The organism is Pseudidiomarina halophila (assembly GCF_003987215.1).
Taxonomy (GTDB): domain Bacteria; phylum Pseudomonadota; class Gammaproteobacteria; order Enterobacterales; family Alteromonadaceae; genus Pseudidiomarina; species Pseudidiomarina halophila.
In genome coordinates, this window is the sequence record NZ_PIPW01000002.1 from 113,966 (window position 1) to 344,651 (window position 230,686).

The following is a 230,686-nucleotide window of genomic DNA, read 5'->3' on the forward strand; positions in this document are numbered from 1 at the left end:
ACGTACGGTTTTGAAGCGACGCAAAATAAAGGGAAGCAGAAAAAAACCGGCGGAGGCAATGCGAATTGCAGCGAGTTGGTCTGGGCTAAAGCCGAGTAAGCCTTTTTTAATCAGTAAGAACGAGCTGCCCCAAATCAGTGCTAATAAACCTAGCAGTAACCAAGCCTTAAGCGGTGGTGCATCATTCTCCATCGTGGCTTAACCACTCCGATAATTTTGTTTCTACTTCGGCCAAGCCAAGCTTGGTCAATGAGGAAAACATTTCAACGGTGACGTCACCGCCAAACACCAGTGCTGCTTCACGTGCTTTTAGCAAGGTTGACTTGCGCGGGCCGGGCTTAAGTTTATCTGCTTTCGTCAGCAATACTAAAACGGGAATTTCACAGTCTGTTGCCCAATGCAGCAAATCCTGATCGACCTCACGGTAAGGGTGACGGATGTCCATTAATAAGACCAATCCGCGCAACGACTCACGTTGTTGCAGGTATTCACTTAAGGCCAGCTGCCATTTCTCTTTAACTGGCAGGGGTACTTTGGCATAACCGTAACCAGGTAAGTCAATGAGACGCTTACCGGGCAAGACTTCAAAGACGTTGATCAACTGCGTACGGCCAGGCGTTTTACTGGTGCGGGCAAGGTTACGCTGCCGCGTTAAGGTATTTAACGCGCTTGATTTGCCTGCGTTTGACCGCCCGGCGAAGGCAATTTCCACACCTGTATCGTCGGGAAGTTGGCGAATATCTGCGGCACTGGTGATGAACACCGTCGGCTGAAAGTTAAGCGTTGTTGATTCCATGATGTCTTTGATGCTTCGAAGGAAAGCGTATGCTAACACGATTAGGCGTTTAATCCTTAGTAGTTTTGTGTAAAATAGCGTCTGTTACTACATCCAGAGCAGAGAAATCGATCATGAAAAAACTCGTATTGTTCGTTGGGCTGTACCTTGGTTTAACTGGCGCAACCTTCGCAGCTACCGGCGATGCCGAAGCTGGCAAAGAAAAATCGCAAGTATGTGCCGCATGCCACGGTCCAACAGGTAGCTCGCCATCTGATATGTACCCGAAACTCAACGGTCAGCATGCTTCCTATTTAGCTAAGCAATTGCATGACTACAAGCTTGCTGCCGAAACAGGTGGCGAAGAAGGGCGGGCGAACGCCATTATGCAGGGTCAGGTTGCTTCACTGAGTGATCAGGATATCGCTGATTTAGCGGCGTATTTCGCCAGCCAGGATCCGATGCAAGATGTTGCGCCAGAAGATGTGGTTGAGCCGGGCCAGGAATTTTATCTGGGCGGCGATGAAGAACGCGGGATTACAGCCTGCGTTGCTTGTCATGGTCCTCGTGGTGACGGTATGGCCTTGGCGGTGTTCCCGGATATTTCCGGACAACACCCTGCTTATCTGAAAACCCAGCTGGAAATGTTCCGCAGCGGCGAGCGCGCGAATGATATGAATGGCATGATGCGCGATATTGCGGCGAAATTGACCGACGAAGATATCGAGCTGTTGTCACAATATATGTCTGGCTTGTACTAAAAGATGAAAATCTAACGACTAAAAAAGCAGCGCTTGACGCTGCTTTTTTAGTTTTTATGTTACAAGAAACGGGAAGAAAGCCTATATAAACCAACCTATAAACCTATAGGTAATAAAAAACGGGTTTTTTAGATCATAAAAATCATTGATTAAAAATCTCGATTCAGTAGTCTGAATGCCATTCCGAATAAGCGGAACCCGCTGCGAGAGCGGAGCCGGACGACTAGCCCGGCACTATACAAATTTAATCCAGGGAATAAGAACAGGCCAGGAGGCCTTTTTAACCAAGCGAATAAAAACAAAAGCAATGCTCGGTTAATGCGCAAAGAAATAACAATAATAATAAAAACAGTCACGGAAGTTATAATTAATAACAGGGATGATTTGACAACCGTTCTCATAAATCGCACGTGCGCTGTGTGACAAAGAGAGAATATCCTAGGCGATGCTTCGGCATCGCCTTTTTATTTCCCGCCATACTCAGGTAAACTACGCGTTATCTTTCTTATTGGAAATTGAGTTCATTCATGACGCGTAAAAAGAAGACCCGCAAAACTGGACCGCTGGCGCTATCGAACAAGCCGAAGGCGGACCTGAAACGCATTGCGACAGATCCGGGCAAGCATAAAGGCAAAGGACACAAGCCAGGCTCACGCTTCAACGTAGCGACCGCGAAGCACAAAGCAGGTTCTGCGCCAATTGACCAAAGCGATCCGCGTTTTGGCAGCAAGAAACCTGTACAACTGGTGAACCCAAATGCCGGGCAACCCGTAACCACCTCAGCAAGCTTTGATTATGCAGCAGCGCAAGCCGAATTGCAGGCGTTGGAAAATGATTCCAAGCTGCAGGCATTACTTGAGCGGATCGAAGAGGGTGATGACCTGACCGCCGAGGAAGAGGCATATGTTGACACACGTACTGAGCGCTTTGAGCAGCTCGCAGAGCAGTTAGGCATCGCGCTGGATGACGACGATGACAACTGGGAGGACGACGATGAGTGATCTATCTTGGTGGGCTTGGCTGGTGATTGCCGCGGCAGTCCTGATTGTTGCGGTATTAGCGTTTATCGCTGGACGGCTACTGAGTCGCTTGCGGGCGCAAAATGAGCAGCGTGACAAGGCTATTGAAAAGCGTAACGAACGTCTGCACGAGAGCATTGTCACTATTGCCAAGTCGATGGACCAGGGTCAGTGCCCATTGTCAGAAGGCGCATTGCGCTTAGTCGTGCTGTTAGACCTTAGAGTTGAACCGGGTAAGCCCGATTACGCACAGCGCTATACCGGGCTGCATACCATGTACGAGCGCATAAAGCATATGCCAACACATGAAGCGCGGAAGAAGTATCCTAAGGCTGAAATTCGCAAATTAGATGATGAGCGTGAAGGCTATGAAAAAGAGCTGGCGGACGTCATCTTGGCTGACGTCCGCCAGTTATTAAAGGACTTTAGTTAGCGCTGTTTTTAACCACTTCGCCATCTTTGATGACGAGGTTGATGTCAGCAAGAACATCAATGTTCGCTAATGGGTCGCCGGCGACAGCGATAATATCAGCACGCTTGCCAACGGTGAGTGTGCCGAAGTCATCAATTACACCGAGTAAGGTGGCAGCTTCGTGGGTTGCAGCTTTGATGGCTTCCAACGGTGGCATACCCGCTTCAACCATGTAACCAAACTCACGGTAATTCTCACCATGGTCGAAGACGCCCGCATCGGTTCCGAATGCGATTTTCACGCCCTGCTTATAAGCTTCTGCAAAGGTGCTCTGAATTTTCGGACCAATAGCTTTGGCTTTCGGTTGTACCAGAGCTGGGAAGAAGCCAGGAATTTCAGCCCGTTCAGCCACTGATTTCCCAGCGGTGATGGTCGGTACATAGTAAACGCCTTTGGCTTTCATTGCGTCCATGACTTCCTGATCCATGTAGGTACCGTGCTCAATGGAGTCGACCCCAGCGGCAATGGCACGCAACATACCTTCTTTGCCGTGTGCGTGAACGGTAACTTTCATTTCATAATCGCGGGCAGTTTTTACTATGCCTTCAATTTCGTCCATCATAAACTGCGGGTTCTGACCGCTTTTCGCGACGCTGAGAACGCCACCGGTGACCGTTAGCTTGATGAGGTCAGAACCATCCTGGTAACGCGCCCGAACCGCCTCACGGGCTTCGTAGGGGCCATTTATGACGCCATCTGCTGGTGTTGGGCTGGGATAGAGATCTTCTTTCGCACCATTGGTTGGGTCTGCATGTCCGCCGGTGGTCGCAATCGACTTGCCTGCGGTGAAGATCCGTGGGCCAGCTACTTTTCCGGCGGCAATAGCATCGCGCAAGGCAATGCTCGCATTGTACGAATCCCCAAGGTCACGCACCGTGGTGAAACCAGCCATCAATGTTTTATGAGCGAAGTTGACGGCATCCAGAGTTACATCAGGTCCACTTTTGGTGAATTTGTGCATGTAACTGCCTGGTGCCAGCTGCGAGGTTAAATGCGTGTGCATGTCAATAAAGCCCGGCATGACCGTACCGTTGCGGCGATCAATTACGGTATCGTCAGCATCGGCGTTCTGGAAGCCATCGACAATACCGGTAATGCGGCCATTGTCGACGATTATAGTTTTATTGGATTGCGCATCTGCGCCCGTTCCGTCGATAAGTTGACCTGCATAAATCAGGGTTTCTGCCTGTGCTACACTCATCGCGAGTAACACACTGGTGGTTACTGCCGCCAATGTCATTGGTTTTTTTATTCGAGCCATAAGATCCTCTGCTTGTTTGTCTGCGTAGTCCTCCACCTTACGCCCTGCATCGCTGCTAAATCAAGCAAGGGTTTGCGCAGGTACCGCAGAAACCTGCACGATTAACGCAAGTGGCGGGAAATTGATATACTAACCACGAGACACCCATTAATTCTGGACTGAAGATTCATGTTTAAACGCATCCGCGAAGACATCAATAGCGTCTATGCCCGCGATCCAGCTGCACGTAACTGGTTTGAAGTGCTAACCACCTATCCTGGGCTCCATGCCATCTGGTGGCATCGTATGAACCACCGGCTGTGGAGCTGGCGGTGTTATTGGCTGGCGCGCTTTCTTTCGACGCTGGCGCGTTGGTTTACCGGTATCGAAATTCATCCGGGCGCGAAAATTGGTCACCGATTTTTCATCGATCATGGCATGGGTGTGGTGATTGGTGAAACAGCTGAGATTGGCGACGACGTCACTATTTATCATGGTGTGACACTAGGAGGCACCAGTTGGAGCCAGGGCAAACGCCATCCGACCTTACGTAACGGCGTAGTCATCGGCGCTGGCGCGAAAGTGCTGGGGCCAGTTGATGTTGGCAAAAACGCGCGCATTGGCTCAAATGCCGTGGTGGTAAGAGATGTGCCTGCGGAAGCGACCGTTGTTGGGATTCCGGCGCGCGTGGCGCGCTCGCCGGAAAATGCTGAAGTTAGCAAACGCCGTGAAGCCATGGCTAAGCAATATGGCTTTGATGCCTACGCAATCTCGGCAGATAATCCGGATCCTGTTGCAACTGCCATCGGCCGTATGCTGGATCACGTTCATATTCTTGATCAGAAAGTAAGTGATCTCTGCTGCGCAGTAAATCAGCTTGGCGGCAGTGTGTGTGAGGAACTACCGGAAGTTGAATTAGATGACATGGATTTTCTCAGCGCTGGGCAGGATGCGGCTGAGCGACGCCAGCAGGATGAAAAGTCGAAACCGAAAACCAAGTCGAGGGAGTGACCGAGAGGTGACACCACATGAACATGCGAAAATTTGGTTGCTTAACTGCGGCTCTGTTGCTTTCTGGGTGTGCGGTACAGCCGCAGAATTCGAGCGCTCCAGCGCCCCGTGCGGTGGTTGTAACCGCTGCTGCTGAGTTACAGCAACTGCCCCCATTTAATTCGAATCTGTTTGAAGCCTACGTTGGGGTGACCACGGAAGACGAGCTATTTGCCCTTACAGCTGAGCAACAAGCCGACTTTCTTGATGATTTTCATACTAAATTTGCCCATCTCCCCGTTAACGAACGTATCGCTGAGTACCTGCACAGTATTACCTTTGGTTTTAATTATAAAGAACAAACCTATACCGCAAGTGAAGCTCTGACGCGCAGCGCCGGCAACTGTATGGCGTTGGCGATTGTCACGCAAAGCCTGGCACGGTTGGTAGAGGTCGATCTCAGATTTCAGCGGGTGAACAACGCACCTGTATACGATCGTAGTGCCAATGTGGTGATGGTATCGGATCATGTCAGGGCTAGATTGTACAAGCCTGGAGAGACGACATCATGGGTCACGGTGGACTATTTCCCGGCGCGCGAGAGTCGCAACGGTGATTTAGTCAATCAGCAAGAGTTCTTAGCCCTCTATTACCGTAACCGTGCCGCGGAACTCATGCTTGACGGTGAGCAAAGCGCCGCATTCGCATACGCAAAAGAGGCATTGCGGTACCAGCCATTGGACAGTGATGCGCTAAATATTATTGCGCTGCTGCATCGGCGTGCTGGTGATGAAACAACCGCAGAGGCTATTTACGCCTTTGTGCTGACCAGAGATAACACCAACCTTAATGTTTTATACAATTACCTGGAGCTGGCGAAAAAACAGCAACGGCCAACTTTAATCGCTCAATTACAGGAGCAAATTAATCAGCTACCTGATTACAATCCCTACACCTGGATCGCACTTGCCGAGCGCGCCTATGCTGAAGATGACCTGGCGACGGCCATCCGGATGTACGAAAAAGCTGCGTCTTATGCTCCCTATCTACATGAAGTTTACTGGGGCCAGGCACGCCTATACCTGGAGCTGGGACGACCATTGACGGCGAAGCGGATATTGCGAGAAGGTTTAGCAGAAGCCAGAAGGTCGGCTACCAAGAAGAGCTTTAAAGCGGGCTGGTATAGTTTTGAGGATCCCGTGATACAAAAAAAGCCGCACTAAGTGCGGCTTTTTGAAATTTGTTTCGCTAGTAAACGTTGCCTGAGCAACTAATTACATAGGTACAACGTTTTCAGCTTGTGGGCCTTTAGGACCTTGAGCGATAGTGAACTGAACAGTTTGTCCTTCAGCTAAGGTTTTGAAACCGTCTGATTGGATTGCGCTGAAATGTACGAATACGTCTGCGCCTTGCTCTTGCTCGATGAAACCGAAGCCTTTAGCTTCGTTAAAGAATTTTACTTTACCAGTTACTGTTGACATGCTGATATTCCTCGTAGTGCATGTGAATTCTAGGGTCTTGCTAATAAAAATACGTGTAATACTTGGGACTTACAAAACGAGGTACAACAATAGACTTCGTAACAGGCCACAATTAGACAGCCGAATTTTTCTAGCGGGAGTGAGTATACACCTATTACAGATCTTGTCAAATTAACTTCTTCAAGAATCTCCGAAGCTTAACCACGGATCCAGTTTTTGGTGATGTGCCGGAAGGTATCCGTGCCGCTACGATGCATCCATTCGTAGGCCACCATCTCGCTGGTAACAATTTGAACATCAAGTTGTCGCAGTCGTGCCAGCGCTGCTTGTTTATCCGAATCACGGCGCGAACCGACGGCATCGGCAACCACAAAGACCTCGTAACCAGCCTGTTTGAGGTCGATGGCGGTCTGCAAGATGCAGACATGAGCTTCCATTCCCATCAGCACGACCTGGCGTTTTTCCTGCTGTTGGAGGACGTCGGTAAAGTTGGATTCCTGCCAGGCACTGAAGTGCAGCTTTTCAATGACGTGGGCGTTTTCGATGACTGCAGATAAATCGTCTACACTTATACCCAGACCCTTGGGGTACTGTTCAGTAACTACGATGGACACATTTAACTCGTTGGCAATTTCACCTAACCAGCGCATACGCGCGATAAGGTGGTCATATTGATGAACAACAGGCGCAAGTTTTTCTTGCACGTCGACAATAACAACAACAGAGTCAGCAGCATTTAGCAGCATAGGGTTAGCCTCACAGCATGTTAAACAGAGTTGAGGATATTGTGCCGCAAAGCACTTGCTATTCCTATAGCTTGACTATAGCTTTGCTTACAAAGGACTGGGATTTTTGAGCATGCCGCAGACACAAAAGACACTAACGGAAGGTTCCGCTGACGAATTGCTGCGCGCCTTTAACGTAAAAGTTACCGGCAATATTCTTTGGGCCGGAGGTTTTACCGAACTGGTTCTATCTATCGCGCAATTTGTCCTGGGTAATTTCGGCCAGGCACTGGCTATTCTCAGCGCCGGCTTATTTTTTACCGCTATGGCCTGGTATTACCACGGGCGACGCATTCCCATCCCGGTGCGTATCATGTTTATCGGGCTGCTGACGGTGATTACTATTATCTCGATGTACCAGAACGGTACGATCGGCGTCTATTGGACTTATCCGCTTCTGGTTTCCTGCTTTTTCTTGTTCAGTGGTGGCAAGGGTATTATTGCTGCACTGATACTGACAGTCATTTTTGCTGCGACCGCAATGTATGTAATGCCGCTTGACGACGGTTGGCGGATCGCTGCCACGTTAGCCATCATCTGTGCGTTAGGTTCTGTGTTTGTGGTGTTGCTCGGAGAGCTGCAAAAACTGCTGCGCAAATTGGTTATTACAGATACGCTGACCGGCCTGCAAAATCGTCACTTAGTCACCGGCGTGCTGGAAGATGCAGTCTACCGATTTCGCCGTTACCAACGACCGGCGACAGTAATTATGGCGGACCTGGATCATTTTAAAAAACTTAATGATGAGCACGGCCACTTGTTTGGTGATCAGGTTTTAAAGCAAGTCGCAGAACGCTTACAAAGTGTCTTAAGGCAAAATGACAGGTTGTTCCGGGTCGGTGGCGAGGAGTTCCTTATTGTTCTGCCCGAAACAAAATTAGACGAAGCGCAATATGTTGCGGAAAAATTACGCGCGTTAATCGCCGAACACAGTTTCAATGGCAGGGACGCGAGGGCGGATGTTACCTTGTCCCTGGGCGTGGCTGAACTGGCTGAACAGCAGACGTGGATCGAATGGCTGAATATCGCCGATTCCGCGCTAATGGAAGCCAAACGTCAGGGTCGGAACCAGGTTCATACAGCTCCTGCGTCACCAACTGCAGAAGTAGCACCAACATGACTGGTCAGCCAGAAAAGATCAGAGTAAAGTGGCACTAACAGCTAAATTAGGTACGACTATGAATCAACTATCAGCGACACCGGTTTCGGGCACATTCGACTTGTGGCAGCACTTTCGGCTGTTGGCCATGCGTACCATTTATTTCGGCTCTGGTATCGTCATCGCCGGCACCGCGGTTTACTCGGCAATGCAATCCAACTGGCCAGCCGGTGCGGCACTATTTTGCGTGGCCATGGGCTTCGTTTTAATTGGTTATCTCTATCGCAACGAATTAGCGCCGCAGTGGATTAACTTTTTAGTGATTTGCTGTTTGGGAACGCTTGTCAGCGTTTCTATGAAATCGTCCGGAATACTTGGTGTCTACTGGATGTATCCGATTTTAGCGATGGTCTTTTTTATGTTCGATAAGACCATTTTTGTGCTGGTTATCATGTTGATCTACGCACTCTTTGCCGCTGTTATTTATCAGGTTTTACCTTTTGACTATGCCTGGCGCGTAGCGATTTCAATGTTGGTATTGATAGGCGTTGGTGCCGCGTTTTTGGTGATGATGGCGAGTATGCAACGTAAGTTATATTCAGCAGCGGCAACGGACTCTCTCACCGGCTGCATCAAACGCGAATATCTCAGCGAAATGGTGCAGCACGCCATCACTAAAGCGCAACGGGCAAAACAGCCGGCTTCGTTAGTGCAGATTGATATGGACTCATTCCAGAGTGTGAATGACCGGTATGGTTACCTGTTCGGTGACAAAGTATTGCAAGAGGCCGCAGCGCGAATTCGCAGCGTTGCGCGGCCAACCGATACGGTCATTCGCTCAAGTGGCGCAGAGTTTGTGGTTATTTTTCCGAATACAGGATGTAAGGAAGCGGCAGAGCTTGCAACTGACATGCTGGATCGTATTCGTCATGACCCATTCTCAGTCAAATCACTCACGGTGACGGTCACTGCAAGTGGCGGGTTAGCGGAGTTTAAACCGGACCAACATTGGGGTGAATGGCTTGGTGCTGCAGATTCCGCACTCTATCAGGCGAAGAGCCAGGGTCGGAACCGGCTAAAAGTCGCACAATAAATTTGCACCGGACGGTTCAGCTAGCTACAATTCGCCCCTTTCAAAAAGGAGCAGCTCATGGCACCCGTACTTATTCTAATGGGCTCGCAGTCAGACTGGCCCGTCATGCAACACGCCGCGAAGATGTTAAAAGATCTTGGCGTCGAGTGGCGCGCTGAGGTTGTGTCAGCACATCGCACCCCTGATCTTCTTAAATCTTCGATGGAACAAGCAGAGCAAGATGGTGTTCCCGTGGTGATCGCGGGCGCTGGCGGCGCTGCACATCTACCGGGGATGTTGGCTGCCTATACTGCTATACCGGTGCTTGGTGTACCGGTTCCCAGCAAGCAGCTTAAAGGCCTTGATAGTTTGTTATCGATTGTACAAATGCCAAAAGGCGTTGCGGTCGGCACTTTGGCGATTGGTCAGGCTGGCGCAGCCAATGCCGGCTTACTTGCGGCGCAGATTGTCGGTACCACAAACGCTAAGGTGCGTGAGAGCGTTCAGGCATTCCGTACTGCACAACGCGATAAAGTAATGAATGGTCCCAAGCTGGAGCTACCAGACGCATGAAGGTGTTGTTTGTCGGGGATGGTCAATTAGGGCAAATGCTTGGCGCCAGCGGCATCGGCTATGGGCATGAATGTCTGCTGTACAGTACGCGCACGCAGGAGGTAAAACCCTTATCTGCGCACGTCAGCTTGCCCTGGACGCTGACCGAAGCGATCGCCTGGGCCGATGTGGTGAGCTGGGAGCATGAAGCGATTCCAGCTGATGTTATTGCTGCTGCGCATGACAAATTCCTGATGGATCCGTCTCGCATCAAAAGCCTTACTGACCGTCGCGCCGAGAAAAAGCTGTTCGATGATTGCCGTGTGGCGACTTCGCCGTGGCAAAGCTACGGCACGCCAGCAGAACTCGAGAAGCTACTGCGCCAGACGACGCAGCCGCTAGTACTGAAAGCCGCCCGCGGTGGCTATGATGGTAAAGGTCAGTGGCGCTTCCGTCCTGGCGATGATATTGCTGAATGCGTTGCTGAAGCTGGCAAAGAGCCCGGCATCGCCGAGCATCTGATTCCTTTCGAAAAAGAAGTCTCGCTGGTCGGTGCCCGTGGCAAAGATGGTAGCGTACGCTGTTATCCGTTGACGACCAATGTACACACGCAGGGCATTCTGAGCTATAGCCTGGGTGGCATCGATGTCGTGCCTGAGGCATTGCAAAAACAAGCGGAGCAGGCCTTTCACCGGCTGACCGATGCACTGTCTTATGTAGGTGTGTTTGCAATCGAATTCTTCGTAGTCGAGGCCAGTGGGCAGACGCAGCTGTTAATCAACGAAGTTGCGCCACGGGTTCACAACTCAGGGCACTGGACCATGAGTGGCGCCAACTGCAGTCAGTTTGATCTGCACATGCGTGCCCTTACGGGGATGCCATTTCCAGAGTTGCGGATAGAACCGACGCTGATGCTTAACGTGATTGGCGCGAAGCAGATCCCCGCCGGATTGTGGCACCATCAGGATGCGCAATGCCACTGGTATAACAAAGAACCGCGGCCGGGCCGAAAAGTTGGCCATGTCAACGTTCGCACCGCGAACCCTGACACAGCTCTCAGCTGGGTGAAACAGTGGGCGGAAAAGCTTCAGTTGCTGGCTTAACGCTTACGCAAATACCTCTTGTAGCCATTGATTAATGGCTACAATTTGCTCCTGACAGACCTGATGCTGCATCGGGAAACTCTGATACTTCGCTTCATATCCTTTATCTGACAACCAGTTGTACGCAAGTTTTCCTAAGGATTCAGGGACTACCGGGTCCTGGCTGCCGTGCTGAATCAATATCGGCAGCTCGCGATTCGCTGCACTGAGCTGAATGCTGTCATGGGTCGCCAGATAGGTCGACAAGGCGAGCAAACCAGCTAAGCGTTGCGGATGCGAGAGGGCTGCCTCGTAGGCCACCGCGCCACCCTGAGAGAAACCGGCGATGACAATATGCTCTGGGTTGACGCCACGTTCGATCTCACGTTGAATTAAATCGCCAACAGCCCGTGCTGAAGCGCGGAGTTGCTCACTATCCACTTGCCGTTCAATTGACATCGATAAAATATCGTACCAGGCAGGCATGCGCATGCCGCCATTGATGGTGACCGGAATTTGTGGCGCGTGAGGAAACACAAAACGTATATGTGCACCGGCAGGTCCATGCAAATGTGGAACTATAGGCGCGAAATCATTGCCATCGGCACCGAGGCCATGCAACCAGATCACGCTGCGATTGGCGTTTTGATCCGGCTCGATTTCAACACAGGGCAGGTAAGCCATTTACTACTCCTTGGCGTGAGATACTTTTTTGCCAAGCCCGCCGCTGATGGTTAACTGCAATGCATCTGCCGGGCTCATGTCGAGGTGTTCTATACAGCTACGCGGTACCATCACCATGTAACCGCCGACATTGTAACTCATCGGCAAAAACACCGCGACCTGGTCCTCTTCAAGACACTCCGACAAGCGGTCACCTTCTTCACCACTCTTTTTTGTAATGATGCCGATAAGCTTCAAGTCACCACCGGGCAGGGTCACCATAACTACAGACTCTTTGGCAAAGTTCTTACCGGACATCATGTCAAATACGTCGGTGACGGTGCCATAAAGACTATTCAACAAGGGCATTTTGTTGATGATCTTGCCTGGCAGTAGCCATAATTTATTGACGAATGCCCAGCGTGAGCTGAAGCCAACCAGCGCGGCGATAACCAAAAAGCTGATAAATGCCAAACCCGGGAAGTAATAGCGCTCACCCAAAACAGCGATCCAAATGGGGCTAAGCGAGGTTTCAATGGTAACCAGAAACCAGCGCACCAGTGCGATGGTAACGATGATCGGCAACAAGATTGCCAGACCTTTAAGTAAATACTGTATGGCGTTTTTCATTATGCTACTCTCTTGTGAGTTTGTTCTAGCTTAGCTTTTTTCAGGAACCAAGATGAAACTATTTGGCAGCTATACCTCACCTTTTGTACGTCATTGCCGCATTGTGCTGGCGCAACACGAACAGCAATTCGAGTTTGTGCCTACCGATTACGCTCAGAGTGCGCAGCACTCGCCGGCCCAGCGGGTACCTTTCTTTACCCATAACGGGCTGAAATTACACGATTCGTCCTCTATTTTACGCTATCTTCGTAGTTTGGCCGATCAGCCGTTTTGCCCGGTTCCTGAGCAATTCGACTTGTATTGTCTGGTGAATACCGCATTAGATACCACCGTGAATTTATTTTTACTGGAACGTGATGGTATAACCGTTGATCAGGTGCCTTATCTGCAGCGCCAGCAGGCGCGCGTGACAAGCATTCTTGACGAGTTAAATCAACGCGATTGGCCGATGGGCGATAATACCAATGATGCGCATCTGCGACTCGCATGTTTTCTGAGTTGGGCACAATTTCGTGAACGTCTTGATATTCATCAGTGGCCAGAATTACAGAAATTCTTAAGCACGATGAATCAACAGGCCTGGTTTGCTAATACGCATCCAGCTTTGAGTTAATTATTAGTCTTACGGAGCAATTTTATGAAGCAGTGGATTCCCGTGCTGAGTGTAGCAGTGCTAGCTGCCTGCTCACCGCAACAACAAGAGTCGGACAGGAACGAAGTGGCAGAGAAGACAACGACCGTTAATACGCAGATTACTTACCCAATGACCTTCCGTGGCAACGTCACAGACAATTACTTTGGTACTGTAGTGGCCGACCCCTATCGCTGGCTGGAAGATGACCGCAGTGAAGATACTGAAGCCTGGGTGAAAGCTCAGAACGAAGTTACTTTTGCGTATCTGGAACAGATCCCTTATCGCGAAGAAATTGAAGATCGTCTGAGCGAAATGTGGAACTACGAGAAAGTCAGTGCGCCATTCAAAGAGGGTGACTATACCTACTTTTACAAAAATGATGGTTTGCAGAACCAGTACGTGGTTTACCGCACCGATGCGGAAGGCAACACCGAAGTGTTTCTTGATCCAAACACCTTTAGTGAAGACGGCACTACGTCCCTGGCAAGTTTGAGCTTCTCAAAAGATGGCTCCATTGCCGCCTATTCAATTTCCGAGGGTGGCAGTGACTGGCGTAAAATTATCGTCATTGATGCTGAAACTAAAGAGCAGCTCGAACCAGCCCTGGTTGATGTGAAATTCAGTGGTATTTCCTGGTATGGCAACGAAGGTTTCTACTATTCAAGCTATGACAAGCCTGACGGTAGCGAGTTATCGGCGAAAACTGACCAGCATAAACTTTACTACCATGAGCTCGGCACTGCTCAGGCGGATGACCCTGTCGTCTTTGGTGGTACCGAAGCGCAGAAGCATCGCTATGTTGGTGGGCAAGTATCTGAAGACAATAATTACCTGTTCATCAGTGCAGCTGTTTCAACCTCAGGTAACAAGCTGTTTATGCAGGACTTGAGTGACCCGGACAGTGAGCTGGTTACCATTCAGGGTCATACAGATGCTGACACCTCGGTGTTAGACAACAAAGGCTCTAAGCTCTATCTGGTCACTGACCTGGACGCACCAAACAAGCGCGTCGTTACCGTTGATGCGGCAGCACCACAGCCGGAAAACTGGCAGGATTTTATTGCTGAAACCGAGAACGTACTCAGCGTGGGTACAGGGGCAGGCGCTATTTTCGCCGAGTATATGGTCGACGCCATTGCTAAGGTCGAGCAGTATGATTATGACGGTAATAAAGTTCGTGACGTCACCCTGCCAGGTGTTGGCAGTGTAAGCGGCTTCAGCGGTAAAGATGACGCTGAGACCCTCTATTACACCTTCACCAATTACAATACGCCAGGTACGATTTACGCCTACGATCCGGACAACGGTGAATCGACGGTTTATGAAAAGTCTAAAGCAGACTTTAACAGCGATAACTACGAGTCCAAGCAGGTGTTTTACACCTCGAAAGATGGCACAGAAGTACCGATGATCATCACCCACAAGAAAGGCATGGAGCTCGATGGCAGCAACCCGACCATGTTATATGGTTATGGTGGCTTCAACGTCAGCCTGACGCCTTCATTCAGCATCACCAATGCCTTGTGGCTCGAAATGGGCGGCGTGTATGCGGTTCCTAACCTTCGTGGCGGCGGTGAGTATGGTAAAGCATGGCACGATGCTGGTACAAAAATGCAAAAGCAAAACGTGTTTGATGACTTTATTGCCGCTGGCGAGTATTTAATCGAACAAGGTTATACTTCAAACGAACGTCTCGCTCTTCGTGGCGGCTCAAACGGCGGTCTGCTAGTAGGTGCGGTCATGACGCAACGGCCGGATCTGATGCAAGTTGCCCTGCCTGCGGTTGGGGTGTTGGATATGTTGCGCTATCACACCTTCACAGCTGGTGCGGGCTGGGCTTATGACTACGGTACAGCGGAAGATAGCAAAGAGATGTTTGAGTACCTGTATGGTTACTCGCCAGTGCACAACGTAAAAGAGGGTGAAAGCTATCCGGCAACCTTGATCACCACCGGTGATCATGATGACCGGGTCGTTCCTGCGCACTCGTTTAAGTTCGCTGCGGAGCTACAGGCTAAAAACACCGGGCCAAACCCACAGTTGATCCGCATTGAAACCAATGCCGGTCATGGTGCTGGCACGCCGGTGTCAAAAACCATTGAGCAATACGCCGATATCTATGGCTTTACACTTTATAACATGGGTATTAAAGAGTTGGACGATATCCAATAAAGCGTTATCTGTTCCTCCCGAACAGTGCGTGGAAACGCCGGGGCAATCAAATGCCTCGGCGTTTTTTTATTAAAAATCATTAGTTTAATATTTGTTTAGAAGCTTTAAGCTAACCTTCAGGAGCTTTAAGAACGAATCGACCATAGTGCTACTCGTGCAATCACCACTGGATTGCAGCGGGAGGAAAAACTATGCGTTTGATTCAATTAAGTCACTACAACCCCTTTGCGACAATTATTGCATTTCTGATTGTCACTATTATTGGCTTTGCCAGCATGACCAAGATGCCTGTGCAACTGACGCCAAATCTCAATCGTCCGCAAATCGCGATTATCAACAGCTGGCGAGCTGCAGCTCCGGCTGAAATCGAAGCCGAAATTGTGGAGCCGCAGGAAAATATTCTGACTGGTATTGCTGGTGTAGAAAGGCTTTACTCGTCCGTCCGCGCAGGCATGAGCATTACCATGTTGGAGTTCGCAATCGGTACTGACATGCAGCAGGCCTTCATTAATGTGGTGAACGCGCTTAATCAGGCGCCACCCCGGCCGCGTGAAGCGAACGAGCCGACGGTGATGCTGGGTGGATTGGAAGAAAGCATTGCGACCTTGTTGATTACCAAAACGGACGCCGATGCTGATGCTGATTTCACCGCTTACCAGGATCTGGTTGAGTCCAGCGTAAAGCCAGAACTGCAAAAAATTCCCGGCCTTGCGCGGGTTGACCTGAACAGTAGTCTGACCCATCAACTGCAGGTGCAGATCGACCCTTTTAAAATGGCCGCGCTGGGTGTCAGTTTGAGTACGGTGACGCAGAGTATTCAACGCTCAACTAATATGTCCGGTGGTTTTGCTGAAGTTGGACGGCGTGAATACACCGTGCGCTACAACGGGCAATATACCCCGGAAACCTTTGGCGACATGATAGTTACCTACAATGACGGTCGCCCGGTCTATTTGCGGGAGATAGCATCAGTAGAAAAGGGTTTTTCCGAGCGCCGCAGCTTTGCTTTCCGAACCGGTCGTCCGGCATTCTATATTTCACTTAATGGTACCAACGACGCTAACACTGTTGAGGTTATGGAAAACCTCAAACGGGTAACCACCGACTTAAATGAACGGCTCTTGAGTAAGCATGGTTTGCAGATAGAGTTGAGTTTTGATTCTTCCGTACACATCAAACGCGCGATCGATTTAGTTCAGAGTAGTCTGGGTATCGGTATTTTACTGGCACTTGGCATGCTGTATTGGATGATCCGCGGCTTTCGCGCGACCTTATTGATCGGACTCACCATTCCTATCAGTCTTGCTGCTGCTTTGTTTGTCATGGCTATGCTCGGCCGCAGTCTGAATATTATTTCACTGGCTGGTCTGGCTTTTGCGGTGGGGCTGGTGCTTGATGCCGCGATAGTTGTGCAGGAAAACTTCCTACGCTTGCGACAACAAGGCGTTGCCACTTTGGCGGCAGCGCAAAAGAGCGCCAGTGATGTTGGTCCGGCGTTGTTTGCTTCCACAGCAACAACAGTCGCGATTTTTACTCCGGTCATATTTATGGATGGGGTGGCGGGGCAGCTGTTTTTTGATCTCGCTGTGACTATGTCAGTAGCTGTGGTCGCTTCGATGCTTGCAGCGATGTTACTGATTCCTGTGGTTGCGGTAAAAGTACTTAAACAAGAATCATCCGCGCATGATCCGCTGCCGCTGTGGTCCAAATTAGCAAATTTATACGGCCGGGCAACGCGGACGACCAAGCGATCTGCGCTGTGGGTACTCGGGTTACTTGGCGCTGCGGTCATTGCGATTATACTGTTACTACCGCGTCCGGATTTTCTTCCAGAGGCTAAGTGGGAAGGTATCTTTGTAGCTTTCATGGTTCCACCAGGCGCGAATTATTCGGTGCTGGAAAATGAGATTGCGCGTACCATCATGCGCCGTCTGGAGCCCCATGTAGAAGGCGATAAATTACCACAAATCCGCGATTACAATATTGCTTCAAGTTCCGGCGGCTCGGTTCTCTTTGTCTACCCGGAAAAAGCCGATAGTGCCACCGAAGTTCTGACGCTATTACGCGAAGAGATCCTGGTGGATCTGCCCGAAACCCAGGCGTTTGCACAGCAGTCCTCACTATTAAATATCAGTGTTGGCAGTACCAACCGAGCGGTGCGCCTGAATTTTAACGGCGAACTCGACAATCCTTCACGGTTAGTCATTGAACGCACCATTGCGCTTTTGCGAGACCGGTTGCCCAATACCTCGGTTCGCGCTATTCCGAATATTTATGATGCCAAACCGGAACTGCTGGTGACGCCTCGCGATCATGAGCTTGCGCAGGCTGGCGTCGACCGTAGTTCAGTGGCTGAGATGGTCCGCGCGGTAACCAGTGGACTCTACAGTGGCGAATATTTCGATGGCCATAACCGCCGCGATATTATTGTTAAGTCAACGCCATGGAGAAATCCCGAGGAACTTCAGGCAATGCCCATGTATACCACGAGTGGTGGCGCACAAACCCTTGGTCAGTTAACTGAGACTAAGCGCGTCACCGGTCCGGTGCGACTGCAACGTCTGAACGGCAAACGCACATTAACGCTGCTTATCGCGCCGCCGCCAACGGTCACTCTGGATGAAACAATAGAGATCACTCGTGGCGTTATGGATGAAATTGAGACGGAGTTGAGTCCAGGTGTCTACATGAGTCTTACGGGTGGCGCTGACGACTTGGCCGATACCATTGCAACCATGCAGGAGAACTTCAGCTACGCAGTGGTGATTTTGTTTCTCATCATGGCGGCGGTGTTCCGCTCAATGAAAGATAGCTTACTGGTACTGACAACTGTACCGGTGGCCATGGCAGGAGGCGTGTTGGGCCTTGCTGCCCTTAACCTCTTTACCTTTCAGGCTTTGGACCTGCTGACCATGATTGGCTTCGTCATCCTGCTCGGGTTGATGGTGAATAACGCTATCTTGCTTGTCGATCAAACCCGCAAAGCACAAGCTGAGGGCATGTCGTTATCAGCGGCAACTCAGTACGCAATAGCGACGCGGGTGCGCCCTGTTTATATGAGTTCATTAACTTCTGTGGTCGGTATGCTGCCGCTGGTATTGATCCCGGGAGCCGGTAGTGAAATCTATCGAGGCCTTGCTGTAGTTATTGTTGGCGGAATGCTTATCAGCACACTATTTATGTTGATTTATATACCCGCCTTAATGCGTTTAACCGCGCGTCCAGCTTTGAAGGAGGCTGATCATGTTACTAAATAAATTGTTCTTACCCATCGTGTTATTGAGCCTTTCCGTGCTCACCTTTTCTGCTTCCGCACAGCAAACGCCAGCAGTATCGGTGGTGCCCGTTGCAATGAAGACGCTTAGCCCTACCGTGATGGTAAGTGGTCAGGTGCAGAGTCGCTATAGTAGCGATTTAAGTGCCGGCGTTAACGGCAAGATTAAATGGATAGCTGAACCCGGCACACAGGTGTTGGCCGGCGACAACCTGGTGCAAATCGATGACCGTTCGTTTGTGCTGAATGTGCGTCAGTTAGAAGCAAAAATTCAGCGCAAAGCAATCGAAATCGAGCGCGCCGAGCGAGATCTGGCGCGCATGCAGGAACTGCATCATAAGGACGCTGTTTCTACTCGTGATGTTGATGATTTAACAGCAGAACTTGCACTGTTAAAGTCAGACCGGGAATTATTGCAGTTACAGCTTGAACAAGCTGAGGATGAACTTGCAAAAACCACAGTTAAAGCACCTTACAAGGGTGTGGTTACGGAACGGTTGCAGCGAGCTGGCGAGGATGTGACGGCAACAGCCTCGCTAATTAAGCTTGTTGACCTTGAACATCTTGAAGTGCGTTTCCATGGGCCACTGGCGTACAGTACGTTCACGCAGAGTGCTGCCAGCATCACTGTTTTCTTTTCTGGCGGTAGCCGCGAAATGCCTTTGCGTAAGCTTATTCCGGTCAGCGACTCGCGCTCGCAAACCTTCACTGGTGTGCTGGGAATCCCCGAGAACCTGTACGGTAAGTTCCGGGTTGGTGAGCTAGTTACAATCGCAGTGCCTGCTGCGCTCCCGGCGGAGCACTATGTGGTGCCACGTGATGCTCTGGTCATTGGCAAAGATGAAATTAGCGTATTTGTGATTGATAAGGACAACAAGGCGAACCAGGTTAAAGTTGCTATCGCCGGTGGCGACGGTGACTTTGTCAACGTTAAAGGTCAATTACACAATGGTCAATCCGTCGTGGTACGCGGTGCCGATCTGTTGCGCAACGGGCAAGTGGTTAAAGTCTTGAGCGCCGAAGACTTCCCCCTCACTACAATTGGCAGTTAGCGGAGCCTCCGATGACCGTTAAGTACGCTTTATTTACATTGCTACTGAGTGCGTTTAGCGTTTCCGTTCATTCGGCTGAAGTTTACCGAAATGGCAAGTGGTGGGACGGTAGCGATTTTGTCGCAACGACATTTTACGTCGAAGATGGTGTTTTTGTTGATCCCGGGGCGGTTGAAAAAGTAAGTATCAGTCACGACTTGCAGGGGGCATTCGTTTTGCCCCCGCTTGCCGACGCCCATAATCACAATCTGCAGAGTCCCTGGTTGGCCGATAATTTTCATGACCGGTATCTCAAGCAAGGTATTCTTTATGGTGCCATGCTTTGTGGTAGCCATAGCTCCGCGAAGCTGACGCGCGAGCGCTTAAAGCTTGCGGGGTTGCCCTCGATAAAGGTTGCTGGCGCTTGTCTTTCAAGCTCTGATGGTCACCCGTTACGGATGGCGCTAAAGTCGAGAGAAGGACAGCCGGATGTAGCGCCCGATCGTATTTATGATAAAAGCTATCTAGTGATAGATACAGTTGCGGACATTAATAAAAAATGGCCTTTGATTGAGCAAGGTGCTGTCGACTTAGTAAAAATTATTATTGTCCATCATGAAGACCAGACTCGTCGTGACAATGAGGAATTCTTCGGAGTCAACGGATTATCTGCGGAGGTGGTAGTGGCGTTGGTACCATTTCTTCAGGAACGCGGGCTAAGGGTGGTTGCGCACACTGAGTCCGCGGCTGACTTTGCCTTAGCGGTAGCAGCGGGGGTTGACTGGATTGGCCATTTACCGGGTTATCACTGGAGCACTGGTAAAACTGCCGCTGCATACCGTCTCACCGAGGAGGTAGCGGCACAGGCCGCGGCAAAAGGAATTCATGTAATACCAACTGCTGGTGTGGTTAATTTGTTTAGCGATCTTTCTCCGGCACAACGGCAGCAGGTTCAGGCCTTGCAACGTGAAAATTTGCGTCGTCTGAGACAAGCGGGTGTGTCATTTCTTACTGGCTCGGATCAATTTATGGGCTCGGTCGTGGATGAGCTCATCTATTTAAGAGAAATCTTAGGGTTTGATGCGCAAGCACTCATAAATAGTGCAACACGTACCACCCCACAAGCATTATTTCCTGGTCGTAAGGTTGGTAAACTTGAGATCGGATTTGAGGCCAGCTTTAACGTCTATCAGACTAACCCTGTGACTGATTTTAGTAACTTAAGCGCTCCGGCCCAAGTGGTGCAACAGGGTGCAGAAGTTATCATTCAACCGGAACAACCCAATTAATTAGGAAGTCGGGCAAGCAGCTGTTGGAACTCGGGCGTTTGGCGCAACGGGTCGTAGTGTGGGTCACTGTGCAGGATGAGAGCCTGTGGCTGCTTGAGGCTGATAGCTTCTTCAAGAAAGCGCAGTGCAGTATCGTACTCACCAGCAACAATAGCATAGCGCGCCCATGAAATTGGCGGAATGTATTGACCTAAATTATCCTCGTTGCGTTCTTCAAGTAAGCTAGCGTAAACCGCCTCAATGCCTCCCTGATCAAAGGTATCAAGGTAGTTGGCTATACGTTGTTCTGAGTAACCTTCTTCACGCATGAGTATTTCGAGGTGATCCATGGCCATGGCGTCATCGTTCGTAAGTACGCCAATTCGGGTTAAAATATGATTGTGCTGTCTTGACGGCGCTTCAGAGTTGATTAATCGCTGAGTTTCAGCAATCGCCCGCTGGTAATCGCCTTGAAACATATAGACCAAGGACAAATTCATATAGCGGTAAAAGTCTGGATTTTTCACCCGCAGCTGGCGCAATAATTCATTTGCCTCCTGGTAGCGACCGCGAATCAAAAGAAACTCAGAATAGCCTAAATAAATACCTGGATCGTTTGGCATCGCCTCAATAGCCTTTTCATAGTAGGTGTTGGCGGTGCTTAAATCCCATTCACCAAGGAAGGCCAGCTTTGCCTTCAATTCAAGCGCATCACCGTTGTCAGGTGCTTGGGCAAGGGCAAGGTTGAGAATGGTATTAATTTCATCAACGTACAATTGTAGATCCCGGAACCCATTTATCGCGCTCATTTCAAATTTGGCTTCGGCGATGCCAATGTGAGCCAAAGTGAAACTCGGGTACTGTTGGAGTACGTCGCGGAAGAGTTCGATTGCACGGCGATAATTTTCTACAGAAGTCTCAGTATGTTGTGCCACGGAAATGAGCTTCTGCGCTTCATCGAACTTCGCTTGTAATGCTGCGTCGGGTAACATAGCTGCTGCAGAGACAGTATCACTCTGCCCCTCCGCAACCGGTTTCGAAGACGAAAACAGATCCAGATTAAGCAACACAACAAACGTCAGTAAAACGAACACCAGCGCCATAATCAGGCCACTTCGTCGCCAATCACGTTTGGTGTTCACAGGTGAGGGAGCGAGCGGATCTTTTGCCACAGTAGCGGGGCTGTCCCCCGCTGAAATGTTTTCGGCGGAACGTTCTGCTGCAGTGCTTTCCTGCACTGTGGTTTCGGGTAGCCAAAAGTAACCTACGCCGGGAATGGTTTTAATAAATTGAGGTTCACCACGGCTGTCATGAAGGATCTTTCGTAGTTTACTTACTGCGACGGACAGGCTGTCCTCATTGACTACACGACCAGCCCAAACAGCATTAAGTAGCGTTTCTTTTGTCAGAGCTTGTTGCGGGTGCTGACAGAAGTAATCCAATAACGACGCAATACGATGCTCGAGACTAATTTCATCGGCCGGCGAGCGTAATAATGCATGCAAGGGGTCAAATTCATAACCACTGAAGCAATAAATACGTACAGCCATGTGAGACTCTCCAAATTACAGTAGGTCAAGCTTAGCGATTTAGGCTTGGTATGTAAATGAAGAGTACCCATTGCAATCAACAAGATAGCTAGCGCGCTTGCGGACCATGCAGCGTTATTGCGGTAACAATGTTTTGTTCTATTGCTTCGGCAAGGTCGTTATCAAGGATAGCTTCTGCGTGTTCATGGGCGACATTCAACTGCATAATGCCCCAGGCTTGATTGCGGCCGTGAACTTTGCCGGCATAAAGCGCCTTATCGACCAGCATGAGGGTTGCTTCCCAATCCATTTGTGCGTGACTCAGGTTAGCAAATGGGTAACTGATAAAGCCGGCTGTCGCGGTGATAGCGATGTCGCCGGAATTTTTCGTCGTCACAGGTTCTTCAGCAATGGTCGCTAACAACCGCGTGACGAAACGTGGGAGAGCGTCGGGTTCCGCGTTGGTCAGGTAGATCAGAAATTCCTCGCCACCCCAGCGAATGACTTTGTCGTTGTCGCGGCAGATGGCCTGTAAACGTTTGGCAACTTCAATGATGACCTCATCACCTGCGGCGTGGCCGAACTTGTCATTAATGCGCTTGAAGTGGTCAATATCAATCAGAATCATGGCATCGGACTGGGCGCTGCCTTCTTTTTCCTGGCGCTGTAACTCCTGCTGCATCGCGCGGCGGTTCAACAGGCCCGTCAGCGGGTCACGCACCGATTGGTCAGCCAACCGTCGGTTAGCATCTTTCAGGGCGAGATTTGAGCGGCGCGCGGCACGGTACAAGTAGAACGCCAGAACGGAGAACAACAGGGCAACAATAATTCCTAACGCTAAGATAAGCTGCTGCTGGCGTTCATTCTGCAGCATTTGTGCGTTCAGATCATTTTGTTGCTCGAGCAGTTCAATCTGCTGGGCTTTATCCTTTGATTCGTACAGGTTCTGCAATTCAGTGACGTTCTTCTGCATTTCTGTATTAAATACGGTTTCCCGCAGATCGCGCTGTTCGCGCAATACTTCATATGCTAGTTGATAACGATCAGCCATGGCGAGCGCTTCTGCGTATTCGCCCAACAGCGCCTCAACTTCGCGGTCCACCCATTCGCCCCGGGCCTGATTGACAACGTTCTGCATTGTTTCGAGACCGGCGTCATGATTACCCAGGTGCACCTGGATAAAGCCCAGGTTAAACCGGATTATTTGCTCGGTAATGGTATTGTTTTGCTGCTCGGCAATAACAAGTGCTTGCTCCAGGGTAGCGATGCCCGACTCAAAACGTTGAGTGCGTATCGCCAGGTCGCCAAGATTATTCAGCACAGTGGGCTGCATTCCTGCCCAGAGAGGGTCATCTTTAATCGAATTCTCTAACTCTTCGTAGAGATCAAAGGCGCGATCGAAATCGCCCTTTTCGGTGGCGATATAGGCGCGTTGGAACTGAATTTCTGGAGCGAAGGTTGTTTCAAGGTTGGCGCTGCGCATGGTTTCTTCAGCTTCATTTAGCTGTTGCAGTGCCTGCTCATACTGAGTCTGTTGGGTATAGATCTCGGAAATCCGCAGCTTCAGGTAAATGCGTCGCACTGGTGTGCGCGCAGTGTTTGTCTCATTAACGGCATCGGAAGCCTGAATAAGGTGCTCAAGCGCCCGTTCTGTTTGATTTTTTTGTGTGTAAACGCTGGCGATCAAGTTATGGGCGAAATAACGCACGCGCGGCAAAGTAGCGCTGGCTGCGGGCAGGATCGCGGTGTTGATTAAGGTATAAGCTTCGGTGAGCTTGCCCTCAATGGTCTTTATCAGGATGCGTGTCGCTGCAGCTTCGGTAAGTGCATCGGCATAACCACTGTTTTGTGCAAGATCGTCAACCTCGTCCAGCAGGGCGTAAGCTTGTTCTATATCGCCTTCATAGGCGTGCGACATGGCTAAATAGGATTTCACCCGGACCTGCGTCATCACCGGGGTGTCGGCCGACATCTCCGCAATAATCGCAGTTAATTGCTCACCCATTTCGGCTTCGCTCAGGTTACTATTTAGCATCGTATCAAGCTGCTGCTCAATAGCGTCATCCATAGGGGGGGGCGGGTTAGCCGTCTGCGCTTGCGCCGTGACAATAGCTATGACAAACAAGCATGCTAAGAAGCCATGCCAGAAGCGCTTATAGATCGCTGTGCTATTTTGGCTCGTTTTCACGAGACCCCCTCAATGATGAAAAAATGCGCACTTAATTTACTCCTCTGGTCGGAGGAGTGCAATTAAGAAACGACGAAATGCAACTATATAAGCCGACTAGTTTATAAGTTACGAAATTATTAATAGAGTCGCTATAAGCTTGACTAGGTAGTAAAAATGCCTAAAAGTCGTACAAGTTGACCTAAAATACTACAAAAGGAAAGTCCATGTTAAGTCATCGCTTAGATTTCAAAAGCGTTTTTACGTTAGCTCTGCTATTTGTGCTGACGGCCTGCCAACCGCAATCGACATCTTCGGAAAATAAAGAAAGTGAGGCGCCAGTTGCCAAACGGGAACCTTATACTGTGGTTTCGCCCCACGGAGAACGCGTCGATTACTATTACTGGTTACGTGATGACGAACGTAAAGATCCTGAAGTTCTTGCTTACTTAAATGCAGAGAACACCTATTACGATCGTTACCGGGAGGATTATCAGGAGCTGACTAATGCCCTTGAAGCTGAACTGATGGCGCGCGTGAAGCAAGATGACGAAAGCGTCCCTTACCGGCGCGGCGCTTACCTTTATCAAACCGAATATGAAGCAGGCAAAGAATATCCCATCTATACCCGCATCCACATTGAGAGCGGCGAGGAAGAAATTCTGTTAGACGTTAATGCCCTTGCAGAGGGGAAATCCTTCATGCAGGTGTCTAATCTGCAGGTGAGTCCTGATCAAAGCAAACTTGCTTACGTGGTAGATGATAAGGGCCGTCGCCAGTACGAGTTGTTCATCAAGGATCTGACAACTGGTACTGTTACCGCTACTGAAGTAAAAGGCATCTCGTCGGCAATTGCCTGGGCGCAAGACAACGAAACACTATTTCTGATTGAAAATGACCCGCAAACACTTTTGTCCAAGCGGGTACTCAAATATCGCTTGGGTGAGCCGGCAACGACCGTCGAAGTAGTCTATGAAGAACAGGATGAAAGCTTTTACATGTGGGTCGACAATACCAAAGATAACGAATATATCGTTATTAGCCTGCAATCGACCGTGTCCAATGAGGTGCATGTGCTTGATGCCGCAACGCCGGGCGGCACCTTTCAGGTGGTAGCGCCACGCGAGCGGGACTTACAATATTCAGTGGATCATATCGATGGGCGTTGGATTATTCTGACTGACTACGAAGCTCCGAATTTCCGTGTCATGCAGGTGGCAACAGAGGAGCTAGGAGATAAAGATAACTGGCAACCGCTGGTGGCACACGATGAGGATGTATTCATTCATGGCATCAGCGTATTTACCGATCATCTTGCGTTAAATGAACGCCATAATGGCTTACGGCAAATACGCATCGTACCTTGGGATGAAACTGCGCAAAGTCACTTGATCAGTGCAGATGAACCGACCTACGTAATGACTTTCGAAACCAATGTCGAACAGGATACCAACTTGGTGCGTTACAACTACACGTCTCTGGTAACGCCGACGGTAACCTACGCCTACAACATGGAAACCCGTGAGCGGGAAGTTCTTAAGGCGACAGAAGTGCCCAACTATGACGCGTCAAAGTACGCTACTGAACGCACCTGGGCGACGGCTGATGATGGCACTAAGATTCCGGTGTCGCTGCTTTATTCCAAAGACTTTAAGCAAGACGGCACTGCACCTCTTTATCAGTATGCGTATGGCTCTTATGGGGCAACTTCTGAGCCATGGTTCCGCCAGTCGGTGTTCTCATTAGTTGACCGTGGCTTCGTGTATGCTATCGCGCACATTCGTGGCGGTCAGGAAATGGGCCGGCAGTGGTATGAGAGCGGGAAGCTGGAGAACAAAAAGAATACCTTCACTGATTACATCGATGTGACTGATCATTTAGTTGCTGAGGAGTATGCCCATCCGGGTAAGGTGTTTGGTATGGGTGGCAGCGCTGGTGGTCTGCTTATGGGTGCTGTGGCCAACCTGGCACCGGAGAAGTATCGCGGGCTGGTTGCCCACGTACCTTTCGTCGATGTGGTGACCACGATGCTGGATGAAACCATTCCGCTGACCACCAATGAGTTTGACGAGTGGGGCAATCCGCAAGAGCAACCTTATTATGATTATATGCTTTCGTATTCGCCTTACGATCAGGTGATGAAACAGGCCTATCCGGCTATGTTGGTGACCACGGGGCTGCATGATTCACAGGTGCAGTATTTCGAGCCGGCCAAGTGGGTGGCCAAATTGCGGCATCTGAAAATAGACGATAATCCGCTGATGTTTAAAACCAACATGGAAGCCGGGCATGGTGGCTCTTCAGGTCGCTTTGCCCGTCTCAAAGAAACCGCCGAAGAGTATGCGTTCATCCTGAACCTGTTGGGAGAAGAGGTCAGCCCGTAGTGTAACTACGGGATACGGCAAGCCAGGCCCGTAGTAGAACTACGGGCTACAGTTGTGGTAGACGTTCTGGACGTCGTCACAATCGTTGAGCATATCCAGGAATTTTTCCATCATAGCAACGTCATCACCACTGATGGTGGTGGTGACTTGCGGCAAGTACTGAACTTCGTCAACTTCGAAATCAATTTCAGGAAACGCATCCTGCAGAGCGGTTTTTGCTTTGTGCCACTCCGTGTGGGGGGCAAAAACCGTGATTTTGCCTTCTTCAGCTTCGATGTCAGTCACATCTACATCGGCCATCATTAATGCTTCTAACACTGCGTCTTCATCATCACCGGCAAACGCCAGAATCATGCAGTGATCAAACATATGCGCGACACTTCCCGGAGCGCCGATTTTTGACTTGGTTTTAGTAAAACAATTGCGAACTTCGCCAAAGGTACGGGCTGGGTTATCCGTCAGGCACTCGACCATGACCATGCAGTTGCCCGGACCAAAGCCTTCGTAAACGGCTGGAGCGTAATCTTCACCCGCGCCACCTTTAGCTTTTTCAATCGCTTTTTCGATAACGTGTGCTGGCACCTGATCTTTTTTCGCACGATCGATGAGGCCACGTAGTTGCAGGTTGGCGTCAGGTTCTACACCACCTTGTTTGGCGACAACATAAATTTCTCGCCCATATTTACTGTAAACTTTACTTTTAGCCGCCGCTGTCTTCGCGATCGACTCCTTGCGGTTTTGAAAGGCGCGACCCATAGTGAACTCTCAATAGTGTTGTTCGAAAAGCGCAATATTATACGCACTTCGGCATGTGATCCAGTTTAAACCTTTGCCGGAATGAAGTAGTTTAGCCAGAACTAATACGATAAAGGAGTAACTAGTGATGAGCCAGGTCTCGCGCCCCCATGTCGAAGCATTTTTGGATAGTGACAGTGAAACTTATAGTTACGTGGTCTGTGATCCAGCGAGTAATAAGGCGGTCATTATCGATCCGGTACTGGACTTTGATTACAAGTCAGGACGTACGCACACAAAAGGTGCACAGCGATTGGTTGATTTTGTGCGCGCTAAGCAACTGCAACTCGAGTGGATTCTGGAGACACATGCGCATGCTGATCATCTCTCGGCAGCTCCTTTTATCAGGGACACGCTGGGGGGCAAAATTGCCATCGGCGAACATATCCGCGATGTGCAGAAAATTTTCAAAGAGGTTTTTGATTTAGAGAAAGAGTTTTTACCTAATGGCACTCAGTTCGATAAGCTTTTTTCCGACGGCGACACTTTTACGGTCGGCACTATGAGCTTCCGGGTGCTTCACACTCCAGGGCATACGCCGGCCGATGTTGCGTACATTATCAACGAAAGCATGGCGTTCGTTGGCGATACGCTATTCATGCCTGACGTGGGTACCGCACGCTGTGATTTCCCAGGTGGCAGCGCGAGGACACTTTATCGCTCCATCAGAAAACTTCTGGCGTTGCCCGAAGCGACAGAAATTTATATTTGTCACGATTACCCACCGCAGGGCAGATCCCATGAATGCCGGACAACAGTGGCCGAGGAGCGCAAGCACAGTAAACATGTGCATGATGGTGTGAGTGAAGAGGAGTTTGTAACTATGCGCGAAGAGCGCGACGCGACACTCGACATGCCACGGCTGATTTTACCGTCGATACAGGTCAATATTCGGGCGGGGGAGATGCCGCCAGCAGATGAGCAAGGTAAGGTTTACCTCAAGCTGCCCATCAATCAACTGTAATGACGATGCTACTTTCTTATTTAGCCTTTGTGCTAGTGGGCGGCGCGGCATTAACCGGACTGATTTCGTCACCGACAGCTCTGGTGCTTGGCTTCGTACTTGCCGGTTTCGGATGGGTACCGCGCCACTTTAATCCAGCCCAGCTGGCTAAGCGTCTGCTGGCGGTTGCTATTGTCCTGCTCGGTTTCGGCGTGCAGCTGGACGCGGCGCTTGCGATAACCGGCGATGCTATAGGGCTTATTATCGTCTCGATTGTGGTAACGCTGGCGCTGGGATTATTACTGGGTAAATGGTTAGGGGTCGAAACCTCAACCGCCCATTTGATTGGCTCTGGAACCGCTATTTGTGGCGGCAGTGCGATAGCAGCAGTGGGCCCGGCCATTCGTGCTCGCAGTGATCAAATGGCGCTGGCCCTCGCGGTGGTATTTATTCTCAACTCTGTAGCTTTAATCCTGTTTCCGGTGATTGGCCGCTTGTTGGAGCTGGATCAAGTTACTTTTGGTTTATGGTCTGCGGTTGCGATTCATGATACCTCATCCGTGGTAGGTGCGGCAGAAGCCTATGGCGATGAAGCTCTGGTGGTAGCGACCACGGCTAAGTTGGCGCGCGCATTATGGATCGTCCCTTTGGCATTACTCTCGGCCTGGGTTTACGCCCGCTCGCAACCGAAGCAGGGACGTACCAAGCTGGTAGTGCCCTGGTTTATCGGGGGCTTTGTCGTTACTGCTGCGCTGGCGAGTTATTTTCCGGGTGGCGATGAGATGTTCGGGATCTTTTTTGCGATCGGAAAACACCTTCTGATTTTCTGTCTGTTCTTAATTGGGCTAAGCTTAACCTTAACGCGAATCCGTGCAGCGGGGTTCAGGCCATTGCTTTTAGCAAGTATTCTTTGGTTAACCATCGCCGTTGGCAGTCTCGGTTGGCTGATGATCGAGTTTTAAAAAAACAAAGCGAGACTTATGACAATACCAGCATCAATACGTCAACAAACGTGTAAAGATTGTCTTTCAGGGAAGGATTTAGGTTTTGAGATAACCATGGCTTTTCAGCCAATTATCGACTGGAAGAAAAAAGAAATATGCGGTTACGAAGCCTTAGTGCGTGGTACCGAGGGGCAGGGCGCAGGATGGGTCTTTGACCGCATAAACCATGAAAACCGCTATTACTTCGACCAGGCTTGTCGGGTGAAAGCTATCGAAACTGCGGCGCGCCTTGGTGTTGATTCTCAGCTCCACATCAACTTTCTGCCAAATGCGGTCTACAGTCCTGAAACCTGCATCAGAGCGACGATTGAAGCTGCCGATCTGTACGGGTTTGATCTTACCAAACTGGTCTTTGAGGTTACCGAACTGGAAGAAATAGTTAGCAAATCCCATTTGCAACGCATCTTTAGCAGTTACGCAGCTCGCGGCTTTCAAACGGCGATAGATGATTACGGCGCTGGCTTCACAAGCCATAGTTGGCTGGTTGAATTGCGACCGCATATTTTAAAGCTCGATCGGGGCATGATTACCGACCTGGATCAATCTGCCCAAATGCAACAAGAAATTAAAAAGGTTATGCAACAATGTGAACTGCAAGGCACACGCGTTTTGGCTGAAGGAATTGAAACACAGGCAGAACTGGAAACTTTAGTGCGGCTCGGTGTCCGTTTCATGCAGGGCTACTACTTCGCAAAACCAGGCTTTGAAAGCCTTCCCCAGGTAAACTTCTGACATTTCTCAGCTGTATTTAACGGTAAAGAGAAGGCCTGTTAATTAAATTTACCTGGCAACCAATAATCATAAAAATGTTATAGAGCTATCTGTCGACTATTTCGACTGACAGATAGCTTAATCTTTATTTCCATCTAAAATCAGAAGATAAATCAGGCAAGTTGACAGAAAGCGGTCCGTCAACTAATTAAACAGTATGATTGCAAGAAATTTACATTGTTTAAATGCAAGACGATTTTGAGATGGAGGGGCTCCCTCTGAACTCGTAACGACAAACGACCATTACTGTCGTGTCCGGGAGCGTATGTTATGTCTTGGTTCGATATTTTCGTAGTTTATCTGTATGGCCTCAAATGGCTAGCCATTGCGGTAATGGTGATTTTGTTCGTCTTCGGTCTCGATGATTTATTTATCGATTTTTACTATTGGATACGTAATCTTTACCGCAAGCTGACGATATACCGTAAGTACGATTACTCCGACCCAGATAAATTGCTGGCGGAGCCGGAAAAGCCCCTCGCCATTATGGTTCCCGCCTGGCAAGAGGTCGGTGTGGTCGACAAAATGGCAGCCAATGCTGCTGCGTCACTGGATTACGAGAACTATCAGATTTTTATTGGCACCTACCCGAATGACCTGGAAACACAAGCTGAAGTCGACCACGTAGTTGAGCATTACCCCAACGTCCATAAAGTCATCTGTGCAGAACCAGGGCCTACCAGCAAGGCTGACTGTCTAAACAACATTATTGCTTCAATTATTGAGTTTGAGAAAAAGACTAAAATCGAATTCTCAGGTTATATCCTGCACGATGCAGAGGACGTTCTATCCAGTATGGAATTGCGCCTTTTCAATTATCTGGTTGGGCGCAAAGACATGATCCAGCTGCCGGTGTACCCGTTCCCGCAAAAATGGTACCACTTTACTGCAGCGCATTATCTGGATGAATTCGCAGAGCTGCATGGGAAAGATATTGTGGTGCGCGAGTCCCTCGCTGGCCAGGTGCCGAGTGCTGGTGTGGGCACATGCTTTAGTCGTAGAGCCATTATGCATCTGTTAAAAGAGGGGGATGGTTTACCCTTTGATGTGCGCTCACTGACGGAAGACTATGATATTGGCTTTCGCTTGAAAAACTGGGGTATGGAAGAGATATTCGTCCGGTATCCGGTTAAGCAGGAGCAGGCACAACTACGCGAGAAGCATCGCGGAGTGAGTCTCCGCGACGGCAACGTGGTTTGTGTACGCGAATATTTCCCGACCACATTTTCCACGTCGGTGCGACAAAAAACACGCTGGATTATTGGCATTATTTTCCAGGGCACTCGCAAGCTGAAATGGACCAAAGACTGGCGGATTAATTACTTCCTGTGGCGTGATCGCCGCGGAGCATTGGCCAACATTGTCAGCTTTCTGGCTATGGCGGTGTTTATTCAACTGCTGATTATCTGGATTGTTGAGCAGTTTGTGCCCAGTACCTACCGTGTACTCTCTATTTTCGAGGATGATCAAACTATTGTTTTCTTGCTCTATGCCAACTTATTGTTCCTGGCAAATCGTTTGTTCCAACGGTTTTATTTCGCCAAACAATATTACGGTTGGTTTCAGGGCTTCATGTCCATTGTCCGAATTTTCTGGGGCACAATAATTAATTTTACTGCAAGTCTGCGGGCAATTAAGCAGGTGGTTCAACACGGTGACCCGCGTAAGGTCGCGTGGGATAAAACCTCTCATGTATTCCCGGTGGTGGCGCCGCCACGCAAACGGCCACTTGGTTCGATCCTGATTGATAACGGTAAGTTGAGTGAGGCAGATCTCGAGCGGGCATTGCTCGAGCGGCCAGCCGGTATTCGACTAGGCGTTTATTTAGTTACGGCGGGTATCGTCACTCTTGATGATTTAAGCGAAGCGATTGCAACGCAGGAATACAGTTCATTTCAGGCCTGTGACCCCTTTGAGCTTGATCAGGAGCTCATTCAAAAATTACCGGCCGAGCTGGCTTTTAAATATTCGATTATTCCACTGGCGGAAGAAGGTAAAACTCTTATTGTAGGCCGCGAGTATGCGCTCAGTCCGGTGGCTGAGGCTGCTCTCAGCCGTAAGTTAAAGCGCCCGGTACGTGGTTGTGTGACTACCCAGGGCGCAGTGACCCTTGGCCTGCGCTATTGGTACCTGAACGATAAGGACGCTGATCCTCGCCCGTTTCTTGAGCAAGCGACCGAAAAAGGTAGTTTATCCGAGCAAGAAATCCGACTCTTACGTGATTCCTATTTTATCCGTCAATTACCTTTCGGTACCGCTCTCATTCAGTCGCGTGTGATCGACCCAGCAGTGATGGCACAAGTTATGTTGGCCTATTCTCGTAGCGGAGAGACACGACTCGGAGACTACCTCGTGCATGAAGGCATTATTTCGGAGCACGAACGTGATCAAGCATTGGCGTATCAAAAACGTCATCAGGTCGAAATGAAAGAATTATTAGCTGAGGCGGTTGCTGGGCAACCGGGAATCACATGCGTATTTTAGGTTTATTAGCAACGTTGTCGGCACTGGCGCCGCAAGGGCTGGGCGATTCCATCTTCAATGGTTTGTCGGATTATGAAGAGTTTCGTACGTACCCTTATGTCGACAAAGCCTACCGATTGCAGCAAGATGAAAACTATCAGGCTGCGCTCAGCGAGCTCGATCGCGCCATTGCTATCGCGCCAGACCATACCGCCTTTTATGAATATGCTTTTGAATTAGCAATGCTCAGCAACGACACTGAACGCGCGCAAACCTACCTTGCGGGAGTTCCAAATGAGCGCCGCGCTGAACTCCATCAACGCCTCTTACGAACGCAAATGGCTAAAGCAGTGCCTGATGCCGGCGAGATGCCATCATTCCTGGCAGGTTTAACGCCGGAGCAACAGCTCGAGTTCATTCAACAGGGCCTCTACCAGTTGCAACAGAGTGATTCAAAAGAGACGGCTTGGGCATGGCTTAATGCGTTACCAATGTCGTTATGGACTGAAGAACTCCATCTGGTTGCAGCGCGAACCGCGGCAGATGTTGGCCAATTCAGTGCTGCGGCGCATCATTTCCGGCAATATGCAAAGAATGTTGAACTTGCTCCCGGAGAAATTGCTGAGTTCGGCTATGTGCTGGTTGAGGCCAACGATGAAGCTGGCGCCTTCGCACTGGCAAAACGTTATCCAAAAGCGGCTGGAGGAGTTATTCGCGAGCTAGCTTATCAGTCACTTGGGCGTGATAATCCGACTGCAGCGATGAAGTACTTCGCCTGGTTGCATGAGCGCGATATGCTCTCGACCGCAGATGCGAAGCAATATTATTTCTTACTACAAAATGATGGGCAACTTGAAGCCGCAGTGGCGCTTGCCGATGTGGCTCAGGCTAGCTGCCTGGAGCAGGTCGAACTGCTACTTAAACTGGATGACCGGGGGGCAGCGAGCGAGCTGTTTGTGAATTGCTCAGCGCAGGAAAATCCGTTGGTGTGGTTGACCCTGGCAGAACGTCTCGGTCAGTACGCTGAAATACAGCGGGTGCAATTCACTGACGCGAAACTGCAACAGCGCCGGCAACGGCTATTAATGACCCATTATCATGCCGAACAAGCATGGCGGCAACAGGTGGAGCTACTAGCAGGGAGGGCTCAGGACGAAGCGGCGCTGACTTACCTGGCAATGGCATACGAGAAACTGGGTGATAGCAACAATGCGGAGCGCACCTGGCGGCGAATCTGGGACAACTTCCGTGACCCTGCGGCGCTCGAGAAAGTCACTTACTTAATGTGGCAACGCGGTGAAACCGATGACACCTTAGAGCTTCTTCAGGATGGGTTTGACGAAGTCAATTTAGGTAGCGCACCGGGTAAGGTTTTGTTATCCCGTTACATCAATATTTTGTATGGCAAGCCAGAACATATCGATGCTGCGCGTATCCAGATGTTGGCGGAGAATAATGCCGACCCCGTCGATGTTGCCGAATTGTGGCGCTTGCAGGGTAATTGCGATGCGGCACTGGCAACTTTGGCGGAGGTTAAGCAGGAGCGGGGTATCCGTACCCGCGCAGAATGCTTAATTGACCGTGATCCCGAAGCTGCATATGAAGCACTGCAAATGGCTATTGGTGAAACACCATCCGCTGGAGATTTGCGTTCGCTGGCGGCACTGGCTCAGCGAGTTGGGGACAACGAAGCTGCGGTGCTTTATTTGCAGCGTATTCCGGTTGACCAACGGGTTTCGTCAGACGAACTGGCGATAGCCCGGTTAACCTTTGCTCAGGGTGATATTAAAGGTGCAGAAGCAGCCTGGCAGGCAGCACGGCAGGAAGGTGAGCTGGATTGGTGGTTGCTGGGTGTTGATATTGCTCAGGCGCAGCAAGATGACGATAGAACCTTGTTGTTGCTGGAACGCGCCGATGAGCGTTTCGATTCACCGCTACTGATCGAAGAGCGCGCCCATATTTACCGTAACCGTGGCGACATGGAAGCGCTGGAAAACCTCTACCGGGAAGCTGTAGCAAGCTATCCTGACAACCGTCACTTTCAGGCTGAGCTGGCGTTCACCATTTACGAGCGCGATCCGGTAGAGTCAGCAAGCTACTTTGATAAAGCGTTGCAAGGTAATGAAGAGAACTCACAAGTTAAACACCTGCACCAGGCAGCGTTTGCCTTTAACTTCGCCAACGACAACGAAAAAACAGCACATTATGCCAAGGCTGCGATTGATAAAATGCTTGAACAGCCGGAAGCCGACGAATATCAGCTGCTCAAAGCACAGCGGCTGCACCGCGAGGTTGATAGTCAGTGGGCGTTCACTATAGCTGGTTGGGCCGGTGATAGTAGTCGCGCCAATACCACACAAAGTATCGATGCGCAGAGCGACTACTTCATGCAACTTAAAGCCGCTTACGAGTTTTCGGACGCACAAGCATCGATAGGTGGGCTGGGCGCACAAATTAGTCTGCTGCAGGGTGGCGAAGACGACTTTTTTGAGACCCAGGAGCTAGATGTCGGGTTGACGTGGAAGCCAACCAAAAAACTGAATACTGTCCTCGGTGTAGGCGTCCGGGCGCAATTTGATGGCGATGAAGACGTCAAGGCCTATGTGCGCGCCTCGGCGGATTTACTCAGCCCGTGGAGCGAAGGCAAGTGGTGGGAGCCACAACTGGATCGCGTCTGGTACAGTACCTTCTTCGTTGATGGTATTTATTTTCCAGAAGACGACCAATCGGCGTTTTTCAGCCGGCTTGAGACAGGCCCGGTATTTGCGCTGACCCAATCGCATCTGCAGACGATGCGGCTATACGGTTTTCTGCAAGGTGATACTTCGCATGATCTTGCTGCCATCGGCGATGCTGATGACGCCCGTGCCGGCCTGGGTGTGGGTTGGATGTCAGAATGGTGGCAATCCGATTACAATAGTTACAACCTGCGAATGGAGCTTGGAATTGAATGGCAACATGTCGTATCCAGCGATTACGCGGAGGATGGCGACGATGCGCTACTCATTCGCTTCGAACTGTATTTCTAGCCGTATGTTTCACCGCATACCTGAATATAATGCCAGCGCAGGCGACTAATGTATCTCCTGCGCTTGGTGTAATGTATCAACCTCTCAATCGTGACGCTGAGCTCGGTGGTTACGGTTGGAACTACTTGTTTCAGCAAATCGCCCACAGCCCTGTCGACTTTGGTGTTGTGCAATGGCTGCAATATGGTTCAGAAACTTTTACGCAGCCTGCCCCCTGGCTTGAGGAAGCCTTAACCATCTGGCAACGACACATGCCGCTGTGGTTAGGTTTGCATACCGACCCCGATTACTTTAACCAAATGGCTGCGGGTGAGGCCGCGCAGGGAAAGTTTTTTGCCGCTTATTTGCGCAAGCTGAATGGCGTTGTTGCGCGCTGGCAAAGCTGGGTTAATGAACACGAGAAAAGTGTCCTTGGTTGGTATGTTCCCTTAGAGTTAAGCGATGCTTACTTTAACACCGCGAGTCAGCGTCAACAGTTACATGAGTTTCTTCACCAGCTTAAACAGCGGATGGGCAAGCGCAAACTTGCCATCAGTGTGTTTATGAGTGGGGAACTGCCAGCGGATGAATTCGGTGCCTGGTTAAACGAATTACAAGAACTTGGTTATCAGGTGTGGTTGCAAGACGGAGCAGGCACGCGCGCCTTGAGTGAGACGCAACGAAAAGATTACTTTGCCCATATTAATTGTGACGTGGTGATGATTAACGAAGCATTCCGGCAGACCAACGAACAGCCGTTTGATGCCCGCCCAGCGCGTCCGGAAGAACTGGAGCGTGCGGTTGCCCAGCAACCCAAATGTCACCAGCAGATTCTGTTTTCATTGCGCTACCTGCCGGAAACCGCCGGACTGCTTTATCTGACTGATGTTAATGCTCAGCCGACAAGGTAGCCGCACGGGAACGATTAAACCGCTGCCGATGGCCGTTCATTGATGCGTTGGTACCAGGCGAATAGGTGCGGCAAACTGTCGTCGACGCGAATTTTTACCACCCGGGCAAAGGCGGCAACCGCAAAAGCGGTGATGTCAGCGGCAGTAAAACGATCGCAACAGATATAGGATTTTCCCGCTAAATGCTCATTTAAGAACGCCATAAACTTTTTCACGTCGGCAATACAGAGCTCACCCCACTCCGGCACCGGCGTCATGCGATCTTTGAAATAGCCGCTGGTGTGCTGGAAACCCATTCCACAAGGGATGAAAAAATAATAATCGAGCCAGCGCAGCCACTGTTCAATCTCGGCTTGCTCCAGCGGTGAATCACCCAGTAATTTCGGGGTGTCTGGATAGCTGAGTTCAAAATAACGACAAATGGCCATGGTCTCAGCGATGCAGGTGCCATCCTCAAGCTCTAGCACGGGCACTTTTTTCATCGGATTCTTGGCGGCGAATTCTGCCGTTAAGTTTTCACCCTTTTGCAAATCAACCTGTACGCATTCAACCTGATCAAGCAGGCCCTTTTCAGCTAAAAACATGCGTACGCGACGAGGATTGGGCGCAGTCTTGGTTTCGTAGAGTTTCATTCGGTAACCTCAGTTCGCTAATAAATCTAACGGGTAACGTGAAAACTGTAAGTACTCACCATTGGTCAACTGTAAGTGTAGGGTACCATCGGCAAACACCTTAAAGTTAGAAACCTGGGTGAGTTGCTGCAACACGCGTTTTTCGTCGGCCATCACCTCTGGCGGGCACATGCGTTTGGTCACCGCTAACGGCGAGAACTCAATACCTTCGCCGGTGATGGTATAGCTGCCGGTGAAAAAGTTACAGCCAGCGTAACCGCTGATCCGTGACTCGGGTGAAAACGTCAGTGTCGCGTCATTATCTGTCGCACGACCAGCTTTCCAGCTGACACCGGTAAGCAATCGTTGCGGGTCTCCCGCACAGCCTGACCACTGCTCGTCTTGCTGAATGAAGTTTGCGCTATAGGGAAAACTTTGTCCGCTCATACTGTCGTAACAAACGCCTTCTTCAAGGCGAAGGGTTCGTGTGGCGTCGAGGGTTACCTCAAACGTGAAGGGGGGTGCGTCATTTAATGTCGCACGGCTGACGTTAGCAAAGTTTTCTTCATCTCCCGGCGTACGTAATTGTGCGCTTTGCCGGTCAATTTTGAGCAGCCAGAAAGGTTCGTTGCCGCGCGCATTGAATTGTTGCGGTAGAGTGCCTTGCTGCACACACAAGGGTAAAGCCAGCTTATCAGTTGAGAATTGGGCTTCGTTGTCTTTGCGCCAGAACTCTGCGCCATGATCGGCATTTACATAACGTGTACCTGAGGCACTGGTAGTCGGTTGTAGTTCAAAGCTCTGATCGCCAAAGCTGAGATGCAAGGCGTTATTTTCAACGATGGTCGTTACCTGCAGAGCACCGCAGTTATAAACCAGGGGTTGGTCAGCTTGTTCGTTTTGCGGTTGCGGTGAGCAGGCCGCGAGCAAAGCTGTGATGCAGCTGAGCAGCAGCGCGCGGCGCAGGAATAGAGCATGCATGCCGGTCTCCTTGTCATTAATGCTAGCCATTATTGCTTGTTTAGAACCGCATTTACAGCGTCGCGTGACATTTGCCTGATTCTGCGGTGAAATGGACCCAATTAAAATAACCAGAACGATCATTTACAAGGAATTATCATGCGCCATTTAATTTTAGTTTTCCTATTGTTGCTCACCGTTGGTTGCCAACCGGCAAATGAAGAGTCGCAGCAAACTGAAGCAAACAGCGATGTGGCGGCCGAGCTTGTCGGCAATACGCCTACTCAGGAGCTGCCCATGACCTTTGTGGAAGGCAAGGATTATCGCGTACTGGAACAGGCGATTGAAGTGGCTGATTTTGAACCAGCGCCTGCAGAAGGCGGATTCATTATTGAATTCTTATGGCCGGGCTGTCCGCACTGCCAACATTTCAACCCGACCATTGTTGCTTATGACCTCGAACATACAGACGTAACCGTCATCAAGCGTGCGGCTCCGGCGAACGAGCGTTGGGCGCTTGATGCCCGGGTGTTTTATGCGTTACGCGATATGGGCCATAGCCTCGATGATGAACTTATTGGTTATTATGAGACAGTGCGTGAAAATCACGAACGTTTACCCACTCAGGAAGATATCAACGCTTTCCTGGCCGAGCATGCCGTTGATCCCATCGCCTTCCAGGACGTTTATGAGAGTAGCGCTATCACCGATAAACTCCGGGTCGTGTTGCAAGACATGATGGATGCAGATATTTCGAGTGTGCCGACCCTGGTGGTCAACGGCAAATACGTGGTAACGGCACCTGCGCCGCACTCGCAGGAAGAGTCGAAGCGCTATTTCGCGCTGCTGGATCATTTGCTACAGCTGGATGCTGTTGAGAGCTCGTCCTGATTACTGGTGTAATCATTGTCGGAATTGCTGAGCAGGCAACCATCGTCTGTTTAGCGAAAAGCTTTCGTTTTTGCGATCTATTGACTAGGTTTAGGAGTAGTTATTTAGTATTCTCTAAAACACAAGGAGCTTCCTATGGCCAATGTCGGAACAGTCGATCGGGTTATCCGCGCAATTATCGGTATCGCTTTGATTTATTATGGTGTTACCGCCGAAAATTACTGGTGGATTCTTGGTGCAGTTTTGCTAGCTACGGCGATTTTTAAATTTTGTGGTTTGTATAAAGTGCTTGGAATTTCAACCTGCGCAAAACCATCAAGTTAAAGTAATTACGGAGAAAGCTGTTCCATGTTAACTATGGATTTCTCCTGGCGCGCGGTGATTTTCACCGCGCGACCATCATCTACGTTAAAACCGGACATCTACCGGTGCTGGATTCACGCTAGTTGAGGTAGTTTGAGCCTGTCAGTTCAAGTACACTAAAGCCAAACAAAAACTACCAACGAGGATTCCAGGATGACGCCAGCTCAAGCCCGCCAACTTGTCGCGATGCAGATCGCTTTTAACCAGGTAATAGATGCTGACTACCCAGAGGCGCCAAAGGTCAAACGCGACGACGTAAAAGCGATTTTGGTCGAGCTTGGTGAGTATTTTGAACATACGGCCTATAAGTGGTGGAAGAAGCAAACCGCAGACTGGGCCCAGGCGAACATGGAGCTCATTGATATTCTCCACTTTGCGATTTCTGATGCGGTCGAACATGCTTGCCGCAAGGGCAAAAGCACTGAGGCAGCACTGGAGTATGTGGCGCAACTGATGTTAAAGAGCTTCGCCAATAATGCTGGTGTACAAGACGGCAAAGAACTTGTAGCAGCACTTGCTGCCGACGGCTCTCGAGACTATCCCCTGGTTTGTGGCGAGCAATTCTTCGATAAACTGCTGACAATGCTGGTGAACGCTTATGGTGATGCGGACACCGTGTACCTGACCTATATCGGTAAGAACGCGCTCAACAATTTACGTCAGCAGCGCGGCTATAAGCAGGGCACTTACGTCAAAATGTGGAATGGCGAAGAAGACAACGAAGTGATGATGCGTTTACTTGGCGAACATCAGCAAAGTATTATTGCGGCCGAGCAACCGTTGCTACAAGCACAAACGTTATTGCTCGACCATTACGACAAAGCCGTCGTTCAGTCCTGATTTTTATAACCCGGCATCAGGTAAATTTCGCGTACACAATTGCGTGGATGCGCTTCGATGGCAAAAAGCACCGCATCGGCAACGTCCTGCGGATCGAGCTTGTCGGGTTTGGGTTCGTCAAAAAATGGCGTATTTACCATTCCAGGGGCAATGGTCGTACAGCGGCCATTCCACTCTTTCATTTCTTCCGCCAGATTTTGCGCGAAACCATGAACAAACCACTTGGTCGCACCGTAAACTGAACCTTTTATGATGTTTCGTCCTGCGGCAGAACCGGTCATGAGAAAATGGCCTGTACTTTTGCGCAGGTGAGGAAGTGTTAGTCTGGCGGTATAAAGTAAGCCGTTAATGTTGACGTCTACCATCTTCTTCCATTCTTCGGCGTCACCATTTTCAGTCCCGGCAGTCGAAACCCCGGTGCCGGCATTGGCAAATACTGCATCCAGCTGTCCGAATTTCTCGATACCTTGTTCGACCACGGTCTTCAATTCAGCAAAGTTGCTAACGTCTGAAGGCACGGCGAGTGCCTGATCGCTGCCAATTTCTGCGACAAGCTCATCGAGCAGTTCTTCCCGTCGCGCGGTTAAAATGACTTTGTGACCAGCTTTTGCGGCAGTGAGTGCAGTGGTCTTGCCGATACCGCTGGAGGCACCTGTGATTAATAGAACTTTTGCCATGTTTTACTCCTTTTCCCAGGATTGCTCTGGGTAGTTGGGGAATTCATCGCTTGCGACATGATAGTCTATCACATCGTTAAATACCTGATTACGGAAGCGACCTAGCTCGGCCCAGAGTTCTGAGAACTCTGCAGATGGCTCGGTCGCACTTGATTCCATGTAGGCTTCAAGCATGTCACCGGCGACCGCAAACCCAGCACGTACCCGCTGCGCCTGATAATCCTCAAAAGCTTTGTTGGCTGCTGAAAATGGCAGTGGCTCAAATTCCTGCTCGAGAAAGTAAATGCGGTAAGCTTGCTCGCCGTATGACGCTGCGTTGGTCCACTGTTGCCAGTCCGACTTATTGAGGACCCGGCCCGTGACAGGGTCGATAATAATGACCGTGGGGGTACCGTAGTAGGTGGGTTGCCCGTAATAGTTGGTGACGCTAAAACCGTGCTCCAGGTAACCCACGTCAACATAATTCACAACAAACCGCTGAGCCAGCTGTTGCGCGAATTCAGGTTGTTGGAATTGTTCGGCAAGAGCACGACTGTCTTGGCACCAGTCTGCCCCTAAAACCAGCATGAAAAGCTTATTTTGCTGAGCCGCCAGCTGCTGTTGCTGCTCTAGTTGGTCAGGCGAGAGTGACTGGCCGTTAAAATAAGCATCAGACGCATCTGCTGCGTGAGCTGCGGAGCAGCCAAGAAAAAGTAGGAAAAAAAGAATAGGTCGATACATTAGTCGTTTCCAAAATTAGGTGCGTGAAAAGCAAAGCCCTGGTCTTCAAGAAGCTTTGCCAGGTGCAGTAGGGTTTGATCCTGATGATGCGCTGCAGAGAAACAGAGTCCGATAGGCAGGCCGGTTTTTGCGGTGCCCGTTGGCACGGTAACGACGGGTTGGCCAGTCAGGCTAAAGAAGTTAACGAACGGAAAGCAGTAATCAACGTAAGGTATATTCTGCCCATCCATTTCGATGGTATGGCGGGCCGAGTTATGTGGGAACGCAGGGCCAAGTGTTGTTGGGCTTACCACGATATCAACGGATTGCTGTTGGCGCATCGCTTCGGTTACCAACTCCTGGCGTCGCTTCAGGGCGCGACTGAAACTCTTGAAGTTGAGCGTTAATCCTGTTTTAAGCGCTTTCAAAGCGTGAGCTGACGGTAAGCATGCGGAGCTTTTCAGTAGTTTTCGATACTGCCAGTACAGTAGTCTGCGATAAGGCATCTTCAGGGTCTGCCCCATGGCGTAACCAAACAGCTCGATCCACAGGGTAAGCGACTCGCGAACCAACTGGTCGTCGAGACGAAAGTCGGTGACCTCTGCCCCCGCCGCTTCCAGCTTAGCCCTGGTATCCTTCATCGCTTTGCTCGCAGCCTTACCCGGCTGGACGCCAATTATGCTAGTTAAAAATCCGAATCGGTAGCCCGACAGATCCGGTGACAGGTTTTGTTCGCGGGCAATCGGCAGGTACAGGCGTTGTTGCCAGTCCGGTGCGAACAAAACCTTGTGGGCTAAAGCGAGATCTTCAGCGGTGCGCGCAAGGGGCCCGGTGCAGTTCATGACCGATAAGCCTAAATCGAGATCGGGAAGGGGGGGAATATGCCCGTCAAGGTGGTGGCCATTTTCCGTGGGTTTTAGCCCGAACAGACCACAGTGATGTGCAGGATTACGAATGGAGCCGCCAATGTCACTGCCGAGTTCAAGAGCGCATAAATCAGCAGCGAGGGCGGCGGCTCCGCCACCTGTACTGCCGCCTGGCGTGCGGCTAAGATCGTACGGGTTGTTTGCGCGCGGATAAATTGGGCCAAACGTCTGAGCATCCGCCAGCAGGGTAGGTACATTGGTTTTGCCAAGAAGAACTGCACCCGCATCAAGCAGCCGTTGCACCAACAGTGAGGTGGAGTCGGCCACAAGATTTCGCAGAGGGGGATAGTTCAGAGTTGTCCGGGTGTCCTTTACCTGATAGCACTCCTTTACGGAGATGGGCACGCCATGAAGTGGGCCAGGTTGATCATCTTTCTGTTGGTCGCGTTGTTTGGCTGCTAAACGAGCGGTATCTGGGTACAGATCAACAAAGGCATTAAGCTTTGGGTTGTAGTTTTCAATGCGATTCAAATAGTGCTCAGTTATTGCAGTCGAAGTTAGTTGACCTGCGTTAATTTGACGCGCGATTTCCGTCGCTGATAAATACTTCATGTTTTGCTTCCCAAATTATAAGCCCAAAAAACTAGACAGCTTGCGTTGAATCCCCATACTGGTGCGACCTATACCGGTTAACAATTAACTGATATTACTCGCATCTGTGTTAGTTTAGACCACGTTTAACTTAACATTAAAGTAGCTAACTACTCGAGACAATATAGGTAAACAACCATGATAAAGAGTTTAAAGCTCAGTACGGTTGCATTCGCAATCGCGGCGGGTGCCGCCCTGGTCAGCGGCTCCGCAGTGCAGGCGAATCCTGTCAAGATTGACTATCAACAGCCGGCACAAGAGATTATCGATATCGTTGATGCCGCGTCATCGCCCGGCGGCAGTTTAAGCCCTGACGGTGATTTGTTGCTGATCACAAACTATCCGGCGTTACCGGATATTACCGATGTTTCTGCGGAGCAACTGAAACTTGCCGGACGCCGCATTAACCCGGCAAATTATACCGTTAGTCAGGCCCGCTATATCAGTGCGCTTGAGCTGGTTGATGTCGCGAATGGCAATAAATTAGAGATTAAAGGATTACCAACAGATCTAAAAGCTTTAGGTGCGAGCTGGTCTCCCAATGGCGACTACATAGCGGTAGCGCAGCAAACTCCAGCAAGCGTAGAGTTATGGTTGATTGATGTAGCGAAAGCCGAAGCAAAACTCTGGTCCACTACCGCATTGAATGCCGTTTGGGGACCGCGCTTAGAATGGCGTCATGACAGCAGTGGCTTGTATTCCTACACGGTGGCGGATGACTTAGTGAAACCTGCTATGCGCACCGTGCCAAGCGGGCCGGTAATTACCGAAAGCGCAGGGCGGACCGCGCCCGGGCGGACCTATCAGGATTTATTGTCAAACAAGCAAGATGAAGCTTTATTTGACTACTATTTCACCAGTCAGATTGCTTTTTTTGGTATCGATGGTGATGAACAAGAAATCGGTCCTCAGGCCATCTATAGCGGAGTTAGCACCTCACCTGACGACAGCTATTTGCTGGTGAGTGAAATCAAGCGGCCGTATTCTTATGCTGTGCCTTACTACCGTTTCCCGGAAACCACCATGGTGTGGACCACCACCGGCGAAAATGTCTATACCGTGGTTGAGCAGCCGTTAGCCGACAACCTGCCGATTGCTTTTGATGCAGTAGTGCAAGGGCGGCGGTCAGTTAGCTGGCGCAACGATGCAGACGCCACATTGGTGTGGGCCGAGGCTACAGATTTAGGCGACCCGGCAGTTGACGCTGATATCCGTGACCAGGTCTTTCAGCAAGCAGCCCCCTTTAGCGCAGAACCGCAAAAGCTGGTTGATTTAAGTAAACGTTTTGGGCGTATGTTAGCGGCCGACGCCAGGCATGTGCTGATTTGGGAACGTTGGTGGGCCGACCGCGATGAGAAACTCTGGCTGGTCGATGCCACCGGCGAGCGCGCGCCTGAGCTAGTCTGGGAGCGTTCATGGGAAGATCGCTACAATGATCCCGGACAGCCGTTCACGGTGCAAAAAGATGGTCGCGATCTGTTGTATCTTAATGATGGAAAAATCTTATTAACAGGTACTGGAGCTTCGGCCGAAGGTGACCGTCCGTTTATCGATCGCTTTGACCTCAACAGTAAAGAGAGTGAGCGTTTATGGCGCAGTCAGGCACCCTATTTCGAACGTCCACGGGGCTTAATTGACGCTAATGATCTGACCTTCCTGACCCAACGCGAGGGCGTGAACGATCCGACTGATTTCTTTGTCCGCGACCTTGATGATAATGAGCTTACAGCGTTGACCGAAACGCCACACCCAATGCCGCACACCATGGGAATCAGCCGTGAACTGATTACCTATACGCGGGAAGACGGTTTGGCCATGTCAGCGGAGCTGTATTTGCCTGCTGGCTACGATAAGGCGGAAGATGGCCCTTTACCCACTATCGTTTGGGCGTATCCACGTGAGTACAAAAGTTCTGCTGCGGCCGCGCAAATTTCCGGTTCGCCTTATGAGTTTGTACGGATCAGCTATTGGGCGCCGCAGTATTTAGCGACCCAGGGCTATGCGGTACTCGACAGTGCGACCATGCCAATTGTTGGTGAAGGCGATGCGCGACCAAACGACTCGTTCATTGAGCAATTGGTAATGAATGGTAAAGCGGCAATCAAAGCCGGTACTGATCTTGGTGTCACGGATCCTGAGCGGGTGGCACTCGGCGGCCATTCCTATGGCGCCTTCATGACTGCCAATATGCTGGCGCATAGCGATTTGTTTAAGGCCGGGATTGCCCGCAGCGGCGCTTACAATCGCAGTCTAACGCCGTTTGGCTTTCAGCGTGAAGAGCGCACGGTTTGGGATGATACGGATCTGTACATTGGTATGTCGCCGTTTTTCCATGCTGATAAGATTAACGAGCCTCTGTTAATGATTCATGGTGCAAACGACAACAACTCGGGAACCTTCCCGATGCAGTCTGAGCGTCTGTATCAGGCTATCAAAGGTCTCGGTGGTACGTCACGGCTGGTCATGTTGCCGCACGAATCGCATGGTTATCGGGCCCGGGAATCGGTGCTACACATGCTGTGGGAACAAACCCGTTGGCTGGATCTTTATCTCAAAGATCAGAAGTAGTTAAAAACCAGGAGCCCGCGTCATCACGCGGGCTTTTCTTTATTCAGCACTAAACCAGATGCGCTGAAGCTGGAACCGGCGCTCGCCCCCGGCATTATCGCAATCGACCATCAGCGCCAGACCATCAATGGCTTCGAGTTGCAAGTCGTAATGGCGTTGAAAATGATCCGGTAAATGAACTTTCTCGGTCACCCACTCATTGATTGGGCTGGACTGGTTACGCATGGCTACCATCATCGCTTGCTCAGTAAAGGGGTTTGGCCAGCTTGCACCGATCGGTTGATCGTAGGTCCAGACAAAATTGATAGCCTTGGAACTTAGCCCAAATAATCCCCGTTCAGCGACTGCGTAAACACGCGCCGAATAGTCATCACCAGCTTTTACCCGCTCCTCGTCTAACGCCAAAGGAGGCTGCATTAGACGCCAGCGCCAATTCAGATAAGGGTGTTCAGATAATCCGATTTCCTTTTCTAAATAAAGCGCTGAAGCCTGGCCGGCCTTACAGGAAGCGTCGAGAACGCCGTCTTGCAGCTGGTAGGTTGATCGCTCTTCGAATTTACGAACTGGCCAGTCAACAATAGCTGCTGGCGTAAAATTGAGATCCTGCGCGAAAGGAACTCCCGGCGCTGTTGCGCAAAAAATGATGCTAGCGGTTAAGGTGCAGTGTTTGAGCATAAAACCTCCAGGCCATTTTGCCGATGATGCCGGCGCTTAAGCACGAGCGAGAATTCGGTCCAGATGATTGGCGAACGCCATACGGTCGCGTTGATTCAGTGGCGGTGGGCCACCGCTTTGTACGCCGCTCGCACGCATTGTGTCCATAAAATCCCGAATATTCAGACGACTACGTATATTTTCCTTAGTAAACAGCTCCCCGCGGGGACTTAATGCTTGCCCACCTTTGGCGATGACTTCGTCCGCCAGTGGGATATCGGCGGTGATAACTAAATCGCCGGCTGCACAACAACGCACGATTTCGTCATCGGCAACATCGAAGCCGCTTGCCACAGTACGTGCAGAAATAAACTTTGATGCAGGTACGCGCAAGGGCTGGTTGGCGATCAAAATCAATTGCAGTTGTTTGCGCTCTGCTGCGCGAAACAAAATATCTTTTATTACTGCCGGACATGCGTCCGCGTCGACGTAGATTTTCATCATGGGTTCTATTAAGTTCTTGATTCCAAGTAAGCGATGTTAAGCTTAACACGCGTCCTATAGGAGCATAGCCAGATTGCATAAACTTTTCTTCGCGATTTTCGCACCATTGTTGTTACTTCAAGGTAAGCGCGTCAGGGCCCGTACCCCGCGTCTGCCCGAGGCTGAAGGCGCGCGCGCCGGTTTTACAGCAGGGGCAGCCCCTGCTGGAGAAAAGGGGCTGCCCCTGCTGCGGGTGCTGGTACTGGGCGATTCGGCGGCGGCGGGCGTTGGCTGTGCCAGGCAGGAACAAGCGGTGCTGGGTCAGTGGGTTGCCGCGTTAAGCGAGCATGCAGAGGTTGAGTGGCAGCTGGTAGCGAAATCGAGTCTTACCTGTGCTCAGGTATTGAAGTTACTGCGCGAGAGTGACCTTACCGCGAAAAGATTTGATCAGGTACTGGTGTCGGTGGGCGTCAACGATGTGACACGCCGCACGGCGCCGAAAAAATGGCAAGCGGATCTGGCAGCAATGACTGCGTATCTGACCCACCAACTGCAAGCAAAACATATTCTCTATACGGCGCTGCCGCCGATGCATAAGTTTCCGGCGTTACCTCAGCCATTGCGCTGGTTGGTCGGCGAACAAGCCAAACAACTCAATAACTTACTTAAATTACACTGCCGGCAGCAGAGCAACACCTATTACCTTGCTTTTGAGGTACCCTACGAGAGTAAATTCATCGCCGCCGATGGTTACCACCCTTCAGCCCATGCTGCTGCATTGTGGGCGCAGACCGCAGCGAAAGTAGGGTTTGAGGAGACGAACTGAGTGATTAAAAAATTACTGATTTTCTTTGTTGTCGCGTTAACGGTGATAACGGTCATGGATGTTTGGCGCGCTCAGGATCTGCCCGCAGGTAAAGTACCTGCAACGACCTGGCAAACATTGAAGTATGAACACGTGGATTTGCTGGAGCAAAGTTACGCTGAACCTGTGATCGTTTATTTCTGGGGCTCATGGTGTCCTGTATGTCATGTGATCACGCCAGGGGTCGACTGGCTTGCAGGTTACGTGCCTATCGTCAGTGTGGCGATGACCTCTGGAACCGATGCGCAAGTTCGTCGCTATCTGGTAGACAATGATTATCAGTTCAAAGTGGTGAACGATCCGGAAGCAAGGATCTCTAACCAGTGGGGCGTGCCGGTGACACCGGCTTTTGCGGTAATAAAGAACGGTGAAGTCCATTCCTTCACGGCCGGTGCAACGACGCCGCTGGGTCTTTATGCGCGCTGGTTGTGGGCTAGTTTTACGTAAAAGCGCTAGTTTGCCTCGGATATTACGGTAGAATGGCCTTGAATTAAAACGTTAGGAGCCTGCATTAGTGAAATTAATGATTTTAAAAATCAACGTGTTAGTTTTAGCGTTGTTGCTTGCCGCATGCTCTGATCCCGAACCGGAGCAAGTTGCCGGACAGACGCCTCCGCAACCATTAGAGTTGCAGCCACTGCATATTGAAAGTGATAAAAAGGCAGTTAGCGTTGCGTTGGCTGATGCGGTGAAGCCGCTCAAGCCTGCCCGCATAGAGTTAAGCAACTCCGAACTGGCTGCGCCGTTGGCGGATGTAACCTATGCAGTGTTAAAGCGTGGGCAGACAGTCACAGGGCTGCTAGCCAAGTTTGGCTTTAAAGCGCGCGAAGTTTACCAGTTGGCGGAAGCGCTCGATGGCGTTATCAATTTAGATAAATTGCAGGCGGGTGCGGCAATTGCAGTGAATAAACAGCCGCAGTCGGCACAAGTTAGTCTGGCCGGGGAATACGCTGAGCGTATCGACGCATTCTATGAAAATGGCGTATGGCAGGTAAGTAAGAATCGCGTGCCGACACGGGTTGAAGTGTCTGAGCATGCGGTGCAAATTAATCATAGTCTGTATGGTAACGCGGCTGAAGCTGATGTGCCGGGCGATGTGATCAACGCCGCGTTATTGGCACTGTCGCATTTTATCGATTTTCAGCGTCAGGTGTATCAGGGCAACCGCTTTGAAGTTGTGTTTGAGCGTACATTAGTAACTCAGGACGAAGAACTCTTTACCCACCTGCAGACTCCGTTGCAACCGACCTATCTGCGCTTCCAGAACGAGGAAGATGACTTTCGCTTGTATCGCTATAATGAATCTTTTTATCTTGAGGACGGGCGCTTAGCCGAGAGTTTCCTGCTGAAAACTCCGCTTAACGGTGCACGACTCTCGTCCCATTACGGACAGCGCAAACATCCTGTGCTGGGGTACACCCGCATGCACAAAGGTATCGACTTTGGAGCTCCGGAAGGCACGCCGATTATGGCCGCTGGCCAGGGCACCATTAAGCGTGCCGACTGGTACGGCTCCTACGGTAATGCGGTGATTATTCAACACGCCGATGGCTACGAAACCCTTTACGCCCATCTACGGGGCTTCGCAGAAAATATCAAAGCAGGGAGCAAAGTCGAACAGGGCGAAGTGATTGGTTATTTAGGCAATACTGGTTTATCGCAAGCCCGGCATTTGCATTACGAAGTTTACCGATACGGAAAAATCGTCAACCCGTTGCACTTGAAGAAGCTTTCGAGCGAACGCCTTAAGGGCGAACACCTTGCCGATTTCATTGAACACGTAGCGAGTCTGCACGATCGCACCATGCGCCTGGCGAACCTGGCCGGTGGTGCCAGCTCGACTTACGCTGAAGGCCTGACCGCGGAAGCTAAATGACGTCCGTAACCCCTCCGGTTTGCGCGTTCGCCACTGGTCTCGAAGAGTTAGTGGTAGCGCTGGCCCCATGGCTCAGCGAAGATGAGCGCCAGCAAGCAGAGCAGTATCGCCGGCCGGCAAGAAGGTTGCAGTTTCTCACTGCGCGTGGGCTGCTGCGCTGGCTTTTGCAGCATTACTGGAATTTCCCGCCAACGGCCAGCGTAATTACGCGCCAACCCAATGGCGCCCCCCAGCTCCAGGTTAATGGCCAGCTCTGGTATTGCTCGATTAGCCACAGCCATGACATTGTCATGGTAGCGTTGAGTCCTGATCAGGCTGTAGGTGTCGATGTGGAACGGCTAAAACCGCGTAAGCAGTTAGTACGCCTGCTCAAGACTGGCTTTATGGCCGGTCTTGAGACTGAAGATCTGGCACAATTTTACCAGCGCTGGACCCTTGCCGAGGCGGTCACCAAAACCGAACAAGGCTTATTACTTGAGGTTCTCAAGCGAGATTCTGGTGCCTATGAGACGCATGCCAGGTTTCGCCAGCAGGCAGATTGCATGCTATGTTGCTATACACCGACCGCGCATAGCAACATTCATGAAGTGCTACAGACCGACGCAGGACTGGTTCTTGAAACGAGCTAAGTCGCCTTAAACGTCATGCCAACGCTTAAAAATAAGCGATGTATTAATACCACCAAAAGCAAAGTTATTGGACATTACGTAATCTGTTGCAAACTCGCGTGGCTGTCCCTGAATATAATCCAACTCGGCACATTCGGGATCTCTATTTTCCAGGTTCACCGTAGCGGCGAACCAATTGTCGTTCATCATGTTGATGCTGGCCCAGGCTTCGATAGCACCACAAGCCCCAAGGGTATGACCTAAATAGCTTTTGAGTGAGCTAATCGGCATGCGCGGACCAAACACCGCAGCGGTGGCCTGACTCTCAGCAATATCACCACGATCGGTGGCGGTGCCGTGAGCATTAACGTAACCAATGTCTGCGGGAATAAGCTCAGCGTCTTTCAGAGCCAGGCGCATGGCAACTTCCATTGTCGCTGCTGTCGGCTGAGTGACATGCGCGCCGTCAGTATTAGTGCCAAAGCCAACTATTTCAGCCAAAATGGTGGCACCACGTTCTTGTGCATGCTCCAGCTCTTCCAGAATAAAGGTGCCGGCGCCTTCGCCAATGACCAGGCCATCACGATCCCGATCAAAGGGCCGTGGGGAGGCCGAGGGACTATCATTGCGAGTACTGGTAGCGTACAAGGTATCAAAAACCACGGCCTCTGAGGCGCATAATGCCTCTGCGCCGCCGGCGACCATGACTTTTTGCTTGCCGTACTTTATGGCTTCGAAGGCGTAACCCAGCGCTTGGGACGACGAGGTACAGGCTGAGCTGGTGGTATGCATACGGCCCTTGAGACCAAAAAACACCCCGACATTAACCGCGGTGGTATGCGCCATACTTTTGATGTAAGTAGTCGCGTTGACGCCAGACATATCACCATTAGCGAGCATGTTGCCAAGCACTACCATTTCATCCGTGCTACCGGTCGAGGAGCCATACGCAACCCCGCAGCGGCCGTCGCGGATACTGGGGTCGTTCAGCAAACCAGCGTGCTCAAGCGCAAGTTCCGTAGCGCGAGTGGCCATGATGCTGACCGTACTCATCGAGCGGACGTCCTTACGGGAATAATGCTCAGGGCGCTGAAACGGAGGTTGAATAGGTGCTGCCAGGCGCGTATTCAAACCTTCAAAACGATCCCATTCGGGCATAGTGGTGACGGCGTTCTGGCCGGCCGCTAAGCGGGCTTTAAATTCATCCCAGCTCGAGCCAAATGCAGTTAAACAACCTGTCCCGGTGACGACAACGCGTTTCATTACACTAGCCCACCGTTTACTGAGAACACTTGTCGGGTGATGTAAGCCGCAGAGTCCTGGAATAAATAGCCAACCAGTCCGGCAACTTCTTCAGGTTTACCGGCGCGTTGCATAGGGATCATCGAGAGGATTTGATCCTGATGCTCAAGTTCATTGGTCATGTCAGTTTCAATCAGCCCCGGTGCCACGCAATTTACCGTGATTTTGCGTTTAGCCAACTCCAGTGCCAGTGCTTTGGTGGCGCCAATAACGCCAGCCTTCGAGGCACTGTAATTGACCTGCCCGCGATTGCCGGCGATGCCGGAAACCGAAGCTATGGTGACAATACGACCGCCTTTGCGGGTACGAATCATCGGCATAATAAGCGGATGCAGGACGTTGTAAAATCCATCAAGGTTGGTGTGCACGACCTGATCCCAGTCTTCGCCAGTGAGTGCAGGAAAGGCTCCGTCACGGGTCACTCCCGCATTACATACCGCGCCATAATAAGGTCCATGGGCTTCAATATCCGCTTCAATGACCGTAGCTGCCGCAGCGCGGTCGCTGACATCAAAACACAGTAAGCTGGCGTTGCGGCCAAGTGCCTCGATCTCGGCCACGACCGCAGCGGCGGACGCTTTATCACTGCGACAATGTACCGCAATATCGAAGCCATCGGCGGCGAGTGTTAATGCGATGGCGCGACCAATGCCTTTGCCAGACCCCGTTACTAAGACGCGATTACTCATAATTTTCCTTAATAAAAGCTGCTTCATCGGGCGGCTGGAAAACATTTAAACGTGCTTCAGCAATGATCTCGCCCTGTTCTTCAATACGACAGTCAAACACGCTAAGGCCCGAGGATTCGACATGGATTTCTTCGGCGAAAACGTCATAACACACACCGCAAAGAAACACGTCCCGCTGGCAGCGGTACTTGCGTGAGCCAAGCAAAAAACCAAGCTTAATAGCTTCATTGCTCTCATGGTGACGACTTCCGGCAACGGCGGCGACGGTTTGCGCCATAAATTCGATGCCGGCGTGGGCCGGAATTCCGTTCAGTTGCTCGCGGAAAAACAGACTATCGCGGGTTAAGGTCGTCTGACAGTGGGCACTGATGCCATCGGCGCTGACCACTGTATCAATTAAACGCATTGGTGCCCGGTGTTTTATCAAATCGTCAAGCGCGACCATGCCGTCTTATTCTCCGTTTTGTGCCTTGCTAAACACCAGAGCAACGTTGTTCCCGCCAAAGGCAAAAGAGTTGCTCAGACAGTGTTCGATTGCGGTGGTTGCTGTCGTTTTTTGCGTATCATACAGCGAAATCGGTGCTAATTCAGGGTCAATCTGGTTATCCCACACGTGCAGCGGTAACTCACCCCTCTCACTTCGTAAAGCGAGCCAACATAAGCCTGCCTCGATGGCCCCTGCGGCGCCCAGCGTGTGGCCGGTTAAGGCCTTGGTCGAGCTGGCCGCAACCTGCGCGGCACCGACTGCAGTAATGGCGTTACTTTCCATGGCATCGTTCAACGGCGTGCCGGTACCGTGCAGATTAATATAACCAAGCTGTTGCGGACTGATGCCGGCATCGGCTAAAGCGGTGGTGATGGCGGCAATTGCGCCGCGGCCCCGGGGTTCGGGAGCCGTCATGTGATAGGCATCGGAACTATGCCCGGCGCCGGTTAATGTGACTGCCGGAGCCTTGGTCGCTGACGGCTGAGTGGTTAAGTCTTTGGTGGCGACAAACAGCGCCGCACCCTCGCCAATATTGATACCGTCGCGATTGCGACTAAATGGCCGGCAGTAGCTTGCCGAAATCGACTCCAGCGCATGAAAGCCATTGAGTGTAAGGCGGCACAAAGAATCAACGCCCCCGACGATGACGACGTCAGCCAGATCGGCGCGGAGCATGGCGCGCGCACTCATCAGCGCCCGTGCACTTGACGAGCAAGCCGTGGAAATACTGTAGGCAGGACCTGAAACACCGGCAAGATCAGCGATAAACTCGGCCGGAGAGTACATTTCCTGCATGCCATAGTAAAAATCATCTGGTAGTTGCTGATGAGCCTGGTAATGCGCGAGCGCCGCTTCACCTTCGCGGATCCCTGATGTGCTTGAGCCAATAATCACCGCGATCCGCTCAGCGCCATACTGCTGTCTAAGTGCGTCGACGGTGGTGGCGATTTGCGCGTACGCCGCTGCCGCTAGCTGGTTGTTACGGGTGGCCATAGCTGGCACTAAATCTTGCAACGGCGGCAATGCAGCATCGTTGACCTGCCCGGCAATTTGCGGTTCACCTTGATTAATCGTCAGGGCACAAGGCTGCATACCTGCCCGTGAGCCACGCAAAGCATTTTGCCAAACTTCAGGGGCATCAGCACCCAGGGCGCAAAGAATACCTAAGTCAATCAGCTGCATCAGGTTGGACTCCTGTTTCTTCAAGGGTGCGTAACTGTAGTGAGTAACCCGCACTATGGTGCTGTAAAATGGTGATGTCAGCTTCTGTTCGGGTGGACCAGATCAGTTGTTTATCATCACTTATCACCCGTCTGCCATTCGCGGTCGCGGTTATGCTCGCGCCTTGCAAATGGCGCTGCAGCTCGGTCAGTGGCCAGCGTTGCAACTGCATATCGGCAACGATAGCGCGCGCTAACTGAGGTTGGTCGAAAGGCGCGATGCCGGTCACTGTTATGGGTTGTTGCTTACCCAGCTCAACCCGCCATAACTCCTGACCCAGCGGTGAAAGCCCGACCATCACAATCTGCTCGGCGCTCAGTAAGCTCGATACCAGCAAGGTCCGGGACTCCTGTTCGGGGTGTGACCATAGCACCTGATGCAGGGTCTGGGTGGCGGGGCCGTTCCAGGAGGACTGCAATTCAAGCTGCACATTTTCCGTCAGCTGTACTTTCGGGTTCGTGGATGTGGGCAGCGTCTGGCAGCCGCTGAGCAGCAACGCGGCGACTACCAGACTTAAGATTCGGTTTGGCATAATTCGACTAATACCCGCAAGCGGCGCTCAGTTTCGCACACATAAGGATTTTCACTGTCCCAGGCATAACCGGCAAGAATGGAACATATCATGGCTTTGATCTCGTTCTGCTGCTGGTGATAAAAAATCACATCCTGAAAACGCGTATCGTACCAGCCTTTGACAAAACTTCGAAAGGTGCTGATACCTTTACGCAGGGGCACCGTGTAGGCCTGTTCCCAGTCGACATCTGCGCCATTAAGTTGCTGCAGCACCAGCGGTACCGCAAGGGAGGAGGACTTTAAGGCGATAGTAACACCCGAGGAGAATACCGGGTCCAGGAACTCACCCGCATTGCCGAGTAGCGCGAAGCGGTCACCATGCAGCCTGCTGACGTTGGCAGAATAACCGGTGATCATCTGCTCTGGCCGTGTCACTTCGTATTCACCGAGTACGGTGAGCAAATGAGGCTCTTCATGGACCCGTCGCCACAAGGCTTGCCCGGGAGTGTCATCGTCGTCAAAGTACTCCGTGCCGCCAACCACACCGAGACTGGCGGTGCCATCGGCGAAAGGTATTAACCAAAACCACAACTCGGGTTCGGTCGGATGTACTGTTATCAGAATTTTATTGCGATCGAACTGGCCGCCTGGCAGTGTTGTTTTTACGTGACAAAATGCGGCCTGCCGCACAGGAAAATCCGACGGGTATTCCAATTCCAGCAAGCGCGGTAAAACCCTTCCAAAGCCACTGGCGTCGAGCAGGAATCGCCCCTTCAGAGATTGTTGTTGATTATCTTTTTCAATGGCGACCTGAACCTCGTTCGGGTCATCAAAATCTACCGCGGTAACCGTAAAACCATGGTGGACTTCAGCACCATAAGCACTGGCGCCCGCGGCTAACAGCTGGTCGAAATGCTCGCGTTTAACCTGATAGGTGGTACTGGGACCCGCGGAAGATTTATTTTGAAAATCGAAAAGGCTGTGTTCACCATTTCGATAAAAAGCTGCACCATTTTTATACTGGAAGCCGAATTTCTCCGCCTGAGCAACCACGTCATCAAGCAACCCGGCTTCGGCGAGGTAGGTCATGCACTGAGGTAACAAGCTCTCGCCAATCGAAAAACGGGGAAAATAGCTCCGCTCGATCACCACCACGGACTTCCCCGCCTGGGCGAGTAGCGCGGCGGCAGTAGCACCAGCTGGGCCGGCGCCAATGATAATGACGTCGTAGGAGTCGCGCTGAAATGGCATGCTGTTATCCTGGCCCGGAGGCGGTTTGCGATGGCTTGATACAGGGTGCAATCAGCGCGCTAACCAGCACCCCAACCAACACGACACTGCCAAAGGCTGCAATCGCCGGAGTTGCGCTAAAGCTCAGCGCACCGAAGGCAATAGCGGTAGTAAGTGCTGACAAACTAATCGCTTGCAGGGCATGTTCGCGACGCACGTCACTGGCACAGAAGATGCCATAGTCGAGACCTAACACCAGTACCAGTATGGCGCCGACCCAATGGAAGACATTGAGCGCCTGAGTGAACATGGCAACCAGCAACGCGGCACTGAGCGCAATAGTGATAACCGCTATGACCTGTAGGCTGATAAACGCCCGCTGTGGCCAGGGCGCACTACGTCGCAAACGCCAGCTTAGCAGTGCTGCTGCGATGAGCAGTAAGCCCGCCAGCCAGATCCGCAGTTGTTGCCGGTGCTCACCGAGCGCCGATGATGCTTGCAATAATGGGTTATAAAGCTCAACCGCTGGATAGTTCTGCAATTCGTTAATCAGGGCAACGCGGTCGGTGATACCGGCAAGGCGAACCACGCCAATATAGCCGGTTGCCGCATCGGCGGCGGGCTGCTCCTGCGCCATCGGATAAACAAACAGCGAGTAAAGCGGATGTTCGGCTAAGCCGGCTATGTCAGGCTGCGGCGTATCGATACCCAGCCATTGCAGGTAGCTCTGACCTTCAGGTTGTTGCCACAGGGCGTGTTGCGCTGTGATGACCGCTTGCTGTTGTGACGGCGGCAGCACGTAATCAAACAGGCTTTGCCAACGACTGATGAGGCCCTGCTGTTGCCATTGAGGTAAAAGGGTCGCGATCTCAGCGTACGCAGCATTAAGTCGGGCTTCATTGTCGCCGTTAATTAACAGGACATCGGCATCGAAATAGACCTGAGTTTTGTCGCGCAGCAGCTTTTCTTGTTCGAGTAAACTTGCGGGTGAGCTGGCGAGTTGCCGCACCGAGTCGTTACTTTGGTGCTGATACAGCAGAGCCGTGGCCAGTAGTACCGCAAGAACAACCAGCAGCCAGGGAGTAAGCGCGGACTGATTAAAGCTGTAGCTCTGCGCGATACGTTGGTGTAGACGTTGCCAGCCGGGGGCAGGCGCCTTCCAGCTGCGCCAGCGCGGGGTAAGATAGATCACCAGCACTAACACGCATAACAACGCTGCTGCCATGAATACCCCCAGTTGCTGTAATAGCGGTAAGGGTAAAAAGATAAGCAGTGCGTAACCAACTATGGTGGTCAGTCCGCCCAGCCATAATGCTGGTACCACCGCCCGCCAACTGCTGGCGCCATGACTTGCGGCGATACTGGCATGAAAAACGTAATCGATACACAAGCCGATAAGCGTAGTGGCGAACACCAGCATCAACACATGAGGTTCAGCAAACAGTAGCATCACTACGCTAAACCCAACCAGACCCGCGACCGTTATCACCAGCAGGGTAAATAGCAAATGCTGCAGTGAACGGAAAATCAGGATAAACAATAGCACCACCATGACCAGCGATAAGCCGCCAAACCAGGTCATTTCAGCTTTGGCCTGATCGGCCGCGGCGCTGGCATGGAAAATCAGGCCACTGCGAGCCAGCTCCAGCGTATCAAACGATTGTTGTAACCCGTTGGTGAACTGCTCTATTTTACGTACCACCTGCTGGGACTCGCTCTGGCTCAAAGCATCGGCCCCACTGGTCAAGGCAACCAGTAATTCGTAGTTGGCACCTTCACGCACGTAAAATGGCGCATCAAAGCTAAAGCCCGGCATTAAATCCGGCAATTGCTCGACATAGGTTTGAGTCAGCAACAAGGGATCAGCGGTGATATCGACCAACACCGGTGCGGGTTGTTGCAGTTTCCGCTGTGCTGCGTTGATCAAATGCTGTGGTGCGTTCCGCAGCTGTTGCCGGTCCGCCGGTGTGGCGAAACTACCCGAATACTTTCGATAAAAATCAAGCATGGGCGCCAGGGCTAATTGCGAGTTAGGAGTAATTTCCGGTTGGCCAGCGGCAAGTTCCAGCAAACCAGACTCCACGGCTTCGCGTAACGCCTCAGCATCTTGTGCCGGCACCTGCAGCCACAGCAGGATCTGTTGTTCGTTCGGTTGCTGGCTTGACTGATAAGCGCGGTGATAGGGGTTGGCATCGGCTGGCAAGGTGTCGAGCAGACTGCTCTGCCAGCTGGTGGTTTGTGCCTGGTAAGCGAACAAACCAAGCAACGCAACGAAGCCAATCACCATCAAGCTGAGCCAGCGCTTCCACATGTTAGTTCTGACCTGCGTCGGCGGTTATCGGCGACAAACGAATGGTGCTGCTGTTGCCCGCCTGTTCCTGCAGCTCGATGCGTTCAAGTTGCGGAGAGCCGCAGCTGGTAATGCTTTCGATGAATTCGCGGATAGCGCGGTTGAGTGGCACCAGAGTGATACAGTCAGTTGCAGTGGTCGCGTCAAGAAAGTTTTCCTGAATAACCTCGATATCACCCTGTAGTACAGCCAAAAGGAGCTGGGCGATCATTTCGCTGCCGCGTTGTGGCTCGGAACCGCGGTGCTCAACGATACCGTCGCGGGTAATGATCAAGCTTTGCTCTAAGGGCTCTTCGGTAACCCAGATGACCTGATCAGCGAAAATCTCAATGCGTCCGGCACTGCTCAACGGCCGGGGTAAGCCACGCAGATGACGCTCCTGGGTAAAGGTGAATTGCGCCGGAAGTTCCAGTTTCTGGGCGGCAATAAAAGCTTCCAGTTTGGTTTCTTCCGCAGCAAGGCGAGGGCTCATCAGGATCGCCGCCAACATCAGACCTGTTAGTAACCAGTGTTTCATTTGCTGCGCTCCACGCCGAGCTTCTCAAACAGAATGTCGGGCGATTCGAATAACATTTCCTGACTGGCGGTTTCCACCGCAACCTGAATGCTGGTGGCTTTGGTGAGTACCTGAGCGGAGTCACAGCAACGAATGACATAATCAATGCGTAGCCGGTGCTCCCACTCAACTAAGTTCGCGACCACTTCAATGTTCTGGCCATAACGCGCGGATTTGACGTACTTCAGCCGCAGATCGACGATTGGCCAGATATGGCCGTTCTTCTGCATGACGGGATAATCATAGTCAAACTGGCGCAGCAGTTCACTGCGCGCCATTTCCAAATACTTTATATAATGACCGTGCCACACGACATGCATGGCGTCGACGTCAAAAAACGGCACGTTAATCACTAGCTTTGTTTGGTACATACTACTCCTCGTACAAGGCCCAGGGTTGTTGCCGGACTTTTCTCAACCAGTGGCGCAATTCGTGCTCCAGCGGCCTATCTTCGGTCAGCAATTCGAACTCACTGGTGATATCGCTCAACATTTGCTCCAAGGCTGCAGCAGGTTTGCGCATGTTCTGCTTTTGTTGGCGGCGCAAATGGACGCCTTGGCAGGTGGCCAGCAGGGTTGCTACCACAACTTGTTCAGTCAATTCCAGTACCCGTATACAGTCCCGGGCAGCGATGGTACCCATGCTCACCTTGTCCTGATTATGACACTCGGTCGAGCGGGAGAATACACTGGCAGGCATGGTCAGTTTTAATGCCTCTGCAGTCCACGCCGAACAACCAATTTGCACCGCTTTAAAGCCATGGTTAATTGAGCGCCGTTCGGCGGTTGCGGCAGAAAGATTAGCCGGCAAGCCATTATTCATTTTGGTATCCATCAACAACGCCATTTGCCGATCATGCAAATCAGCCAGATTGGCCACTGCAGTTTTCATCGAATCCATCACCATGGCGATATGGCCGCCATAAAAATGCCCACCATGTAACACATGTTCGCCGATGCCATCGATGATTGGATTGTCATTAGCGCTATTGAGTTCATTTTCGATGGTTTCGCGGAACCAGGGCAGGGCATCACGGAGGACGCCGATGACGTGCGGAGCACAACGAATAGAATAACGGTCCTGCAGTCGATCGGAGTTGCGGGGGTGTTCAACATGGTTAATATCATGCTGGATCCAACGCGCAATTTGTTGCTGTCCACGGTGCGGTTTAACTGCAAACAGTAATTCGTCGAAATGGTTGGCGTTACCGTCAAGGGCGATGCTGGCAAGCGCTGTTACCCGTGCTGAGAGTCGCGTTAAGTACTCTGCGCGCTGCCAGGCCTGGCAGGCGAGTGCCGTCATGACGGCGGTACCGTTCATGATGGCAAGTCCCTCTTTGGGCCGTAGCTTCATGGGTTTCAGGCCGAGTTGCTGAAAAGCTTCGGCGCTGTTTATCTGCTCACCTTTAAACCGGACATCACGCTCGCCAATAATGGCGCCAGCCACGTAAGACAATGGGGTTAAGTCGCCACTTGCGCCCACGCTGCCTTCTTCCGGGATAACAGGTAACAGGTCGTGATTCAGCATCAACACCAGACGCTCAAGTAGTTCCCAGCTCACACCGGAGTAGCCTTGCGCAAGTGAGCACAAGCGCGTTGCCAAAATTGCCCGGGTCGCTGGCGCGTCGAAATAAGCGCCTAAACCACAACCATGAAAGCGGGTGAGATGAATGGGTAGCTCATGCACCAGTTCAGCAGGAACAGTTACTGTGCAACTGTCACCATAGCCGGTGGTAACGCCATATATGACGCCGTCTTCCTGCAACAGGGTGTCGAGGAAACGGGTGCCTGCGTCGATGCGGGTTCGCAGCGCCGGATCATCGCTAAGCTGAGCGACAATCTGTTGCTCAGCATTGGTACGCGTAAGAGTAATAATATCTTCGATGGTTATGCGCTTGCCACCAAAGAGAACCGGAGAAGTAGGCATCGGCTAGCTGTCCTCGTGCTGTTGCCAGAAATTAAAAAAATTAAACCACTGATAAGGATAGCGTAAACACAAGGCTTCCATCTGTGCGACATACTGTCCGAGTATTTTTTGCAGGGCCTGTTGACGCTCGCGGCGTGGCAACGTCAGTTGTTCGGCGACCAGATCAAGATACAAATGGTAACGGGAGCGTTTTGGGTCACGTAAACAAAACAGAAAATAGACCGGGCATTCTAAAATGCTGGCCAGCACCCAGGGACCGATTGCGAACGCAGCGGGCTTGCCTAAAAAGTCATGGGTCACACAATGATCCGGTTGGGTTACCGAAACCCGATCACCGACAATGACCACAAACTCACCGTCATCAACCCGTTCGCGCAGTTTAATTGCCAACGCCATATCGATTTCGCTGACCTGGATCATATCGACACTGACGTTGGCATTGAGTTCACGCAGGGCACGATTGAACGACTGTGCGTGCTCGGTAAAAACTAAGACATTCATGCGTTTTTTATAGCTTGAGCTGGCCACTGCACGGGCCACTTCGAGATTGCCCAGATGACTGCCGATAAGGATACCGCCTTGCGGGCTGTCCTCCAGATCACGAAAATGGGTGTTGCCGCAATTTTCAACGTGGCGTTTACCCACCTTACCAATCCAGGCATCTGTTTTCGCCAAAGAAGCCAGTCCGAACTGCCAAAAATGTTGCAGACCATGACGCCAACCGGGTCGACGCTTAAATGGTGAGGCGCTACCGGCATAGATGTGTAATTGACGCAGGTAGGCAAGGGATGCACGGCGTGCTTTGGTGCCGGTAATGAAAAAATAGGCGATCACCGGCGCCAGCAGAACCCGCATGACGATATGTCCACCGTACTTGTAGGCGCGCAGCAGAATAAGGATACCCCAGTAACTGCCACGCTCTTCGGTTTCTGCCCAGTGTTGCATCAGGGCCTCCGCTTAAACTTGCGAAGGATCAGCAATGGCGCCCGCCACAACATGCCAAAGACCAGACGGGTGTGCATTTTGGTGATACACCAGTTATCGGCAAAGCCGCGAAAATGTGACTGACCCCCCTCCGGATAAATAACCTGAGTTTTGATGAAATGTATAGGAACCTCGCGCCAATACATGCGCACCATAATCTCAATGTCGAAGTCCATACGCTCGCCGATGGACTTGGTTTTCATGGTCGCCAGAGTCGCTGCAAGGGGGTAGACCCGGAACCCGCACATGGTGTCTTTTACTGCCAGTGACAGGGTTTCAACATGGACCCAGAAATGAGTGATTTGCCGGCCAATTTTGCGCGCAAGGGGGATGGACTCGTCATACTGAGGCTGGCCACTGATGAGCGCCTGGGGACGGGCTTTTGCTGCGGCGAGAAACTTCGGTATGTCATTGGGATTATGCTGGCCATCGGCGTCAATCTGCAGTGCGTGGGTCAGCCCCGCATCGGCAGCCAGTTGCAGGCCATGCATGACTGCTGCACCCTTACCCCGATTCTCAGGCAGCGTCGCGACCAGCACCTGATCGAGGAAATCGGGTTCGAGCATGCGCCGAAGCTCTTGCTTAGTCGCTTGGTTAGAGCCATCGTCGACAATCAAAATGGGAAAATTAAATGGCAACAGCTGCTCAACGGTTGCGCGGATAGTTTCGTGATGATTGTAAATCGGGATCAAAAAACAACACTTCAGCATAACTCACCTTCCGTGGTAGTGGCTTCAGGATAAATTAACCGGCCAGACGAAAAAGCGCGTTCGCCGGCACTGTAGCGGAACAGTACGCAATCCTCACGTTTACGTTCCAAAGTTAAGGTTACTTTAGCGTTAGGCAGAATCATATCGTTGAATTTGAGCACTTCAATGTGTCGCACACTGGGCGCAGTCCCCCACTGCTCGGCGGCTAACTGAATCGCCCAGTCAAGCTGAGTAACGCCCGGTAAGATTGGCGCTTCGGGGAAATGCCCCTGCAAATAAATGCAGTCGGGCGATAAGCTGAACTCGACCTTTAGCAGCGGATGCCCCTCGGCGGTAACCGCTGCTTCATGGCTGGAAAAATCTGGAAAGTTCGCGTTCATGAGCTGCCTGCCGCCGTTGAGTCAGAGTGAAAAATTTGCTGTAAAGCTGCCTGGGTGAGTTTACCTGCTTCATTGTACGGCAATCGCGTCACGTAGCGAAATTTACGCGGCAGCACGACAGTTTCGAAACGTTGATTCAGATGCTGGCGCACTACCTGGCGTAAAGCGAATTTGCCTTCCTGTGCCAGACGGCGCTGTCCCAGTTCGTTAAGCTGCACCACCAAGCCTAGCTCGACGCGTTTGTCGCCGTCCATAACGCAGCAATGGGCCTGCGCTACCCAGTCGAGCTGGGCAGTAAACTGTTCAACTTCAGTTAAGGATAAGCGCTTCTCGGCCAGTTTAATAATACGATCGGCGCGACCCTCAACGATAAAGGTGTCCGCTGCCATAAAATGGACCAAATCCGCTGTGGTATACCAACCATCGCTGTCGATGTCAGCGGCTCCCAGATGCGGGGAGCGCAGTTGCAGTTGCCCGTTTGCGTCGGCCTGCGCTTTGATACCCGGAAGCAGGCGGAACGGTTGTTTCGCGTGCTGGCGCTGGCGCCAGGCAATGCCGCCGGTTTCGGTACTACCGTAGACTTCGATTGGACTGGCGATAGCTGCAGCGACACAACGGGCGGGTACGCTTTCATGCAGGGGGCCGCCGGAGGAAAATACAGCGCGTAGCTTACTGCTGAATTCGCGCAGGTCGAGATCCTGAGTAAACCGCTCCAGTTGTGCGGGACTACTAACCAGGGCATAGGGTTGCTGGGTTTGCCGCTGAAAGGCCAGCCATTGCTCTGGATACTCAATGCGCTTGGCGGCAACCTCGCGACCGGTACACAACGGCCAGAGCACGGTGAACAGCAAGCCGTAAATATGTTGATGAGTGATCGTGGAAACCACCTGGCAGTCACCGAGCTGCGCGCCAAAAGTTGTTTCCAGCGTAGCCACCTCAGTAAACAGCTGGCGCAGCGATTTGTGTACAGCTTGTGGGACGCCACTGGAGCCTGAAGTAAAGAGCACAAGTTCCGCGTCGAGATTACCCGTGAGTACATGGGGTGCGTGCAGAATTGTGGCTGATGCTGGCGTAGGAACTGCGGTGTCGACCAACTCTCTGTCGGCCAAACGAGCGGCCAGACGTAGGGTTTCGGGCCGACCATTGCCCGGCAGTAGTGGCGTACGCCCGGCCGCGATGAGGGCCAGCAGCCAGATGACAAAGCTACTGCGCTGCTGGTGATACACCAGCCAGGTCTGCTCCGGCTGCCGTTCGACATAGGCTTGTGCGGCGGCGACCCGCTGCGCAAGCGCGGGCGCAAGTTCCAGCTGCCAGTGCTTAGTGTCGCTTTTTAACCACACGTCGGATACTCCATTCAACTGCCATTAAGAGACCCATCAGCAGATAGGCAATTAAGCCGTTATAAAGTGCCCACAGTTCCATATCGCCAAGCTGGACGGTCCACCAGGCAATACCGCCATTAAGGGCAAAAAATAGCGCCCATACCAAGGTGACGCGCTCGGTGTAACGCACTGCAGCAGGTGATAACGGGCCTTCCATGAGGGTTGCCAGACGGGTAATGACGGCCGGCGGGCGCAACAGTGAGAAACAGAAGAGCACCAGTAAACTGGCATTCATCCACACCGGATAATACAGCACGCCAGTAAGTGGATCGGTGAACCAGGCGACCAGTACCACCATGACTAAGGCTGCTAAGGCGAGGTAACTGCGCGGGTTGTTAAAGCCTAAGCTGATAGCTTGCAGCAGCAGGAGTGCGGCCAGAGTAAAAAATAACTCGCGCATGAAGCCGTGTTGCGTCAGCCACCACACCAGGAAGGGATATCCGATAAGTAAAATCGTGGTGGCATAACGCAGCAGGGCAGACATAGGTTAACCGTGAATAAGTTTGTAGACTTCGTCGACGACATCGCGGACGGTACGTACGGCTTTAAATGCGTCCGGACTAATTTTCTTACCGGTGATTTCCCGTAACTTCACCACCAGATCGACGGCATCGATGCTATCCAAATCAAGATCTTGATAGAGGTTAGCGTCTAAACTGATGTCTCCCGCATCGACTTCAAAATCCTCCTGTAGGATCTCTTCGAGTTGAGCGTAAATCTCTTCTTTCGTTTGCATTGCGCTGGCTACCTATCCACGTTGGCTGACAATGAAGTTTGCTAAACTGTTTACACTATAAAAATGCACTTTGGTTTCAGCTGAATTAGCATCGAGTTTCACCTCGAATTTCTTTTTTATCGCCAGACCTAATTCCAAAGCATCAATTGAATCCAGGCCTAAACCGTCGTCTTCATCACTGAATAACGGAGCGTCGTCCTGAATATCAGCAGGGCTGACATCTTCTAAATCGAGCGACTCGATAATGAGCTGCTTAATATCCTGTTTTAGCTGTTCCATTACTCTCTACTACCTTGTTGTAAAAGTTCTCCAGGTCACGGGTTAACTGGCGTGCTGCGAGACTATATTTTTCATTTGAGTCGAGGTACGGCTGCACCTCAAACTCCCTTAAATAAGAAATTTTCAACGTTGGCTTCTGTGCTGGCGCAGCGTACCAGGGCGCATTTTTTAGTAAAGTCGGTGGTGTGCAAGTTACCTTAAATGCGGCCATAGGTGTCGCGGTCCGAAGCGCTAAGTTTGCAGCGCCACGCTGAAATTTTAAATCCTGACCAGGCGTGCTGCGTGTCCCTTCGGGGAAAATAATCAGATTATTTCCCCGCTCAAGTGACGCCTTACAGTCGGCAATTAAGCCGTCGGGGTCCCCATTGCTGATATACCCCGAAGATTTTATCACACCGCGCATAAACGGATTTTTCCACAAGTGAGCTTTAACTACACAATCGCCGTTCGGGATGAAAGAAATCAGCGCGACCACATCAATTAAACACGGGTGATTAGCAATAATGATTTTACCACGCAGGTTCTGTGCATGTGCAGCTGCTGGAAAAGCAAAATTAAAAACGCCCATAAAGCGCATAAACCCGATGAAAAATTTAAAGCTGTTTTGTACCAGTCGGCGGGATTTCTGCTCTGCCAGCAGCCGATCGCCCTTAGCAGTTAAGCGCAAAACCGGCAGCGCTGTCAGGGGAATCAGGAGGCCGCTTATACCGAAAACGGCAAAGCAAATGCCGGTCGCTAAGCGCCGCCATGTGTGCTGTAAAAACTGAGTAAATTTACCCAAAATTCCAGCTCCAGAGGTGTTTTCCTGTGCGCATCTGAACTTCAGATCCGCCCCCCTGAATACTAGCATGCAATTGTTTAGCCGTGGCGATGACATCGTCTTCTTCGCTATTAAACCGAAGCTGGCGCGTTAACTTTAGCTTTAAGGGCTGCGCGGGCTCCTTGCTCAGCAAGGCGGCAAAAGCGATTCCTTGTGCCGGACTCTGACATTGCTGATCGTATGGGTGGGGTGGTGGCTCGTCGGCATAAACCACGAGAACCTGTGGATGTTCCTGTAACTGCAATGTGGCTTCAAGCCAGCCACTTGGCAGGGTCTCGGCACCGGCGCCAACAGTGGTCATGCCTTGTTGATTGTCGACCAGCATACTGAATTGACCAAGTACGGCATTGTTCACTGACAGACAGAATTGCGTCGGAGATAGCAATTCACCCGCCACCAGCTCGTTGAGTAAGCGAATGGTACGCTGTAAATCGCCATGGCGGCTGGCAAGGACAACCGGCGCATGGGCGGCCCCTGGATGTTGTTCAATTACTTCGAACAGCGCAGCTAACAACAGCTTCGCATAGCTGCTCAGCCGCCGTCGGGTCGACGCAGGGATGGACTTTAGGGCGGCGCTCGGAGCGGACGTTGAGTCACTCAGGTGGAGCGCACTTGCGGCAACGTAACTGGTCATGATCTCGGCTTTGAAGTCGGCGAAAGAATTAGTCAGAAAAGAACCGAAATCATACACAACAGAGGGCTTTTTTTCAAAAATATAACAAGCTGCGGGAGGCAACAAAAAAAAATGCTTGCATACCTTGTAGCTCTAGGTATAAATTTAATACCTAGATGTACAAGGTATGAATGACTCGAAACAAATGGGACATAGCATGAATCTTTCTAAAGATCTGATGGCCGCATCGTCCACTCCTCTGGTGCTAGGCATCATTGCCGAGGGGGAGACTTACGGCTACGAAATTGTAAAGCGAGTTGAGCAGCTGTCCGGCGGTGCACTGAATTGGACCGATGGCATGCTGTATCCGTTATTGCATCGCCTTGAGCAGCAGGGAGTACTGGAATCACGCTGGCGAGTAGCGAGTGATACGGGTCGCAAACGGAAATATTATGGGATTACCGAACTTGGTCGGAAGACGTTGCACGAGCAGCAGCAGCAATGGCAGGTGATCAACGACGCCTTGAACCGAATTTGGCATGAAATGACAGTTAATTTACAACGGAGTGATACCAATGGTTGCCAACCCGCTTAATTCACAGGAATTTGATGTTGAAGTAAAAGTAGCCGAATGGCGCGCGCACCTGGTTCGCCACGCGGCGTTGAACGAACACGATATTGATGAACTTGAGTCGCACTTACGCGATCAGATGGACGCACTGCAAGAGCAGGGGCTAAGAGATGACGAAGCTTTTCTGATCGCCGCCAAGCGGGTCGGTGACCTGGACGAAGTGACACGGGAATATGCCGAAGTTCATTCGGGCCGGCTCTGGCAAAATCTGGTGTTTGGCGACGTCGGCGCGAGCTTTTTTGGCCGCGAACTGGTAACCGTGCTGTTATTGGCCGTTTGTGCTGCTATTGCGATTAAACTGCCGGCGTTGTTTGGTCTCCATTTTGAATCCGAGGGTGCCGACTGGTTTTACGCGCGCAACATTACGCTTTTCAGTTTGCCGTTTTTGGCGTTGTATTTCGTGGTGCAGCGTCAGTTGGGGACCAAAGGGCTGTTGTTTGTTGGCGGCACGGTCGCGCTAGCTGCGCTGCTTATCAATAGCTACCCGAACTTTGCTTCTACAACCACAATGACCCTTGCGATGATTCACTTACCGATCGCGATCTGGTTTATGGTGGGCATTACTTATAGTGGCGATTGGTGGCGATCACACGCAAAACGAATGGATTTTGTGCGCTTCTCCGGTGAATTTTTAATTTATTATGTGTTGATTGCCATCGGTGGTGGTGTGTTGACGGCATTTACCCTTGGTATGTTCAACTTCATTGGTATCGACATTGAGTGGCAGGTGCAAAACTGGATCATTCCTTGTGGTGCTATGGGAGCTGTGGTGGTCGCTGGCTGGTTGGTGGAAGCTAAACAGGGAGCGATTGAGAATATGGCGCCGGTACTGGCGCGGGTGTTCACACCGCTGTTCACGCTTATGTTGAGCGTGTTCCTGGTAACCATGCTGGCAACCGGGCGCGGCTTCGACATGCAACGTGAAGTGTTGATTGGCCTCGACCTGATGCTGGTGGTGGTGCTCGGGCTGGTGCTGTATGCCGTGTCTTCACGCGACCCCAATAAACCGGTATCGCTGTTTGATAAGCTGCAGTTGTTGCTGGTGGTGGCCGCGTTATTAGTCGATGTATTGGCGCTAATCGCCATTGCGGGGCGTATTTTTGAGATGGGCTTCACCGCTAATCGCGTTGCTGCTCTTGGTGAGAATTTGGTATTGCTGGTCAGCCTGAGTGGCTACGCCTGGCATTACTGGAGCTTCATTCGCGGTAACGCAGGTTTTACCAGGCTCGAGCGTTGGCAGACCAATTACATCCCCGTGTACGTCATCTGGGCCCTGGTCGTCGTCATCGCCTTCCCTCTTATCTTCTAAACCAGAAGGGGCAGCCCTTACAATGTAAGGGCTGCCCCTTCTTAGGTAACTCTTTGTTGTGATGATGTTTTACGGTGTTTGCGGGTAAACTGATGAGGTTTATTCGCACACTGGAGCCGGTCATGGTCACACGTCTAAGTCATATTGTGTCGTTGATATCATTTTCTGTATTAAATTTGGGTGCTTTCACAACGGCCTTTGCTAACGAAATCGATGCCAACATCGATCTGAGGTATCGTCTTGAATCGGTGTCACAGGACAATGAGCTTAAGGATGGATTAGCGTCGACCTTGCGCAGTCGTCTCAACCTTCTGGTGAAGCCCTTGGACGCCTGGAGCGTGCGGGTTGAAGTAGATAATGTGACTGTATTAGGTGGAGAAACCTACAATAGCACGGCAAATGGGCATGCAAACTACAGTGTCGTGGCAGACCCCAGCGGGACAGATGTGAACCAGGCATGGGTTCGCTACAGTCATGGGCCCGGAACCTTTATTACTGCCGGACGGCAACAGGTTAATCATCTCAATCAGCGTTTTATTGGCGGGGTGGGCTGGCGTCAGAATGAGCAGACGTTTGACGGTTACCGGGTGCAACATCAGAGCGAAGACGCACTATCTTACGACATCGGCCATTACCATAATGTAAATCGCATTTTCGGACCGGATGGCAACGCCGCCGATGAAAAAGGCAGCTTTGTAGCCGCTGTCGCGACATGGCAGCTTGCGCCGGAACACCAGCTTGGGCTATTCGGCTACGATTTTGAATTTGATAATCCGCAAATGCGCAGCAGCCGAACTTATGGAGTAGATTACCGGGGTGCGTTCGCCAAATACGCCAACCTACGCTGGGAGCTGACCGTTGCTGAACAAACCGAAGTCGACAACACGCCGAATTCTTTCACGCATCATTATCATCGTGTCGCGCTAATCTGGGCAGCAAAACCGGTAACCTTCACCCTGGGGCAAGAGCGTTTAGCGGGTGACGGTGTAAGCGCATTTCAAACACCCTTAGCTACGTTGCATGCCTTTTCGGGTTTTGCCGACGTTTTTTTAACGACTCCCAACAACGGTCTGCGCGACAACTGGATCAGCGCTTCGTCAGCAGTGTTTGGTGGCAAATGGGTGGCCACCTGGCATGATTTCAAGTCTGACGCCGGAGCGATAAACTACGGTAACGAATGGGATCTGGTCGGCAGCTACAAACTAACAGCACGCCTTAACGGTTTATTCAAAGCTGCCCGCTATGACGGCGAGCAGCATGCGGTTGATACAACGAAAGTCTGGTTGATGTTCCAGTACAAGCTTTAACAAGCCGCTGCGCTACCAGAACACGGCAGTGTAAGCATCAGACTCTTGTTAGCCAACCATGTTTATCCGGCGCTTTGCCCCATTGCACGGCATTGAGCGCGGTGCGTAGCTTTTCTGTGGTAGGGCCCTGTACGCCACCGCCAACGGGATAATCCCGGCCATCGCGGATCAGGGTGCCGACCGGCGTAAGTACCGCGGCGGTGCCCGATAGTGCTGCTTCAGTGCCGGGTTTAGCAGCACGTTCCAATAACTCATCAACACTCAACTCACGCTCGCTGATTTTCATGCCCATATCCCCGGCAAGGGTTAACAGCGAGTCACGGGTAATGCCATGAAGAAATGACGTATCCAGTGCTTTAGTGATGATCTCGTCGCCATCGATGAGCAAGAAATTAGCGGCGCCGGTTTCTTGCACGTCGCCACCCGGGCAGAACAGCACCTGGTCAGCATTTACTGACTCGCGCGCACGCTGAATTGGCTGCAAGGCGCTGGCATAATTGCCACCGCTTTTCACCATCCCCATATGAGCTGCGCAGCGCATGCCCTCTTCTTCAAGTAATAAACGTAAAGGTCGCACGCCGCCAGTAAAATAATCACCCACCGGTGATAACAGGACGTACAACATCGATGTGAGGCTTGCTCCTGCAGCTTTGCCGATACTGGGTTCCGTACCGATGTGGGTCGGACGAATGTACATTGAGCCGGGCGGTTCAGGCACTTCATCGGCGTAATACTTCACTATACTGAGAATCATCTGTTCAAGTTGCTCAGCGCTTACTTCGGGTAGGGAGAGTAAGCGACTGCTCTGACAGAGTCGGGCAATATTCGCTTCCATGCGAAAAATGTTCACCGAACCGTCTGCGTGACGAAACGCCTTCAGGCCCTCGAAGCAGGTACTGGCGTAATGCAGCACATGTGCACCGGGATGCAGACGAATTGCGTCCGCTGCAACTTGCTCCGGGTCGCTCCAACGTGTTCCGTTAAAGGTGCTGAGTGCCATTTCCGGCATAAAAACAGTACCAAAGGTGGCCATGGTGAACTCCAGGTTGTCTAAGTTGAGTTAACAGGAGACAGAGTGTACTGGGCATATTGGCTCGCTGCAAATATCCGGGCAGCGGCCATGCGGACTAGCGCCTGTATGAAAGCTGACCACTCAGAGGGTGATTTTTAGCCTATATTCCCGTATCATTAGGTGTTGTATATGAGATTTAAAGTCACTCAATAGTCACAGGAGTCAGTGATTAAAAGAGCATCTTATTCGTTTTGGCGGCATATACCCTTGCGCGCCCAAATTTTAGCCGGCTTTGTGGTACCGATCGTGATCGTGGCCATTTTGTCGTGGATTGTTTCGGTGAATATGGAGAATGTCCGCCAGCTTTCCGATCAATCCGAGCGCCTGGTCAATGAGGTACAGGTTCGTGCAGAAGTACTACGCACGGTGATTGATGCCGAAACGGGTGAACGCGGCTATGTTATTACCGGCAACGAAGAATTTTTAGAGCCTTACGAGAATGCCAAAAGACAGTTCGCAAGATTGGCAGCAGAGTGGCGAAGCTTAGCCATAACCGGCGGATTCAATCCTGAACTTGAGCGTATGGAGCAGCTCTTTGAGCGTTGGCTGAATAACGTTGCCGAGCCAGCAATTGCCGCGCGTGCGCTGGTGCCTGGCCGTCAGTTTAGCCACAGTTTCAATGCCTACTATCACCTGAACCGATTACAGGAATTCCTCCGCGAAGAAGGAATGCTGGAGTCTGTCCGGCTGGAAAATGAATTTTATCAGGCGGCACGGATGAAAGCTTTAGGACAGAGCTCCGATGCGGAGCGGAACTCGGGATTTTTACCCATTGTGGTACCCAGTGAACAACTTGATCAGCTGGTGGGCGAGTTGCCAGCTACTGGCGCATCAACTGAACTTAACAAGACTATCTCTGCACTTGTGCAACGTTTGGAACGCCAATGGCGTGAGATCGCGTTGGATTATCGTGAGGCAGAAAATGTTAGTGCGGAGTTAGTTGCTTCAGGTCAGGGCAAACAACTTGTTGATGAAATGCGCGATATTATCCGCGCAGCTATCGCCGAAAAAGAAGTGCGTTATGCGGCTGTAAACGCAGAAGTTAATGAGCGCATGCAGTTGCTCGAACGGTTATCCATGTACCTGCCAGTAGTCGGTGTCGGCCTGGGCCTTGCGATCTTGCTGTTCATGCAAATGGGCGTCATTTCCAGTATCGAAAAACTAAGAGTAACTGCGCGCCGCATTGAAGCAGGTGATCTATCCGCCCGGGTGCGAGAATCACGTTCCGACGAGCTAGGTGTTCTGGCTGGTGATTTCAATCGTATGGCAGATCAGCTGGAACTGGCGGACAAGGAAAGCACAGTCCTGGCTGGATTCCAGTCAATGCTGGTGTCTTCAAATACTGAAGATGAAACCTACGGCGCGACCGCGCGGGCGTTAGCCAAATTATTGCCACCAGGGGCGGGGGCATTGTACTTAATGGCGCCTTCACGGGATTTCGCTGAACTTGCTATCAGTTGGGGCTTTGACGATGAACCCAGCTTGCGCTTCCACCCTGAAAACTGCCGCGCATTGCGCCTGGGTCGCACCTACAAAGCATCAAAAGAAAGTACCGAATTATTTTGCGCACATGCCGATCAGCAAACTCTGGAGTATTCGGTTTGCATACCTTTGATTACCCGGGATGAAGTGCTGGGCACGCTATTTTTGGCAGGTACCTCTTCGTCGCACAGACCGCTGGAAGATCATCAAATAACGCTGGCGAAAACTGTAGCTGAGCGGTTATCGCTGGCGCTAAGCAACATCAGGCTGACTGAGAAGCTGCGGCGGGAGTCGGTACGCGACCCTCTCACCGGGCTGTTTAACCGACGCTATCTGGAAGAAACTATGGAGCGTGAGATGCAGCGGGTGGCGCGAGCGGGTAAACCATTATCGTTAATCACTCTGGATGTTGATCATTTCAAACGATTCAACGATACCTTTGGCCATGAAGCCGGCGATCGTGTACTCGAAGAACTTGCTGAGCAGATGACCAATATCGCGCGAGCTGGCGACGTGGTGTGCCGCTTTGGCGGCGAAGAGTTTATGATCATCATGCCTGAGGCTGGCACCGATACCGCAGGCGAACGCGCCGAGGAGCTGCGCCGCCGGATTGAAATGTTGGACCTTCACTATGGTGGTACCTCGCTGGGGCATGTCACCATTTCGCTGGGAGTCGCAACTTATCCTAAGCACGCTGCTAAGAAAGAGGAGCTAATCCGCCTGGCTGACAATGCCCTGTACGAAGCGAAGAAACGCGGACGTAACCAGGTGGCCATACATTCTTAAGCCGAGCTAGTTTTTCAACAGGTTTTGCTCATCGGAGCTGCGCAGCTCTGCGTCGACCTGCTTGTCAATAGTATCGTCCGCACTAACGTCGACCTGCTCCAGCGCGTCTGACTTCTGTTCCCGCTGTTGACGTGGTGCGGTATCAAAGGTCGCTGAGTCTGCCGTGGCTACAGCATCTGGTACAGCGGACTCAAGCCGCAGACGGTAACTTGGCTCCGGCATAACAATAGCTGCAGCGTCAAAGCTCTCCTTAACAAAGCGTATGCCCTCACTACGAGCTTTCAACAAGTCTGTCTCAAGCTGATCTACCCAGCCATACACGCGTAAGACGATGGTGCTTGCGCCAAGCTCATGAATAATACACTGCGGCGGAGGTTCGCTCAGGATCCCCTTCATCTTCTGCAACGTCTGTACAGCTAACTTCCGGGCTTCGGATAGGTCTGCATCAGGCGAGATATCGACGTTAAACTCAAATCGACGCAACGGGTTCAGAGAGAAGTTGGTCATTGAAGAAGTAATAATAACGCTATTAGGAATACGCAGATGGTTGCCGTCAAGGGTCATCAGCACGGTATCACGTGAGGTCAGCCGCATGACACGACCGGTAAACTCGTTGATCTGAATAAAATCACCAATCCGAAACGGGTTGCGGGCACTAAGCAAAATGCCAGCCAGGTAATTTTCGACGATATTGCGAAAGGCAAAGCCCAGCGCAATACCAAACACCCCGGCAACCCCTAACACCGCGCTAAACAATGCGGTCGCATTCAAGATCTCTAACGCAATGATCAAGCCAATCAGCGTAATCGTCAGGCGAATTACGCGCTTACCAAGCATGGCGCCAAGTTCAGAGAGACCGAACCGCTGTAACCAGTCGCCACGGCGACTCACCCAACCACCGATAAACCAGAAAAGCACCACAACTGTAAGGGCAATGAGCAGCAGCGGCATCAATTGTAATGTGGTTCCAGTAAGCTCTTGAAATTTATCTTTAATGGGCTGCAGTCGCGCTCCAACCTGAACACTCTCCATCAATTGGTTGTCGACGTAAATAACGCCTTCGGTGCGTTCCGCGATGGCAATCAGAGAGCGCGCAGCATTGGAATTTTCAACCTCGCCCGACAACGAAACGATGCCGGATTTAACCTTAACATTGACAGACTCGAGGCCGCCGAGGGCCTGCTTAATGTCGTTCAAGCGAGATTCAATTGTTTCATCCTGCGGCGCATCAACCACCTTTACCGGTGACTCGGAAATAGCTGCTTCCTGTGCCATGCTGGTGACAGGTAAGACGGTTAGCCAGGAGCTGATGACAAAAAGCACGAGAAACAATTTCTTCATAGCAGAAGCCTCTGTATTAGTTGAACTTATGACCAGTGTAGCTGGTTTTTCGGCTTGCGGGTAAAACTGGTGTAGGCTATAGCTGCGATTCCATTTTACGGTAGAAGGTGTAACGACGCGTGACAGCATCCATTTTAAGACATCCCCCTGAATCCATGGCGGAGACACTACGTAAACTAGCGGCGCGCGCAGAAGCTGGCCCCGCAGCCGATGTTTACGGTAGCGGTAAGCTCATTGAGGATTTTGAGGTGAAAATAGCTGCTCTACTGGGTAAACCAGCAGCATTGTTTTTGCCCAGTGGCACACTGGCGCAGCCGCTGGCACTAAAGCTTCACTGCGAGCAGCGCAAGAACATGAACGTAGGTTTGCATCCAACGTCGCACCTGGTGTTACACGAACACGATGGCTACCAAAAACTCTGGGGCCTGACCGGGCACTTACTTGGTGATGCGGATAAAGTACTGACATTTGACGATCTTAAGGCTCAGGATCCCGCTGATGTGGCAGCGCTGGTGCTGGAGTTACCTATGCGTGAAATTGGCGGCCAGCTGCCTGAGTGGAATGATTTGCAGGCTCAGGTGAACTGGGCCCGGCAGCACAACATCGCTGTGCATATTGATGGCGCGCGGTTGTGGCATTGTCCGGCCTATTACGGACGTAGTCTCGCGGAGATAAGTGCATTAGCCGACTCAGTCTATGTCAGTTTATATAAGGATATTGGCGGCATTGCGGGGGCGGTGTTGGCTGGCGAAGCGGATTTCATTGCGCAGGCGAAACTCTGGAGTCGTCGTGCCGGCGGAAACTTAATTTCATTCTACCCCTATATTCTGGCCGCCGAGCAGGGGCTTGAGGATAATCTGGAGAGCATTAGTGAAGCTGTGGCTTATGCGCGAAAGTTAGGCCCGATGTTAGCCAGCGTCCCTGGGGTACGGGTGAATCCGGCAACGCCGCAGGCGGCAATGTTTCACCTGCACATCGAGGCGGATAAAGAGTTTCTGACCCAGCTTATAAGCGCTTATGCTGAGCAGCATGACGTGATTGTGCTAGCCAAACCTCGCGCGGTGGATCAAGAGGGTAACAGCATTTGTGAAATCAGCGTTGGCCGCAGCACCATGGAGCAGCCGCCGGAATTTTGGTTGGCGCATTTACGCAGACTAATTGGTAAATTGAAGGAAAGGTGAATCTCATGCCAGATATAGTGATCGCATTTTTTATTCTGGGACTCATTGCCGGGGTGGTGAAGTCAGATTTAAAAATGCCGGGTCAGATCTATGAAATTCTGTCGATACTGCTGATGCTTAGTATCGGTATCAAGGGCGGCTTAGCGCTACACAGCGATCATCAGGCGGTGGTTTGGACACATCTGCTCGCCATTATGGGCTTAGGTCTGATCATACCTATGCTGATTTTGCCGGTATTACGCAAGTGGGTAAGGTTAGGCCACGCTGATGCCATCAGTATCGCTGCACACTATGGCTCCGTCAGTGCCGGTACTTTCGCGGTGGCATGGGCATTGGCTGAAAGCGCTAATTTACCTATTTCAGCGGACGCCACACTCTATCTCGTTATTCTTGAATTACCTGCCATCATACTGATGCTCGCGTTTTATCACTCCAGACGTGGCCAAACAGGCGAACCTACCAAGATGTTTGCGATCTGGCACGAAGCTTTCACCAGCCGTGGGGTCATTCTGTTGATGGGGGGTGTGGCGATTGGCTGGCTCTATGGTCCAGCAGGGCTGAGTTCAATTTCTGGTTTAGTGGTCGACGGCTTTAAAATTCTGTTGGCATTGTTCTTACTGGAAATGGGTCTGACCACGGCACGCATTTGTCGACCCTTGCCTCTTGCTCATTGGCGGCTGGTGCTATTTGCGGCGCTTGCGCCGATGGTTCTTATCTGGCCGGGCTTACTGCTGGGCTATTACCTTGATTTACAGACGGGTAGCATCCTGATCTTAGGCGCGCTCAGCGCAAGTGCGTCTTATATTGCTGCACCTGCGGCAATTCGGGCAGCCATCCCCGACGCCAACATTAGTAAAGCGATGCTGGCGTCATTGGGTGTGACCTTCCCGCTCAATGTCATCGTCTATATTCCGTTTGTGGCGGGGCAATTGTAACCCTGATCTGCGTGGTGGCGGCTTTTGACATCCGTCAGCTGCCGTCACATAATGTTAAGTTCGGCCAGTGGCACACGTCTGCGATAAGAACTCCCATGGAAGAAGAGCGTAAATCAGAGCACCGCAAACCTAAGTTCTCATGGCAGCGACTTGCTGTTTTTGCAGCACTATTTACCGCGTTTACAGCTGCAGGTTTCTACGCGGTATTTGATCAGTTTTCAGAACGAAATTTTAGCTTCGACAAAAAATTACTGCAGCCTGAAGTTATTCTGGCTAGCCTGATATTGCTGCTGATTTATTTCGCGGCGGATGGTTTGCGTCTGTATTACACCTTGGTTGCGCTGGGTGCACGCTTTTCTGCAAAGGCAATGGCAAAACTGGTGTTCATTAATATTTTCTTTTCCAACATCACTCCGTTGGGCACCGGCGGCGGTTTCGCGCAGGTGTGGTTTATGCATGACCACGGTATTTCGTTAGGTAAGGCTACCGCAGCGACCACGATCCGAACGGTGTTGGCGATTTTATTTATTTTCCTGCTGACGCCAGTGTTTCTGTTCAGCTTACCAGCGTTCAACGAGTCATCGCTGGGCAGCGATGTAGGTGCTGCGTTGTTGGTGTTTGTGGTTTTGTACGTAGTGTTTTTTGCCATGGTTTTGCTACGAACACACTGGTTGATCATTCCAATAACCTCGGTCATCAAGCAGTTGCAGAGTTGGGGGCTAATTTCAGACCGTAAAGCGCGGCGTTGGTATTTCAACGTCATGCGCGAGATATTGCGATTCGCCCGTAGCTTTTCGGTGTACTGCAAAGGATCTAAGCTGGCCATAGGTATGTCAGTGGTCTTTACTATGATCTTTTTACTTAGCTTATTCAGCTTTCCTGCACTGTTAATGTGGGGGCTTGGCTATGATGTCGATTATTTGACGTCGGTGGGGCTTTTAGTCGTCACAACATTTATTATGTATTTCTCGCCGACGCCGGGCGCATCTGGGGTTTCAGAGAGCGTATTTGGAAGTTTTTTCAGCAACATACTCGAGCATCAACACTTATTGTTGGTGACGTTCAGCTGGCGCTTCTTAACGATTTACCTCGGTATGATTCTCGGACTACTGGTATTACAGCGGTACCTGATGGTACGCAGTCAACTCAATGAAAAGGTTGCTTCGTGACTAAAAAACGTTGGCTGAAAATCTTGTTCTACCTGAATGTTGCTGTAGTCGCGGCATTGGTGTCGTACAAAGTGTATCTGAACCTGGTAACTCCCGAGTTCTTTGCTGTTCACAATGAACAACTGATTAAAATAAGCAAAAAGATCGAATCCCAGCAAAATTACAGCTTTGCCGTGGTGGGTAACATTAATAATTCCATCGGCATATTTGAACGCCGTATTATTCCACGCTTAAACGCAAATACGGTCGACTTTGTCATTTCCGCCGGCAATGCAGTCAGTAGCGGCGGAGAAGATAAATACCGGTCGCTCAACGGGACTTTTTCGCATCTGCAAAAGCCCTATCTTTTAACTTTTGGCCCGCACGAGTACGAAGAGTTTGGTAGTTTTCGTTTCTATGATCATTATGGTCCCCATTTTTTCACCTTCAGCGCCGGAGAAAGCCGCTTTATCTTTCTCGACAGCACCGGTAAAACGCCCTGGCGCTGGCAAATACGGTGGCTAAACGACTTGCTGCAGGCTGATGAATCGACTCACCGCTTCGTATTTATTGGTCACCCGCCGCTTAGGCCACAAGACGAATTTCTGCTAGCTGAAGCTGAAGATTACCTGCAACCTGAAGCGTTTCGGGAGCAATTGCTGGCCACCTTCAAAGAACATCGCGTAGACCGGGTATTTTCGGCTAACGTGGCGATGTATTTCGAACACAACTATGCTGGTACACCTTTTATCACAACCGGTGGCGCTGGTGGATTGGTATTGAATCAAGGCGACAGCTTTTATCACTATGTGGAAGTGACAGTGAGTGCCGATGAGGGCGTGCAACACCGCGTTGTCGAGTTGCCGGTTGGACAGCACCCGATTCTGAAGCAACTGGAAAGTTTTTGGTTTTTTATCCACTCACTCTTTTATGCGGGGTATATAAATTTTATTCTGCTGGTGAGCTTGTTTTTAGCCATTAGCATTAAATTGTATAACGCCGTTTTTGTTGGCAAATCCTACTACCCGAACTATGACATCGATGCCACACCATGGCAGGATAAACCATTAAAAGTAGCGATGTTTACCAACAACTACTTGCCCTTCATTGGTGGTGTTCCTATTTCGATTGAACGGCTCCGCCGTGGCTTAACAGCATTACACGATACGGTAATGATCGTCGCGCCCCAGTACCGTGAGCACCGCGAGCAAGCCAAACGTGAGGAAAATATCGTACGCATACCGTCATTGTTTTCGTTCGGTGCGAAAAGCGAGTTCCGTTTTGCGAATATTTTCTCCGGTTATGTCCGCAAAAAAGTAAAACAATTTAAGCCTGATATCATTCATTCGCATCATCCGTTCTGGATCGGCTCGTTGGGTGTGTACCTTGCGCGGCGCTTAAAAGTGCCGGTGGTTTACACCTATCACACCCGGCTTGAGCATTATTCACACAACGTGATGATTCCCGGCAGTTTATTTAACAATATTATTGTGCATGTGCTGGTCCGCCGGTTTGCCAACAAGTGTGACAGCATTATTGTGCCGACCCATTCCATCGAAGAGTATCTGCGCATGATCGGGGTGCGCAGAAGCATCTATGTGCAACCTACAGGAATTGAATTTCAACGCTTTCAAACCCGGGATGAACAGGCCATTGCCAAGTTAAGGGCCAAGCTTCAGATCAGCAATGAAACCGTGTTCGTCAGCGTCGCGCGGTTGTCCAACGAAAAAAATCTCGATTTCATGATTGAGGCACTTGCGGAACTTAAGCAGCAATCGACGCAAGCGTTTCGCTTTCTCATGATTGGCGATGGTCCTGAACGGGAGCGTCTGCAACAGAAAGTGAAACGTTTAAACCTGCACAACCAAGTGACTTTCGTTGGAGCTGTGCCACCAGAGCAAATGGCAAACTGGTATCAGCTGGGTGACGTCTTCTTATTCGCCTCACAGTCGGAAACCCAGGGAATGGTTATTCTGGAAGCTATGGCAGCAGGATTACCGGTGGTGGCGGTGCGCTCAAGTGGTATCGATGATGTTGTTGAAAACAACATCAACGGGTTTAAAACGCCAGCCCAGCAGTCGTTATGGCTGGAGAAAGTGAAAGTGCTGTTGGAAAGCCCTGAAAAACGTCAGCAATTGGCGGAGGAAGCCGTTGCTTGTGCTGCCGACCACTCAATAGCCAACTTTACCGGTGAAGTTCGCTATGTTTATGCCGAAACCTTAGCGCGTTACGCACAGCGCCGGAAGAAGCGACAAAGTTAGCGCTTAGATCCAACCTGTTTCCAAAGCTTTCAAAACCGCGCGGGTGCGATCGCGTACGCCAAGTTTGGCCATAATGGTCGAGACCTGGTTTTTTACTGTACCTTCAGACTTAAATAATGCGCTGGCAATCTCACGATTACTTAAACCGCTGGCCATGAGTCGTAATACAGCCAGCTCCTTGTCAGATAATGGCTCCGGTTGGTCGGCACTACTGAATTCGGTTTCAACCTGTTGCAGGCCCTGTAACATGCGCTCCGTCACAGCGGGTTGAATCCAGCGCCCGCCGCCGGCGACATGGGTGATGGCCTCAACCAGGGTTTCCAGCGCCACATCTTTGAGTACATAGCCGCTGGCACCTTGTTGTAATGCAGCCATAACCGAGCTGTGATCATCAAAGGTAGTAAGCATCATAACGGGTACATTCACCCCCGCGGCGCGCAACTGCGCAAGGGTGTCTATACCGCTGAGCCCGGGCATACGAATATCCATCAAAATGACCTGCGGCTGAGTTGCTGCTTCGGCCGCGACAAGATCCGCTAAGGCCTGCTGACCTCCGGCGGCTTCACCGCTGACTATTACTTGCTCGGAAAGCTCAAGCAAGCTGCGTATGCCTTGCCTCACCAGCGTCTGGTCATCAACCAAATACACCTTGATCATAGCGCGTCCTGTTGTGGCACGGTTAAAGTGGTGCAAAAACCCGGTTCGGTCAGCTGCCACTCGAGTTTCGCCCCAATTTGTTGAGCGCGTTCCTGCATTCCTTTTAAGCCATTACCCGGCTGCCAGTTCTTGCGCACCATACCGTTATCCTGAATGGTCAACTGCCAGTCGTGTGCGCGCTGTCTTAGGGTGATCTCAATGCGCGTTGCCCGGCCGTGGCGCAGCGCATTGGTGATGGACTCCTGCGTGCAGCGCAACAGCGTATCAGCAACCTGAATGGCATTGATGCGTATATCGTCATCACAGGTAACACAGATTTCTGCGGTGGGGGAGGCATTGGCGAGCTGGCGCAGGGCGTGTTGAATGTCAATGTGGTCGTGTTCACGGATATCGGATACGGCCTCGCGAACGTCCGCCAGCAATAGCTTTGCCAGGGAGTGACTCCGCTCAACAGCTTCTCGTGCTTCGGGATTCGCTTTACGGCTGGCGACTTGCAGGTGAATGGACAGGGCAGTCAGATGGTGACCGAGCAAATCATGGATATTGCGGGCAATGCGGGTGCGTTCGGCTTGCTCTGTTGCCGCAGTTAACAAAGCCTGCGTCGCTTTCAGTTCGCGGTTTGTTTGTTCCGCTTCATGCCGTGCCCGGGCTTCGCGCAATTGCGCCGCAGACATCATGGTAGCGAATAGATTAAACGCCCAAAAAAGCAGGGTTGAGATCCAGGAGTTGTCGATTCCCCAATAGAGGCCGAAGGCAAGCCAGATAGGTAACGCGAACAGAGGCGAAAGTAAGAATGCCAGACGCGTGCTCATGAAGTAGGGGAGCTGTGCCGACCATATGGTGCCAAAGATAGCGACATAGGTGAATGGCGTGGCAAAATACATCGCCACTACCAGTATGTACTGCAACACAATCAATAGAATGCGTGTGCGGGGCTCATGCTGGAAAGGTTTATCGCGGGTACTGAGCAAAAACAGTAGGGCAAAACTAATGAATAAAAAGCATAGTAACGGAATCCCCCATGCCGGCTGGGGACGGCTGCTCACCACCGTGAAATAAATAGTGGAGCCGGCCACCAGAAGCATGGTCATGACCGCGGAAAAGAGTTCGACTGAAATGAGCGACGCGAGTTTTTTCATCGCTTGAGTATGGCACAGGACTGCACCCCCGCAATAGGCCAAAAGTCATGTTTTAAATCGTGACGAACGGCACCTGTGCGGTGCCCTGGCCTGCAGTAAGCTTGTTGTAACTTCGTTGGCTGGACAAGGGGAATCATGATGTTAGCCATTCACCAAGCTATGCTGTATTTACATATTCTGCTCGGTACTGTTGCATTGATTATTTTCTGGGTGCCCATCGCTGTACGTAAAGGTGGCAGCAGTCATGTATGGTTTGGCAGGGTGTACGTGTGGAGCATGTACCTGGTCGCGACGTCGGGGATTCTGATGTCGGTGATGGTGTTAAGTCACCCGGCATATTTTAAGGCAGAGCTGTTGCAGCGTGCGACGTCAGTACCGGCGATGTTGCAGCAAATCTATTACTTCTGGAGTATGTTGCTGTTTTTATCGTTGCTGACCTTTGTCAGCGTACGTCAGGCGATGCTGGTGCTCAAACACAAGCGCAATACGGCGGTGTTCCGGCGCTGGAGCTACTTGTGGATGCCTGCAAGCCTGTTCCTGGGTGGCGCCAGTCTGATTAGCATGGCGATACTTAGCGACGACCGCATGATATTGCATTACATTTTTGGCGGTATCGGCTTGGTTTCAGGCATACAAATGAGCCATTTTGCTTACGTTAAAGAAGCAGCACCGAAACGTTGGCTGGCCGAGCATATTAGCTCAACTATTGGTTCGGGCATCGCCGTTTATACCGCATTTTTTGCCTTTGGCGCGCGGCACTGGTTCAATTTCCTCGGTGACTGGCAGTTGCTGGCCTGGCTGGTGCCCGGGATTGTTGGCACTTTCGTTATCTTTTGGGCGACAAACCGTTATGTCGCGGCGCCGGTCAGGCGCTAACGCGGCATTGCACTGTTGTCGCCGCTGGATAACAGCATTACCGCAAAGATATCATCGGGCGCCAGCCATAAGCATTCACGCGTCCAGCCAGCGCTACTCGCCAGTTGTTCGAATTCGGCAGGATGGTATTTATAGGAGTTTTCAGTGTGAATGGTTTCGCCTTTCTCAAACTGAAACGACTCGCCGGCAATTTCTACCTGTTGATCCGTGCGGCTGCGTAAATGCATTTCAATGCGTCCCAGTTGCTGATTGTAAACCGCAACATGCTCGAACTGGTCCGGGTCAAAATTGGCGTCTAATTCACGGTTTATGCGAGTCAGGATATTCTTATTAAAGCGGGCAGTAACATTGCTGCTGTCATCATAGGCATCCTCCAGCATTTGCTGGTCCTTTTTGGTATCCACCCCTAGTAGCATGTAGCTACCGCTGCCAAGCGTTACCCGCGCATTGCGCAAAAAATCCAGAGCGTCGTCCGGATCAAAGTTGCCAATGGTGGAGCCGGGAAAAAATCCCATTGGGGTGGCGTCAGATAGCTCTAATTGCATGGGTTTAGTAAAGTCGCCTTGCGCAGCTTTTATGGGTAGATCCGGGAAGATGTCAGCCAGCTCAGCCGAAGCAGCTTTCAGGTGTTCACCGGAAATATCGATAGCAGTGAATTGCTTAACCATGGTGAGTTCCTGCAGTATTGGCTTCACTTTGTGTAAGGATCCGGCGCCAAATTCGACCAGTTGAATACCAGTTATCGATTTTTCCCTGAAATAGGCCTGCAGCTCTTTGCCGACCTGAGGTAACAGGCGCAGCTCAGTACGGTAGGGGTAGTACTCTTCGAGTTCGCAAATCTGGTCAAAGTATTTAGAGCCCTGCGCATCATAAAAATACTTCGGTGGTAATTCTTTTTGCGGCAGGCGCAGCCCCGCCAGAACATCCTGTAGAAATTCACTGTTCATAAGGCTTCCTGATTTTATTTGGCCAGACGTAAGCTGGTGAACTGCCAGCGTTGATGCGCATAAAAGAAGTTGCGATAGGTAGCGCGCATTTGTTGGTGCGCGGTAGCACACGAGCCGCCTCGCAGTACCCACTGGTTCGCCATAAACTTGCCGTTGTATTCTGCCAGCGCCCCTTCAGGAGTAGTGAAACCCGGATACGGAATGAAGGGGCTTTGTGTCCATTCCCATGCATCTCCGTACATTTGCTTGAGTCCTTTATGACCTGATGGCGCTGGCTGCGGTAGCAGGTGCTGAGATTCCAACAAGTTGCCTTTGAGGGCAACGGTGCGGGCAGCAACCTCCCATTCAAACTCGGTAGGCAAGCGGCAGCCGCACCAGCGGGCAAACGCATCTGCTTCATAGTAACTTATATGACATACCGGCGCGTTTGGATCTAATGGCTCACGGCGACGATGGGTGAGGGTATACCAGTGATCATTGCGGCGATGCCAGTAGAGCGGGGCCTGCCAGCCTTCCTGCTGCGCTGTCGCCCAGCCATCTGAAAGCCAGAGTTTGGGTCGTTCATAACCGCCATCTTCAATGAATTCGAGCCATTCGGCATTGGTCACCAGACGGTCACTAAGACTAAAATCCGCAACGAAAACCTGGTGTCTGGGCTGCTCACAGTCATAAGCAAATTCCGATTGAGCATCAGTGCCGATAAAGCACAAGCCACCTTCAAAATGAACAAACTCGCGCGGCGCAGGCTTGTGGTCACTGGCTGCGCTTAGTGAAGTACTGTCATCTACAGCCAGTGCATAAGGGTTTAACGACAACGCATGCTTAATGTCGGTCACTAACAATTCCTGATGCTGCATTTCATGATGTAGACCGATAGTAACGCCAGCTTCAATGTCGGTGTTTGCAGTAGGCAGTAATTGTGCCATGGCCTTATCGACATATTCGCGGTATGCAAGAACTTCCTCCAGTGGCGGCCGCGACAGCAACCCCCGTTGCGGCCTGGGATGTCGTTCGCCAACGGTTTCATAATAGGAATTGAACAGGTACTGATACGCCTCGTCAAAAGGCTTATACCCGGACAGGTAGGGTTGCAGTAGAAAGGTTTCAAAAAACCAGGTGGTATGTGCCAGATGCCATTTCGTCGGACTTGCGTCAGGCATTGACTGCAGCAGCATATCCTCCGCGCTTAGGTCCTCAATCAGTGCCATGGTTTGCGCACGCACGCGCTCATACTGGGCGATTAAACTATGCTCTGATGAGCTTTCACTATCAAACGAGAGTGCGCCACTCGGCATTTGCTAAGTCTCCTGTACAACAAATGAGTTGGTCCTGGCGACCACCTGGTATCGCGATTCAGCGCGACAAACAGCCTTCACGTCCTATTTGAATTCTTGCTTGGCTGATTTAATTGCGGTTGATAGCGATTGTGTCGCTGACTCAAGACCGGTACTGATTTCAGACCAAGCGTCTTTGCTGGATTTCTTTAAGCTGTCGAGTTTGCTTTCGGCTTCGTCTTTTAACGCCTCAAGCTCCATCATTTTCTCCTTATACTTTATCTCACTGTCAGCTTCGGCCTGTTTGGCTTTGGCTCTGAGACGGTCCATTTCGGCTTTCATCTCTTCAATTTTAGCTTCTTGCTTTTTCTCTACGGCTTCTTTGTCTGCCATTTTTAAACTCCTCATTTACGATGGATTTAAAACTGTCTTCACTAAAAGCATGGTCAAGAAGGGCGAAACAATCAAGGCCGCGATGAATCACCTGCTTGTTTTAACGCCACTGCTCGTTTTAACGCTACGACAAGTAATCTTCGATCCAGCCAGGCTTTTAAACCTTGCGTCTGCTGCAGTTCCATACGCTCGAGTAGCTCGCTGTATTCATTATGACTGGAACCGAAGAGCACGGCCTTAAACAGTGTGCATAGTTTTCCAGGTAAGGTGGACGTGCGTTGTTCCAGCTGCTCGAGCGCCTGCTTCAACTCAATCTCATCGTCACTAAGCTCAGTGCCGAAGGGGAATGCCGGGAACAGACCCTGCTTCTGAAATTGCTGAAGTGCCCGCTCGATGGCTGCGGGAGTATTGTTCTGCCACGCTTCAGGGAGACAGAAGTCCGCGGCGATTTTGCCGGCCTTTTTCGCCTCCTCTAACAACTCAGGTTGGAACCTGGCGTCGGCGATGCGAATTAAAGCAAGGTAAACCTCTTCATCGCTTTTTCCTCTCAGATCGGCAATGCCGTATTCGGTAACCACAATATCCCGAAGATGGCGTGGGATAGTGCAATGCCCATAGGAAAAGACAATAGTTGACTTGGCCTTGCCGCCAGAAGTGCGGGTGCTGCGCAAAGTTATTATCGAGCGGGCGTCCGGAAGCTCGTGTGCCATGGCGACGAAATTGTACTGTCCGCCCACGCCGCTCAACACGCGGCCGTCGTCCAGGCCATCGGAAACCACGGCACCACTCAGTGTGCATTGGATGGCTGAATTGATGAAGCGACCGGAAACCCGTTGCGCCACTTTTAGACGCTGGTCACCGAAACGGTGATTAGTAAGGTCATTAATGTAATTTACGCTGCTCATGCAGATTCGATCACGCTGCTGGGGGCTAAGTTGCCGCAATTTCTCATAAAAAGCATTAGGGCCAAGGTAAAAGCCACCGTGCATGACGGTCCCCTGTTGTAACCGCTCATCATCGCTGTGTTCCGGGTCGATAACACCGGCGTTAATCTTTTCTTGTAGCTCGGCGTCGGGGTACACGTTACGGGTTAAAATACCGGCTTCTAATAAATAGATGAAGCCGTCCACCATCATTTCACTGCAGCCATATAAACCCTTGGTAAAAGGCTCTGTGCCACCGGCTGTGGTGGCGATCGGGAAATGTTTTGCGAGGTCCAGCGCCTGGTATAGTTCGCGCCAGTTAGCGTTGTGCTGATGGCGCAAGCAAATGCTGTAAACAAGGGCAGCGCCTAACGAGCCAATACCGACCTGTAAGGTACCACCATCTTTAATCAGGCTGCTGGCATAAAAGCCAATCAAGTGGTCGGCGGGACTTATCTCCTCCTGCGGAACTGCAAACAATGGATAGTCAGAGGCTTCATTTTGCAGGATCAGATCAAAGGTTGATGCGGGAACTGCCGCGTCGCGACCAAAAAATGGCAGGTTTGGGTTACACTCGGCGATCAGAGCTATCGGTTGGTCAACTGTTTCAGCAGCGCGCAGGTGCCTGAACAGGTCGAGCGATAAATCTGGATTACAGCTTAAACTGAGCTGCTGCGTTGCTCGTGGGTTGTCATCGGGTGCGACCAGCTGAGCGATGACATTGATTCCGAGGGCAAGCAAATCACGCATAGCGTGCGTGTAGTTGGTGCAAATGTAGTGCTGCTGTTGCTCGCTGTGATGCAGAAAACTCCCCACCTGAAAGAAAAATTCAGATACTTTAACGTTGTCGGGGAGATCATGGTTGAGCACATCGCGGGCATAATCGAGTTCAGGTACAGCGCCATACAAACGCTCTATTATGGGCGTCATAAAGCGTGCTTCCAATCCGGCTGACGGCGCGGGCGGTAATAAAGACAGTGCGGTAACGATATGCAGCTCGATAGAAGGATCTGCTTTGGCGCGTTGATACAGCGCATTGGTAAAAAGCAGGGGCTTACCTAAGCCAAGGGGCAAACCCAGGGTGATTTTCTTGCCGACCCGCTGCAGCAGCTGATCAACACAATCGTTTACAGTAGAAACCCGCTGCGGGCGCTCATGAGGCATGGCAAAGTTCCTGCTTAGTCATCGCTCACACCTTCTGTGGCTAAAAGCTCATCTAGTTGTTGCTGATGAGCGTCCAGGCGATAGGCATGTTTCATCAGTCCCTGCCAGGGGTCTTCTTTCTGCGCCAGGCGTCGTGGGATTGTTTTCAGCGTCCAGCTTTGTGGGCCCGCACCATCTATCAGTTCATCCCACTCGATGGGTGTGGCAACGGAAGCGCTCGGCTGGGCACGCACAGCGTAGGGGGCAACCGAGGTCGCGCCATAAGCATTGCGCAACATATCTAAGAAGATTTTGCCATCACGCTTATCCTTGCGCTGCTCCAGCGTGTATTTGCTGCCATGGCGGTGCACCAGCAAACGTGCACAGTCTTTTGCGAATTCACGCACCTGGTCAAAATCAGCACTACGATCAAGTGGAACAACAAGGTGAAAGCCGTTAGCTCCTGAGGTCTGAATCCAGGTGTCCAGCGCGATTTCGGCCATGAGTTCGCGGACGTGAAGTGCCGCCTGACGTAATGCTGCAGCACTGTCATCCGTGCTGGGAGGGTCTAAATCAAACACCAGTTTGTCGGGATGCTCCAGGTCGTCGGTGCGCGATAAATAAAGATGAGGCGTGATGACAGCCTGATTGGCGAGATAAATTAAGGCCGCGGGAGTATCCACGACAGGTGCTTTAAAGTGTCCGCCCTCACGTTTTTCAATAGCGACGGTGGTTATCCAGTCCGGGAAATAGTCCGGCGTGTCCTTATTGAAAAAACTATCGCCTTGCAGGCCGTCGGGAAAGCGTTCCATACTTACGCCATAATGCTGCATATGCGGCACCATAACCTCGGCGACTTTCTCGTAGTAATCGATTAAATCGCCCTTGCTGATGCCCGCGTCAGGAAAGAATAATTTGTCGCGTTTGGAAATCTCGATCTGGTGTCCGTTTATTTCCATTGGTTCATCCTCGAGTTAAACATCGGCGACCTGGTCAGCAATTTCCTGGCAAACCTCGGTCGCTTCTTTGTCGCGGCGCAAGCCCTGAAAGCGCGGGTGGCGCAACTTATCATCGGCGGTCCATTCGCTGAATGCGACTTCGCAAACCAGTTTCGGGGTTATGAAGGTTATCTCGTCACCTGAGGGTGCGTCCGTATCAAACGGCGAGGTCTTGCGGCTTAACGACTGCAGCTTCTTATGTAAGCTTTTCAACGTCTGCTCATCAAAGCCAGTACCAACGTCGCCAGCGTAAATCAGCTCATTATCGCGATAAAAACCGAGCAACAGCGCACCAAACCCGATGCGCTCGCCCTCGGGCTCGGTGAATCCGCAAATAACAAACTCCTGCTGCATCAGGCATTTGAACTTCAGCCAATGGGGTGAGCGACTATGTACGTAGCTGCTGTCGGCGCGTTTTGCGATCAGCCCCTCCCAACCGTTGTCACAGGCTTCTTTATAGTAAGCGATACCGTCGCCGTTACGGTGTGCGGTAAAGCGCAGGGGGTCGTTCCATTGCAAAGCGCTGCGCAGTAGCTTTTTACGCCCGCGCAGGGTGCATTCGGTAATGTTGTGGCCATCCAAATACAAGCAGTCGAACAAATAATAGTAAACCTGCACATCGCTGGCGCGCGCTTCTTGCTCGGTACTGACATTCATCCTTGCTTGCAGGCGCTGAAAGTCACTGACGCCGTCGCTATTCAGTGCAACCACTTCGCCGTCGAAAATAGCGCCGCGCGGTGCCTGACCCTGCAAGGCTTCTACCAGTTCAGGATAGCTTTCATTTAGACATTTTTTGTTGCGCGAACATAAGGTTACCTTACCGTTGGTGCTGATGTAAGCATTCACACGTTCGCCATCAAGCTTACGTTCGTAAATCCATTTATCGTCAGAGAAATGATCATGGGTCAGCTTCGCCAGCATGGGGTCGAGCCAGTCGGGCATCGCTTGCTGACGCGCACGTTCACGGTCATCGTCATCTAAAAGCTCCAGCACATCAGTCATCATCGGACTCCGCTTGTTCAGCAATATCCGCTAAACTGCGATGGGTTTTGACCGAGTCAGGTTCGGTTGAAACCGGGTTGCGGCGGGCATCGGCTTTATCATCGTCTATTTTTACCAGCAGCCAGCGCTCGTCATCGCCGCTGTCGGTGCGAATTAATGCGTAACCACCTGTCAGTTTTTCACCTTCCAGCCAAATGGTGGCATGACCGTCTTCAAGTTGTTGTGCGATCGATTTCGTATCATCGTCATCATTGTCTTCTTTTAGGTTTCGATAGCAGCCTCTGTCCCATACCATGACAGTACCACCCCCGTATTCATCTTCCGGGATAGTTCCTTCAAAGTCAGCATAATCCAGCGGGTGGTCTTCCGTCGGCAGGGCAAGGCGTTTTTCTGACGGGTCCGTTGAGGGACCTTTTGGCACCGCCCAGGATTTGAGGACGCCATCAACTTCAATGCGAAAGTCATAGTGTAAATTGGACGCGTCGTGCTTTTGGATAACGAACACAGGACGGGCTTCAGCCCAATCGAAATCCACGTCGTCCCCCTTCGGCTCGGAGGTCTTGCGGAAGTCTCTTTTTTCCTGGTAACCATCGGTACTTTTATCTGATGATGCCATATCAGCCCCTTTTTGCCGGTGATGCAACTACTACCTTCTGCAATTTAAGCTGTCACTTAAGAAAAAAGCCAGCACTGCGGCTGGCTTAACGGATCATGACTCAGTGTGTACTCCTGCACGCTTAATTATAGGTGCGGGAAGCTTTTACGATTTTCAGAGCTAACTGCGGATCTTCGCAGTGATTAGCGATATCGCCGAGCGTCACTACTCCGACTAAATCTTTGTTTTCGCGGTTATTAAGTACTAATAAGCGCTGAACTTTCTGTTCTACCATATTTTGCACAACATCTTCGACGTCGTCGTCCTGATAGGTGTACAGGACTCGTTCAGTGGCAATGCTGCTGGCTTTATCATCCAGACTCTTACCTTCTGCTACCGCCCGAACAGTAACATCGCGGTCGGTAATCACACCGGTGACTTTGGTGGCATCGGTGAGCGGCTCAAAGCCACTTTTGTTGTTGCGCATGGTGAGCGCTGCTTCGCGAATACTTACGTTGTCTTTCAGGTATTGCGGTTGTGTCGTCATTACGTTTTTAACTTGCATGATTTTGCCTCCTTTCAACGTTTTATCTGGTAAAACTAAGGCTGCATATGCAGTTTTCCTGTGCAGCTATACTTCTTTACTACACCTATTAAGCCTAGTAACGGAAAGACGATTTTTCAACCTGACTTATGTTGTCGCCAGATGCGAAAGCGCGTCACCACATACCAGATGAAGCCAATCACAAACATCAAGAGCGCGATAATATTGAGTTGGCCACGTTGTTGATACTCATCAGCGGTCAGGTAAAACCAGAGTATACCAACGATAAACAGAACGACGGACACCACCCCTTGAATCTGCAGACTTTTGGAAGTGTTCTCAGTGGTGATCTGTTCCTTCTTCGGATGTTTTTGTTGCTCGGGCTTGTCAGGTTTCACGAAACCACAGGCAGGACAGCTGTATTTGTTATCCAGCACCTGATCTTCACACTTTGGACATTTTTCAATCGCCATTGCTACACCTGTTTGCTGTTTGGTTGAATGTCTATTATTAAGTGTAGAAGAAAGATGAACTTTTTCATAAGGAAGCGGCATGATTGGTAACAAAACCCGAGCTGATAACGATGAGCAACACCAGCGGATCCCACTCTGGCTAAAAGTGGCCTACACCCTGATGGTCGCCGTTATCATTCCGGTCTATTGGCATACCCTGGGCCCGACGAATTTCCTCTGGTTCTCAGATATTGCTTTAATTCTCATGGTGCCGGCGCTGTGGTGGGAGAATCGTTTGTTGGCCAGTACCATGGCCGTAGCAGTGCTGCTGCTGGAGTTATCCTGGATCGCCGATTTCCTCTCTGGCGCTCAGCTGACTCAGGTTGCGCTGTACATGTTTACTGATGAGAACCACTGGTTTGTCAGAATGCTCTCAGGTATTTTCCATCTGGCATTACCGCCGGTAATTCTCCTGATGCTTATAAAATACGGCTACGATAAGCGCGCTTATCCGTTGCAGATTCTTATCGCGTTAATCATCGTTCCGCTGACCTATTTGATCACCGAGCCGGAAAAGAATATCAACTGGGTTTATGGACTAGCCGAACAGCGCACAGACTTGCCGCCACTGGTTTATCTTAGCTTGTTACTGGCAGGGTTTATCCTCCTTATTTACACTCCTTCGCACTTTTTCTTTAAACGATTTTTTCCGCCACGTTAGTGCGAAAGCAGCATTATCTGAAAGTCTTTTGTAGCAGTGGATAAGAGGTAGCAGGCGAGCTGATTTAAGTTTCGAGCGGATTTTTGCTACACTTTAAGCGTGACACGAAAATGAAAACGCACTGACATTTTTAATGATTAAGGAGGCTTTATGACTGGGCCAATGAATCCGAAAGTTAAAAAACATGAGCAAGATCTTACTGAAGAGGAAAAGCGCAAGCTGCAATCTCAGCAAGATAAAGAAAATCAGAGTCGTGAAGATCATAGCCGTGCGAATTCAAACCATGGCAATCATTCGCAAAAAGACAAGCAGATTGCGCCCGAGCAACGGGGGCAGGACGATCGCTGATTGTTGAAAAGATATATCGATAGTAGTTAGTGACAACAAGCAGAAACAGAGATCACCCTGATCTAATGACCCTCAATAACTGGCTTGACCATTTATTGGGGGTCATTTTTTTATTTATTAATGGTATAAATCCCATTAGATTTGCCAGTCCAGATAAACGATCAGGTGTTGGTTCTGGATGAAGGTCAGACTCCTCAAGAGGTTCTATGCAAGAACGTGAAACGGTTCGGTTAAATAAGTTTATTAGTGAAAGTGGTATCTGTTCACGGCGTGAGGCCGACAAATTTATTGAGCAGGGCCAGGTCACGCTCAATGGCCGCAAGGCTGTGGTGGGTGACAAAGTAGCCGACGGTGACGAAGTGAAGGTGAATGGCCGACCGATTCGTGCTGAAGATAAGCAACCTTTTGTGTTTATCGCGCTTAACAAACCGGTGGGCGTGGTATCGACTACTGATTCCGCCGAACGCAACAATATCACCAACTTTGTCGGTCACAAGAGCCGTATTTTCCCTATCGGACGCCTTGATAAAGACTCGCAAGGGTTAATTTTTCTGACCAGTGACGGCGATTTGGTGAATAAAATTCTGCGCGCTGGTAACAAACACGAAAAAGAGTACGTGGTAACAGTGCAAAAACCGATCACCGCTGATTTCATTGCCGGAATGGCAGGTGGAGTCCCAATTCTCGGTACGCGCACGAAAAAATGTAAAGTGGTACAGGTCTCCAATTTTGTTTTTCGACTGACGTTAATCGAAGGCATGAATCGCCAGATTCGTCGCATGTGTGAGTACTTTGGCTATGAAGTACGTAAGCTCGAGCGTACCCGCATCATGAATATCCGGTTAGGCAAATTACAGGTCGGGCAATGGCGGAATTTGACCGAATCTGAACTGACAGAATTGATGAAATCTATCGAGAATTCCAGCGGACTGGCGCCGGAGGGCCATCGCAGCCGCCGCCCGAAACCACAAGCGAAACCGCAATCGCAAGGCAAACCCCAGGGGAATTCCAGGCATCGCGCCAAGCCGAAAATTTCAGGGCAGCGCCCGCAACGGCGGAACAAAAGCTAAAATAGCTGGTGAGCCCGCGAAATTAGTGCAAACTTCCTTTGTAATTTGGTGCTAAAACACGTAGATTACGCGCCTATTTTTTGTTCGGGTGTTCAAACGTGATTTCTGCTGCAAATATCACCATGCAATTTGGTGCAAAACCTCTTTTTGAAAATATCTCTGTTAAATTCGGCGACGGCAATCGGTATGGCTTGATTGGCGCCAATGGCTGCGGCAAATCCACTTTTATGCGCATCCTGAGCGGTGAGCTGGAGCCATCGGCGGGGAATGTTTCCATTGAGCCGAACATGCGCGTCGGTAAGTTGCGTCAGGATCAGTTTGCCTACGAGCAGTACTCGGTGGTTGACACTGTGATCATGGGTCATGAAGAGCTGTGGCGGGTCAAAGCTGAGCGTGATCGCATCTACAACATGGCCGAAATGAGCGAAGAAGACGGCATGCGCGTTGCCGATTTGGAAGTAGAGTTTGCGGAGCTGGATGGCTACACCGCAGAATCACGGGCCGGTGAATTGCTGCAGGGCGTGGGCATCCCGATCGAAACCCATTACGGCCTGATGAGTGATATCGCGCCAGGCCTGAAACTACGTGTGTTGTTAGCACAGGCACTGTTTTCTGAGCCGGATATCATGTTGCTAGATGAGCCGACCAACAACCTGGATATCAATACTATTCGCTGGTTAGAGACGGTGCTTAATGAGCGCCAGGCGACCATGATTATTATTTCGCACGATCGGCACTTCCTGAATAGCGTGTGTACGCATATGGCCGATATTGATTACGGCGAACTGCGTGTGTACCCCGGTAATTACGACCAGTATATGTTTGCGGCAACGCAGGCACGCGAGCAGCTGCTCAATGAGAACACCAAGAAGAAAGAGAAAATCGCTGAGCTGCAACAATTTGTCAGCCGCTTCTCTGCCAATGCTTCGAAAGCAAAACAGGCAACGTCGCGTGCTAAACAAATCGAAAAAATTCAGTTGGCTGAGGTTAAAGCTTCAAGTCGCGTAAGCCCCTTTATTCGCTTTGAACAAGAGAAAAAGCTGTATCGTCTGGCGCTAGAAATGCAGGGTGTGACCAAGTCTTTCGATGACGTGCAGGTGTTAAAAGACCTCAGCGCCATGATTGAAGTCGGCGAAAAAGTCGCGATTTTGGGTGCGAACGGTATCGGTAAAACGACTCTTTTGAAGTCTTTAGTCGGCCAGCACAAACTAGATGACGGTCTGATCAAATGGTCAGAGAACGTTACTATCGGCTATTACGCGCAGGATCATGCCGATTGGTTTAAAGACAAAATCAGCGTGTTTGACTGGATGAGCCAGTGGAAACAGCCCCATCACGATGAGCAAGCAATCCGTGGTGTGCTTGGGCGCATGCTGTTCTCGCAGGACGACATCAAAAAGCCGGTCACCATTTTGTCAGGTGGCGAAAAAGGACGCATGATTTTTGGCAAACTGATCATGCAGCGACCAAACGTACTGATCATGGACGAGCCGACCAACCACCTGGACATGGAATCCATTGAAGCGTTAAACCTGGCGCTTGAGCATTACGACGGTACCTTGTTGTTTGTCAGCCATGACCGTGAGTTCGTATCGTCGCTGGCGTCGCGCATCATCGAGTTAACTGACCAGGGGATGCGTGATTTCTCCGGCACCTACGATGATTACTTGCGGCAGCAGGCACAGCTCTGACGATTTTTTAGCTGCAATAACGCGGTCGACGGTTTTACTCTGCTAACGTCTATACTAGTCTTTAGGGGAATTAACTCAGCTAGTCAATACGTTGCAAGGGATGACAATGGCGAAAAGACTACGCGTTGCGATACTGCTGATAGTGGCGTTTGCATTGACCGCGTGTCAGTTGCCACCACGCACAGCCATTGAAGAAAGCTACGCTTTGTCTGCTTCGGTAACCGAGCGGACGACTTTGGGGGCGGCAGTTTCAGAACAGGCGGAACGCCACCCCGACAGGTCAGGGATCCATATTCTCGCTGATTCCCAAGATGCTTTCGCCGCGCGAATTCAGCTCGTGCGTGGAGCCGAGCGAAGTATCGATTTGCAGTACTACATCTGGCGCCTGGATAGTACCGGTAGTATGCTTACACAGGAGCTGGTTAAAGCCGCGCAGCGCGGCGTTCGCGTTCGCTTACTCTTAGATGATTTTGAAACCACCGGACTTGATGCGCAGCTTAATCGCCTTCATCAGCACCCCAATATTGAAGTTCGCCTATTTAATCCATTTGTGATGAGATCACAGAAGTGGCTTGGCTTCATTACCGATCTCGACCGTGCCAACCGGCGTATGCACAATAAAACATTCACCGTGGATAACAGCGTTACCATCATCGGTGGGCGAAATATTGCTGATCCTTACTTTGGTGCGACCGACGATTTTCTCTTTTCAGATTTGGATGTACTGGCAATTGGACCTGTGGTCAATGCTGTGGTGACGGATTTTGATGACTACTGGAACAGCAAGTCAGCTTACCCTATCGATTTAATTCATCCGGCTGATCAGCCACCAACTGACTCGGCGCCGATCGAAAAAATCGTTCAGCAGCATACATCCGGTGATGATGCAGTGAACCATCAGACTGTAGTAGATGAATCGCAGTTTTTTACCAGGTTAGTTGCCGGTGGACTGGAGCTCACCTGGGCACCCACCACAATGCTGAGCGACGACCCGAGTAAAGGGCTAGGGCGAGCAGCAGAGGACGAGCAATTGTATCCCCGGTTGGAAGATATCATTCTGCAGTCAGAGCAACGGTTGTATCTGGTGACGCCGTATCTGATTCCGACGGCTTCCGGGGTAGAGGTGTTAAAGGAGCTTGCTGCCAAAGGTGTTGATATCAACATCCTGACCAATTCGCTGGCGGCAACAGACCTGGCCATCGTTTACGCCGGGTACATAAAGTGGCGTCGCGAGCTGCTGGAGGCAGGTATAAAGCTTTATGAATTAAAACTCAGCGATGAGCAGCTGGCATCGGACGAAGATGCTGCGGGCAGCTTCAGTCTGTCAGCGGGCAGTTTGCATGCAAAAGCGGCTGCTATTGACGGTAAACTGCTGTTTATCGGCTCGTTTAATTTCGATCCGCGCTCAGCTAATTTGAATACTGAGCTGGGCTTCATTATTGCCAGCCCTGAACTCACTCAAGCCCTGGAGCAGGCGTTCGAAAATGGCGTTCCTGAAGGGGCTTATAGGGTAATGTTGGATGCAGAGGGGAAATTGACTTGGGTTGAACAGACCAGAGCGAATCCGGTTCACTATTCCACTGATCCTGAAACAAGTTGGTGGCAACGCACCTATGTCTGGTTCATGTCGCTGCTGCCGATAGACTACTTTTTATGAGCGTTTGATCCGGTTGCCGCCTGGCGGAGGAAGAAGCGTAATGAAGTATATTTTTGAAGTACACATTAAAGGCGATCACTGCGCAGAAGACTATGCACGTGCCTGGGTACGCGCCAGCGAAATTATTCAGCGCGCGCCAGGGGCGCGGGGCACTGAATTACATCGTAAACTCGACGATCCGAAGGTGCTTATTGCGATTGCCAGCTGGGATAGCAAGGCGGCCCGCGATGCGATGGAGTCTAAAGACAACCCGGAAGTAGCCGAAATCATCCGCAGCGCGGCGGATTTCTGTGAGATCCGTCCCGTCGGTGAGTTCGCTGATCCCGACTGGGTGGTGAAGCCACCTGAAACTGATTAACTAAAGGCAAACGTATGAACACAGGCGCTATTATCAGCGCCAGGTTCGAACCCTCACAGCAGTTACTCCTGCTCAGCGGTCTCCTCTTCCTTGCGTTTTTGCCGCAAAAACACGACTTCTCCGGCTGAGATAAATACTATCCCGATAATCGAAGCCCAAATAACAAGCGGGTCACTGTTCCACTTGATCCACAGGAAAGCTGCTAAAACGATGACGTCTAAAGTTATTGCACTGAGTAGTATAGCGACATTGGCGTTTACCTCTTTTCTCAGATGTCTTAACACCCCCCAGTGAATGGCAATATCCATAATGATATAGAAAATCGCACCAAGCGAGGCGATTCGGCTCAAGTCGAAGAATGCCGCCAGTGCCATCGCCATCACTATCGTGTAAACCAGGGTATGTTTTTGAATTGAGCCGGGCATGCCAAAGTGACTGTGGGGCACCAATTTCATGTTAGTAAGCATTGCCAGCATTCGGGACACAGCGAAAGCGCTGGCGATGACCCCTGAGACAGTGGCGACAATAGCGAAGCCTACGGTAATCCATAAGCCAACTTTCCCATAAACCGGACGCGCAGCTTCAGCTAACGCATAGTCTTTAGCTTTGACGATCTCATCTATGGAAAGGCTCGATCCCACCGCCAAAGTCACAAGCAGATAGATGATGCCACAGAGTATTAGCGAGAGAATGATGGCGCGCCCGACGTTTCTTTTCGGGTCAACGATTTCATCGCCGCTATTGGTAATCGTGGTAAACCCTTTGTAGGCCAGAATACTCAGAGCAATACCCGCCAGGATGCCGCCTGTTGAAGCTTCCTCTGGCACCACCGATATTGACTTAAAGTCTATTCCCGCAGCCCATAATCCGCCACCGGCGAGAATAACTAAGCCGGCCGCTTTCACGAAAGCCATGAAGAAGGAAAAGGTTTGGATAAACTCGTTGCTCAAAATATTTACGAGAAAAGCAAAGGCCAGCAGACCTACAGCTAATGTTGGAATCAGCCACTGGGCTTCGAACGGGATCAATTGGCTGGTATAGGAGGCAAAGGTGCGAGCTACCAGACTTTCATTGATCACCATCGAGAAATACATGAGCAGGGCAAATATTGCCGTGATACTGCCCTTACCGTAAGCTTTGCTGAGAAACATGGCGATGCCACCAGCTGAGGGGTAAGCTTGCGCTAGCTTTACGTAAGAATAAGCACTGAACCCAGCGATAATACCGCCGCAAACAAAGGCTAGTACAAACCATTCGCGCGCCAATTGAGCAACCTGTCCGGTCAGAGCGAAGATCCCCGCGCCTATCATCACGCCGGTGCCCAACGACACTGCACCCCATAGACTTAGACTATTCTTACGATAACTCTGGTTGCGGTTGTCATGACTATGCTCTTCCATTAATGACTCCATTTTGATTAGGCAAACTTGACGTGATTAGGTAGAGAGACCATTTGGTTTTTTGTAATTTGCTAAATTAGAGTCTAACCTAGCCTAGGTACTTGTCAAAAAAGGAGATATTGTGATGGGTCATGAAATGTTCACAGGTACGGGTTTCCTCTGGATGCTTTTGATAGGCGTTATTTTGGTGGCGCCCACCTGGCGGCTATGTCAGCGCATTGGGTATCCAGGGCCTTTAGGCTTGCTGATTTTGGTACCTTTTGCCAACATTGGCTTATTGTATTTCATCGCATTTGCGCCATGGAAAACTAAGTCTAAATCTTCAGGCACTTAAAGGTGCACGAATAAACTATCAGCAGCAAAGGCAAACTTATGAACAAACGCGCCATTATCGGCAGTGTAGTTTTTTTATCTTTCGGATTGTTTAACCAGGCGCAGGCCAGCGGCGAGACCACTCACCGGTTAACTCTGGAAGAGGCGGATAAATTGGTGACGCTGCCGTTACATTGCGTCGAGACACCTTACCCCTATAAAACCGGCATCACTCTGGGAAGTGCTGAAGATGTGCAGGAGCCCAGAGTGCATCATCCGGTCTTCTATGGCTGTTTCGACTGGCACAGTGCCGTACACGGCTACTGGTCATTGGTAACGCTGTTACGGCAGTTTCCTGATATGGAACATGCAGAAACAGCGAGAGCGATTCTGAAGCGTAATTTAACCGCTGAAAATGGCGCGCGCGAAGCGGAGTTTTTTAGTAAAGAGATCAATAAGTCGTTTGAGCGAACCTACGGGTGGGCATGGTTGCTGAAGTTGTCAGATGAACTGCACGCCTGGGACGACCCGCTTGGTCAGGAACTTGCTGCGAATTTGCAGCCACTGGCGGACGTCATCATCGCGCGCTATGAAAGCTTTCTCCCCCAACTGCTTTATCCAGTGCGTGTCGGCGAGCATACCAATACCGCCTTTGGGTTAAGCTTTGCATACGATTACGCGGTAAATCACGAGCTAACCGAGTTAAAGCAGTTGATAGAGCAGCGCGCGAAAGATTATTTTCTTGCCGATAAGAATTGTCCGATTAGCTGGGAGCCAAGCGGCTACGATTTTATTTCGCCCTGCTTAGAAGAAATAGGTTTAATGCAACGGGTGTTGCCCAAGGACGAATTTTTACCCTGGTTAGCTGACTTCATGCCGCAACTGGCGGACAAAGATTACAGTCTGGAAGTAGGGCAGGTAAGCGACCGCACCGACGGCAAACTCGTTCACCTTGATGGGTTAAACTTCAGTCGCGCCTGGAACCTTTATGCGTTAGCGAATGAGTACCCGCAGTACGCGCACTTGCGCAAAGTTGCGGACAAGCACATGGCGCACTCGTACCCCAACCTGGTGGGTGACAGTTACGAAGGCGGTCACTGGCTCGGTAGTTTTGCCATTCAGGCACTGAACCAGGCAAAGCACTAACCTCCACAGAATATGATGGTTAATGACGGCAATTGCCGGCACTAACCATCATCTAAACTCTACTGAGCAGTATAACCACCATCGATCACAAGCTCGGCGCCGGTGACAAACTTGGCCTCGTCGGAGGCAAGGTAGACGGTGCCATAAGCGATGTCTTCCGACTCGCCGACATGGCCGATGGGGTGAAGGCTGTCCAGTTGTTTTCTAAAGGCATCAACGCCTTCATCAGAGGCTTTGCCCAGATCCTCGACTAATGGTGTCCAGATAAAGCCTGGATGGATCGAATTGACGCGTATTTTGTCTTTGGCATAGGTCAATGCGTCATTTTTGGTCATCAGGCGCACCGCGCCTTTGGATGCATGATAAGGCGGCAAGTCCGCGGCACCAATCAAGCCGTAAATCGAAGAGAGGTTAATAATGCTCCCCCCTCCGGCTTTTTGCATGACTGGAATCACATGCTTGGTGCAATAGAAAACACCACTGACATTAACATTGATAACCTGGTCCCACTCCTCTTTGGTGATTTCATGCGTGGGCTTGTTTGCGCCGGCGATGCCGGCGTTGTTGACCAGGACGTCGATGCTGCCAAATTCAGCGACGATGTCGGCGAACGCCTGGCTTACATTGTCTTCTGACGCTGTATCCACGTGCCAGTATTTCGCGTTACCGCCGGCTGACTGAATGGCCTTAACTACCTCCTGGCCTTTGTCATCGGCAATATCCGTTACTGCAACTGTTGCGCCTTCTTTCGCCAACTCCAGGCAGATCGCACGTCCTATTCCAAGCGCACCGCCAGTAACCACGGCGACCTTGTTCTCTACGCGTTTCATATCGACTCCTATTATCTAACGGTGCAAGTCAAAGCGGTCGTTCTCCATGACTTTGACCCAGCCGTTTACGAAGTGCTTAAGCATTTTAGCTTCACCACCGTTTGCCGCGAATTCTTCCGCGATGGCGCGAAGCTGCGAGTTTGAGCCGTAAATCAGATCGACGCGTGTCGCCGTCCATTTTTTGTCTCCGGTCGCACGATTGCGTCCTTCGAAGCGCTCCTCGCTGTCATCCAGCGGCTCCCACACAGTGCCCATATCGACTAAGTTCACAAAGAAATCGTTGGTCAGTTGGCCTTCACGCTCGGTGAGAATGCCATCCTTAGTGTCACCGGCATTAGCGCCAATGGCGCGCATACCGCCAAGGAGCGCGGTCATTTGTGGAACGCTGAGGTTGAGCAGAAATGCCCGGTCGACCATCAGGTGTTCGGCGGGGATATTGGTAGTCTGCTGCTGCATGTAATTACGAAACGCATCATGCTTGGGCTCAAGATAGGCATGAGTGTCGACCTCGGTCATATCCTGACTGGCATCGGTGCGGCCCGGTGAGAAGGGCACCTCAATTGCATGTCCGGCGGCTTTCGCAGCCTGCTCAACGCCAACGTTACCCGCTAACACGATCAGATCAGCAAGGGAAATATTCGCATCCGAGGCATCCTTGATCTGCTCCAGGCGATCGATAACGTCTGCCACGCCTGATTTTAGATTAACGTCCCAGTTTACTTGCGGTTCCAGTCGAATGCGGGCGCCGTTGGCACCGCCTCGGTGGTCGGTTTGGCGATAGGTCACCGCAGACGCCCAGGCCGTTCCGACCAGCTGTTTAGGGCTAAGGCCAGCGTCGGCGATCTGCTGTTTTAGTTTCGCAATCTGTTGTTCGTTTACCAGCGGACCTTTATGTTCAGGCACTGGATCTTGCCAAATCAGGACTTCGTCCGGCACCTGAGAGCCAAGGTAGCGATCGCGTGGACCCATGTCACGGTGGAGGAGCTTGTACCACGCGCGGGCAAATTCATCGGCGAGGACGTCCGGATTTTCATGGAACTCCTGCGAAATTTTAAGATAGTCAGGGTCGGTGATCATGGCCATATCGGCGGTGGTCATTACCGGTGGATTCTTCTTACCCTCAACATGAGCGTCGGGCACCCAATAACCCTCTTTGACTTCGACGGGCTCCCACTGATTGGCACCGGCGGGTGATTTTTTCACCTCCCACTCGTGCGCAAAAATAGTATTCAGGTAGGAATTGTCCCACTTGGTCGGAGTAGGGGTCCACGCACCCTCAAGGCCCGAAGTCACGGTATATTCGCCAAGCCCGGTTTCGTTTTTGTTGGTCCAGCCGAATCCCTGTTCGTGAATTTTCGCCGCTTCGGGAGCTGCGCCCACGTGCTCTTCCTTACCGCGGCCGTGCATTTTGCCGAAGGTATGGCCTCCGACGGTCAGGGCAACGGTTTCGCGGTCGTTCATACCCATGCGGGCGAATGTTTCGCGGACATCCTGAGCTGACTTAAGCGCGTCGGGGACGCCATTGGGGCCTTCAGGGTTAACGTAAATAAGACCCATCTGGACCGCAGCAAGGGGATTATCAAGCACCCGATTGCCGTCTTCAAAGCTACCGGTGTAGCGCTCGTCTTTAGTCGCGAGCCACTCGGTCTCAGGGCCCCAGTAGATATCGTCTTCGGGTGCCCAGATGTCGGCGCGACCAAAGCCAAAACCAAAGGTACGAAAACCCATGGTCTCCAGCGCACGGTTACCGGCAAACACCATCAAATCGGCCCAGGAGATCTTCTCGCCATATTTCTTTTTGATTGGCCACAGCAAGCGCCGTGCTTTGTCCAGGTTGCCGTTGTCCGGCCAACTGTTAAGGGGCGCAAAACGCTGCGCGCCGGTACCGCCGCCACCACGGCCGTCGAGTGCGCGGTAGGTACCAGCGGCATGCCATGACATGCGGATAAAGAACGGGCCGTAATGACCCCAATCGGCAGGCCACCACTCCTGCGAGTCGGTCATCAATGCGTCAACATCGGCGCTTAATTCGTCGACATCGATTTCGGAAAAGGCATCGGCATAGCTGAAATCTGCGCCGAAGGGGTTAGCGTCGGGATGTTTCTGGCGCAGAATATTGAGGTTGAGTTGGTCTGGCCACCAGTGTTCGTTGCCTTGCAAACGAGGTGTCGTGCGTGCACCCCACTCTTGTCGTTTTGGTTTCTGTTCAGACACATTCGTCTCCTAAACGTTGAGTTTAAAGGTATTTTTAGTTCCTGATTTAGAATCGATACGCTATTAATATAGACAGGGATCAGCGTGGTGGCCAATCGGACTTGGGCTGCGGCGCTAGCCGCCAATGGCAGGGCAACTGCTGCCGCCCGGATGACGCTGGCCGCATATCCGTCTACACTGTGGGTTAGTATTTATTCCAAGGGAGGCAGCACATGCACAGCGGTTCAGTACAGCGGTTTGGTAGCTACCTACAGGCAAAATGGGCATCTCCACGCCGGATTCGGTTCTGGTTGCTGGTTCTCGTCATTCTCTACACCCTGTTTGGGTTTTTTGGCTTGCCGTGGATGGTCCAATATTTTGCCGAGACAACGGTACGCGAAGACTTTGGTCGTGAACTGCGCATAGCATCAGTGCAAACGAATCCTTACACACTGACCCTCCGCATTGACGGCCTTGAACTTAACGACACTGACGAGCGGCAACTGCTGGGCTGGAACCGGCTGTTCGTAGACCTTTCCTGGTCAAGCATTACTAACAAAGCCTGGACCTTCGAAACCATTCGACTCGATCAACCGATAGTTCAGGAAGAGCGCTTTGTCTCCGGTGAAACCCGCTTGTCGCGACTGGCCGCCGCGGGCGCCGGTGAACCTCCAGCCACAGAAGAAGCTGAACCGCTACCCGCAGTACAGATCAAAGAATTGCGGGTAAATGGAGGTGTCGTGCGTTTTGCGGATAACCTGAAGAGCACGTTAAAAGATTCCGCAGAACCGACACAAGTCTCGCTGGCGCTGCAGGATATTGGGGTGTCGGTAGATGACTTCAATTTAGAAGACGGGACGCGCTTTCCGGTCGTTTTGCAGGCGCAGCTTGCCGAAGGCGGCAAGTTTACTGTCGATGGTCAGCTGCAATTACTGCCGGCTCCTGCTGTGGAAGCGAATGCCGGTATCAGTGAACTGGCACTGGCTCAGGCCGAACCTTATCTGCGACAGTTCATCAATGTGCGTCTTGCCAGCGGAACGCTGAGCCTGGAAGGCGAAATCCAGTCGGATGCAGAGCAGCCTTTAGCCTTCATAGGGGCTGGCGGCGTCGAAGCGCTGAGTATAAAAAATGGTGCCAATGACGAAGCTCTTATCGGCTGGCACAGCCTGCAGACGCAGGAGTTTAAGCTTAACCTTGGCGCGCGTCAGATTGAGACTGATCCACTCATCGTCCAAGGATTGTCCGGGCGTGTCGTTATTTACGAGGACCAGACTACCAACTTCGGCCAATTGCTGGTGGGCAGTGCTGGAGCTGCCGACAGCAATGATAGCGGCCCTGATGATGGGGGCAGCAACGGCGCCACGAATAGCGCAAAAAGCGATACACCATTTGCTATTGCAATTGAGAGCATCAAGCTAAACGATGGCGGTCTTCAATTTGCCGATAACTCGCTGCCGTTGCCATTCTCAACGCGCATTCATAGCTTAAACGGTGAAATATCAACTTTAAGTTCAACTTCGGCTGAGCCAGCCAGAGTACAGCTTGAAGGTGAGGTCGCGGAGTACGGATTGGTGAGTATCGATGGGGCGGTACACGCCTGGCATCCTACGCGTCAGACCAATGTTCAACTGAGCTTCCGTAATCTGCAGATCCCGGAGTACTCGCCCTACACGGTAAACTTCGCCGGTCGTAAAATCGCCGGCGGTACCATGGATCTCGATCTGGACTACAGCATTGACGAGAATCAGCTCGATGGCAGCAACAATGTGGTGCTACATGATCTGAAACTCGGCGAGAAAATGGCCTCCAGCGACGCCATGGATCTGCCGCTGAATCTAGCCATTGCTTTGCTGCAGGACAGCAATGGTGTCATTGACCTGACCCTGCCGGTAAGCGGTAATGTAGGCAATCCGCAATTTGATTTCAGTAAAATCATCAAACAGGCGATAGGCAACGCCATTACCTCTGTGGTCACGGCGCCCTTCAGTTTTCTGGCAAGCCTCGTCGGCGGGAATGCCGAAGATCTTGGTCAGGTTGAATTCCTCGCCGGCCGCAGTGATCTGCTGCCGCCCCAGCGGCAACGCATCGTCAAGCTGCGCGAAGCCCTCAATCAGCGCCCGCAGCTGATACTGGAGCTTGCCGGTCCATACAATAAGCGCTTCGATAGCCCGCCACTGCAACGCGAGAAAGCTATCGAGGCGTTGCAGCAACGTCTTGCTGAGGAAGGCCGCGATGTTGCAGATCCCAGCCTGACGGCCGAATCAAATCAGGCCATTGTTGAGACCATGTTTAGCAGCTTGTATCCGAAAACACGGCTGGATGTATTAAAGGACTATTTCACTGAAGAAGCAGATGAAGCAGGGGGCGACGCAAACTTTGATGCGCTGGCTTACCGCACCTATCTGGCCGAGCAGGTTATTGCCGCGCAAACGGTCACTGACGCTGAGCTTAAAGTACTTGCCAACGCTCGTGCGACAGCGGTTCGACAAGCTCTGGTGAACCCAGACGCGGACGCCACTGTTGCTGCTGATCGGATACGTATTTTGTCGCCTAAACAAGTCGACGATGTAGAAGGAGAGCGTATTGATCTGGAAGTTGGTGTTAGCGCGGACTAATGCGTGGGCAAAATGAAAAAGGGCTATCGGTTACGATAGCCCTTGGTGGAATCAGGTTTTCGTTTAACGTTTAAGTTCGCCTGATTCAGATTCAATATGAGCGCGAACGAACCACTGGTATTGCTCAAGTTCAGCGAGTTGTCCGGTTAACATATCTTCTGAAACGGGATCCAGATCGGCGAGCTTCTCCAGTGCCTCTCTATGATCAGAATTTACGCCATCGTACACCTTATCAAGTGCCACCAGATGTTCTTTGACCAGGCCGCGACCCACTGAGTAATCTTCCCAGCGGCGGCGATCGACGATTGACTTAGGTGTGCCAAATGGCACGCCACCAAGGGTTGCAATACGTTCGGCGATTGTATCTGTCATTTCGCGAACTGAATCGACTTGCGGGTCAAGCATCTCATGCACGCCAATAAAGTTCGGACCAACGACATTCCAGTGAATATGTTTCAGTGTCAGCTGTAAGTCGATAAGCGCAACCAAACGGTCATCAAGCAACTTAATGGTTTTGCTGGCGGCCTCATCTTTCAGACCCGGCGCGGTAAATTCTGCGGTTTTTCCAGTTTTGTTCACATTAGACATCAATTACCTCCTAACGTTTTTGTCGTAATTTCTTACGCTTAGTTAGCAGGTATAGATCATTTTTAGTTATTCCGCCATAAAACCAGACTACACTTCTGGATTGATTTATAGGGCGAAAGGATACTATCGGTATTTCTTAAATCAGTGGAATTCTTTATATCCTTACTGATCAGCAACAAACACTTCCAAAAAACGCAGCGCTAATGGATTTTTCTCTATCTGAGCACTAGTGAGACTATCAACTTCATGTCGCAGCCCGTCAGTATTTCCAAGTGCAATCAATGCCAGTCCGTCATCAGGCGCTTTGAGCAACAAACCAGCGTATGCATCGGGCCACCAACCTCCGTGCCAGACCAGCCGGTGCCCCTGCCAATCCTGCGTAAACCAACCGTATGCATAGGGTGCAGTTTCACCGTCTTTATCTTTAGGTGGGGTCCACATTTTCTCGCGTAAGGAAGCTGGAAGAATTCTTCCTTCGTCTAAAGCAATGGAATAATCTGCGAGCGCCTTTGCGCTGGCGATAATCCCTGAACTTGCGTTAAGTTCGGTGTTTGGCAGCGTAGAGGGCGCTAGTCCGTCAGCTTCGTCGGAGGTATGACGGAAAGGCGGTGCCAGGTTAGTCAGCACTTCGCCCCCGCTCTGATCACGCCATCCAGCTGAAATATGCTCGAGATGAGCAGGGTCGATGACGTACTTTTTGACCCAATATCGCCAGCTATTGTCGGTATTTTCTTCGATCCAGTTGGATAATCGGCCAAACACAACCGGGTTATAGAAAAAGCTTGTTCCCGGTTCTCCCTGCACTCGATGCTGAAGCACCTGGCGCAACGTTATAGGAATATCACAATTCAGTGCCGGAATTTCATAGCCATTATCTAATCTACCACCGCCAAAAATGCTCCCGCTATTGGTCAGCCAGTCACACCGCCGGTCCCAGTCACTGAGAGTGGTAAAGTCGGCATCAAGGTCAAGGTGTCCGTCGGCCTCCATAGCGAGTAGTGTGGCGCCGGTGAAAGTTTTTGTGATGGAAGCCGCGAGATAGGTGGTTTGGGCCGTGGTCGGTTCTTCAGCATCGTGATCCTGGAAGCCAATACTTTCAAGCATGATGATTTCACCGTTCTTGACCAAAGCGACAGACAGGCTGGGGATCTTATTCTCGACACGAAACTCGTTAAGAAATAACCGAAACGCCTCAAGTTTTTGCTCAGAAACCTCCTCAACTGCTTGAACTGTTGAAGGCTGAGCCACCGCCGGCGGGTTGCCAAGCAAAGCAGATAAGGAAAGCAGGCAAACTGCAGCCGCTGTGCCGGATTTCGGCGCTCTCGTTCTTTTTAAGAAAGGAATTGAAAGCGGGTAATAGCATTTATTGGTCTTCAGCACCGCTATGACGTTAATTAACATCACTAAAATAGTATAGGGAATAATGGCAATGAAGAAGAAAAAACCATATCCCTGAACCGTCAACAGCGCAATGAAAGCGAGGGCAAAGACCAGCATCATGGTGATCTGGAAATTGATAACAGCCCGGCCATGCTGATCGTAAAGAGGGTTATCATCTCGCTTATGGATCCAGATAAATAATGGAAACAGTATATTGAGAAAAGGTATGACGAAACCGACGACTGGTGCGCTATGGAGCAGCAGCAACCATTTCGTCTGAATGACTTCCTCGCGGGGATTATCCAGCTGAATGAGGTCATCGACGTCAATGTCGAGCGCGGCTGCTAACATTTTCACCGTTCGCAAGTGCGGCGTCACTTCACCTTTTTCCACGCGTTGGATCGTGCGTACCGTTATTCTGGTTTTCTCCGCAAGCTGCTCCTGAGAAAGCCCTTTCAGCTTTCGGTAGTAGACCAGTTGCTCTGATAACGAATTATTTTCCATGGTATTTCTCATCTTTCTTGTTGGGTCCTCAAAATGAGCGTCAAATCTACCAAGCAATGGGCGACATTGTTACGACATATAGATGTCATGTACCTGTCATTAGCAGCTATCCGGCAGATTTATTCAAGTCAGGCGGGCGGCGGAAGAGGTTGCCAAGCGAGTTGCCCGCTTATGCCTGAAAACATAAACTTGCCAGAGCGAATCTAGGGTACTTCGGTGATGATCGTTATGGCGTCACCAAACTCTGCTTGAAGTCGTTCTACGGCAAAGGTGCGATGATCTGCTCCCATCACCAAAACGACCCGGCCAGAACCAAGGGCTTTTAATTCTTTACTAATCGCATCACCTATTTTTTCATCGCGACGTTCATTAAAACGTACAATGGATTCGTAGGGCGTGCCCGCGAGCCAACCCAGTTGCAGTGCATCGATTCTTCGGCACAACTGGCCATAGGTGCCGTCCATCATGTCATTAATATCGGAAACCTTAATTAATTCAAGCTGTTGACTCTCGAGTTCAGTAAGTTCGACAGGTCGCTTAGCCAACTGTTCTGTATCAGCATTCAACTGACGTTCCGCAACCTTGATGTCTAGCGTCGTCCAGTAATCCGCTGGAATCAGCTGGCCGACAATACCATCACCCAGCCAGTCGAAACCGAATACCCGGTCTGAGTAGCGTTGCGCGAGTGTGACCATTTCACCAGGATAATTGCGGTTCAGGTAAGTTTCGGCCTGGCCGATATCTTCGGGGCGTATTTCGACACCGATGGCATCGGGCGCGAAGTCCGCAATAGCCTGATACAAATCTTCGTAGCTATAGTAGTCGTGCTCAGCATGCATACCGTGTAAAGCGCTGATAACCAACACTTGTAACTGAGCGGTGGTGTCAGGGTTTAGGGCTTGTCGATGTGCGGTGACTAAGCGTTCAAACTCGGCAAGCTGCGTTGCACTAAAATTAAGTCGATCAGCTAAGTCAGCCAAAGAGCTAAAGGGACCATGAAGGGCTCTTTCGTTGAGCAAAGAGGCAATGTCCGTTGCTGTTAAAAACTGGAGCATCGCGAGTTCGTGCTGTGTAGCCATATTCAGGTTAAGCATGAGCGGTACTTGCTGAGTGGACCAGGGTGCTTTCTTAATTTTTACAGCGTCATGCAATAACCAGAGGGGCTGGCCTAATTCTGCCGTTAATGAGGCCTCGCCTTTGTGCCATTGATCAGCGAGTTGCGTCAGCGCGTTCGAGCCGGAACTGTAGAGCGACATGAAGTCTGCTAGCTCACCATTGTGTCCGGCGTAAATTAACTCCTGCAATTGCGCCGCTAGCTCGCGGTCAGCGGTCATCGCAAAGGTCGTGTGCAAATAACTTAGCGCGGCAGCACGCGCCACTACCGAGTCTTGCGCTAACAAACCTTCAAGCAGTTGTACGAACGGAGGCGTTGTCGTGTCCTGCAGATCAAGGTTACGTATTAGCTCAAACAAATGTTGGTGATGTGTCAGGGTTTTCGAATACCAGTCGGCATCATCAGGTGTGAGGGCAGCAATCCCCGGATCCGTAGCCAAGCGGTAGAATAAGGTTGCCAGGACGCCTTCAGCTGACAGCATGGCTTGGCCATTCATAAGTTGAGAACTATAGGCCGCACTCATGCCTTCTCGGGCATAAGCTTGCTGTGGGTCTAATGCAGTGTCGGTAGACCTGGCGAACACGAGACGGTTGTGCATAACATCAAAAATACGTTGGCGGCCATCGATGCGTGAAAACCACTGGTCAGCCAGGGTTGGGCTTAGCTGGCCCTGCAGACGTTGCTGCATGCCCTTGTGGTTGGCGAACACGGCCGCAAGGGTTTGCATATAAATACCGAAACCTTCATCAAAGGCCGTTTGATAATCGGTGGTGGCAAAAACATTGTGAAAACGGCTTGATGGCGCCCGTTCGAGGTCGCCGAGTAAACGGCGCAAAAACACATGCCCCATTTCATGGGCAAAAATCTCAATAAATCCGCCATTGCCGAGATCTTGCTCGGATACGGTCATATCCACATACAGCAGGTCACAGTAAAGGGGCTGAGCTTGTTCATCCGCGATGAACCAAAAGCCGCGTCGCGCAAAGCCACCATCTTCATCAGAGAGGTACAAAATACTGCTATTGGCAAACATTTGACCACAGCTCCCAGTGGTACCTGCAGTTGCACGCGCTGTAGCATCAAGGTCAAGAATGAGGCGGGCAAAAGGCTGCTCGAAGGCTTGCTTAATCGTTGCCGCAAACGGTGTTGTTGCGATCTTTACGATTGGCAGGTGCTGCTTAGACTGCGGCAGCGCGTAGTCGGACGTGGTGGATTCTAAAATGACGAGATTCACAGCGGATGTGTCAGCTTCACTCGCATAACTCGTATGGATGCCCGTAAGAGCGTAACTAACCAGAATAAGGGCTAACAACAAAAGTTTACGCATGACTGCAAAATCACCTTGAAAGAGACAATGATAAAAGTTTAGTTGAATCTACACTGATCGGAATTAGGAAAAGTGCTTCATCGTATTTCAGTACAACGTTGCTGCACAAGCAGGAAGCGCCGGCTATTCGGCGCTTACCACTGAATGAATCCAACTGGATATTTTTTGCGTGACGCTTTTATCAAAGCCGTTCGGAAGACTTTGGTAGAGCGCGACATTGCCATCATCGGTGGCCTGAAACATATGGTTATAGTTCGGCAAAATCACCGCATCAATGTTGGCGTGCGTGCAACTGGCGAGGGCCTGTTGTAAGCCAGAGACATTCTCTTCGGCAGGCACCTGAACGTCTTTGTCGCCATTCATGATGAGCGTTGGGACGCAGAGCTTACGCCAGTAATGTGTCGGATCTGTCGCAAGAATGCCATGCAAAGCGGCATCGTGAATGTTGTCCCGCGACAGGGTATAGGTGGTCGCACCGTAGGTATCATAAATATCGCGTTGCTGTGGGGTGAGATCATTAAGTAGCGCAGCAATACTGGCTTCCCGCTCAGCGTTATCGCCGGCCGTAAGCACGCGTTGATAAAAGGCCTGGGCAATCTGCTGCAATACTTGTGCTTGTTCAGCCGTCGCACCTTTAGCCATCGACTCAGTTTTGTCCTGAAGCACGATAGCATCGATACCGTTTAAGCCGACGCCACCCAAACTTATCAAAAACTCTGGAGTGACTTGATTAGCTGCCATGGCGACAACCGTAGAACCTTCACTGTGGCCGACAAAACCGATCGCCGCGTCGGGGAATTGTGCGCTTAAGAACCTATGAGCGGCAAGGTAATCAGCTGTCAGATCACTGACACCCGCCTCAATATAGTTGCCTTGTGACCGCCTGATACCCCGTTTGTCGTAGCTAAACACGGCGATATTGTCAGCGGCGAGCTGGCGCGCCAGCTTGTCATAGAGCTGATGTTTGCCAAAAGTACCAGCACGATCTGTTGGTCCGCTGCCGTGGGCAATGAGTGCGATAGTGCGCACGGTGCCTTGTGCCGGAGCATACAAACTCCCGCTGAGCCAAGTGCCATCAGTTGCCTGGAATTGTAACTCCTGTACCGCGGCATCCTTGGCTGCCTCATTAGTAACTGGACAGAGTTCGACCGGAAGTTGCATCCCTTGCGTGAGTTTGCCCACCAGGCACTTATCGGCGCGCGTTTGCAATGACAATTGAGCACCAAGCGTTGGTAATGCCATGGTAATACTGTCATCCGTGATTGTGAGGTCGTTAACCGGAATTGTAGCAACTCCTTGCGCAGGACTACTGACGTTGGCGGTAGGACCATAGCTTTGCCGATAAATGGTCAACTCTAATGGTAACTGCTGTTCGTCAGGCAAAGTCGCATGCCCTTCCCACTTGTCGGTTTTTAGCTCTGCGCTCATTGCGCTATTTACTAAAAAAATCGTCAAAACCGCTAACAACATCTTTTTCATGATGGCTTCCACTTGGTTAGGTTCTCGCCGCGTTTTGCTTAGGCTTCATCAGGGCCCGGAACGCTGCAGTTAGTATCGTTAATCACAACGACCGATAGTTACCTAACGTTAGAAGCAATAAATATGCCAAGTGAATTGCGTGGCTAACAACTGCGTACGCCGTCGCAGACTAAGTTCCCGCTGCGCAGCTGCGTTTCATTAGAGCGGCCACACGATCAGCAGCAGCGGCATGGAAACGATGACGACCAGAGCCTGGACAGGTAGACCCAGCTTCCAGTAGTCGCCGAATCGGAAGCCACCAGGGCCCAATATCAGCGTATTATTCTGATGCCCAATCGGTGTTAAAAACGCACAAGAAGCGCCAATGGCAACGGCCATCAGAAATGAATCCGGGTTGACGTTGAGTACCGATGAAATACTGATTGCTATGGGGCACATGACCGCTGCGGTGGCGGCATTGTTCATTAAGTCGGACAAGAACATCGTCACCAACAAAATAGCCAGCAAACCAATGATGGCATTGCCCTGCGCAACGCTATCGACCAGGAATGTGGCGATGAGCGCAGCAGTTCCCGATGATTCCATCGCCCCGGCAACGGGTATCAATGCTCCCAGCAGAACAATAACCGGCCAATCGACCGCTTCGTACACTTTGCGTAGCGATACGGTGCCCAATGCCATAGAGGCGAGTACGCCTAGAGCAAACGACACTGCGGCTGGTAGCCACCCGAGTGCGGCGACAGCGATGGCTCCGAGCATGATTAAGCTGGCTTGCCAAATTTTGGCTTTGCTTGGAATGCGGAGCTCGCGTTGCGCCAACGGCACACAACCGTTATCCGCGGCAAACTCGGCAATCGCCTCAGGTGGACCTTGCATCAGCAGCAAATCACCAGATTGGAAGTTGATCGCCCGAAGCCGCTTCATCGAGCGCTTACCCTCGCGCGAAAAAGCGAGCAAGTTAATGCCATAGCGCGTGCGCAACAGGATGTCTTTGGCGGAGTTTCCAACGAGTCGGGAGTTAGGTTGAACGACTAACTCGAAAAGCGCGATTTCGCTTTGTTTGCTCTCTTCGCCGTCATCGTCTTCGTCGGTTTCCGTTTGCTCCTGTGCCTCGGTCTCTTTTTCGTCATCTTCGACCGACTCTTCAAGTTTAAGCCCCAGTATGGATAACACATCCTTGAGCGCGTCGGCTTCTGCTTCCAGCATTAATATGTCGCCGGCATGAACGCGACGACCGGGATTTGCGGCAATGATTTTTACCTCATGCTGCACAATCCCAATGATCTGTGCATCGACATCTTTCAGTTCCGCTTCAATTTCATGCAGGGATAAGCCGTCAGACTTGCTCCCTTCCTCGACCCGAACCTCGGTGATGTACGCACCTGACTCAAAGCCTTCGAGCCCCGACTGTTTGCGTGCAGGCACCAGTCGCCGGCCAATGAGTGCGATAAAAATCACGCCTGTGGCGGCAACGGCAAGTCCAATAGGAGTGAAGTCAAACATACCGAAATTGCCTAAGCCCGCTTCCGCCCGAAAGCCTGAAACAATGATGTTAGGTGGTGTTCCCACCAGTGTTGTCATGCCACCTAAAATGGTGCCGAAAGCGAGGGGCATCAATACCTGGCCGGCGGTTAGCTCAAGCCGTTTCGACACCTGTACGGCAACGGGCATTAACAAAGCCATAGCGCCAACGTTATTCATAAAGCCTGAGAGCAGGGCACCTAAACCAACCAGCGCACTTATGCTCACGATGGTACCCGCGTTGGCGGGCAGAGCGACACGTGTCAGGGCGTCAACCGCGCCTGAGTTTTGCAGACCTTGACTCAATATGAGGACACAGGCGACGGTGATGACAGCTGGGTGACCAAAGCCGCTAAATGCAGCAGAACCATCAACGAGCCCAGCAATAACGCAAGCTAAAAGCGCCGCCAAAGCCACCATGTCGTGGCGCCAGCGACCTAGCAAAAACATCACTACGGTCGCCAGCAGGATGGCGAGAATAAGCCACTGATCCAGCGTCATAAGTCGGTGACTGCCTCGGCTTCAAGAGGATAAGCGCCGTCTGCTCCATGAATCTCTTTGCCGTTCAGCGGTGGGTTGAACACACAAGCCAATTGTAATTCTAATTGAGCCTTTAGAATGTGGTTATCGTTGTTGTTCAGCATGTACACGGTGCCTGGCTTAATCGGGTGTTCAACGCCCGTCGCCAAATCCAGAATAGAGCCTTCGCCACTAATACAGTAAACCGTCTCTAAATGATTCTTATAGTGAATGGGCGTTTCGGTATTGGCATAGATGGTGGTGATATGAAAGGAGTAGCCCATATTATCGTCCTTGAGGGACATTCGGACACTGTTCCAGGTTTCACCATCCACTTTTCGATCTGAGTTACGGCAATCTTCTAGTGTTCGTACAATCATGCAGGTTTCTCCTCGCAAAGCCCCTAGGCGTTCTTTTGATTCCATAAAACTAGCGCGCTTTCGACTCAGTGTATATAACCAAAGACTTTTCTAATTTGTAAAATCAGCCGTGGGAGATGAACTGTAGTTGGCTATAACTTAAATCGTGCATAAAGAGGATTATGGTCAGAAACTTTACGTGTATCGATCGCTGAAGTTCCCTGTAGTGACAGATCGCGGTAGAAGATGAAGTCGAGAGGGTGCTGCCGGTAGGTTTTAATATGATGTGGGTCGACCATAATCGCGTGCTTGAGGCCGACGCTGCGACAGAATTGCAGCAACCGCAAGCGGCGTTGGCGGCTCCACACGTTAAAATCGCCGGCAACAATAAGTGGTCCTTTGTGTCCTAATAGCTCTTCTTTGATGAACTCTATTTCTTGAGAAAATTGGTTTGCACGGACAAAGTTCATCGCATGAACATTGACGACTAACAATGAGCCACCCTCTGCTAACGAGTGATACGAGAGCATGTAACTTTTGTGTGTTGCGAACATGCCTTCGCGCTTTCTGCTTAGTCGAGTTTGAGCTTCTGTAAAAGCATACTTGCTTGCGGTGAGTACACCATAAATAGAGCGACGTGTTTGCATATTTGGCGCAATAGCATAAGACCATTGCGGTAGTAACCAGTTACTCTTGGTCGTCAGTTTTGCCTCTTGAAACAACAAAAACAGACAGGGGTAGTTTGCCAAAACGCCAGCCAAAACACGTTGAAAATCTGGTGTTTCGGTAAGTTTCTGAGTATTCCAACACAACACACCAAATTCTTCGCCATGATGAATAGGGTGCTCGTGTATGAACTGCTGAGGAATCACGGTTTTTGGTTTAAGCACAGCTCCGCCTTCATTAGAAATCTGCAGACTGATTATTCTTCAAACAGTATGATTGTAGACTTTTCACTGGTGTTTAGCATTAGCTGCAGCTGTTACTTAATGTGACATTTTCCCAGGATTAGGGCCATGCCTTCGATAAGATTTCACTGATACTTCCGGTAATAGGCTTTAACGGAAGTGAATTGTTGACCACTGCAGCGCTGTCTAAGCAGTACAACTACCGCGCAAGCCGCTGTGCATGTCTGCGCATGCCATCGAAGATCGGATCAGCAATAAAGCCTGGGAACGTAGCGGGTAATTCACTGGCAACTTTTTGTATCACATCTTCCGTTCGCGCAGCCATTTCATCCAATATTCCATTCATGGAATCTTCACTGAAGCCGACGTCTTTCGCTGTCGCCAGAAAGTGCTCGCGACGAATCATACGACATTCGTACTTTCTTCCCCGACTACCTTTGAGAGACATGGCTAACTTGAGATCTTTTTCGTGTAAGCCCCTTTTACTAATGGCAGGAAAAGCCGACAAGATGTCATACAGAGGTGTGAGGCGATACTGGCTTCCTCGCCCGATAAAAATTGAAAAGTTCTTCGCATGGCCGTCGGTAGCGCCCAACAACCAAAATAAAACCTGAGCGCGCATAAACACATGGCGGTCTTCCATCGGATTGCCTGAGCCCAGCAGTTCTTTCATGATTGTTGCGATTGCCGGGCCACCATCGGTTTCATATTTTCTGGCTGGCGAGGTACCTGTGACCTGGCAGAAATCTTCTTGCGGAAGACGCATAATCCATGAACCATCTGCGCTGAGCTTGCGATCAAAGCGTTCCACGGCGAGCGCTTTCATACCGTCAGGGGCGATGATCTCGCAATTTGCCGTGTCAAATCCGTAGGCTTTGGCGATTTTTAGGCACAAATATTCATTTTCAACGCTGTGCTTCATGTCGATGACGCGGTCATGCGACTGAATTTCGCCAATGGGTAGTTTGATAATATAATTTGTTGGCGTTGCGTTATGCGGTAAATGCCATTGTCCGTCGTGAAACAATAAGGCCGTTTTCTCTTGCGCTCCGGCAAGTGAGATACGAAAGTCGCGCTGGTCTTTTAACATGCCTAACGGGGTTTTTGATTGGTATCCCCTCAGGATTCTGCCAACTTGCTCGTCAGTGAGTGGGCTGGCTTCAATATGTTTAATATCGGGCGCTGGAGAGTGTTGGGGAACCAGTTGAATGGCTCCAACACAATCACGTCCGATTTGCGCCAGGATATCAAATGGCTCGGTCGAATTAGCCTGAAAACGAGCGACTATGCGGTCACGAATTTCACGAGAGTCAGGAATAAGGTTGTCAAAATAATTATAAACTTCTGGACCGTCGTATCGGGTACTTTGAAGTGGTAATGACATGGATATGCTGCGTCGCCCGGGTGACACCAACCAGCTTTTGTCATAAGTGAACTGATTTGCCCCGCTTCGCGTTCGGGTATATTCGCCAACCTTAATGCCATTCATATAAACATCAAGCTTTTCCATGAGCTACCATCCTTCATTCCATTGGGAGGCGTTTTCGTTTTGTACTTGGTTACGAGTCGTTATATCAATTTTTAGATTGAGAGCGGCCAGAATTTTGAAAACGGTTTCTAACTTACACGTCTCAGGGTTATTTTCGAAGTTCGAAACAGTAGCAACACGGATACCGACAAGCTCAGCAATATCTGCCTGAGTGAGGCCTCGTTTAGTTCGGTAGTCTTTGACTAATCTACTCAACTGCTCGGGTCGGGTGATATTCATGATTCGATTGCTCCGAAATGTTTCGTTCGATAACGAATCTGATGACTATACGCCATAGCGTAATATTTCGCAATATACGCTGTGGCGTAATAGTTGAATATATACGCTTAAGCGCAAAGATAGTAGGTTTACGCCACGGCGTAATTTGTGCTTCTTCAAGCTGTGATGTTAAGGCGAGCTACAATGAAGTACGGCTCAATTACTCTCCGAAGTGGCGGTGCAGCTAAAGGTCAAAATTAAACTGAAAAAGCAGTGGAATGTAATTTTGTCCCAATTTGGACACACAGGAAACCTCTGCCTCCGGAGTATACCCCAACGAAAAGTGGTTAAGTGGCACCATACCTAGGAAAGTGGTTTTATCAGGTGTGGCGCGGCTTACAGACGATTTTTGATGAGGCCATTTAGCCAGGTATTTCAACTTTTGAGGCCAACAAGCTGCAAAACATGACACATCGAACTATGCCAAAAAGGACACTTAGCCAAAAATGCATCGGATTTAAGGCCAACAAAAGTTTTCGGAGGTAACTCCGAACAAAAAGCGCATGAAAAAGACTATAAAAACCGCGCCAAATTTGAAATAAAACTGAGTAAATGTGCTACCTTAAGCCCATAGGGCTTAAGGCAAGGGGTACGGGGTAAAGTGGTTTAGGAAGAACACGACGCGCGTTATGAATTGAGAGCTTCCTTAAGTTTGTTATAAGCTATCCGGTGCCTTTCCTCACTCATTTTTTGGAGGTTATTCAGTTTCCAACGAACAGCAGGCAACTGCTCAATATTCGCAATTCCGAGTAATGACCAATCCGGTTTGCGTGACTTAAACGTCAAAAGAAACGACCTCTCCTCGTCAGTAAATGTAGCATGCATACGTTTTACAATTTCCTCACGCGCAGCCATAAGCTCCACCAGCGGGACATCAATGTCCGCCATCGACTTAAATTCCCCCTCATAAAGGGCAGCAATATCTTTGAAATTGGGTCGTAATAATTCCGAAATAGGACGCGGGTGGCTGATCATATAAACAATTAACGCTTTACGAATATCATCAGTGAGGCCTTCATTATCCAAGAGTAGTTTGACGTCAAACAAGTCCCTAGGGTGTTGCCGATCGAGTGCGGCGCAAATTTTACCAGCATAGAGGTCGGCAAAACTGACCACTGAAATTTCCGCGAACCCGAATTCATTTTCAACCGCTTCAGTAACATTCAAAGCGGTTGATTCGTAGACCGTTCCTCGAAGAACAGGTGACAGTTCTATCTTTATCTGAGCCTTTCTACCGCCAACATCACGCTCGACCAATAAACGGAGCGCGTCCTTTTTAACTTCAAATGAGCGTATGACAGTCACATCTTGCAGCTTTGCTGTGAGGTTCCTCGCTATTTGCTCCAGATGACTTGTGATCGTTTGAAGTGCCTCACCCCGATCCATCATAGGTAAAAAGACGAGGTCAATATCAACCGACAGCCTTGGAAAATCTCTGACAAATAGGTTAATCGCTGTACCGCCTTTGAGCGCAAAACAGTCATGAGCCGCAACAAATGGTAACACCTGCATAAGCAACTGAACCTGGCGATAATAAATACTATTTCTATCCATGATAATTTACATCTCCTTGGGAACCGTAATTTGCCATTTGTTTTCCAGGCGACCATTTACCGCTACGACTCTCTTACCTGCCCCTAAGTCGTAATCCTCTGACTTCAAGTATTTAAACCAAGGCTGTTGATTACGCTCCGCTAACCAAAAAAATAACCGTTTCACTTTTACATTAAGACAGCCTTTCAACAGCGTATCCAACTTACGAGGTGACAAGTTATGTAACCCCTGAAGAAGCGCGTCAGCATGCTCGAAACTGACGTGCTTAGGCACCTCGTTGAGTACTTCCAGATAGGCTTTTTCAACACACGAATACGTTATTTCCGGCAAACCTTTTGCCCATTCATAATGACGGAACACACTTTGGTCGAGCAGTAATGACTCAGGCCACAGGCGCTTCGTGCCATGCCATGCAAAAGTAGCTCCCACATCTATCTTATTAACCCATGCCGGGAGCTTGTCGGAAGAATATAAGTTAACTATAGGATTACCACGTTTGTTTACGAAATGGCTTACGCCGTTTACCGCTAACGCACTCAACCCACCGACATGAACAGGAAGCTTAGCCATTTGCTGCAGTGAAGCGACCACGCCCTGCCAAGTCGGACGGGCTTCATCTCGGTAATAAACACCGGGAACGGCTACGACTAAGGCCCCTCTTCGAACGGAATTGTCGATGTAATGCAAACTTAACCCCTGCTCTTGTAGCCAGCGTTTCGTTGCGACCATACCAAGCGGAAGTTTTTGCTTTAGCGTTTTGCCTGCTTCGTGATTTAGCATGTGATGCTCTTATTGGTTTAAAATACTATCTATATACGTTAATTGTTGACGTGGATTTAATATTAGTCAAACTGATTTGGTTTGATAATAAAACTAAACACGCCGATAAACAACGTATATTTGTTATTTATCAAACTGTTTGAACTCAACAACATCGTGCAGCAGACATAAATAGCACGCATGTAGCTGTATGATTTTTGTGCTTGTTGAGGTTAGCTAACTCTTGTATCGTCCTAAATAGAAACGAATTCAAAATGGATGTGCGTCAATCCGCTACCAACGTCAAGGAGAGTTATGTTGGAGATCTATGAAAGAGTAATTGTTGCTAACGATCAATCATGTACTTCTGGTATGTATTAGCCCCCATTTAAAACGGACACTCATTAGTTAAGCGATAGGCTTAGACCTATATTTAAGGAGTGTCTATGGAGCGTATAGAAATTTTCACTGGCGAACAACGCCGTCGTCGCTATACTCCGCAGGAGAAAGCAAAGTTTGTTGCCATGACCATGCAACCCGGTTATTCGGTATCGCTGGTGGCCTGTCATTTAATGGAAATCTCATCGATGTCATGGTTCTATTCTTGGGGGAGAGGTCAAGTTGAACCGTCCCCTTTCAGCACAAACAGGCGCACTGCAGCTAAGCTTTGCATACGATGCGCGCGGTAATGTGATAGCGAAGACAGATGGACAGAACCAAACGACTTCGTATGAGTATGATGCGCACAACCGTCTCATCAAAGAAACGGCACCGGATGGCAGCACCGTAGAGTTCAGCTACAACGCAAATGGTCATTTGACCGAAGTGACCGATGCAAAAGGCAATATCACTAGCTACACCGTGAACGCCTTTGGTGATGTGCTTTCGCGTACAAGTCCCGACACCGGCACTACAACGTACGGCTATAATGCAGCGGGGCAGTTAACACTAGTGAGCCGTGCGAACGGGACAAGTACCGCACTCAGTTACGATGGTATCGGTCGTGTGACGCAACGCAGCTCTGGCGATGTCAACGAAACATTCAGCTACGATAACTGTAGCTATGGCGTGGGTAAGCTGTGTCATACCACCGACCGCGCGGGCTCCACAGATTATGACTATACCGCAGCAGGTCAACTGGCGAGCATGACGCGAAGCATTTTAGGTGCGAGCTATACCACACAGTGGGTGTACGATGATGAAGGACGTGTGGTTGAAATCAGCTATCCATCGGGTATCTTGGTGGACTACGAATATGACGGTATGGTTGTGAAACAAGGGCGCCCGTCAGCGGTCTATGTGACGATAAACGGCGTCCGAGAGCCGGTAATGACGATGCTCAATCATGAAGCCTTTGGACCGTTGCGTTATGGCACCTATGGTAATGACCTGAGCGCGTTTCGGCAGTATACGAGCGGTTATGAGTTAAAGTCATCCTACGTGGGCGGCGGTTGGGCACCATTGACCACTGAATATCAGAACTTTTACTTTCAAGCACCGTACATCTCACAAGCTAAGTTGGCGTATAACAGCGCTGGCAACATCGTCAGCATTGAAGATGTGTTAGGCTCGAAGCTCGATAGCTTTACCTACGATAATCGTTCGCGCTTGACGCAGCGTAAGCGTAATGGCAACTCGCTAGAAGTCTACAATTACGATGCCAACGGCAATCGCACACGATTTAACAATGAGTACTATAGAGTCGATGCCGACAGCAACCAACTGACCGGGCACCGTGTCGGCGCCAGTGGTAGCTATGCATCGATATGGAGTTATGACAATGCAGGTAATCAGCTGCAAAAAGAGACCCACACATGGACCTATGGCGGTGATAATCGCGTACGCCGGCTGACACGCTCATCAGGGTTTTATTACGAAAACTGGTATGACACCAACGGGCAACGGGTCGCCAAGAGCTCAACGACGACCGACTGGCACTTTTTGTATGGCCAAAGCGGTGAGCTGCTGAGTGAAACCAAGAACGGGCCACATGTGAAAAGTTATATTTGGCTTGAAGGCGAGCTGGTTGCGCTTGTTTATAATGATGACTTGTACTTTGTCCACAACGACCATTTAGGTCGCCCGCATAAGGTAACCGATGATGCGAAAGCGGTGGTTTGGGAGGCAGACTTGCAAAGCTTTGACCGCAGTGTCATCAGTACGAGCATCGATGCATTGAATATCGGCTTCCCCGGTCAATACTGGGACAGCGAGAGCGGTACATGGCAGAACTGGCATCGTGATTACGACCCAAGTACGGGGCGCTATATTCAGTCAGATCCGATTGGGTTGAGCGGTGGGATGAATACGTATGCATATGTGGGCGGAAATCCTCTTATATTCGTCGATCCATTCGGTTTGGCCAAGATTTGCTACCGTCCTTTAGACACTTGGGCGACGCCCGTGGTTGTTGGTAGAAGAGGGAGTCAAGCCGATATAGACAACAATATCATCGGACACCAACAGATCATCTACGAAGATGATTTAGGCGGCGATATAGGCTTTGGTCCTGACGGCTTGATTATCAATGAAGGTCGTAATGAGGAATACTCTCAGTGCGAAGGTGGTTATAATGACGAACGAATGAGAAAAGCCGTAACTATGACATCTCCCGGAGATTACTCTTTGTTCTTCGGGGACAATAACTGCCAAGACTATGTAGACAGAGTGATCGATAACTACAATAAGCTGGGGGACTAACAATGAAAATCGCGATTGTTTTGATCCTAGTGACTGTTGTATCCGTCATAGGGCTCCCATATATCTATCGAATACTTGATCTGTACACGGCAGATCACGAGAAGTTTCTGCCATTTGCTCAAGCGAGCGCCACTGAAAATTTATACAAACTTGATTTTGCACCACCGCGCTCAGGGTATTTTGAGGTTGGATTACTATCCAAGGATGGGGTTTCGGTCGAAACTTTGCAGACACTATCGATAACTGGTCATTTAAAAATAGAGCGTGGTCTAGATGTATTATGGGAGATGGAAATAGATAAACCTCTTCATTTTCGGTCTCCCAATAATTCTGAAATAGTTAACAAGGCAATTCTATTTCAGTTTCCCGTTAACACGCTGATCAATAGTACACCATTGAAGATAAGCTATCAGTCTGAAAGTGACGAACCTAATACAAAGTTCCCTATAATTTATGTTTCGATTAGCGCAGCGTACTAGGATACGAGGGCGGAACATCGGCTTGGTTCCAGGCATCCTGCCTTGGCACCTATGGTAATGACCTGAGCGCGTTTCGGCAGTATACGAGCGGTTATGAGTTGAAGTCATCCTACGTGGGCGGCGGTTGGGCGCCATTGACCACTGAATATCAGAACTTTTACTTTCAAGCACCGTACATCTCACAAGCTAAGTTGGCGTATAACAGCGCTGGCAACATCGTCAGCATTGAAGATGTGTTAGGCTCGAAGCTCGATAGCTTTACCTACGATAATCGTTCGCGCTTGACGCAGCGTAAGCGTAATGGCAACTCGTTGGAAGTTTACAATTACGATGCCAACGGCAATCGCACACGATTTAACAATGAGTACTACAGAGTCGATGCATACAGCAACCAATTGACGGGACACCGTGTAGGCGCCAGTGGTAGCTATGCATCGATATGGAGTTATGACAATGCAGGTAATCAGCTGCAAAAAGAGACCAATACTTGGACCTATGGCGGTGACAATCGCGTACGCCGGCTGACCCGCTCATCAGGGTTTTATTACGAAAACTGGTATGACACCAACGGGCAACGGGTCGCCAAGAGCTCAACGACGACCGACTGGCATTTTTTGTATGGCCAAAGCGGTGAACTGCTGAGCGAAACCAAGAACGGGCCACATGTGAAAAGCTATATTTGGCTTGAAGGCGAGCTGGTTGCGCTTGTTTATAATGATGAATTGTACTTTGTCCACAACGACCACTTAGGTCGCCCGCACAAGGTAACCGATGACACGAAAGCGGTGGTTTGGGAGGCAGATTTGCAAAGCTTTGACCCCAGCGTTCTGAGCTCCAGCATTGGTGCACTCAATATCGGCTTCCCCGGCCAGTACTGGGACAACGAGAGCGGCACATGGCAGAACTGGCATCGTGATTACGACCCAAGCACGGGGCGCTATATTCAGTCAGACCCGATTGGGTTGAGCGGTGGGATGAATACGTATGCGTATGTGTCAAGTAATCCGCTTGTAAGTACAGACCCAACGGGACTTGTTCCGTATAAGAATTGCCTAGCGGATGCCCCTCCACCAAGTCCGTTCGGTACAAACATCGATAACAACATTTGGGAAGCGAGAATTAGGGGGCAGATGTCATCTGTACCTGGTCAATATTTATGGTTTTATGGAATGGTGAAAAATGGTGGAAGCTGGGATTATAAACAACAAGGACGTCAATATCAGGATTTTGGTAACTTTAACTACGGCGCTACTGCCGAGGCTCTCGGTATACCCTCTGATGTCGCCGACAGGGCTGCGGGGATTGCTCAAATAAGAGCTGGAACGTCTGTTTCAGCATGGGGAAATCCGTTGGGTGGGTTTCCTTATGGCGACGATCCAGCGGACCAAATACAGATACAGAAGGGAAGGCAATACTGTCAATGCTCTCAGTAATAAAAAAGTATTTGATCACTGTTGGGATGTCGGGCCTTCTCTTTGGGTGTGGCCAACCATCTACTCGGATTGCATATCACCTTCCACTCTCGCAGTACAACGCAGAGGCCTTGATTCTTGAAGAAAACTACGGAGCCACAACGTCTTTCGTTTATAAGTTATACATATGCGATGAAGAGAGAGTCGGCATGAGCAAGTGCGGTAAGGAGTTGCTTGTTGTTGATAAGCTTCATTTGAGTGAAATCGACGTCAGATTAGGTGGTGAGACATTGATAGTGTCGTTACCTGACATTGCTAGAGTTCATCATTTTAGTAATTTTTGGTATTCGAAGGGTAACCCACTACAGCATCCTGTACCCATTGAACTTGAATTTAGAACGGCAAATACTCTAAATGTTCGAGAATAGGCTGCTAGATTAGACAGCTGACATTATGGGACGTCGGTGTTGATCAGGGTGAATGCGGCAGTTAGCAACTTTGACGCCGCATCTGGCACTCTAGGAGTTATGATGGTTGTTGCGGTCGGGACATGTGGAAGCTTGCTAAGATGAAAAATCCATTGTCGCCATTTGGTACGTTTGTCGTGAGTGTGACCTTTGTTCTCGTTGCTTCGCACTTGCTTTTGAAATATGCGGATGGCGCGCGGTTTTGGCTGCAACAAGAACTTGCGCCGGTAACTGCAGAAAGCCATACAATTTTGCAAGAAATACTTGGGATACACTACATAGTTACTTCGTCTTCTAAACTCCATTTTTCGTCCAGTCCATATTATTTCACACCATTTGACGCAGTTTATACTTGGCGAAAAATGACCGAAACTACGAGTTATCAAGCTTGCGCGCGGAGGTCGAGTTCATGTGTTCCCTTGGTTGTTTTTGATCCATTCACAAATGGTGCCGCAGCGTTTGAGTTTTCGGCTGAAATGATGCAACACGGCTACCCTGGTGGAAATGTCTACTATTGTATTGGGGGGCAGCTGGCGATTGGCGCTGAAGCAATAGAGAAAGTTGAATTCAGTAGTCGGCAGGTAACGATGTTAACGTTCTCAACACCAAGTGGCGACTATATGGTTCTCGGCTTGCCCGAAAAACAATTGGAAAAGTGGAGAGGACGGTGTTCATAGCACTTAAATACAAACGAATATAAAACCAGCGAGGTGCGCTACAGACCATTAAAAATGGCGCACCCGACAGGAGTCGAACCTGTGACCTCTGCCTCCGGAGGGCAGCGCTCTATCCAGCTGAGCTACGGGTGCGCATTAAATAGGAAGTGAATCCGCCTGCGAACAAGCAGGCGGGAATTCTAGGGAAAAACCGCGGCATTGTCTACCCGCTTAGCCACTCTTTAGCGGACTTTTTATCGTCGAGGCTGAAATACCTAACCTCGGAAGATGTAAAGAAATCGGTCGCTTTAGCAGCATTTTCAAGCCATTTCTTGTCACCGACCAAAGCCATCTTGCCGTAGTCTTTAAAGTGCGCTGCATCGATTTTGAGGTCTTCCCATAACCCCTTCATTTCATAGCCGTGGAAGTCGTGAAACTCCAGATAGAAATCTACTTTGAGATCCTTCTCGACAATACCGTCAATAAGTGCGTGAATTCGCTTCATGTCTTGTTGGGTGGCTTTACCGGTGAATTTAACGGCAATCAGGTTTTCTTTATCGCTATCCAATATATCGATCATAACGAGATCTCCCTCTTTATATATGCACGCTTAAACTATAGATGATGTTAGCTAATCATGAGCGGCAAACAGGAATAATCACTTGTTTTCGCGGCACCCCTAAGGCATGTTAATTTGATTCGGACCTTCAGTATATGGAAGAGGTTAGGTTGATGAATATGTTTGCTCAGGGGTATTTGATTGTAGGCGCTGCTACTCTGATCTTGGTGCTGTTGGCGATGCTGGTGCATTATGAAGCGTCGTTCCGTTTAAGACGCATGTTGCAACGCAATCAATCGTTGCGGCGCCGGGCGCGCATCATGATTCTGCTGGGTGGACTGTTTCTTGCCCATGTTGCCGAAGTGGCTTTCTTCGGTATCGGTGGTTGGCTGTTGATAAGCTTTGCCGATACGACCATAAACGGCTCCCTTGGCGGCCTTGAGGCTAGCCCCGAGCTGGCTGACTTTCTGTTTCTCTCAATTGCCAGCTACACCACAGTCGGATTCTCCGAGGCGTACCCGCTCGGGCCCATACGCTTTTTGTTCGGTATTGAAAGCTTAATAGGCTTCATGTTGATTACCTGGACAGCGTCATTATCCTTTCTTGAGATGCAGCATCACTGGCAGAATATGGAAGAAGACAAATAATCTGCCTCATATCCCCGCTCAGTCACTTGTTTTCTGGGCTCTGTTGGGGCATGTTTGTGCGCAGTTTTTTATATGTTTTGAGGAAGTAATCTATGACGATGAAGAAAAACCTGGTGGCGCTGATGTTAAGCACTGCCTTGATGGGCGGTTACGCGCTAAGTAGCGAGGCTCAGGCGCAGGCTTTGTTTAGCGATTATGTGAAAACACAGCATAAGTTTGAGCATAAGCACATGGATGACGTCGATGTGCTGGTACTGCTGGCAAGTGAGTCGGCTGATGGCACTATTGAACTGCCGCAGATGTGGGACGAGCAGGCGCGCAGCATTATCCAACAGGCGCTAAAGCTGGAAGACTTCACTGGCAAGCAAGGGCAGCAGGTTGAACTGCTGGCATTGCCGAACTTTTATGCCAAACGCTTGTGGGTGGTTGGGATAGGTGATGACTTGCAACGCGCCGATGCCGAGAAGCTGGGTGCCGGGCTGGCGTCGCAGCTAGATGAGAAAACTGGCTCCGTTGTTGTGCATGCAAAAGGCTTAAGCGATGCGCAAATTGCCGCTGCGGCACATGGCATGGACTTACGTAACTATCGTTTCGATAAGTATAAGAGCGAGCCAGCAGAGCGCCCTGATTACACCGTGCATTGGCATGGCAACAACGGCGATGCTGCAGCAGAGGCTTATCAGGCAACGCAACCTCTTGCCCATGGCGTATTTGTGGCGCGCGATATCATCAATTTACCGGGTAGCGATGGTTATCCGCAGGCGATCGCGGAGTTAGCCCAGACCGCAGTAAGCAATTATGACGTCAAAGCAACGGTGTATACGCCTGAGCAAGTGCAAGAACTCGGCATGGGATCTTTGTATGGTGTCAGCGCAGGTAGTCAGCATAAGTCGCACTTACTCGTGGTCGAATACCAGGGTGGCGGTGATGAAGCGCCGATTGCGCTGGTTGGTAAGGGCAACACCTTTGATACTGGCGGCTATAACCTGAAAACATCGGGCAGCTCAATTGTTCGTATGCAAACCGATAAGGCCGGTGCTGCAGCAACGCTTGGTGCGGTAATGGCATTGGCGGGTAAAGATGCTGCGATTAACGTGGCTGCGGTATTGCCTTTGTCGCATAACCTGATTTCTGGCAGCGCAACTTTGCCGGGCGACGTGCTTGTTGCGGCAGATGGCACACGCATTGAAGTGGTGAACACTGATGCAGAAGGTCGGCTGATCCTGGCAGATGGTATCTGGTATGCGCGTGACCGCCTGAAAGCACGTGCGATTGCGGATATTGCGACCTTAACGGGTTCGAAAGTCGGCGCTTTGGGTACCGATTATGCTGCGGTATTTTCGGAGCATGACGAGTTGTTGGCAGCGATGAAAACCGCCGGCGACGAAACCGGTGAGCTGGTGTGGCAACTGCCGCTGGGGCCTTATGATGGCATCATCGACAGCTGGTTGGCTGATGTGCAAAACGTTGGCTCGCCAGGGGCACAGGCGGGTGCGCGCTTCTTGCAGCACTTTGCAAAAGACACGCCATGGATCCACATCGATATGGCCGGTAACGCCTATAGCACTAGTGCTAAAGGTATCCATCCAGCCGGCGGTAATGGTTATGGTGTGCGCTTGTTAGCGGAGTGGGTTGAGAACTACAACGCTGCTGCGGAATAAAACACTATACATCAGTAAAAAAAGTGCGACCGTGGTCGCACTTTTTATTTCTGCGCTTTTTCTTCTGCACTAATGTGCAGGCTTTAATTAATCTTTCGTAGCTGTAAATTATGAAAGTCGAAACTAAAGTCAGTGAATGGTGCAACAGCTTCCATGGTCGCATTTTTGACTTTGTTGTCTCGCGACACCCCAAACTCGATAAAGGCATCCGCCTCTAACAGAGGCTCATTCCAGCGCACGATGAAGGTGTCGTCGTTGTAATGCTCCAGGGTACCCTCAAGCAGAACCGTCTCGGCGAAATCGACAGTAAGCTCATTGTCCGTTAATTTGATAGTAACGTTGCCGTACCAGTCGTCATTGTAGGTGCCAGCGTAGTTTTCCAGAGGCAGTGGTTCGCGCACCAGCTCGGGTTTTGTGAGTTTAAAGTCCGCTTTTTCCTTCATATACGCTTCATAATTCGCCAGCTCTTCCGCTACCCAGTCGCGATCGGTCAAGTTAAGCAGATCTTCCAGCGCTTCTTCGGTAATGGCGGTAAGCCCACCAAAGGCTTGTTGGTTGCTCAGCACGACCATGCCGAAGTTTTTCTCCGGAATCAGGGTAGTCAGCGACAACATGCCAAGAATGCCGCCGCTATGAGAAACGTGCTTCACGCCATGGTAATTCTTCACGAACCAGCCCAACCCCGCACCGCGGAAATTGGTGCCGTCTTTGCTTGCCTCGTCAGACACCGGCAAGGGTGTGGTGAGCTGCCACATCTGGCGCTGCGATTCGGCAGTGAACAGTCGCTCGCCGCTGGGGCTGACCCCTTGTTGCAGTTGCGTGATCAGCCAGTTACTGAGATCGTCAACGTTGGACGCCATAGCGCCGGCCGAGCTGAAATCTTCGAGGTAGTCGAGTGGAAAGCGGTGTAGTGATCCGTCCATTTCGATGGTACCAACCGCAACGTTCAGGTTGGACTCGGGAATGTTGGAGAAGCCGACCACGGTATCGTCCATATTGAGCGGCTGCAGAAAAGTCTCGGTAATGTACTGCGCGTAGGATTTACCACTGACCCGGGCGATGATTTCACCGGCGGTCACGAACATCAGGTTGTTATAGGCAAATCTCTCACGTAAACCGGCAGCGATAGGCACGTTTTTCAAGCCGGCAATGACTTCCGTTGGGCTTTTACCGGTTTTCGGCCAAATCATCAGATCACCGGCGCCTAAACCCAGGCCGGAGCGATGGCTGAGCATGTCGCGAATGGTTAGCTCTGCAGTAAGTGACGGGTCAGACAGCTGAAATTCAGGTAGGTAGTCGACTACTTTATCGTCCCAGTGCAACTTATTTTGTTCGACCAGGGTTGCGATCGCGGCGGTAGTGAAGGCTTTGGTGTTAGAGGCAATACCGAACAGCGTATCAGCGTTCACTGGCTCACCGGTGGCAATATCGCGTACACCAAAACCTTCCGCCAGAATGATTTCGCCATCTTTTACCGCCACTACAGCAATACCGGGAATATTGAAGGCTTCGAGGGTTTGCCTGGCGGTCGCTCGTATATCTCCCGCAGTCTGCGCCGCAACAGAAGCGCTGATAAAGGTTATTGCGCTGAGCAGAGTGAAGCTTAGCACCTTGAGCATTTTGTTCATGATTCAAGTCCTCGTGATAGCAAAAGCCAGAAACGTCCTGAATAAATTGGCCTCAGGTTTTAACCCAATCGAAAAGATCATGTTAAGACAGCGGTGTAAATAAAACCAGCGCCTATACTCAATGTTCAGTAATCCCATCTTGTGGAGATCGATATGAAAAAATTACTAGGCATTATTATGCTGGCAACCGTAGTTCCCTTTGCCGTTTTATCGAACGCCACTCTGGCTAATCCTTATCAGCAAAGCGAAGAGCAGGCGAAAGATTACGAGAAAGCCGACAAAGAGCGCGCTAAGGCGATGCGCGAAGCACATAAAGAGCAGGACAAAGCTGCTCGTGAAGCTCAGCACGAACAGAACAAAGCTGCTCGTGAAGCTCAGAAGGATCATGATAAAGCGATTCTTGAAGCCCAAAAGGACCATGACAAAGCGATGTTAGAAGCCGAAAAAGAGCGCGCTGAAGTTATCCGTGAACGCCGCAAAGCTGAAGACGAATTTTTGCGTGAACAGCGTAAAGACGAAGACGAGTTTCTACGCGAACAACGTAAAGAAAGAGAAGAGTTTTTGCGGGAACAGCGTAAAGCGAGAATGGAAGCAGAACGCGAAAGCGATAAAAAAGACAAAGAGAAAGCTAAAGACAAAGATAACGGCAAAGATAACGGCAACGGCAGAGACAATAGAGCCAATTACGCCAGTTATTAATTTCTATTAGTTAAGCTTGAGTAGCTAGTACAAAGCGATTGCGGCCACTGGATTTAGCGGTGTATAAGGCTTCATCAGCGGCCCGCAACAAATCGCCTAATTCGCAGCGACTCGAACGGCTGTGAATCCCGCCAATGCTCGCTGTGATTTTTAAGGTCTCGCCCGCGATGTTGAAGGTCGTTTTACCTATACGTTCACACAAACGGTAACTTATCAGCTCGGCCTGATTGCGGTCTACATCCGCTAATGCGACGGCAAATTCCTCACCACCTATGCGCGCAGCAACATCATTTTCGCGCAGATGACCCTGAATAACATCCGCAACCTGACGCAGGCATTCATCGCCAGCCGCATCACCGTAATGTTGATTGATGCTACTGAAGTGATCGAGGTCAATCACCAATACACAAAACGACCGGCGTTGAATGCGATTTTTCGCCAGCAACAACCCCGTGCGCTCAAGGAATGCGCGATCATTAAGCATGTGCGTCAAATCATCAAAATTGGTCACCTCAAGCAGACGCTTTTCACTCATCGCGAACGCGAGCAGCGGGAACAGAGCTGCCGTGGCTGTGGTTAATGCCAGGTGACCGATCAGCAGCCACTCGAATGATGGCGGCAGCATCACTACACTTTTCGCCGCTAAATTCTGTACCAACATGCCGCTCTGGGCGAGCATCAGTGCGCCGTGGGCGAGGAACAAAAAGAACAACATCCAGCGCATCAGCGTCGGTGCTTGTTTGATGCTCAGAATGTAAATCGAGGCATACAAATAGATCGCGGCGCACACCACAGAGGTAAAGGTTTGTGCATGTATTGGCGCAGTATAAAGCAGCACCAGGGGCAGCGCGCTATAACTCAGGACCAGCGCAACCAGCTTAAACGAAACTGGCCGTTGCATCTGAAATTGTCGTAATCCGTGCAATAGCAGCAGCGGCGTCAGGATAATCAGTACGTCAGCAACAAAAATCGTCAGCCATGCCTGATCGAAGTAGGTTTGCATGCCGGCGAGACCCACCGCGATGCCAAAAATGAAACAGGAAATGCCCCAGGTAAAAAAGCATTTCTGGGTTTTGCGAACCTCGTAAATGACCAGCATCAGCCCCCCTAACATGAGGTTCAGGCTGATGGCTGTAATGAACAACGTAGGTAAGTGAAATGGCACGCGCGTGGTCGACTCTGGTTATTGTTCTTCTAAGCTCTCAGCTTAGCCTGAAACTACGAATTTCACCAGCTTCGCTTCTTATGTCCGACCAGTCCGTACCAGCAAATCACAGCATAACCAATGGGTAGCAATGCGTACGCATGTTTGGCGCTGTAAACGTCTGCCAGAGCGCCGTAAACCAGTGGTAGGACGGCACCACCGGCAATACCCATGATCAGAATGGCGGAGCCGCGGGCGGTAAATTTACCCAGATCGGCTAACGCAAGTGGCCAGATTGCTGGCCATACCATGGCGTTGGCGAGACCAAGCAAGGCAAGCAGGGCGACTGAATTCGGCACCACGGGCACACTGGTCCAGCCCCAGATTGCACTGGCTATCGCGGTACTGGTATCGGAACTCAGGAGTAGTGCTCCACTGAAAATAAGTCCCAGAACAGCCGAGCCGGTAAGTGCAGCCTGCTGGCTAAGCAGCCGTGGAATCAGTATCAGGCCAAGTAGATAACCGACGACCATGGCCGCCATCACGTATGAGGTCAGGCTTGCGTAATTGGCTAAGCCTAGTCGTGAGCCGTACATGCCGATGGTATCGCCGGCGATGACCTCGACACCGACGTAGAAAAACAGCGCAACTGCGCCAAGCACCAGTTGCGGGTAGCGCAGCACCGAAGTGTGGACATCCGCCCCTGAGGGGGCTTCCTCGCGAATATGGGGTAGTTTGATGCCGAACAGGCCAAGTGCTAACACGAGCATTGCAACACCCATACCGATATAAGGTGGAATGATATTGGCGGCCATGGCGCTGACTTGTGCGGCACGCTCAGTGGCACTTAGTTCGGCGATACTCGCAGCGCTGACGTTGGGAAAGTCAGACAGTACCAGCCAGGTGAAAAACAGCGGAGCAAAAACACCGGCCAGTTTGTTCAGAATGCCCATAATGGCGATGCGGGCAGCGGCCGACTCATGTGGACCAATACGCACGATGTATGGATTCGATGCGGTCTGTAACAGGGTCAGCCCTGAGCCAACGACAAATTGCGCGAACAGAAAAATACTGAAGTAATGGGTCTTCGCGGCGGGCACGAACAAGAACAGACCAACGCCGACCAGCATTAACCCCAGCACCATGCCGTTTTTATACCCGGTACGATCAAGAATCCATGACATCGGTAGCGCCATGACGACATAGGCGATGTAAAAACAAAACGCGACCAGCAGGGCCTGGAACTCATTCAGATCAGAGATGATTTGCAGGAACGGGATCAGTGCACCGTTAAGCCAGGTGACAAAACCGAAAATAAAAAACAACACACCAATGGTGATCATCGGGATAACGGTGCGCATATCAGGCGTCCTTTCGAATAGCCGTGCCCTGTTGCCACAGTTGCACGATGTTAAGTTCGGCGTCGAGCAGCATAAAATCGGCTTGTTTACCGACTTCAATACTACCTAGCAGGTGATCCAGGCCCAGCATACGGGCGGGTGTGAGGCTTGCCATTTCTACCGCATCAGCAAGGCTAACCTGGCACTGTTGTACGGTATTGCGCACGGCAGCAATCATGGTAAGACAGGAGCCGGCGAGGGTGCCATCCGGAGTTGTCAGTTTGTCGCCGTCACGCAGAATGCGGGTGTCGAAGAAAGGCACTTCGTTCGCGTCTGTCGCCGCCAGAGCCATAGCGTCTGTGACCAGCATCATCTGTTCTTTACCTTTCGCGCGGAAGGCCACCTGGCAGGCTTGTGGATCCACGTGGTAGCCGTCGACGATAAGTCCGGCGTAACAATCGCGCGCTAAACAGGTGCCTACCATGCCCGGTGCGCGTGACTGTAACGGCGACATGGCGTTGTACAGATGGGTAAAGCCGATGGCGCCGGCATCCAGTGCCGCATTGACTTGCGCTGCGGTCGCATCGGAGTGACCGAGGAATACTTTAATACCAGCTTCCGCAAGTTGCTGAATGGTTTCCGGCGATACGTTTTCCGGTGCCAGGGTGACCAGCACAGTGCCAAGTTCAGGATCGCTGAGTAAGGCAATTTCGTCTTCGCTTGGCGGCCGGATAAACTGCTCGCTGTGCACGCCTTTGCGGGCGGTGCTTAACCATGGGCCTTCAAAATGCACGCCGATAATGCCTGGAATTTCTTGTTGTCTGGCACTTTTCATCGCCGCTGCCGCATCACGCATGGCGTCGTAGCTATCGGTGATCAAAGTCGGCAGCATGGCGGTGGTGCCATGTTCGCGATGGGCGGCCATAATTTTCTGCAAGGCCGCTGGGTTACGTTCCTGATTAAACAACAGGCCGCCGCCGCCATTAACCTGGATGTCTATAAAGCCGGGAACCAGCTGACCTTTGTATACGGGATAGTCGTGGTTGGCTGGCGCAGTGTCCATGGCCGTGATGATGCCATTGTCGACGGTGATCAGCTGTTGCTGACGCCAGCCCTGCGGGGTGAGAACCTGTTCACAGACAAACATTAGCGGGTTTCCGTTACTTTTTTCAGTCCGGGCGGCGCGTCTGGGTCGAGCCCCATTTGCCGTGCGGCCTGTTCAATATCAAGGTAGAAGCGTTGCATCAATACCAGCGGTTGCAGGCGCGGATGCGGCATGACCGGGACATGCATGTGGATCAGCTTAGCACCGCGCGCAGCAATGCCCTTCATCTGTTCCTCGTGGGTGCTGCCGCCTTCGTCATCGATTTGCAGGTCGATTATACACAGCTGCTTTTCCACCAGCGTCACCGGGCCATGCAAAAACTCAGCACTACTAAAGGCTTCCGCATGGATGCTCAACACTTCTTTTAATTTCAAGGCAACTTCGCGGGCAATGGCGTAACCAAAACCGCGGCCTAATACCACACAATGTTGCAAGCCCTGAAGTTGTTCTGCCTGTAGCTGTGGGGGTAACTGCTGGGCCTGTCGCAATGCGTCGGGTAAGGCGCTCAGGCCTTCGAGCAATTCGTGATCCTTCTGCCAGTAAGCGCACAACTGACAGAGTGCGCTCAGGCTGGCGAGATAGCTTTTGGTCGCGGCTACTGCCAGTTCCGGCCCCGCATGCAGGGGTAAAACATCGTCAGCGAGGCGACCCAGCGGCGAATCGACCACATTGACCAGCGCCAGTACGCGGGCGCCGCCGGCTTTGGCGAGCTGGGCTTGTTGCACGATATCGGGGCTTTGCCCGGATTGTGAGATACAAATTGCCAGACAGCCCTCGAGCTTTAACGTGCGCTTGTAGACACCAGCCACCGAGGGGGCGGCGGCAAACACCGGGACGCCACAGCCTACCTCGAACAGGTATTTGGCAAAGACGCCGGCATGATCCGAGGTACCACGGCCGATCATCATGATGGTGCGCGGCGGTATAGCCTGAAGTTCTGCTGCAATTTGCTGGCAACGTTCAGCGTTATTCTCGAGCTGCCGGGCAATAATTTCCGGTGCGGATTTCGCTTCATCCGCCATCTGGTGGCTCATGATACATCTCCTAAACCGCCGTTCTGATAAAGCAAAATTGCGCCCCATTCCGGGCCAAACTGGGTTGGACGCAGGGCGCTGCGAATGTCTTCGTCAAGCCAGGGTGTCATGGCTTCTGCCACACCGCCGGCGATGACCAGATTGCCGCCACTTAATTGCACGGCTTTGCGGGCGATGTCGCTCAGATAGCGACTACCGCGTTCAACTAGTGCGCGGGCGGTCGGCTCGTTCTCGCGTGCGAGCTTGAGAATGATTGGGCAAATCTCACCGAACACGCCGGGATTAGCTTGAATCAGCCGGTCGACGATATCGGTCGCGCTTTGGCATTGGTAATGACTGCATACAGCTTCGGCCAGTTCGCCGCGCTCGACGACGCCATCGATGGCTTCCAGAGTATGCATCACCGCCTGTTTGCCAAGCCAGGCGCCACTGCCCTTATCGCCAAGCAGAAAACCATGGCCACCGAACTGGGTTAGGTTTCCATCGACCAGTGCCGCGGCGCATGAACCCGTGCCCATCACTAATACCGCACCATTTTCTCCGGCGTGCGCACCGTACAGGGCGGTGTGCAGGTCGGAGGTAAAGTGGAATTGCTGGAACGGATGTTGCCATTTGCTTAGTGTTGCAGCTGCTGAGGGCAGGTTAGCGCCGGCTAACCCTGCGCAAACACAAGCGTCGCCCAAATAGCGTTGATCAATGTCGGCGGCATCGAAAGCGTTACGGACAGCGCTGAGAATCGATTGCTCAGCGGTGTTACCCTGTCGGGCAATATTGGCTGAACCAGCGACACCGGAGCCGAGGAGGTCACCCTGTGGGTTGTAGAGTTCAGCGCGGCATTTGGTGCCACCGCCATCAACGCCCACGTAATAGAGAGAAGAGGTTTTGTGCTTCATGGCCTCACTTTATAGATTGATTTGTGCCAGCGAATGGTCAACATACTGCCATACTTTGCCCTATGAGTTGTAATACTTTATTCTTGATCCGGGAATAATAAGGAATCGATTGATGAAAAAAACAACAAGTAAGATGTTTCGCGCATTTGCGGGTGCGCTAAGTTTGACCGTGATTATGCCTGCAGCCTATGCGCTACAAAGCTCGGATGATCCGCAGGGCGAGGCCTATTATAAGCAAGTCATGGGGGCTGCCCCTCTTGCACCAGCACACCCGGAGATGCGCTGGCAGCAGTGTGCTCCTACAGTTGCTGCTGATAGTTCGGCTTATCAGACGGTGGCTGAAACCGGCACGGCGGAAGGCTGGGTCGAAGCCAGTGCGCATGACTGGAGCTATTTTGAGATGCCGGCAGATGCTGGCAAGGTGCTGGTCATTGATTATGCGCGCAAGGGCGATGAGTTAGCGTTCCGCTATCTTGGCAATGCCGAAACCCATGATGATCTTTACGAGCCGTGGAGTACGTCAAAAATCATGGCGTTCAGCGGTGCGCTGTCGCTGCTAAGTGATAATTTCGCGCAGCCTGACACCCTGGTGGGCGAGCTTAAGCTTGCCGATTTAATTACCAGCATTCATAGCTACGAAACCTCGGGAGCGGCTGATGGTAATTCCAATGCTTATGCCTATTATCTCGCTGATCTTGCCGGCCGCGACTATTTAACTGCGCTGTTTCACGACGCCTGGCTCAATATCGGCCAGCCGCAGGTTAAATTCCGCGGTGCTTATGGGCCTGAAGCCTTTGCGCCGACCGGTGATTACTGGCGCACGCCATCGCGTTCGGTGAAAGCCGCTTTCGTCGCCCGCGACAGCGACCCGGGCATGCTTAGCTACCGCTGTGAGGATTGCGGTTTAACCGGCAACAAGCCAATGACGACCCTTGCCTCAGCGGAATTTTTAAAGCGTCTGGCAAGCCACAAACGGGTACCGCAAACGCAGCTGCCAGGTCTTTCTGATGATGCAGTGATGATGCTGTTTTACGGACCCGGGCATAGCGAAAACAGCGCAAATGCCGGCGGTATGATGGCGGGCGCGAGTTTAATGCCGCACCGTGCGATCGCTGCGGCACTGCAGACGCACTTACCGGAACTTGAGGGATTGAGTACGCAACAGGTGTTAGATCAAGCGACCAATGGTAACTGGCGCATCTTCCATAAACTTGGTGCTGGACCTAGCGAAACCCGTGGCACCAGTGAAGTGGTGGCGCTTGCCCATATTTGCTTACCCTTAGCTGCCGGCACGCGCGAATTTACTGTTGCCGCGCAAGCCTCTGTCAAAGGCGACAGCTATGAAAACGTAGGCTTTGCTGGCGCCAAACTTGAGCAATTGCTGAAAGAAACCGTACAGCAGATCCTGACAAATCCCCCACAGTAGCGGGCTACGGAAAGGAGGGGCTGCCCCTTCTTTCCCTATTTTCTATTCCTGGTATACATTAAAGTTGGAATAATCTATTCTAAGCGGTAAATCACTTAACCCGAAACGTCTTTATGCTCGGTTACTATTCTTTCGCTGATGTACTGGTTTTCATCGCTTACGGGCTGGTTTTGCTCGGCAGTGGCTGGTTGTTTAACCGCCGCAATAAGTCGACGCAGGATTACTTCCTGGGCGGCAATAAGATGCCCATGTGGGTGGTGGCGATTTCGGTGCTGGCGACGTCGCAGTCGGCGGCCACGTTTCTTGGTGGTCCGGACCAGGGCTACCGCGGTGATCTGACTTATCTGGCTACTAACATCGGTGCTTTCATTGCCGTGGGCTTTGTTGCCATCTTTCTGATCCCGAAATTCTATCAGTTTAAGGTCTACACGGTTTACGAGCTGCTGGAACAACGCTTTGGTAGCGCGGCGAAACGCCAGGCCGGTGTTATGTACCTGTTCGGCCGTATTTTTGCCAGCGGCGCGCGGCTTTATATGGCAGCTATTGCCGTGGCGATGATTCTGTTTGGTGACTTTGACGCCAGCAGTGTCATTGCCGCAACTCTTATCATTACCCTCGCGGGTTTGCTGTACACAGTGTATGGTGGCATCCGCACCGTTATCTATTCAGACGTACTGCAAGCGGGTATCTATGTGAGCGCCGCTATTGCTGTCATCATTGTGCTCTATAACGCTATCCCTATTGGCTTTAGCGAGCTGGTGACAGCGTTGCAGAATCCTGCTCCGGGCGAGCCGTCGAAGCTGAAACTGATCGATACCGACGTGGATTTCAGCAGCTCAGGGGTATTCAATATCTGGTCAGTGCTGACCGGTTTCGTGCTGCTTAATATTGCCGCCTTTGGTCTCGACCAGGACATGACGCAACGTGTGCTGACCTGTAAAAATGCCAAAGAAGGCAGCAAAGCCATGCTGATGTCAGTGGTCATGGTGATCCCGGTTATGCTGCTGTTTATCGTGATCGGCTTATTGCTGTATATCTACTACCAACGGCCAGATATTATGGCAAGTGGGCAGGATGACGGACCGGTACCGACCTTTGCCGGTGAAGCTGTCACTATTTTCATGTATTACGTGTTGACGGAGATCCCCGCCGGTGTTCGTGGGCTGGTCACTATAGGTATTATTGCCGCAGCGCTTTCGACCCTGAACTCAGGTCTAAACTCAATGTCGAGCGTACTGATCCAGGATATCTACCGGCCGTGGAAGTTGCGCCGCGATGCCAGTGCCAGCGACACACACTTTGTGCGGGCGGGGCAGCTCGGGATGACGGTTGTTGCCGCCGCCTTAGCGCTTATGGCTTGCTTGTGCTACTACTGGCAGCAATACACCGATACGCCGCTGTTGCAGTTTGCCTTAAGCGTTATGGTGTTTTCGTACAGTGGCTTGCTGGGCGTGTACTTCGTCACTTTATTTAGCAAGCGCGGCAGCCCCGCTTCGGTGGCCGCAGCATTGGTCATAGGCTTTATCGTACCTTTACTGATGCAACCTTATGTTATGGATGCAATTTGGCCAGCGGCCTGGGTGACCGATATCGGCTTTACCTGGCAGCTTATGATTGGCACCGCAATTTCGACCTTAATTTGTTTGACCGGCTCGTCAGCTAAGGGAGCTCATGTCGACGAGCCTAACCAATAAGAGTAGCTATGGAAGATTCGAACCGCACCGCCGAATTGCTGGCACAGTTAAATAAAATCGTCTCCGAAGGGCGCAACCCAGAGACGATGGAAATCGATATCCTTTCGAGTGAAGGGATCCTGCGCAAAATTAATCATGAAGATGCCCGTGTGGCACCCGCGGTATCCACGCAAATACCCAGTATCGCTGAAGCGGTGGATGCTATTGTCGAACGCTTACAGAGGGGCGGCCGGTTGTTTTACATCGGCGCCGGCACCAGTGGTCGCTTAGGCATTCTGGATGCGGTCGAGTGCCGGCCAACCTTTAGCGTGCCGGACGATCTGGTGCAGGGCATCATCGCCGGTGGCGAGCACGCCATTCAGTTTGCGGTCGAAGGTGCTGAGGATGACCGCGATGCCGGTGTCGCTGACGTGAAAGCTGTCAATTTAAGTGACAATGACGTGCTGGTCGGGCTTTCGGCGAGTGGCCGCACGCCTTATGTTGTCGCCGCGCTCGAATACGCCAACAGTATCGGTTGTGTGAGTGTCTCAGTAACCTGCAATCCGGATTCGCCATTGATGACCACTGCGCAGATTGGTATTTGCCCGGTAGTGGGCCCAGAAGCCTTAACCGGCTCCACCCGCATGAAATCGGGTACCGCGCAGAAACTGGTACTGAATATGCTTAGTACCGCCAGTATGATCCGGCTGGGCAAAACCTACGAAAACCTGATGGTGGATGTTAACGCGAGCAATGAGAAGTTGCGGGCACGGGCGATTCGTATCGTGATGCAAGCCACCGATTGCAGCCGCGAAACTGCAGAAGAAGCGCTCAAAGCCGCGAAAAACCGCGCTAAACTGGCCATATTGATGATTTTAACCGGCGCTGAACTAGATGAGGCCGAATCACTCCTGGCCCAGCAAGATGGCTTTTTACGTCGTGCAGTGGAGCAGAAATCATGAGGATGCTGGTCCGGATAATGGTTCTGATTGGCTTTATTGGTGTCACATTAACGGGCTGTAGCAGTGCTGAAACAGACGTTCGGGTCGGCGCTGAACGCGCAAGTGAGTACTTACCCCTATTGAGCGGTAAGCGTGTCGCTTTGGTGGTCAATCAGACCTCGCGGGTGGGTGAGCAGCACCTGGTCGATTACTTGCTGGAGCAAGATGTCGAAGTGGTCAAAGTGCTGGCGCCGGAACACGGCTTCCGCGGTGATGCTGGCGCTGGCGAAACCATCAATGACGCGCTCGATCCACGCACCGGGCTGCCGATTCTGTCCATCTATGGCAAAACCAAGAAACCCTCGGCGGAAATGCTGGCGGATGTCGATACCATCATCTTCGATATTCAGGATGTCGGGGCACGATTTTATACCTATATCAGCACCATGCACTATGTGATGGAAGCGGCGGCGGAGCAAGGTATTGCTATGCTGGTACTGGATCGGCCGAATCCGAACGGCGCCTATGTGGATGGTCCCGTGTTAGATCCAGCCTTTCAGTCGTTCGTCGGTATGCACGAAATTCCGCTACTGCACGGCATGACCGTCGGTGAGTTAGCACAGATGATCAAGGGCGAGGACTGGATTAATGCCGCCGACGACCTCGAGTTAATCGTAGTTCCGGTGGCTGACTATGAGCGCACGCAGCCTTATGTGTTACCCGTAGCGCCGAGTCCGAACTTGCCAAATGCGCAGGCGATTCAGTTGTATCCTTCGTTGTGCCTGTTTGAGGCAACCGCCGTTAGCATTGGCCGTGGTACGGACTTTCCGTTTCAGGTCATGGGCCATGACGAAGTGCATTTAGGCGAATTTAAATTTAGCCCGCGCAGCATGCCAAACAGTGCCCCGTCGCCGAAATTAGAAGGGCAAACCGTTTACGGGAAAGATCTGCGCGAAAGTGACCTGCACGGTCTAGATTTAGGCTTGTTCATTGCTGCCTATCAAAAGTTCGATGCTGCGGGCGTGACATTTTTTACCGCGCCGGACTTTATGGATAAGCTGAGTGGCACCGACACCTTGCGTAAAGCCATTATCGCAGGACAGTCGGAAGCTGAGATTCGTGACAGCTGGCAAGCAGACCTTGCCGCGTTTAAAAAGCGGCGTCAGCCATACCTGCTGTATCCGTAATCAAGCAAAGAATCAGCCGCCACGCAGGCGCTGAAATGCTTTGTTGGTTTGCGCGAGAGTCGTGCGGCCGGCTTCGGAAGCTTGTATCAGCGCAATGAACAGCAAGTCGATGATAAGGTTTTGTGCGGTGCGCGCATGAATAGAAGAAAGTCGTGTCGACTCGCTTTCTGCCACTGAGTAAAGTTTGACGTCGGCCAACTGGCTGACCGCGGTTTTGCCATAGCGGGTGATAGAAATAATCTGGCATTTATGCCGTTGCGCTTCTTTAATCACTCGTGTGACTTCGCGCGTGGTGCCCGACTCACTGATGGCAATCACCACATCGCTGGCTGACAAGGTAGCGGCAATGGCCAACTGGATATGACTATCGGCGTCGGCTTGTGCTTGCAGTCCTAGTTTTTGCAGTTTGTAGCAGAGATCTTTACAGACCAGTGCGGAACCGCCGACCCCGCTGACCAGAATACGATGGGCACCGAGCAAGCGCTGTACGGCATCGGTAAAGGCTTCTTTCTCGTTAAGGTTGCGGGTTTCGCTGAGCACGTTAATTTTGCCGGCCAGCAACTTATCCGCCATGTCGTTAAAGTCATCGTCCAGGGTGATTTCGCCGTGTAAGCGGGCCGCCTGATGAGCTTTTTTGTTCAGTGCATCGACCACCGATAATTTAAACGCCGGGTAACCTTTGTATCCCAGTTTCTGGGCAAATTTGACTACGCTGGACTGGCTTACGCCAACGGTTTTTGCCAGCTGCGACGACGACATGTCGCGCATGGCACTAGGTGAGGCCAGGGTGAATGAGGCAAGCTTGGCTTCGCTGGCCGATAATGAATGCTGTATGGCTTTTATTTTCGCAAATGCGGACATGATGTCCTACCCTGTGGAATTATTTATTCAAATATAAACGAGTTGAAGCGAATATCAAAAGGAGTTTCTGGTGCGTGAGATTTCCGGGCACGAAAATTCTGGCAAAGACAGCTCGGCTAACGAAAGCTCGGCTAACGCCACTTCGGCTAACGCCACTTCGGCGAACGAAGGCTCTGCGCTGAATCCAGCCTTTCTGCAAGGCGTAGCTGCGCTTTTGCCGTCGTCCCGGCGGTTCACCGACTTGACCCGCCGTCTTGCCTTCAGCACCGATGCCAGCTTCTATCACAAAGTGCCTAAGTTAGTGGTTGAAATTGCCAGTGCTGATGAGATGCGCGAACTGCTGCAGCTGGCGCAACATTACCAGGTATCCTTAACTTTTCGTGCCGCAGGTACCAGCTTGTCAGGACAGGCGATATCCGACTCGGTGCTGGTGCTGCTGACCCGCGATTGGCAAGGGATCACTATTCTCGAGCAGGGTGCCCGGGTACGTTTGCAACCCGGTGTTATCGGTGCCGAAGCGAATCGTAAGCTAGCTCCTTTTGAACGCAAAATTGGCCCTGATCCAGCCTCGATTAACACCTGTAAAATTGGTGGGATTGCCGCTAATAATGCCTCCGGCATGTGCTGCGGCGTGCGCCACAACAGCTACCACACCTTGCAGGAACTGACGTTTATTCTGGCCGATGGCACTCTGGTCGATACCTCGGATGCCGACTCAGTGGCGGCGTTTCGCCAGAGCCACGCGCAGTTGCTGGGCGAGCTCAAACAACTTGGTGAGCAGGTGCGCGGGGATGCCGACCTCAAAGCTAAAATTGCGCATCAATACCGCCTTAAAAATACCATGGGCTATGGCCTGAACGCCCTGCTGGACTACCAGGATCCGGTGGCGATGCTGAGCCATTTATTAATTGGCTCCGAAGGAACCCTTGGCTTTATTGCCGACATTACTTACCAGACGGTTGCTGTACCCAAAGCCAGTGCCACCGGCTTGTATCTGTTCGCCGACAGCCACGCTGCCTGTGCAGTGATCAGCAAGCTCAAAGCCATTGGCGTCGAGGCTGTGGAGTTCATGGATGGCCGTTCGTTAGCGTCGGTGCGTGATCTGCTGCAGGCGTACGCACCGACCACACCGGATGCCGATGCGGTCGCGCTGTTAATCGAACTCGGGCGTGACACTGTCGGGCAACTCGAACAGGGAATTGCCGAAATCGAACAATGTTTTGCCGGAGTTGACGGGGTGCAGCCTTTATCTGCGTTTAGCAGCGATCCGGCGACCGCAGCTGCACTCTGGCAAATCCGTAAAGGCCTGTTTCCCGCCGTGGGAGCGGTGCGTGCCAGTGGTACCACAGTAATTATCGAGGATGTTGCCTTTCCCCTCGATCAATTGCCCGACGCAGTTACGGCCTTGCAGCAGCTGTTCGTTGAACATGGTTATCATGAAGCGATCATTTTCGGTCATGCGTTGGATGGCAATGTCCATTTTGTCTTTACCCAGGGCTTTGAAACGGTAGCAGAGACTACACGCTACGCCAGTTTTATGGCAGCGGTAGCGACCCTGGTTACTGAGCGGTTTGCCGGCACACTAAAAGCAGAGCATGGTACTGGCCGCAATATGGCGCCGTACCTGTATGCACAGTGGGGCGGTGCTGGCTTGGCGGTGATGCAAAAGCTGAAACAGCTGATTGATCCCGTTGGCATTCTTAACCCGGGGGTGATCATCAATGCTAATCCAAATGCGCACATTGAAGATCTGAAGCTGCTGCCGGCAGTGGATCCGACTGTGGATGCCTGTATTGAATGCGGGTTTTGTGAGCCACAATGCCCATCGCTGGATTACACCCTGTCACCGCGGCAACGCATCGCCCTTATGCGTCGAGCCCAGCAGCAAAGTCCCGCTGACCAGCGCCAGATCCAGCAGGATTTCCAGCATTTGGGCATTGACTCCTGTGCCGCGACCGGACTTTGTGCAACGGCATGTCCCGTTGGTATTAATACCGGCACCTGGGTGCAGCAATTACGCGCACAACAAGCAACGCATAGGGGTATGGCGAACTGGACCGCGAAACATTTAGCCAGCAGTTTGCAGATCGCGCGATTTGGCCTGGGCGCCGCGCGCACAGTCGGCAAAGTTGCACCCAAGCTACTTAATAAAGTTGCGCCTGCGGGCATGCCCGAACTGCCACCCGCAGCCAGTAGGCAAATGACTGAGCAGCCGCAACCTGCTGCGGAAAAAGTGGTTTATTTTGTCACTTGTCCAAACCGCTTGTTCGGTTACGCCGGGACGAAGCAACCTTCGTTGCCCGATACTGTGGTGCGCCTTTGCAATAAGGCGGGCATTGAAGTGCTCGTGCCGGATGCCGCGGCACAATCTTGTTGCGGTCAGCCCTGGCAAAGTAAAGGTTACCCACAGCAGGCTGCTGAACGCCGGGCACAACTGCGCGAGTTGCTGTGGCAAGCCAGTGAGCAAGGCCGCTGGCCGATAGTACTCGACGCCAGTCCCTGTGCCTTGCAAATTGATGACTGCGAGGGCATCGAAACCTTTGAGCTCAGCACTTTTTTGTATCAACACGTGGTGCCTCGTCTGGTGCTGGAGCCGAGCAAAGAGCCATTGTTGCTGCACGTGACCTGTAGCAGTCGTCGCCTTGATAATGGACTGGCTTTACGCAAGCTGGCGCAACTTTGCAGCACCAGTGTTATTGAGCCCGATGGTATTAAATGCTGTGGCTTTGCGGGTGATAAAGGATTCACCCTGCCGGAGTTAAATAGCAGTGCACTTGCCCCCTTGGCTGCGCAGGTACCAGAGGGTTGCAGTCAAGGCGTAAGCAATAGTCGTACCTGTGAAATCGGCCTGAGCCAACATAGTGGCGTGGCGTACGCACATATTGCGTTTTTGCTCGACGCCATAAGCCATAGCAAAACCAGTACCAGCAACGTTAATCATGAAGGAGTTTCAGCATGAGTCATCCCCATGCCGCAATAGCTGCACTTGAGCAGGACGTCGTTGCGCTACAATGGTCGCAACTCGATCGCCGGCATCTCAGTTACCCTGATATCGCACCAATTGTGGATGAACTTGCACAACATGAAGGGCTCAGGGTAGCGACCATTGGTGATTCCTACCTTGGTACGCCTATCAAGCGTTTGTCGATCGGACAGGGTCCGTTGGTTGTTCTGGCCTGGACGCAAATGCATGGTGATGAGCCGACCGCCACTGCGGCAGTGTTGGATTGGCTGCGTCTGCTGCTTGAGCGGACGCCGGCAAGTTTGCCAGGGGACTGGCAGGAGCTGATTACCCTGCATGTTATTCCAATGCTCAACCCCGATGGTGCGGCCCAAAACACCCGGCAAAATGCCCAGGGTATCGATATTAACCGCGATGCGCTGGTGCAGCAGAGTCCCGAAGGGCGTTTATTGTGGCAACAGGTGCAGGACTTGCAGCCTACGGTGGCGTTTAATTTGCACGACCAAAATCCCTACTATGCGGTGGGTGATAGTGCCGAGCCAGCGACTATTGCGTTTTTAGCCCCGGCGTATCACCCCGATAAGCATGTCGATAGTGCGCGGCTACAGGCAAAGCAACTGATTGCCCACATGCGACAAATTTTGTCGCACTGGCTGCCGCAGGGGACCGCGCGTTATGACGACAGTTACTCGGCGCGCTCCTTTGGCGATACCATTGCCGGCACCGGCGCCAGTACCATATTGATTGAAAGTGGTGCGCACCGTGATGATCCCCATCGTCAGGTGGCACGGCGGCTCAATGTGATTGCCCTGCAGACGGCTCTGGAAGCCTTGTTGAGTGACGTACATCGCGGCCAGACACTGGCCGACTATTATGGCATTCCAGCCAATACCGCCGATGGCTTTTGCGATATTAAACTGACCCAAGTCACCGTAAGTGACGGTACCCATGAGCCGTTCCAGACGGATATCTGCATCTGTCGTAACAAAGGTTCGCAATCCTTATACGTTGACTTTATTGGTGATGCCCGCGGTGTTCACGGTTTTGTTGAACATGATGCCCGGCAGCTGACACTGCCGGGCTTAGTGAAGGTAGGAGAGGTGGCCGAACCTTTATTGCGGTTGCTCGGTCTCAGCAGGGAAAACAGTAACGGGTAATACGCCAGGCGTGGGCGCGCCCAGTAAGCCTGCGACCGCAGCCGCCACGCTGGGGCTGTGTATATTAGTGCCGGTCACCGCATCAATGGGGTCATAGGCACTGTAATCGTAGCTGGCGAGTGCTGCATCAGCCAAACCGGCGAAACGCGAGAGCACATAAGGGGCGCGCAGAGCGATTACCACTGTGGCCTGCTGGCGCGCTTTAGAAGCGGTCAATGCCTGCTCAATCCAGCGGTACTGCGCATCCTTGCTCGGACGGTCGCGCCAGTTTTTCAAATCATCCATACCACCCATTTCAGCGAGACTATGATGGGGGGTAATATCGCCAATCACCAGTGTGGCGTTTGGATCCCAGTCTTGCCATGGCGTGCCTTCAGGTAACTCACTCAGACTCAAACAGTCGACCGAACTGCCGGGCTGCTGTGCTGCAAACGCCTGACGAAAAGCCTGGCAACGCAGGGTATCAGGCATCACCAGTTGCCACTTGTTGGTAGTGACGGGCAACACACCCTGGTCGAAAACCTTTGTTAGTGCAGCCGCAGCAAGTTCACGCTCAAGTCTTTTATTCGCTGCCAGAGGCAATCGCTTTTCCACATTTTCGATGCGTTCAGCAAGGGGCATATTCCCTGTCGCTTGCAACCCGTACTGCTCTTTTAGTTCAGCAATACGCGCGACAGAGGCTTGCAGCTGAGTAAAATCAATCGCACCATCTTCGACCGCTCGCTCAAGCCCCGCAAAGTACTGCCAAAAACCTGCGATGTCGTCATTATTACGGATGGTGTACGGCATGAGCGCAATATCCGCACCCGCGTGAAAGGTCTGAATAGTCGCTGCTAAGGGGTCAAAATAATGTGCGATACCGGCCATATCGAGTGCATCAGTGACGATGACGCCCTGATAACCCAACTCCTGGCGTAGCACCCCGGTCAGAATTTTATGCGACATAGTTGCCGGTAAAATGGTTGGCTCGCCGTCAGTTGCAATGAAGGTAGTGTCATCAAGCTGCGGATACTGAATGTGTGCCGTCATGATCATTGCCGGCGGTGAGCTACTTGCAATGCTGCGCTTAAACGGCAATAAATCGACAGCATCTATGGTCGCACGGTCATGATCGACCCGCGGTAAGCCGGTATGACTATCAACATGGGTGTCGCCGTGTCCGGGGAAATGTTTCAGTGCACTCATTACCCCCTGTGCCTGCATTGCTTTGACAGTTGCCTGGCCAAGCGCTGCTACCAGCCCGGCATCCTCGCCGTAGCTTCGTACATTAATTACCGGATTATCAGGGTTAACGTTGACATCGACGGTGGGCGCGAAATTTAAATTAAAGCCCAGCATTTTCACTGCTTTCCCAATACCGGCACCGACGCGTTCGGCAAATAATGTGCCGTGGTTGGGGTAGGTCGCGCCGATTGCCATATTACCGCTAAAGCGCGTCACAATATCATCCGGCAACCGCGCCACCCGGCCACCTTCCTGATCAAGCGCGATAAACAAAGGTGGCAACTCATGCTTGCGCATGACCTGCTGCATGGCGTCAATGAGTGACATGATTTGTGGCGTGGTTTCGAGGTTTTCCGCAAAGACAATCACCCCGCCGATGGCTCCACTACGCAATACTTCCGCGAGTTCCGGTGGCAATTCCGTTACCGCCTGCTGGCAGTCCTCGCTTGGGGTGCCGTCATTACAAAAATAGCGGAAGTCGAGCATGAGCTTTTGCCCAAGCATCTGCCGCACTTCTGATAAAGGTTCGCTCGCGCGGCGCTCTGGTGTACACGCGCTAATGCTCGCGCACGCGAATAGGATTGTCGTAAATACTACAAAGGTACGAAACATGACTATACTCAGCTGATTAAGGTCTGGCAGGTATCCTACGTGAGGAATAGCTAAAAATAAATTATTCCTTGAGAAACAAATGAAGTCTTGTGGCAGAGGTGAATAAAAGCCGCTTTTGTTAGAATAAATTGAAATAACAAGAGCACCTATGCGGTGTTAAAACGAAAGAAACATTCCGCAACAAATTAGCCTAAAAACCATAAGCAGCGGTAATTATTCAATAAAATTCGGTGAAAAATCAGGGCTCTTGACCTGGCGCATAAAAATTACATACGAAACGGCTTGGAATAATTTATTATTTACATTATAAGAATATGTGGTACTTTCAACTCATGATGGATTTTTTCATCGGTTGTGGTAAGTCGTCGATACACGGCAGAGATTATAAAAACAAAGCGTAGTGACGCTACGCATCAGATTCTTACAACGAGCGGAGATTGCAAAGTGAAACTCAATAAAATAGCACTCGTGCTGGGATTGACAACAAGTATGAGCGGCCTCGCTTATGCGCAAGATGTTGATCCAGAAGAGAACACACAGCAAAACGAAGAAGCAGAAAAAGTTGAACGAATTCAGGTAACGGGTTCAAGCATCAAGCGTACAGCAATGGAAGGCGATTTGCCGCTGACTGTTATCTCGCGCGAAGATATTGATGCGCAAGGTATTACAACTGCCGAACAGTTAATGTTACAACTTAACGTTGCTTCAAATTCAAATGACAACCTAAGCAGCAACACGGGTATCGTAAGTGGTGAAGAGCGCGGTAATAACGGTGCTTCAACAGCTAACTTGCGCCAACAGGGCTCAGGCTCGACACTGGTTCTTCTGAACGGTCGTCGTACTGCAACCCACGGCCTTAAAGGTCGTTCTGTTGACTTAAACTCTATTCCTTTTTCTGCTATCGAACGCGTTGAAATCTTACGTGACGGCGCCTCAGCCGTTTACGGTACTGATGCGATCGGTGGTGTAATCAACTTCATCCTGAAAAAAGACTTCCAGGGTGCTCAAGTTGGTACTTTCGTTGATCACACCGAAGCCGGTGGCGGTAATATCTACCGTTTCAACGTACTCGCAGGTAAAGGTGATCTTTATTCCGACGGTTATAACGTAATGGCGTCATTGTCCTACCGCAAAGCAGAAATTCTGCGCGGTGTTGAGCGTGACTTTACCAACACCTTCCAACCTGAAAGCGGCTTGTCGCCAGATACGCGTGGTACACCATTCGCATCACTGAACAACCGTCCAGGTGGTGATGATCCTAACTCACCAAACTACAACCTGATTGGTACCGGCTTACAATACCCGGGCGACCCAGATCGGATTAACGACGTACTCAACGTGCTTGCTCTCCCTGGCATGCCAGGTTGTGACGTGTATCCGAACATGGGCCCTGATGCTGCAGAGTTGTGGAACCGTGAACGGAACTCTGGTGTGAGCTGTGCCTGGGATTATCCACGTGCCGCAGCATTGCAGCAGCCGGTCGATAGCATCGACTTTGTTGCGCGCGGCACCATGGTGCTGGGTGACAATGCAGAAGGTTTTGTTGAGTTCATGGGCTCAGACGTGACGTCGCAGAAAGTCTTTGAACCGAACCAGATTACTCCCTGGTCAATTGGCTCAGAGGGTTATTACCCTAGCACAGGCGCTTCTTACGACTATATCGTTGACGCCTTATCAGCGTTCTACGGTGCTGATCAGCTGAATATTGGTGCGCCAATTGCCTATCGCTGGCGTTGTATGGACTGTGGACCTCGTGAGATCGAAACCACAACTGAAGCAATGAAAATTCAGTTTGGTGTTGAAGGTACTATCGGATTCTGGGATTACCGTGTCGGCTTAGGCCATGCAACCAACGAATCTCAGTCGCAACTTGGTGGCGGTTACCATTACACCTCATTGTTAGCGCAAGGTATCGGTAGCGGTGATATCAACCCATTCCTGTTACCAAATCAGTCGCAAACTGAAGCTGGTATGGCAGCATTAGCAGCCGCTTCTGCTGAAGGCGTTATTCTTTATGGTGGTAAAACCACAATGACCCAGTTCGACGCGTCGATCACGGGTGATAGTGGCTGGAACCTGGGCTTAGGTGGCGGTAACGTTTATGTTGCAGCTGGTGTTGATATTCGTAATGAAGGTTATGAATTCAATGGCGACCGTCGCGAAGCAGCAGACCGCCCAGAAATCTATGGTGCGCCTTTTGATAACGCCAATGAACTGGAAGATATCGATCGTACCGTGAAAGCAGTCTTTACCGAGGCTCTGGTACCTATTGTAGATACCTTTGAAATGAACCTTGCGGTTCGTTATGACCACTACGATGGTTTTGGCGGCACCACTAATCCTAAAGTAGGCTTAGTCTGGACCCCAGTCGAAGAAGTACTGGTACGTGGTGCATACAGCACCGGTTTCCGTACACCTTCGTTTAACCAGCTTTATAACGGTGTGTCTGAACAGCCGTACACGGGTCAGGATCTCGCAGATCCACGCGACTGCCCAGGTGGTGAAGTCGATGCAAGCGACCCTCAATGTGACGAACCAATTCAGCCAACACGCTTATTCGGTGGTAAAGAAGACTTAGGTCCTGAAGAGTCGAAGCAACAAAGCTTTGGTGTTGTTTATGCACCGACTGACAGCTTCTCGATGAATGTCGACTGGTGGCGTATCGAAATTGATGGAACTATTCAGATTCCTAGCTTCCGTGACTTGTTGGAAAACTACGAGTTGTTTGAAGAAAACTTCATCCGTAACGAAGCTGGCGAACTGGTCACCATCGATTCACGTTATATCAACGCTGGTGGCCGTGAAACAAGTGGTATTGAATTAGGCATTCAGAGCAACGGCGAACTGGCCGGCGGTGTCTGGAATGTTAACTTCAACGGTAGCTACTTGCTTGAAGATAAGAAAAAGCTGCTCGACAACGCGGCATGGGGTGACAACCTGGTGGGTACCCACTCACGTGGTAACATTCCATTGCGTTGGAAACACACCATTATGTTCAACTACGCCAAAGGCGACTTTGCGCATAACCTGACACAGATTTATCGTCATAGCTATGACGATGAGATCCCACCAGGTGTACGTTCAGGTATCGCAACCCCAGCGTACTTTGACGGTGAAGTCGGTAGTTATACAATCTATAACTACAGCTTACGCTACATGGCGTGGGAAGACATTGATGTGACATTCGGCATCAAGAACTTGTTTGACCGCGATCCACCGTTCACTGCACACCAGAACGATTACTCTCCTGGTGCAGCGTTTGACCCTCGCGTAGCAGATCCACGCGGGCGTTCATACACCCTGCAGTTGACTTACAACTTCTAAGTCGCACGGTGATAAAGCAACAATGCGGTCAGCCTCGGCTGGCCGCATCTATTTTGGTCCTCTGATGAACAATTCGATGACGCATCCGTATCAAATCGTTATCTTAGGTGGGGGCTCGGCAGGCTGGATGACTGCTGCCGCATTGAGCAAAGTCCTTGACCAGCAAAAGTACCGAATTACCTTAGTCGAATCCGCAGCGATCGGCACCGTATCTGTTGGCGAAGCCACCATTCCAGGCATTCGCGAATTCAACCAACTTCTCGAAATCAACGAAGACGAGTTTCTGCGTGAAACCAATGGCTCATTCAAGTTAGGCATTGCGTTTGAAAACTGGCAGAACATCGGTGATTTCTATATGCACCCGTTTGGCCCTTATGGTGTCACCTTACATGGTGTGCATTTCCATCATTACTACTTACGTCACCAGCGCGAGCAGGGCGAGGCTGATGCGATGCCGCTCAGCGATCTCAACCTGGAATGGCGGGCGGCAATTGAACATAAATTTACCCGGCCGATTGCCGACAAACGCAGTCCGTTGGGGCATATTAAGTACGCCTATCATTTTGATGCACTGAAATACGCGCAATACCTGAAAAAATACGCTACTGCACGGGGTGTGGTGGCACTAGACGATCGCATGGTCGAAGCCAAACAGCAGGTCAAGCATGGCCCGATTGATGCGTTAATGCTTGAGAAGAATGGCGAGTTAGCCGGCGATTTCTTTATCGACTGCAGCGGCTTTAAGGCGTTGCTTATTGGTGAAGCGCTAGATGTAAGCTACCACGACTGGCGTAAGTGGATGCCATGTGACAGCGCGGTGGCGTTGCCAGGTCAGCATGATAACGCTGATATCCTGCCCTATACCCGCTCGATTGCTCATCACGAGGGCTGGCGCTGGCGTATTCCGTTGCAGCACCGCACAGGTGAGGGTTGGGTGTACTCGAGTCGGTTTACCGATTCAGAAAAGGCTGAGCGGGAATTCCGTGACACTATCGGTAACCATGACAGTAAAGCCAACCATTTGCGCTGGATCAACGGCCGCCGTGATCAGGCGTGGCGCCATAACTGCGCTGCAATTGGCTTATCCGCCGGTTTTATTGAACCGTTAGAGTCTACCGGCTTGCAGCTCACGCAGTCTGGCATCATGCGACTTATCAGTTTACTGCCAGGGCAGGGCGAGTTAAGCGAGCGTGCGGCCGCATTTAACCGGTTTACCGCTGAAGAAATCACCAATATCCGTGATTTTGTGATGTGCCATTACAAACTGACAAACCGGGACGACTCGGAATTCTGGCGTTATTGCCGCGATATGGAAATTCCGGATTCACTGCAGCAACGACTCGATCTGTATCAGGAAAACGCCAGTGTTTTTCGTAACAGCAATAATGAGCTGTTTAATGAAATCAGCTGGTTCTCGATGTTTCAGGGACAAGGGCTCCGCCCTGCAAATGTGCATCCACTGGCCGAGCAAATGCCGGCCGCGACCTTGCAACAGCACCTGCAAACGATTCAACGGGTGTTCGCACAGTCAGTCGCCCAGCTACCGACCCACGAACAATTTATTAAAGAGCATTGTAAAGCCCCATGACACGTACTTTTTTGAAACCTTTTAGTATTGCCATGTTGGCGCTGTTCGCGCTGAATAGCTGCAGCATGCTGGCCGATTATGAGCAAATGCCGTCTGCCAATTATGACCACCGTATTAAGTTGCTGGTCATGCACTACACCGCAATCGATTATGGTAAAAGTGTGGACGTACTGGTTGAGCCAAAAGGGCTGAGCTCTCATTACCTGGTGCCGGAATCCGGAGACCCAAGCTATCCCTATGATGAACTCAAGGTTTTTCAGTTGGTCGATGAGTCGGAACGGGCCTGGCACGCGGGTGACAGCTACTGGCAGGGGCGTACTGACCTCAATGATCAGTCCATCGGTATCGAAATTGTTAATGTGCCGCAGTGTGAGTGGGATACCACCCAGCAGACATCACGGGCGGAACATGGTGAAAATCGCCTGTGCGTTTTCCCGGATTATGACCCACAGCAGATTGAAAAGGTGATCGAGTTAGCGCAGGAGATTCTTGCGCGCCATCCTGATATTCATCCAACCGCAGTAGTGGGGCACTCAGATATTGCCCCAACGCGGAAAAACGATCCGGGTCCACGTTTTCCCTGGTACCAGCTGTATCAACAAGGTGTTGGTGCCTGGTACGAACAGGAGACCCTCGCACGCTACTGGAAGCAGTTTAACCAGCAGCCCGTTAATACCGGGTTGTTGCAAGCCGCGTTTAATGCCTATGGCTATGGCGTTACTGAAACGGGTGTCTACGACGAAACCACGGCGAGTACCGTATCAGCTTTCCAAATGCACTTTTTGCCGTGGCAGGTAACGGGTAAGGCAGATAGTCAAACCAGCGCAGCGCTGTTCGCGCTATTAGAAAAGTACTTTCCGGAAAAACTTGAAGCCTTATGGGAACGTTATCAAGCCGAAGTTGCCGCGCGTCCTGCACCGGCCTGGGAGCCTAAGCACGGTCAAGTTGATGCAAGCTTCCCGGAGCCTGAAGCGCAACGCTCCAGCCGTGAATTAGTGAATGATAAGGCCGCATTCAAAAGCTATCGTGGCCGGGGCGAGCTTGTACTTTCCAGCGAACAGGACGTTACCGCAGTGCTGGAAGTGAATGGCGAAACCCTCAACATTGCAACGCCCCTGTTAGCGGAAAAAACCTATGAGTATTCGCTCCATCGGCGCACCCAGAACGGTATCAACACCTTCCATGTGAAGTCGGTAGAGCCCGAAGGTGCGCGCCTTGATGTGCGTATTCCTTATCCGCGGTTAATTGACGGGACTACCAACTATAGCGGCAAATTTAAAGAAGTTGACCGCCTTATCGAAGAAGATATCGCAAACGGATTCCCCGGCGCAGTGTTGCTGGTTGTTAAAGACGGCAAAATTATTAAGCACAGTGCCTACGGCTACGCGCGGCGCTACGATGAGCAGGGGCAGCCCCTCGCTAACCCCACGCCGATGCAGCCCGATACCTTGTTCGACGTCGCCTCAAATACCAAAGCGTTCGCCACCTCAATGGCGATGATGCAGTTGGTGGAACGTGGCCTGCTGGACGTGACGAAGCCGATTTACTATTACCTGCCTGAATACCGCGGTAACGGTCGCGAAGCGCGTACGGTGGAAGACTTGCTCAACCATCATTCCGGTTATGCGCCGCAGGTACACTTCTTCGACCCCGATAATAAACTGGGTAAGGGGTTCTATTCGCTGGAAAAAGAAAAGACCCAGCGTTTGATGGCGACTCGCGTGCCTTTTGATGTTGGTAAGGGGGTACGTGCCACCTACAGTGATACTAACTTTATGCTGCTGGGAACCATTATTGAACGCATCACCGGCATGCCGCTCGATCAATATACGGAGCAGAACATATACGTACCTCTGGGTCTGCATGACACCCTGTTTGCGCCTTTACGCAAAGGACGGCAGCCAACCGAGATCGCAGCGACAGAACTGCAGGGCAATACCCGCGGCGGTGTTGTTGACTTCCCGGGCGTGCGCACCTACACCCTGCAAGGCGAAGTGCACGATGAAAAAGCCTTCTACGCGATGGATGAGGTTGCCGGTCATGCGGGCTTGTTTTCTACCGCCCCGGATTTAGCCGTGCTGATTCAGACGCTGTTGAACGGCGGCGGCTATGGCAATGTGCATTTGTTTGAACCCAGCGTGCTTGATGCCTTTACCCAGCCGCATCAGAACGAGCGTACCTTCGGTTTAGGCTGGCGTCGTGCCGCCGACGGACAATTGCGCTGGCATTTTGGTCCTTACGCCAGCCATCAGGCATTTGGTCATACCGGTTGGACCGGTGTTGCCACTGTGGTCGATCCAGCGCTGGACCTGGGCATCATCTTGCTGACCAATGCCCGGCATAGCCCGACCACAGAAAAAAATGGGGACATTGAGTTTCTCGGCAAGACCTTCGAAACCGGTAATTACGGCAGCGTAATGACTGCCGTTTACGAGGCTGTGCTAGAGACGCAGTAGTCTTAAGGACTCTGGTAACGCGCGCGGATCTCCGTAATTCGTGCATCAAGGGTAGCGCGGTCAAACCATTGGCCGCGTACCATAACACCGCGCGGCTGCTTCAGGGCGCTGGCAGAAACTAATGGATTCTTTTCCAGCAACATGAAATCGGCCTGATAACCGGTGGCGACATGACCCAGCTTCGGTGCGTTTTCGTAACTGGAGAAATACTCTCCTGCGGCTGCCGTGGCACTGTAGTAAATCGCCTCAAGGGGCATACCTGCGGCCTGCATGTAACGAATTTCGTGGTGAATTGAATAGCCCGGTACACTAAACAGTTGTGGTGCATCGGTACCAAAGATAATTTCGGCGCCGGCTTCATAAAGTGCGTTAAGCAACTTTCGGCGATTGTTCTGCTGTACCGCAGCATGCTCGACGTTGAAATAACTTGAGCCGCGGTTCGGATAATAGGCCAGCCAAGCTTCCCGTACCTGTTCTGGGACTAATGCCAGTTCCGCATAGCTCGCCAGCGACTCTGGGTCGCCTGCACCTATTAAGGTTGCCCATAGGGCCTGGGTGGGTACCACCACCATGTTGTGTTGCAGGGTCAGCTCCACCAAAATGGCGAGCTCACTTGCGGTAACAGGGCGGTCAATGGCATCGACGTAACGCAGGTAGCCGTCAAGATGGTCAATGGTACGCTGGCCTTCTTCCATGGCGACCTTAAGCCCGACATCGACCGGCACGTGACCGGCAAAATCAATACCCAGAGTTCGCGCCGCTGCCGCAACGGCACGGTATTCTTCAAGCTGCAGTCCCGGGTGAATCTTGAGCAAATCCCAGCCCTCGGCAACATGTTCCTGTACCCGCGCCGCGGCTTGTTCCGGTGACTCGACAGTGGCGTCGTTAAAACTCGGTCCGGCCAGAAATAATGTTGGCCCGACACGTTTACCCGCAGCAATATCTTGTTTTAGCTGCAGCTGATCGGTGTAGCCGAGCATCCCCCGTACCGTGGTAACGCCATTGGCGACGTAGAGGAACAGCATGTCGTCGGCATAGCTGGAGGGCATGCCACCAAAATCAACCGCCGCAGGAACGTGCCCATGCATTTCGGTAAATCCCGCCAGTACATAACCGCCGTTACCATCGATAACTTGTGTGAACTCATTAATCATGGCGGCATTTAGCGTCGGCGTGACGGCGACAATTTGACCGTCCTGAATCGCGATGCTGGCGTCTTCAAGCAGTGTCGCTTGCTCGTTCTGCCAGGTGATCACGTTCACACCGCTGACGACAGTGTCAGCAGCCGTTACCGGATCACCCATTGCCTGAACGGATGCTGCGGGCTCGGGTGAGCAGCCCAAAACCACGAACAAGCCGGCGCCCAATAGCAGATGTTTGCATACCTGGAACATAACTTAATCCTCGAGTGCGTTAATGACTTCAGCATATTACATAAATGCACTGCCACCAATTTTTCATAGCAGCAGCAATGCGATCTGCAAAACAATTGCGAACAGCACTAGCATCAATCAGCAATCCTGTTTACCTTAGCAGGTGAACCAGGAGGACATTCATTCACCATGCGTATTGCGACTCTCGGCCCAGCGGGCACCTTTTCTGAAATTGCGGCGTGTGAGTACGGGCGGCAACTGGATAACTATACCTTACAGTTCTATCCGGCTCTGGCACGGGTATTAAAAGCCGTACCGGAAGAGGCGGATATTGCGGTAGTCCCTATTGAGAATATCGTTGAAGGAGTGGTCTCGCCGGTGATTGATACTTTTGTCAAAAGGCCCTTGGAGATCATCGCTGAATTATCGATCCCTGTACGTTTTTCTTTGGTTGCTAACCATCGTTCTCCGGCGAAAATTTATGCACAGTTTGTGGCCCAGGGACAATGCAGTGAGTGCCTGAGCCAGTACGATGTACCTGTTATGAATACCGCCAGCAACAGTGAAGCATTGCAGTTACTGCTGCAAAGTCACGAACCTGCGGCGGCGGTGGTGCCCGAACACTGTCTGGGCGATCACAATTTTGCGCATACGCAGCACGACGTGACCGATTACGCCCACAACGAAACCCGGTTCGTGGCAGTACGGGAGGCAAAGGGTAACAGCGTACCCAGAGCTTCGGACGTGCGCTATAAAACGTCGCTATTGATCATCGATGACACTGATCATCCGGGACTTCTGGTCGAGCATCTGCAGGTATTTGCTGCTTACCGGGTCAACTTAACCTCGCTGGTGTCACGGCCGACCGGGCAGGCGTTCGGGCAGTACCATTTTTATATTGAATGTGAAGGGCATCACGAAGATACCGCCATCCGCGCGGCGTTAACGCTCATCAAGTTGCGCAATAAGGTGATGCTACTAGGCAGTTACCCAAACGCGGGCGCTGTTTAGAGCAGCGCCCAGCGAATGGTTAAACCCACAGCTGTAACCGCAGCAACGCCGGCCAGCCACAGCAGAAGAAACCAGCCCAGCCGCCGCCATGTTTGACGCTTCATTAGTCGTGATACCCCGAATCCTCGCGAACTTTGCCGCGAAACACCCAGTAGGTGTAGCCAGTGTAGGCAAAGATGATAGGTAAAAGTATCACGGCGCCAACCAATAAGAACACTAAACTATTGTCCGGAGCGGCAGCGTCCCAGAGCGTAATCGCGCGCGGCACGAGATAAGGGAAAATACTCACGGCAAAGCCCAGAAACGCGACCAGGAATAAACCCAGTGACCAGAGATAGGGACTGACGTGGCGACGCTGTTTCAATGCCCGTAACAAACCGATAGTTACGCCCGCTAATACCAGTGGCAGAATCCACAGCCAGATCGATGCCGGAAAACTGAACCAGCGGTCAGCAATAGCGCTACTGCGCCAGGGTAAATAAAGACTGACGAAGGCGATGCAAGCGACCAGAGCCAGCGCAAACCTGAAAGCGAGGCCGTAGCTTCTGCGTTGCAGCTCGCCTTCGGTTTTCATTACCAACCAGGTGGCACCGAGCAGGGCATAGCCAATCACCACCGCAATACCACAGAACAATGAGAACCAGGTCAGCCAGTCAAACCAGCCACCGGCATAGGCACGGTCAACAACCTTGATGCCCTGAAGCATTGCGCCGAGCATGATACCCTGACTTAAGGCCGCGACCAGTGATCCCAGAATAAAAGACAGGTCCCATAGATGCTTACTGGTTTTGGTTTTGAAGCGGTACTCAAAAGCAACACCACGGAAGATAAGACCGAGCAGCATCGCAATAACCGGCATATACAACGCGGGCATAAGCACTGCATAGGCCAGAGGGAATACGGCTAAAAGACCGCCACCGCCTAGCACCAGCCAGGTTTCGTTGCCATCCCACACCGGAGCGACAGTATTCATCATAATATCGCGATGGTTTTCTTTCCTGAACCAGGGGAAAAGCATAGCGACACCAAGGTCAAAACCGTCCAGGGCAACGTAAGCAAACACGGCGATGGCAATAAGAATGGCCCAAATTAATGCATAATCCATGATCAATCCTCCTCGTGCATTAAGCGCTCTGATGCCATGCCGGCATGCTGGTGTTTTGCGTAATCAGGTATATGAACCTGGTCGGGGTCGGCTGCCATTTTCCGCAAGATATAAACAGTACCTGCACCGAACACCAGGAAGTAAACGGCAATAAAGGCAAGTAGACTGCCCCCAACGCCTTCTGCAGCAATTGCAGATACGGCATCCTCGGTGCGTAGTAATCCATAGATGACCCAGGGCTGGCGGCCGACTTCGGTGACAATCCAGCCGGCAATCACGGCGACAAAACCTGCCGGCGCCATCAGCACCGCCGACTTATGTAACCTGGAGGCCTGATAAAGTTTACCGCGTGCCCGCTGGATACCAGCCCAAACGCCTACCACGAGCATCAGCATGCCGATGCCCACCATTACCCGAAATGCCCAAAACACAATGGCAACCGGTGGCCACTCATCACGGGGGAACGCATCAAGTCCGGTAACTTCTGCGTTTATGTCGTGTTTTAAAATAAGACTGCCAAGGGCGGGGACACTCAGGGCGTAATCGACCCGCGCGGTTTCTTCATTAGGTAGCCCGAATAAATGCAGCGGGGCGCGCGGCTTAGACTCAAAGTGCCCCTCCATGGCTGCAACTTTAGCTGGCTGATGTTCCTGAGTATTTAAACCATGCAGATCGCCGACTACCACCTGCAGGGGTGCGACAAGTAGCGCCATCCACATTGCCATCGAGAACATCTTGCGTGCGGCGGCATTACTGCGATTACGCAACAGGTGCCAGGCACCAACCCCACCGACAACAAAAGCAGTTGTTAAATAGGCCGCAAGCAACATGTGTACAAAGCGATAAGGAAAGCTGGGATTAAAAATAACCGCTAACCAGTCCTCGACGATGTACTGGCCGACCTCGTTCATGCCAAATCCTGCCGGCGTTTGCATCCAGCTGTTGACCGAGAGGATCCAGAAGGCACTTATGGCAGTGCCAATAGCGACCATTAAGGTCGCGAAGAAATGCAAACCCTCGCCAACCCGGTTCATACCAAACAGCATCACGCCGAGAAAACCAGCTTCCAGAAAGAACGCAGTGAGTACCTCATAGCCCATCAGTGGACCGATAACCGGACCCGCTTTGTCGGAGAAAACCGACCAGTTGGTACCAAACTGGTAGCTCATGACAATACCGGAGACGACGCCCATGCCAAAGGCAACCGCGAAGATTTTGAGCCAGAAACGGAACAGTTTTTGATAGACAGGATTGCGGGTTTTTAAATACAAGCCTTCAAGGACTGCAAGATAACTGGCGATGCCAATGGTGAAGGCGGGAAATATGATGTGGAAAGCAACGGTAAACGCGAACTGAATACGCGCTAGCAACAGTGCATCCGCAGTGGAGAAGAGACTCTCAATCATGCCAGTGGCTCCAATTGGTTTAGAATCTACTTAAGTGTAGGTAATCCCATGATTAAGTGTAGGTAAAAACCATTAATTTTCTAAGACCATTTATAATCCGATGCCCTACGTGATGTATGGCAAGTCGCAGCAAGTCACGTTAAACTCTGACATCTGATTTTGCGAATAGGACTAGTCATGGAACGTATCGTAGAAAACCTGATGTACAGCTTGCGCTGGTTGCTGGCCCCAATTTACCTTGGTTTGAGTTTAGCTGTTATGTTGTTGGGGATTAAGTTCTTCCAGGAACTGTTTCATGCCATACCGCTGATCTTCACTATGCCTGAAGTGGATTTGATTCTGCTCACTCTGACCCTGATCGATATCGCTTTGGTGGGCGGTTTGTTGGTGATGGTCATGCTCAGTGGCTACGAGAATTTTGTGTCGACCTTAAATATTAGCGGCGACACTGAAAAGCTAGCCTGGCTGGGGAAAATTGATTCTGGCGGATTGAAGAATAAAGTTGCAGCATCCATCGTTGCTATCTCATCAATCCATTTGCTCAAAGTCTTTATGAATGCTGAAAACACCAGCGTCGAGAAGATTAAATGGTATGTGATCATTCACCTGACGTTTGTCGGCTCAGCCTTCGCTATGGGCTATCTGGACAAACTTACGCGTAAATCAGCAAACGATTAATCTCTAAAACCAAGAGTTTGGTCTAGATAAGTTGCTATTCCCCCATGCCTTTGGGTAGTCTCGTTGGAACTACAGTTAAATCACAGTCCAACGAGAAGCCCAATTATGACGCATAAATTAAATCCAACAGCTTTAAGTTTTTGTCTCGCTTCCGCGCTTTTCCTTGCGCCGGCTATGGCGCAGGACACCCAGCACCAGCCTGATTTGAAGCAACCTTTACAAGCGGAAGACGTGTTCGCGCTAGAGCATGCGAACGATGTCCAAATCTCACCTGATGGTAAGTACATCGCTTATATCCGTAACAGTTTCGATATTATGACCGACGGCACCCGCAAAGGTCTGTGGCTGATCGATACGGCAACGGGGCAACATACACCACTGTTCGCTGATAAACACAGCTACGGCAACCCAACCTGGTCACCTGATGGTAAGCGGCTGGCGTTTACCTCGAACCGCTCAGGGCGTAACCAGATCAACGTATTCTGGGTCGATGAGCAGCGCGTTGCACCTGTTACCGAGGTGACGAACAGCCCCAGCCAGATGGCGTGGTCGCAGGATGGCGAGCAACTGGCATTTATGATGGCGGTGGAGGAGCCTAAATCTGATTTCGCCAGGAGTGTGCATACTCCGAAAAAACCAGAAAAAGCCAAATGGGGCAAACCCCCGCTTATCGTTGAACGCACCCTCTATCAACGCGATGGTCGCGGGGTAGTGAAGTCTTCATATAATCAGGTGTTCGTGGTGCCGAGCCATGGTGGCAGCGCGCGGCAGATTACCGATGGACCTTTTCAGCATCGTGGACCCCTAGTCTGGGCTGCTGATGATCAACATATCGTGTTCTCCGGCAATCGCACTGAGAACTGGGAATACCAAACCCGTGAAAGTGACTTATGGGCGGTGAAGCTTGCTGACAATAGCCTGCAGCAGTTGACCGATCTTCCGGGTGACGAGTACTCAGCAACTTTATCGCCTAATGGCGAGCATTTAGCTTTCTTGCATGGTGACAATGAGCCAGTTCCTTATCGTAACAGCACACTACACCGGTTAAATTGGGAAAGCGGCGCGTTAACCGCGATTAAGACAGATCTTGACCGTTCGCTGGAAAGTCCGCAATGGATTGATAACCAGCGCTTGACGGTGCAGTACACCGATCGCGGGTTAACCAAGGTCGCAGAGGTTAATCTCGAAGGTGAATTGCATGACCGTGTCAGCACCCTTGGCGGTACTTATGTGAGTCGTCCTTATACCAGCGGCATGTACTCTGTAGCACCGGCTACTGGGGCGATCGCCTTCACTCATGCAACGCCTTACGATCTGGCAAACGTGGCAATGGCAGTCGATGGGGAAACGCAGCAGTTAACCGACCTCAACAGTGAAGTGCTCGGCTACCGTGAGCTTGGTGAAGTGCGTGAGATGACGTATGAATCGTCTTTTGATGGCACCGAAATTCAGGCATGGTACATTTTGCCGCCAGGTTACGAAGCAGGAAAAACCTACCCGACCATCGTCGAGATCCACGGCGGGCCACATGCGTCCTATGGGCCGGTATTTGGTATCGAGCATCAGCGCTATGCTGCTGAAGGCTATGTCGTGTTGTACGCCAACTACCGTGGCAGTACCTCCTATGGTAAAGAATTTGCCAATTTGCTGGACGGTTTCTATTCATCAGAGCGGGACTTTGCCGACCACATGTCCGGACTCGACGAACTGATTGAAATGGGTATTGCCGATGCAGATAACCTGTATATCGCTGGTGGTTCAGCGGGCGGTATTGCGACCGCTTACGCGGTCGGCCTGACGGATCGCTTTAATGCTGCGGCTGCGACCAATCCGGTTATCAATTGGGTCAGTAAAACACTGACAGCAGATAGCTCGGTCGGTCAGATACAGAATCAGTTTCCCGCCATGCCGTGGGAAGATTTAGCGCACTACTGGAAACGTTCACCCTTGTCTTTGGTGGGTAATGTAACCACGCCAACCCTGCTGTTTACCGGTGAACTGGACCGTCGTACGCCAATGGCGGAAACCGAACAGTTTTACCAGGCCTTGCAGCTGCGCAACGTCGATACGGTTATGGTGCGCGTGCCTGACGCTTACCATGGCGTTACCGCAAAGCCTTCACGCATCGTAGCAAAAGTTGAGCATGCACTGGCCTGGTTTAAACGCTACCGTAAAGAGTAAATGTGTATTTAAGTCTATTTCTGGTGGCCTTTCTGGCCGCCACTGTGTTTCCGGCACAGTCCGAAGTGCTGGTAATCAGCGCTCAGCAGCTGGGTTACAACGTGTGGCTCATCTGGCTGAGTGCTTCAGTGGGTAACACTCTGGGCAGCGTGGTGAATTACGCGCTGGGCCGGTTTTTGTTGAAATACCAGGAACGGCGTTGGTTTCCTTTTAAGGGCAAAACCTTAGAGCGCGGACATTGGTGGTTTGAACGTTACGGGAAGTGGTCACTATTGCTCGCCTGGGCCCCTTTCATTGGCGACACGCTGACCTTTATTGCCGGCATGTTGCGCTTGAGGTTCTGGGAGTTTTTGCTGATTGTCTGGATAAGTAAAGCAGGGCGCTACGCCCTGCTACTTGGCTTGCTGAAACTCTGGTTTGAACCCGTCCTGAATTGAGTCAGAGCGCGCTTCTAACTGCGCGGAATGAACTCTTCCAGCCCCTCGATAGACTCAATACCCAGGCCTGGCGAGTCGTTGATCGAGATTTCAGCATCTTTAAAGCTGACACTACCTTTAACTGGATCGTACGCGCACAACGAAGGCCCATCGAGGTCAATCTTGGTGATCACGTTAGACTTCGCTACCGCCAGATGAACTGCAGCGGAAACACTGATGCTGGACTCCAGCATGCAGCCAATCATGCATTGCATGTCGTACACCGAACAGATGTCAGCGATCTTAATGGCATTGGAGATACCACCGGTCTTCATCAATTTGATATTAATAATATCGGCGGCGCGCATTTTAATCAGTTCTATAACTTCGCGCGGACCGAAACTGCTTTCATCGGCCATTACCGGCGTGTGAACCCGTTCAGTAATATACTTCATGCCATCGATATCACGCGCCTTAACGGGCTGCTCAACCAACTCCAGCCGTACGCCGGCACCTTCAAGTTTGTGCAGCGCATAAACGGCTTCTTTAGGTGTCCAGCCCTGGTTTGCGTCTAAGCGCAGCAAGGCTTTGCCTTCAACTGCGGCGTAAATCGCTTTAACCCGCTCAATATCAACACCAATGTCTTTACCGACCTTAATCTTCAGGGTTTCAAAGCCACGATCGATGGCCTCTAACGAGTCAGCGACCATTTTATCGATGTAGTCGACACTGATGGTGATGTCAGTAGAGATGGTTGGCACGCCGCCACCCAGCATTTTATAAAGCGGCGCGTTGTACAATTGGCCCCAGAGGTCATAAACCGCCATTTCTACGGCAGCTTTGGCACTGTAATTGCGAATAATACCGTTTTGGATGAGTCCGATGATGTGGTTGAGGTCGGAAACCTCCTGACCAATCAGTTTTGGCTTCATAATACGATCTATGGCTTCCACCATAGAGCCATGGGTATCGCCGGTGATCACTGCGGTCGCTGGCGCTTCGCCGTAACCCACATGGCCGGTATCGGTATGCACCATAATGACGATATCTTCAATCGACTCAACCGTGCGCAATGCGGTTTTAAAAGGTGTTTTCAACGGCACGCGCAGCATGGCGAATTTGATGTCAGTAATTTTCATATAAGATCCTGTTTAGCGTACCGATTTGATCGCATAGATACGATCTAAGTAAGTGTCGTTCGCACCAAAGCCTAGGTCGATAAGGGGGGTTACCGAAACGCCGTTGAGCGTGCCTTCATAGTGCTGATCTTCTGCGTCGCGGTAGCTCAAGCCGTGAACGTCATGAATAACATAAGGTTGACCGTCGATTTCCCCAATGTACATCACTACGTGCCCCGGTAAATAAATTAAATCGCCAACTTTTGCTGCCGCCAGGCGTTCAAGCTTCTCTTCGTTACTGCTGTTTTCGTCATAGACGACAGTTTCGCCGTAACTGCCGTAGCCTTGCTGACTGGAGTTACGTGGCATATCAATGCCCATGCTGCGATACACTTCCAGGACGAATCCGGTGCAATCGCGGGCGTTGTAATCATGGCCCCAACCATAACGTTCGCCCAGGAATTTAAAGGCCTGATTGATAACATTCGCTTCAGTATAGGGCAGATAGCCGACATGAACATCATGATGGCGGGCGATCAGTGCCGGAGAAAAGGCGAGATCACCGTTAGCGTCACGGATAGGCAGTTGCACAGTGTAACTGGCAAATGGGTTCTGGCCATGTACGTCATGGCCGGTTTCTGCGGCACTAAGTAACGGCAGGCGTGTACTCATATCGAGTTGCACGTCAGATACCGGCGCAAAAGAAGGGGTGTAATTGGTTTCGACTTTGGCTTCCGCAACAATGGCAAAGGGCTCTTTTTCGGCAAATGAGAGCACTTCCTCGCGTGGGCCGATAGCAACATCTTTCGCTTGTACCCAGGCCAGATAGTGATAGGACTGCGCCAGATACCATTCACCGTCGGTGCTGGTGTGCAAAATCGCCAGTGGCATGCCGGGAAATACCCCAGTTTCCTGAAAACGGTCGATATCAAAGTCAAGATCGTCGCTATAGAGCTTATCGAGCGTCGGGAAGGTGCGCATGGCTGAGCGTTTGACCACCAGCCCGAAGCGCACTGGATTAGTGGCCTGAATGGCGTCGAAGTTTGCTGCGTTGCGATAGCCAGCTAATTGTTCCGCAGTGGCTTGTTCGCCGTTGGCGTAAAATCTTGGGTAACCAGGTAAACTGCTGATAGCGTCGATTTTATCGTGTAACTCTGCAGCGCTGAGCTGGGTGGGGTGCTCACTCAAATACACCATTTCATCCTGCACCGCGTACGAACGTTGATTGAACGCTGCTATCTCGTCTGCGGTCATGACCAGCGCATCAGGATGTTCGAGGCGTTGTAGCCAGAACTCAGGTTCCAGATACTGTTCCTGCATGCCAATAATGTCATGCTCATAGTTCGGTAATGACTGGTATTCGACGGATGGCGCCGGCGCTGTTGTTTGCTCTGATGGTGCCGGTTGGCAACCCACCAGAGTGGCAAGGCTGATAGCTAACGCAATGTATCTCACAGGTTCTCCCTATTGGGCGTGCGAATTTTGTGACTAATCTTTTGTGACTAAACTAGTTCCCATCTTAAATTGGAATAATATTCCAAACAACCAATTTTTTAGGCATAAATTATTTGCAATGTCTTGGTACCCGTGGGCTGACACGGCATAACAGCTCATAGCTAATAGTGCCAATAGCGTCGGCCACAGTAGCGACGGGCAAATTCGGCCCCCAAAGCTCTGCTTCATCACCGATGGCGACGGACTCAAGCTCGGTCACATCCAGAGTAATCATATCCATCGAAACAGTACCTGCTAAGGGTACCCGCTGACCGTTCAGCCACACCGGGGTGCCGTTGGGCGCATGGCGGGGATAGCCATCAGCATAGCCTATGGCCAGGGTGGCAATGCGACTTGGTCGCCCGGCATGCCAGCGACTGCCATAACCGACCGCGGCACCAGCGGCGACGTCGCGTAATGCGATTACCGGCGCAGTCAGGCGCATGGCTGCTTGCAGGGGCTCCGTCCTGGCGTGCGAGGTCGGATTCACTCCATACAGTAAAATGCCGGTGCGACACCACTGACCAGGGTCCGTGCCCAGGTCAATGGCGCTGCTCAGCAAGGCCGCGGTATTGGCGCTGCTCAACGCCGTGGTTGGTGAGGTCGAGGCACAAAGTTCGGCAAACCGTTGTTGCTGCACCTGATTGAGGGCATCATCAGCCACTTCAGCGTTGGCAAAATGGGTCATCAACGTGACGCTGGCAACCTGCGGGCAGTTCTCCAGTTGTTGTGTCGCTTCCTTGACCGCAGCCGGAGGAAACCCTAACCGATGCATTCCGGTATCGGTCTTCAACCATACCGCCAGCGGTTTCACCAGTCGCGCATTGAGTATGGCATCGATCTGGCCCTGATGGTGCACCACCGGTTGCAAATTATAGTGCGCACAAACAGGCAATTCCGCTTCAGAAAAACACCCCTCCAGCAAGACGATGGGCTGATTAAAACCGGCTTCGCGAAGTTGTAGTGCTTCGTCGATGAAAGCGACAGCAAAAGCATCAACAGTGCCACTTATCGCCCGTGCAACGGTGATAGCGCCATGGCCATAGCCATCCGCTTTAATCACCCCCAGCAGGTTACATTTGCCGGCATGGTGACGCGCGACCTGGGCATTGTGTTGCAACGCTGACATGGAAATTTCCGCACGGGTCGGACGAAAATGTAAGCCATTACTCATATATTACTGCTTCGTAAAGTTGAGGTCTTCAAAGTCAAAACTGAAGTCCGCTGCTGGGTCAATAGGTGCCAATTGCATGCCGAGAATATCGCCTTGCATGGTGGTGGTGAATCGTACATATGCATCAGCATGGTGGGTACGGTCGTCCCAGCGTGCCGCAAAAGTATCGCCTTTAATGTGGAACAGTTCGCCAACCATGCGCGCTGAGCGATGTGAACGCCAACGCAACTGACCGTCCTGCCAGCTCACGGTGACTTTACCAAACCATGGGTCGACATAGTCACCTACTACCCGGGCAGCAATCTCCGGCGTCACCGCTTGTGTCTCTGGCTCTTCAAAAGCTGCAGCACGGCGGGCGCTGGCTGCTTCACGCCATTCCTGTACCTTGGCGATCCAATCTTGTTCAGGGCTGTCGGTATAAGCTTTCATCATGGTGCGCATCATCGCTGTGCGTGCGTCACTGTGGGCGCGGTTCATCAGCACCATAAAACCGACGTCCAGTTCCGGGAAGAACGACAGATACGCATTCATGCCATGCAAGGTGCCGGTGTGGTGTACCCGCAACAAGCCATCGACATCGTGCATACGCCACCCCAGACCGTAGGCTGCGAAATGGGTGTTGTCCCAGTCATACGCCCGTGAGCCGACATTCATAATGGTTTGAGGTGACCACAGCTCGGCATGTTGTCGGGTACTAATAAGCTGCTTTTGTTGCCCTTCACTGTCGGTGTAAGCGCCGCGCGCCAGGTGCATTTTCATCCACTTCGTCATCGCCTGGATGCTGCAGCGAATGCCACCTGCTGGCGCTGAAGTCAGATAATCATCAGCAAAGTCGCGCCGTACAACTGTCGGTTGATCATCGATAATCCCGTGTGGTTGGGCAATGTACTTTTTGTAGTCCTCAGGTACCGGTCCGGCGAAGCAGTACTCCATACCAAGGGGACGCATCAGGTTTTCTTCGACAAAGGTCTCCCAACGCTGTCCAGTGACGCGCTCGGTAAGCTCGCCGGCGATCACATAAAGAATATTGTCGTATGCGTACTGGGTACGAAAGCCGCGCGTCATCGGCAGATACTGTAAGCCATGCAGGATATCAGCACGGGTGAAATCATTGGGGGTAGGCCAGAACATCAGATCACCTGCGCCCAGATTCAGTCCGCTTTTATGAATCAGTAAGTCACGAACGGTGAAGTTACGGGTTATCCATGGATCCTGCACCCGAAATTCCGGAATATAATCGATGACCGGGTCGTCCCAGTTGAGCTTGCCCTGATCGACCAGCAATGCCAGCGCCGCAGTGGTAAAGTTTTTAGTGACCGATGCGATTTTAAATAAGGTACGGGTAGAAACCTCTGCCGGTTCGCCCAACTCGTGCACACCATAACCTTTGGCAAACACCACATCATCGCCTTCGACAATGGCGATCGCCATGCCAGGTACGTCGTAGATGTCACGAATTTGCGCCACTGTCGCATCCAGTTTGGCACTACTGATTTGACTAGGTTCGGCTTGTACTGTGGCACTAAACGCCAGAGAGACTGCAGCCGCTAACCCGGCCACTGGCCGGGTGAAATTTTGTAATTTGCGCATGACGATGGGTCGCTCTTTCGGTTAAATCATGATCAAACTGGTGATGACATACAGCACCAGAGTAATTGCTCCGCCGGTAAGTGCGTAAGGCAACTGGGTGCGAACGTGCTCAAGCAAGTCGCAACCTGAAGCCAGAGCGGATACCGCCGTGGTATCGGATATAGGCGAACAGTGATCGCCAAACACGCCGCCGCCAAGAACCGCCGCGAGCAATAAAGGTGCGGGCAAGTCGAGGGCGATGATCATTGGCGCTGCGATCGGGATCAGAATTGCAAAGGTTCCCCACGAGGTGCCCGTGGTGAAGGAGATCAAGGCACCCGCAATAAACAACATCGGCGCGATTAAGAACAGTGGCAGGAACTCGCCAACCAGCCCGGCTAAGAAGATACCTGTGCCCAGTTCGCGTAAGCTGCTACCCAGCGCTAGTGAAAGTAACACGATGCTCACCAGCGGCAGCAGTTCACCCATGCCTTTAAAGCCGATATCAACCAGTTGCTGATGGCTCTTACGACGGCTGATAATGAGCATGAAATAGGCCACGACACATGCCAGAACTGTTGCATAAAGTACTGATTTCGAGCCGTCACCCTGGGTAATGTCGCCACCACCGGTGCCAAACATAAAGGCCACCATGCCCACCACCATTACCGTCAAAGGCACCAGCATGTAACGGGCTTTACTGTTACTTGGTACATGTTCAGGTATGTCTTTGTGCTCTACCGGGCGCTCTTCAACTTTCTTCAGCGGGCCAAACACACGTCCGCTAATAGCGGTGTAAAAGACGATGACCAGAGTTACCAGGGCATAAAAGTTGAAAGGGATGGTACTCCACAGCGTAGTGACGCTGGAGCCTGGCAAATCCTGTTGATCCAGCATACCCAGAACATAAGCACCCCAGCCGTTAAGGAGGATTAGAATACAGATCGGCGCACTGGTACTATCAATAAGGTAGGCGAGGCGCGCCCGACTCATGCCGAGTTTTTCGAACAAGCCGCGCGAAAGAATACCAGCGGTCAGTACACTCAGGTTCGATTCGATAAAAACAAAAATACCGGTGAAAACTGTCATCAGGCTGGCACTACGCTTGGTCGTGCCAAGCCCGCGGGCGAGAAGGGCTTCAACAGTTGCAGCGACACCACCGGATTCACGGATATAGGCCAGCAACGCGCCGACCATTAAACTAAAAATCAGGATTCGTGTGTTGCCAGCGGAGCCGAAGACAGAAATAATGCGTTCAATGGTTGCGACGAAGGTGTAAACCAGTGATTCACCGCCTTGCCATGTGAGTAGAAGTTCTGAAGTAACGATGGCAAGGAGTAATGCAACAATGACTTCCTTGCGCCAGAACACCACGATAATGGCCACGAGTGGCGGTAATACGGACATCCAGCTCATAAATGAGACCTTGTTTGAGTTATTAGTAGCGGATTTTCGACGTCCATATTGCCAACCAGTAATAAATTATTCAATATGGGATTCTAACTTTCATAGATTATGAAGAATTACAGCGCCTATGTCCTGTTTATTAAAAATCCGCGCGATGCGCGAAGATATGTCGTTAATTGAGCGCAAGCTCGCCGACTTTATCCTGGAGAATACCCACCTGTTACGCGATTACTCGTCGCAACAACTGGCTGACGCGATCGGGGTAAGTCAATCCAGTGTGGTTAAGTTTAGTCAAAAACTAGGTTACCGCGGCTATCCCGATTTGAAGTTTGCAGTCAATGAAGCTGTGGTCTCGGCTTCCAATCAAACACGTACCCAGGCCAGCCACCCCTCGCAGGAGCGTTCCATTGCCGCGACTTTTGCCGAGTTACGCGACGGGTACTATGCGGTAATGCAAGGTGTTGCCGATATTAATGAAGTTGAGAAACTGCAACAGGCGCTGCGTTTGCTCACGGCCGCAGAAACAATTCAAATCGTTGGCTTTGGTAAATCCGCGATTGTTGCCAAGGATTTTGTGCTGCGTTTGATGCAATTGGGTAAAGTTACCCTCAGTAGCACAGACCCTGCGCTGCAAGTGCAGATGGCGACCACTCTTAGTGAGGGCAATGTTTTGTTCGCTATCAGTGACGGTGGGCAGAATAGCGATATTCTGAAGATTGTCCGTCAGGCTAAAAGTAAAGGCGCCAAAGTCATTTCGCTGACGCGCTACGGTAATAATCCCACCAGCGTACTGGCGGACATCAGCTTATTCGCACTAGGCGGCGATACGCATATGCGCACCGACAGTGTATTAATGCAGTTGGGGATGCAGCACCTTTGTCACATGCTCTATGTGCAGCTCTGTCAGACGTTAAAAGTTGATTCACTCATCGAAGAGAGTATGAATTCGCACAACTTGCTAGATACCAAATGAAACTTATTCCCATTTAGGTATTGATCATTAAATGCGAATCGTTATCATTAGCGCACTTTTTCTAACTTTGTGCTGATAGGATTCGTAGTCATGAAGAAAACCTTGTTGAGTTTAAGTTTAGCCTCTGCCTTAGCGCTACCCGTTGCGGCACCAGTTGTCGCACAAGAACAGACAGCTCAGCCTGTCAAAGCCGATGAACGCATCAAGATCACTGCTTCGCGGACCGAGCAAACCACCGCGAGCATTCCTGCTACCGTGACGGTGATTGATGGCGAAGATCTGCGCCAACAACTCGCCAGTGCCGATACCTTGTCAGACGTTTTGGGTAATTTAGTACCCGCCTTCTCACCTTCGCGGCAGAAGTTAACCAGCTCTGGCGAAACCTTGCGCGGCCGTGAACCTCTTTATCTGATCGATGGTGTGCCACAATCCAACCCATTGCGTAATGGTGCCCGGGCAGCCTACACCATAGACCCGCTGATGATTGAGCGGGTTGAAATCATTCATGGCGCAAGTGCAATCCAAGGCATGGGTGCCAGCGGCGGTATCATCAACATCGTCACCAAATCTGCCGAGCAGGGCGCAAACCATGAAGTCAATGTAGGTTTCAGCGCGCCGACCAGCGAAACCAGCGAAGGATTAAGTTATCGCACCGGTTATCTGTTCCGCGGTGCCTCCGGTGATGTCTCCGCTGTTGCAGGTGTGCAGCTGCGCAGCACGGGTATGTATGTAGATGGCAACGGTCAGTTGATTGGTGTCGACACCGCCCAGGGCGATACCATGGATTCAGAAAGCTACGATGTGTTTGCGAAGTTAGGTTATCGCATTGACGCCGGGCAAACGGTCGAACTTATGCTCAACCATTTTGATATGGAAGGCAATGGCGACTATTCATCGGTCGGGGGCGATCGCTCTGCGGGCATACCAACAATCTCAGTGGCAGAGCCTACAGCCGGTGACGCGCCACGTAACCGAGTTACTACCGCAACGGTTACCTATCGCAACGCTGATGTTCTGGGTGCTGACCTGAACTGGCAGTTATTCTCGCAGGATTTCTCTGCTTTGTATGGCGGTGGCACCTACGCCACCTTCCAGGACCCAGCCTATGGCGAGGATCTCTTCGATCAGTCACGCAACGATTCGCAAAAGTATGGTTCTCGGGTGACGCTGAACTGGAATGACGTCGTAGATTTGCCTGTTGCGGTTAGTGCAGGGCTTGATTACTTGCGCGACAGTACTTTCCAGGAGCTGGCACAAACGGGTCGCAAGTGGGTTCCGGAAACAACTTTTAATAACTGGGCACCATTCGCACAGGTTCGCTACCGCAATCAGGGGCTGACCCTCAGTGCTGGCGTGCGTTATGAGTATGGCAAATTAAAGGTAGATGATTTCACCACGCTGGCGAGCTATGGCAACACTTTTGTAGAAGGTGGTGAGCCGTCATTTAATGAATTGTTGCCGAATGTCGGTGCGGTATACGAATTAACTAACGACTGGCGGGTATTTGCCAGCTATTCCGAAGGCTTTAGCATGCCTGACGTAGGCCGTGTGTTACGTGGTATCAGTCAACCGGATTTGAGCGTCTCGAGCTTCCTTGATCTGCAGCCGGTGATTGCTGATAACCAGGAAATTGGTGTTGAGTACCGTGGCAATGCGCTGAACTTAAGTGTGAGCTATTTCACCTCTGACTCAGATCTTGGCGCGCGGCTGCAAGCCGATGCTGACGGCTTCTACAGCGTTAAACGTGAACGTACCGAAATCGATGGGGTGGAGTTAAGTGCTAGTTATGCATGGTCGTCTTACACCAACTTCGGCATGAACTATGCGAAAACCAACGGTGAGTACGACAGCAACGACGATCAACGTGTTGATACCGAGCTTGGCGGTCGCAATATCGCACCAGAACGCGCCAACCTTTATTGGGAGCAGCAATGGGGCGCCATGGTCAGCAGCCGTGTGCAATACAACGTCCTGTTCGACCGCGATATTTATAGCGGCGCACAAGCGGTGAATAACTTCGACGGCTACCAGACTCTGGATGCGCAACTCCTGATCGAAACCCTTGATTATGGTCAGTTCACAGTGGGGGTTGAGAACTTGCTGGATGAGTACTATTTCACTTACTACGCGCAGACCGTAGGTCCGGATTCACGTAACTTCACTGGTCGTGGTCGCACAGTAAGTGTGAATTGGAATTATCAGTTCTAATGTGGCGGCATTGGTGTGGCCGGGTCCATAAGTGGCTCGGTTTGACATTGAGTCTTTGGGTCGTGCTCGTTTCATTAACGGGCACGATTCTTTTATATAAAACTGAGTTACTGCAACTGCAGTATCCGCAGTTGCGACTCAACGAAATCCCTTCGACTGCCGAAGCTGCGCAGATTTTTGACCGCTTCAACGCGGGCTACGCTTATCTTCCGCGTGCAGATAAACCCTGGGTCGAGGTGGTTGACGGCGAAGGAACCACTCACTATTTCGACGGCGCAGGCACGGAACTGCTCGTCCGGCCGCTACTCGATGACTGGATTTCCTGGTTTGTCGAGTTTCACCATCATTTGTTATTGCACGATTTTGGCAAAGACCTGATGGGCATTTTCGGTTTATTAAGCTTGCTCCTGGTCATCGCCGGGGTGGTTCGCTGGTGGCCGCGCAACTGGAGCTGGCGGGTGTTCAGCGTACGTTGGCACGGGGTGCGCTCACGACAATTCAGGGCCACCTTGTGGCAGTTGCATCGCAGTATTGGGATCCTCACGATCGTGCCAGTTTTAGCATTGCTCATTACCGGCACAGCGATCATGTATGCCGCCGCTGTGAATTCGGGCCTTGATCAGCTGTTGCCGTATAAAACCGTGCAACCACAGCCGCAGTTACCTGAGCAAAATGCTGACAACTGGCAGCAGCGTTTCGTCATAGCTGAGCAATTCTGGCCTGCGCAAAGGCCGCGGCTGGTGTACCTGCAACCCAATGCCGACGGCGCTTACCGGTTACGCTTACAGCACAGTGATGAGTGGCATCCGAACGGGCGCAGCTACCTTACCTTTGCTGGAAACGGTCCGTTAATCCAGGCGGACGACGTGCGAAATAAAAGCCTCGGTTATCAGCTATCGCAGATGATTTATCCGCTTCATGTCGCCGCTGTCGGTGGCCTGGTGTGGCTGATTTTGCTGGTTATCGGTGGAGTTGTACTGGTGTTATTACCGGTCACAGGCGTCTGGTTCTGGTACAAGCGCCGCGAGCGTGAGCATTAATCGAGCTCAAGTTCGAGCTGCAACTGCTCATCGGGATCAGGCAGCGCTACGCTGAGACCGACCAGACGTACACCGCGTTGCTCACGACGGTCCCAGGCGTCACGCACCAATTGATAAAACAGGCTGGGCGATACGGTTTTGGCGGTGCGAGACACCGTGGTTTGCTGAAAGTCGCTGAATTTCAGTTTTACCGTCTGGCTTTTGATGTGAGTGTCCTGCCAGCGACTCTGGCCCAGACGCTTTTTCAGCTGCGGCAGCAAGACTTCATCCAGAAACTGTTCCACTTGCCGCAAATGCTGAAAGTCATGGCGTAAGGTTTCTTCACAGCCGACACTTTTGCGGGTGCGCTCAGTGACCACAGGTCGCACATCAATACCATTACAGCGTTGCTGCAGTAACCATCCGGCCTTGTCACCCAGTAAACGCTGCAAACGATCCAGCGCCGCGTGTTGAATGTCTTTGCCGGTATAAAACCCGGCATGCTGCAGACGTTCCAGACTTTTCGGACCAACCCCGGGGATGCGCTTCAGGCTAAGTTGTGCAATATAAGCCAGGACATCATCTGGCGGCACAACAAACTGGCCGTCGGGTTTTTGCTCCTCACTGGCGATTTTCGCGACCATTTTTTGACAACTAATCCCAGCGGACGCTGTCAAGCCAAGTTTACGTAGCTCGTCGCGAATGGCCTGCATGGTCAATGACGCACTGCCATGAAATTGCGTATTGTCGGTAAGATCAAGATAGAACTCATCTATCGATGCGGGTTCAACACGATCCGTAACCTTGTGTAATACCGCCAGCACTTGTTTTGATAGCTCGCGGTAATAGCGGTGGTCAGGGCTGACAAAATGCAGATGTGGACACAGACGTCGGGCGTGCGCCCCTGACATGGCGCTGCGCACACCGTATTGCCGGGCCAGATAATTAGCTGTAGCGACGACACCGCGCTCGCTGCCCCCGCCGACGGCAAAGGGGCGTTCACGCAAACTGGGATCGCGCAGAACTTCGGCGCTGGCAAAAAAAGCGTCGAGATCTAAAAGCGCTATTTTGCGCGTATCAGGCGGTGATTGTTGCGACATAAAACGAAATGTTTAACCTTGGACGGAATCTGGCTATAATCGCAACAACTTTGTGAGCGTGCAAGCTCAACTAAATGAAACAGGAGTCCACTGTGAACGTATTGAAAGTTGTAAAATCTGGCCGTTTGTTTGCTGCCGCATTGGCCTTCGTGGTTGGTAGTGCGGGTGCGACCATATTGCCGCAGGATAGTAGTGAAGAGATCGCCGAGCGGATCGCGCCGATTGGCCAGGTACGCACAGGCAGTGCTGATGCCGCAAACGGTGGTGACAGTGCCAGTGCAGAAGCACGCTCAGGCGAAGCTGTATACAATCAGTTCTGCGCAGCCTGTCATACCAGTGGTGTTTTAGGTGCGCCGAAGTTGAACAATGCGGCAGACTGGGAGCCACGCCTTGCCCAGGGTATGGACACAGTGTTGAAGCACGCGATTGAAGGCTATAATGCCATGCCACCAAAAGGCACCTGTAGTGATTGTAGCGACGAAGAGATTCAAGCGGCAATTGATTACATGATCGCCGACATTTAAGTTACAAAGTGACTGAATAGAATGACAAAAACCGCTTCGGCGGTTTTTTTGTGCGTGAAAAGTGATGAAAAATCCAGCAAAAACCTTTCTTGTAAGGGAATGTAAAGATATAATCAAAACCAAGTTCGTTCACAAAAAAATATACATAAAAACAATAAACGTCATAAAAACACACAAATAGAGCTCGTCAAAGCCGATGCCAAACGAACCACAGCTGTCTACAGAATCTCGCGACATTGCGCGCTTGCGTAAGGCAGTTACACGTTTAAAAAGTATCGCATTGAAGTATCGGCAGTCCGAAGTTGTCCAAAAAGCTCTCTTCCGTATCTCTGAGCTAGCGTCGTCCGCCCGCGACATGTCAGAGTTCTATCCTGCGTTACATGCCATTATCGACGAGCTGATGATGGCGAAGAATTTCTTTGTCTGCCTCTTTGATAACACCAACGATATGGTCAAATTCGTCTACTTCGTTGATGAATATGATGACGTTCCCAGCAACGAGCAATTCCCGGCAGAAGTATTGCGCCAGGGCCTGACCGGCTACGTGATGCGTAACTCAAAAGCGTTCCTGCTAAACGAAGAAGATTTCAGTGCTCTGGTTGAGTCAGGTGAAATCCGCGACTTAGGCTCACCTCCGGTCGACTGGTTAGGGGTGCCGTTACGCAGTGGCGAACGGGTCATTGGTGCCATGGTGGTGCAAAGCTACACCGAGAATGTCGGCTATACCCGCGCCGATAAAGAGCTGTTTATGTTCGTTTCGCAGCATATTGTTAATGCTCTCGAGCGGATCCGGCAGCGCGAGTTTATGCGTGAAGAAATTGACCGACAGACGGCAAATCTGCGCGATATTAATGCCGACCTGGAAGAGCAGATTGCTGAACGAAAGCGGGCGGAAAAGCTCTCCGCAGTGTTGTATGCGATCTCTGAATTAACCAATACCTCAGAGAGTATGGCCAACTTCTTTAAGCAGTTGCATCGACAGATTGGCTTGCTCATGAACAACGATAACTTTTTCGTAGCTCTGCTTGATGACGACCGCAAACATATTCGCTTTCCCTACTACGTTGACGAACGCGACACTCAGTTGATCGACCGGCGACCGTTGGGCAAAGGCCTGACAGAGTTCGTGATAAAAACGAGAAAGCCAGTCTATGTTGATGAAGCTGCGTATGAACAGCTTCTTAAACAGGGAGACGTTGAGGGACCGACAAAATATTACGGCACCCGGCCGACCCAGTGGTTAGGCTCGCCGCTGCTGGTCGATGATGAAGTGATAGGCGTATTGTCGGTACAGACCTACAGCGATGAAGTCAGTTACAAACATGATGATTTAGAACTGTTGAACTTCGTTTCCCAGCACGTGGCTGTGGCAATTGAGCGCCGCCGCAACGCTGATGAAGTGCGGCGCGTAAACGCATTCCTCGAGAAAAAAGTCGCCGAGCGCACCGAAGAACTGGTGAACGAGATTGAGCGCCGGAAAAAAATTGAAGAAAAATTATTTTATGATGCCCATCACGACACTTTGACCGGGCTGCCGAACCGTTCGATGTTTACCGAGCGCTTACAACAGGCTCTTAATCAAAAACGCCGATTCCCCAGCCATAATTTTGCAGTCTTATTTGTCGACCTTGACCGCTTTAAAGATATTAATGACTCGCTGGGCCATTCCGCAGGTGATGAATTCTTGCTCGAGGCCAGTCGGCGTATTGGTGAATGCGTGCGTGATAACGATACCGTCGCGCGCCTGGGCGGTGATGAGTTCGTTATATTACTTAATCTGGTACGGCATATCGAAGACGCCAAAGACGTCGCCTCGCGTATTATCGAGCATATGCGGCAACCTTTCGTTTTCGGTGAGACAGAGCATTATTCAGGCGCGAGTGTCGGCATTGCCGAATGTAAGTCGCGCAATGACTCGGCGGAACGTCTGCTGCGCGATGCTGATGCCGCCATGTATCAGGCAAAAAGCATGGGCCGCGGACGCTATGTGGTATTTGATGAGAGTATTCATAAAGATCTGGTGGCATCCTTGCATCGCGAAGCAGAACTGCGTCACGCGCAATTTGATCAGGACTTCGTGTTGCAGCAGTTTGATCTGCTGACGTTAGTGGACGGTAAGCCACAGGCACGAGAAGTGCTGGTCCGTTGGCAGCGCGGCGACCAGTTACTGACAGCACAGAGTTTTCTCAATGTCGCTGAAAAAACCGGCATGATTTTATCCCTCGACCACTGGATGCTGACCCGCTGCTGCGAAATACTCAGAGAACAGAAAGAAGATGTGCCGATCTACCTTAGTCTGTCGACCAAGCATCTGTACAAATTGGCCGATGTTAAAGCCTTACTGGAGATTATTAAAAACGCCGGCATATCGCCAAAGCGCTTAGTCTTTGAATTCAGTGAGACCGAACTTAGCGATAACTCCAAGCGCCAGTTAACTGCGCTCAGAACATTGGCGGATGCCGGGGTCGGTTTAGCCTTGAATGAATTTGGCCGTAGTTCCGGTGCACTGCAATATTTGCTTAATTATCCGTTTACCCACGTTAAGCTGGATCCGCGTTTTGTCAGTGAAACTGCCAATAGCGAGCGCGCTGGTGTGATGGTTCGTAATGTCGTGAAGTTGTGTAATGAATTGTCGATTACCATTGCTGCTGCAGGTATCGATACCCCCGAGCAGTTGCAGGCACTACGCGACGCGGGCGTTCAGATAGGGGTCGGTAAGCAGCTCGGCGAACCGGTTTGGCTGCAAAGCAAAGAAAAACAGGAAGCTATTTAAGCGCATTGCGCAACATCGACAGACCATCGTTGCGAGATTCTTCCTCCCGCTCAGGCGTTATCGGCGTTTTGCCTTCCCATTCTAAATCATCCTGCGGTAACTCAAACAAAAACCGGCTCGGTTCCGGTCTGAGTACATCACCATATTGGCGGCGTTCTTTCGCCATGGTAAAAATCAGTGACTGTTGGGCGCGGGTAATTCCGACATAGGCCAGCCGGCGTTCTTCTTCCACCATATTATCGTCAATGCTGGATTGGTGAGGTAATAAGCCTTCTTCCATGCCGACCAGAAAGACATGCGGAAACTCGAGGCCTTTGGAGGCGTGCAGGGTCATCAGTTGCACCTGGTCGCCAAACTCTTCTTCTTCATGACGCGACATTAAATCGCGTAAACATAACTTAGCGACGGCTTGTTCAAAGTTTAACGGTTCGTGGTCCTCGTCCCCCTTGAGCATTTCCCCGACCCAGCGCAGTAACTCGCTGATATTTTTATAACGCATTTCTGCTGCGGCCTGACTGGGACTGGCTTCATACAACCATTCCTCATAACCCACCTCTTTTATCAGATGGTAAAGCGCAGCCATAACGTCAGTCGTATCTTCGCAGCGTCGCGCGGTTTTACTGATTAAATGCGTGAACAACTGCACCGACTGGTACTCGCGGCTACCCAGTCGCGTTTTCAGCGCCTGATGTTGCGCCGCTGCAAGTAAGCTGGTATGCAGCTCATGAGAGAGTTCACCGATACGCTCGACGGTGTGGGGACCGATTCCACGCTTGGGTACATTGACGACACGAATAAAGGCAGTGTCGTCCGTCGGGTTCATCAACAGACGCAGATACGCCATGATGTCTTTGACTTCCGCGCGCGCAAAAAAACTCTGGCCACCGGTCATACGATAGGGAATACGGTTGGTCAGTAACGCTTTCTCAAAAATTCGTGACTGATGGTTGCCGCGGTACAGCACCGCAAAATGCGAGTAGGGGGTGCGCTCTAAAAAACGCCGCCGCACAATTTCAGCAACCACACGCTCCGCTTCATGTTCTTCATTGCGGCCATAAATGACCCGCAATGGCACACCGTACTCCATCTCTGAGAATAATTTTTTCTCAAACACGTGGGGATTGTTCTCAATGAGAATATTCGCCGACTTAAGAATACGGCCATGGGAACGGTAGTTTTGCTCGAGCTTGATGACCTGCAAGGTCGGGAAGTCTTGCTGCAGCAATGCCAGGTTCTGCGGCTGTGCGCCGCGCCAGGAGTAAATGGATTGATCATCGTCGCCCACCACAGTGAAGCGTGCGCGTTCACCCACCAAAAGTTTCACCAGTTGGTACTGGGAGGTGTTGGTATCCTGATACTCATCGACCAGCAAATACTGAAACTTTTTCTGCCAGCGCTCACGCACCGATGTATTGGTGGCAAGGAGCTGAGTGGGCAACAAAATCAAGTCATCGAAGTCGAGGGCATTGCAGGCACGCATATTCTGCTGGTAGCGGCGGTAAAACTCGGCAAATTCCTGCTCGTCAGGGGTCTGCGCGTGGGACAGTGCTTGTTGCGGTGTCCACATGGCATTCTTCCAACTGCCAATTTGGCTTTGCAGGCGCTTAAGGCTGTCTTTATCACCATCTAATTCAGGTTCCGTGAGTGCTTTTAGCAAAGCAAAGCTGTCCTGATCGTCAAACAACGAAAAACCAGACTTCAAGCCAAGCTGTTGCACCTCTTTACGGATAATACTCAGCCCCAGGGTATGGAAGGTGGACACCGTTAACCCACGAATCTGCTGCCGCCCCAAGGTTTTACTGATGCGTTCTTTCATCTCGCGCGCAGCCTTATTGGTAAAGGTTACGGCGGCGATATGACGGGCCTGATACTGACAACGGGTGATCAAGTAAGCGATTTTCTCGGTAATCACGCGTGTTTTGCCACTCCCTGCACCAGCGAGCACCAGCACAGGACCGCTGATGGCTTCCACTGCTTCTTGTTGGCGCGGGTTTAACTGCATGATTGCCCTGTTAAAGTGAGGAGAAAAGACGCTGTACGAGCGAACTGAACAGCAGATTTTACCGCAAACTCCTGCTAAGCTAAAAGACTATTCCCTAATTCGCCCAAGGAGTTTGAAATGGACGCGAAAAAAATTGAAGATATCGCCAAACAAATCAATGATAGCATTCCTGCTGGCATGAAAGATTTTGCCGGCAGTATGGAGCAGCGCATCAAACAGATTCTGCAGCAACAGTTGAGCAAGCTTGATGTTGTCACTCATGAAGAGTTTGATATCCAGCAACAGCTTTTATTGCGGTTACGCCAGCGCGTGGAAGAGCTGGAGAAACAAGTTCAGGCCATGCAGCAAAACAGAGACGTTTAAATTTAGTGGCAGGTGACCCAGTTGGCGTTAAGATCGACCGCTGCAGGTGCTGCCGGTAGTTTAGCTGCCGCTGCCTGTAACTGGTTACGGTAATCAGCAAAGCTTAATTCATTGTCGAGCAAACGGTTAACATCGCGCTGAATAAAGTAGGCTCGCCTACCCACTGCATATAACCCCGATGAATCATCTGCGCGGAGAAGTGCTGTGGCATTGCTGCTCAGCGCATGGGCGCAGCAGTCCTGAACCGCGTTACGTAGATTGCGAATAATGGAATCCGGCACTTTCATTTCTTGCGGATTAGAACTGAAGCGACGTAATCCCTCTATTTGTTCATAAGCATGAGCGGTGTGTTCAAGCACTTCATCAATTTTGGTAATGGAGTCGCGTGCCAGATGGTAATTAAGCGCTGTCATCAGGTGCTGGCCGTGCTTAGCTTCGTCCGGGCGAAGGAGCTCGTCTTGTTGTAGGGTTCGCCAGCGCTCATTGAGAAAGCGAAGCTGTTTGGCATCCGGCTGGTTAACATCAAACTGGGCTAAACTGATGGCAAAATCGCAAACCTCTGGTTTTGAATACCTTAGCACCGGTGCTGGTTCCTGTGGTGCTGCTGCGCGTTCACCGCAACCGCTTACGGCAAGCAGAGTGAACAGTATCAGAAGGTAGAATTTGCTGTTCATGACCTAGCCCTATATTTCAGAAACGCGTACTCTATCAGTAAAGCTAGCACAAAGTTAGTGACGTCAATTTATTAATTTGAAAGGTGGTACCGATGGCACAGTGGATGACTGGCGAAGTTATCGAGAATCATGCATGGAACAATGAGTTATTCAGCTTACGAGTGCGGGTACCTAAGCCGTTTGAGTTTATCGCAGGCCAGTTTGTTCGACTTGGACTGCAAACTGACGAGCAGCGTATTCAACGCGCCTACTCACTGGTCAATGGCCCGGATGATCCGATTCTCGACTTTTTGATCAACCGTGTGCATGGCGGCGATTTCTCACCGCGGCTGCATGATTTGCGTGCCGGTCAGTCGATTGAGGTAAGTCAGCCTCCAACTGGCTTTTTTACCCTGAATGAAGTGCCGGAAGGCGAAAGTCTGTGGCTGATTTCTACGGGTACCGGTATTGGGCCTTATCTGTCTATGCTGACGACCACGATCCCATACGAACGTTTTGCCCGGATCCATCTGATTCATGCGGTTCGCTATGAGGCCGACTTAGCCTATCAACAAAAAATTTTAGCTTGGGTTGCTGAACACCCGGGGCAACTTAACTACCAACCGATCGTCAGTCGCGAAGATGCCACTGGCGCATTACGCGGGCGTATCCCCACGCTAATTCTTGACGGTCAGCTGGAAGCTGCTCTGGGCGATGAACTAAACGATAACGCGCAGGTCATGTTATGCGGCAACCCCGAGATGATCCGCGACGCCAAGCAAGTTCTCGCCGACAAAGGCCTGCCGAAGAACCTGCGCCGCAAACCGGGTAACGTGACCGTAGAACACTATTGGTAGTGGTGATACTTTTTGCTCGCGGCGCCCTGCTGACAACCTCCAGGGATTTGTAAAATAAGCATTTTTGTTCCAGACTATGACTTATTCTTTGTGAACTGAAGCAAACAGAACACTTAACGAATAGGAGCGCCTGTGGAATCCGTTGATGCATCCTTCTGGCAAATGTACGGCGAAGCGGCTAAAACCGCCCTTGGTTTTTTCTGGAAAGCCGGCTGGGCTTTCATTTTAGGTTACGCAATTTCTGCAATGATCCAGGTCTTTGTACCTAAGCACCGGTTAGTGCGTCACATGGGGAATGCATCTTTACGCAGTACCAGCCTTGCTACTGCATTTGGTACGATTTCCTCCAGCTGCTCCTTTGCGGCGCTGGCCGCAGCGCGGGCGCTGTTCGCGAAAGGCGCCCATTTTATTCTAATAGTAGCTTTCATGTTCGCTTCGACCAACCTGGTGATCGAGCTCGGCATTCTGATTTTGATCTTTCTCGGCTGGCAGTATCTGGTGGCAGAAATTATCGGTGGCCTGATTCTGATTACTATCAGCGCGGTGTTGATTAAATTTACTTACCCTAAGGGCTGGATCAAAAAGGCACGAGACAAAGCCGAGGGTGACGCGCCCGACGAGGAAGATTTTTCGCCTATGGACCGTATGCGCAGCGCCGAGGGCTGGCGTATGGTCGGCAACCAGTTTGTGATGGAATGGCAGATGGTCTGGAAGGAGATCCTGATCGGTTTCACCGTGGCTGGCTTTATGAAGGTTTTCGTCCCTGAGGCATTCTGGAAGGCGTTATTCCTGCAAGGTTATAAGGATACGCTGCCGGAGTTCCTTATCGTTCTGCAGAACGCCATCGTGGGGCCTTTTGTCGCAGCTCTTACTTTTATCGGCTCGATGGGTAATATCCCACTGGCGACGGTATTGGCTGGATCCGGTGTGACTTTTGCCGGGGTTATGGCGTTTATTTACTCTGACCTGATGGTGCCGCCTCTGGTGCGTGTTAATGCCAAATACTATGGCTGGCGGGTAGCTCTCTACATCGCCGGGATCATGCTGGTATCTATTGTCACCACTGCGCTGATTCTGCATTTCGGTTTTGCTGCATTTAACCTGACGCCTGACGCGGCTCAGAGTGCGGTGATGAACGAGCAGTTCGCGATTGATTATACGTTCTTCTTCAATCTCGCGTTCCTGGCGCTAGCCGTGTTAATGATTGTGCTGCATCGCCGGCACATGAAGAAAAGCGAGCATGGCCATCACCATGATCATGATCATGGTGACGGCGGCGGCTTTTCGTTTCAGGATTGGGTGGTGCTCATCTTTATTATTGGTCTGGTGGGCGGCGTGCTTGCCTTCGGTACTACCGGTGGTGTCCCCGCTGGTGCCCAATAAGACAAGCGTGTTAACGGACGAAGATCACCACATCGTCGCTGATGTAATCAATGGTTAGCTGGTAGTGGCCGGCTAGCCATTCAAACACAGACAGTCAGATTCTAGCGATTTACAAACCAAACGACGATAGCGTACAGCTAAATCAGTCACTCTGATAACGTTTCATTCAAGATACATCGTTATACTTGTTTGATGGAGTGTGCCTGCGGGCGACAGTCAAAGGAGTGACGATGGGATCGATCAGTTTGGCGCGGGTATTTACCCGCGCGTTATATGGCATGGAAGCACCCTTGGTGACGGTTGAAGTGTGTCTGGCGGCGGGGCTGCCCGCCTTTACGGTTGTTGGGATGCCTCAGGCGGGTGTGCGGGAGGCGCGCGACCGGGTGCGCTCAGCGATTCAGGCCAGCGAGTTTAACTTCCCCCGGGGCAGCAAGATCACCGTCAATTTAGCACCTGCCGATTTGCCAAAGCATGGCGCGCGTTACGATCTGGCTATTGCTATAGGCATTCTCGCTGCCGATGGTCAGTTAAGCGAGAGTTCGGTGGTATCGCGGGAGTTTTACGGTGAGCTGACGCTCAATGGTGAATTGCGCGGGGTAGAGGGCATGTTGCCAGCGCTACTGGCGTGTCGGCGTGAAGGCCGCGAGGCGGTAATTCCGCTGGATAATCTGGCAGAAGCACAGGTCATTCGTGAGCAACAATGTGTGGTGGGCGAGAGCCTGCGTGATGTGGTCGAACACTTATCGGGTCCCCATCGGCTGCCACCGGTGAAGCCGATTGCCAAAACCAGCTATGTTTACCCGGGCGGTGATCTTGCTGATGTGATAGGCCAAGAGCAGGCCAAGCGTGCCCTGGTGCTGGCGGCTATGGGCGGTCACCATCTGCTGTTTGTCGGGCCACCCGGCACCGGTAAAACCATGCTGGCCCAACGGTTGCTTGGACTGTTGCCACCGTTAAGCGATGAGGAAGGTCTGGAAGTCGCTGCAGTACGCAGTGTCGCGGGCTACGAACACCGCGCCGCAACCCCACAGAGTTGGCTGCAACGAAGCATGCGGGCGCCGCACCACTCCTGTTCGGCGGCGGCCTTAGTGGGCGGTGGCTCACCGCCGCAGCCGGGCGAAATTTCATTGGCTCATAAGGCTTTGTTGTTCTTAGATGAATTACCCGAATTTTCCCGGCATGTACTGGACTCGCTGCGTGAACCCCTGGAGTCCGGTCAGGTTTCGATTAGTCGCGCGGGCTATCAAGCCAAGTTTCCGGCGCAGTTTCAGTTAGTGTGTGCGTTGAATCCATCACCCTGCGGACATTTTGATGGCACTCTGGCGAGTGCGCGCGCCAGCCCGGATCAGATCACTCGTTACCTGGGTAAACTTTCAGGCCCGCTGTTAGATCGGATTGATATGCAGGTCTCGGTGCCGCGGCAACCTGCCGTATTGCAACAGCAGCATCAGCAACAGGAGCCGCAAACGCCATTGTTGCGCGAACAGGTCGAGGCGGTTCGCGGCTTGCAGTTGAAACGTCAGAAGTGCTTGAACTCTGAGCTGGAAACCGCGCAACTTGCTGATGTTTGTCGGCTAAGTGACGAAGACCACGGTTTTCTGGTCTCCGCCATTGAGCGCTTTAACTTATCGCACCGCGCTTATCATCGGGTATTAAGGCTTGCCCGCACCATAGCCGACGCGGCAGGCGCTGAGCACATCAGCAAAGCCCACCTCGCCGAAGCCTTAAGCTATCGGGCTCTGGACCGCCTGCTGCAGCAGTTACAGGACCTTTAACGCGTTCGCGAAGCTGCTGACGATTTGGTCGATGGTAGTGGCCGGAATACCAAGGTGGGTCACCAATCGCATGCGTTGCGATGTGCCAACGATGATGTCGTGCTTGCGTAAGTACTCACTTACTTTTTTGGCGTTGTCAGCTGAAGAAAAGTTGACGTAGACCATATTGGTTTGCGCCGGCTCAACGTCGAGGCCGTCGAGCTGACTTAGGCCCGCGGCAAGTTTTTTAGCATTGGCGTGGTCTTCGGCGAGACGCTCGATATGATGATCCAAGGCATAATCCATGGCAGCGGCCACAATTCCGGCCTGGCGCATACCGCCACCAAGCATTTTGCGCCACCGGTGAGCGCGGGCAATAAATGTGCGATCGCCGACCAGAACCGAGCCAATGGGTGTGCCCAGACCTTTGGAAAAGCAAATTGAAACGCTATCAAATGGCGCTGCTAACTCGGCCAGTGAAGAGCCACTGGCTACCGCAGCGTTAGCGATACGAGCGCCATCTAAGTGCAATTTCAGACCGTGCTTATCAACCAGCTTCCGCGCACGTTCCATGTATGCTTGCGGAATAAGTTTTCCGGTATGGGTGTTCTCCAGCGCCAGCAACCGTGTGATAGGGAAGTGTGGGTCGTCAGGTTTAATGCGCCGCTCGACCGCCGCGAGGTCTAAGGTACCATCCGTTTCGACTTCGAAGGGTTGTGGCACGATACCGCCAAGCACGGCTGCACCGCCGGCTTCATAACGGTAGGTATGGTATTCCTGACCCACCAGATATTCTTCGCCGCGCTGACAATGACTAAGTAACGCCAGCAGGTTAGTTTGGGTGCCACTGCTGGCAATTAGGGCGGCCTCTTTGCCGGTCATAGCGGCGACGCGTTCCTGTAAGGCATTAATGGTCGGGTCGTCGCCGAACACATCATCCCCGACAGGCGCGGCAGCCATAGCATCACGCATGGCGGCGGTGGGTTGAGTCACGGTATCACTGCGTAAATCGAGTACCACGTTGCGCTCCTATTCAGTATAACCCCAAGCCGCAGGCGGCTCAGCGACGGGTTGTGATAAATCGACGGCTACTACAAATTCACGGCCAGGACGGGTGAGTTCGTAATACATGGTTTCGCCTTCGAAGGAGATGATCCAGGTATTAGTGGTGGAGACGTCCAGCCCGTTCTCGACAAACAACGCCTTACTGGCATCGTCTACGGGAAACGCTTGCATATCAGCACTGCCAATAGCAACGGTGTGGCCACCATAGGGGGACACCGCATCCGGAGTGCCATCTTCATGCAAATGAATGTGCTGGAAGTCGATGCCATCGGTGGTACGGGTCAACACCCAGGTGCGCGAGCGATCTTCACCAACGTGCAACGGCATGCGGAGAACGTTCGCTTCGCAATCACGAATGTGCACCACGAGATCCTGCTGCCAGGTTTCGCTGGGTTGATTGTCTGCAACGACTTCAGCGGCGTAAGCATTGCCGCAATAGGGGGTGAATTTAGCCATAAAGGCGTCCTGCGGATCCGCAGCCTGGGGCTGACAAGCCGCGATACCGATCACGCTGCCAAGGATAATCAACGGACGGAAAAACTGTGATGAAGTTGACATGTATGTACCCTAATCAATTAGTGTGTGCCTTAATGTGCCATAAGTTATGCGAAAAAGCATGATGAAAGAAAAGGTACAAATTGGCATCATCAGGGTGCATCGTGCGATAATAGGGCAACTTTAAGATTGAATGGAAACCACAGCATGCGAGTTTATCAAAACGTACTGGAAATGATTGGCAACACGCCAATGGTCAAGGTCAGCCATATAGATACTGGCCCGTGTGAGCTGTATTTGAAGTTAGAAAACCTGAATCCGGGTGGCTCGATCAAGGATCGTATCGCGGTAAGCATGATCGAAGCGGCCGAGCAATCGGGGCAACTCAAACCGGGTATGACCATCATTGAAGCGACCGCTGGCAACACCGGCCTGGGCCTGGCGTTGGTTGCGGCGAGCAAAGGTTATCCATTAAAAATTGTTATGCCTGACAAAATGTCAGCGGAGAAGGTTAACAACCTTAAGGCGATGGGCGCAGAAGTCCAGCGTACCCGTTCAGACGTACAAAAAGGTCATCCGGAATATTATCAGGATGTCGCCGCGCGTTTAGCCAAAGAGCATGGCTACTTTTACGTGAACCAGTTTGCGAATGAAGCCAATGTTACCGCGCATTACGACACCACAGGTCCGGAAATCTGGAACCAGCTGGAAGGCAATCTTGATGCCTTCGTTTGTGGCGTAGGATCGGGCGGTACTTTAACGGGCGTTGGTCGTTATTTACGCGAACAGAATGCGGACATTGATTTGGTTCTGGCGGATCCTGAAGGTTCAATTCTTGAGCCATTAGTGAATCGTAACGAGACTGTTGAAGCGGGCAGTTGGCTGGCGGAAGGTATCGGTGAAGACTTTATTCCGGATATCTGTGATATCAAGCTCGCCAACAAAGCTTATGCTGTAAGCGATAAAGACGCTTTTCATACGGCGCGCGAGGTACTGGTGAAAGAGGGCGTTATGGTTGGCTCGTCCAGCGGCACTCTGATCACTGCGGCACTCCGTTATTGTCGTGAGCAAACCGAACCGAAACGTGTCGTAACCCTAGCCTGTGATACCGGCAATCGTTACCTCTCGAAACTATATAATGATGAGTGGATGGCCGCTCAAAATCTGCTGGAGGAGTAAGCATGGCGGACGCCAAGAAGATGAAATTTGCAACCAAAAGTATTCACGGCGGACAATCACCTGAGCCAGCTACTGGCGCGGTGATGCCACCGATTTTTACCAGCTCAACCTATATTCAGGAAAGCCCGGGTGTGCACAAGGGGTTTGAATACTCGCGTTCACACAATCCAACACGGTTTGCCTGGGAGCGTGCGGTAGCAAGCCTGGAAAACGGTACCCGCGGCTTTGCTTTTGGCTCGGGTATGGCAGCTACGTCGACCATTATGGAAATCCTTAACAGTGGCGACCATGTGGTGGCGATGGATGACCTGTACGGCGGCACCTTCCGCTTATTTGATAAGGTCCGCGGGCGTTCTGCAGGACTGGAATTTTCTTACGTTGATCTTAGCGATATGAGTGAAGTGGAAGCTGCGATCACCGACAAAACCCGGATGATCTGGGTCGAAACACCAAGTAATCCAATGCTGAAGTTGGTGGATATCGAAGCCATCGTAAATATTGCAAAGCAACACAACATCATTGTGGTGGTCGACAATACCTTTGCGACACCGTATAACCAGCTGCCGCTCGATCTGGGTGCGGATATTGTGATGCACTCAGCCACTAAGTACCTGAATGGCCACTCCGACATGGTCGGTGGCATCGCGGTGGTAGGTGATAACGAAGAGCTGGCCGAGCAAATGGCATTTTTACAAAATTCCGTAGGTGCCGTAGCAGGGCCTTTTGACAGCTACCTGGCATTGCGCGGGGTAAAAACCTTAGCCCTGCGGATGAAGCAGCACAATGAAGCAGCGTTGACCATCGCCAAATGGCTTGAACAGCATCCTGAAGTGGAGAAAGTCATCCACCCGGGACTGGCGAGTCACCCCCAGCATGAGCTGGCGAAAAAACAGATGTCTGGCTTTGGCGGGATGATCTCAATTCTGTTAAAAGGCGACATTGAAAAAGCGCGTCGTTTCCTTGAGAAAGTCGAGATTTTTGCTCTTGCGGAAAGTCTGGGTGGAGTGGAAAGCCTGATTGAACATCCGGCGATTATGACCCACGCATCGATTCCAAAAGAGAACCGCGAGAAACTTGGCATTCTGGATAATTTCGTGCGTATTTCAGTAGGTATTGAAGACGTTGATGACTTGATTGCTGACCTTGATCAGGCGCTAACTGACTGATAATACAGCTACATTTACATTCTTTTACAATTGAATAAAGTTACGGTAGGCTTATTCCACAATTATTAGAAACATAAAAACAAGGGTTATCTTATGCCTCTTAGCCTGTTCTTATTACAAGGTTTAGTGGCGGCATTGTTGTTTTATGTGCTGGTCGGGCAACATCATCGTCAGCCATTGTGGAGTATGCTTGCCGTACTAATTTGCGGAATGATTCCGCCGGTCAATTGGGCCGTATTACTGGTTGCTGTTGGTGTCCGTATGTGGCGACGCACAGCACCTCTCATGTCTTCCGTTAAACACTAATTTGAGTACCTCTAACCCATGAGCTCCGATTCCGCTGTACGCCCGTTTCATCTTGCCATTCCTGTCGACAACATCGCCCGTGCGCGTGAGTTTTACGGTGACGTACTAGGGTGTAGTGAAGGCCGCAGTGCCGAAGAATGGGTGGATTGGGATTTTTACGGACATCAGCTGGTTACCCACCTGGCGCCCGAACAAACGGGTGTTGCGCATCATAATCCGGTCGACGGTCATGCTGTTCCAGTGCCGCATTTTGGTGTGGTGCTGACAATGGAAACCTGGCGTGAACTAGCCGATCGGGTTGCCGCAAAGGGCATTCAATTCGTCATCGAACCTCATGTGCGCTTCGCTGGCAAGCCGGGTGAGCAGGCGACAATGTTCTTCTACGATTACAGCGGCAACGCCCTTGAATTTAAAGCGTTCAAAGACTTGTCTCAACTGTTTGCTTCCTGAAACAGCGCTTGGCTTAATCGCGAGGCGGGACGTTGCCGCCACTGATGATGACGCCCACTTGTTTTTCTGCAAAGACTTCAGGATAGCGCTTAAGTGCAGCGATAGTTGTCGCTGATGAAGGCTCTATCCACATTCCGGTACATTCTTTAACGAGCTGCTGGGCAGCTTCAACTTCCTGATCCGACACCAGCACAACATCTGTGACCTGTTCTTGCAAGATTGCAAAGGTATGTTTGCCCAGGCTGGTTAACAGACCGTCGCAAATGCTTTTCGGTGGCATTGCCGGCTGAATTTCACCAAGCTCCAGCGATTGCTTACCATCGGCAGCGAGTTCTGGCTCCACGCCATAGCAAAAGGCGTCGAAATGTGCCGCGACAAGGCAACTGCCACTTAACAGGCCACCGCCGCCAAGCGGGGTGACAAGACCCCATAGCTGCGGGTAGTCCTCGAGCAACTCCAACGCCGCGGTGCCCTGTCCGGCAATGATGTCTGGATGGTCGTAGGGTGGAATGATGATGGCACCCTGTTCAAGTTGTTCAGCTAAAAAAGCCTCGCGCGCCTCCATACCCGGTTCGATAGGTATGATCTTTGCACCATAACGCAACATATTGCTGCGCTTTAATGGCGAAGCATTGCTGGCGACGCCAACGGTCACTTCGACGCCAAGCATTTTGCCGGCGCAGGCAAGGGCGGCGCCATGATTGCCGGAAGATACGGTGACCACGCCCTGAGAGCGCTGTTCGGGAGCGAGCTGCAACAATGCATTACAGGCCCCGCGAAATTTAAACGCACCGCTTTTCTGCAGGTTTTCACATTTTAAATACACCTGACAGCCCAGCGCGGCATCCAGTTGGTCCGATCGTTTTACCGGGGTACGCAGCGCCCGGGCGGCTATCCGGTCGGCGGCTGCGGCAATAGCTTGAAAAGTCATCATGATTGGTTAACTACGCTGTTGTTGAATCGAATAAAGCGCTTTTCGCGCGCTAATTTTCGTTATCAGAGTACATGGAATTTAGCGCCAGTACTACGGCGTAATTTTGGCACGAACCCGAACCACTGCTATACTTGTGTGAACTATTCATACAGACTCTTTGAGGTTCAAATGTCACGAACAACCAGTGTAACAATTGGCTCACAGTTGGATGAGTTTGTTGGCGAGCTTATAGCATCCGGTCGATATGAGTCGACCAGCGAAGTTGTTCGTTCGGCTCTGCGCTTGTTGGAATTGCAGGAGAAGCAAACGGCTGCGCTTAGGGCAGCAGTGCAAGCCGGCGAGGAAAGCGGTGAAAGCGTTCTGGAGTTACATGAGATCGCGCAAGAGGTGAAGCGAGCTCCGAGTGTATAAGCTCTCCAATTTGGCTGCTCAAGACTTTGCTGCTATTTACGCCTACACACTAAAACATTTTGGTAGCAAGCAAGCAGATAGGTATTTGCACGATCTCGATAGCGTATTGCGGCTGCTGGGCGAAGCGCCCTTAATTGGGCGTGAGTGTGCGGAGCTTGGTGAACAAATACGACGACATGATCATCAGAAACATGCAATTTTCTATCGCCAACGGACAAGTGATATTTTTGTCGTTCGTCTCTTGCATCAGCAGATGGGACCGTTGAAACACTTTTGGGGAAATTAGGGTTTATGGTGTTACCATTAACGAATAACGAATAACGAATAACGAATAACGAATAACGAATAACGACCTATGGATTCTAAATGCTAACTACTTTTCAGCGCTTTCGCGAACTTGATTTTGCTTACCAGGTATTGGCTGCGCTTTATCTGTGTGAACGTATGTACCCGAACTACGAGCTGTTTCATCAGGTGACGGGGTTTGGCGACCCGAAACCGTTGCGGGGGGCGCTGAATGCGTGTTGGGACTGGAGCTGGCAGGGCAAGAAAGTGAAGGTTAACTTCGCGCGCTGGCAAGAAAAAGTTGATGATGTGACGCCCAGCGAATATGGCCATGACATGCTGGGGGTTTATCCTGCCATGGATGCCTGCACTGCGATCAGTACTATGCTGGAAGGTTTTCAGGATCCCGGTACAGGGGATCTGGTCAGTGTGGCCAAGGTTTCACAGGCTGGCGTGGCGAAGTTTCTGGAACTCACCGAAGGCGCTGAGCTCGATGATGAAGGGCGTCGGCAACTGGTGCGCGAGCATGAGCTCGCGGTCTATGAAATTGATGTGCAGCAAGCCTTGCTGGATTTTCTTGAGGCCATGCAACGCACTGAAGATAAACCGACGCAAATGATGGTGCGTCAGTTGCAAGAGATGGTCGTGACCGAGGGCATCACCAACATCGGTATGGAACGCGACAGCGAGAGTTAGTCGTGCTGCTTCTTTCGGCCTGGTTGCGCCTGCACAATGGCGAGCCAGCCGATGACGCCAAACAAGAAAATCTGCCAAAAATCACCGCGGCGCCACTGTATGTGTTCACGGTACACGGTGGTGAACATTAATAGCTGCAATAAATGCAGAGCAACTAACACAAACAGTAAAATCAGAAACAGCGGGAAGCCTTTGCCCGGAAATGGCCAGACGATATTGGCTAACATTGCCCCCCAAATGACCGCAAAGGCTAACCTACCCACCCACACTAACGCACTCATGCTTGTTCCTCTTTATTTAACACGGTTTGCTTACCGACAGTGAATAAACGGTAACAGACTTGCCCGGCGGTTTTCTCGCGTTCCAGTTGCCAGTTTTGCGGCACGACGAGTGGCCACTCCTTTTCGGTTTCCAGGTAAATCAAGCTGCCTTCGTGGACCCATTGGTGCTGCTGCAGTAACTGGCAGGCCGGAGTCGCAAGGTCACTGCGAAAGGGTGGATCGACAAAGACAATATCAAATACCTGTTCGCTTGTCGTCGCTAACCATTGCAGGGCGTCGGCGTGGACACAGGTTGCCTGGCCATGGCACTGTTCGTTTAACAGCTTGGCATGTTGTGCCAGCATGCCAGCCGCGACTTTATGCTGCTCTACCAGTGTGACTTCGCTGGCGCCGCGTGAGAGCGTCTCAAGTCCCAGCGCACCGGTGCCCGCGAAGAGATCGAGACAGCGTTGCTGCGGCACTTCAAATTGCAGCCAGTTAAACACCGTCTCACGCACCCGATCCGTGGTGGGGCGCAACCCTGGCACGTCAGCAACAGCCAGTTTGCGGCCACGCAAAGTGCCGCCGATGATGCGTAGTTGACCACTGCCCGTGCGGCTCGAATTTTTCTGCTTGTCTGGGGTGCGACGCATGCTAAAGTAGCCCTCGGATTGACTGATTTCGCGCAGTGATTGGCGCTGGCGGGAGATGCCGTACGCCAGCGTACGTGCTAAACTGCCCGCCATTGTAAACTGAGTCGCAGCGAACTTCCAAAGGTAAACAAGGCATGGGTAAAGGATCATTTTTTTCGCGGTTTCTGAAAAAGAAAGAAGATCAGCAGGACGAGCAACAGCAAAAGCAGGATGAAGAGCAGCAGCAACACGAGCAGGCAGACCCACCTGTATCTGAAGAGCTGGAGCCGACGCCTTCTGTAGCCGAGGTGGTGGCGCCAGATGCCGCTGAAATCTGTGCTCAGGTCACCGCTGAAAGCCGCGCTCCTGAGCCAGAACCTGAGCCAGAGCCTGAACCAGAGCCTGAGCCTGAGCCTGAGCCTGAGCCTGAGCCTGAGCCTGAGCCTGAGCCAGAACCCAAGCCAGAACCCAAGCCTGCCAAAGAGCAATCCAAGCCAAGTCTGTGGCAGCGTTTAACGACCGGGCTGAAAAAGACCTCAACGGCGATCGGTGATGGCCTGTGGGGCATATTTAAAGATAAAAAAATTGATGATGAGCTGTTCGAAGAACTGGAAACCCAACTGCTGACTGCAGATATTGGCGTGCCAACCACCATGCGTATCGTCGAACGTCTGACCGAACAAGCGGACCGCCGTCAGCTCAAGGATGCCGAAACCTTATATCAGCTGCTGCAAGACGACATGGTCGAAATCTTACAGGAAGTCGAACAACCGCTGACGATTCCAGCCCAGCAGCAAGGTCCTTATGTGATTTTGATGGTGGGAGTGAATGGCGTCGGTAAAACCACGACCATCGGTAAACTCGCGCAGCAATTACGCCGTGAAGGCAAATCAGTGATGCTGGCCGCCGGCGATACCTTCCGCGCCGCCGCGGTCGAGCAACTGCAGGTGTGGGGCGAGCGCAACGCGATTCCGGTGATTGCACAACATACCGGTGCTGACAGTGCTTCGGTTATTTACGATGCAGTGGCGGCGGCGCAAGCGCGCAACGTCGATGTGCTGATTGCTGATACTGCCGGACGCTTACAAAATAAAGCGCACTTGATGGATGAACTGAAAAAAGTCGTACGGGTGATGAAGAAGCTTGATGCGGATGCGCCCCATGAAGTGATGTTGACCCTTGATGCCGGAACTGGGCAAAATGCTATTAGTCAGGCGAAGCTATTCACCGAAGCCGTCGGCGTGACAGGTATTACCTTAACCAAGCTCGATGGTACCGCGAAAGGCGGCGTGATCTTCGCCATTGCGGATCAGTTCAAGGTGCCGATTCGCTATATTGGCGTAGGCGAAGGTATTGATGATTTACGACCTTTTGCCGCAAAACCCTTTGTCCAGGCACTGTTTCAGCGTGCCATTGAGGAACCGCAGCAGCAATGATCAAATTTGAGCAAGTCAGCAAGGTCTACCCGGGGGGCTTTCAGGCTCTGAAAAATGTCAGCTTTCACATTGAGCCTGGGGAAATGGCGTTTTTGACCGGGCACTCAGGTGCGGGTAAAAGTACAGTGCTGAAGCTCATTAGTATGATGGAGCGGCCAACCGCGGGGCGGGTGATGATCAATGGTCACGACCTGAAACGCATTGAGCGTAAGCAAATTGCTTATGCGCGACGTGATATCGGGATGATTTTCCAGGATCACCGCTTATTGATGGACCGTACGGTGTTCGATAATGTCGCGCTGCCGTTGATGATTGAAGGCTACAGCCTGGCAGAGGCGCGTAAGCGTGTGCACGCAGCGCTCGAAAAAGTAGGCTTATCCGATAAGGTGCGACACTATCCACAAATGCTGTCGGGTGGTGAACAGCAACGGGTTGGCATTGCCCGCGCTGTGGTCAACAAACCGCCCTTACTGCTGGCTGATGAGCCCACGGGTAACCTGGATCCTAAGCTCTCCTCGGAAATTATTAAATTGTTCGAAGATTTTAATCGGGTCGGGGTCTCGGTTCTCATTGCCACCCACGACTTAGGGCTCATTGCCCGCTTGCGCTATCGTACCTTGTCGCTGAAAGATGGCCGCATGATCAACGATGGCCTTAGTGAGGAGGCGCTATGAGTGTACTCTTTCGCTCGCGTCAGCAAGGGGCGCAACAGGTAAAAATTTCTGGCTTGCGGCGCTTTTTGATGTTCTGGGTCCACCATGCGCAACAATGTATTGGCAGCCTGGGCGAATTGGCCCGCTACCCGTTCGCGTCCCTGATGACCATGGCAGTGCTCGGACTGAGCTTAACCTTGCCGGCAACTCTCTATGTGATCGTGAAAAACACCGATAGTATTGGCGCGAACTGGCAACAGGCATCGGAAATTACCTTGTTCTTACGTCAGGAACTCAGTCAGCAAGAGGTGCAAACCTTTACTAAGCGCACTGAGCTCGCAGAGGAAGTTGACAGTGTACGGCTGATCGATAAAGAACAAGGGCTAGCCGAATTCCGCCAGCGCTCAGGCTTTGGCGAAGCACTTGATACCCTGACCGATAACCCCTTACCTAACGTGTTGATTGTAGTGCCACGCGAAGGTTACCGGACGCCGGCAGCGGCGGAGGAACTGGTGCGTAAACTCAGCGCAGAGCGCGAGGTTGAGCAGGCACGTCTTGATCTGGGCTGGTTACAGCGCTTTCAGGCGATTGTGAACCTGGTACGGGACGGCTTTCTTGCGCTGGCCTTGTTGCTGTGTATCGCGGTAGTACTGATTGTCGGTAATACGATTCGGCTGAATATCAGTAGCAAACGCGATGAAATTATGGTGATGAAGCTGGTGGGTGCAACGGATGCCTATATTCAGCGGCCGTTTTTGTATACCGGTATCTGGTACGGTTTAGTGGGCGGTATTATTACCTGGTTGGCGACCGGAGCTTTGTTATGGTGGCTAAGCGGCGCGGTACGAAATATCGCTGATCTTTATGATAGTCAATTTCGTTTAAATGGTCTCAATTTGACTGAAATGGGCGTGGTGTGGGGCTTAGCGATTGGGCTTGGTTTGGTAGGCTCTTATATTGCTGTAAGAAAACATGTTAGCGCTATTGAACCGCGTTGATTTGTCCCCATGTAAGTTTTATGAAGATCATTAGGATCCCATTGTCAGCAGCGTCAGATTTGCTAGAATGAGGGAACTTCTCAGGCTAAAATCGGTCTGAAAGCGTGACTGCACTATCAATTCGGAGATGCAGTCACCAGCAAGAAAGGATGGTGTTGAATGAGTACTGAAATGACAAAAATGGCACTAGCAGTTCCACAAGGCGGGGGAAGCCTTGAGGCCTACATTCAGTCGGTCAGTCGCACTCCTATGCTAACTGCAGAAGAAGAGCATGAGCTCGCTGTACGATTAACCGAAGAAAATGATTTAGAGGCTGCTCGCCAGCTCATCATGTCGCACTTACGCTTCGTGGTGCATGTGGCGCGCAGTTATTCAGGCTATGGCCTGCCTCAGGCTGACCTGATCCAGGAAGGTAACATTGGCTTGATGAAAGCCGTACGTCGCTTTGACCCGTCGGTCGGAGTGCGTCTGGTGTCTTTTGCGGTACACTGGATCAAAGCAGAGATTCATGAGTATGTGCTGAAGAACTGGCGCATGGTGAAAGTTGCCACGACCAAAGCGCAACGCAAATTATTCTTTAACCTGCGCAAGATGAAAAAGCGTTTAGGTTGGTTCACCCAGGAAGAGGTGAGCACTGTAGCTGAGACCTTAGGTGTCAGCACCAAAGAAGTGATGGAAATGGAAGCTCGCATGAGTGCGCATGATCAGGCGTTTGAGCTAAGCTCTGACGATGACGACGCGCGCGAAGGCAGCAATTTCTCGCCAGCACAGTATCTGGAAGATAAGCGCTCTGACTTAGCAGAAGAAGTTGAGCAGGAAGAGTGGCAGGACCACACGCAGAAGCGTTTATTCTCAGCGATCAAAACCCTTGATGAGCGTAGTCAGGACATCGTGCGCGCCCGTTGGCTGGACGATGGCAACAAGACAACCTTACAAGAGCTTGCTGATAAGTATGAAGTTTCTGCAGAGCGTGTTCGTCAGCTCGAAGCCAACGCAATTAAGAAGCTGCGTATGGCAATGGCGTAAGCCATGCAATGTCGTGCCGGTTGCGGTGCGTGTTGTATCGCACCCTCAATAAGCTCAGCAATACCAGGAATGCCAGCAGGGAAACCCGCTGGCATTCGTTGTATTCACCTCACCGAAAATCACCTCTGCGGTATTTTTAATCATCCTGATCGGCCGCAGGTGTGCGCCGATTTTGATGCTGAACCCTCAGTCTGTGGCAGCAGTCGTGACGAAGCAGTCATTCTGTTGACCCGCCTTGAACACGAGACCTCTTAAAAGCTGCTGCAAAGGCCGCGATTACTTGGTGGTCTGTAACAATTCCGACAGATAAACCAGTTGTACCGATTCTTGTGCGGCCAGCGCAGGCAGTTGTGTTTGTAGAAATTCCAGAGTGGCCGGGTAGGGATGACCGATGGCGACGGCGAAACCTTGCTGCTCAGCAAGGGTAATAAGACGTTGCCACTCGAGTAAAATTGCTTCGGGGTTCGGTTCGTTGTCTAAAAACACATGGCGGCGTGCGGATGACAAACCCGCTTCAATAGCCTGGGCTTCCGCCACTGTTGCGGTGGTGGTCCGGCTATCAAGAAAGTAGAGCTGGCGCGCTGCGAGTTCCTGCATCAACCATTGCATCGGCTGTTGTTCTGCCGTTAAGCGACTGCCCTGATGATTGTTCAGACCACGCGCCTGTGGCAACCGCGAAAAGGCTGCACTTAGTGTCGCAATAAATTGCGCTTTCGTATCAAAGCGATCAAGTTCGCCCTGTTGTTGACGGTCGTGATGCTCAGGCTGCATTGGCATGTGGATCATGACTTCGTGACCATGCTCGCTGGCGCGTTCCGCCAGAGCTTCCGCTTTGGGGGTAAAGGGCATGATCGCCAGGGTTACCGGTAGCTCAAGGTCGGCAAAGGCGAAATGGTCCTGGTGATGGCCAAGGTCATCAATAACAATCGCGATGCGTGGAACCGGTTTGGGCTCTTCTACCGGCGGTACGGAGCTAGTTTCCGTATCGGCAAGAGCGGGGGATGTCATGATCAGAAAAATCATGAGAAAGGCCCCGAAACCTGCCACGCCGAGTCTGGTCATTAGCGGCACCATTGCGCCGGATTTACCGCATCGCCCTTCACCCGAATTTCAAAATAGAGTGCCGGAGATGAGCGACCTCCGCTTTGCCCGACGAGGCCAATCTCCTCTCCGCGCCTGACCACTTCGCCAACGTTAGGCAAAATCGTCTGGTTATGGCCGTACAGACTCATGTAACCATCACCGTGGTCGAGCACCAACAGTAAGCCATAACCACGCATCCAATTCGCGAAAATAACCCGGCCATCGGCAATCGCCCGTACCGGACTGTCAGCTGGTGCGTCTATCAAGATGCCTTTCCAATTGACGCCACCGCTGCGGGTGCGGCCAAACAAGTTTTGCACATTACCTTGAGCCGGCCAGTTTAACTTGCCTTTGAGCTTTGCCAGCCCATCCAACTGCGGCTCGTCGCGTAACGCCGCTATAATCGCGGCCAACACGTCTTCCAGCTCCTGTTGATCCTGCTCCAGTTGCGCCACCCGGGACTGATCCTGTTGCTGTTCCTGCTGCAGGCGACGGATCAAGTGCTGCTGTTCTTTCTGCTGTTCACGGAGCACGCCTTGTTGACGTTTCTGCTGGTTCTGTTGTGCTGCAATCTGATCCCGGGCACTAGCAAGCTCAGCGGAGACTTCGCGCAGTTGCGCCTGGGTCGCTTTGAGTTCATCAAGTTTCTGCAGGCGGGCACGGTTAAAATAGCCATAGTAGCCGTGTAAACGCTCAAAATCGGCAGGGTTTTCCTGATTTAAGATGAGCTTGATAAAGTCATGTTCCCCGATGCGATAAGCCATGTTGAGCTGCTTTGCCAACCAGCGGGCTTGTTGCTTTTGCTCGGCTTCCAGCTGGGTCTGCTCGTGTTTAAGTGCGTCAATGCGCTGGTTGGTTTGCTCGAGCTGGGCGGTCGTTGCGGCTAACTCATTGGCAACGGTGTTAATTTGCATTTCTAATTGCTGCAGCTCCCGTTCAGTTAAACTCAACTGTTTGGATCGCTGCTGCATGGCATTCTGACGGCGTTCTAGTTCGCGCGTGATGGCATCGATGCGCGCCTGGGTTTCTGCCGCTGTCTCAGGGGTTGCCTGCTGCCACGCCAAAGCCACTCCGCTAGTGAGCAGCAGCGACGTCAGTAGCAGGCTTACCAGGATGCGCATCATTCGTCGAGGGTAACTATAGGTTTGCCGGTCATCTCTTTGGGTTGTGGTAACCCCAGCAGGTGCAGCATGGTCGGGGCAACATCAGACAAAACCCCGCCATCGCGGGCTGTTGCCTGACGGCCTACATAAATGAACGGCACCAGTTCGCTGGTGTGTGCAGTATGTGACTGCCCGGTCTGATGGTCTTCCATCTGCTCTGCATTGCCATGATCAGCTGTAATTAAACACTCTCCATTGACCTTGCGCAAGGCATCAACGACCCGGCCGACGGAACGATCAACGGCCTCAATCGCTTGCACTGCAGCGTCAAAATTTCCGGTATGACCGACCATGTCACCATTGGGATAATTGCAAATGATGACATCATGCGCACCGCTTTCAATGGCTGCGACCAGCTTATCGGTGAGCTCTTCACTGCTCATCTCGGGCTGTAAGTCGTAGGTGGCAACCTGCGGCGAAGGCACAAGTACGCGGGTTTCTCCGGGAAACTCCTGCTCGCGGCCGCCACTGAAAAAGAAGGTGACATGGGCATACTTTTCCGTCTCGGAGATACGTAACTGGGTATAATCCTGCTTACCCAGCCATTCGCCCAGTACGTTATCCAGACTTTCCGGCGGAAAGGCTACTGTACTGTTGATATCTTTGGCGTATTCGGTGAGTGACACGTAGCTTGCTAACTCAGGTCGGCGCGCTGCTTTAAAGCCATCAAAGTCTTCAGTGACAAAGGCGTGGCTCAGTTGGCGTGCCCGGTCGGCGCGGAAATTCATAAAAATGACACTGTCACCATCCACCACTGGCGCGGCATCGGCAATGCGGGTCGGTTTCACGAACTCATCATTTTCGCCGCGCTCATAGGCTTGCGCTAAAGCTGCACCGGCACTGGGACTGGTGAAAGGGGCTTCACCATCAACGATGAGTTGCCAGGCTTGTTCAATGCGGTCCCAGCGTTTATCGCGATCCATGGCATAGTAACGCCCGCATAAACTGGCAAAACGGCCGACGCCAAGCTTACTGAACAGTTGTTCGAAGCGTTCAAGTGTCGGTTTTGCTGAGCGCGGTGGGGTATCGCGACCATCGAGGAAGCCATGCAGGTAAATACGTTTTGCACCGCGTTGCGCAGCAAGTTCCACCATCGCCACCAGATGATCTTCGTGGCTGTGTACGCCGCCTGGCGACAATAATCCCATAATATGGACGGCGCCATTATTCGCATTGGCTTTATCCACCGCCTGGGTCAGCGCTTCATTAGTAAAGAAGTCGCCGTCGTGAATCGCTTTACTTATCCGCGTGAAATCCTGATAGACGACCCGACCAGCGCCCAGGTTGACGTGACCGACTTCGGAATTACCCATTTGACCATCAGGCAGACCCACCGACATACCAGAGCCATCGACTAAGGTGTGCGGGTAGTTTTCCCATAAGTTGTCCATGTTGGGCGTGTGCGCCGCCGCAATCGCATTGTCGTCTGTTGCTTCACGATGGCCCCAGCCATCTAAAATTAACAGCGCCAGGGGAGTATGTGGCTTTGCCATTTCGCATCCTCAACTTGGTTGTTTGGGTTGTCATTGATTCGTCTTTAGTTTATGCGATTTTACATCGCAACGCACCCGCTGTCGGTCGAAATGCCGCCAAATTTTACTGGTATCTGGCGTTTCAGCAGGTATACTCTGGTGCTTGATTTTTTCAGCAGGAGTAGTGAGCAATCATGGATCAAATCCTAGCCTTTGCAGCTGACCACTATTTGATGAGTATCTTATGGGTGGTGTTGCTAATCGCGATCATCGTTTCTTATTTTCAGGCAGCCACCTCGAAGGTGAAAGCGCTGACGCCGCAAGAAGCAACGTTGCAGGTGAACCGTAACGATGGCGTATTTGTTGACACGCGGTCGATTGACGAATTCCGCAAGGGACACATCCATGGCGCAATCAATTTGCCTGCTGAGCGGATCCGGAAAAATGACACGGCTGCACTTGAGAAATATAAATCTGCCCCCATCGTGGTGGTATGTGCAACCGGCATGACCGCAAAATCAGTGGCACAAGAGCTGACCAAAGCGGGCTATGAAAACGTTGCCTTATTACAAGGTGGAATCTCTGCCTGGCAGGGTGCAAGTTTTCCGCTCGTTAAAAAATAATTCGTAATATCAAATAATTAATAGGAAGTATAACCATGGCTGATGAACAGCAAGTAAACGGCGCCGCTCAAGGCGACGCACAAGCACCACAAGAACAAGCCTTCGCAATTCAGCGTATCTTCACTAAAGACGTGTCTTTCGAAGCGCCAAATTCACCACAGATCTTCCGCCAGGAGTGGAAGCCGGAGTTGAATCTTGACTTGAATGTGAAAAACACCAAGCTGGAAGACAACACCTATGAAGTGGTGCTGAAAATCACTGCAACGAACAAAGTAGGTGACGACGTAGCGTTTTTGGCTGAAGTTCATCAGGCAGGTATCTTTACTGTTGCTGATTCAATCGAAGAAGCACAGCGTGCACAATTGTTGGGTGCTTTCTGCCCGAACATCCTGTTCCCGTATGCTCGCGAGTGTTTATCAAGCTTGGTTAGCCGTGCAACTTTCCCACAATTGAACCTTGCACCGGTTAATTTTGATGCTGTTTTTGCACAGCACATGCAGCAGCAACAACAGCAAGCTGCGCAGCAAGAAGCTGACGCATAAAAACGAAGTATAACGCCAACTCATGCGTGATACTCAAGTAACAGTGCTAGGTGCTGGTTCTTATGGAACCGCCCTGGCACTTTGTTTTGCGCGCAAAGGCACTCCAGTTTGCTTATGGGGTCGCGATGCGCAACAAACCTCAAAGATGGCTGAACAGCGTGAGAACAAACGCTATCTGCCAGGCATACCCCTTCCTGATGCACTGACCGTAACCAGTGATTTGGCCGAAGCCGTGACCGACGCCCGCAATATAGTGGTGGTGGTGCCCAGCGGTGGTTTTGCGCAAGTCCTTCGCGATATAAAACCGCTCATTCGCAGTGATGCGCGCGTGGCGTGGGCGACTAAAGGCTTAGAGCCTGATTCAGGTCGTTTGTTATTTGAGGTAGCGGAAGAAATCCTGGGCTCGGAACATGCATTAGCTGTGTTGTCAGGGCCTACTTTTGCCATGGAGATGGCGAAAGGTCTACCGACTGCCATTTCAATGTCGTCGACGGATCCCGAATTTGTTCATGAGTTATCAGAACTGTTGCATTGTGATCGTAGTTTCCGGGTTTACACCAATGACGACTTCATTGGCGTGCAATTAGGTGGCGTGGTGAAGAATGTCATCGCTATCGGCGCTGGCATGGCCGATGGTATCGGTTTTGGTGCCAATGCACGCACCGCACTTATTACCCGGGGCCTGGCTGAACTAACCCGGCTGGGATTAAAGCTCGGCGCTAAGCCGGAAACCTTTACTGGTATGGCGGGGCTAGGTGATTTGATCCTGACCTGTACAGACAATCAGTCGCGCAATCGCAGATTTGGTCTGGCATTAGGTGAGGGAAAAACTGTCGAACAGGCAATGCGTGATATCGGCCAGGCAATTGAAGGTTATCGCAACACCAAAGAAGTCGTGCTGCTAGCCCGTCGTAATGGCGTTGAGATGCCAATTTGCGAACAGATCTACGATGTCCTGTACGGTGACACAACGCCCCAGCAGGCGGCAATCAACCTGCTGAGCCGGGCACGAACGTCAGAGTAACTGATGGGCAATGGTCTGCCATTGCGTATCAAATTCACTCGTCGGTGCTTGTTTGAACTCCGAGCGCACAAACTGCGCAATTTTCCCGTCTGCATAAGCCATTAGCAAATTCGCCAGCACCGCTTCATCAATGCGGGTCGCAACGTTTTCGCGTAAGCGACGTTCGCGCAGCGCCTGTTTCAGATTGGCTTCAATTTTGGCAAATAAATTCTGCACCCGCGAGCGTAACCGGTCGTGTTCACCCATAAGCGCATCGCCGGTCAGAATCCGGGTGATGCCTGGGTTGCGTTCAACAAAGGTCAGCACCACGCGCAGTGTCATTTCGCATCGCACCAAAGTGTTCTTCTCAACTTCCATGACCTGATTAATGCGGGTTAAAACGGCTTCTTCGGTAAATTCGATGAGGCCCTCAAACATCCGTGCTTTCGACGGGAAATGGCGATACAGGGCGGCCTCAGAGACCCCCAGTTCGGCGGCCAGGTTCTTGGTTGTGATGCGTTGTCCGGGACTGGTTTCAAGCATCGCGGCAAGGGTGCCAAGAATTTGCTCTTTGCGATTCGGTTTCTTGCTGGTCATCGGTAATCTTCTCTCTTTATGTAGCCCGCAGTTCTACTGCGGGAGAAACTCTAACTGTTCAAAATGCCGCAGCGCTACGACTTTTAACTGGACGTAGTATCCAGGAATGAGTGAACCTGCCGTAAAATAGCCTCGGCGATTTGAGCCTTTCCGGCCCGCGCCAATTCACGTTGGCATAGCTGGCCATCTGCATCGTGCCAATATAACGTCATGGCATTGTCGTCGCTGTTAAAGCCAATGCTGGTATCACTCACATCATTTGCGGCAATTAGCGCCAGCCGCTTGCGCTTGAGCTTGTCTTCAGCGTACCCGGCGACATTTTGGGTCTCGGCTGCAAAGCCGACGCAGAGGGGCGGATTGACGCGGCTGGCTACGGTGGCCAGAATATCTGGATTACGGACCAACTGTAGCTGCATTGAATCCTGCTGTTTTTTGATTTTCTGCCCGGCAACTTCCGCGAGGCGATAATCAGCAACTGCGGCACAGCCGATAAAAACATCAGCAGTAGCAATAACGCTTTCAATTGCTGCCAGCATTTCCTGCGCACTTTCGACGTTAATAACTTTTACCCCGGCGGGCGGTGCTAATTGGGTCGGCCCACTAACTAAGGTGACCTGAGCGCCCAGACGTTTGGCCTGAGTTGCCAGTGCGTAGCCCATTTTCCCGGAGCTGTGGTTGCTTAGGTAGCGCACAGGATCAATCGGCTCGCGGGTTGGCCCAGCAGTGATCACCAGGTGCTTGCCGGTTAAGAGGCCGTTGGCGGGCGCTAACAGCTCGACCACGGCATCACGCAGCTCAATTGGCTCTGGCATGCGACCGGCGCCGACATCGCCGCAGGCTTGCGCTCCGCTCGCCGGTTCAAGGATATGAAAGCCGAGCTCTTCAAGCTGACGCAAGTTGCGTTGCACCGTGGTTGCGGACCACATTTGTTGGTTCATTGCTGGAGCCACCATGATTGGCGCAGTGGTGGCCAAACATAAGGTGCTTAGCAAATCGTCCGCAAAACCATGGGCAAGGCGGGCGAGGGTATTCGCGCTCGCTGGCGCAATCAGGATCACGTCGGCCCATTTTGCCAGCTCAATATGTCCCATCGCAGCTTCGGCTGATGGATCCAGAAGATCATCGTGTACCGCATGGCCAGAAACCGCTTGTAGCGTCAGCGGGGTAATAAAAGCATGTGCGCCTTTGGTCATAACCACGCGCACAATGGCACCTACATCACGCAGGCGGCGCACCAGATCCGGGCTTTTATAGGCGGCGATGCCGCCGCTGACTGCTACCAGAACATGGCGACCAGATAACGATGTGATAGGGGTTTCCGTCATAGTAAGTCCTCACCAATCAAGGACTCTTAGCCTAGCATGAGATGTTGTCTTTACGGAACTTTAAAGATGTAAATTCACGTGCAAGTGGCGAAGTTTTCCGCAGCGGCGAAGATTTATCCTACCCATCGTTGGTATGCTTAGCGACCCTACTGATCGATGACAGGTTCAAGGAGGAACCATGAGTACAGTCAAGTCCTGGCCGGCACACGAACGTCCGCGTGAGAAAATGACCGAAATGGGAGTGGCGGCGTTAAGTGACGCTGAGTTGCTGGCGATTCTGTTAGGCACTGGTGTGCGCGGTAAAGATGTGGTGACCTATGCCCGCGAGCTATTGCAGGCGTTCGAGGGCATCGGCGGTATGCTGGCAGCGCCGACTCAGGAGCTGCTGCAACAGCCAGGATTAGGGCCGGCACGAGTGATGCAACTGCAAGTCGTTATGGAAATTTCGCGGCGTTATTTAGCCTGGCAGTTACGCCGCGATGAAGGTTTTACTCAGCCTGCTATGGTGCGTGATTACCTGACCGCGCAATTACGCCATCAACAGCGCGAAGTGTTTGTGGTGTTGCTGCTTGATAGTCAGCATCGCTTACTCAAGTATGTCGAACTTTTTCACGGCACGATCAATGCGGCGCCGGTTTACCCACGGGAAATCATTAAGCTGGTGATGCAACATAATGCGGCTGCGGTGATCCTTGCGCATAATCACCCCTCGGGCGTGGCAGAACCGAGCAATGCTGATCAACGGGTGACGGACCGCCTGAAAAAGGCCCTGACAATGATCGACGTCGCCTTGTTGGATCACTTTGTGATTGGGAGCGGGGAGCCGGTTTCGTTTGCCGAGCGCGGGCTATTGTAGTAGAGTAGCGCGACCATCAAGACGATCAGAAAAGATCAAAAAAATGCGTCGATCACTTGATTACCGGGCCAGATTACTGTATAAAATGCGCCCTCGGAATCAAGGCAAGGCCGCGATGGGCGACAGGCGAGCTTGAAGCAATTTTTGGAGTAAAAAACGATGTCACGAGTATGTCAAGTTACAGGAAAGCGTCCGGTTAGCGGAAACAACCGTTCACACGCGCGCAACGCGACCAAGCGTCGTTTCCTGCCAAACCTACAATCTCACCGCTTCTGGGTTGAATCAGAAAAGCGTTGGGTGAAGCTGCGTATTACCACTAAAGGTATGCGTATTATTGATAAAAACGGTATCGACTCAGTGCTCGCAGATTTGCGCGCACGTGGCGAAAAAGTGTAAGGAATTAAACTATGCGCGATAAGATTCGTTTAGTGTCTTCTGCCGGTACTGGTTATTTCTACACTACCGATAAGAACAAGCGTAACATGCCAGAAAAGATGGAAATCAAGAAATTCGATCCAGTGGTTCGTAAACACGTGATGTTCAAAGAAGCTAAAATTAAGTAAGCTTCGTTCTAGTATGTTCAAAACCCGGCCAAGTGCCGGGTTTTTTGTGTCAGCGGGTCGGGTCGATGACGCCTCCGATACTGGCATTCAAACGATACCAGCCGGTGATACTGAAGCGGTCACGTAAGCCCGCAAGTACCTCATGGACAAAAACATCACTGAGAAACACCACCAGTTTTCCTGCTTCAGGTAATATCGTCTCCAATACTTCGCCTTGCTCACCATAAATGACCAGTTGCCCACCATCTTGTTCCTGCCAATCCGGGTTCAGGTAAAACACCGTAGTGAGGATGCGGTTGCTGCGACCTTTAAAGGCGTCGAGGTGCTTCCGATAGAAAGCTCCCGGCGGATAATGGGCGAGATGACATTCGTAGTCGAACAGACCCATAAACAGCTCGCGGTTCAGTTCCAGACGCAGCTGATCCATCATTTTCAGGTAGGCGCTCTCGTACGGTAATTCGGGCTGTAACCAGCGGATTTTGTCCTGCCGTACTGCGCTGTTGGTGGTATAGCTGTCAGCACGGCCAATGCCCGCCTGTTGCCATGCCTGCGCATCAAGCTGCCGGGCGTAATGGTAAAGTTCTAAGCATTGTTCGCGGGCGAGAAAGTTGGGTACAATCACATAACCTTGGGAAGCCAGCTGGTCGATAGCGATCGACTCCGTAGCAAAATCGGCAACCGTAAGAGCGGGGTCGGCGGTGATCATGAGACTAAATTTCTCCTGTAGCTTCGGCGCGAAATATAGTGGACACCCGGATTAAAAACAAGCGCTAAACACGCGAGTCAGACCTTAAGTTAACGAGAAGAGCGAGCAAATGCCAGAGTTACCAGAAGTTGAAGTCAGCCGTCTCGGGATAGCCCCCCACCTGGAAGGTGAGCAGATTGCCACAGTTGTGGTGCGCGATCGACGCCTTCGCTGGCCGATCCCAGACGCGGTTGAGCAGCTGGCGGGTGCTCGTATCAACGAAGTCGAGCGGCGGGCCAAATACCTAATTGTTCACACGGACAAAGGCTACCTGATTCTCCACCTTGGCATGTCGGGCAAGTTGCGTGTGGTACCTGCAGATAGCTTAGTGGTGAAGCACGATCATTTCGATCTGGTCCTCAGTAATGGCCAGTGTCTGCGGTTCAACGATCCGCGACGGTTCGGCTGTGTGCTGTTTTCCCGGGAACATCCGGGGATTGCCCATCCGTTGTTGGTAGAACTTGGTCCCGAACCCCTTACCGAGGCATTTACTGCAAGTTACTTGCACACCAAAGCGCAGGGCAAGCAACAAGCGGTGAAGACTTTTATTATGGACAATCATGTGGTGGTTGGGGTTGGTAACATTTATGCCAACGAGGCGCTGTTTAAAGCTGGTATTCACCCCAAACGTGCTGCTGGTCGGGTTAGTTTGGCCCGTTACCAGCGGCTGGTACCTATCATCAAGGAAACCCTCATCGCTGCGATAGCGCAGGGCGGTACGACGCTGCAGGACTTTACTCAGGCCGACGGTCAGCCCGGCTACTTTAAACAACACCTGAATGTATACGGTCGCGGCGGTAAACAGTGCATGGTGTGTAAAACCGAGCTTACTGAAATCCGCCTGGGGCAACGCAGCACCGTTTATTGCAAAAACTGTCAGCGTTAACGCAGGCTGATAAAGAACTCCCGCCAGGCCTGCATAAACGCTTCAGGATCACTAATGAAGGGAGCGTGGCTGCAGCGGGGTGCGATAAAATGTTGGCTCTCCGGCGCCAGTTCATCGACGCGGGCGACCACGCTGCTCGGCACCAGGGCATCGAGCCGGCCGTAAATGCGGTAAAACGGCATAGTGAGACGTTTCAGGTCATTGCGCAAATCCACCTGAGCGAGCATGTCGAGCCCGGCATCGAGGACCTCAACACTGGCCATCGGTTTGCTAAATAGCCATTCTTTAATTGCCTTTACGTCTTGTTTTGCATGGGGACTACCAAGTGACTGTAGCGCCAGAAAACGCTCGACGGTACGGCGGAAGTCTTTACTGAGCTGCTTGCCAAACTGACTGAGAATACTGGGTTCGATACCCGGCCAGTCTGGCTCTTGCGCCGGAAAATAGGGTGACGAGGCTACTGTGGTTAAACTCTGAACCCGCTGCGGCTCATCTAATGCGATCTGGGTCGCGACCAGACCGCCCAGCGACCAGCCAAGCAGATGGCAACGTTCCGGTAGAGCACTGCGGGTAAGTTCACAGAGTCTGGCGAAGCTAATGGGCTCGGCGACGGGCCAGGGTGATTCGCCGTAACCTGGCAAATCCACGCGGGTAAGCCGTCCGAGTGCAGCTAACTCCGCCTGAATGGGCGTCCAGATTGCACCGTTCAGCCCCCAGCCATGGAGTACGACAATATCCGCACCCTTACCACTGACGTCTGTCCAAACCTTGGCTACCATATTGATTCCTGTTACCGCTCACGGAGGAGCTTATGGTACCCCTGCAATCTTTCCTTGCCAAGCTTGGTGGAGGCTGTTGCTGGTTGTGTTTACTGCCCCTGACAAGTACTGAGCAGCAAGGTTTCTGTCGCGCCTGCTATGCTGACTTACCACGGTTGCCGCCCACTTCACTGCGCTGGCGTGGGCCAGCACAAGCAGGAAGCTACGGCCGTAACTGGTTCGCCGCCCTGGCCTGGGGAGCGGAAAGCCGGCAGTTGGTTAAGCGTTTTAAGTTTCAGCGCTGTCCGGAATTGACCAAGGTTTTGGCGCCGTTGCTGGCAGCTCAGGTCTGTGCTTGTTACCGGTCGCAGCCGCAGGCCTGGCCAGATTTAATTGTCGCCATGCCAATGAGTCGTAAGCGCTGGCGTCAGCGTGGCTACAATCAGGCGGCTCTGCTGGCACGTGAGGTGGCTGGTCTGGTACAACTACCATTCGCCGCGGGGCTCTTACGCCGGCTTCATGATGAAGGTAAACAGCACCAGCTGAGTCGGCAGCAACGCTGGCAGGCAATGTCACGCGCAGTGCATTGTACCCGTTCAGTGCAAGGGCTGACCGTAGCTATAGTGGATGATGTGTTAACAACCGGGGCTTCAGTAACAGCCGCCGCTGCAGCACTGCAACGGCGGGGAGCGAAAGCGGTCGATGTGTGGACATTGTGCTACACCGAACCGCATCGGGCGGGAGTACTTTAGTCGTTTTAGTGTGCTGCTTCTTCAGCTTCCTCAGCGGCGGCAGCTGCGTCTTTATCGTCGCTGGCGAAAGCGTCAATGGCTGGCGCCATAAAGATCGCATTGCTAAGTAGCTTGGCGCTGCCCCAGAAGAAGGCGCGGAAGTTAACGTCATCGGCGAATGCAACCACACGGCCGTCGCCTAAACGATGGGCAACGATAGCTGCCTTGTCGGCGATGACTTCGCGGTTTTCTTTCGCGGCATAACCACTAAGTAACGGCTCTTCTAAATAGCGGGCTACAGTAATGAATGGCGATTCAGGAACCGTCATGGCATTCAGACTATCTTTAAATACCGGTAACTGTTCGCGCGGGTAGCCAACCGTCAGTGGGTGGCTTAAGTCAAGATCAACGCCAAAGATTGCGCCTGCAACGCGACGTTTGCCGTAGTAGCTGTCGCGGTCATCGTAGCTGAGCGTTGAGCTGTCAAACTTCTCGTCGAACGTCTCATCTTCAACAAACTTAGCTGCCAGGATTTCGTTCTTGGAAAGCCACTTGGCGCCACCTTGTTGGCCAATGATAACACCGCCGTCACGGACCCATTCTTTCAGGCGCGAGACGCTGGTGTCGTTGAGATTACTATAGCTGCCATCAACCATGATGATGTGCGTGTAACGGCTCAAATCAACCCGGTTAACCCGATCCGTATCGATCATCGACAACGGGATACCTACGTGACGATCAAGGTAATACCAGGCTTCGCCATTTTCGTACATATTCGCGCCATCACCGACCAGCATCATGACACTTACTGGTTTGACGGGACGCAGGTTGCGACTACCCAGATCGATGCCTGATGGTGTCAAACCCGTAGTAATACTATGTACCTTAAGACCGTTACGAGCGGTAACTTCCTGCACAATTTGCTGGACTTCGGCCCAGGGCTTATCCTGGTATGCACGGGTAATAACCACGGCACCAGCATCAAACGCGTGGGTGCCATCGCTTACTTTAGCAGTAAAGTCCAGATCCGCCTGGCGGACATAAACGTCTGCTTCCAGTAACTCCTGCAACGCCCGCGGAGCGAAATAGTTGTGCCAGTCGAAACCATAAGCATAGGCATTAGCTGTTATTGCAGCTTCAGATTGCGCCGCAGCGGGAGCCTGCCAGGCAGTGTCACTATGACGAACACGCGAGTCAGTGCGGGTGAAGTTCATATTAAACGCTAAGGGTAGCGTCCAGCCTGAGACATCGTAGAAGGTATTATCACGGAAGTCCTGCCGCGTACTGAACATGGCGCGGATCAGACGATACTGCGGCTGATTTAGTGGCACGTAATAGCTGCTACCCGGCTTGAAAGTGACGTTGTTTTCTTTAACTTCACTGGTCAACGGATAAACTTGTACTTCGTGTTGTGCGAGAAGCTCAAGCAGACCCTCAAGCCGTGCTGGATCGGTCTCGTCGCCGAACAGGTAACCACGGAAGTCAGCGTCATCAGCTTCCTCTAACGCGCTATCAAAGAAACGCTGCTGGTAATCCAGCAACGCTGCTTTGTTGGCGTGTGCGCCATACATGGTAGTAAGTGATGTTGTAAACTGATTCTGGATAGTAAATGGAAACTTCACTACGCCGTTAATCGAGTCTTGCGCATGGCCACGACTTGATGCCTGTTCGAACAAAATACCAATCGCGCCTTGTACATCCGGGTAGGTGGAACCTTTACCGACGTAAAAGTCATCGAAAGCTTCTTCAGTAAAATACAGACGGCCTTGCTCATCTAATGCTGCGGCATGACCTTCAGCAAGCTTGGCAGTAAGTGTTACGTTTTCTTCCGGGGTATTCGGATTACGTCGGGTCGGAATTCCTGGCTGGAAAAAGAAGGTGCTGTCGGTACCCATTTCGTGGAAATCGGTCAGTACATTCGGCTTCCATTTTTGGAAGTTGGCAATTCGCGCGCGTGATTCAGGGTGTTGTAATAACAACCAGTCGCGGTTGAGATCAAACCAGTAATGATTGACCCGACCCCGTGGGGTGCCCTGCACGTGTTCACGGTGCTGCGGGTCAGCAACTAAATTCTGGCTGCGGTGTTGGTTCGCCCACTGCGCAAAGCGCGCAAGGCCATCAGGGTTAAGGCTGGGATCGAGCAAAATAATAGAATCACGTAATACGGCTTCAATTTTTTCGCCTTGTGCTGCTGCTAAGTAATATGCGTAGAGCAGGGCGGCGTTGCTGCCACTCGATTCATCACCGTGGATGCTATAACCCATATACAGTACCAGGGGAGCGGTTTCCGGGTCGCCTTCACGGGTTGGATCAGCTACGGCGAGGTGTTCGTCACGCAGCGCATCAATATTCTGATGGTTTTCTGGCGTTGTTACGGTGACCAAAACTAATGGGCGATCTTCGTGGGTGCGCCCGGCATACTCTAACTGGAAGCGATCACTCTTCTCAGCGAGCACTTCCATATAGCGGACCAACTGGTCATGACGTACGTGCCATTCGCCCACTTCGTAGCCCAACACTGATTCTGGCGTTGGAATACTTGGGTCGTAGGTCACATCTTGTGGGAGGTAATCTTTCAACGTAGCGCTGATGGCGCTCGTACTAAACACGAGTAGCGCAATAGCGAGTAACTTTAGATAACGCATAACAACTTCCTAAGCCAATGAAACATCAGTTTAAGCTAGCAAAATAACCGGCTAACCCCAAGCTGCTTACTATGCAATGACCGATTTTTGCGATAAGATATACCCTACTAAATTACTCAAGTATAGCAGTGAGGTGGTAAACCCATGATTCGTATTACAGAAAGCGCTCAGGCGCATTTTCGCAAATTGCTTGCCGAGCAGCCGGATAACACCAATATCCGTGTGTTTGTGGTGAACCCGGGTACCCCGAGTGCAGAGTGTGGCGTGTCGTACTGTCCGCCTGATTCAGTCGAACCGGATGATGAAACCTTGCCTTTTTCTGGCTTCGATGCGGTGGTAGATTCTGGTAGCGCACCGTTTTTGCAAGATGCTGTCATCGACTTTGAAGAGCAGGAGCTGGGCTCACAGCTCACGCTAAAAGCTCCGAATGCGAAAGCACGTAAGGTTGCAGATGATGCGCCGTTAATTGAACGTGTCGAATACATGATTCAGGCCGAAATCAATCCACAACTGGCTAGCCACGGCGGCAATGTTGCGATTAATCAAATTACCGACGATGGTATTGCCATTTTACAATTCGGTGGCGGTTGCAATGGTTGCAGTATGGTTGATGTGACACTGAAGGAAGGCATTGAAAAAGAACTTCTGCAGCGTTTCCCTGATGAGCTCAAGGGCGTAAAAGATGCGACTGAACATCAGGCAGGCGAGCATTCGTACTACTAGGAAGTGGTGCTAATCCGGAAGGAGTGATCCCAAACATTTTGTTCCAGCGTAATGGTATTTGCGTATATCACAACGAGGAACAAACCATGAATGGGATCACTAAGTACAGTATACCTGCTCTCGCAGTGCTAATGCTAGCCGCGTGTGGCAGTGACAGTAACGAACCGGCTCCAATTGTCGAGCCACCTCCACCACCCCCTCCTGCTTCGACTTACGTGCGTGTGCATCACAGTGTTGCTGATGCACCCGACGTAAACGTATTGCTTGATGGCGATATAGCTCTTGAAGCCGTTCCGTTTGGCGCATCGTCAGGTGTGATTGAGCTTGAAGAGGCAACCTACAGTGTTCAGGTTGACGGAATTCTTGCTGACGAATCGACCGCGACGGTCATAGGCCCTGCTGATGTAGAGTTATCCGGAGACATGCGGTACGAGATCTTTGCCGTTGGTAAAGTGGGGGACGAGAGCATCGCACCGCTCATTTTTGCGAACGATTTCTCTGCAGTAACCGAAGGTAACGTCCGTGTAGAAGTAGTGCATGCAGCACCTGATGCACCTCCTGTTGATGTCTATGTAACCGCTCCCGATGCCGAACTGAGTGCGGAATCTGCCCTGACCACACTGTCGTTTACCGATAATTCCGGTCAGGTTGAAGTGCCGGCTGGAGACTATCAGGTGCGTATCACCTTAGCTGGTGAACCCGCGACTGTAGTCTACGATAGCGGTACGTTGACGCTGGCCGATGGCGCTGATTTAGTTGTCGCTGCGGTGACCAATACCATGACGGGTGCTGCACCGGTCATGTTGCAGGTCGCTGATGGCGAAGGTGCTGTACTGGTGCCAGATGTGAACGCGGGAGCTGACATTCGCGTCATTCACGCCAGTGCCGATGCTCCTGCCGTCGATGTCACGGTCAATAACGCTGCCGAGCCAGCCATTCAGGATCTGGCATTTTTACAAGCGACCGACTTTATTAACCTACCTGCCGCAGACTATTTAATTGATGTCGCCGCTGCAGGTGGCACGCCGGTGGTTCTCGACGATGTGCCCTTGTCGTTAGCAACCAGTGACCAGCTTAGTATTTATGCGGTCGGCGCACTGGGTGATGGCTCATTGACTTTGGCCGCAGTCAGCGACATGCAACGGAGGATCGCGACAGAAGCACAGATCCAGTTAGTCCATGCTTCACCGAGTGCCGGTAACGTCGATATTTATGTCACCGCCAGCGAAGACCTCTCAGGTGCGACACCGGCGTTTGCTGATGTTCCATTTAATGCAGAGGGGCTGGTTTCGACCGGCTATGTGTCGCTGCCACCAGGTGATTATGTGGTAACTGTGACTGCGACGGGCACCACCACGGCAGCAATTGGTCCAGTGAATCTAAGCCTTGAGGGCGGTGGCATTTACACTGCGGCGGCAGTTGATGCGACCGGTGGTGGCTTGCCGCCACAGCTGATTCTGCTGGATGATCTTGCTCCTGCTATGTAGTTTCCGCGGCAAAAGGTTTAGCCCAATAGCGTAAGTACAGCCATTGGCTAACACCGCGAGCAAGTAGGAACGCACTCAATGCCAACCACAGTCCGTGGTTGGCATTTTCATTACTGAACCACACCACGGCGAGTTGCCAAAGCGGTACAAACACCAGCAGGGCGCTCACTGCCATAGTGTCGCGCATGGCACGGGTGTAACCCAGACCAATAAACACGCCATCAAAATAGTAGCTCCAGTGGCCCAGCAAAGGTAAAACGTAAATCCACGGCAGGTAGTTCTGCGCGGTGCTAATCACTGCTGGCAGATCGGTCAGTAAGCGCACCACCGCGTCTCCGGCAAGCCAGAACAGCAGGCTGTAGGCCAGCGAAAAAATTATTGACCACAGTAGCGTTAAGCGCAGCCAGTACTGGACCTCATCCCGTCGCTTGCGGCCAACAGCAGCGCCGGCAAGCGCCTCGACCGCATAAGCGATACCGTCAAGCCCGAGTGAAATCAGCATCAGAAACTGCATTAGTACCGCATTGACTGCGACGTAAATGTCGCCAAACCGTGCTGCGTAGCCGGTCATTGTCGCCATACAAAGTTGCAGTAGTAACGAACGCAGAAAGACATCGCGGTTCATGCCGAAAAAGCGCGAGAAATAGCGGCGCTGCAGTTCCCAGGAGCGACGCAGATGGAGCACATTGCGAATCAGATACAGCCCCAGTACGGCAGTGCTCACCTCAGCGGTTACCGAGGCCCACGCAGCCCCGGCCACGTTCATATCCAGGCCGATGATCAGGATGATGTCGGCGATAACATTCACAGCGTTGGTGAAAATCACCAGCACCATGGCGCGCCGACTTTGCTGGCGTCCTAATAACACGCCCAGTACAACCAGATTGACAAGCGCTGCCGGCGCCGCCCACATACGAATCTCTATGTATGAAGTTGCATAGGTTTGCAGGTCTGTACTTGGTGTAATCAGCCACCATGCCAGGTCGAGCAGGAATGGCGTCATTAAGAAGAGAATTATGCCCAGCACCACCGCAAAAGTGAGTGCATGTAAACTGACTTGCCGTTGCTCCTCGGGGGCTTCGCGTCCGAACGCACGGGCAATTTCACCGGTGGTGGTCATCCTCAGAAAAATCGCCAGCAAGAAAATAAAACTTACAACCATTGCTCCCAGCGCCACCGCACTCAGGTAGATTGCATCGGGCAGATGGCCTATTATGGCGGTATCAACAAGACCTAGCAGTGGCGCAGCGATATTAGAAATAATCATCGGCAGAGCAATCGCAAAAATTTTCCGATGCGCTGGCCACGACCCCCAAAAACTTTGGAGATCAAGAATGCGTTGTTTGCTTTTAGGCGTGATTTGGCTCATGTGTTTCCCTTTCAGCCCCTCCGAGGGCCATGCTGCTCAGCATGGTGTGGTGATACTGCAATACCATCATGTCGGAGATGATACACCGCGGGTGACCTCAGTGACAGCCGATGAACTGGAAGCTCATTTTCAGTTCTTAGCAGATAACGGCTTCAAGGTGGTGTCTTTGGCTGAGGCTAAGCAACTGCTGGCAAGTTCTGAGCCGGTGCCAGACAAATTGGTGGCGATCACGTTTGATGATGGCTGGCGCAACGTCTATGACAATGGTCGGGACATTTTTAAAGATTTTGGTTTTCCTTTCACCATATTTGTAAACCCGAAGCTAATGGAAGAGACGCCGCGGCTCTATATGGACTGGGAGCAATTGGCAGAGTTGGAAAACTATGGTGCGACCATCGCGAACCATTCCAACAGTCACGCGCACATGACCTGGCGCGAGCATGGGGAGACCAAGCAAGAATGGCTCGAGCGTCAAAAGTTCGATATTTTAAATGCCCAACAGCGGCTGGATAAAGCCCTAACCGGCGAGCAACCCAGACAGTTTGCTTACCCTTATGGCGAATACAACGCACAACTATCAGAATTGTTGGCAGAACATGATTTCATTGCTTTTGGCCAGCATTCAGGGCCATGGGGACCGGACACTCCACTGACGGAGATACCACGGTTCCCGGCCTCAGCCCAGTATGCGGATCTGGCTACTTTGGTCACAAAATTATTAAGCTTACCACTGCCTGCTACCACTACGGCGCCGGTTGGAATGGTAATTGCCCACGAAAGCGAGACCGTTGAAGTTGAAATTGAGGTGCGCAACACAGGTGACTTTTCAATTACCGGGCTGAATTGTTTTTATCAGGGCGATCGGCTGACGCCTGAGTGGCGCAAGCTTGACGCGACCGACGATGGTGAGCACTGGCAAGTTAATCTGGAACTACAACAGCCACCCATAGGTCGTTCACGGGTCAACTGCACGGTACCGAGTCAGTCGGCGAAGGGTCGCTTTTATTGGTATTCAGTGCCGTTAGTGCGCCCCAATGAGCAGGGGCGCTGGCCGGATTAATCGTGGTACTGCTGGGTAATAAGCTGGAAATCTTCGAGCATTTGCTGCATATCGACGGTTGGCAGTTTGCCGGGCGTCTGACTTGATTTGAAAATAGCATGACGCTCACCTTGCGGATTCACCAGCACTATCGCTGAACTGTGGTTCACGAGATAGTCGACTTCGCCCTCATCGGGGATTGAATACATCAGACCTAAGCCGTTTACAAACGGGTACAGGTCTTTGTGTTCAGCCCGGACACCCATGAATTCCGTACCAAAATAGGTGGTGTAATCTGCCAGCCGTTGGAGAGTATCACGTTGCGGGTCAACGCTAATCATCCAAACTTTAACCGGCCGGTCGGCGACGGACGCCAGTTGCGGCAGTATCTTCTTGAAATCTGCCATAGTCGTAGGACAAATATCGGGACACGACGTGTAGCCGGTAAAGAGGAAGGTCCACTGCCCGGTTAAATCGGCATTCGTCACCGGCCCGCCATTGTGTGCCTCTAGAATAAAGGGTTCCATTTGCCGCGGCGGATTGTACACCAGAGCTTGCGGCTTAGGCTGCGGTAAACTGTTAAAGATCACCACACCAGCAACTACGGCTATTATAGCGACGACACTGAATATTAATTTCTGCATAGTTTTCTGGAACCTCGCATCCTTGTTTTCCTGCTCTAACTTAAAGCACTTAAAGCGCTGGTGTTACAACATAATGATCTACTAACAATAGCACAAACAATGCCATCAGTTGCCAGATCGAAAAGCTGAACATCCGGTAAGCGGTATGCTTCGTGGCCGCAAATTTGAGTTTCCAGGCGTAGCCTAAAAACCAAATGCTCAAGATGCTTGAACCGACCAGATAAATAACCCCTGACATACCAACAATATAAGGAAGCAGGCAAATAATCGCGAGCAAAATCGTGTACAGCAAAATACAGGTTTTGGTGAACTCAATGCCGTGGGTCACCGGCAACATGGGTATGTTGGCTTTGGCGTAATCTTTCGCGCGGTGTACCGCCAGCGCCCAAAAATGTGGTGGCGTCCAGGTGAAAACAATCATCACCAACAAAATCGCATGAGGGTGGATCTCGTTGGTAACAGCGGTCCAACCGAGCAGCGGCGGAGCAGCTCCGGCGAGGCCACCAATGACAATATTCTGTGGCGTCGCACGCTTCAGATACATGGTGTAAACGATGGCATAACCAACCAGACTGGCTAGCGTAAGCCAGGCGGTGAGCATATTGACCCATAGTGCCAGCACGGCAAAACCGAGCGCTCCAACGATAGTTGCGAAGGTCAGAACATGCCGCGGCGACAGTACGCCCGAAGGTAACGGACGACGCAGCGTGCGTGCCATCTGAGCATCGATGTGACGGTCAACCAGGTGATTGACCGCAGCAGCCGACCCAGACATCAGACCAATACCGATCATAGCCGGTATCACCACGTGCCAGCCGACCCAGGTTGGACTCGCCAAACAGATGCCGACGAGTGCAGTAAGCAAAAGTAGCAATACCACGCGTGGCTTGGTCAGTTCCAGATAGTCACGCCAATGGGCATGCCTTTTGTAGGTTATCTCTGTCATACAACTTACTTCCTTTTCGTACGCGTTTTTTATTATTTTAGGCGTGGCGCACGAGTTTATAGTTTAAATCTACCAAACTTAGTAGTAATAACGCACCTACCAGATTATGCGCTACTGCAACACCGAGCGGCAGCATAAACAGGACATTGCTGAGGCCCAGTAAAATCTGCAGCACCAGCATCAGGCTGACCCAGGTCAGGCTAGTGCGAATCACTGCTGATTGTGCCATACGATACCCCCGCAGGAGCAAGATGCCTACTACTATTAGGGTTAGAATGGCGCCGATACGATGAGCGACATGCATGGTCATACGTTCAGCGTAATCATGAGCACCATACTGATAGGTCACAGCTTCAGGAACCGAGAATGCGCCGGCAACATCGAGCTGGTTTAGCCAATCACCTTCGCAAATGGGTAAGTCGGTGCAGGCAAGTGCGGCATAGTTGGCCGCAACCCAGCCACCAAGCGCGATCTGGCCGATCACCACCAGTAGCGCGAACAGCGCAAAACTGGACAAGCTGCGGACCTTCGGGTCGCCCATCGGCAGGTGTATGCGTTGCAGCCGTAACCGTAGCAAGTACAACAGGGCCAGGGTCGAGAAGCCGCCTAATAAGTGGCCCATGACGATAAGGGGTTGCAGGTTTAGTGTCACTGTCCACATGCCTAACGCAGCCTGAAAGATAACCAGCCCGAGCAGTAACACAGGTAGCTTAACCGGCGTTTCCGCATGTTTGCGCACCCGCACTACAGCAGTGATTGCAATCACCAGAATAAAGATACCCAGGGTGCCTGCCGCGTACCTGTGGATCATCTCGTTCCAGGCTTTGTGGTGTTCCAGTGGCGCATCTGGGAATAGAGCTTGTGCCGCCGCTGCTTTGTCAGCATCCATTGGCACACTGAGATGGCCATAACAGCCCGGCCAGTCAGGACAGCCTAAACCAGCGTCAGTCAGCCGGGTATAGGCCCCCAGCACAATCACGACAAGGGTTAGAACTAAACTTAAATTAACCAGAGTACGCATAAATCACCCAATTCGTGAAAGTTTCAATAATGTGCGTAAATCGGATAGAAGGTTTTTAGCCTCTGCTCGCATCTCTTCTTCATTACCGTAGGTATCGTAATGCAGCATCACGTTACCAAGGGGGTCGATAATAAACAGCCGATGCGGCGGTAGATCGGCAAATGCTGCCGGAAACTCTGGGTCAATAATGGCCTTTACCAGCGGTGTCTGGGCTAAATCGAAATCAAGTTGCTGGCGGCTAAAAACGATGGGTTTCACGCGACTGCTTTCTTTGCCGAGCGCCACGTCAAGTTGATTCATGGCATACAAACCTTGCTGGCATGGTGCGCCACAGTTGTTATCTGCGACTAAGCCAACGCGCCAGCCTTCCGGCAGACGAGCCTGTAACTCGTCACTGAGCTCAATAGGCGGCACTATCATGGTGCCTTTATTGGTGGCTGCGCCCTGATACCAGCTCTGGTCGAGCACAAATTTTGCACCAATCACTGGCAGTGCAAAAGCAAGAACCACGCCAATCAAGGTGGCACGAGATTTTTTTACAGAGGTCATGCTCATTCCTTTTTTGTTTTCGTTATGGAACGTCGAGCGAAAAAGAACACAATTAAACAGGCTAGTGCCAGCGAAAACCATTGCAGTGCATACGCCTGATGTTTTTCCGGAGTCATTACCTGAGGCTGCCATTGGCGTGGCCAACCGTAATTCGCAGCCTCTGAGAGTAGCACTAGATAGTTAGCAATGGGAAGATCCAGAGCGGTGCTAATCGCCTCGAAATCAAGCTGCTGAACACGCCATGGTGAGCTGCCTGGCTCGACAATCTGATCAGCCAGCGTAAAGGCGTCTTCGGCAGGGTGGTAAAGCCAACCAATAACCTCTTGTTCAGCTTCAGGAAGTTCCAGGGCGGGGAGTTCGCGACGATCAGGGCCTACCGGCACCCAACCCAGATTAACGGGTACCAGCTCACTGCGGTTGTTAGCATCAAGCAAGCCAATAACATGATAACCGACCTTGCCTTGATGAACTTGGTTATCAAGTAGCAAGTAGGAGTCAACAAAAGTGCCGGTTACTTTTACGGGCGTGAAACGTGCATTGGTCGCGGGGTTTTGTGGCAGTGGTTGGAAGCTGTCCTGGGCGGCTTGTGTTTGCGCCACGGCGAAATCATCGAACAACGTTTCTTTTTCTGCAGCGCGATCAAGTTGCCAGAATCCTAACTTGACCAAAAAGGCAATTGCTAGCACAGTTAGAAGTGTTGCTAATGTGGTGCCAACGCGCATCAGCTTTCACCCAAATAGGAGTTTGATATGGTCATTGTTGCAAAAATCATCCTGGTACTACTCATGTTATTTATGGTCTTTAATCTTATGCGCGCCTTGATGGCAATGTTACGCAATGATCCGACCAAACCACCGATGACACGTTTTCTTGGCCGCCGGGTTGGTGCTTCGGCGTTAGCTATTTTGATTATTATATTGCTATTGGCTAGTGGCGTGCTGGAGCCAAATCCGCGGCCGTACTAAGCAAGGCTTAGTACGACCACAGGGACACTCGGGTTAAAGAATATAAACAAAGATAAACAAGCACACCCAAACTACGTCAACAAAGTGCCAGTACCAGCTGGTGGCCTGAAACGCGAAGTGACTTTCCGGAGTGAAATGTCCTTTCAATACCCGCAGGAACATCACGATCAGCATGATGGTACCTAAGGTAACGTGCATACCATGAAACCCGGTCAACATGTAGAAGGTATTACCGTAAATACCAGAGTCCAGGGTTAAACCAAGGTCCTGATAAGCATGCACGTATTCCGCGCCTTGCAGGTACAGGAAGATGAGACCCAGCACAATAGTGATACCAAGCCACACTGTCAGCTGCTTCCGTTTGCCTTTCTCAAGGCCGACGTGAGCGAAATGACAGGTGAAGGACGAGGTGATCAGAATTAAGGTGTTGTACAGTGGTAGCCCTAACCATCCCATAGCACCAGACTCGGTACCTCCCGGGGTTAGGGTTAGCGGCCAGATTGCCTCAAAGCCGGGCCAGAGTACTTCGTTGGTCATGGCGTTGTTGCTGCTACCACCAAGCCATTCCACTGCAATTACCCGGGCGTAAAACAATGCGCCGAAGAAAGCCGCAAAGAACATGATTTCCGAAAAGATGAACCATGCCATGCCCTGGCGGTAAGATGCGCCTAATTGCTTGCTATAAAGGCCTGACATCGACTCATTGATCTGATCGCGAAACCAGCCAACCAGCATGACTAAGATAACGATAATGCCAGCCAGGAGCACATTCACGCCCCAGCCGTCAGTGTCGTTGCTCATGTCGATGACGGTGTGTCCGGCACCAAAGGCGATTAGGCCCAGACCTATGGCACCAACAATAGGCCATGGACTTGATGCTGGCACATAGTATTTTTCGTGTTTTTGTTCTGCCATTGCAAAAATCCTCAGTTCGCCGGCTGTACGAAAGCAGCCAGCGCATCAGGTGTAGCGTTCTCTGTCATATCGTACATGGTGTATGACAGGGTAACCGTGTGAATATGATCAGGAATTTCGGGGTCGAGATAGAACTGCATCGGCATTGCCGTTTTCGTACCCGCCGCCAGTGGCTGCTGGTTAAAACAGAAGCATTCGACTTTATTCAAGTACAGTGAAGCTTCGCCTGGCGCCACGGAAGGAATGGCTTGTGCCACCATATCGCTGCCGGTGGGATTGTTCGCCAGAAAATTAACCACTTTGGTTTCGCCAGGATGAATTCGCACTGAACGAACCTCTGGCTCAAAACCCCATGGCATTCCTTGATTCACACGCGTAATAAATTGCACGTTTACGGTTCGACTGGTATCCACTGCTTTGGTGTTCGCAGCCGCTTGCCCATCGGTAAAGCGGCCATTAAAACCAGTAATATCACAGAACACGTCGTACAGTGGCACCAAGGCAAAACCGAAGGCAAACATGCCGATCACCGTCAACAGCAGTCGACGGATGATCCGGGTATTGTCTGGTTTTCCTTGTTGTGCGCTCATGTTACTTCACCTCAGGCGGCTTATCGAAGCCTTTAGGCGGAGTATCGAAGGTGTGATACGGAGCTGGTGACGGTACTGTCCACTCCAATCCGTCCGCACCTTCCCACGGTTTCGCGGGGGCTTTTTCGCCACCTTTCACACATTTGATTACGACCCAGAGGAAGATCAGCTGTGATAAACCGAAAGCGAAGCCACCGATACTTACGATTTGGTTAATATCGGCAAACTGCAACGAATAGTCCGGGATACGGCGTGGCATTCCCGCCAGTCCGGCAAAGTGCATTGGGAAAAATAGTACGTTGACAGAAATCAACGAGGCCCAGAAATGCAGCTTGGCCAAACCTTCGTCGTACATGTGACCGGTCCATTTGGGGAGCCAGTAGTAGGCTGCAGCCATAATGGAGAATATCGCGCCACTTACCAAAACATAGTGGAAGTGAGCAACCACGAAGTAAGTATCGTGATACTGGAAGTCCACCGGCGTGATAGCCAGCATCAGGCCTGAGAAACCACCTATGGTGAAGAGAATCACGAAGGCCAGAGCGAACAGCATTGGCGTTTCAAAGGTAATCGAGCCACGCCACATGGTAGCGACCCAGTTAAAGACTTTGACGCCGGTCGGTACCGATATCAGCATGGTGCAGTACATAAAGAAGAGTTCAGCGAAGACTGGCATACCGGTGGTGAACATGTGATGTGCCCAGACCAGGAATGACAGTCCGGCAATTGCTGCGGTGGCATACACCATCGAGGCGTAGCCGAACAATGGCTTGCGCGCAAACGCCGGAATGATCGCTGAGACAATGCCGAAGGACGGCAAGATCATAATGTACACTTCGGGGTGCCCAAAGAACCAGAAAATGTGCTGGAACATGACTGGGTCACCACCTCCTGCGGCATCGAAGAAGCTGGTACCGAAGTACTTATCTGTCAATACCATGGTTACCGCGCCGGCGAGTACCGGCATAACCGCAATTAACAGGAATGCAGTGATAAACCAGGACCATACGAACAGCGGCATTTTCATGTAGGTCATGCCAGGCGCACGCATGTTCATGATGGTGACGATCACGTTGATTGCACCCATGATCGACGAAATACCCATAATATGTACTGAAAACACAAACAATGCTGTGGAATCACTACTATATGTGGTCGATAGCGGTGCGTAGAAGGTCCAGCCAAATGCCGGACCGCCGCCTTCCATAAACAAAGAAGCTAACAGAATGGCGAACGCAAACGGCAGAATCCAGAAACTCCAGTTATTCATCCGCGGCAGCGCCATATCTGGCGCACCAATCATCATCGGAATCATCCAGTTCGCTAAGCCAGTAAATGCCGGCATAACGGCACCGAAGACCATGATAAGGCCATGGACCGTGGTCATCTGGTTAAAGAAGTGTGGATCTACAAGTTGTAGCCCGGGTTGGAATAATTCAGCGCGAATAACCATCGCCATTGAACCGCCAACCAGGAACATAATGAAACTGAACCACAGATACATCGAGCCGATGTCTTTGTGGTTCGTGGTGAATAGCCAACGGGTCAAACCCGACGGCGCATGGTGGTGATGATCGTCGTGCTGATCCATCTCGCCAACAACTGTGCTCATAGTCAGGTCTCCCTTATTGGTTCATGAATTCGTTAACATCAGAGGCTTGTACGGTTTCGCCGGTATCGTTACCCCAGGCATTACGCTCGTAAGTAATAACTGCCGCCAGTTCGCGCAAGCTCAACTGATTACCAAAAGCCTGCATCGAGGTGCCAGACTTACCGTTAACAACGATATCGATGTGAGCTTCCATATCGTTAAGTGCCATAGGTGAGCCCTTCAATGCCGGGAACACACCAGGAACACCTTCACCGTTACCCTGGTGACATGCTGCACAGTTACCGAGATAAACCTGTTCGCCAAGATCCATCAGCTCGTCCATATCCATAGACATTGCCAGTAAGCGTTGCTCTTCTTCTTTGGCCTGACGTTGGGCGGCTTCTTGCTCAGCAATCCACGCATCGTATTCAGCAGGCTCTTTGGCGATAACAACGACGGGCATAAAACCGTGGTCTTTACCACAAAGTTCAGCACACTGGCCACGATAGATGCCAGGCTCATTGACCTGAGTCCAGGATTCGTTGATAAAGCCTGGGTTAGCATCTTTCTTCACTGCAAAATCTGGTACCCACCAGGAGTGAATAACGTCATCAGAGGTGATGAGGAACCGCACTTTGCGATCGGTAGGAATAACCAAGGGGCGATCAACTTCAAGTAAGTAATTTTCGCCTTTCTCAAGCTTGTTTTCGATTTGTTGGCGCTGAGTGGCAAGCAAACTAAAGAATTCGACATCATTCTCGAAATACTTGTAGTGCCATTTCCATTGTGAGCCCGTTACCAGAATCGTAACGTCGGCTTCGGAACTGTCTTCCATCGCAATTAAGGTTGATGTGGCCGGAATAGCCATACCAATCAGGATCAAAAACGGAACCACAGTCCAGGCTATTTCAACCTTGACGCTCTCGTGAAAAGTAGCAGGTTTCCGGCCTTTAGATTTACGGTGACGAATCATAGACCAGAACATTGCGCCAAATACGATAACGCCAATCACACAACAGATATAAAATATCGTCATGTGAAGATCGTACACGCGTTGGCTAATATCAGTAACGCCCTGAGTCAGGTTGAACTGCGATTGCGCTTGCACAGCTATGGGACTCATAGCTGTAAGCGCGGTGATGAGTTTAATACTCACGCGACATCTCCTCTCATTCTTCCGACGCGGTCAAAGCCGCGAATACACCGAAGTGCGAGCCTGAAGAACAACGAGGCGAGCAGAAAAAGGAACAGCATTTCTTTGGAGAAAAATCGCTTTCCCTACTAACCCTTTGTTGTTATGTATCAATAGTTATTTTTATTTAATGTGTTAGCAGTAAGCTGCTGGAACAAAATACCATGAGTAGACGAAAAAGCCACCGCCAAAGTTAAGAATTTTTGGATTATTGCCAAAAAAAAGGCTGCCGAAGCAGCCTTGCAGGGAAACCTTCACAATTAGTGGAGTGGGGATTGCGAAGGTTGTTTGTGGAAAATGAAGCTGTGGGTCTGACTAACTTTGGTTGCCATTTTCAAGCGCTGAGCCACCCGTGGCGAGGAAAAATCACCCAGAAAACTCAGGACAACACTGCTGGTGCCGGCAAGTAAGGCTTGTTCAGTGGCCCACTCGCGTTGATCGGCATCACGGCCAGCCACCCAGCGAATTCGCGAACGGCTGACACCAGCGTTCACCAGCTGTTGGATAGCCTCCCGGCTGCCGCCAATAACGGTTACCCATTGCTTGGTGCGTAATGCGAGCGACTGAATACGCGGCATCAGGCCGGCAAAGTCTTCGTTTGATAAGCTGCTGGTATCATTAAAGGCCAGCGTATCTATGGCAAGTTCACGACTTGCATGGGGGTAGTTGTATCTCATAGCCAGGCTCCATTTCGAATCACGCCGACCGCTAAGCCTTCAATGGTGAAGTACTGGTGTGTCAGGTCGACTTGGATAGGTGAAAATTCTTCATTTTCTGGATGCAGTAGAATCAAATTCCCTTTTCGTTCGAAACGCTTAACTGTTACGTCATCTTCAACACGTGCGACAATGATCTGGCCATTGCGCGCTTCATGTGTTTTATGCACAGCGAGCATGTCGCCATCCAAAATTCCAATATTTTTCATACTCATGCCATTCACGCGAAGAAGAAAGTCTGCGTGTGGGCGAAACAGGTTCTGATCGACCTGGTAATGGCTTTCAATATGCTGCTGCGCGAGGATAGGTTCACCCGCAGCGACTTGACCAATCAATGGCAGGCCCTCAGGAATATCCTCATCGTTAACACCGATTAAACGTAAACCGCGCGACATACCAGGCAGCATTTCAATCACGCCTTTTTTGGCAAGGGCTTTCAAATGCTCTTCCGCGGAATTCGCTGAACGGAAACCCAGGCGGGTTGCAATTTCAGCACGCGTTGGCGGCATACCTGTTGCTTCGATCGTATCTTTAATCAGGTCGAGAATTTCTTGTTGTCTGGGCGTTAACGGTCGCATCTTTATACCTGTTTATCTATACAGTAGTACTGTGAGTATATACAGGTGTTTTCAGATCGCAACTTTTTTGTGCAATTTTTTTCTAACAGCAAAGCAGAAAGATCAGTGTTATCCTTTAACAGGTTGAATTTAGCAGGGGAATTCCATGAGCTGGAGAGGCTTCGTCGCCAAATTAATGTATTGGCCGGTGCGTTGGTTAACGCGTTTTGAAGTGATTTTTGACGAAACTATTAGTGCTGATGTCAGCGCTGATAACGGATCTCAGCATGTCGTCTATGTCATGCGATCAACGTCAATTACCGACCTGTTGGTGGCGCAACGCGCCCTGCTTAAAGCCGGACTTCCTGACCCGACTGAGCCGTTACTGATTAATGGTACCCGGCATGCGCGGGTGATGTATCTGGAGCAAACCCGCGCCGAAACGAACGAGATGGCGGTCGAAGAGTTTCAGCAACTACTGCAGAGTCATGAAAAGGAGCGTCAGTTAAATGTGCAACTGGTTCCTTTAGGTTTATTCTGGGGCCGTAAAGCAGGGCAGGAGCCGCGTGAAGGTAATACCATGGTGGCGGATCTCGATAATCCTGGTCGCTGGCGCAAATTCTGGTTAGTTATTTTCTCTGGTCGGCATATCCTGGTGCGTGGCAGCCGCCCCGTCAGCCTGCGGCAAATGGCTGACCAGCACGGCGCGAGCCGGCGTATTGCGCAGAAGCTTGCGCGCGTCGCGCGGGTGCATTTTGTCCGTTTGCGACATGCCGTTGCCGGCCCGAAAATCGCCAATCGTGAGCGGGTTATCAGAGAGCTTCTGGCAAGCGACGCCCTGCAAAAAGCCATTGCGGAAGAAGTTCGAAGTAAAAAGATCAGTCCTGAAAAGGCCCGTAAACGCGCCCATGATTACCTCGACGAAATCGCTGCAAATTACAGTGATACCCTGGTCCGGATACTTGATCGCTTCATGGGATGGATGTGGAGCCGCATTTATAACGGTATTCACGTTGAGGGTGGCGAGCGGATCCGCAGTCTTGCGCAAGCGGGTCATGAGGTCATTTACGTGCCGTGCCACCGTAGCCATATGGACTACCTGTTACTCAGCTATGTCATCTATAAAGAAGGCCTGGTGCCACCCCACATTGCGGCCGGTGTCAATCTGGACTTTTTCCCGGCTGGTCCGCTGTTTCGCCGGGGCGGCGCATTTTTCATCCGACGCAGTTTTAAGAGCAATAAACTCTATTCAGCGGTGTTCCGCGAGTACCTGAACCGTTTGTTCCAGAAAGGCTATCCGGTCGAGTACTTCACTGAAGGCGGGCGCAGCCGCACCGGGCGCTTGTTGACGCCGAAAACCGGCATGATCGCGATGACCATCCACGGTATGCTGCGCGGACAGCAACGACCTATCTCTATTGTTCCGGTTTACCTGGGTTACGAGCACGTTATGGAAGTAGGCACTTACCTGAAAGAGTTGAAAGGTAAGTCGAAAGAAAAAGAGTCCGCCTGGAAGGTGTTATCGAGCCTGCGTCATCTGCGCAACTTTGGTCAGGGTTATGTCACCTTCGGCGCACCTATTAATATCGGTCAGACACTGGATAAACTTACCCCGCAATGGCGCGAGTCGATCACCTATGGCGCGGAAGAACCAGCACGGCCGAAATGGTTAACTCCAACGGTAAACCTGATCGCTGAGCAAATCATGCAGCGCATCAATGACGCGGCAGGTATGAACAGCGTCAATCTCAGTGCTTTAGCGTTATTAAGTGCTGAGCAACACACCTTATCGCGTGAAGAGTTGGTGACACAGCTTAATGTGTATACCAAACTGCTGCGCGACGTACCCTATAGCAGCGATGCTTATGTGCCTGCTGAGTCCGGTGAGGAGCTTTGGCAACTGGCGAAGCGCCACGATAAATTTACTGTCGTGGCAGATAGTATGGGCGAGATGATCCGGCTGGACGGCACGTCAGCTATCGCCATGACCTATTACCGAAACAACATTATGCACATGGTGATCGTGCCCGCGATGATTGCAGCATTTGCCTGTGCCCACCAACGCTTCAAACTGGCAGATGTGGTTAAGTTATTAGAGCAGGTGCAGCCGCTACTGAAAGAAGAACTATTTATCAGTCATGCACGAGACGACATGCAATTATGGGCACAGGCCATTATTGAACACCTGGTTAGTGCCGGTATGCTGAATACCGGGGCGGACGGCGAATACAGTACTGTGGCGCGGGAGACGCCGGCCTACTTTCAATTACAGTTACTTGCCCGGGCTGCGGCGGAAACGCTGCAGCGTTACGCGATATTGTTTGAATTATTGCAACAGGGCGGGGCTCAGGGTCGCGCTGTGTTAGAGCAAGCAGCGGTGGAACTGGCCGAGCGTTTAAGTGCGATGCACGGGGTCAATGCACCGGAATTCTTCGATAAGAAACTGCTGAGTGCGCTTATTTCCACCTTAAAACGTGAAGACTTTATTGAGGTGAACAGCGAAGGTAACTTTGTTGCGCATGCCGATGTTGGTGAGCTCAGTGATACCATCGACCGCTTGCTGGAACCTGCAGTGGTGCAAACCATTCGTCAGTCGGTGCAACGCCGGTTAGAACATTAGTACCAGTAGCTCGCAGCGATAGCCGCTGCGAGCACCCAGCCAACATGGTTATTATGCAGGAAGGCACGAAAACAGCGTTGCGGTTCGCGATACCAGATCAACCAGTGTTGCCAGACAAATAGCAGTGCGATTAAGACCAACCCGGCCCAGTAAATCCAGCTGAAGTTTAAGTTGTAACCCAGCCAAAACAGCAAGCCCAAAGTCGCCAACTGCAATAAGGCAATGGCGAAACGGTCATAGCCAGCAAACAATATTGCGGTCGACTTCACCCCAATCTTTATGTCGTCCTCCCGATCAGCCATCGCGTACTGAGTGTCGTAGGCTACAGTCCAGCAAATATTGGCGGCAAACAGCAGCCAGGCTGCGAGCGGTAAGCCTTGCTCCAACGCGGTAAATGGCATGAGAACACCAAAGCTGAAGGCGATTCCGAGTACCACCTGAGGCAGTTGGGTAAAACGTTTGCAGAACGGATAGAGTGTCGCCACACCTGCAGCGGCGAAACTGAGCAAAATGGTCGCTTTATTAAATTGCAGCACGATGAGAAACGCCACTGCCAGTAAACCAACAAAGAGTAGCAGCGCTTGCCAGCTCTTCACCTCGCCAGTGGCGAGTGGGCGTTGCCTCGTGCGGGTAACATGGCCGTCGATGTTGCGGTCAGCAAAGTCGTTTATTACGCAACCAGCCGAGCGCATCACAAAGGCGCCAAGCAGAAACAGTACCACGACTTTTAATGGAGGATCACCGGCACCGGCAATGATGAGCGCGGCAAGCATCGGCCAGGCCAGCAGCAGCGTGCCAATGGGGCGGTCAGCGCGCATCAGGCGCCAGTAGGGGTTAGACATTGTTCTGCTCCTGTGCCAACGGTGAGGCCCCGATAAAAACCTCGGCGACTAAAACCTGTTGCCCGGCTGCGCTAAAGCAGCTCCGCCGACCCCAGAGTGTAGCAGGTGGAAAACCAAGTTGCTGATGCAGTTGGCCCACTTTCGACCCCCTGCTAAAGCTGGAAATTTCGACTGCGCTGCGGGTCAAATCAGGTTGCTTAAACAGATGTTCGCCCAGGGGCTTATCGCCCAGGTCTTGT

Annotated in this window: 211 protein-coding genes, 1 tRNA gene and 1 pseudogene (2 of these 213 cut by a window edge); 102 read left to right on the top strand and 111 right to left on the bottom strand. The window is 51.4% G+C overall.

The window, feature by feature from the left end:
* Both CWI69_RS06570 and yihA read right to left on the bottom strand, forming a co-directional pair.
* Positions 1 to 192, bottom strand: the beginning of a protein-coding gene (locus CWI69_RS06570; protein WP_126763095.1) for a DMT family transporter. It extends 711 nt beyond the left edge of the window; 192 of the gene's 903 nt are visible here — the first part of the coding sequence; the start codon lies at positions 190 to 192; its stop codon lies beyond the left edge, outside the window.
* Positions 182 to 796 (bottom strand): ribosome biogenesis GTP-binding protein YihA/YsxC, encoded by a 615-nt coding sequence (yihA, locus tag CWI69_RS06575; protein WP_126763097.1) that lies wholly within the window; start codon positions 794 to 796, stop codon positions 182 to 184. The genes CWI69_RS06570 and yihA overlap by 11 nt, the downstream gene beginning before the upstream one ends.
* 113 nt (positions 797 to 909) lie before the next feature.
* On the opposite strand from yihA, the gene CWI69_RS06580 reads away from it, so the two are divergent.
* From CWI69_RS06580 to CWI69_RS06590, 3 genes are all read left to right on the top strand, one after another.
* A complete protein-coding gene (locus CWI69_RS06580; protein ID WP_126763099.1) occupies positions 910 to 1,536 on the top strand; it encodes a c-type cytochrome in 627 nt (208 codons plus the stop codon).
* A 527-nt stretch (positions 1,537 to 2,063) separates the two neighbouring features.
* Positions 2,064 to 2,537 (top strand): Der GTPase-activating protein YihI, encoded by a 474-nt coding sequence (gene yihI / locus CWI69_RS06585; protein WP_126763101.1) that lies wholly within the window; start codon positions 2,064 to 2,066, stop codon positions 2,535 to 2,537.
* Positions 2,530 to 2,988 carry a DUF2489 domain-containing protein gene (locus CWI69_RS06590; RefSeq protein ID WP_126763102.1) on the top strand — a complete coding sequence of 153 codons (459 nt, stop codon included), beginning with the start codon at positions 2,530 to 2,532 and terminating at the stop codon, positions 2,986 to 2,988. The genes yihI and CWI69_RS06590 overlap by 8 nt, the downstream gene beginning before the upstream one ends.
* Here CWI69_RS06590 and CWI69_RS06595 read toward each other — a convergent pair.
* On the bottom strand, positions 2,981 to 4,279 hold the full coding sequence (locus CWI69_RS06595) for a metal-dependent hydrolase family protein (RefSeq protein WP_377094943.1): 1,299 nt from the start codon (positions 4,277 to 4,279) through the stop codon (positions 2,981 to 2,983). The genes CWI69_RS06590 and CWI69_RS06595 overlap by 8 nt on opposite strands.
* 177 nt (positions 4,280 to 4,456) lie before the next feature.
* On the opposite strand from CWI69_RS06595, the gene cysE reads away from it, so the two are divergent.
* Positions 4,457 to 5,278: a serine O-acetyltransferase gene (gene cysE, locus CWI69_RS06600; RefSeq protein ID WP_126763105.1), complete on the top strand. Its 822-nt coding sequence runs from the start codon at positions 4,457 to 4,459 to the stop codon at positions 5,276 to 5,278.
* A 17-nt stretch (positions 5,279 to 5,295) separates the two neighbouring features.
* Positions 5,296 to 6,480: a tetratricopeptide repeat protein gene (locus CWI69_RS06605; RefSeq protein ID WP_126763107.1), complete on the top strand. Its 1,185-nt coding sequence runs from the start codon at positions 5,296 to 5,298 to the stop codon at positions 6,478 to 6,480.
* 51 nt (positions 6,481 to 6,531) lie between these two features.
* Here CWI69_RS06605 and CWI69_RS06610 read toward each other — a convergent pair whose 3' ends face one another.
* A complete protein-coding gene (locus CWI69_RS06610) occupies positions 6,532 to 6,738 on the bottom strand; it encodes a cold-shock protein (RefSeq protein WP_034733468.1) in 207 nt (68 codons plus the stop codon).
* Positions 6,739 to 6,935: 197 nt separating this feature from the next.
* Positions 6,936 to 7,484, bottom strand: a complete 549-nt coding sequence (locus CWI69_RS06615) for a hydrolase (protein ID WP_126763109.1) — start codon at positions 7,482 to 7,484, stop codon at positions 6,936 to 6,938.
* Positions 7,485 to 7,596: 112 nt separating this feature from the next.
* Here CWI69_RS06615 and CWI69_RS06620 point away from each other — a divergent pair, with 112 nt between their 5' ends.
* Genes CWI69_RS06620 through CWI69_RS06635 form a run of 4 tightly spaced genes read left to right on the top strand, consistent with a single transcriptional unit; the run spans position 7,597 to position 11,349 of the window.
* Positions 7,597 to 8,643 carry a GGDEF domain-containing protein gene (locus tag CWI69_RS06620; RefSeq protein WP_126763111.1) on the top strand — a complete coding sequence of 349 codons (1,047 nt, stop codon included), beginning with the start codon at positions 7,597 to 7,599 and terminating at the stop codon, positions 8,641 to 8,643.
* A gap of 58 nt (positions 8,644 to 8,701) precedes the next feature.
* The gene (locus CWI69_RS06625; RefSeq protein ID WP_126763113.1) at positions 8,702 to 9,715 is read left to right on the top strand and encodes a GGDEF domain-containing protein; all 1,014 of its coding nucleotides are present in this window, start codon (positions 8,702 to 8,704) and stop codon (positions 9,713 to 9,715) included.
* Positions 9,716 to 9,772: 57 nt separating this feature from the next.
* A complete protein-coding gene (gene purE, locus CWI69_RS06630; protein ID WP_126763115.1) occupies positions 9,773 to 10,267 on the top strand; it encodes a 5-(carboxyamino)imidazole ribonucleotide mutase in 495 nt (164 codons plus the stop codon).
* The gene (locus tag CWI69_RS06635; protein WP_126763117.1) at positions 10,264 to 11,349 is read left to right on the top strand and encodes an ATP-grasp domain-containing protein; all 1,086 of its coding nucleotides are present in this window, start codon (positions 10,264 to 10,266) and stop codon (positions 11,347 to 11,349) included. Before purE ends, CWI69_RS06635 begins: the two co-directional genes overlap by 4 nt.
* A gap of 3 nt (positions 11,350 to 11,352) precedes the next feature.
* Here CWI69_RS06635 and CWI69_RS06640 read toward each other — a convergent pair whose 3' ends face one another.
* Both CWI69_RS06640 and CWI69_RS06645 read right to left on the bottom strand, forming a co-directional pair.
* Positions 11,353 to 12,012 (bottom strand): alpha/beta hydrolase, encoded by a 660-nt coding sequence (locus CWI69_RS06640; RefSeq protein ID WP_126763119.1) that lies wholly within the window; start codon positions 12,010 to 12,012, stop codon positions 11,353 to 11,355.
* A 3-nt stretch (positions 12,013 to 12,015) separates the two neighbouring features.
* Entirely contained in the window at positions 12,016 to 12,621 is a 606-nt protein-coding gene (locus tag CWI69_RS06645; RefSeq protein WP_126763121.1) for a DUF502 domain-containing protein, read from the bottom strand.
* Between the two features lie 52 nt (positions 12,622 to 12,673).
* On the opposite strand from CWI69_RS06645, the gene CWI69_RS06650 reads away from it, so the two are divergent.
* The 5 genes from CWI69_RS06650 to CWI69_RS06670 all read left to right on the top strand — a co-directional run bounded on the left by CWI69_RS06650 (position 12,674) and on the right by CWI69_RS06670 (position 21,021).
* A complete protein-coding gene (locus tag CWI69_RS06650) occupies positions 12,674 to 13,234 on the top strand; it encodes a glutathione S-transferase family protein (RefSeq protein WP_126763123.1) in 561 nt (186 codons plus the stop codon).
* A gap of 24 nt (positions 13,235 to 13,258) precedes the next feature.
* Positions 13,259 to 15,427: a prolyl oligopeptidase family serine peptidase gene (locus tag CWI69_RS06655; protein WP_126763125.1), complete on the top strand. Its 2,169-nt coding sequence runs from the start codon at positions 13,259 to 13,261 to the stop codon at positions 15,425 to 15,427.
* Positions 15,428 to 15,618: 191 nt separating this feature from the next.
* Positions 15,619 to 18,684, top strand: coding sequence for an efflux RND transporter permease subunit (locus tag CWI69_RS06660; protein WP_126763127.1), 3,066 nt, complete (start codon positions 15,619 to 15,621; stop codon positions 18,682 to 18,684).
* Complete coding sequence (locus tag CWI69_RS06665) at positions 18,671 to 19,753, top strand: efflux RND transporter periplasmic adaptor subunit (protein WP_126763129.1); 1,083 nt, start codon at positions 18,671 to 18,673, stop codon at positions 19,751 to 19,753. The genes CWI69_RS06660 and CWI69_RS06665 overlap by 14 nt, the downstream gene beginning before the upstream one ends.
* Before the next feature lie 11 nt (positions 19,754 to 19,764).
* A complete protein-coding gene (locus tag CWI69_RS06670) occupies positions 19,765 to 21,021 on the top strand; it encodes an amidohydrolase family protein (protein WP_126763131.1) in 1,257 nt (418 codons plus the stop codon).
* Here CWI69_RS06670 and CWI69_RS06675 read toward each other — a convergent pair.
* Entirely contained in the window at positions 21,018 to 22,550 is a 1,533-nt protein-coding gene (locus CWI69_RS06675; RefSeq protein WP_126763133.1) for a winged helix-turn-helix domain-containing protein, read from the bottom strand. The genes CWI69_RS06670 and CWI69_RS06675 overlap by 4 nt on opposite strands.
* An 88-nt stretch (positions 22,551 to 22,638) precedes the next feature.
* Positions 22,639 to 24,717, bottom strand: coding sequence for a tetratricopeptide repeat-containing diguanylate cyclase (locus CWI69_RS06680; RefSeq protein ID WP_126763135.1), 2,079 nt, complete (start codon positions 24,715 to 24,717; stop codon positions 22,639 to 22,641).
* Between the two features lie 206 nt (positions 24,718 to 24,923).
* Here CWI69_RS06680 and CWI69_RS06685 point away from each other — a divergent pair, with 206 nt between their 5' ends.
* Positions 24,924 to 27,080, top strand: a complete 2,157-nt coding sequence (locus tag CWI69_RS06685) for a S9 family peptidase (RefSeq protein ID WP_126763137.1) — start codon at positions 24,924 to 24,926, stop codon at positions 27,078 to 27,080.
* 39 nt (positions 27,081 to 27,119) lie between these two features.
* Here the strand turns inward: CWI69_RS06685 and CWI69_RS06690 are convergent, their stop codons facing one another.
* The gene (locus CWI69_RS06690; protein WP_126763139.1) at positions 27,120 to 27,836 is read right to left on the bottom strand and encodes a YebC/PmpR family DNA-binding transcriptional regulator; all 717 of its coding nucleotides are present in this window, start codon (positions 27,834 to 27,836) and stop codon (positions 27,120 to 27,122) included.
* Between the two features lie 127 nt (positions 27,837 to 27,963).
* Between CWI69_RS06690 and CWI69_RS06695 the strand changes: the two genes are divergently transcribed.
* The 6 genes from CWI69_RS06695 (at position 27,964) to CWI69_RS06720 (ending at position 36,975) form a co-directional block, all read left to right on the top strand.
* The gene (locus CWI69_RS06695; protein ID WP_198678914.1) at positions 27,964 to 28,839 is read left to right on the top strand and encodes an MBL fold metallo-hydrolase; all 876 of its coding nucleotides are present in this window, start codon (positions 27,964 to 27,966) and stop codon (positions 28,837 to 28,839) included.
* Complete coding sequence (locus tag CWI69_RS06700; protein ID WP_126763143.1) at positions 28,839 to 29,780, top strand: YeiH family protein; 942 nt, start codon at positions 28,839 to 28,841, stop codon at positions 29,778 to 29,780. Before CWI69_RS06695 ends, CWI69_RS06700 begins: the two co-directional genes overlap by 1 nt.
* An 18-nt stretch (positions 29,781 to 29,798) precedes the next feature.
* Complete coding sequence (locus CWI69_RS06705; RefSeq protein WP_126763145.1) at positions 29,799 to 30,554, top strand: EAL domain-containing protein; 756 nt, start codon at positions 29,799 to 29,801, stop codon at positions 30,552 to 30,554.
* Between the two features lie 309 nt (positions 30,555 to 30,863).
* A complete protein-coding gene (locus CWI69_RS06710; RefSeq protein WP_126763147.1) occupies positions 30,864 to 33,077 on the top strand; it encodes a glycosyl transferase family protein in 2,214 nt (737 codons plus the stop codon).
* Complete coding sequence (locus CWI69_RS06715; protein WP_126763149.1) at positions 33,065 to 36,085, top strand: NfrA family protein; 3,021 nt, start codon at positions 33,065 to 33,067, stop codon at positions 36,083 to 36,085. The genes CWI69_RS06710 and CWI69_RS06715 overlap by 13 nt, the downstream gene beginning before the upstream one ends.
* A 71-nt stretch (positions 36,086 to 36,156) precedes the next feature.
* Positions 36,157 to 36,975, top strand: coding sequence for a DUF4434 domain-containing protein (locus CWI69_RS06720; RefSeq protein WP_157984248.1), 819 nt, complete (start codon positions 36,157 to 36,159; stop codon positions 36,973 to 36,975).
* A 14-nt stretch (positions 36,976 to 36,989) separates the two neighbouring features.
* Here the strand turns inward: CWI69_RS06720 and CWI69_RS06725 are convergent, their stop codons facing one another.
* Together CWI69_RS06725 and CWI69_RS06730 are read right to left on the bottom strand one after the other, a co-directional pair.
* Positions 36,990 to 37,607 carry a glutathione S-transferase family protein gene (locus CWI69_RS06725; protein WP_126763152.1) on the bottom strand — a complete coding sequence of 206 codons (618 nt, stop codon included), beginning with the start codon at positions 37,605 to 37,607 and terminating at the stop codon, positions 36,990 to 36,992.
* 9 nt (positions 37,608 to 37,616) lie between these two features.
* A complete protein-coding gene (locus CWI69_RS06730) occupies positions 37,617 to 38,567 on the bottom strand; it encodes an META domain-containing protein (protein WP_198678915.1) in 951 nt (316 codons plus the stop codon).
* A 138-nt stretch (positions 38,568 to 38,705) separates the two neighbouring features.
* Here CWI69_RS06730 and CWI69_RS06735 point away from each other — a divergent pair, with 138 nt between their 5' ends.
* The 3 genes from CWI69_RS06735 to CWI69_RS06745 all read left to right on the top strand — a co-directional run bounded on the left by CWI69_RS06735 (position 38,706) and on the right by CWI69_RS06745 (position 40,640).
* Positions 38,706 to 39,437, top strand: a complete 732-nt coding sequence (locus CWI69_RS06735; RefSeq protein ID WP_126763156.1) for a thioredoxin domain-containing protein — start codon at positions 38,706 to 38,708, stop codon at positions 39,435 to 39,437.
* A 135-nt stretch (positions 39,438 to 39,572) separates the two neighbouring features.
* A complete protein-coding gene (locus tag CWI69_RS06740) occupies positions 39,573 to 39,761 on the top strand; it encodes a YgaP family membrane protein (RefSeq protein WP_126763158.1) in 189 nt (62 codons plus the stop codon).
* Between the two features lie 192 nt (positions 39,762 to 39,953).
* On the top strand, positions 39,954 to 40,640 hold the full coding sequence (locus tag CWI69_RS06745) for a dUTPase (RefSeq protein WP_126763160.1): 687 nt from the start codon (positions 39,954 to 39,956) through the stop codon (positions 40,638 to 40,640).
* On the opposite strand, the gene CWI69_RS06750 is transcribed toward CWI69_RS06745, so the two are convergent.
* Genes CWI69_RS06750 through CWI69_RS06760 form a run of 3 tightly spaced genes read right to left on the bottom strand, consistent with a single transcriptional unit; the run spans position 40,631 to position 43,494 of the window.
* Positions 40,631 to 41,317: an SDR family oxidoreductase gene (locus CWI69_RS06750; protein WP_126763162.1), complete on the bottom strand. Its 687-nt coding sequence runs from the start codon at positions 41,315 to 41,317 to the stop codon at positions 40,631 to 40,633. The genes CWI69_RS06745 and CWI69_RS06750 overlap by 10 nt on opposite strands.
* A 3-nt stretch (positions 41,318 to 41,320) precedes the next feature.
* Positions 41,321 to 42,037, bottom strand: coding sequence for a thioredoxin family protein (locus CWI69_RS06755; protein ID WP_126763163.1), 717 nt, complete (start codon positions 42,035 to 42,037; stop codon positions 41,321 to 41,323).
* On the bottom strand, positions 42,037 to 43,494 hold the full coding sequence (locus CWI69_RS06760; protein ID WP_126763164.1) for an amidase: 1,458 nt from the start codon (positions 43,492 to 43,494) through the stop codon (positions 42,037 to 42,039). The genes CWI69_RS06755 and CWI69_RS06760 overlap by 1 nt, the downstream gene beginning before the upstream one ends.
* A gap of 177 nt (positions 43,495 to 43,671) precedes the next feature.
* Between CWI69_RS06760 and CWI69_RS06765 the strand changes: the two genes are divergently transcribed.
* Positions 43,672 to 46,101 carry a S9 family peptidase gene (locus CWI69_RS06765; RefSeq protein WP_126763165.1) on the top strand — a complete coding sequence of 810 codons (2,430 nt, stop codon included), beginning with the start codon at positions 43,672 to 43,674 and terminating at the stop codon, positions 46,099 to 46,101.
* A gap of 39 nt (positions 46,102 to 46,140) precedes the next feature.
* On the opposite strand, the gene CWI69_RS06770 is transcribed toward CWI69_RS06765, so the two are convergent.
* Both CWI69_RS06770 and CWI69_RS06775 read right to left on the bottom strand, forming a co-directional pair.
* The gene (locus tag CWI69_RS06770) at positions 46,141 to 46,776 is read right to left on the bottom strand and encodes a DUF3047 domain-containing protein (RefSeq protein WP_126763166.1); all 636 of its coding nucleotides are present in this window, start codon (positions 46,774 to 46,776) and stop codon (positions 46,141 to 46,143) included.
* 36 nt (positions 46,777 to 46,812) lie between these two features.
* Positions 46,813 to 47,256, bottom strand: coding sequence for a YaiI/YqxD family protein (locus tag CWI69_RS06775; RefSeq protein WP_126763882.1), 444 nt, complete (start codon positions 47,254 to 47,256; stop codon positions 46,813 to 46,815).
* A gap of 76 nt (positions 47,257 to 47,332) precedes the next feature.
* Here CWI69_RS06775 and CWI69_RS06780 point away from each other — a divergent pair, with 76 nt between their 5' ends.
* The 4 genes from CWI69_RS06780 to CWI69_RS06795 all read left to right on the top strand — a co-directional run bounded on the left by CWI69_RS06780 (position 47,333) and on the right by CWI69_RS06795 (position 50,608).
* Positions 47,333 to 48,064 carry an SGNH/GDSL hydrolase family protein gene (locus CWI69_RS06780; protein WP_157984249.1) on the top strand — a complete coding sequence of 244 codons (732 nt, stop codon included), beginning with the start codon at positions 47,333 to 47,335 and terminating at the stop codon, positions 48,062 to 48,064.
* Complete coding sequence (locus CWI69_RS06785) at positions 48,065 to 48,550, top strand: protein disulfide oxidoreductase (protein WP_126763168.1); 486 nt, start codon at positions 48,065 to 48,067, stop codon at positions 48,548 to 48,550.
* Between the two features lie 76 nt (positions 48,551 to 48,626).
* Positions 48,627 to 49,979, top strand: a complete 1,353-nt coding sequence (locus tag CWI69_RS06790; protein WP_241971077.1) for a M23 family metallopeptidase — start codon at positions 48,627 to 48,629, stop codon at positions 49,977 to 49,979.
* Entirely contained in the window at positions 49,976 to 50,608 is a 633-nt protein-coding gene (locus CWI69_RS06795) for a 4'-phosphopantetheinyl transferase family protein (protein ID WP_126763170.1), read from the top strand. The genes CWI69_RS06790 and CWI69_RS06795 overlap by 4 nt, the downstream gene beginning before the upstream one ends.
* 6 nt (positions 50,609 to 50,614) lie before the next feature.
* Here the strand turns inward: CWI69_RS06795 and CWI69_RS06800 are convergent, their stop codons facing one another.
* From CWI69_RS06800 to CWI69_RS06890, 19 genes are read right to left on the bottom strand one after another with little or no spacing between them, the layout of a single operon-like run.
* Entirely contained in the window at positions 50,615 to 51,850 is a 1,236-nt protein-coding gene (locus CWI69_RS06800; RefSeq protein WP_126763172.1) for a beta-ketoacyl-ACP synthase, read from the bottom strand.
* Positions 51,850 to 52,578 carry a 3-ketoacyl-ACP reductase FabG2 gene (locus CWI69_RS06805; protein WP_126763174.1) on the bottom strand — a complete coding sequence of 243 codons (729 nt, stop codon included), beginning with the start codon at positions 52,576 to 52,578 and terminating at the stop codon, positions 51,850 to 51,852. Before CWI69_RS06805 ends, CWI69_RS06800 begins: the two co-directional genes overlap by 1 nt.
* Positions 52,571 to 53,023, bottom strand: a complete 453-nt coding sequence (locus CWI69_RS06810; protein ID WP_126763175.1) for a hotdog family protein — start codon at positions 53,021 to 53,023, stop codon at positions 52,571 to 52,573. The genes CWI69_RS06805 and CWI69_RS06810 overlap by 8 nt, the downstream gene beginning before the upstream one ends.
* Before the next feature lie 6 nt (positions 53,024 to 53,029).
* A complete protein-coding gene (locus tag CWI69_RS06815) occupies positions 53,030 to 54,247 on the bottom strand; it encodes a beta-ketoacyl-ACP synthase (RefSeq protein WP_126763177.1) in 1,218 nt (405 codons plus the stop codon).
* Positions 54,234 to 54,818, bottom strand: coding sequence for a DUF3261 domain-containing protein (locus CWI69_RS06820; protein WP_126763179.1), 585 nt, complete (start codon positions 54,816 to 54,818; stop codon positions 54,234 to 54,236). The genes CWI69_RS06815 and CWI69_RS06820 overlap by 14 nt, the downstream gene beginning before the upstream one ends.
* Complete coding sequence (locus CWI69_RS06825) at positions 54,800 to 56,050, bottom strand: NAD(P)/FAD-dependent oxidoreductase (protein ID WP_126763181.1); 1,251 nt, start codon at positions 56,048 to 56,050, stop codon at positions 54,800 to 54,802. Before CWI69_RS06825 ends, CWI69_RS06820 begins: the two co-directional genes overlap by 19 nt.
* Before the next feature lie 4 nt (positions 56,051 to 56,054).
* The gene (locus CWI69_RS06830) at positions 56,055 to 58,340 is read right to left on the bottom strand and encodes an MMPL family transporter (protein ID WP_126763183.1); all 2,286 of its coding nucleotides are present in this window, start codon (positions 58,338 to 58,340) and stop codon (positions 56,055 to 56,057) included.
* Position 58,341: 1 nt separating this feature from the next.
* Entirely contained in the window at positions 58,342 to 58,896 is a 555-nt protein-coding gene (locus CWI69_RS06835; RefSeq protein ID WP_126763185.1) for a LolA family protein, read from the bottom strand.
* Positions 58,893 to 59,306, bottom strand: coding sequence for an acyl-CoA thioesterase (locus CWI69_RS06840; RefSeq protein WP_126763187.1), 414 nt, complete (start codon positions 59,304 to 59,306; stop codon positions 58,893 to 58,895). Before CWI69_RS06840 ends, CWI69_RS06835 begins: the two co-directional genes overlap by 4 nt.
* A gap of 1 nt (position 59,307) precedes the next feature.
* Entirely contained in the window at positions 59,308 to 60,861 is a 1,554-nt protein-coding gene (locus CWI69_RS06845) for an HAL/PAL/TAL family ammonia-lyase (protein ID WP_126763189.1), read from the bottom strand.
* A 3-nt stretch (positions 60,862 to 60,864) separates the two neighbouring features.
* Positions 60,865 to 61,806: an LpxL/LpxP family acyltransferase gene (locus tag CWI69_RS06850; protein WP_126763191.1), complete on the bottom strand. Its 942-nt coding sequence runs from the start codon at positions 61,804 to 61,806 to the stop codon at positions 60,865 to 60,867.
* Positions 61,806 to 62,555 carry a glycosyltransferase family 2 protein gene (locus tag CWI69_RS06855; protein WP_126763193.1) on the bottom strand — a complete coding sequence of 250 codons (750 nt, stop codon included), beginning with the start codon at positions 62,553 to 62,555 and terminating at the stop codon, positions 61,806 to 61,808. The genes CWI69_RS06850 and CWI69_RS06855 overlap by 1 nt, the downstream gene beginning before the upstream one ends.
* A complete protein-coding gene (locus CWI69_RS06860) occupies positions 62,549 to 62,935 on the bottom strand; it encodes a 3-hydroxyacyl-ACP dehydratase FabZ family protein (protein WP_126763195.1) in 387 nt (128 codons plus the stop codon). The genes CWI69_RS06855 and CWI69_RS06860 overlap by 7 nt, the downstream gene beginning before the upstream one ends.
* Positions 62,932 to 64,275 carry an AMP-binding protein gene (locus tag CWI69_RS06865; RefSeq protein WP_157984250.1) on the bottom strand — a complete coding sequence of 448 codons (1,344 nt, stop codon included), beginning with the start codon at positions 64,273 to 64,275 and terminating at the stop codon, positions 62,932 to 62,934. The genes CWI69_RS06860 and CWI69_RS06865 overlap by 4 nt, the downstream gene beginning before the upstream one ends.
* Complete coding sequence (locus CWI69_RS06870) at positions 64,253 to 64,801, bottom strand: COG4648 family protein (protein WP_126763198.1); 549 nt, start codon at positions 64,799 to 64,801, stop codon at positions 64,253 to 64,255. The genes CWI69_RS06865 and CWI69_RS06870 overlap by 23 nt, the downstream gene beginning before the upstream one ends.
* Before the next feature lie 3 nt (positions 64,802 to 64,804).
* A complete protein-coding gene (locus CWI69_RS06875; protein ID WP_126763200.1) occupies positions 64,805 to 65,053 on the bottom strand; it encodes an acyl carrier protein in 249 nt (82 codons plus the stop codon).
* Positions 65,054 to 65,065: 12 nt separating this feature from the next.
* A complete protein-coding gene (locus tag CWI69_RS06880) occupies positions 65,066 to 65,332 on the bottom strand; it encodes a phosphopantetheine-binding protein (RefSeq protein WP_126763202.1) in 267 nt (88 codons plus the stop codon).
* Entirely contained in the window at positions 65,307 to 66,113 is an 807-nt protein-coding gene (locus tag CWI69_RS06885) for a lysophospholipid acyltransferase family protein (RefSeq protein ID WP_241971054.1), read from the bottom strand. The genes CWI69_RS06880 and CWI69_RS06885 overlap by 26 nt, the downstream gene beginning before the upstream one ends.
* Positions 66,106 to 66,786, bottom strand: coding sequence for a beta-ketoacyl synthase chain length factor (locus CWI69_RS06890; protein ID WP_126763205.1), 681 nt, complete (start codon positions 66,784 to 66,786; stop codon positions 66,106 to 66,108). The genes CWI69_RS06885 and CWI69_RS06890 overlap by 8 nt, the downstream gene beginning before the upstream one ends.
* A 196-nt stretch (positions 66,787 to 66,982) precedes the next feature.
* Here CWI69_RS06890 and CWI69_RS06895 point away from each other — a divergent pair, with 196 nt between their 5' ends.
* The 3 genes from CWI69_RS06895 (at position 66,983) to CWI69_RS06905 (ending at position 70,012) form a co-directional block, all read left to right on the top strand.
* A complete protein-coding gene (locus tag CWI69_RS06895; RefSeq protein WP_126763207.1) occupies positions 66,983 to 67,360 on the top strand; it encodes a PadR family transcriptional regulator in 378 nt (125 codons plus the stop codon).
* A complete protein-coding gene (locus tag CWI69_RS06900; protein ID WP_126763209.1) occupies positions 67,341 to 68,705 on the top strand; it encodes a permease prefix domain 1-containing protein in 1,365 nt (454 codons plus the stop codon). The genes CWI69_RS06895 and CWI69_RS06900 overlap by 20 nt, the downstream gene beginning before the upstream one ends.
* Positions 68,706 to 68,827: 122 nt before the next feature.
* Positions 68,828 to 70,012, top strand: coding sequence for an alginate export family protein (locus tag CWI69_RS06905; protein WP_157984251.1), 1,185 nt, complete (start codon positions 68,828 to 68,830; stop codon positions 70,010 to 70,012).
* Positions 70,013 to 70,049: 37 nt separating this feature from the next.
* Here CWI69_RS06905 and CWI69_RS06910 read toward each other — a convergent pair whose 3' ends face one another.
* The gene (locus CWI69_RS06910; protein WP_126763212.1) at positions 70,050 to 71,045 is read right to left on the bottom strand and encodes a branched-chain amino acid aminotransferase; all 996 of its coding nucleotides are present in this window, start codon (positions 71,043 to 71,045) and stop codon (positions 70,050 to 70,052) included.
* A gap of 204 nt (positions 71,046 to 71,249) precedes the next feature.
* Here CWI69_RS06910 and CWI69_RS06915 point away from each other — a divergent pair, with 204 nt between their 5' ends.
* Complete coding sequence (locus CWI69_RS06915; protein ID WP_126763214.1) at positions 71,250 to 73,352, top strand: diguanylate cyclase; 2,103 nt, start codon at positions 71,250 to 71,252, stop codon at positions 73,350 to 73,352.
* Positions 73,353 to 73,358: 6 nt separating this feature from the next.
* Here CWI69_RS06915 and CWI69_RS06920 read toward each other — a convergent pair whose 3' ends face one another.
* On the bottom strand, positions 73,359 to 74,693 hold the full coding sequence (locus CWI69_RS06920; RefSeq protein ID WP_198678916.1) for a mechanosensitive ion channel family protein: 1,335 nt from the start codon (positions 74,691 to 74,693) through the stop codon (positions 73,359 to 73,361).
* A gap of 119 nt (positions 74,694 to 74,812) precedes the next feature.
* Here CWI69_RS06920 and CWI69_RS06925 point away from each other — a divergent pair, with 119 nt between their 5' ends.
* The 4 genes from CWI69_RS06925 (at position 74,813) to CWI69_RS06940 (ending at position 80,218) form a co-directional block, all read left to right on the top strand.
* On the top strand, positions 74,813 to 75,874 hold the full coding sequence (locus CWI69_RS06925) for a threonine aldolase family protein (protein WP_241971055.1): 1,062 nt from the start codon (positions 74,813 to 74,815) through the stop codon (positions 75,872 to 75,874).
* Positions 75,875 to 75,879: 5 nt separating this feature from the next.
* Entirely contained in the window at positions 75,880 to 76,809 is a 930-nt protein-coding gene (locus tag CWI69_RS06930; protein WP_126763218.1) for a sodium-dependent bicarbonate transport family permease, read from the top strand.
* Positions 76,810 to 76,904: 95 nt separating this feature from the next.
* A complete protein-coding gene (locus CWI69_RS06935; protein WP_126763220.1) occupies positions 76,905 to 77,978 on the top strand; it encodes a lysylphosphatidylglycerol synthase transmembrane domain-containing protein in 1,074 nt (357 codons plus the stop codon).
* On the top strand, positions 77,975 to 80,218 hold the full coding sequence (locus tag CWI69_RS06940; RefSeq protein ID WP_126763222.1) for a glycosyltransferase: 2,244 nt from the start codon (positions 77,975 to 77,977) through the stop codon (positions 80,216 to 80,218). Before CWI69_RS06935 ends, CWI69_RS06940 begins: the two co-directional genes overlap by 4 nt.
* A gap of 3 nt (positions 80,219 to 80,221) precedes the next feature.
* On the opposite strand, the gene CWI69_RS06945 is transcribed toward CWI69_RS06940, so the two are convergent.
* Together CWI69_RS06945 and CWI69_RS06950 are read right to left on the bottom strand one after the other, a co-directional pair.
* Positions 80,222 to 80,875: a response regulator gene (locus CWI69_RS06945; protein WP_126763224.1), complete on the bottom strand. Its 654-nt coding sequence runs from the start codon at positions 80,873 to 80,875 to the stop codon at positions 80,222 to 80,224.
* Positions 80,872 to 82,014, bottom strand: a complete 1,143-nt coding sequence (locus tag CWI69_RS06950) for a sensor histidine kinase (RefSeq protein WP_126763226.1) — start codon at positions 82,012 to 82,014, stop codon at positions 80,872 to 80,874. Before CWI69_RS06950 ends, CWI69_RS06945 begins: the two co-directional genes overlap by 4 nt.
* Positions 82,015 to 82,149: 135 nt before the next feature.
* On the opposite strand from CWI69_RS06950, the gene CWI69_RS06955 reads away from it, so the two are divergent.
* A complete protein-coding gene (locus CWI69_RS06955) occupies positions 82,150 to 82,890 on the top strand; it encodes a hypothetical protein (RefSeq protein ID WP_126763228.1) in 741 nt (246 codons plus the stop codon).
* Here the strand turns inward: CWI69_RS06955 and egtD are convergent.
* The 9 genes from egtD to CWI69_RS07000 all read right to left on the bottom strand — a co-directional run bounded on the left by egtD (position 82,887) and on the right by CWI69_RS07000 (position 91,182).
* Positions 82,887 to 83,837, bottom strand: a complete 951-nt coding sequence (egtD, locus tag CWI69_RS06960; protein WP_126763232.1) for an L-histidine N(alpha)-methyltransferase — start codon at positions 83,835 to 83,837, stop codon at positions 82,887 to 82,889. The genes CWI69_RS06955 and egtD overlap by 4 nt on opposite strands.
* Positions 83,838 to 83,851: 14 nt before the next feature.
* A complete protein-coding gene (gene egtB / locus CWI69_RS06965; RefSeq protein ID WP_126763234.1) occupies positions 83,852 to 85,132 on the bottom strand; it encodes an ergothioneine biosynthesis protein EgtB in 1,281 nt (426 codons plus the stop codon).
* Between the two features lie 84 nt (positions 85,133 to 85,216).
* Positions 85,217 to 85,504 (bottom strand): sll1863 family stress response protein, encoded by a 288-nt coding sequence (locus CWI69_RS06970; protein ID WP_126763236.1) that lies wholly within the window; start codon positions 85,502 to 85,504, stop codon positions 85,217 to 85,219.
* Positions 85,505 to 85,575: 71 nt separating this feature from the next.
* Positions 85,576 to 87,591, bottom strand: a complete 2,016-nt coding sequence (locus CWI69_RS06975) for an acetyl-CoA hydrolase/transferase C-terminal domain-containing protein (protein ID WP_126763238.1) — start codon at positions 87,589 to 87,591, stop codon at positions 85,576 to 85,578.
* 14 nt (positions 87,592 to 87,605) lie between these two features.
* Positions 87,606 to 88,529 carry a non-homologous end-joining DNA ligase gene (gene ligD, locus CWI69_RS06980; protein WP_126763240.1) on the bottom strand — a complete coding sequence of 308 codons (924 nt, stop codon included), beginning with the start codon at positions 88,527 to 88,529 and terminating at the stop codon, positions 87,606 to 87,608.
* 15 nt (positions 88,530 to 88,544) lie between these two features.
* The gene (gene ligD, locus CWI69_RS06985; RefSeq protein WP_241971056.1) at positions 88,545 to 89,573 is read right to left on the bottom strand and encodes a non-homologous end-joining DNA ligase; all 1,029 of its coding nucleotides are present in this window, start codon (positions 89,571 to 89,573) and stop codon (positions 88,545 to 88,547) included.
* Positions 89,563 to 90,186: a DNA polymerase ligase N-terminal domain-containing protein gene (locus CWI69_RS06990; RefSeq protein WP_126763242.1), complete on the bottom strand. Its 624-nt coding sequence runs from the start codon at positions 90,184 to 90,186 to the stop codon at positions 89,563 to 89,565. The genes ligD (CWI69_RS06985) and CWI69_RS06990 overlap by 11 nt, the downstream gene beginning before the upstream one ends.
* A gap of 121 nt (positions 90,187 to 90,307) precedes the next feature.
* Positions 90,308 to 90,730 (bottom strand): CBS domain-containing protein, encoded by a 423-nt coding sequence (locus CWI69_RS06995; protein ID WP_126763244.1) that lies wholly within the window; start codon positions 90,728 to 90,730, stop codon positions 90,308 to 90,310.
* Positions 90,731 to 90,846: 116 nt separating this feature from the next.
* Positions 90,847 to 91,182, bottom strand: a complete 336-nt coding sequence (locus tag CWI69_RS07000; RefSeq protein ID WP_126763245.1) for a zinc ribbon domain-containing protein — start codon at positions 91,180 to 91,182, stop codon at positions 90,847 to 90,849.
* Between the two features lie 79 nt (positions 91,183 to 91,261).
* Here CWI69_RS07000 and CWI69_RS07005 point away from each other — a divergent pair, with 79 nt between their 5' ends.
* The 6 genes from CWI69_RS07005 (at position 91,262) to CWI69_RS07030 (ending at position 97,006) form a co-directional block, all read left to right on the top strand.
* The gene (locus tag CWI69_RS07005) at positions 91,262 to 91,882 is read left to right on the top strand and encodes a membrane-associated protein (protein WP_126763247.1); all 621 of its coding nucleotides are present in this window, start codon (positions 91,262 to 91,264) and stop codon (positions 91,880 to 91,882) included.
* Positions 91,883 to 92,032: 150 nt separating this feature from the next.
* Positions 92,033 to 92,230 (top strand): hypothetical protein, encoded by a 198-nt coding sequence (locus tag CWI69_RS07010; RefSeq protein WP_126763248.1) that lies wholly within the window; start codon positions 92,033 to 92,035, stop codon positions 92,228 to 92,230.
* 206 nt (positions 92,231 to 92,436) lie between these two features.
* Positions 92,437 to 93,300 (top strand): 23S rRNA pseudouridine(2604) synthase RluF, encoded by an 864-nt coding sequence (rluF, locus tag CWI69_RS07015; RefSeq protein ID WP_126763250.1) that lies wholly within the window; start codon positions 92,437 to 92,439, stop codon positions 93,298 to 93,300.
* A gap of 98 nt (positions 93,301 to 93,398) precedes the next feature.
* A complete protein-coding gene (locus CWI69_RS07020; protein WP_126763252.1) occupies positions 93,399 to 94,991 on the top strand; it encodes an ABC-F family ATPase in 1,593 nt (530 codons plus the stop codon).
* A 106-nt stretch (positions 94,992 to 95,097) separates the two neighbouring features.
* The gene (locus CWI69_RS07025; RefSeq protein ID WP_126763254.1) at positions 95,098 to 96,648 is read left to right on the top strand and encodes a phospholipase D family protein; all 1,551 of its coding nucleotides are present in this window, start codon (positions 95,098 to 95,100) and stop codon (positions 96,646 to 96,648) included.
* A 40-nt stretch (positions 96,649 to 96,688) separates the two neighbouring features.
* Entirely contained in the window at positions 96,689 to 97,006 is a 318-nt protein-coding gene (locus tag CWI69_RS07030) for an antibiotic biosynthesis monooxygenase family protein (protein WP_126763256.1), read from the top strand.
* A 62-nt stretch (positions 97,007 to 97,068) separates the two neighbouring features.
* Here the strand turns inward: CWI69_RS07030 and CWI69_RS07035 are convergent, their stop codons facing one another.
* Positions 97,069 to 98,406 (bottom strand): APC family permease, encoded by a 1,338-nt coding sequence (locus CWI69_RS07035; protein WP_126763258.1) that lies wholly within the window; start codon positions 98,404 to 98,406, stop codon positions 97,069 to 97,071.
* Between the two features lie 124 nt (positions 98,407 to 98,530).
* On the opposite strand from CWI69_RS07035, the gene CWI69_RS07040 reads away from it, so the two are divergent.
* Complete coding sequence (locus CWI69_RS07040; RefSeq protein ID WP_241971057.1) at positions 98,531 to 98,740, top strand: hypothetical protein; 210 nt, start codon at positions 98,531 to 98,533, stop codon at positions 98,738 to 98,740.
* 38 nt (positions 98,741 to 98,778) lie between these two features.
* The gene (locus CWI69_RS07045; protein ID WP_126763262.1) at positions 98,779 to 99,864 is read left to right on the top strand and encodes a DUF2891 domain-containing protein; all 1,086 of its coding nucleotides are present in this window, start codon (positions 98,779 to 98,781) and stop codon (positions 99,862 to 99,864) included.
* 59 nt (positions 99,865 to 99,923) lie between these two features.
* Here the strand turns inward: CWI69_RS07045 and CWI69_RS07050 are convergent, their stop codons facing one another.
* Together CWI69_RS07050 and katG are read right to left on the bottom strand one after the other, a co-directional pair.
* A complete protein-coding gene (locus CWI69_RS07050; RefSeq protein WP_126763263.1) occupies positions 99,924 to 100,694 on the bottom strand; it encodes an SDR family NAD(P)-dependent oxidoreductase in 771 nt (256 codons plus the stop codon).
* Between the two features lie 15 nt (positions 100,695 to 100,709).
* A complete protein-coding gene (katG, locus tag CWI69_RS07055) occupies positions 100,710 to 102,908 on the bottom strand; it encodes a catalase/peroxidase HPI (RefSeq protein ID WP_126763265.1) in 2,199 nt (732 codons plus the stop codon).
* Between the two features lie 212 nt (positions 102,909 to 103,120).
* Here katG and CWI69_RS07060 point away from each other — a divergent pair, with 212 nt between their 5' ends.
* Positions 103,121 to 105,502 (top strand): DUF748 domain-containing protein, encoded by a 2,382-nt coding sequence (locus tag CWI69_RS07060; RefSeq protein WP_126763267.1) that lies wholly within the window; start codon positions 103,121 to 103,123, stop codon positions 105,500 to 105,502.
* A gap of 63 nt (positions 105,503 to 105,565) precedes the next feature.
* On the opposite strand, the gene dps is transcribed toward CWI69_RS07060, so the two are convergent.
* The 11 genes from dps to CWI69_RS07115 all read right to left on the bottom strand — a co-directional run bounded on the left by dps (position 105,566) and on the right by CWI69_RS07115 (position 119,342).
* Positions 105,566 to 106,090 (bottom strand): DNA starvation/stationary phase protection protein Dps, encoded by a 525-nt coding sequence (dps, locus tag CWI69_RS07065; RefSeq protein ID WP_126763269.1) that lies wholly within the window; start codon positions 106,088 to 106,090, stop codon positions 105,566 to 105,568.
* 162 nt (positions 106,091 to 106,252) lie between these two features.
* Complete coding sequence (locus CWI69_RS07070) at positions 106,253 to 107,974, bottom strand: serine hydrolase (RefSeq protein WP_126763271.1); 1,722 nt, start codon at positions 107,972 to 107,974, stop codon at positions 106,253 to 106,255.
* Positions 107,975 to 108,177: 203 nt separating this feature from the next.
* The gene (locus tag CWI69_RS07075; protein ID WP_126763273.1) at positions 108,178 to 110,415 is read right to left on the bottom strand and encodes a ComEA family DNA-binding protein; all 2,238 of its coding nucleotides are present in this window, start codon (positions 110,413 to 110,415) and stop codon (positions 108,178 to 108,180) included.
* Between the two features lie 123 nt (positions 110,416 to 110,538).
* The gene (locus CWI69_RS07080) at positions 110,539 to 111,894 is read right to left on the bottom strand and encodes an alpha/beta hydrolase (RefSeq protein ID WP_126763275.1); all 1,356 of its coding nucleotides are present in this window, start codon (positions 111,892 to 111,894) and stop codon (positions 110,539 to 110,541) included.
* A 198-nt stretch (positions 111,895 to 112,092) separates the two neighbouring features.
* Positions 112,093 to 113,916 (bottom strand): SLC13 family permease, encoded by a 1,824-nt coding sequence (locus tag CWI69_RS07085; protein WP_126763277.1) that lies wholly within the window; start codon positions 113,914 to 113,916, stop codon positions 112,093 to 112,095.
* Entirely contained in the window at positions 113,913 to 114,359 is a 447-nt protein-coding gene (locus CWI69_RS07090) for an ectoine synthase (RefSeq protein WP_338051932.1), read from the bottom strand. The genes CWI69_RS07085 and CWI69_RS07090 overlap by 4 nt, the downstream gene beginning before the upstream one ends.
* 86 nt (positions 114,360 to 114,445) lie before the next feature.
* On the bottom strand, positions 114,446 to 115,183 hold the full coding sequence (locus CWI69_RS07095) for an endonuclease/exonuclease/phosphatase family protein (protein ID WP_126763280.1): 738 nt from the start codon (positions 115,181 to 115,183) through the stop codon (positions 114,446 to 114,448).
* A 217-nt stretch (positions 115,184 to 115,400) separates the two neighbouring features.
* A complete protein-coding gene (locus tag CWI69_RS07100; protein WP_126763282.1) occupies positions 115,401 to 116,711 on the bottom strand; it encodes a type II toxin-antitoxin system HipA family toxin in 1,311 nt (436 codons plus the stop codon).
* A 3-nt stretch (positions 116,712 to 116,714) separates the two neighbouring features.
* The gene (locus CWI69_RS07105) at positions 116,715 to 116,969 is read right to left on the bottom strand and encodes a helix-turn-helix domain-containing protein (protein ID WP_126763284.1); all 255 of its coding nucleotides are present in this window, start codon (positions 116,967 to 116,969) and stop codon (positions 116,715 to 116,717) included.
* 666 nt (positions 116,970 to 117,635) lie between these two features.
* Positions 117,636 to 118,562, bottom strand: coding sequence for a nucleotidyl transferase AbiEii/AbiGii toxin family protein (locus tag CWI69_RS07110; protein ID WP_126763286.1), 927 nt, complete (start codon positions 118,560 to 118,562; stop codon positions 117,636 to 117,638).
* A 6-nt stretch (positions 118,563 to 118,568) separates the two neighbouring features.
* A complete protein-coding gene (locus CWI69_RS07115) occupies positions 118,569 to 119,342 on the bottom strand; it encodes a type IV toxin-antitoxin system AbiEi family antitoxin domain-containing protein (RefSeq protein ID WP_126763288.1) in 774 nt (257 codons plus the stop codon).
* Between the two features lie 425 nt (positions 119,343 to 119,767).
* Between CWI69_RS07115 and CWI69_RS07120 the strand changes: the two are divergent.
* The 5 genes and pseudogenes from CWI69_RS07120 to CWI69_RS07140 all read left to right on the top strand — a co-directional run.
* A pseudogene (locus CWI69_RS07120) lies at positions 119,768 to 119,884 on the top strand (transposase); the annotation flags it as partial.
* Between the two features lie 58 nt (positions 119,885 to 119,942).
* Positions 119,943 to 122,021 (top strand): RHS repeat-associated core domain-containing protein, encoded by a 2,079-nt coding sequence (locus tag CWI69_RS07125; protein ID WP_126763290.1) that lies wholly within the window; start codon positions 119,943 to 119,945, stop codon positions 122,019 to 122,021.
* A 2-nt stretch (positions 122,022 to 122,023) separates the two neighbouring features.
* Complete coding sequence (locus CWI69_RS07130) at positions 122,024 to 122,500, top strand: hypothetical protein (RefSeq protein ID WP_126763292.1); 477 nt, start codon at positions 122,024 to 122,026, stop codon at positions 122,498 to 122,500.
* Between the two features lie 98 nt (positions 122,501 to 122,598).
* Entirely contained in the window at positions 122,599 to 123,933 is a 1,335-nt protein-coding gene (locus tag CWI69_RS07135; RefSeq protein WP_126763294.1) for an RHS repeat-associated core domain-containing protein, read from the top strand.
* Between the two features lie 529 nt (positions 123,934 to 124,462).
* A complete protein-coding gene (locus CWI69_RS07140; protein WP_126763296.1) occupies positions 124,463 to 125,056 on the top strand; it encodes a hypothetical protein in 594 nt (197 codons plus the stop codon).
* A 55-nt stretch (positions 125,057 to 125,111) separates the two neighbouring features.
* Here CWI69_RS07140 and CWI69_RS07145 read toward each other — a convergent pair.
* Positions 125,112 to 125,188 (bottom strand) — tRNA-Arg (locus tag CWI69_RS07145).
* Between the two features lie 70 nt (positions 125,189 to 125,258).
* Entirely contained in the window at positions 125,259 to 125,615 is a 357-nt protein-coding gene (locus CWI69_RS07150) for a SpoIIAA family protein (protein ID WP_126763297.1), read from the bottom strand.
* 152 nt (positions 125,616 to 125,767) lie between these two features.
* Between CWI69_RS07150 and CWI69_RS07155 the strand changes: the two genes are divergently transcribed.
* Together CWI69_RS07155 and CWI69_RS07160 are read left to right on the top strand one after the other, a co-directional pair.
* Positions 125,768 to 126,241 (top strand): ion channel, encoded by a 474-nt coding sequence (locus CWI69_RS07155; protein ID WP_157984252.1) that lies wholly within the window; start codon positions 125,768 to 125,770, stop codon positions 126,239 to 126,241.
* A 92-nt stretch (positions 126,242 to 126,333) separates the two neighbouring features.
* Positions 126,334 to 127,902 (top strand): leucyl aminopeptidase family protein, encoded by a 1,569-nt coding sequence (locus tag CWI69_RS07160; protein ID WP_126763301.1) that lies wholly within the window; start codon positions 126,334 to 126,336, stop codon positions 127,900 to 127,902.
* A gap of 83 nt (positions 127,903 to 127,985) precedes the next feature.
* Here the strand turns inward: CWI69_RS07160 and CWI69_RS07165 are convergent, their stop codons facing one another.
* Positions 127,986 to 129,530, bottom strand: coding sequence for a serine hydrolase (locus CWI69_RS07165; RefSeq protein WP_241971058.1), 1,545 nt, complete (start codon positions 129,528 to 129,530; stop codon positions 127,986 to 127,988).
* Positions 129,531 to 129,683: 153 nt separating this feature from the next.
* Here CWI69_RS07165 and CWI69_RS07170 point away from each other — a divergent pair, with 153 nt between their 5' ends.
* Positions 129,684 to 130,229 carry a hypothetical protein gene (locus CWI69_RS07170; RefSeq protein WP_126763303.1) on the top strand — a complete coding sequence of 182 codons (546 nt, stop codon included), beginning with the start codon at positions 129,684 to 129,686 and terminating at the stop codon, positions 130,227 to 130,229.
* Between the two features lie 10 nt (positions 130,230 to 130,239).
* Here CWI69_RS07170 and CWI69_RS07175 read toward each other — a convergent pair whose 3' ends face one another.
* The 5 genes from CWI69_RS07175 to CWI69_RS07195 all read right to left on the bottom strand — a co-directional run bounded on the left by CWI69_RS07175 (position 130,240) and on the right by CWI69_RS07195 (position 135,745).
* On the bottom strand, positions 130,240 to 131,328 hold the full coding sequence (locus CWI69_RS07175; protein WP_157984253.1) for a GGDEF domain-containing protein: 1,089 nt from the start codon (positions 131,326 to 131,328) through the stop codon (positions 130,240 to 130,242).
* Between the two features lie 128 nt (positions 131,329 to 131,456).
* Positions 131,457 to 132,734: a sugar MFS transporter gene (locus tag CWI69_RS07180; protein WP_126763305.1), complete on the bottom strand. Its 1,278-nt coding sequence runs from the start codon at positions 132,732 to 132,734 to the stop codon at positions 131,457 to 131,459.
* A 1-nt stretch (position 132,735) separates the two neighbouring features.
* Entirely contained in the window at positions 132,736 to 133,860 is a 1,125-nt protein-coding gene (nagA, locus tag CWI69_RS07185) for an N-acetylglucosamine-6-phosphate deacetylase (protein WP_126763306.1), read from the bottom strand.
* Complete coding sequence (nagB-II, locus tag CWI69_RS07190) at positions 133,860 to 134,852, bottom strand: glucosamine-6-phosphate deaminase NagB-II (RefSeq protein ID WP_126763307.1); 993 nt, start codon at positions 134,850 to 134,852, stop codon at positions 133,860 to 133,862. Before nagB-II ends, nagA begins: the two co-directional genes overlap by 1 nt.
* Positions 134,849 to 135,745, bottom strand: coding sequence for a glucosamine kinase nucleotide-binding domain-containing protein (locus CWI69_RS07195; RefSeq protein ID WP_126763308.1), 897 nt, complete (start codon positions 135,743 to 135,745; stop codon positions 134,849 to 134,851). The genes nagB-II and CWI69_RS07195 overlap by 4 nt, the downstream gene beginning before the upstream one ends.
* A 112-nt stretch (positions 135,746 to 135,857) precedes the next feature.
* Between CWI69_RS07195 and CWI69_RS07200 the strand changes: the two genes are divergently transcribed.
* The 4 genes from CWI69_RS07200 to CWI69_RS07215 all read left to right on the top strand — a co-directional run bounded on the left by CWI69_RS07200 (position 135,858) and on the right by CWI69_RS07215 (position 140,972).
* Complete coding sequence (locus CWI69_RS07200) at positions 135,858 to 137,171, top strand: hypothetical protein (protein WP_126763309.1); 1,314 nt, start codon at positions 135,858 to 135,860, stop codon at positions 137,169 to 137,171.
* A 113-nt stretch (positions 137,172 to 137,284) separates the two neighbouring features.
* Positions 137,285 to 138,865 carry a sodium:solute symporter gene (locus CWI69_RS07205; RefSeq protein WP_126763310.1) on the top strand — a complete coding sequence of 527 codons (1,581 nt, stop codon included), beginning with the start codon at positions 137,285 to 137,287 and terminating at the stop codon, positions 138,863 to 138,865.
* Between the two features lie 8 nt (positions 138,866 to 138,873).
* Positions 138,874 to 139,806, top strand: coding sequence for an N-acetylmuramic acid 6-phosphate etherase (gene murQ, locus CWI69_RS07210; RefSeq protein ID WP_126763312.1), 933 nt, complete (start codon positions 138,874 to 138,876; stop codon positions 139,804 to 139,806).
* Positions 139,803 to 140,972 (top strand): exo-beta-N-acetylmuramidase NamZ family protein, encoded by a 1,170-nt coding sequence (locus tag CWI69_RS07215; protein ID WP_126763314.1) that lies wholly within the window; start codon positions 139,803 to 139,805, stop codon positions 140,970 to 140,972. Before murQ ends, CWI69_RS07215 begins: the two co-directional genes overlap by 4 nt.
* A gap of 12 nt (positions 140,973 to 140,984) precedes the next feature.
* On the opposite strand, the gene CWI69_RS07220 is transcribed toward CWI69_RS07215, so the two are convergent.
* On the bottom strand, positions 140,985 to 141,833 hold the full coding sequence (locus CWI69_RS07220; RefSeq protein ID WP_126763316.1) for a MurR/RpiR family transcriptional regulator: 849 nt from the start codon (positions 141,831 to 141,833) through the stop codon (positions 140,985 to 140,987).
* A 70-nt stretch (positions 141,834 to 141,903) separates the two neighbouring features.
* Between CWI69_RS07220 and CWI69_RS07225 the strand changes: the two genes are divergently transcribed.
* Both CWI69_RS07225 and CWI69_RS07230 read left to right on the top strand, forming a co-directional pair.
* The gene (locus CWI69_RS07225; RefSeq protein ID WP_241971059.1) at positions 141,904 to 144,792 is read left to right on the top strand and encodes an FAD-binding and (Fe-S)-binding domain-containing protein; all 2,889 of its coding nucleotides are present in this window, start codon (positions 141,904 to 141,906) and stop codon (positions 144,790 to 144,792) included.
* Complete coding sequence (locus CWI69_RS07230) at positions 144,789 to 145,952, top strand: M14 family zinc carboxypeptidase (RefSeq protein WP_126763318.1); 1,164 nt, start codon at positions 144,789 to 144,791, stop codon at positions 145,950 to 145,952. The genes CWI69_RS07225 and CWI69_RS07230 overlap by 4 nt, the downstream gene beginning before the upstream one ends.
* Here the strand turns inward: CWI69_RS07230 and CWI69_RS07235 are convergent.
* Positions 145,908 to 147,680 (bottom strand): glycoside hydrolase family 3 protein, encoded by a 1,773-nt coding sequence (locus tag CWI69_RS07235; protein ID WP_241971060.1) that lies wholly within the window; start codon positions 147,678 to 147,680, stop codon positions 145,908 to 145,910. The genes CWI69_RS07230 and CWI69_RS07235 overlap by 45 nt on opposite strands.
* A 552-nt stretch (positions 147,681 to 148,232) precedes the next feature.
* Between CWI69_RS07235 and CWI69_RS07240 the strand changes: the two genes are divergently transcribed.
* From CWI69_RS07240 to pbp4b, 3 genes are read left to right on the top strand one after another with little or no spacing between them, the layout of a single operon-like run.
* Positions 148,233 to 151,112 carry a TonB-dependent receptor domain-containing protein gene (locus CWI69_RS07240; protein WP_198678917.1) on the top strand — a complete coding sequence of 960 codons (2,880 nt, stop codon included), beginning with the start codon at positions 148,233 to 148,235 and terminating at the stop codon, positions 151,110 to 151,112.
* Positions 151,113 to 151,134: 22 nt separating this feature from the next.
* Positions 151,135 to 152,700 carry a tryptophan halogenase family protein gene (locus CWI69_RS07245; RefSeq protein ID WP_241971061.1) on the top strand — a complete coding sequence of 522 codons (1,566 nt, stop codon included), beginning with the start codon at positions 151,135 to 151,137 and terminating at the stop codon, positions 152,698 to 152,700.
* Positions 152,697 to 155,156, top strand: a complete 2,460-nt coding sequence (gene pbp4b, locus CWI69_RS07250) for a penicillin binding protein PBP4B (protein WP_126763322.1) — start codon at positions 152,697 to 152,699, stop codon at positions 155,154 to 155,156. The genes CWI69_RS07245 and pbp4b overlap by 4 nt, the downstream gene beginning before the upstream one ends.
* A gap of 2 nt (positions 155,157 to 155,158) precedes the next feature.
* Here pbp4b and CWI69_RS07255 read toward each other — a convergent pair whose 3' ends face one another.
* Complete coding sequence (locus tag CWI69_RS07255; RefSeq protein ID WP_241971062.1) at positions 155,159 to 156,550, bottom strand: amidohydrolase family protein; 1,392 nt, start codon at positions 156,548 to 156,550, stop codon at positions 155,159 to 155,161.
* Between the two features lie 168 nt (positions 156,551 to 156,718).
* Here CWI69_RS07255 and CWI69_RS07260 point away from each other — a divergent pair, with 168 nt between their 5' ends.
* Complete coding sequence (locus tag CWI69_RS07260; protein WP_126763324.1) at positions 156,719 to 157,540, top strand: prephenate dehydratase; 822 nt, start codon at positions 156,719 to 156,721, stop codon at positions 157,538 to 157,540.
* Between the two features lie 103 nt (positions 157,541 to 157,643).
* On the opposite strand, the gene cydB is transcribed toward CWI69_RS07260, so the two are convergent.
* Both cydB and CWI69_RS07270 read right to left on the bottom strand, forming a co-directional pair.
* A complete protein-coding gene (gene cydB / locus CWI69_RS07265; protein WP_126763325.1) occupies positions 157,644 to 158,645 on the bottom strand; it encodes a cytochrome d ubiquinol oxidase subunit II in 1,002 nt (333 codons plus the stop codon).
* 2 nt (positions 158,646 to 158,647) lie between these two features.
* Positions 158,648 to 160,051 (bottom strand): cytochrome ubiquinol oxidase subunit I, encoded by a 1,404-nt coding sequence (locus tag CWI69_RS07270; protein ID WP_126763327.1) that lies wholly within the window; start codon positions 160,049 to 160,051, stop codon positions 158,648 to 158,650.
* A gap of 177 nt (positions 160,052 to 160,228) precedes the next feature.
* Between CWI69_RS07270 and CWI69_RS07275 the strand changes: the two genes are divergently transcribed.
* The 3 genes from CWI69_RS07275 to CWI69_RS07285 all read left to right on the top strand — a co-directional run bounded on the left by CWI69_RS07275 (position 160,229) and on the right by CWI69_RS07285 (position 163,347).
* The gene (locus CWI69_RS07275) at positions 160,229 to 160,729 is read left to right on the top strand and encodes a TIGR00645 family protein (protein WP_126763329.1); all 501 of its coding nucleotides are present in this window, start codon (positions 160,229 to 160,231) and stop codon (positions 160,727 to 160,729) included.
* Between the two features lie 105 nt (positions 160,730 to 160,834).
* Complete coding sequence (locus CWI69_RS07280) at positions 160,835 to 162,910, top strand: S9 family peptidase (RefSeq protein ID WP_198678919.1); 2,076 nt, start codon at positions 160,835 to 160,837, stop codon at positions 162,908 to 162,910.
* 2 nt (positions 162,911 to 162,912) lie between these two features.
* Entirely contained in the window at positions 162,913 to 163,347 is a 435-nt protein-coding gene (locus tag CWI69_RS07285) for a YqaA family protein (RefSeq protein ID WP_126763331.1), read from the top strand.
* 14 nt (positions 163,348 to 163,361) lie between these two features.
* Here the strand turns inward: CWI69_RS07285 and CWI69_RS07290 are convergent, their stop codons facing one another.
* The 5 genes from CWI69_RS07290 to CWI69_RS07310 form a co-directional block, all read right to left on the bottom strand.
* Positions 163,362 to 164,465, bottom strand: a complete 1,104-nt coding sequence (locus tag CWI69_RS07290) for a dipeptide epimerase (RefSeq protein WP_126763333.1) — start codon at positions 164,463 to 164,465, stop codon at positions 163,362 to 163,364.
* A 12-nt stretch (positions 164,466 to 164,477) separates the two neighbouring features.
* The gene (locus tag CWI69_RS07295) at positions 164,478 to 165,899 is read right to left on the bottom strand and encodes a C40 family peptidase (protein WP_198678920.1); all 1,422 of its coding nucleotides are present in this window, start codon (positions 165,897 to 165,899) and stop codon (positions 164,478 to 164,480) included.
* Between the two features lie 109 nt (positions 165,900 to 166,008).
* Positions 166,009 to 167,112 (bottom strand): alanine racemase, encoded by a 1,104-nt coding sequence (gene alr / locus CWI69_RS07300; RefSeq protein WP_126763335.1) that lies wholly within the window; start codon positions 167,110 to 167,112, stop codon positions 166,009 to 166,011.
* A 3-nt stretch (positions 167,113 to 167,115) separates the two neighbouring features.
* The gene (locus CWI69_RS07305; protein ID WP_126763337.1) at positions 167,116 to 168,702 is read right to left on the bottom strand and encodes a serine hydrolase; all 1,587 of its coding nucleotides are present in this window, start codon (positions 168,700 to 168,702) and stop codon (positions 167,116 to 167,118) included.
* 21 nt (positions 168,703 to 168,723) lie between these two features.
* Positions 168,724 to 170,097 carry a Na+/H+ antiporter NhaC family protein gene (locus tag CWI69_RS07310; RefSeq protein WP_126763339.1) on the bottom strand — a complete coding sequence of 458 codons (1,374 nt, stop codon included), beginning with the start codon at positions 170,095 to 170,097 and terminating at the stop codon, positions 168,724 to 168,726.
* 118 nt (positions 170,098 to 170,215) lie between these two features.
* Between CWI69_RS07310 and CWI69_RS07315 the strand changes: the two genes are divergently transcribed.
* The 3 genes from CWI69_RS07315 (at position 170,216) to CWI69_RS07325 (ending at position 174,309) form a co-directional block, all read left to right on the top strand.
* Positions 170,216 to 171,061 (top strand): MurR/RpiR family transcriptional regulator, encoded by an 846-nt coding sequence (locus CWI69_RS07315; RefSeq protein WP_126763341.1) that lies wholly within the window; start codon positions 170,216 to 170,218, stop codon positions 171,059 to 171,061.
* Positions 171,062 to 171,151: 90 nt separating this feature from the next.
* Positions 171,152 to 173,269 (top strand): TonB-dependent receptor, encoded by a 2,118-nt coding sequence (locus CWI69_RS07320; protein ID WP_126763343.1) that lies wholly within the window; start codon positions 171,152 to 171,154, stop codon positions 173,267 to 173,269.
* Positions 173,269 to 174,309 carry a PepSY-associated TM helix domain-containing protein gene (locus CWI69_RS07325; protein ID WP_126763345.1) on the top strand — a complete coding sequence of 347 codons (1,041 nt, stop codon included), beginning with the start codon at positions 173,269 to 173,271 and terminating at the stop codon, positions 174,307 to 174,309. Before CWI69_RS07320 ends, CWI69_RS07325 begins: the two co-directional genes overlap by 1 nt.
* Here the strand turns inward: CWI69_RS07325 and dinB are convergent.
* Positions 174,306 to 175,388 (bottom strand): DNA polymerase IV, encoded by a 1,083-nt coding sequence (gene dinB, locus CWI69_RS07330; protein ID WP_126763347.1) that lies wholly within the window; start codon positions 175,386 to 175,388, stop codon positions 174,306 to 174,308. The genes CWI69_RS07325 and dinB overlap by 4 nt on opposite strands.
* A 74-nt stretch (positions 175,389 to 175,462) precedes the next feature.
* Between dinB and CWI69_RS07335 the strand changes: the two genes are divergently transcribed.
* The gene (locus CWI69_RS07335) at positions 175,463 to 175,912 is read left to right on the top strand and encodes a c-type cytochrome (RefSeq protein WP_126763349.1); all 450 of its coding nucleotides are present in this window, start codon (positions 175,463 to 175,465) and stop codon (positions 175,910 to 175,912) included.
* Positions 175,913 to 176,192: 280 nt separating this feature from the next.
* On the top strand, positions 176,193 to 178,685 hold the full coding sequence (locus CWI69_RS07340) for a diguanylate cyclase domain-containing protein (RefSeq protein WP_241971064.1): 2,493 nt from the start codon (positions 176,193 to 176,195) through the stop codon (positions 178,683 to 178,685).
* Here CWI69_RS07340 and rep read toward each other — a convergent pair.
* Complete coding sequence (rep, locus tag CWI69_RS07345) at positions 178,678 to 180,687, bottom strand: DNA helicase Rep (protein ID WP_126763353.1); 2,010 nt, start codon at positions 180,685 to 180,687, stop codon at positions 178,678 to 178,680. The two genes, CWI69_RS07340 and rep, sit on opposite strands and share 8 nt — an antisense overlap.
* A gap of 117 nt (positions 180,688 to 180,804) precedes the next feature.
* Between rep and CWI69_RS07350 the strand changes: the two genes are divergently transcribed.
* Positions 180,805 to 181,050 (top strand): accessory factor UbiK family protein, encoded by a 246-nt coding sequence (locus tag CWI69_RS07350; RefSeq protein ID WP_126763355.1) that lies wholly within the window; start codon positions 180,805 to 180,807, stop codon positions 181,048 to 181,050.
* A 2-nt stretch (positions 181,051 to 181,052) separates the two neighbouring features.
* Here CWI69_RS07350 and CWI69_RS07355 read toward each other — a convergent pair whose 3' ends face one another.
* A complete protein-coding gene (locus CWI69_RS07355; RefSeq protein WP_126763357.1) occupies positions 181,053 to 181,724 on the bottom strand; it encodes a hypothetical protein in 672 nt (223 codons plus the stop codon).
* Between the two features lie 92 nt (positions 181,725 to 181,816).
* Between CWI69_RS07355 and CWI69_RS07360 the strand changes: the two genes are divergently transcribed.
* From CWI69_RS07360 to CWI69_RS07370, 3 genes are all read left to right on the top strand, one after another.
* Complete coding sequence (locus CWI69_RS07360) at positions 181,817 to 182,560, top strand: ferredoxin--NADP reductase (RefSeq protein WP_126763359.1); 744 nt, start codon at positions 181,817 to 181,819, stop codon at positions 182,558 to 182,560.
* 132 nt (positions 182,561 to 182,692) lie between these two features.
* Positions 182,693 to 183,943: a permease gene (locus CWI69_RS07365; RefSeq protein WP_241971065.1), complete on the top strand. Its 1,251-nt coding sequence runs from the start codon at positions 182,693 to 182,695 to the stop codon at positions 183,941 to 183,943.
* A gap of 239 nt (positions 183,944 to 184,182) precedes the next feature.
* The gene (locus tag CWI69_RS07370) at positions 184,183 to 185,718 is read left to right on the top strand and encodes a YifB family Mg chelatase-like AAA ATPase (protein WP_126763893.1); all 1,536 of its coding nucleotides are present in this window, start codon (positions 184,183 to 184,185) and stop codon (positions 185,716 to 185,718) included.
* Here the strand turns inward: CWI69_RS07370 and ltaE are convergent.
* Together ltaE and CWI69_RS07380 are read right to left on the bottom strand one after the other, a co-directional pair.
* Positions 185,704 to 186,717, bottom strand: coding sequence for a low-specificity L-threonine aldolase (gene ltaE / locus CWI69_RS07375; RefSeq protein WP_275070093.1), 1,014 nt, complete (start codon positions 186,715 to 186,717; stop codon positions 185,704 to 185,706). The genes CWI69_RS07370 and ltaE overlap by 15 nt on opposite strands.
* 9 nt (positions 186,718 to 186,726) lie before the next feature.
* A complete protein-coding gene (locus CWI69_RS07380) occupies positions 186,727 to 187,320 on the bottom strand; it encodes a hypothetical protein (RefSeq protein WP_126763361.1) in 594 nt (197 codons plus the stop codon).
* A 144-nt stretch (positions 187,321 to 187,464) separates the two neighbouring features.
* Between CWI69_RS07380 and CWI69_RS07385 the strand changes: the two genes are divergently transcribed.
* The 4 genes from CWI69_RS07385 to CWI69_RS07400 all read left to right on the top strand — a co-directional run bounded on the left by CWI69_RS07385 (position 187,465) and on the right by CWI69_RS07400 (position 190,358).
* A complete protein-coding gene (locus CWI69_RS07385) occupies positions 187,465 to 188,436 on the top strand; it encodes a PLP-dependent cysteine synthase family protein (RefSeq protein WP_126763362.1) in 972 nt (323 codons plus the stop codon).
* 2 nt (positions 188,437 to 188,438) lie between these two features.
* Positions 188,439 to 189,602 (top strand): cystathionine gamma-synthase, encoded by a 1,164-nt coding sequence (locus CWI69_RS07390; RefSeq protein WP_126763364.1) that lies wholly within the window; start codon positions 188,439 to 188,441, stop codon positions 189,600 to 189,602.
* A 93-nt stretch (positions 189,603 to 189,695) separates the two neighbouring features.
* The gene (locus tag CWI69_RS07395; protein WP_126763366.1) at positions 189,696 to 189,908 is read left to right on the top strand and encodes a hypothetical protein; all 213 of its coding nucleotides are present in this window, start codon (positions 189,696 to 189,698) and stop codon (positions 189,906 to 189,908) included.
* An 18-nt stretch (positions 189,909 to 189,926) separates the two neighbouring features.
* The gene (locus CWI69_RS07400) at positions 189,927 to 190,358 is read left to right on the top strand and encodes a VOC family protein (protein ID WP_126763368.1); all 432 of its coding nucleotides are present in this window, start codon (positions 189,927 to 189,929) and stop codon (positions 190,356 to 190,358) included.
* A 13-nt stretch (positions 190,359 to 190,371) separates the two neighbouring features.
* Here CWI69_RS07400 and CWI69_RS07405 read toward each other — a convergent pair whose 3' ends face one another.
* Positions 190,372 to 191,292, bottom strand: a complete 921-nt coding sequence (locus CWI69_RS07405; RefSeq protein ID WP_126763369.1) for a threonine ammonia-lyase — start codon at positions 191,290 to 191,292, stop codon at positions 190,372 to 190,374.
* Positions 191,293 to 191,460: 168 nt separating this feature from the next.
* Between CWI69_RS07405 and CWI69_RS07410 the strand changes: the two genes are divergently transcribed.
* The 3 genes from CWI69_RS07410 (at position 191,461) to CWI69_RS07420 (ending at position 192,684) form a co-directional block, all read left to right on the top strand.
* Positions 191,461 to 191,703 carry a type II toxin-antitoxin system ParD family antitoxin gene (locus tag CWI69_RS07410; protein WP_126763371.1) on the top strand — a complete coding sequence of 81 codons (243 nt, stop codon included), beginning with the start codon at positions 191,461 to 191,463 and terminating at the stop codon, positions 191,701 to 191,703.
* The gene (locus CWI69_RS07415; protein ID WP_126763373.1) at positions 191,696 to 191,989 is read left to right on the top strand and encodes a type II toxin-antitoxin system RelE/ParE family toxin; all 294 of its coding nucleotides are present in this window, start codon (positions 191,696 to 191,698) and stop codon (positions 191,987 to 191,989) included. The genes CWI69_RS07410 and CWI69_RS07415 overlap by 8 nt, the downstream gene beginning before the upstream one ends.
* An 80-nt stretch (positions 191,990 to 192,069) precedes the next feature.
* A complete protein-coding gene (locus tag CWI69_RS07420; RefSeq protein ID WP_126763375.1) occupies positions 192,070 to 192,684 on the top strand; it encodes a YjaG family protein in 615 nt (204 codons plus the stop codon).
* Here CWI69_RS07420 and CWI69_RS07425 read toward each other — a convergent pair.
* Positions 192,681 to 192,965 carry a DUF1145 domain-containing protein gene (locus CWI69_RS07425; RefSeq protein ID WP_126763377.1) on the bottom strand — a complete coding sequence of 95 codons (285 nt, stop codon included), beginning with the start codon at positions 192,963 to 192,965 and terminating at the stop codon, positions 192,681 to 192,683. The genes CWI69_RS07420 and CWI69_RS07425 overlap by 4 nt on opposite strands.
* Positions 192,962 to 193,690, bottom strand: coding sequence for a 16S rRNA (guanine(966)-N(2))-methyltransferase RsmD (rsmD, locus tag CWI69_RS07430; RefSeq protein WP_241971066.1), 729 nt, complete (start codon positions 193,688 to 193,690; stop codon positions 192,962 to 192,964). The genes CWI69_RS07425 and rsmD overlap by 4 nt, the downstream gene beginning before the upstream one ends.
* Before the next feature lie 41 nt (positions 193,691 to 193,731).
* Between rsmD and ftsY the strand changes: the two genes are divergently transcribed.
* The 5 genes from ftsY (at position 193,732) to CWI69_RS07455 (ending at position 197,944) form a co-directional block, all read left to right on the top strand.
* Entirely contained in the window at positions 193,732 to 195,012 is a 1,281-nt protein-coding gene (gene ftsY, locus CWI69_RS07435) for a signal recognition particle-docking protein FtsY (protein ID WP_126763378.1), read from the top strand.
* Positions 195,009 to 195,686 (top strand): cell division ATP-binding protein FtsE, encoded by a 678-nt coding sequence (ftsE, locus tag CWI69_RS07440; protein WP_126763380.1) that lies wholly within the window; start codon positions 195,009 to 195,011, stop codon positions 195,684 to 195,686. The genes ftsY and ftsE overlap by 4 nt, the downstream gene beginning before the upstream one ends.
* Positions 195,683 to 196,663, top strand: coding sequence for a permease-like cell division protein FtsX (gene ftsX / locus CWI69_RS07445; RefSeq protein WP_126763382.1), 981 nt, complete (start codon positions 195,683 to 195,685; stop codon positions 196,661 to 196,663). Before ftsE ends, ftsX begins: the two co-directional genes overlap by 4 nt.
* 159 nt (positions 196,664 to 196,822) lie before the next feature.
* Positions 196,823 to 197,689 (top strand): RNA polymerase sigma factor RpoH, encoded by an 867-nt coding sequence (gene rpoH / locus CWI69_RS07450; protein ID WP_126763384.1) that lies wholly within the window; start codon positions 196,823 to 196,825, stop codon positions 197,687 to 197,689.
* 3 nt (positions 197,690 to 197,692) lie between these two features.
* Positions 197,693 to 197,944, top strand: a complete 252-nt coding sequence (locus tag CWI69_RS07455) for a YkgJ family cysteine cluster protein (RefSeq protein ID WP_126763386.1) — start codon at positions 197,693 to 197,695, stop codon at positions 197,942 to 197,944.
* 21 nt (positions 197,945 to 197,965) lie between these two features.
* On the opposite strand, the gene CWI69_RS07460 is transcribed toward CWI69_RS07455, so the two are convergent.
* The 3 genes from CWI69_RS07460 to gpmI are packed head-to-tail and all read right to left on the bottom strand — an operon-like array spanning position 197,966 to position 201,428.
* Positions 197,966 to 198,751, bottom strand: a complete 786-nt coding sequence (locus tag CWI69_RS07460; RefSeq protein WP_126763388.1) for a divergent polysaccharide deacetylase family protein — start codon at positions 198,749 to 198,751, stop codon at positions 197,966 to 197,968.
* On the bottom strand, positions 198,751 to 199,896 hold the full coding sequence (locus tag CWI69_RS07465; protein ID WP_126763390.1) for a murein hydrolase activator EnvC family protein: 1,146 nt from the start codon (positions 199,894 to 199,896) through the stop codon (positions 198,751 to 198,753). Before CWI69_RS07465 ends, CWI69_RS07460 begins: the two co-directional genes overlap by 1 nt.
* Positions 199,893 to 201,428 (bottom strand): 2,3-bisphosphoglycerate-independent phosphoglycerate mutase, encoded by a 1,536-nt coding sequence (gpmI, locus tag CWI69_RS07470; protein WP_126763392.1) that lies wholly within the window; start codon positions 201,426 to 201,428, stop codon positions 199,893 to 199,895. The genes CWI69_RS07465 and gpmI overlap by 4 nt, the downstream gene beginning before the upstream one ends.
* Positions 201,429 to 201,601: 173 nt before the next feature.
* On the opposite strand from gpmI, the gene CWI69_RS07475 reads away from it, so the two are divergent.
* Genes CWI69_RS07475 through gpsA form a run of 3 tightly spaced genes read left to right on the top strand, consistent with a single transcriptional unit; the run spans position 201,602 to position 203,596 of the window.
* Positions 201,602 to 202,030: a rhodanese-like domain-containing protein gene (locus CWI69_RS07475; protein WP_126763393.1), complete on the top strand. Its 429-nt coding sequence runs from the start codon at positions 201,602 to 201,604 to the stop codon at positions 202,028 to 202,030.
* A 35-nt stretch (positions 202,031 to 202,065) separates the two neighbouring features.
* Positions 202,066 to 202,572 (top strand): protein-export chaperone SecB, encoded by a 507-nt coding sequence (gene secB, locus CWI69_RS07480; RefSeq protein WP_126763395.1) that lies wholly within the window; start codon positions 202,066 to 202,068, stop codon positions 202,570 to 202,572.
* A 22-nt stretch (positions 202,573 to 202,594) separates the two neighbouring features.
* The gene (gene gpsA / locus CWI69_RS07485) at positions 202,595 to 203,596 is read left to right on the top strand and encodes an NAD(P)H-dependent glycerol-3-phosphate dehydrogenase (RefSeq protein WP_126763397.1); all 1,002 of its coding nucleotides are present in this window, start codon (positions 202,595 to 202,597) and stop codon (positions 203,594 to 203,596) included.
* Here gpsA and slmA read toward each other — a convergent pair.
* Positions 203,588 to 204,172 (bottom strand): nucleoid occlusion factor SlmA, encoded by a 585-nt coding sequence (gene slmA / locus CWI69_RS07490; protein WP_126763399.1) that lies wholly within the window; start codon positions 204,170 to 204,172, stop codon positions 203,588 to 203,590. The two genes, gpsA and slmA, sit on opposite strands and share 9 nt — an antisense overlap.
* 83 nt (positions 204,173 to 204,255) lie before the next feature.
* Complete coding sequence (gene coaBC / locus CWI69_RS07495) at positions 204,256 to 205,497, bottom strand: bifunctional phosphopantothenoylcysteine decarboxylase/phosphopantothenate--cysteine ligase CoaBC (RefSeq protein ID WP_126763401.1); 1,242 nt, start codon at positions 205,495 to 205,497, stop codon at positions 204,256 to 204,258.
* A gap of 178 nt (positions 205,498 to 205,675) precedes the next feature.
* Here coaBC and radC point away from each other — a divergent pair, with 178 nt between their 5' ends.
* The 3 genes from radC to rpmG all read left to right on the top strand — a co-directional run bounded on the left by radC (position 205,676) and on the right by rpmG (position 206,916).
* The gene (radC, locus tag CWI69_RS07500) at positions 205,676 to 206,353 is read left to right on the top strand and encodes a RadC family protein (protein ID WP_126763403.1); all 678 of its coding nucleotides are present in this window, start codon (positions 205,676 to 205,678) and stop codon (positions 206,351 to 206,353) included.
* Between the two features lie 159 nt (positions 206,354 to 206,512).
* Complete coding sequence (gene rpmB / locus CWI69_RS07505; RefSeq protein WP_126763405.1) at positions 206,513 to 206,749, top strand: 50S ribosomal protein L28; 237 nt, start codon at positions 206,513 to 206,515, stop codon at positions 206,747 to 206,749.
* A gap of 11 nt (positions 206,750 to 206,760) precedes the next feature.
* Positions 206,761 to 206,916 carry a 50S ribosomal protein L33 gene (gene rpmG / locus CWI69_RS07510; RefSeq protein ID WP_126763407.1) on the top strand — a complete coding sequence of 52 codons (156 nt, stop codon included), beginning with the start codon at positions 206,761 to 206,763 and terminating at the stop codon, positions 206,914 to 206,916.
* A 49-nt stretch (positions 206,917 to 206,965) separates the two neighbouring features.
* Here the strand turns inward: rpmG and CWI69_RS07515 are convergent, their stop codons facing one another.
* Positions 206,966 to 207,622 carry a 2OG-Fe(II) oxygenase gene (locus CWI69_RS07515; RefSeq protein WP_126763409.1) on the bottom strand — a complete coding sequence of 219 codons (657 nt, stop codon included), beginning with the start codon at positions 207,620 to 207,622 and terminating at the stop codon, positions 206,966 to 206,968.
* A gap of 109 nt (positions 207,623 to 207,731) precedes the next feature.
* On the opposite strand from CWI69_RS07515, the gene mutM reads away from it, so the two are divergent.
* A complete protein-coding gene (mutM, locus tag CWI69_RS07520) occupies positions 207,732 to 208,547 on the top strand; it encodes a bifunctional DNA-formamidopyrimidine glycosylase/DNA-(apurinic or apyrimidinic site) lyase (RefSeq protein WP_126763411.1) in 816 nt (271 codons plus the stop codon).
* Here the strand turns inward: mutM and bioH are convergent.
* Complete coding sequence (gene bioH, locus CWI69_RS07525; protein ID WP_126763412.1) at positions 208,544 to 209,326, bottom strand: pimeloyl-ACP methyl ester esterase BioH; 783 nt, start codon at positions 209,324 to 209,326, stop codon at positions 208,544 to 208,546. The two genes, mutM and bioH, sit on opposite strands and share 4 nt — an antisense overlap.
* Positions 209,327 to 209,358: 32 nt before the next feature.
* Here bioH and CWI69_RS07530 point away from each other — a divergent pair, with 32 nt between their 5' ends.
* Positions 209,359 to 210,057, top strand: a complete 699-nt coding sequence (locus tag CWI69_RS07530; protein WP_126763413.1) for a ComF family protein — start codon at positions 209,359 to 209,361, stop codon at positions 210,055 to 210,057.
* Between the two features lie 5 nt (positions 210,058 to 210,062).
* On the opposite strand, the gene CWI69_RS07535 is transcribed toward CWI69_RS07530, so the two are convergent.
* Positions 210,063 to 212,681, bottom strand: coding sequence for a M14 family zinc carboxypeptidase (locus tag CWI69_RS07535; protein ID WP_126763414.1), 2,619 nt, complete (start codon positions 212,679 to 212,681; stop codon positions 210,063 to 210,065).
* A gap of 144 nt (positions 212,682 to 212,825) precedes the next feature.
* Between CWI69_RS07535 and nfuA the strand changes: the two genes are divergently transcribed.
* Both nfuA and CWI69_RS07545 read left to right on the top strand, forming a co-directional pair.
* The gene (nfuA, locus tag CWI69_RS07540; RefSeq protein ID WP_126763416.1) at positions 212,826 to 213,404 is read left to right on the top strand and encodes a Fe-S biogenesis protein NfuA; all 579 of its coding nucleotides are present in this window, start codon (positions 212,826 to 212,828) and stop codon (positions 213,402 to 213,404) included.
* Between the two features lie 86 nt (positions 213,405 to 213,490).
* Positions 213,491 to 214,891 (top strand): DUF4397 domain-containing protein, encoded by a 1,401-nt coding sequence (locus CWI69_RS07545; protein ID WP_126763418.1) that lies wholly within the window; start codon positions 213,491 to 213,493, stop codon positions 214,889 to 214,891.
* Here CWI69_RS07545 and CWI69_RS07550 read toward each other — a convergent pair.
* Positions 214,884 to 216,260, bottom strand: coding sequence for an MATE family efflux transporter (locus CWI69_RS07550; protein WP_126763420.1), 1,377 nt, complete (start codon positions 216,258 to 216,260; stop codon positions 214,884 to 214,886). The genes CWI69_RS07545 and CWI69_RS07550 overlap by 8 nt on opposite strands.
* Between CWI69_RS07550 and CWI69_RS07555 the strand changes: the two genes are divergently transcribed.
* Positions 216,226 to 217,320 (top strand): polysaccharide deacetylase family protein, encoded by a 1,095-nt coding sequence (locus CWI69_RS07555; RefSeq protein ID WP_157984254.1) that lies wholly within the window; start codon positions 216,226 to 216,228, stop codon positions 217,318 to 217,320. The two genes, CWI69_RS07550 and CWI69_RS07555, sit on opposite strands and share 35 nt — an antisense overlap.
* On the opposite strand, the gene CWI69_RS07560 is transcribed toward CWI69_RS07555, so the two are convergent.
* From CWI69_RS07560 to CWI69_RS07580, 5 genes are read right to left on the bottom strand one after another with little or no spacing between them, the layout of a single operon-like run.
* Positions 217,317 to 217,943: an SCO family protein gene (locus CWI69_RS07560; RefSeq protein WP_126763424.1), complete on the bottom strand. Its 627-nt coding sequence runs from the start codon at positions 217,941 to 217,943 to the stop codon at positions 217,317 to 217,319. The genes CWI69_RS07555 and CWI69_RS07560 overlap by 4 nt on opposite strands.
* Positions 217,944 to 217,992: 49 nt before the next feature.
* Entirely contained in the window at positions 217,993 to 218,889 is an 897-nt protein-coding gene (cyoE, locus tag CWI69_RS07565) for a heme o synthase (RefSeq protein WP_126763426.1), read from the bottom strand.
* Between the two features lie 37 nt (positions 218,890 to 218,926).
* On the bottom strand, positions 218,927 to 219,910 hold the full coding sequence (locus tag CWI69_RS07570) for a COX15/CtaA family protein (protein WP_126763427.1): 984 nt from the start codon (positions 219,908 to 219,910) through the stop codon (positions 218,927 to 218,929).
* Between the two features lie 3 nt (positions 219,911 to 219,913).
* Positions 219,914 to 220,459, bottom strand: a complete 546-nt coding sequence (locus tag CWI69_RS07575) for a hypothetical protein (RefSeq protein WP_126763429.1) — start codon at positions 220,457 to 220,459, stop codon at positions 219,914 to 219,916.
* A 2-nt stretch (positions 220,460 to 220,461) separates the two neighbouring features.
* Positions 220,462 to 221,181 (bottom strand): SURF1 family protein, encoded by a 720-nt coding sequence (locus CWI69_RS07580; protein ID WP_126763431.1) that lies wholly within the window; start codon positions 221,179 to 221,181, stop codon positions 220,462 to 220,464.
* 27 nt (positions 221,182 to 221,208) lie between these two features.
* Between CWI69_RS07580 and CWI69_RS07585 the strand changes: the two genes are divergently transcribed.
* Positions 221,209 to 221,424 carry a DUF2909 domain-containing protein gene (locus CWI69_RS07585; RefSeq protein ID WP_198678921.1) on the top strand — a complete coding sequence of 72 codons (216 nt, stop codon included), beginning with the start codon at positions 221,209 to 221,211 and terminating at the stop codon, positions 221,422 to 221,424.
* A gap of 33 nt (positions 221,425 to 221,457) precedes the next feature.
* Here the strand turns inward: CWI69_RS07585 and CWI69_RS07590 are convergent, their stop codons facing one another.
* The 6 genes from CWI69_RS07590 to lexA all read right to left on the bottom strand — a co-directional run bounded on the left by CWI69_RS07590 (position 221,458) and on the right by lexA (position 227,006).
* On the bottom strand, positions 221,458 to 222,339 hold the full coding sequence (locus CWI69_RS07590; RefSeq protein WP_126763433.1) for a cytochrome c oxidase subunit 3: 882 nt from the start codon (positions 222,337 to 222,339) through the stop codon (positions 221,458 to 221,460).
* Positions 222,340 to 222,350: 11 nt separating this feature from the next.
* Complete coding sequence (locus tag CWI69_RS07595) at positions 222,351 to 222,929, bottom strand: cytochrome c oxidase assembly protein (protein ID WP_126763435.1); 579 nt, start codon at positions 222,927 to 222,929, stop codon at positions 222,351 to 222,353.
* A gap of 1 nt (position 222,930) precedes the next feature.
* Positions 222,931 to 224,541, bottom strand: a complete 1,611-nt coding sequence (ctaD, locus tag CWI69_RS07600; protein ID WP_126763437.1) for a cytochrome c oxidase subunit I — start codon at positions 224,539 to 224,541, stop codon at positions 222,931 to 222,933.
* 13 nt (positions 224,542 to 224,554) lie between these two features.
* Complete coding sequence (gene coxB, locus CWI69_RS07605) at positions 224,555 to 225,643, bottom strand: cytochrome c oxidase subunit II (protein ID WP_126763897.1); 1,089 nt, start codon at positions 225,641 to 225,643, stop codon at positions 224,555 to 224,557.
* Between the two features lie 329 nt (positions 225,644 to 225,972).
* Positions 225,973 to 226,389 carry an SOS-response cell division inhibitor gene (locus tag CWI69_RS07610; protein ID WP_126763438.1) on the bottom strand — a complete coding sequence of 139 codons (417 nt, stop codon included), beginning with the start codon at positions 226,387 to 226,389 and terminating at the stop codon, positions 225,973 to 225,975.
* Positions 226,386 to 227,006, bottom strand: coding sequence for a transcriptional repressor LexA (lexA, locus tag CWI69_RS07615; RefSeq protein WP_126763440.1), 621 nt, complete (start codon positions 227,004 to 227,006; stop codon positions 226,386 to 226,388). The genes CWI69_RS07610 and lexA overlap by 4 nt, the downstream gene beginning before the upstream one ends.
* A gap of 145 nt (positions 227,007 to 227,151) precedes the next feature.
* Between lexA and plsB the strand changes: the two genes are divergently transcribed.
* The gene (gene plsB, locus CWI69_RS07620; protein ID WP_126763442.1) at positions 227,152 to 229,605 is read left to right on the top strand and encodes a glycerol-3-phosphate 1-O-acyltransferase PlsB; all 2,454 of its coding nucleotides are present in this window, start codon (positions 227,152 to 227,154) and stop codon (positions 229,603 to 229,605) included.
* On the opposite strand, the gene ubiA is transcribed toward plsB, so the two are convergent.
* Complete coding sequence (gene ubiA / locus CWI69_RS07625) at positions 229,602 to 230,447, bottom strand: 4-hydroxybenzoate octaprenyltransferase (protein WP_126763444.1); 846 nt, start codon at positions 230,445 to 230,447, stop codon at positions 229,602 to 229,604. The genes plsB and ubiA overlap by 4 nt on opposite strands.
* On the bottom strand, positions 230,440 to 230,686 hold the end of the coding sequence (locus CWI69_RS07630) for a chorismate--pyruvate lyase family protein (RefSeq protein ID WP_126763446.1). Its footprint extends 341 nt past the window's final position; the window shows 247 of its 588 coding nt (coding positions 342-588); its start codon lies beyond the right edge, outside the window — the gene reads right to left on this strand; it ends in the stop codon at positions 230,440 to 230,442. Before CWI69_RS07630 ends, ubiA begins: the two co-directional genes overlap by 8 nt.

Excerpts from the sequence above, each read along its gene's own strand:
- egtB (WP_126763234.1), bottom strand. The coding sequence starts at position 85,132 with ATGCCGAGTGGCGCACTCTCGTTTGATAGTGAAAGCTCATCAGAGCAT.
- CWI69_RS07410 (WP_126763371.1), top strand. The coding sequence starts at position 191,461 with ATGTCACGAACAACCAGTGTAACAATTGGCTCACAGTTGGATGAGTTT.
- yihI (WP_126763101.1), top strand. The coding sequence starts at position 2,064 with ATGACGCGTAAAAAGAAGACCCGCAAAACTGGACCGCTGGCGCTATCG.
- rpoH (WP_126763384.1), top strand. The coding sequence starts at position 196,823 with ATGAGTACTGAAATGACAAAAATGGCACTAGCAGTTCCACAAGGCGGG.
- cydB (WP_126763325.1), bottom strand. The coding sequence starts at position 158,645 with ATGGATTATGCATTAATTTGGGCCATTCTTATTGCCATCGCCGTGTTT.
- CWI69_RS06580 (WP_126763099.1), top strand. The coding sequence starts at position 910 with ATGAAAAAACTCGTATTGTTCGTTGGGCTGTACCTTGGTTTAACTGGC.
- CWI69_RS07515 (WP_126763409.1), bottom strand. The coding sequence starts at position 207,622 with ATGATCACCGCCGACCCCGCTCTTACGGTTGCCGATTTTGCTACGGAG.
- CWI69_RS06840 (WP_126763187.1), bottom strand. The coding sequence starts at position 59,306 with ATGTACCAAACAAAGCTAGTGATTAACGTGCCGTTTTTTGACGTCGAC.
- CWI69_RS07200 (WP_126763309.1), top strand. The coding sequence starts at position 135,858 with ATGAAAAAAACAACAAGTAAGATGTTTCGCGCATTTGCGGGTGCGCTA.
- CWI69_RS06625 (WP_126763113.1), top strand. The coding sequence starts at position 8,702 with ATGAATCAACTATCAGCGACACCGGTTTCGGGCACATTCGACTTGTGG.
- CWI69_RS06920 (WP_198678916.1), bottom strand. The coding sequence starts at position 74,693 with ATGAAGAAATTGTTTCTCGTGCTTTTTGTCATCAGCTCCTGGCTAACC.
- ligD (WP_241971056.1), bottom strand. The coding sequence starts at position 89,573 with ATGATGACTGATGTGCTGGAGCTTTTAGATGACGATGACCGTGAACGT.
- nagA (WP_126763306.1), bottom strand. The coding sequence starts at position 133,860 with ATGTTTGTCTGTGAACAGGTTCTCACCCCGCAGGGCTGGCGTCAGCAA.
- CWI69_RS06830 (WP_126763183.1), bottom strand. The coding sequence starts at position 58,340 with ATGTGGAAGCGCTGGCTCAGCTTGATGGTGATTGGCTTCGTTGCGTTG.
- CWI69_RS07610 (WP_126763438.1), bottom strand. The coding sequence starts at position 226,389 with ATGAGATACAACTACCCCCATGCAAGTCGTGAACTTGCCATAGATACG.
- CWI69_RS07050 (WP_126763263.1), bottom strand. The coding sequence starts at position 100,694 with ATGAAACGCGTAGAGAACAAGGTCGCCGTGGTTACTGGCGGTGCGCTT.
- CWI69_RS07195 (WP_126763308.1), bottom strand. The coding sequence starts at position 135,745 with ATGAAGCACAAAACCTCTTCTCTCTATTACGTGGGCGTTGATGGCGGT.
- CWI69_RS07270 (WP_126763327.1), bottom strand. The coding sequence starts at position 160,051 with ATGATTGAGAGTCTCTTCTCCACTGCGGATGCACTGTTGCTAGCGCGT.
- CWI69_RS07275 (WP_126763329.1), top strand. The coding sequence starts at position 160,229 with ATGGAACGTATCGTAGAAAACCTGATGTACAGCTTGCGCTGGTTGCTG.
- CWI69_RS07335 (WP_126763349.1), top strand. The coding sequence starts at position 175,463 with ATGAAACAGGAGTCCACTGTGAACGTATTGAAAGTTGTAAAATCTGGC.
- CWI69_RS07105 (WP_126763284.1), bottom strand. The coding sequence starts at position 116,969 with ATGAATATCACCCGACCCGAGCAGTTGAGTAGATTAGTCAAAGACTAC.
- CWI69_RS06760 (WP_126763164.1), bottom strand. The coding sequence starts at position 43,494 with ATGAAGTATTTATCAGCGACGGAAATCGCGCGTCAAATTAACGCAGGT.
- CWI69_RS07090 (WP_338051932.1), bottom strand. The coding sequence starts at position 114,359 with ATGGAATCAAAAGAACGCCTAGGGGCTTTGCGAGGAGAAACCTGCATG.
- CWI69_RS06905 (WP_157984251.1), top strand. The coding sequence starts at position 68,828 with ATGGTCACACGTCTAAGTCATATTGTGTCGTTGATATCATTTTCTGTA.
- CWI69_RS07355 (WP_126763357.1), bottom strand. The coding sequence starts at position 181,724 with ATGAACAGCAAATTCTACCTTCTGATACTGTTCACTCTGCTTGCCGTA.
- CWI69_RS06975 (WP_126763238.1), bottom strand. The coding sequence starts at position 87,591 with ATGCCTCATGAGCGCCCGCAGCGGGTTTCTACTGTAAACGATTGTGTT.
- CWI69_RS07150 (WP_126763297.1), bottom strand. The coding sequence starts at position 125,615 with ATGATCGATATATTGGATAGCGATAAAGAAAACCTGATTGCCGTTAAA.
- alr (WP_126763335.1), bottom strand. The coding sequence starts at position 167,112 with ATGAGTAATGGCTTACATTTTCGTCCGACCCGTGCGGAAATTTCCATG.
- CWI69_RS07100 (WP_126763282.1), bottom strand. The coding sequence starts at position 116,711 with ATGGAAAAGCTTGATGTTTATATGAATGGCATTAAGGTTGGCGAATAT.
- CWI69_RS07475 (WP_126763393.1), top strand. The coding sequence starts at position 201,602 with ATGGATCAAATCCTAGCCTTTGCAGCTGACCACTATTTGATGAGTATC.
- CWI69_RS07130 (WP_126763292.1), top strand. The coding sequence starts at position 122,024 with ATGAAAATCGCGATTGTTTTGATCCTAGTGACTGTTGTATCCGTCATA.
- CWI69_RS07025 (WP_126763254.1), top strand. The coding sequence starts at position 95,098 with ATGGCGAAAAGACTACGCGTTGCGATACTGCTGATAGTGGCGTTTGCA.
- CWI69_RS07535 (WP_126763414.1), bottom strand. The coding sequence starts at position 212,681 with ATGCGTTATCTAAAGTTACTCGCTATTGCGCTACTCGTGTTTAGTACG.
- CWI69_RS07035 (WP_126763258.1), bottom strand. The coding sequence starts at position 98,406 with ATGGAAGAGCATAGTCATGACAACCGCAACCAGAGTTATCGTAAGAAT.
- lexA (WP_126763440.1), bottom strand. The coding sequence starts at position 227,006 with ATGCGACCGTTAACGCCCAGACAACAAGAAATTCTCGACCTGATTAAA.
- CWI69_RS07400 (WP_126763368.1), top strand. The coding sequence starts at position 189,927 with ATGAGCTCCGATTCCGCTGTACGCCCGTTTCATCTTGCCATTCCTGTC.
- CWI69_RS07455 (WP_126763386.1), top strand. The coding sequence starts at position 197,693 with ATGCAATGTCGTGCCGGTTGCGGTGCGTGTTGTATCGCACCCTCAATA.
- CWI69_RS06950 (WP_126763226.1), bottom strand. The coding sequence starts at position 82,014 with ATGAAAAAACTCGCGTCGCTCATTTCAGTCGAACTCTTTTCCGCGGTC.
- rpmB (WP_126763405.1), top strand. The coding sequence starts at position 206,513 with ATGTCACGAGTATGTCAAGTTACAGGAAAGCGTCCGGTTAGCGGAAAC.
- CWI69_RS07380 (WP_126763361.1), bottom strand. The coding sequence starts at position 187,320 with ATGTCAACTTCATCACAGTTTTTCCGTCCGTTGATTATCCTTGGCAGC.
- CWI69_RS06770 (WP_126763166.1), bottom strand. The coding sequence starts at position 46,776 with ATGCTCAAACACTGCACCTTAACCGCTAGCATCATTTTTTGCGCAACA.
- CWI69_RS07550 (WP_126763420.1), bottom strand. The coding sequence starts at position 216,260 with ATGAGCCAAATCACGCCTAAAAGCAAACAACGCATTCTTGATCTCCAA.
- rep (WP_126763353.1), bottom strand. The coding sequence starts at position 180,687 with ATGCAGTTAAACCCGCGCCAACAAGAAGCAGTGGAAGCCATCAGCGGT.
- CWI69_RS07290 (WP_126763333.1), bottom strand. The coding sequence starts at position 164,465 with ATGAAAATTACTGACATCAAATTCGCCATGCTGCGCGTGCCGTTGAAA.
- nfuA (WP_126763416.1), top strand. The coding sequence starts at position 212,826 with ATGATTCGTATTACAGAAAGCGCTCAGGCGCATTTTCGCAAATTGCTT.
- CWI69_RS07585 (WP_198678921.1), top strand. The coding sequence starts at position 221,209 with ATGGTCATTGTTGCAAAAATCATCCTGGTACTACTCATGTTATTTATG.
- CWI69_RS07580 (WP_126763431.1), bottom strand. The coding sequence starts at position 221,181 with ATGCGCGTTGGCACCACATTAGCAACACTTCTAACTGTGCTAGCAATT.
- ligD (WP_126763240.1), bottom strand. The coding sequence starts at position 88,529 with ATGGAAATAAACGGACACCAGATCGAGATTTCCAAACGCGACAAATTA.
- CWI69_RS06695 (WP_198678914.1), top strand. The coding sequence starts at position 27,964 with ATGAGCCAGGTCTCGCGCCCCCATGTCGAAGCATTTTTGGATAGTGAC.
- CWI69_RS06720 (WP_157984248.1), top strand. The coding sequence starts at position 36,157 with ATGTATCAACCTCTCAATCGTGACGCTGAGCTCGGTGGTTACGGTTGG.
- CWI69_RS06835 (WP_126763185.1), bottom strand. The coding sequence starts at position 58,896 with ATGAAACACTGGTTACTAACAGGTCTGATGTTGGCGGCGATCCTGATG.
- CWI69_RS06930 (WP_126763218.1), top strand. The coding sequence starts at position 75,880 with ATGCCAGATATAGTGATCGCATTTTTTATTCTGGGACTCATTGCCGGG.
- CWI69_RS06815 (WP_126763177.1), bottom strand. The coding sequence starts at position 54,247 with ATGCAGCTGATTGACTTAGGTATTCTTTGCGCCCTGGGTGCTGATGCC.
- CWI69_RS07045 (WP_126763262.1), top strand. The coding sequence starts at position 98,779 with ATGAACAAACGCGCCATTATCGGCAGTGTAGTTTTTTTATCTTTCGGA.
- CWI69_RS07460 (WP_126763388.1), bottom strand. The coding sequence starts at position 198,751 with ATGACCAGACTCGGCGTGGCAGGTTTCGGGGCCTTTCTCATGATTTTT.
- ubiA (WP_126763444.1), bottom strand. The coding sequence starts at position 230,447 with ATGTCTAACCCCTACTGGCGCCTGATGCGCGCTGACCGCCCCATTGGC.
- CWI69_RS06745 (WP_126763160.1), top strand. The coding sequence starts at position 39,954 with ATGACGCCAGCTCAAGCCCGCCAACTTGTCGCGATGCAGATCGCTTTT.
- CWI69_RS06715 (WP_126763149.1), top strand. The coding sequence starts at position 33,065 with ATGCGTATTTTAGGTTTATTAGCAACGTTGTCGGCACTGGCGCCGCAA.
- CWI69_RS06670 (WP_126763131.1), top strand. The coding sequence starts at position 19,765 with ATGACCGTTAAGTACGCTTTATTTACATTGCTACTGAGTGCGTTTAGC.
- egtD (WP_126763232.1), bottom strand. The coding sequence starts at position 83,837 with ATGAACAGTGAATTTCTACAGGATGTTCTGGCGGGGCTGCGCCTGCCG.
- CWI69_RS07310 (WP_126763339.1), bottom strand. The coding sequence starts at position 170,097 with ATGAGCTGGATGTCCGTATTACCGCCACTCGTGGCCATTATCGTGGTG.
- CWI69_RS07570 (WP_126763427.1), bottom strand. The coding sequence starts at position 219,910 with ATGCGTACTCTGGTTAATTTAAGTTTAGTTCTAACCCTTGTCGTGATT.
- rluF (WP_126763250.1), top strand. The coding sequence starts at position 92,437 with ATGCAAGAACGTGAAACGGTTCGGTTAAATAAGTTTATTAGTGAAAGT.
- CWI69_RS07590 (WP_126763433.1), bottom strand. The coding sequence starts at position 222,339 with ATGGCAGAACAAAAACACGAAAAATACTATGTGCCAGCATCAAGTCCA.
- CWI69_RS06765 (WP_126763165.1), top strand. The coding sequence starts at position 43,672 with ATGATAAAGAGTTTAAAGCTCAGTACGGTTGCATTCGCAATCGCGGCG.
- CWI69_RS06845 (WP_126763189.1), bottom strand. The coding sequence starts at position 60,861 with ATGCCTACTTCTCCGGTTCTCTTTGGTGGCAAGCGCATAACCATCGAA.
- CWI69_RS07545 (WP_126763418.1), top strand. The coding sequence starts at position 213,491 with ATGAATGGGATCACTAAGTACAGTATACCTGCTCTCGCAGTGCTAATG.
- CWI69_RS06990 (WP_126763242.1), bottom strand. The coding sequence starts at position 90,186 with ATGGCATCATCAGATAAAAGTACCGATGGTTACCAGGAAAAAAGAGAC.
- CWI69_RS06820 (WP_126763179.1), bottom strand. The coding sequence starts at position 54,818 with ATGCCAAACCGAATCTTAAGTCTGGTAGTCGCCGCGTTGCTGCTCAGC.
- CWI69_RS06700 (WP_126763143.1), top strand. The coding sequence starts at position 28,839 with ATGACGATGCTACTTTCTTATTTAGCCTTTGTGCTAGTGGGCGGCGCG.
- nagB-II (WP_126763307.1), bottom strand. The coding sequence starts at position 134,852 with ATGAGCCACCAGATGGCGGATGAAGCGAAATCCGCACCGGAAATTATT.
- CWI69_RS06850 (WP_126763191.1), bottom strand. The coding sequence starts at position 61,806 with ATGCAACACTGGGCAGAAACCGAAGAGCGTGGCAGTTACTGGGGTATC.
- gpmI (WP_126763392.1), bottom strand. The coding sequence starts at position 201,428 with ATGGCAAAGCCACATACTCCCCTGGCGCTGTTAATTTTAGATGGCTGG.
- CWI69_RS06935 (WP_126763220.1), top strand. The coding sequence starts at position 76,905 with ATGGAAGAAGAGCGTAAATCAGAGCACCGCAAACCTAAGTTCTCATGG.
- CWI69_RS07425 (WP_126763377.1), bottom strand. The coding sequence starts at position 192,965 with ATGAGTGCGTTAGTGTGGGTGGGTAGGTTAGCCTTTGCGGTCATTTGG.
- CWI69_RS07305 (WP_126763337.1), bottom strand. The coding sequence starts at position 168,702 with ATGCGCAAATTACAAAATTTCACCCGGCCAGTGGCCGGGTTAGCGGCT.
- yihA (WP_126763097.1), bottom strand. The coding sequence starts at position 796 with ATGGAATCAACAACGCTTAACTTTCAGCCGACGGTGTTCATCACCAGT.
- coxB (WP_126763897.1), bottom strand. The coding sequence starts at position 225,643 with ATGAGTCCCATAGCTGTGCAAGCGCAATCGCAGTTCAACCTGACTCAG.
- dps (WP_126763269.1), bottom strand. The coding sequence starts at position 106,090 with ATGTCTAATGTGAACAAAACTGGAAAAACCGCAGAATTTACCGCGCCG.
- CWI69_RS06945 (WP_126763224.1), bottom strand. The coding sequence starts at position 80,875 with ATGATCAAGGTGTATTTGGTTGATGACCAGACGCTGGTGAGGCAAGGC.
- CWI69_RS06875 (WP_126763200.1), bottom strand. The coding sequence starts at position 65,053 with ATGCAAACGAAAGAAGAGATTTACGCTCAACTCGAAGAGATCCTACAG.
- CWI69_RS06755 (WP_126763163.1), bottom strand. The coding sequence starts at position 42,037 with ATGTATCGACCTATTCTTTTTTTCCTACTTTTTCTTGGCTGCTCCGCA.
- CWI69_RS06615 (WP_126763109.1), bottom strand. The coding sequence starts at position 7,484 with ATGCTGCTAAATGCTGCTGACTCTGTTGTTGTTATTGTCGACGTGCAA.
- CWI69_RS07390 (WP_126763364.1), top strand. The coding sequence starts at position 188,439 with ATGGCGGACGCCAAGAAGATGAAATTTGCAACCAAAAGTATTCACGGC.
- bioH (WP_126763412.1), bottom strand. The coding sequence starts at position 209,326 with ATGGTAGCCAAGGTTTGGACAGACGTCAGTGGTAAGGGTGCGGATATT.
- CWI69_RS07325 (WP_126763345.1), top strand. The coding sequence starts at position 173,269 with ATGTGGCGGCATTGGTGTGGCCGGGTCCATAAGTGGCTCGGTTTGACA.
- CWI69_RS07575 (WP_126763429.1), bottom strand. The coding sequence starts at position 220,459 with ATGACCTCTGTAAAAAAATCTCGTGCCACCTTGATTGGCGTGGTTCTT.
- CWI69_RS06730 (WP_198678915.1), bottom strand. The coding sequence starts at position 38,567 with ATGCATGCTCTATTCCTGCGCCGCGCGCTGCTGCTCAGCTGCATCACA.
- CWI69_RS06995 (WP_126763244.1), bottom strand. The coding sequence starts at position 90,730 with ATGCAAGTTAAAAACGTAATGACGACACAACCGCAATACCTGAAAGAC.
- CWI69_RS07280 (WP_198678919.1), top strand. The coding sequence starts at position 160,835 with ATGACGCATAAATTAAATCCAACAGCTTTAAGTTTTTGTCTCGCTTCC.
- CWI69_RS07530 (WP_126763413.1), top strand. The coding sequence starts at position 209,359 with ATGGTACCCCTGCAATCTTTCCTTGCCAAGCTTGGTGGAGGCTGTTGC.
- CWI69_RS06775 (WP_126763882.1), bottom strand. The coding sequence starts at position 47,256 with ATGAAAATCTACGTCGACGCGGACGCATGTCCGGCAGTAATAAAAGAT.
- CWI69_RS06800 (WP_126763172.1), bottom strand. The coding sequence starts at position 51,850 with ATGAAACGCGTTGTCGTCACCGGGACAGGTTGTTTAACTGCATTTGGC.
- CWI69_RS06655 (WP_126763125.1), top strand. The coding sequence starts at position 13,259 with ATGAAGCAGTGGATTCCCGTGCTGAGTGTAGCAGTGCTAGCTGCCTGC.
- CWI69_RS07385 (WP_126763362.1), top strand. The coding sequence starts at position 187,465 with ATGCGAGTTTATCAAAACGTACTGGAAATGATTGGCAACACGCCAATG.
- CWI69_RS06705 (WP_126763145.1), top strand. The coding sequence starts at position 29,799 with ATGACAATACCAGCATCAATACGTCAACAAACGTGTAAAGATTGTCTT.
- CWI69_RS06895 (WP_126763207.1), top strand. The coding sequence starts at position 66,983 with ATGAATCTTTCTAAAGATCTGATGGCCGCATCGTCCACTCCTCTGGTG.
- gpsA (WP_126763397.1), top strand. The coding sequence starts at position 202,595 with ATGCGTGATACTCAAGTAACAGTGCTAGGTGCTGGTTCTTATGGAACC.
- CWI69_RS07140 (WP_126763296.1), top strand. The coding sequence starts at position 124,463 with ATGTGGAAGCTTGCTAAGATGAAAAATCCATTGTCGCCATTTGGTACG.
- plsB (WP_126763442.1), top strand. The coding sequence starts at position 227,152 with ATGAGCTGGAGAGGCTTCGTCGCCAAATTAATGTATTGGCCGGTGCGT.
- secB (WP_126763395.1), top strand. The coding sequence starts at position 202,066 with ATGGCTGATGAACAGCAAGTAAACGGCGCCGCTCAAGGCGACGCACAA.
- CWI69_RS06725 (WP_126763152.1), bottom strand. The coding sequence starts at position 37,607 with ATGAAACTCTACGAAACCAAGACTGCGCCCAATCCTCGTCGCGTACGC.
- CWI69_RS06685 (WP_126763137.1), top strand. The coding sequence starts at position 24,924 with ATGTTAAGTCATCGCTTAGATTTCAAAAGCGTTTTTACGTTAGCTCTG.
- CWI69_RS07030 (WP_126763256.1), top strand. The coding sequence starts at position 96,689 with ATGAAGTATATTTTTGAAGTACACATTAAAGGCGATCACTGCGCAGAA.
- CWI69_RS07220 (WP_126763316.1), bottom strand. The coding sequence starts at position 141,833 with ATGTCCGCATTTGCGAAAATAAAAGCCATACAGCATTCATTATCGGCC.
- CWI69_RS06955 (WP_126763228.1), top strand. The coding sequence starts at position 82,150 with ATGATGTTAGCCATTCACCAAGCTATGCTGTATTTACATATTCTGCTC.
- CWI69_RS06880 (WP_126763202.1), bottom strand. The coding sequence starts at position 65,332 with ATGGAACAGCTAAAACAGGATATTAAGCAGCTCATTATCGAGTCGCTC.
- CWI69_RS07205 (WP_126763310.1), top strand. The coding sequence starts at position 137,285 with ATGCTCGGTTACTATTCTTTCGCTGATGTACTGGTTTTCATCGCTTAC.
- CWI69_RS06740 (WP_126763158.1), top strand. The coding sequence starts at position 39,573 with ATGGCCAATGTCGGAACAGTCGATCGGGTTATCCGCGCAATTATCGGT.
- pbp4b (WP_126763322.1), top strand. The coding sequence starts at position 152,697 with ATGACACGTACTTTTTTGAAACCTTTTAGTATTGCCATGTTGGCGCTG.
- CWI69_RS07060 (WP_126763267.1), top strand. The coding sequence starts at position 103,121 with ATGCACAGCGGTTCAGTACAGCGGTTTGGTAGCTACCTACAGGCAAAA.
- CWI69_RS07395 (WP_126763366.1), top strand. The coding sequence starts at position 189,696 with ATGCCTCTTAGCCTGTTCTTATTACAAGGTTTAGTGGCGGCATTGTTG.
- CWI69_RS07595 (WP_126763435.1), bottom strand. The coding sequence starts at position 222,929 with ATGAGCGCACAACAAGGAAAACCAGACAATACCCGGATCATCCGTCGA.
- CWI69_RS07465 (WP_126763390.1), bottom strand. The coding sequence starts at position 199,896 with ATGATGCGCATCCTGGTAAGCCTGCTACTGACGTCGCTGCTGCTCACT.
- CWI69_RS07170 (WP_126763303.1), top strand. The coding sequence starts at position 129,684 with ATGAAAAAATTACTAGGCATTATTATGCTGGCAACCGTAGTTCCCTTT.
- rsmD (WP_241971066.1), bottom strand. The coding sequence starts at position 193,690 with ATGGCGGGCAGTTTAGCACGTACGCTGGCGTACGGCATCTCCCGCCAG.
- CWI69_RS06910 (WP_126763212.1), bottom strand. The coding sequence starts at position 71,045 with ATGGCCACCTTTGGTACTGTTTTTATGCCGGAAATGGCACTCAGCACC.
- purE (WP_126763115.1), top strand. The coding sequence starts at position 9,773 with ATGGCACCCGTACTTATTCTAATGGGCTCGCAGTCAGACTGGCCCGTC.
- CWI69_RS07245 (WP_241971061.1), top strand. The coding sequence starts at position 151,135 with ATGCGGTCAGCCTCGGCTGGCCGCATCTATTTTGGTCCTCTGATGAAC.
- CWI69_RS07155 (WP_157984252.1), top strand. The coding sequence starts at position 125,768 with ATGAATATGTTTGCTCAGGGGTATTTGATTGTAGGCGCTGCTACTCTG.
- CWI69_RS07350 (WP_126763355.1), top strand. The coding sequence starts at position 180,805 with ATGGACGCGAAAAAAATTGAAGATATCGCCAAACAAATCAATGATAGC.
- CWI69_RS06675 (WP_126763133.1), bottom strand. The coding sequence starts at position 22,550 with ATGGCTGTACGTATTTATTGCTTCAGTGGTTATGAATTTGACCCCTTG.
- cysE (WP_126763105.1), top strand. The coding sequence starts at position 4,457 with ATGTTTAAACGCATCCGCGAAGACATCAATAGCGTCTATGCCCGCGAT.
- CWI69_RS06610 (WP_034733468.1), bottom strand. The coding sequence starts at position 6,738 with ATGTCAACAGTAACTGGTAAAGTAAAATTCTTTAACGAAGCTAAAGGC.
- CWI69_RS06640 (WP_126763119.1), bottom strand. The coding sequence starts at position 12,012 with ATGGCTTACCTGCCCTGTGTTGAAATCGAGCCGGATCAAAACGCCAAT.
- CWI69_RS07000 (WP_126763245.1), bottom strand. The coding sequence starts at position 91,182 with ATGGCGATTGAAAAATGTCCAAAGTGTGAAGATCAGGTGCTGGATAAC.
- cyoE (WP_126763426.1), bottom strand. The coding sequence starts at position 218,889 with ATGACAGAGATAACCTACAAAAGGCATGCCCATTGGCGTGACTATCTG.
- rpmG (WP_126763407.1), top strand. The coding sequence starts at position 206,761 with ATGCGCGATAAGATTCGTTTAGTGTCTTCTGCCGGTACTGGTTATTTC.
- CWI69_RS06855 (WP_126763193.1), bottom strand. The coding sequence starts at position 62,555 with ATGCTGAAGTGTTGTTTTTTGATCCCGATTTACAATCATCACGAAACT.
- ftsY (WP_126763378.1), top strand. The coding sequence starts at position 193,732 with ATGGGTAAAGGATCATTTTTTTCGCGGTTTCTGAAAAAGAAAGAAGAT.
- CWI69_RS07110 (WP_126763286.1), bottom strand. The coding sequence starts at position 118,562 with ATGGATAGAAATAGTATTTATTATCGCCAGGTTCAGTTGCTTATGCAG.
- murQ (WP_126763312.1), top strand. The coding sequence starts at position 138,874 with ATGGAAGATTCGAACCGCACCGCCGAATTGCTGGCACAGTTAAATAAA.
- CWI69_RS06735 (WP_126763156.1), top strand. The coding sequence starts at position 38,706 with ATGCGCCATTTAATTTTAGTTTTCCTATTGTTGCTCACCGTTGGTTGC.
- CWI69_RS07235 (WP_241971060.1), bottom strand. The coding sequence starts at position 147,680 with ATGCTTGGGCAAAAGCTCATGCTCGACTTCCGCTATTTTTGTAATGAC.
- CWI69_RS07010 (WP_126763248.1), top strand. The coding sequence starts at position 92,033 with ATGACTGGGCCAATGAATCCGAAAGTTAAAAAACATGAGCAAGATCTT.
- CWI69_RS06825 (WP_126763181.1), bottom strand. The coding sequence starts at position 56,050 with ATGCCATTTCAGCGCGACTCCTACGACGTCATTATCATTGGCGCCGGC.
- CWI69_RS06750 (WP_126763162.1), bottom strand. The coding sequence starts at position 41,317 with ATGGCAAAAGTTCTATTAATCACAGGTGCCTCCAGCGGTATCGGCAAG.
- radC (WP_126763403.1), top strand. The coding sequence starts at position 205,676 with ATGAGTACAGTCAAGTCCTGGCCGGCACACGAACGTCCGCGTGAGAAA.
- CWI69_RS06665 (WP_126763129.1), top strand. The coding sequence starts at position 18,671 with ATGTTACTAAATAAATTGTTCTTACCCATCGTGTTATTGAGCCTTTCC.
- CWI69_RS07115 (WP_126763288.1), bottom strand. The coding sequence starts at position 119,342 with ATGCTAAATCACGAAGCAGGCAAAACGCTAAAGCAAAAACTTCCGCTT.
- CWI69_RS07230 (WP_126763318.1), top strand. The coding sequence starts at position 144,789 with ATGAGTCATCCCCATGCCGCAATAGCTGCACTTGAGCAGGACGTCGTT.
- CWI69_RS06690 (WP_126763139.1), bottom strand. The coding sequence starts at position 27,836 with ATGGGTCGCGCCTTTCAAAACCGCAAGGAGTCGATCGCGAAGACAGCG.
- CWI69_RS06970 (WP_126763236.1), bottom strand. The coding sequence starts at position 85,504 with ATGGCAGACAAAGAAGCCGTAGAGAAAAAGCAAGAAGCTAAAATTGAA.
- CWI69_RS06890 (WP_126763205.1), bottom strand. The coding sequence starts at position 66,786 with ATGACCAGTTACGTTGCCGCAAGTGCGCTCCACCTGAGTGACTCAACG.
- CWI69_RS07080 (WP_126763275.1), bottom strand. The coding sequence starts at position 111,894 with ATGAAAAAGATGTTGTTAGCGGTTTTGACGATTTTTTTAGTAAATAGC.
- ftsX (WP_126763382.1), top strand. The coding sequence starts at position 195,683 with ATGAGTGTACTCTTTCGCTCGCGTCAGCAAGGGGCGCAACAGGTAAAA.
- CWI69_RS06810 (WP_126763175.1), bottom strand. The coding sequence starts at position 53,023 with ATGGTCGCGCTTGACGATTTGATAAAACACCGGGCACCAATGCGTTTA.
- CWI69_RS06790 (WP_241971077.1), top strand. The coding sequence starts at position 48,627 with ATGATTTTAAAAATCAACGTGTTAGTTTTAGCGTTGTTGCTTGCCGCA.
- CWI69_RS07420 (WP_126763375.1), top strand. The coding sequence starts at position 192,070 with ATGCTAACTACTTTTCAGCGCTTTCGCGAACTTGATTTTGCTTACCAG.
- CWI69_RS07405 (WP_126763369.1), bottom strand. The coding sequence starts at position 191,292 with ATGATGACTTTTCAAGCTATTGCCGCAGCCGCCGACCGGATAGCCGCC.
- CWI69_RS07315 (WP_126763341.1), top strand. The coding sequence starts at position 170,216 with ATGTCCTGTTTATTAAAAATCCGCGCGATGCGCGAAGATATGTCGTTA.
- CWI69_RS06805 (WP_126763174.1), bottom strand. The coding sequence starts at position 52,578 with ATGAGTAATCGCGTCTTAGTAACGGGGTCTGGCAAAGGCATTGGTCGC.
- coaBC (WP_126763401.1), bottom strand. The coding sequence starts at position 205,497 with ATGACGGAAACCCCTATCACATCGTTATCTGGTCGCCATGTTCTGGTA.
- CWI69_RS07360 (WP_126763359.1), top strand. The coding sequence starts at position 181,817 with ATGGCACAGTGGATGACTGGCGAAGTTATCGAGAATCATGCATGGAAC.
- CWI69_RS07070 (WP_126763271.1), bottom strand. The coding sequence starts at position 107,974 with ATGGAAAATAATTCGTTATCAGAGCAACTGGTCTACTACCGAAAGCTG.
- CWI69_RS06620 (WP_126763111.1), top strand. The coding sequence starts at position 7,597 with ATGCCGCAGACACAAAAGACACTAACGGAAGGTTCCGCTGACGAATTG.
- CWI69_RS06870 (WP_126763198.1), bottom strand. The coding sequence starts at position 64,801 with ATGTCTGCCCTGCTGCGTTATGCCACCACGATTTTACTTATCGGATAT.
- CWI69_RS06900 (WP_126763209.1), top strand. The coding sequence starts at position 67,341 with ATGGTTGCCAACCCGCTTAATTCACAGGAATTTGATGTTGAAGTAAAA.
- CWI69_RS07320 (WP_126763343.1), top strand. The coding sequence starts at position 171,152 with ATGAAGAAAACCTTGTTGAGTTTAAGTTTAGCCTCTGCCTTAGCGCTA.
- CWI69_RS07260 (WP_126763324.1), top strand. The coding sequence starts at position 156,719 with ATGCGTATTGCGACTCTCGGCCCAGCGGGCACCTTTTCTGAAATTGCG.
- CWI69_RS07160 (WP_126763301.1), top strand. The coding sequence starts at position 126,334 with ATGACGATGAAGAAAAACCTGGTGGCGCTGATGTTAAGCACTGCCTTG.
- CWI69_RS07040 (WP_241971057.1), top strand. The coding sequence starts at position 98,531 with ATGGGTCATGAAATGTTCACAGGTACGGGTTTCCTCTGGATGCTTTTG.
- slmA (WP_126763399.1), bottom strand. The coding sequence starts at position 204,172 with ATGACCAGCAAGAAACCGAATCGCAAAGAGCAAATTCTTGGCACCCTT.
- mutM (WP_126763411.1), top strand. The coding sequence starts at position 207,732 with ATGCCAGAGTTACCAGAAGTTGAAGTCAGCCGTCTCGGGATAGCCCCC.
- CWI69_RS06605 (WP_126763107.1), top strand. The coding sequence starts at position 5,296 with ATGAACATGCGAAAATTTGGTTGCTTAACTGCGGCTCTGTTGCTTTCT.
- CWI69_RS07175 (WP_157984253.1), bottom strand. The coding sequence starts at position 131,328 with ATGCTGGTCATTTACGAGGTTCGCAAAACCCAGAAATGCTTTTTTACC.
- CWI69_RS07165 (WP_241971058.1), bottom strand. The coding sequence starts at position 129,530 with ATGAACAAAATGCTCAAGGTGCTAAGCTTCACTCTGCTCAGCGCAATA.
- CWI69_RS06645 (WP_126763121.1), bottom strand. The coding sequence starts at position 12,621 with ATGAAAAACGCCATACAGTATTTACTTAAAGGTCTGGCAATCTTGTTG.
- CWI69_RS07215 (WP_126763314.1), top strand. The coding sequence starts at position 139,803 with ATGAGGATGCTGGTCCGGATAATGGTTCTGATTGGCTTTATTGGTGTC.
- CWI69_RS07255 (WP_241971062.1), bottom strand. The coding sequence starts at position 156,550 with ATGTTCCAGGTATGCAAACATCTGCTATTGGGCGCCGGCTTGTTCGTG.
- ctaD (WP_126763437.1), bottom strand. The coding sequence starts at position 224,541 with ATGAGCACAGTTGTTGGCGAGATGGATCAGCACGACGATCATCACCAC.
- ftsE (WP_126763380.1), top strand. The coding sequence starts at position 195,009 with ATGATCAAATTTGAGCAAGTCAGCAAGGTCTACCCGGGGGGCTTTCAG.
- CWI69_RS07555 (WP_157984254.1), top strand. The coding sequence starts at position 216,226 with ATGCGTTGTTTGCTTTTAGGCGTGATTTGGCTCATGTGTTTCCCTTTC.
- CWI69_RS06795 (WP_126763170.1), top strand. The coding sequence starts at position 49,976 with ATGACGTCCGTAACCCCTCCGGTTTGCGCGTTCGCCACTGGTCTCGAA.
- CWI69_RS07075 (WP_126763273.1), bottom strand. The coding sequence starts at position 110,415 with ATGCGTAAACTTTTGTTGTTAGCCCTTATTCTGGTTAGTTACGCTCTT.
- CWI69_RS07560 (WP_126763424.1), bottom strand. The coding sequence starts at position 217,943 with ATGCAGAAATTAATATTCAGTGTCGTCGCTATAATAGCCGTAGTTGCT.
- CWI69_RS06660 (WP_126763127.1), top strand. The coding sequence starts at position 15,619 with ATGCGTTTGATTCAATTAAGTCACTACAACCCCTTTGCGACAATTATT.
- CWI69_RS07085 (WP_126763277.1), bottom strand. The coding sequence starts at position 113,916 with ATGACGCTGGATCAGTGGCTTATTCTCGCCATCCTGCTGGCGACCGTA.
- dinB (WP_126763347.1), bottom strand. The coding sequence starts at position 175,388 with ATGTCGCAACAATCACCGCCTGATACGCGCAAAATAGCGCTTTTAGAT.
- CWI69_RS06860 (WP_126763195.1), bottom strand. The coding sequence starts at position 62,935 with ATGAACGCGAACTTTCCAGATTTTTCCAGCCATGAAGCAGCGGTTACC.
- CWI69_RS07005 (WP_126763247.1), top strand. The coding sequence starts at position 91,262 with ATGATTGGTAACAAAACCCGAGCTGATAACGATGAGCAACACCAGCGG.
- CWI69_RS07180 (WP_126763305.1), bottom strand. The coding sequence starts at position 132,734 with ATGCGCACCGTTATCCCGATGATCACCATTGGTGTGTTGTTTTTTATT.
- CWI69_RS06710 (WP_126763147.1), top strand. The coding sequence starts at position 30,864 with ATGTCTTGGTTCGATATTTTCGTAGTTTATCTGTATGGCCTCAAATGG.
- CWI69_RS06590 (WP_126763102.1), top strand. The coding sequence starts at position 2,530 with ATGAGTGATCTATCTTGGTGGGCTTGGCTGGTGATTGCCGCGGCAGTC.
- CWI69_RS06635 (WP_126763117.1), top strand. The coding sequence starts at position 10,264 with ATGAAGGTGTTGTTTGTCGGGGATGGTCAATTAGGGCAAATGCTTGGC.
- CWI69_RS06650 (WP_126763123.1), top strand. The coding sequence starts at position 12,674 with ATGAAACTATTTGGCAGCTATACCTCACCTTTTGTACGTCATTGCCGC.